This is a genomic window from Sedimenticola selenatireducens (assembly GCF_963675335.2).
GTDB classification, from domain to species: Bacteria; Pseudomonadota; Gammaproteobacteria; order Chromatiales; family Chromatiaceae; genus Sedimenticola; species Sedimenticola selenatireducens.
In genome coordinates, this window is the sequence record NZ_CAXXYC010000004.1 from 1 (window position 1) to 230,686 (window position 230,686).

At 56.1% G+C, this 230,686-nt stretch carries 176 protein-coding genes, 2 tRNA genes and 1 pseudogene (1 of these 179 cut by a window edge); 63 read left to right on the forward strand and 116 right to left on the reverse strand.

The window, feature by feature from the left end:
* Positions 1-301: 301 nt before the first annotated feature.
* The 12 genes from ACHZBF_RS11320 to ACHZBF_RS11375 form a co-directional block, all read right to left on the reverse strand.
* A complete protein-coding gene (locus tag ACHZBF_RS11320) occupies positions 302-1,972 on the reverse strand; it encodes a cytochrome c (RefSeq protein ID WP_321528484.1) in 1,671 nt (556 codons plus the stop codon).
* Between the two features lie 11 nt (positions 1,973-1,983).
* Complete coding sequence (locus ACHZBF_RS11325; RefSeq protein ID WP_321528485.1) at positions 1,984-2,790, reverse strand: SCO family protein; 807 nt, start codon at positions 2,788-2,790, stop codon at positions 1,984-1,986.
* A 137-nt stretch (positions 2,791-2,927) separates the two neighbouring features.
* Positions 2,928-5,447, reverse strand: coding sequence for a Calx-beta domain-containing protein (locus ACHZBF_RS11330; protein WP_321528486.1), 2,520 nt, complete (start codon positions 5,445-5,447; stop codon positions 2,928-2,930).
* The gene (locus tag ACHZBF_RS11335) at positions 5,444-6,097 is read right to left on the reverse strand and encodes a hypothetical protein (protein ID WP_321528487.1); all 654 of its coding nucleotides are present in this window, start codon (positions 6,095-6,097) and stop codon (positions 5,444-5,446) included. Before ACHZBF_RS11335 ends, ACHZBF_RS11330 begins: the two co-directional genes overlap by 4 nt.
* Before the next feature lie 135 nt (positions 6,098-6,232).
* The gene (locus tag ACHZBF_RS11340) at positions 6,233-8,959 is read right to left on the reverse strand and encodes an Ig-like domain-containing protein (protein ID WP_321528488.1); all 2,727 of its coding nucleotides are present in this window, start codon (positions 8,957-8,959) and stop codon (positions 6,233-6,235) included.
* Positions 8,960-8,991: 32 nt separating this feature from the next.
* Positions 8,992-10,341, reverse strand: a complete 1,350-nt coding sequence (locus tag ACHZBF_RS11345; protein WP_273440646.1) for a multicopper oxidase domain-containing protein — start codon at positions 10,339-10,341, stop codon at positions 8,992-8,994.
* 28 nt (positions 10,342-10,369) lie between these two features.
* A complete protein-coding gene (locus ACHZBF_RS11350) occupies positions 10,370-11,662 on the reverse strand; it encodes a multicopper oxidase domain-containing protein (protein WP_321528489.1) in 1,293 nt (430 codons plus the stop codon).
* Positions 11,663-11,751: 89 nt separating this feature from the next.
* Complete coding sequence (locus ACHZBF_RS11355) at positions 11,752-17,343, reverse strand: right-handed parallel beta-helix repeat-containing protein (RefSeq protein WP_321528490.1); 5,592 nt, start codon at positions 17,341-17,343, stop codon at positions 11,752-11,754.
* A 579-nt stretch (positions 17,344-17,922) separates the two neighbouring features.
* Positions 17,923-20,454, reverse strand: coding sequence for an SPOR domain-containing protein (locus ACHZBF_RS11360; protein WP_321528491.1), 2,532 nt, complete (start codon positions 20,452-20,454; stop codon positions 17,923-17,925).
* 199 nt (positions 20,455-20,653) lie between these two features.
* Positions 20,654-25,282 carry a hypothetical protein gene (locus ACHZBF_RS11365; RefSeq protein WP_321528492.1) on the reverse strand — a complete coding sequence of 1,543 codons (4,629 nt, stop codon included), beginning with the start codon at positions 25,280-25,282 and terminating at the stop codon, positions 20,654-20,656.
* A gap of 371 nt (positions 25,283-25,653) precedes the next feature.
* Positions 25,654-27,219, reverse strand: coding sequence for a cytochrome C (locus ACHZBF_RS11370; protein ID WP_321528493.1), 1,566 nt, complete (start codon positions 27,217-27,219; stop codon positions 25,654-25,656).
* 12 nt (positions 27,220-27,231) lie between these two features.
* Entirely contained in the window at positions 27,232-28,107 is an 876-nt protein-coding gene (locus tag ACHZBF_RS11375) for a hypothetical protein (protein ID WP_321528494.1), read from the reverse strand.
* 408 nt (positions 28,108-28,515) lie between these two features.
* On the opposite strand from ACHZBF_RS11375, the gene ACHZBF_RS11380 reads away from it, so the two are divergent.
* Both ACHZBF_RS11380 and ACHZBF_RS11385 read left to right on the forward strand, forming a co-directional pair.
* Positions 28,516-29,829, forward strand: a complete 1,314-nt coding sequence (locus tag ACHZBF_RS11380) for an NAD(P)-binding domain-containing protein (RefSeq protein ID WP_321528495.1) — start codon at positions 28,516-28,518, stop codon at positions 29,827-29,829.
* 3 nt (positions 29,830-29,832) lie between these two features.
* Positions 29,833-31,851 carry an ankyrin repeat domain-containing protein gene (locus ACHZBF_RS11385; RefSeq protein WP_321528496.1) on the forward strand — a complete coding sequence of 673 codons (2,019 nt, stop codon included), beginning with the start codon at positions 29,833-29,835 and terminating at the stop codon, positions 31,849-31,851.
* 248 nt (positions 31,852-32,099) lie between these two features.
* On the opposite strand, the gene ACHZBF_RS11390 is transcribed toward ACHZBF_RS11385, so the two are convergent.
* From ACHZBF_RS11390 to ACHZBF_RS11405, 4 genes are all read right to left on the reverse strand, one after another.
* The gene (locus tag ACHZBF_RS11390) at positions 32,100-32,681 is read right to left on the reverse strand and encodes a tetratricopeptide repeat protein (protein ID WP_321528497.1); all 582 of its coding nucleotides are present in this window, start codon (positions 32,679-32,681) and stop codon (positions 32,100-32,102) included.
* Between the two features lie 396 nt (positions 32,682-33,077).
* Positions 33,078-33,731 (reverse strand): DsbA family protein, encoded by a 654-nt coding sequence (locus tag ACHZBF_RS11395; RefSeq protein ID WP_029132890.1) that lies wholly within the window; start codon positions 33,729-33,731, stop codon positions 33,078-33,080.
* Complete coding sequence (locus tag ACHZBF_RS11400; protein WP_037374857.1) at positions 33,728-34,165, reverse strand: disulfide bond formation protein B; 438 nt, start codon at positions 34,163-34,165, stop codon at positions 33,728-33,730. Before ACHZBF_RS11400 ends, ACHZBF_RS11395 begins: the two co-directional genes overlap by 4 nt.
* Before the next feature lie 60 nt (positions 34,166-34,225).
* Positions 34,226-34,933, reverse strand: coding sequence for a cation efflux transmembrane domain-containing protein (locus ACHZBF_RS11405; RefSeq protein WP_084609894.1), 708 nt, complete (start codon positions 34,931-34,933; stop codon positions 34,226-34,228).
* 84 nt (positions 34,934-35,017) lie between these two features.
* Here ACHZBF_RS11405 and ACHZBF_RS11410 point away from each other — a divergent pair, with 84 nt between their 5' ends.
* The gene (locus ACHZBF_RS11410; protein WP_029132892.1) at positions 35,018-35,452 is read left to right on the forward strand and encodes a MerR family transcriptional regulator; all 435 of its coding nucleotides are present in this window, start codon (positions 35,018-35,020) and stop codon (positions 35,450-35,452) included.
* A 179-nt stretch (positions 35,453-35,631) separates the two neighbouring features.
* Here the strand turns inward: ACHZBF_RS11410 and ACHZBF_RS11415 are convergent.
* A pseudogene (locus tag ACHZBF_RS11415) lies at positions 35,632-35,895 on the reverse strand (TSUP family transporter); the annotation flags it as partial.
* Positions 35,896-36,088: 193 nt separating this feature from the next.
* Here ACHZBF_RS11415 and ACHZBF_RS11420 point away from each other — a divergent pair.
* Positions 36,089-37,759, forward strand: a complete 1,671-nt coding sequence (locus ACHZBF_RS11420; RefSeq protein WP_321528498.1) for a sensor histidine kinase — start codon at positions 36,089-36,091, stop codon at positions 37,757-37,759.
* Here the strand turns inward: ACHZBF_RS11420 and ACHZBF_RS11425 are convergent.
* From ACHZBF_RS11425 to dgcN, 9 genes are all read right to left on the reverse strand, one after another.
* Entirely contained in the window at positions 37,754-38,740 is a 987-nt protein-coding gene (locus ACHZBF_RS11425; protein ID WP_321528499.1) for a substrate-binding domain-containing protein, read from the reverse strand. The two genes, ACHZBF_RS11420 and ACHZBF_RS11425, sit on opposite strands and share 6 nt — an antisense overlap.
* Positions 38,741-38,777: 37 nt before the next feature.
* Entirely contained in the window at positions 38,778-40,172 is a 1,395-nt protein-coding gene (locus ACHZBF_RS11430; RefSeq protein WP_321528500.1) for a sigma-54-dependent transcriptional regulator, read from the reverse strand.
* Positions 40,173-40,501: 329 nt separating this feature from the next.
* Complete coding sequence (gene soxX / locus ACHZBF_RS11435) at positions 40,502-41,026, reverse strand: sulfur oxidation c-type cytochrome SoxX (protein ID WP_084609900.1); 525 nt, start codon at positions 41,024-41,026, stop codon at positions 40,502-40,504.
* Positions 41,027-41,121: 95 nt separating this feature from the next.
* Entirely contained in the window at positions 41,122-42,006 is an 885-nt protein-coding gene (gene soxA, locus ACHZBF_RS11440) for a sulfur oxidation c-type cytochrome SoxA (RefSeq protein WP_321528501.1), read from the reverse strand.
* 132 nt (positions 42,007-42,138) lie between these two features.
* Entirely contained in the window at positions 42,139-42,447 is a 309-nt protein-coding gene (gene soxZ, locus ACHZBF_RS11445) for a thiosulfate oxidation carrier complex protein SoxZ (protein ID WP_029132902.1), read from the reverse strand.
* Between the two features lie 58 nt (positions 42,448-42,505).
* Positions 42,506-42,979, reverse strand: coding sequence for a thiosulfate oxidation carrier protein SoxY (gene soxY / locus ACHZBF_RS11450; protein ID WP_037374858.1), 474 nt, complete (start codon positions 42,977-42,979; stop codon positions 42,506-42,508).
* A 694-nt stretch (positions 42,980-43,673) separates the two neighbouring features.
* Entirely contained in the window at positions 43,674-44,531 is an 858-nt protein-coding gene (locus ACHZBF_RS11455) for a D-amino-acid transaminase (RefSeq protein ID WP_029134539.1), read from the reverse strand.
* Positions 44,532-44,918: 387 nt separating this feature from the next.
* Positions 44,919-45,899 carry an N-acetyl-D-Glu racemase DgcA gene (dgcA, locus tag ACHZBF_RS11460; protein WP_321528502.1) on the reverse strand — a complete coding sequence of 327 codons (981 nt, stop codon included), beginning with the start codon at positions 45,897-45,899 and terminating at the stop codon, positions 44,919-44,921.
* Positions 45,893-46,897, reverse strand: coding sequence for an N-acetyltransferase DgcN (gene dgcN / locus ACHZBF_RS11465; protein ID WP_321528503.1), 1,005 nt, complete (start codon positions 46,895-46,897; stop codon positions 45,893-45,895). Before dgcN ends, dgcA begins: the two co-directional genes overlap by 7 nt.
* Before the next feature lie 374 nt (positions 46,898-47,271).
* Between dgcN and ACHZBF_RS11470 the strand changes: the two genes are divergently transcribed.
* Together ACHZBF_RS11470 and ACHZBF_RS11475 are read left to right on the forward strand one after the other, a co-directional pair.
* Complete coding sequence (locus tag ACHZBF_RS11470) at positions 47,272-48,492, forward strand: multidrug effflux MFS transporter (RefSeq protein WP_321528504.1); 1,221 nt, start codon at positions 47,272-47,274, stop codon at positions 48,490-48,492.
* Between the two features lie 125 nt (positions 48,493-48,617).
* A complete protein-coding gene (locus ACHZBF_RS11475) occupies positions 48,618-50,036 on the forward strand; it encodes a protein adenylyltransferase SelO (protein ID WP_273440615.1) in 1,419 nt (472 codons plus the stop codon).
* 327 nt (positions 50,037-50,363) lie between these two features.
* Here ACHZBF_RS11475 and ACHZBF_RS11480 read toward each other — a convergent pair whose 3' ends face one another.
* The gene (locus ACHZBF_RS11480) at positions 50,364-51,560 is read right to left on the reverse strand and encodes a methionine gamma-lyase (protein ID WP_029134534.1); all 1,197 of its coding nucleotides are present in this window, start codon (positions 51,558-51,560) and stop codon (positions 50,364-50,366) included.
* 202 nt (positions 51,561-51,762) lie between these two features.
* Here ACHZBF_RS11480 and ACHZBF_RS11485 point away from each other — a divergent pair, with 202 nt between their 5' ends.
* Positions 51,763-52,239, forward strand: coding sequence for an Lrp/AsnC family transcriptional regulator (locus ACHZBF_RS11485; RefSeq protein WP_029134533.1), 477 nt, complete (start codon positions 51,763-51,765; stop codon positions 52,237-52,239).
* A 216-nt stretch (positions 52,240-52,455) separates the two neighbouring features.
* Positions 52,456-52,716: a hypothetical protein gene (locus ACHZBF_RS11490; protein WP_157606862.1), complete on the forward strand. Its 261-nt coding sequence runs from the start codon at positions 52,456-52,458 to the stop codon at positions 52,714-52,716.
* A 107-nt stretch (positions 52,717-52,823) separates the two neighbouring features.
* Here ACHZBF_RS11490 and ACHZBF_RS11495 read toward each other — a convergent pair whose 3' ends face one another.
* The 17 genes from ACHZBF_RS11495 to ACHZBF_RS11575 all read right to left on the reverse strand — a co-directional run bounded on the left by ACHZBF_RS11495 (position 52,824) and on the right by ACHZBF_RS11575 (position 77,595).
* Positions 52,824-54,701 (reverse strand): AsmA family protein, encoded by a 1,878-nt coding sequence (locus ACHZBF_RS11495; protein ID WP_321528505.1) that lies wholly within the window; start codon positions 54,699-54,701, stop codon positions 52,824-52,826.
* A 355-nt stretch (positions 54,702-55,056) separates the two neighbouring features.
* Positions 55,057-56,361, reverse strand: a complete 1,305-nt coding sequence (locus ACHZBF_RS11500) for a type II toxin-antitoxin system HipA family toxin (protein WP_335342972.1) — start codon at positions 56,359-56,361, stop codon at positions 55,057-55,059.
* On the reverse strand, positions 56,358-56,615 hold the full coding sequence (locus tag ACHZBF_RS11505; protein WP_321528506.1) for a helix-turn-helix domain-containing protein: 258 nt from the start codon (positions 56,613-56,615) through the stop codon (positions 56,358-56,360). The genes ACHZBF_RS11500 and ACHZBF_RS11505 overlap by 4 nt, the downstream gene beginning before the upstream one ends.
* Positions 56,616-56,836: 221 nt before the next feature.
* The gene (locus ACHZBF_RS11510) at positions 56,837-58,855 is read right to left on the reverse strand and encodes a DUF2075 domain-containing protein (protein WP_321528507.1); all 2,019 of its coding nucleotides are present in this window, start codon (positions 58,853-58,855) and stop codon (positions 56,837-56,839) included.
* 497 nt (positions 58,856-59,352) lie between these two features.
* Entirely contained in the window at positions 59,353-60,804 is a 1,452-nt protein-coding gene (locus tag ACHZBF_RS11515) for a nickel-dependent hydrogenase large subunit (protein ID WP_321528508.1), read from the reverse strand.
* A 4-nt stretch (positions 60,805-60,808) separates the two neighbouring features.
* Positions 60,809-61,813, reverse strand: a complete 1,005-nt coding sequence (locus ACHZBF_RS11520) for an NADH-quinone oxidoreductase subunit B family protein (protein ID WP_029134514.1) — start codon at positions 61,811-61,813, stop codon at positions 60,809-60,811.
* Between the two features lie 161 nt (positions 61,814-61,974).
* The gene (locus ACHZBF_RS11525; RefSeq protein ID WP_321528509.1) at positions 61,975-63,333 is read right to left on the reverse strand and encodes a PAS domain-containing sensor histidine kinase; all 1,359 of its coding nucleotides are present in this window, start codon (positions 63,331-63,333) and stop codon (positions 61,975-61,977) included.
* 237 nt (positions 63,334-63,570) lie between these two features.
* Positions 63,571-65,067: a sigma-54-dependent transcriptional regulator gene (locus ACHZBF_RS11530; RefSeq protein ID WP_321528510.1), complete on the reverse strand. Its 1,497-nt coding sequence runs from the start codon at positions 65,065-65,067 to the stop codon at positions 63,571-63,573.
* Entirely contained in the window at positions 65,064-66,770 is a 1,707-nt protein-coding gene (locus tag ACHZBF_RS11535) for a hydrogenase maturation protein (protein WP_321528511.1), read from the reverse strand. Before ACHZBF_RS11535 ends, ACHZBF_RS11530 begins: the two co-directional genes overlap by 4 nt.
* Positions 66,771-66,782: 12 nt before the next feature.
* Positions 66,783-67,826 (reverse strand): hydrogenase expression/formation protein HypE, encoded by a 1,044-nt coding sequence (gene hypE, locus ACHZBF_RS11540; protein WP_321528512.1) that lies wholly within the window; start codon positions 67,824-67,826, stop codon positions 66,783-66,785.
* Positions 67,827-68,385: 559 nt separating this feature from the next.
* Positions 68,386-69,519 carry a hydrogenase formation protein HypD gene (gene hypD, locus ACHZBF_RS11545; protein WP_273440600.1) on the reverse strand — a complete coding sequence of 378 codons (1,134 nt, stop codon included), beginning with the start codon at positions 69,517-69,519 and terminating at the stop codon, positions 68,386-68,388.
* Positions 69,516-69,749, reverse strand: coding sequence for a HypC/HybG/HupF family hydrogenase formation chaperone (locus ACHZBF_RS11550; RefSeq protein WP_029134479.1), 234 nt, complete (start codon positions 69,747-69,749; stop codon positions 69,516-69,518). Before ACHZBF_RS11550 ends, hypD begins: the two co-directional genes overlap by 4 nt.
* Positions 69,750-69,890: 141 nt before the next feature.
* Positions 69,891-70,805 carry a hydrogenase nickel incorporation protein HypB gene (gene hypB, locus ACHZBF_RS11555; protein WP_321528513.1) on the reverse strand — a complete coding sequence of 305 codons (915 nt, stop codon included), beginning with the start codon at positions 70,803-70,805 and terminating at the stop codon, positions 69,891-69,893.
* Positions 70,805-71,137 carry a hydrogenase maturation nickel metallochaperone HypA gene (gene hypA, locus ACHZBF_RS11560; protein WP_335342973.1) on the reverse strand — a complete coding sequence of 111 codons (333 nt, stop codon included), beginning with the start codon at positions 71,135-71,137 and terminating at the stop codon, positions 70,805-70,807. Before hypA ends, hypB begins: the two co-directional genes overlap by 1 nt.
* 276 nt (positions 71,138-71,413) lie before the next feature.
* Complete coding sequence (locus tag ACHZBF_RS11565) at positions 71,414-72,604, reverse strand: nickel-dependent hydrogenase large subunit (protein WP_273440597.1); 1,191 nt, start codon at positions 72,602-72,604, stop codon at positions 71,414-71,416.
* Between the two features lie 599 nt (positions 72,605-73,203).
* Positions 73,204-73,719 carry a winged helix DNA-binding protein gene (locus tag ACHZBF_RS11570; protein WP_321528514.1) on the reverse strand — a complete coding sequence of 172 codons (516 nt, stop codon included), beginning with the start codon at positions 73,717-73,719 and terminating at the stop codon, positions 73,204-73,206.
* Between the two features lie 228 nt (positions 73,720-73,947).
* Positions 73,948-77,595, reverse strand: a complete 3,648-nt coding sequence (locus ACHZBF_RS11575) for a hydantoinase B/oxoprolinase family protein (protein WP_321528515.1) — start codon at positions 77,593-77,595, stop codon at positions 73,948-73,950.
* Between the two features lie 348 nt (positions 77,596-77,943).
* Here ACHZBF_RS11575 and ACHZBF_RS11580 point away from each other — a divergent pair, with 348 nt between their 5' ends.
* From ACHZBF_RS11580 to ACHZBF_RS11600, 5 genes are all read left to right on the forward strand, one after another.
* Positions 77,944-78,285, forward strand: a complete 342-nt coding sequence (locus ACHZBF_RS11580) for a winged helix-turn-helix domain-containing protein (RefSeq protein WP_029134473.1) — start codon at positions 77,944-77,946, stop codon at positions 78,283-78,285.
* Positions 78,286-78,351: 66 nt separating this feature from the next.
* Positions 78,352-79,107 (forward strand): molybdate ABC transporter substrate-binding protein, encoded by a 756-nt coding sequence (gene modA, locus ACHZBF_RS11585; RefSeq protein ID WP_037375797.1) that lies wholly within the window; start codon positions 78,352-78,354, stop codon positions 79,105-79,107.
* A gap of 211 nt (positions 79,108-79,318) precedes the next feature.
* Entirely contained in the window at positions 79,319-81,574 is a 2,256-nt protein-coding gene (locus tag ACHZBF_RS11590) for a PAS-domain containing protein (RefSeq protein WP_321528516.1), read from the forward strand.
* Between the two features lie 325 nt (positions 81,575-81,899).
* Complete coding sequence (locus tag ACHZBF_RS11595) at positions 81,900-82,460, forward strand: TetR/AcrR family transcriptional regulator (protein WP_321528517.1); 561 nt, start codon at positions 81,900-81,902, stop codon at positions 82,458-82,460.
* A gap of 82 nt (positions 82,461-82,542) precedes the next feature.
* Positions 82,543-83,064 carry a DsrE family protein gene (locus ACHZBF_RS11600; protein WP_288104161.1) on the forward strand — a complete coding sequence of 174 codons (522 nt, stop codon included), beginning with the start codon at positions 82,543-82,545 and terminating at the stop codon, positions 83,062-83,064.
* Between the two features lie 95 nt (positions 83,065-83,159).
* On the opposite strand, the gene ACHZBF_RS11605 is transcribed toward ACHZBF_RS11600, so the two are convergent.
* Together ACHZBF_RS11605 and ACHZBF_RS11610 are read right to left on the reverse strand one after the other, a co-directional pair.
* A complete protein-coding gene (locus ACHZBF_RS11605; RefSeq protein ID WP_321528518.1) occupies positions 83,160-83,780 on the reverse strand; it encodes a LysE family translocator in 621 nt (206 codons plus the stop codon).
* A gap of 127 nt (positions 83,781-83,907) precedes the next feature.
* Entirely contained in the window at positions 83,908-85,140 is a 1,233-nt protein-coding gene (locus ACHZBF_RS11610; RefSeq protein ID WP_321528519.1) for a glycerate kinase type-2 family protein, read from the reverse strand.
* 109 nt (positions 85,141-85,249) lie between these two features.
* Between ACHZBF_RS11610 and ACHZBF_RS11615 the strand changes: the two genes are divergently transcribed.
* The 4 genes from ACHZBF_RS11615 (at position 85,250) to ACHZBF_RS11630 (ending at position 89,388) form a co-directional block, all read left to right on the forward strand.
* Positions 85,250-86,221, forward strand: a complete 972-nt coding sequence (locus ACHZBF_RS11615; RefSeq protein ID WP_029134468.1) for a hypothetical protein — start codon at positions 85,250-85,252, stop codon at positions 86,219-86,221.
* Positions 86,218-87,291 carry a hypothetical protein gene (locus ACHZBF_RS11620; RefSeq protein WP_273440587.1) on the forward strand — a complete coding sequence of 358 codons (1,074 nt, stop codon included), beginning with the start codon at positions 86,218-86,220 and terminating at the stop codon, positions 87,289-87,291. The genes ACHZBF_RS11615 and ACHZBF_RS11620 overlap by 4 nt, the downstream gene beginning before the upstream one ends.
* A 142-nt stretch (positions 87,292-87,433) precedes the next feature.
* Positions 87,434-88,423 carry a response regulator gene (locus ACHZBF_RS11625; RefSeq protein WP_029134467.1) on the forward strand — a complete coding sequence of 330 codons (990 nt, stop codon included), beginning with the start codon at positions 87,434-87,436 and terminating at the stop codon, positions 88,421-88,423.
* Between the two features lie 2 nt (positions 88,424-88,425).
* The gene (locus tag ACHZBF_RS11630; protein WP_321528520.1) at positions 88,426-89,388 is read left to right on the forward strand and encodes a sensor domain-containing diguanylate cyclase; all 963 of its coding nucleotides are present in this window, start codon (positions 88,426-88,428) and stop codon (positions 89,386-89,388) included.
* Between the two features lie 110 nt (positions 89,389-89,498).
* On the opposite strand, the gene tsaB is transcribed toward ACHZBF_RS11630, so the two are convergent.
* Positions 89,499-90,191, reverse strand: coding sequence for a tRNA (adenosine(37)-N6)-threonylcarbamoyltransferase complex dimerization subunit type 1 TsaB (gene tsaB / locus ACHZBF_RS11635; protein WP_321528521.1), 693 nt, complete (start codon positions 90,189-90,191; stop codon positions 89,499-89,501).
* Between the two features lie 112 nt (positions 90,192-90,303).
* Between tsaB and ACHZBF_RS11640 the strand changes: the two genes are divergently transcribed.
* Positions 90,304-90,696 carry a PilZ domain-containing protein gene (locus ACHZBF_RS11640; protein WP_321528522.1) on the forward strand — a complete coding sequence of 131 codons (393 nt, stop codon included), beginning with the start codon at positions 90,304-90,306 and terminating at the stop codon, positions 90,694-90,696.
* Positions 90,697-90,843: 147 nt separating this feature from the next.
* Here the strand turns inward: ACHZBF_RS11640 and ACHZBF_RS11645 are convergent, their stop codons facing one another.
* The 5 genes from ACHZBF_RS11645 to ACHZBF_RS11665 form a co-directional block, all read right to left on the reverse strand.
* On the reverse strand, positions 90,844-92,796 hold the full coding sequence (locus ACHZBF_RS11645; RefSeq protein WP_029134464.1) for an ATP-dependent DNA helicase: 1,953 nt from the start codon (positions 92,794-92,796) through the stop codon (positions 90,844-90,846).
* Positions 92,797-92,803: 7 nt separating this feature from the next.
* Positions 92,804-93,301: a hypothetical protein gene (locus tag ACHZBF_RS11650; RefSeq protein WP_029134463.1), complete on the reverse strand. Its 498-nt coding sequence runs from the start codon at positions 93,299-93,301 to the stop codon at positions 92,804-92,806.
* Between the two features lie 113 nt (positions 93,302-93,414).
* Entirely contained in the window at positions 93,415-93,954 is a 540-nt protein-coding gene (locus tag ACHZBF_RS11655) for a tetratricopeptide repeat protein (RefSeq protein ID WP_321528523.1), read from the reverse strand.
* Positions 93,951-96,326 (reverse strand): penicillin-binding protein 1B, encoded by a 2,376-nt coding sequence (gene mrcB, locus ACHZBF_RS11660; RefSeq protein ID WP_051302534.1) that lies wholly within the window; start codon positions 96,324-96,326, stop codon positions 93,951-93,953. The genes ACHZBF_RS11655 and mrcB overlap by 4 nt, the downstream gene beginning before the upstream one ends.
* 65 nt (positions 96,327-96,391) lie before the next feature.
* Positions 96,392-97,084 (reverse strand): L,D-transpeptidase family protein, encoded by a 693-nt coding sequence (locus ACHZBF_RS11665; RefSeq protein WP_051302532.1) that lies wholly within the window; start codon positions 97,082-97,084, stop codon positions 96,392-96,394.
* A 243-nt stretch (positions 97,085-97,327) separates the two neighbouring features.
* Here ACHZBF_RS11665 and ACHZBF_RS11670 point away from each other — a divergent pair, with 243 nt between their 5' ends.
* The gene (locus ACHZBF_RS11670) at positions 97,328-97,702 is read left to right on the forward strand and encodes an RNA recognition motif domain-containing protein (RefSeq protein ID WP_321528524.1); all 375 of its coding nucleotides are present in this window, start codon (positions 97,328-97,330) and stop codon (positions 97,700-97,702) included.
* Between the two features lie 217 nt (positions 97,703-97,919).
* Here ACHZBF_RS11670 and ACHZBF_RS11675 read toward each other — a convergent pair whose 3' ends face one another.
* From ACHZBF_RS11675 to ACHZBF_RS11685, 3 genes are all read right to left on the reverse strand, one after another.
* Positions 97,920-98,411: an STAS domain-containing protein gene (locus ACHZBF_RS11675; protein ID WP_029134461.1), complete on the reverse strand. Its 492-nt coding sequence runs from the start codon at positions 98,409-98,411 to the stop codon at positions 97,920-97,922.
* Positions 98,404-99,591 carry a SpoIIE family protein phosphatase gene (locus ACHZBF_RS11680; protein ID WP_029134460.1) on the reverse strand — a complete coding sequence of 396 codons (1,188 nt, stop codon included), beginning with the start codon at positions 99,589-99,591 and terminating at the stop codon, positions 98,404-98,406. The genes ACHZBF_RS11675 and ACHZBF_RS11680 overlap by 8 nt, the downstream gene beginning before the upstream one ends.
* Positions 99,592-99,887: 296 nt before the next feature.
* Complete coding sequence (locus ACHZBF_RS11685) at positions 99,888-100,151, reverse strand: DUF1127 domain-containing protein (RefSeq protein ID WP_273440575.1); 264 nt, start codon at positions 100,149-100,151, stop codon at positions 99,888-99,890.
* Positions 100,152-100,273: 122 nt separating this feature from the next.
* Between ACHZBF_RS11685 and ACHZBF_RS11690 the strand changes: the two genes are divergently transcribed.
* Together ACHZBF_RS11690 and ACHZBF_RS11695 are read left to right on the forward strand one after the other, a co-directional pair.
* A complete protein-coding gene (locus ACHZBF_RS11690; protein WP_037375814.1) occupies positions 100,274-101,146 on the forward strand; it encodes a LysR substrate-binding domain-containing protein in 873 nt (290 codons plus the stop codon).
* 47 nt (positions 101,147-101,193) lie between these two features.
* Positions 101,194-101,814 carry a riboflavin synthase gene (locus tag ACHZBF_RS11695; protein WP_029134457.1) on the forward strand — a complete coding sequence of 207 codons (621 nt, stop codon included), beginning with the start codon at positions 101,194-101,196 and terminating at the stop codon, positions 101,812-101,814.
* Here ACHZBF_RS11695 and ACHZBF_RS11700 read toward each other — a convergent pair whose 3' ends face one another.
* Together ACHZBF_RS11700 and ACHZBF_RS11705 are read right to left on the reverse strand one after the other, a co-directional pair.
* Positions 101,815-102,408 (reverse strand): uracil-DNA glycosylase family protein, encoded by a 594-nt coding sequence (locus ACHZBF_RS11700; RefSeq protein WP_321528525.1) that lies wholly within the window; start codon positions 102,406-102,408, stop codon positions 101,815-101,817.
* A gap of 122 nt (positions 102,409-102,530) precedes the next feature.
* Positions 102,531-103,004, reverse strand: a complete 474-nt coding sequence (locus ACHZBF_RS11705) for a CBS domain-containing protein (protein ID WP_029134455.1) — start codon at positions 103,002-103,004, stop codon at positions 102,531-102,533.
* Between the two features lie 462 nt (positions 103,005-103,466).
* Between ACHZBF_RS11705 and ACHZBF_RS11710 the strand changes: the two genes are divergently transcribed.
* The gene (locus tag ACHZBF_RS11710; RefSeq protein ID WP_051302526.1) at positions 103,467-103,799 is read left to right on the forward strand and encodes a PepSY domain-containing protein; all 333 of its coding nucleotides are present in this window, start codon (positions 103,467-103,469) and stop codon (positions 103,797-103,799) included.
* Between the two features lie 354 nt (positions 103,800-104,153).
* On the forward strand, positions 104,154-105,050 hold the full coding sequence (locus ACHZBF_RS11715) for an alpha/beta hydrolase (protein ID WP_321528526.1): 897 nt from the start codon (positions 104,154-104,156) through the stop codon (positions 105,048-105,050).
* Between the two features lie 110 nt (positions 105,051-105,160).
* Here the strand turns inward: ACHZBF_RS11715 and msrA are convergent, their stop codons facing one another.
* Positions 105,161-105,751, reverse strand: coding sequence for a peptide-methionine (S)-S-oxide reductase MsrA (gene msrA, locus ACHZBF_RS11720; protein ID WP_029134453.1), 591 nt, complete (start codon positions 105,749-105,751; stop codon positions 105,161-105,163).
* A 465-nt stretch (positions 105,752-106,216) separates the two neighbouring features.
* Here msrA and ACHZBF_RS11725 point away from each other — a divergent pair, with 465 nt between their 5' ends.
* A complete protein-coding gene (locus ACHZBF_RS11725; RefSeq protein ID WP_273440570.1) occupies positions 106,217-106,459 on the forward strand; it encodes a hypothetical protein in 243 nt (80 codons plus the stop codon).
* A 248-nt stretch (positions 106,460-106,707) separates the two neighbouring features.
* Here the strand turns inward: ACHZBF_RS11725 and ACHZBF_RS11730 are convergent, their stop codons facing one another.
* Positions 106,708-107,376 carry a peroxiredoxin gene (locus tag ACHZBF_RS11730; RefSeq protein ID WP_321528527.1) on the reverse strand — a complete coding sequence of 223 codons (669 nt, stop codon included), beginning with the start codon at positions 107,374-107,376 and terminating at the stop codon, positions 106,708-106,710.
* Between the two features lie 308 nt (positions 107,377-107,684).
* On the opposite strand from ACHZBF_RS11730, the gene ACHZBF_RS11735 reads away from it, so the two are divergent.
* Complete coding sequence (locus tag ACHZBF_RS11735) at positions 107,685-108,332, forward strand: hypothetical protein (protein ID WP_335342974.1); 648 nt, start codon at positions 107,685-107,687, stop codon at positions 108,330-108,332.
* A gap of 187 nt (positions 108,333-108,519) precedes the next feature.
* On the opposite strand, the gene ACHZBF_RS11740 is transcribed toward ACHZBF_RS11735, so the two are convergent.
* The 4 genes from ACHZBF_RS11740 to ACHZBF_RS11755 all read right to left on the reverse strand — a co-directional run bounded on the left by ACHZBF_RS11740 (position 108,520) and on the right by ACHZBF_RS11755 (position 111,393).
* Complete coding sequence (locus ACHZBF_RS11740) at positions 108,520-109,023, reverse strand: GNAT family N-acetyltransferase (RefSeq protein ID WP_321528528.1); 504 nt, start codon at positions 109,021-109,023, stop codon at positions 108,520-108,522.
* A gap of 166 nt (positions 109,024-109,189) precedes the next feature.
* Entirely contained in the window at positions 109,190-110,194 is a 1,005-nt protein-coding gene (locus tag ACHZBF_RS11745; protein WP_335342975.1) for an alcohol dehydrogenase family protein, read from the reverse strand.
* A 94-nt stretch (positions 110,195-110,288) separates the two neighbouring features.
* Complete coding sequence (locus tag ACHZBF_RS11750) at positions 110,289-110,837, reverse strand: TlpA family protein disulfide reductase (RefSeq protein ID WP_321528530.1); 549 nt, start codon at positions 110,835-110,837, stop codon at positions 110,289-110,291.
* Positions 110,827-111,393, reverse strand: coding sequence for a hypothetical protein (locus ACHZBF_RS11755; RefSeq protein ID WP_321528531.1), 567 nt, complete (start codon positions 111,391-111,393; stop codon positions 110,827-110,829). Before ACHZBF_RS11755 ends, ACHZBF_RS11750 begins: the two co-directional genes overlap by 11 nt.
* A gap of 359 nt (positions 111,394-111,752) precedes the next feature.
* Between ACHZBF_RS11755 and ACHZBF_RS11760 the strand changes: the two genes are divergently transcribed.
* From ACHZBF_RS11760 to ACHZBF_RS11775, 4 genes are all read left to right on the forward strand, one after another.
* A complete protein-coding gene (locus ACHZBF_RS11760) occupies positions 111,753-113,195 on the forward strand; it encodes an aldehyde dehydrogenase family protein (RefSeq protein ID WP_321528532.1) in 1,443 nt (480 codons plus the stop codon).
* Positions 113,196-113,308: 113 nt separating this feature from the next.
* A complete protein-coding gene (locus tag ACHZBF_RS11765) occupies positions 113,309-114,235 on the forward strand; it encodes an ABC transporter ATP-binding protein (protein ID WP_321528533.1) in 927 nt (308 codons plus the stop codon).
* Positions 114,232-114,993 carry an ABC transporter permease gene (locus ACHZBF_RS11770; protein ID WP_029134444.1) on the forward strand — a complete coding sequence of 254 codons (762 nt, stop codon included), beginning with the start codon at positions 114,232-114,234 and terminating at the stop codon, positions 114,991-114,993. The genes ACHZBF_RS11765 and ACHZBF_RS11770 overlap by 4 nt, the downstream gene beginning before the upstream one ends.
* Before the next feature lie 63 nt (positions 114,994-115,056).
* Entirely contained in the window at positions 115,057-115,419 is a 363-nt protein-coding gene (locus ACHZBF_RS11775) for a hypothetical protein (RefSeq protein ID WP_321528534.1), read from the forward strand.
* A 282-nt stretch (positions 115,420-115,701) separates the two neighbouring features.
* On the opposite strand, the gene ACHZBF_RS11780 is transcribed toward ACHZBF_RS11775, so the two are convergent.
* Together ACHZBF_RS11780 and ACHZBF_RS11785 are read right to left on the reverse strand one after the other, a co-directional pair.
* Complete coding sequence (locus ACHZBF_RS11780) at positions 115,702-116,073, reverse strand: transposase (RefSeq protein WP_321528535.1); 372 nt, start codon at positions 116,071-116,073, stop codon at positions 115,702-115,704.
* Between the two features lie 242 nt (positions 116,074-116,315).
* Entirely contained in the window at positions 116,316-116,606 is a 291-nt protein-coding gene (locus ACHZBF_RS11785) for a hypothetical protein (RefSeq protein ID WP_321528536.1), read from the reverse strand.
* 787 nt (positions 116,607-117,393) lie between these two features.
* On the opposite strand from ACHZBF_RS11785, the gene ACHZBF_RS11790 reads away from it, so the two are divergent.
* The gene (locus ACHZBF_RS11790; protein WP_321528537.1) at positions 117,394-118,344 is read left to right on the forward strand and encodes a sensor domain-containing diguanylate cyclase; all 951 of its coding nucleotides are present in this window, start codon (positions 117,394-117,396) and stop codon (positions 118,342-118,344) included.
* A gap of 3 nt (positions 118,345-118,347) precedes the next feature.
* Here the strand turns inward: ACHZBF_RS11790 and nirD are convergent, their stop codons facing one another.
* A complete protein-coding gene (gene nirD, locus ACHZBF_RS11795) occupies positions 118,348-118,671 on the reverse strand; it encodes a nitrite reductase small subunit NirD (RefSeq protein WP_321528538.1) in 324 nt (107 codons plus the stop codon).
* Position 118,672: 1 nt separating this feature from the next.
* On the reverse strand, positions 118,673-121,111 hold the full coding sequence (nirB, locus tag ACHZBF_RS11800) for a nitrite reductase large subunit NirB (protein WP_321528539.1): 2,439 nt from the start codon (positions 121,109-121,111) through the stop codon (positions 118,673-118,675).
* Between the two features lie 374 nt (positions 121,112-121,485).
* Between nirB and ACHZBF_RS11805 the strand changes: the two genes are divergently transcribed.
* From ACHZBF_RS11805 to ACHZBF_RS11815, 3 genes are all read left to right on the forward strand, one after another.
* Positions 121,486-122,952 (forward strand): NarK family nitrate/nitrite MFS transporter, encoded by a 1,467-nt coding sequence (locus ACHZBF_RS11805; protein ID WP_029134436.1) that lies wholly within the window; start codon positions 121,486-121,488, stop codon positions 122,950-122,952.
* Between the two features lie 77 nt (positions 122,953-123,029).
* Positions 123,030-124,739: a bifunctional protein-serine/threonine kinase/phosphatase gene (locus ACHZBF_RS11810; RefSeq protein ID WP_037375784.1), complete on the forward strand. Its 1,710-nt coding sequence runs from the start codon at positions 123,030-123,032 to the stop codon at positions 124,737-124,739.
* A gap of 131 nt (positions 124,740-124,870) precedes the next feature.
* Positions 124,871-125,893: a thioredoxin family protein gene (locus ACHZBF_RS11815; RefSeq protein ID WP_321528540.1), complete on the forward strand. Its 1,023-nt coding sequence runs from the start codon at positions 124,871-124,873 to the stop codon at positions 125,891-125,893.
* Between the two features lie 466 nt (positions 125,894-126,359).
* Here the strand turns inward: ACHZBF_RS11815 and boxB are convergent, their stop codons facing one another.
* From boxB to ACHZBF_RS11830, 3 genes are all read right to left on the reverse strand, one after another.
* The gene (boxB, locus tag ACHZBF_RS11820) at positions 126,360-127,826 is read right to left on the reverse strand and encodes a benzoyl-CoA 2,3-epoxidase subunit BoxB (protein ID WP_245621788.1); all 1,467 of its coding nucleotides are present in this window, start codon (positions 127,824-127,826) and stop codon (positions 126,360-126,362) included.
* A gap of 4 nt (positions 127,827-127,830) precedes the next feature.
* Positions 127,831-129,480: a 2,3-epoxybenzoyl-CoA dihydrolase gene (boxC, locus tag ACHZBF_RS11825; RefSeq protein WP_321528541.1), complete on the reverse strand. Its 1,650-nt coding sequence runs from the start codon at positions 129,478-129,480 to the stop codon at positions 127,831-127,833.
* 300 nt (positions 129,481-129,780) lie between these two features.
* Positions 129,781-130,701, reverse strand: coding sequence for a hydrogen peroxide-inducible genes activator (locus ACHZBF_RS11830; RefSeq protein ID WP_273440552.1), 921 nt, complete (start codon positions 130,699-130,701; stop codon positions 129,781-129,783).
* Between the two features lie 100 nt (positions 130,702-130,801).
* Here ACHZBF_RS11830 and ACHZBF_RS11835 point away from each other — a divergent pair, with 100 nt between their 5' ends.
* The 5 genes from ACHZBF_RS11835 (at position 130,802) to ACHZBF_RS11855 (ending at position 134,035) form a co-directional block, all read left to right on the forward strand.
* Positions 130,802-131,278 carry a rubrerythrin family protein gene (locus ACHZBF_RS11835; protein WP_273440551.1) on the forward strand — a complete coding sequence of 159 codons (477 nt, stop codon included), beginning with the start codon at positions 130,802-130,804 and terminating at the stop codon, positions 131,276-131,278.
* A 47-nt stretch (positions 131,279-131,325) separates the two neighbouring features.
* Complete coding sequence (locus tag ACHZBF_RS11840; protein WP_273440550.1) at positions 131,326-131,490, forward strand: rubredoxin; 165 nt, start codon at positions 131,326-131,328, stop codon at positions 131,488-131,490.
* A 156-nt stretch (positions 131,491-131,646) separates the two neighbouring features.
* Entirely contained in the window at positions 131,647-132,789 is a 1,143-nt protein-coding gene (locus ACHZBF_RS11845; RefSeq protein ID WP_321528542.1) for an FAD-dependent oxidoreductase, read from the forward strand.
* A gap of 375 nt (positions 132,790-133,164) precedes the next feature.
* Positions 133,165-133,632 carry an outer membrane lipoprotein gene (locus tag ACHZBF_RS11850; RefSeq protein ID WP_321528543.1) on the forward strand — a complete coding sequence of 156 codons (468 nt, stop codon included), beginning with the start codon at positions 133,165-133,167 and terminating at the stop codon, positions 133,630-133,632.
* A gap of 73 nt (positions 133,633-133,705) precedes the next feature.
* Entirely contained in the window at positions 133,706-134,035 is a 330-nt protein-coding gene (locus ACHZBF_RS11855) for a DUF4156 domain-containing protein (RefSeq protein WP_029134063.1), read from the forward strand.
* A gap of 51 nt (positions 134,036-134,086) precedes the next feature.
* Here the strand turns inward: ACHZBF_RS11855 and ACHZBF_RS11860 are convergent, their stop codons facing one another.
* Positions 134,087-134,722 carry a MarC family protein gene (locus tag ACHZBF_RS11860; RefSeq protein WP_029134064.1) on the reverse strand — a complete coding sequence of 212 codons (636 nt, stop codon included), beginning with the start codon at positions 134,720-134,722 and terminating at the stop codon, positions 134,087-134,089.
* A 346-nt stretch (positions 134,723-135,068) separates the two neighbouring features.
* Between ACHZBF_RS11860 and corA the strand changes: the two genes are divergently transcribed.
* The 9 genes from corA (at position 135,069) to ACHZBF_RS11905 (ending at position 150,637) form a co-directional block, all read left to right on the forward strand.
* The gene (corA, locus tag ACHZBF_RS11865) at positions 135,069-136,145 is read left to right on the forward strand and encodes a magnesium/cobalt transporter CorA (RefSeq protein ID WP_321528544.1); all 1,077 of its coding nucleotides are present in this window, start codon (positions 135,069-135,071) and stop codon (positions 136,143-136,145) included.
* Positions 136,146-136,275: 130 nt separating this feature from the next.
* Positions 136,276-138,036 carry an autotransporter assembly complex protein TamA gene (locus tag ACHZBF_RS11870; protein ID WP_321528545.1) on the forward strand — a complete coding sequence of 587 codons (1,761 nt, stop codon included), beginning with the start codon at positions 136,276-136,278 and terminating at the stop codon, positions 138,034-138,036.
* Complete coding sequence (locus ACHZBF_RS11875; protein WP_321528546.1) at positions 138,033-141,743, forward strand: translocation/assembly module TamB domain-containing protein; 3,711 nt, start codon at positions 138,033-138,035, stop codon at positions 141,741-141,743. Before ACHZBF_RS11870 ends, ACHZBF_RS11875 begins: the two co-directional genes overlap by 4 nt.
* A 371-nt stretch (positions 141,744-142,114) precedes the next feature.
* Positions 142,115-145,030: a peroxidase family protein gene (locus ACHZBF_RS11880; protein ID WP_321528547.1), complete on the forward strand. Its 2,916-nt coding sequence runs from the start codon at positions 142,115-142,117 to the stop codon at positions 145,028-145,030.
* A gap of 57 nt (positions 145,031-145,087) precedes the next feature.
* Positions 145,088-146,089, forward strand: coding sequence for a catalase family protein (locus ACHZBF_RS11885; protein ID WP_321528548.1), 1,002 nt, complete (start codon positions 145,088-145,090; stop codon positions 146,087-146,089).
* Complete coding sequence (locus ACHZBF_RS11890) at positions 146,086-146,541, forward strand: hypothetical protein (RefSeq protein ID WP_321528549.1); 456 nt, start codon at positions 146,086-146,088, stop codon at positions 146,539-146,541. The genes ACHZBF_RS11885 and ACHZBF_RS11890 overlap by 4 nt, the downstream gene beginning before the upstream one ends.
* 49 nt (positions 146,542-146,590) lie before the next feature.
* Positions 146,591-147,871 (forward strand): hypothetical protein, encoded by a 1,281-nt coding sequence (locus ACHZBF_RS11895; RefSeq protein ID WP_321528550.1) that lies wholly within the window; start codon positions 146,591-146,593, stop codon positions 147,869-147,871.
* 13 nt (positions 147,872-147,884) lie between these two features.
* Positions 147,885-149,420, forward strand: a complete 1,536-nt coding sequence (locus ACHZBF_RS11900) for a Dyp-type peroxidase (protein WP_321528551.1) — start codon at positions 147,885-147,887, stop codon at positions 149,418-149,420.
* Positions 149,417-150,637, forward strand: coding sequence for a catalase family protein (locus tag ACHZBF_RS11905; protein WP_321528552.1), 1,221 nt, complete (start codon positions 149,417-149,419; stop codon positions 150,635-150,637). Before ACHZBF_RS11900 ends, ACHZBF_RS11905 begins: the two co-directional genes overlap by 4 nt.
* Positions 150,638-150,792: 155 nt before the next feature.
* Here the strand turns inward: ACHZBF_RS11905 and asnB are convergent, their stop codons facing one another.
* Complete coding sequence (gene asnB, locus ACHZBF_RS11910) at positions 150,793-152,670, reverse strand: asparagine synthase (glutamine-hydrolyzing) (RefSeq protein ID WP_321528553.1); 1,878 nt, start codon at positions 152,668-152,670, stop codon at positions 150,793-150,795.
* Positions 152,671-152,901: 231 nt separating this feature from the next.
* Between asnB and ACHZBF_RS11915 the strand changes: the two genes are divergently transcribed.
* Together ACHZBF_RS11915 and ACHZBF_RS11920 are read left to right on the forward strand one after the other, a co-directional pair.
* A complete protein-coding gene (locus ACHZBF_RS11915; protein WP_321528554.1) occupies positions 152,902-153,717 on the forward strand; it encodes a DUF429 domain-containing protein in 816 nt (271 codons plus the stop codon).
* Between the two features lie 227 nt (positions 153,718-153,944).
* Positions 153,945-154,664, forward strand: coding sequence for a spondin domain-containing protein (locus ACHZBF_RS11920; RefSeq protein WP_321528555.1), 720 nt, complete (start codon positions 153,945-153,947; stop codon positions 154,662-154,664).
* A 163-nt stretch (positions 154,665-154,827) separates the two neighbouring features.
* Here ACHZBF_RS11920 and ACHZBF_RS11925 read toward each other — a convergent pair whose 3' ends face one another.
* From ACHZBF_RS11925 to ACHZBF_RS11995, 15 genes are all read right to left on the reverse strand, one after another.
* Positions 154,828-155,775, reverse strand: a complete 948-nt coding sequence (locus tag ACHZBF_RS11925; RefSeq protein ID WP_321528556.1) for an endonuclease/exonuclease/phosphatase family protein — start codon at positions 155,773-155,775, stop codon at positions 154,828-154,830.
* Positions 155,776-156,467: 692 nt separating this feature from the next.
* Complete coding sequence (locus ACHZBF_RS11930) at positions 156,468-158,270, reverse strand: methyl-accepting chemotaxis protein (protein ID WP_321528557.1); 1,803 nt, start codon at positions 158,268-158,270, stop codon at positions 156,468-156,470.
* Positions 158,271-158,291: 21 nt separating this feature from the next.
* Complete coding sequence (locus ACHZBF_RS11935) at positions 158,292-159,218, reverse strand: NADH-quinone oxidoreductase subunit B family protein (protein WP_029134077.1); 927 nt, start codon at positions 159,216-159,218, stop codon at positions 158,292-158,294.
* A 16-nt stretch (positions 159,219-159,234) separates the two neighbouring features.
* Positions 159,235-160,782, reverse strand: coding sequence for a nickel-dependent hydrogenase large subunit (locus tag ACHZBF_RS11940; RefSeq protein ID WP_394707574.1), 1,548 nt, complete (start codon positions 160,780-160,782; stop codon positions 159,235-159,237).
* Positions 160,783-163,153: 2,371 nt separating this feature from the next.
* Positions 163,154-163,945, reverse strand: a complete 792-nt coding sequence (locus ACHZBF_RS11945) for a hypothetical protein (RefSeq protein ID WP_321528559.1) — start codon at positions 163,943-163,945, stop codon at positions 163,154-163,156.
* A gap of 281 nt (positions 163,946-164,226) precedes the next feature.
* Complete coding sequence (locus tag ACHZBF_RS11950; protein ID WP_321528560.1) at positions 164,227-164,862, reverse strand: hypothetical protein; 636 nt, start codon at positions 164,860-164,862, stop codon at positions 164,227-164,229.
* 138 nt (positions 164,863-165,000) lie between these two features.
* Complete coding sequence (locus ACHZBF_RS11955) at positions 165,001-167,574, reverse strand: DNA phosphorothioation-associated putative methyltransferase (protein ID WP_321528561.1); 2,574 nt, start codon at positions 167,572-167,574, stop codon at positions 165,001-165,003.
* Between the two features lie 45 nt (positions 167,575-167,619).
* Positions 167,620-168,558, reverse strand: a complete 939-nt coding sequence (locus ACHZBF_RS11960; protein ID WP_321528562.1) for a phospholipase D family protein — start codon at positions 168,556-168,558, stop codon at positions 167,620-167,622.
* A gap of 75 nt (positions 168,559-168,633) precedes the next feature.
* Positions 168,634-170,427, reverse strand: a complete 1,794-nt coding sequence (locus ACHZBF_RS11965; RefSeq protein WP_321528563.1) for an ATP-binding protein — start codon at positions 170,425-170,427, stop codon at positions 168,634-168,636.
* 5 nt (positions 170,428-170,432) lie between these two features.
* Positions 170,433-172,076, reverse strand: coding sequence for a DEAD/DEAH box helicase (locus ACHZBF_RS11970; RefSeq protein ID WP_321528564.1), 1,644 nt, complete (start codon positions 172,074-172,076; stop codon positions 170,433-170,435).
* A gap of 16 nt (positions 172,077-172,092) precedes the next feature.
* Positions 172,093-172,959, reverse strand: coding sequence for a phosphoadenosine phosphosulfate reductase family protein (locus tag ACHZBF_RS11975; protein ID WP_321528565.1), 867 nt, complete (start codon positions 172,957-172,959; stop codon positions 172,093-172,095).
* A 2-nt stretch (positions 172,960-172,961) separates the two neighbouring features.
* A complete protein-coding gene (locus ACHZBF_RS11980) occupies positions 172,962-176,462 on the reverse strand; it encodes a hypothetical protein (RefSeq protein ID WP_321528566.1) in 3,501 nt (1,166 codons plus the stop codon).
* Complete coding sequence (locus tag ACHZBF_RS11985; RefSeq protein WP_321528567.1) at positions 176,459-177,379, reverse strand: DUF4007 family protein; 921 nt, start codon at positions 177,377-177,379, stop codon at positions 176,459-176,461. The genes ACHZBF_RS11980 and ACHZBF_RS11985 overlap by 4 nt, the downstream gene beginning before the upstream one ends.
* Before the next feature lie 2 nt (positions 177,380-177,381).
* Entirely contained in the window at positions 177,382-177,576 is a 195-nt protein-coding gene (locus ACHZBF_RS11990; protein WP_321528568.1) for a hypothetical protein, read from the reverse strand.
* A 201-nt stretch (positions 177,577-177,777) separates the two neighbouring features.
* Positions 177,778-178,452 (reverse strand): HEPN domain-containing protein, encoded by a 675-nt coding sequence (locus tag ACHZBF_RS11995; protein ID WP_321528569.1) that lies wholly within the window; start codon positions 178,450-178,452, stop codon positions 177,778-177,780.
* A gap of 231 nt (positions 178,453-178,683) precedes the next feature.
* Here ACHZBF_RS11995 and ACHZBF_RS12000 point away from each other — a divergent pair, with 231 nt between their 5' ends.
* Both ACHZBF_RS12000 and ACHZBF_RS12005 read left to right on the forward strand, forming a co-directional pair.
* Positions 178,684-179,061: a tyrosine-type recombinase/integrase gene (locus ACHZBF_RS12000; protein ID WP_394707590.1), complete on the forward strand. Its 378-nt coding sequence runs from the start codon at positions 178,684-178,686 to the stop codon at positions 179,059-179,061.
* Positions 179,007-179,783: an integrase core domain-containing protein gene (locus ACHZBF_RS12005; protein ID WP_335342976.1), complete on the forward strand. Its 777-nt coding sequence runs from the start codon at positions 179,007-179,009 to the stop codon at positions 179,781-179,783. The genes ACHZBF_RS12000 and ACHZBF_RS12005 overlap by 55 nt, the downstream gene beginning before the upstream one ends.
* A gap of 184 nt (positions 179,784-179,967) precedes the next feature.
* On the opposite strand, the gene ACHZBF_RS12010 is transcribed toward ACHZBF_RS12005, so the two are convergent.
* The 5 genes from ACHZBF_RS12010 to alaS all read right to left on the reverse strand — a co-directional run bounded on the left by ACHZBF_RS12010 (position 179,968) and on the right by alaS (position 185,335).
* Positions 179,968-180,044, reverse strand: a tRNA-Arg gene (locus tag ACHZBF_RS12010).
* 214 nt (positions 180,045-180,258) lie between these two features.
* Positions 180,259-180,349, reverse strand: a tRNA-Ser gene (locus ACHZBF_RS12015).
* 583 nt (positions 180,350-180,932) lie between these two features.
* Entirely contained in the window at positions 180,933-181,127 is a 195-nt protein-coding gene (gene csrA, locus ACHZBF_RS12020; RefSeq protein ID WP_029133414.1) for a carbon storage regulator CsrA, read from the reverse strand.
* A 249-nt stretch (positions 181,128-181,376) separates the two neighbouring features.
* Positions 181,377-182,609 carry an aspartate kinase gene (locus ACHZBF_RS12025; RefSeq protein ID WP_029133415.1) on the reverse strand — a complete coding sequence of 411 codons (1,233 nt, stop codon included), beginning with the start codon at positions 182,607-182,609 and terminating at the stop codon, positions 181,377-181,379.
* A 119-nt stretch (positions 182,610-182,728) separates the two neighbouring features.
* Positions 182,729-185,335, reverse strand: coding sequence for an alanine--tRNA ligase (gene alaS / locus ACHZBF_RS12030; protein WP_321528570.1), 2,607 nt, complete (start codon positions 185,333-185,335; stop codon positions 182,729-182,731).
* Positions 185,336-185,556: 221 nt separating this feature from the next.
* Here alaS and ACHZBF_RS12035 point away from each other — a divergent pair, with 221 nt between their 5' ends.
* The gene (locus ACHZBF_RS12035; protein WP_394707575.1) at positions 185,557-186,075 is read left to right on the forward strand and encodes an FKBP-type peptidyl-prolyl cis-trans isomerase; all 519 of its coding nucleotides are present in this window, start codon (positions 185,557-185,559) and stop codon (positions 186,073-186,075) included.
* On the opposite strand, the gene ACHZBF_RS12040 is transcribed toward ACHZBF_RS12035, so the two are convergent.
* The 8 genes from ACHZBF_RS12040 to peaA all read right to left on the reverse strand — a co-directional run bounded on the left by ACHZBF_RS12040 (position 186,076) and on the right by peaA (position 195,238).
* Entirely contained in the window at positions 186,076-187,122 is a 1,047-nt protein-coding gene (locus tag ACHZBF_RS12040; protein ID WP_321528572.1) for a U32 family peptidase, read from the reverse strand.
* On the reverse strand, positions 187,100-188,023 hold the full coding sequence (locus ACHZBF_RS12045; RefSeq protein WP_051302183.1) for a hypothetical protein: 924 nt from the start codon (positions 188,021-188,023) through the stop codon (positions 187,100-187,102). Before ACHZBF_RS12045 ends, ACHZBF_RS12040 begins: the two co-directional genes overlap by 23 nt.
* Positions 188,024-188,103: 80 nt before the next feature.
* The gene (qhpE, locus tag ACHZBF_RS12050) at positions 188,104-188,778 is read right to left on the reverse strand and encodes a subtilisin-like serine protease QhpE (protein WP_029133419.1); all 675 of its coding nucleotides are present in this window, start codon (positions 188,776-188,778) and stop codon (positions 188,104-188,106) included.
* The gene (locus ACHZBF_RS12055) at positions 188,771-190,501 is read right to left on the reverse strand and encodes an ABC transporter ATP-binding protein (RefSeq protein ID WP_321529381.1); all 1,731 of its coding nucleotides are present in this window, start codon (positions 190,499-190,501) and stop codon (positions 188,771-188,773) included. The genes qhpE and ACHZBF_RS12055 overlap by 8 nt, the downstream gene beginning before the upstream one ends.
* A 174-nt stretch (positions 190,502-190,675) precedes the next feature.
* Positions 190,676-191,806 carry a quinohemoprotein amine dehydrogenase subunit beta gene (gene peaD, locus ACHZBF_RS12060; protein ID WP_321528573.1) on the reverse strand — a complete coding sequence of 377 codons (1,131 nt, stop codon included), beginning with the start codon at positions 191,804-191,806 and terminating at the stop codon, positions 190,676-190,678.
* 14 nt (positions 191,807-191,820) lie between these two features.
* Positions 191,821-192,144, reverse strand: coding sequence for a quinohemoprotein amine dehydrogenase subunit gamma (gene qhpC, locus ACHZBF_RS12065; RefSeq protein ID WP_273439650.1), 324 nt, complete (start codon positions 192,142-192,144; stop codon positions 191,821-191,823).
* 1 nt (position 192,145) lies between these two features.
* Complete coding sequence (gene peaB / locus ACHZBF_RS12070; protein ID WP_321528574.1) at positions 192,146-193,579, reverse strand: quinohemoprotein amine dehydrogenase maturation protein; 1,434 nt, start codon at positions 193,577-193,579, stop codon at positions 192,146-192,148.
* Between the two features lie 51 nt (positions 193,580-193,630).
* The gene (gene peaA, locus ACHZBF_RS12075) at positions 193,631-195,238 is read right to left on the reverse strand and encodes a quinohemoprotein amine dehydrogenase subunit alpha (RefSeq protein WP_321528575.1); all 1,608 of its coding nucleotides are present in this window, start codon (positions 195,236-195,238) and stop codon (positions 193,631-193,633) included.
* 396 nt (positions 195,239-195,634) lie between these two features.
* On the opposite strand from peaA, the gene ACHZBF_RS12080 reads away from it, so the two are divergent.
* Positions 195,635-196,360, forward strand: coding sequence for a response regulator (locus tag ACHZBF_RS12080; protein ID WP_273439653.1), 726 nt, complete (start codon positions 195,635-195,637; stop codon positions 196,358-196,360).
* Between the two features lie 4 nt (positions 196,361-196,364).
* Positions 196,365-202,754 carry an AAA family ATPase gene (locus tag ACHZBF_RS12085; RefSeq protein ID WP_321528576.1) on the forward strand — a complete coding sequence of 2,130 codons (6,390 nt, stop codon included), beginning with the start codon at positions 196,365-196,367 and terminating at the stop codon, positions 202,752-202,754.
* A 334-nt stretch (positions 202,755-203,088) separates the two neighbouring features.
* On the opposite strand, the gene ACHZBF_RS12090 is transcribed toward ACHZBF_RS12085, so the two are convergent.
* From ACHZBF_RS12090 to recA, 4 genes are all read right to left on the reverse strand, one after another.
* The gene (locus ACHZBF_RS12090) at positions 203,089-204,501 is read right to left on the reverse strand and encodes an aldehyde dehydrogenase family protein (protein WP_321528577.1); all 1,413 of its coding nucleotides are present in this window, start codon (positions 204,499-204,501) and stop codon (positions 203,089-203,091) included.
* 63 nt (positions 204,502-204,564) lie between these two features.
* Complete coding sequence (locus ACHZBF_RS12095; RefSeq protein WP_321528578.1) at positions 204,565-205,791, reverse strand: alginate export family protein; 1,227 nt, start codon at positions 205,789-205,791, stop codon at positions 204,565-204,567.
* A 397-nt stretch (positions 205,792-206,188) separates the two neighbouring features.
* Positions 206,189-206,662, reverse strand: a complete 474-nt coding sequence (locus ACHZBF_RS12100; RefSeq protein WP_321528579.1) for a regulatory protein RecX — start codon at positions 206,660-206,662, stop codon at positions 206,189-206,191.
* Positions 206,649-207,683: a recombinase RecA gene (gene recA / locus ACHZBF_RS12105; protein ID WP_321528580.1), complete on the reverse strand. Its 1,035-nt coding sequence runs from the start codon at positions 207,681-207,683 to the stop codon at positions 206,649-206,651. Before recA ends, ACHZBF_RS12100 begins: the two co-directional genes overlap by 14 nt.
* Before the next feature lie 161 nt (positions 207,684-207,844).
* Between recA and ACHZBF_RS12110 the strand changes: the two genes are divergently transcribed.
* Positions 207,845-209,245: a DUF3422 family protein gene (locus ACHZBF_RS12110; protein WP_321528581.1), complete on the forward strand. Its 1,401-nt coding sequence runs from the start codon at positions 207,845-207,847 to the stop codon at positions 209,243-209,245.
* 44 nt (positions 209,246-209,289) lie between these two features.
* Here the strand turns inward: ACHZBF_RS12110 and pncC are convergent, their stop codons facing one another.
* A complete protein-coding gene (gene pncC / locus ACHZBF_RS12115; protein WP_273439668.1) occupies positions 209,290-209,772 on the reverse strand; it encodes a nicotinamide-nucleotide amidase in 483 nt (160 codons plus the stop codon).
* A gap of 138 nt (positions 209,773-209,910) precedes the next feature.
* On the opposite strand from pncC, the gene ACHZBF_RS12120 reads away from it, so the two are divergent.
* Both ACHZBF_RS12120 and mutS read left to right on the forward strand, forming a co-directional pair.
* A complete protein-coding gene (locus ACHZBF_RS12120; protein ID WP_029133432.1) occupies positions 209,911-210,183 on the forward strand; it encodes a cupin domain-containing protein in 273 nt (90 codons plus the stop codon).
* 36 nt (positions 210,184-210,219) lie between these two features.
* A complete protein-coding gene (mutS, locus tag ACHZBF_RS12125; protein ID WP_321528582.1) occupies positions 210,220-212,790 on the forward strand; it encodes a DNA mismatch repair protein MutS in 2,571 nt (856 codons plus the stop codon).
* Here the strand turns inward: mutS and ACHZBF_RS12130 are convergent.
* Positions 212,766-213,641 (reverse strand): methylated-DNA--[protein]-cysteine S-methyltransferase, encoded by an 876-nt coding sequence (locus tag ACHZBF_RS12130; protein ID WP_321528583.1) that lies wholly within the window; start codon positions 213,639-213,641, stop codon positions 212,766-212,768. The two genes, mutS and ACHZBF_RS12130, sit on opposite strands and share 25 nt — an antisense overlap.
* Positions 213,634-214,527 (reverse strand): DMT family transporter, encoded by an 894-nt coding sequence (locus tag ACHZBF_RS12135; protein ID WP_273439685.1) that lies wholly within the window; start codon positions 214,525-214,527, stop codon positions 213,634-213,636. The genes ACHZBF_RS12130 and ACHZBF_RS12135 overlap by 8 nt, the downstream gene beginning before the upstream one ends.
* A 207-nt stretch (positions 214,528-214,734) precedes the next feature.
* Between ACHZBF_RS12135 and ACHZBF_RS12140 the strand changes: the two genes are divergently transcribed.
* Positions 214,735-215,505 (forward strand): DUF3530 family protein, encoded by a 771-nt coding sequence (locus ACHZBF_RS12140; protein ID WP_321528584.1) that lies wholly within the window; start codon positions 214,735-214,737, stop codon positions 215,503-215,505.
* A gap of 62 nt (positions 215,506-215,567) precedes the next feature.
* Here ACHZBF_RS12140 and ACHZBF_RS12145 read toward each other — a convergent pair whose 3' ends face one another.
* The 5 genes from ACHZBF_RS12145 to xerD form a co-directional block, all read right to left on the reverse strand.
* Positions 215,568-216,230: an FHA domain-containing protein gene (locus tag ACHZBF_RS12145; protein WP_029133488.1), complete on the reverse strand. Its 663-nt coding sequence runs from the start codon at positions 216,228-216,230 to the stop codon at positions 215,568-215,570.
* A gap of 38 nt (positions 216,231-216,268) precedes the next feature.
* Positions 216,269-217,018, reverse strand: a complete 750-nt coding sequence (locus ACHZBF_RS12150; protein WP_321528585.1) for a PP2C family protein-serine/threonine phosphatase — start codon at positions 217,016-217,018, stop codon at positions 216,269-216,271.
* A gap of 227 nt (positions 217,019-217,245) precedes the next feature.
* Complete coding sequence (locus ACHZBF_RS12155; protein WP_321528586.1) at positions 217,246-217,992, reverse strand: DsbC family protein; 747 nt, start codon at positions 217,990-217,992, stop codon at positions 217,246-217,248.
* 14 nt (positions 217,993-218,006) lie between these two features.
* Positions 218,007-218,489: a YajQ family cyclic di-GMP-binding protein gene (locus tag ACHZBF_RS12160; protein WP_321528587.1), complete on the reverse strand. Its 483-nt coding sequence runs from the start codon at positions 218,487-218,489 to the stop codon at positions 218,007-218,009.
* A gap of 58 nt (positions 218,490-218,547) precedes the next feature.
* Positions 218,548-219,450 carry a site-specific tyrosine recombinase XerD gene (gene xerD, locus ACHZBF_RS12165; protein ID WP_321528588.1) on the reverse strand — a complete coding sequence of 301 codons (903 nt, stop codon included), beginning with the start codon at positions 219,448-219,450 and terminating at the stop codon, positions 218,548-218,550.
* A 380-nt stretch (positions 219,451-219,830) separates the two neighbouring features.
* Here xerD and hemH point away from each other — a divergent pair, with 380 nt between their 5' ends.
* Together hemH and ACHZBF_RS12175 are read left to right on the forward strand one after the other, a co-directional pair.
* Positions 219,831-220,850 (forward strand): ferrochelatase, encoded by a 1,020-nt coding sequence (gene hemH / locus ACHZBF_RS12170; protein WP_321528589.1) that lies wholly within the window; start codon positions 219,831-219,833, stop codon positions 220,848-220,850.
* A gap of 131 nt (positions 220,851-220,981) precedes the next feature.
* Positions 220,982-222,160: a methyl-accepting chemotaxis protein gene (locus tag ACHZBF_RS12175; RefSeq protein WP_321528590.1), complete on the forward strand. Its 1,179-nt coding sequence runs from the start codon at positions 220,982-220,984 to the stop codon at positions 222,158-222,160.
* 91 nt (positions 222,161-222,251) lie between these two features.
* On the opposite strand, the gene ACHZBF_RS12180 is transcribed toward ACHZBF_RS12175, so the two are convergent.
* From ACHZBF_RS12180 to ACHZBF_RS12195, 4 genes are all read right to left on the reverse strand, one after another.
* Positions 222,252-223,523 (reverse strand): NAD(P)/FAD-dependent oxidoreductase, encoded by a 1,272-nt coding sequence (locus ACHZBF_RS12180; RefSeq protein WP_029133492.1) that lies wholly within the window; start codon positions 223,521-223,523, stop codon positions 222,252-222,254.
* Between the two features lie 252 nt (positions 223,524-223,775).
* Positions 223,776-224,345: a hemerythrin domain-containing protein gene (locus ACHZBF_RS12185; RefSeq protein ID WP_321528591.1), complete on the reverse strand. Its 570-nt coding sequence runs from the start codon at positions 224,343-224,345 to the stop codon at positions 223,776-223,778.
* Positions 224,346-224,559: 214 nt separating this feature from the next.
* Positions 224,560-226,302, reverse strand: coding sequence for a potassium channel family protein (locus ACHZBF_RS12190; protein WP_321528592.1), 1,743 nt, complete (start codon positions 226,300-226,302; stop codon positions 224,560-224,562).
* A 15-nt stretch (positions 226,303-226,317) separates the two neighbouring features.
* Positions 226,318-226,701, reverse strand: coding sequence for a DUF6394 family protein (locus ACHZBF_RS12195; RefSeq protein WP_321528593.1), 384 nt, complete (start codon positions 226,699-226,701; stop codon positions 226,318-226,320).
* Between the two features lie 255 nt (positions 226,702-226,956).
* Here ACHZBF_RS12195 and ACHZBF_RS12200 point away from each other — a divergent pair, with 255 nt between their 5' ends.
* The 3 genes in view from ACHZBF_RS12200 to ACHZBF_RS12210 are tightly spaced (each overlapping or abutting the next) and all read left to right on the forward strand, a layout consistent with a single transcriptional unit that may run on beyond the window.
* Positions 226,957-227,157, forward strand: a complete 201-nt coding sequence (locus ACHZBF_RS12200; protein WP_037375218.1) for a hypothetical protein — start codon at positions 226,957-226,959, stop codon at positions 227,155-227,157.
* The gene (locus ACHZBF_RS12205) at positions 227,147-230,116 is read left to right on the forward strand and encodes a sensor histidine kinase (RefSeq protein ID WP_321528594.1); all 2,970 of its coding nucleotides are present in this window, start codon (positions 227,147-227,149) and stop codon (positions 230,114-230,116) included. The genes ACHZBF_RS12200 and ACHZBF_RS12205 overlap by 11 nt, the downstream gene beginning before the upstream one ends.
* Positions 230,094-230,686, forward strand: the start of a protein-coding gene (locus tag ACHZBF_RS12210) for a sigma-54-dependent transcriptional regulator (RefSeq protein WP_273439708.1). The gene runs 763 nt beyond the window's last position; the window shows 593 of its 1,356 coding nt (coding positions 1-593); its start codon is at positions 230,094-230,096; its stop codon lies off the right edge, out of view. Before ACHZBF_RS12205 ends, ACHZBF_RS12210 begins: the two co-directional genes overlap by 23 nt.

The window sequence follows — 230,686 nt, forward strand, 5'->3', positions numbered from 1 at the left end:
CCGCCACCAGTGGCGTAGGTCGGATTAGCGCAGCGTAATCCGACGCAGATAGTGCGGGGATGTGGCACAGCGGCCTACCCCGCTGGACAATCCGCAATAGGCCTACGGCTCATACCATTGTTGGGCATCAGGGAGTAATCCACTCCGTCACCGCCACCAGCGCCGGGTTGGGACCGGGTGAGAGTGGCGTAGGTCGGATTAGCGCAGCGTAATCCGACGCAGATGGTGCGGGGATGTGGCACAGCGGCCTACCCCGCTGGACAATCCGCAATAGGCCTACGGCTCATACCATTGTTGGGCATCAGGGAGTAATCCACTCCGTCACCGCCACCAGCGCCGGGTTGGGACCGGGTGAGAGCTTGGCGATATACCCGCCCTTGGCGGCAAAACGCTGGCCCGGGGCGAGGCTGATACGCGGGTAGACCGAGGTGTAGGGGACGCTATCCACGGTATGCTCGATCCGTTCGATAAAGTAATCCCGGAAGAAATAGCCCCGTATGTGGGTAAGGGCGTCACCCGCCACCTTCAGGGCAAAGTAAGCATTGGCCTGGACCTGCCGCGCTTCCGGCACGTATATCCCCTTGACCCGGAGCCAGCCGGTGGAGCGCAACAGCAGCCGGGAGAGTCGACTGGGCAACTCGTTGGTATGGATAAACAGCAGCCGGTCACGCAGTGACGGTGGCACCCCGTCCGTGTTATCGCCATACAGGCTGCTGGAGAGATAGATGCGATCCGGCCCGCCGTTCTGCTCCAGCACCGGCCACAGGGTATCCACATCGGCCTGGCTCAACCAGAGAGTCAGATGGCCATCTTCAGCCTCGTCCAGCACCTGGCGCCAGAACTCGGTGCCGGGTTGTCCCTCCCCCGGATGCCAGACAACCGTCCGCACCCCGCGCTCCTGTCGAATGGCCTCGGCCGCCGCTTTGGCCCGCTGATCGTCGGCGCGGTAGACCTGGACCAGGGGACGGTTGACCTGCCCGTCGTCGAGCCGGTGCCGATTGACCAGTTGACCCTCCAGCGCCATACCCTTGGAAAGATAGATCGGATAAAAATCCTGTTCCGCAATCACCGGCAGATCGGTAGTGGGAAACAGACAAGGCAACTCGGTCTGTTCACAGAAGCGGTGAACCGGCTGCCAGGGACCGTTGGCCACGCCGCTGAGGACCGCGAATACAGGTTGCTGGCGATAATAGCGCTCCAGCTGCGCGGGCCAGGTCTCCGGTGCACCGGTCAGTTCCCAGACATGCATCACCCACTTGCGATAAGGGGAGAACAGCCACTCCTTGTGCCAGGGGGCGTCTTGGGCCCGCTTGCTCTCGTGGCGGGTTTCGCTGTTTTTTTGTTCCACGTACACCTGCATCACGTCCACCAACGCCTTGCGAATTTCCGGGGCGACCGGCCCGGCAATGATGGTGGCGAAGTGAATGTCCCGCTCATCCACCCCGGGGGATATCTCGACCGAGACAGTTTTCAGGTAGTCGATCAACAGCTCGATCTGGTCGTCGTCCAGTGCATAGCGAGGCATCAGCGGATCAAGCAGTTCACCATTGGCGTCGACACCACTGCGGATGGCCCGCTTCAGGGTCTCCATGTTATAGGCGGGGCGTTGCTGAGGTGCCAGGGGCAGGTTGCGGGTGGGCAGCCGCAGGGGATTGAACAGCCTATCCCCGGCAATGGCGGGAATCACCTGGGAGCCTTCGCTGGAACCCAGTCCACTGCGTCGGTGACAGGTACCGCAGATCGCAAAATCGCCGCCGACGGTCACGTCGTTTCGTACCCGGGCGGTGATCATTTCACCGGACGGAAGCACTCCCTCGAGATACATCCGCCGGCCCGCCTCAATCCGGCTCTCCATGGATGGCGCAGCCGGGTGTGCGGTCGCATCGACGGCAGGCGCCGGCGGCGGGTTAGCCGCCGGCGCCATCGCCGAAGCCGCGGCCAACAGCACCACGGCGGTGATGGATGAGATCAACTTACCCGGCCTCATCGGGTCGTGGAGGCCAGCGAATTGAACTCTTTCATAATCTCCGCTGCACTGGCCAAACCCTCGACGCGCACCCACTCGGAGGCGCCGGAAGCGCGCAGCAGTGTGATCGGCTCATGGTTGGTCTTGGCGCCCCGATAGATATCGAACACCTTCTGCACGGCAATGATGTTATCCAGTTCACCAGTCAGAAAGCGCCACTGCGGCCCGGCATGGAAACGCTCCGCGTAGCTGCGCAGCTGCGCAGGGGTATCCTGCTCGGGATCGATCGTGATGGAGATCATGCGCACGTTCTGGACCTCGCTGCCCATGTCCTTTTGCACTTGGGAAAAAGTAGCGCTGAGAACCGGACATATCGAGGTACAGGTGGTGTAAATGAAATTCAACAGGACCGGCATCGGGGTGTCCAGTTCCTGTTTCAGCGTGGTCGCATTACCATTCATGTCCACCAGGGATAAATTCGACAATGCGTAGTCGTGCATGGAGCGCGCATAACCCTGTTGTTGCATCATCTGCTGGTGCTGTGCATGCTCCCCGGTCATTGGCATGGCCTGACCTTGTGTGCTGTGATCCATATTATGCATGCTGTGATCCATGGCCGGTGCGCTGTCACTCATATTGTGCATGCTGTGATCCATGCCATCTGCATGGTTCATCGCGACAGTCATGTTAACCGGCTGCTGGTTGCTGGCAGGCTTGAGATTGCCGCAGCTGAGCGCCACACCCGGCACTGCCGCCAGTGCCAGGTAGAGGGCCGCTGTTATGCCGGTATTCCCTAACCGTCCCATATGCTTAAATCCTTTCATCTTCTTCCCTCCAGAGTATTCATGCCCTTGTAATGATAGTCGGTGATTGCGGTGGCATTTCCGCATCGATGCCGCGGCCCGATGAATCGGGTCGCGGCATCATTCTGTTGACCAAAAGTTCAACCACGGGGCAGTTGTCAACGCTGCTGCACCGCACTATTCTCGCTACCCTCCACGCCCGTTACGCTGACCGCTACAGGGATCGCTCCATACGTGCTGGTAAAGTTCTTGAGCGTCTTCTGCCAGCGGCCTTTCTTGGCGCTCCAGTTGAGCGGTTTGGTGACGCTGCCGCCACTGGCCAACTCGATGGTCATACTCAGACCTGCCTGGTTACCCAGGGTACTGGTCGCCCAGACCACCAGCTTGTTCTGGGCCGAGACAAACCGGGCGCGTGTCACGTCGATGGTCAGGTCGTAGCCGTTACAGTCCTGATCGATGCCGTCATGCTTGGTCTCCGGTGCACCGGGATAGATCGATGCGTTGGCGTCGTTGCAATCGACATCGACGGCATAGCCATCACCATCGTTGTCCACCGGCCCGGGGGGCGGGTCATTGTCGACGATCGTGGTCGTGGCACCGGCGGGTGTACCCAAGGTCGCCCCACCGCCCGGAGCGGACAGGGTAACGCCAAACTCCTCATCGCCCTCGAACTCGCTGTCATCCAGGATCGTGACGCTGAAGCTGGCGCTGACCTGGCCATCCAGCAGAGTCAGGGTGCCGGCAGAAGCGGTGTAGTCCGACCCGGCGGTGGCAGAACCGTCGGCAGTGGCGTAGTCGACCGTCACCACCCCGTCGCTGCCGGCGGAGCGCTGTACCGTGAACTGTATGCTGGCTCCCCCCTCGGAGACGCTGTAGCTACCGGAGGCCAATGCCAGGGTGCCCGGCTGTGGCGCCGGATCATCATCCAGCACAACCGCCTGGGCGCTCTGCAGGGCGCCCAGGGTGGCGCCACCCTGCGGATTACTCAGGCTGATGGAGAAGCTCTCATCGCCCTCGTAGAGCGCGTCATCCAACACCACCACGCTGAAGCTCTGGCTGGTTTCGCCGTCGGCAAAGTCGAGCGTACCTGAGGTGGCCTGGTAGTCCTGGCCCGCAATCGCGGTACCGTCGCTAGTGGCGTAATCCACCGACACCGCCCCGGCACTGCCACCCGAGCGGGTCACCGTCACGTTGAGGGTGGCGACATTCTCATCCACGCTGTAGGCGGAGGCGCTGAATGCCAATGCCCCAGGGTCGCTGCTCCCGGTGCCGAGAGTGTCCTCTAACCAGGTGTAGGCGGCCGCCACGTTCAGCATGCCGTAGCCAAAGGTATCATCCGGCCCAACCGCTCCCAGGTCCGTGCTGGTGTCGATGAGCGAGGTTTCGAGCTGACTCACCGTGGCATCAGGAAATGCGCTTTTCAGTACCGCCATGGCGCCGGCCAGATGAGCGACGGCAAACGAGGTCCCCGATACCACGTTGTAGTAGATGGGAACCCGATCAGCGGTAAGGACACCGTCGCCGGGCGCCACCAGATGCGGGTAGATACCGCCGTCACAGGCTCCCGCGCCGCGACTGCTCTGCACATCGATATTCAGTTGTTGATCAACCCCACCTACCGACACAGCAGCGGGATCGTTAGCCGGGCTCACGCTGGTATCCGCGTTGGGGCCATAGTTACCGGCCGAGAACACCACCGCGATCTCAGCTTCCTTGAGCAGGGCGATATCGGGCTGAAACTCCTGGTTGCACTGATTGATCGTGCTCTGCAATACCCAGGAGTTGTTGACGATGTCGGGGGCATCATCTGTCGCCGCATCACCATCCGGGTCAAGTATCCACTGATAGGCTTCATGGATGGCGCTCAGGATCGATTGGTTGTTGTTGTCAAAAATCTTGGCGGCTATCCATTGTGCTCCCGGCGCCATGCCGATCTGATAGCCAAGCGCCCCACCCCCGACAATCAGCCCCATCACCTGGGTACCGTGCCCATTCAGATCCGCTGGCGTCGCGTGCTGCCCATGCGGATCAAACCAGCTGTTGGCGCCACCACGCCATCTCGGACCCAGGTCCGGATGGGCTGCGTCAACACCGGTATCCAGCGACGCCACCACTACATCCTGGCCGGTGTTGCCGGTGGCCCATATCGGCTCGACGCCGGTCGCCGGCAGATTCCAGAATGTCGGTGCGACAGGCGGCGTCCCATCACCAGGACCCTGCAAGGTGATATCCAGTGTCACGCTCTCGACACCCGGCAGCTCCGCTACCGGCTCCAACAGATCCGCCGGTATGTTGGCCACCACCATGTTGCGCGCCCAAATCAGTTTCAGTGCGGGCTTCTCACCATAGCTACGGAGCAGCTGCCTGACCTCACGCCTGGAATTTCGCGCTGCGGTCTTGAGCGCCGTGACCAGCATCTTGCGCTTCAGTTGGCGACGCGCCTTGCGCTCTTTCTTGGCATTATCCGGATGCATCGCCTTCGCCAACAAACGGGCCTCGCGGCGCAGTGTCTTGATGTCCACCGTATCCTTGAAACGGATAATTACCGGCAAACGGTCGGGCGCGTCGATCGACGACATGATCCCCTGTAGTGTCGGGTCAATGCTGCCGGCAGATGCCGGTAGCGAAAAACAGGCCAGTGACACGGCAGCGGCAATGGTTAATAAATGACGCTTCATTCTGCTTGTCCTATTTTCTGGCTAAGCTGACCACGCACGGTGAGGTGTTCAACCTTGAAGTCACCGATGCCGACGGTTGCCTTCTGACCGGGCTTCAGATGGAAACCCGGGTTGGCGAACATGATGGTGTAGATCTTGCCCGCCTTGATGTTATGACCACGATTGGTAGTGCGCAGTGAACCGACCTTGGCGGCGGAAGGTACCGCAAACTTGGCACCGCTCTGTTCCGATTCGATGTAAGGCTTGAAGCGACTATCGAACAGGGGCGCCGCCTTGTCGGGGTCGATCACGCGAAAGCGGAAATCGAGCCAAAAACCATCTGCCGTGTAGGTGACGCTGAGTACCCGGACACCCCACTGTTCGGCCAGCTCGGGCGGCACAGCCGGATCCGGTCGCCCGGCCTCCACGCGCCGTTGCTCGGCCTCGATCATGGCGGTGTGGATACGCTCCAGCATCTGCCGGGTGTGACTGTCCAGTGGCTTGGCGGGCGATGCGGATTTGGCCGCGCTGGCCGGTCCCGGCACGCTTACACCCGCGGTCTGCGCCTCTGTCGCGAATGCGCCCGGATTACTGGCCCAACCCGTTACCGCGAAAAGAGTGACCAGGACGCTTCGCGCTGCTACCTTGTTGCACCGGTTTAATTTAACCATCGACTCCCCATCCTCTCTTGTCTGTACAGGTCACCCCGGGTCGTTTGCTCGTCCATTGGTCCGGGGTGGTGTAATTCTCAGGTTCAAAACTCCTTCTGGGGTGGGGGCGCAGTGCGCCCCCACCCCGTTCTCACCCTAGGGTACGTGGATGGCGTCCACATCCTGGCTGTCGGTACTGCTGAGCCCGGTATTGGTTCGGAACATCGCCCAGTTCGCGCCGTTATAGGTCACTACCGACTCATCCTGGACCACGCCAATACCTGGGACATTGGTCCCGGCATTGCGGTCGAAGGAGATGTAGTAAGTGCCACCCTGAACCGTCAGGCCATCGATGTCGGCATTGCCAGGCAAGCCTGTGGCGCTGCCGTCCAGTGCCCGGCCACAACTCGCACCGCCACTCCAGGTGTAGACATCGGCGTCGTCGTAGGGCGCGCTCACACCGGTCACGGAGTTACCGTTACCTCCACCGCGGGTCGAGAAGTAGAGCGTTCCACCGGAGACGGAGAGCGCATCGATATCCCGACCATTGCTGGCATCCAGGCCACAGAGCGAACCGTCGAAGTAGGTGCTCCAGGTACCCGTGGTAGTGTTGTATGCCACCACATCCTCATCCGGCACCCCGCCCAGCGTCGGTACGTTGGTGTTGGCAGCGGCGAAGGAGAGGTAGATCGTCGTGCCATTGACACTCATACCATCGATGTTGGCATTATTGGGCAGACCCAGATCGGTAACGGCGTCATACAGCCGGCTGAACACATTGCCACTGTCCACCGTGTAGATATCACCGTCGTCATTGGGCCCGGAGACTCCCGGTACTGCGCCGGCACCAATCGTCGAGAAGTAGAGTGCCGGTACACCAGCGCCGGTCACCTCCACTGTCACGGTAGCCGAACCACTGTTGTTGACACCGTCCGTTGCAGTGTAGGTAAAGGTGTCAGTCCCGATGAAGCCGGTCGGCGGTGTGTAGGTGCAGGTGCCGCCTGTCACGCCGGTGACACAACCCACGGTGCCGCCCTGGGTGCTGCTCGCATCAAAGGTGGCGATTGAGAGCGGATCACCCTCGGGGTCCGTGTCGTTTGCCAGCACGTCGATACCGGTCAACTGGGTGTTGATACCGGTGGTTTCCGACGGATCATCATTGGCTGTCGGCGCCAGGTTGGGGGCCGTCACGGTCACGGTCACAGTGGCCGAGTTGCTGGGATTGACCCCGTCGGTGGCTGTGTAGGTGAAGGTATCGGTACCCGTGTATCCACCGCTCGGCGTGTAGGTACAGCTTGTACCCGCACAGGAGACAGCCTGGCCACCCGTGCTGACTGCGTCAAAGCTGCCTACACTCAACGGCTGTCCTTCTGGGTCAGTGTCGTTGGCAATCACATTGATTGCCACAGCTACATTCTGATCGGTTGCCGCCGCGTCAGCGTTCGCCATGGGTGGCTGGTTGGCCGTGACTGTAACCGTCACGGTGGCAGGCGCACTGGTGCTGGTCCCGTCACTGATGGTGTAGGTGAACATTTCTACCATGCCGTCAGGGATGCCGGTTGCATCGTAGCTACAGGTGCCACCGGGAATTCCGGTCATACAATTCACATGACCCGGCCCGACGAACCCGGCGATGGTGATCGGATCACCCTCGGGATCGGAGTCGTTACTGAGCACACCGATGTTGGCGGTGAACCCGCTTACCACGCTGGCAGCATCATTCACCGCAATGGGTGCACCGTTGCTGCCCGCGTTAAAGCTGAGGAACCGCAACATGCCGCCCACCGTATCGCCGACGGTTTCGTTAGCCGGATCGGAAGGGTTGGTCATGTAACCGTTGCCGTCGTAGACCGCGTAACGTCCGGAGTCCGGGGCCACGATGGTGGCGTCCTTGGTCTTGGCGGGCGGCAGCATGGCCGAGTACTGCTTGCGCGGCGTAGCCGCCACGGGATTGCCGCTGCCGTCCTGGTAGTTGTACTGCTGGCCATCCTCGGCATGGATGGTCATATCCATCCCCTGCATTACAGCCACGTGGGTATCGGTCGCGGTACTGGCCAGGCGTAACAGGGTGGTCTGACCGGCGGTCAGGGGCCCGTTTGTACCGGTGGTGATATCGCCCAGCCCGGTCTGGTAAGGTGCGCCATTGACCAGGTACCAGGTGGGATGGCGGTCGATGGCGGTGGTCAGGGTACCGGCGGCGACCGCCGCGTTGAAGGCGGGGTCGATGTCGCTGTAGAACAGCGTTACCTCGTTGTCATAGGAGACGCCGGGATAGGCCTCACCTGCCGGGGTATCCTTGGTGACCAGACCGGCCAGACCCATATAGACCTGCTTCTGCGGATGGGTGCCGCTGGTGTACATGAAGGTGCCGGTACCGGTGAAGATGGTCGCGCGGTTTGTGTTCCAGATATACTGCCTTCTGCCGCCGTTGGCAGGCGCTTCAAGCCCGAAAGAGCGGACACGCTGGTTGGCATTGGTGCGCGGTCCGACAGTTCCGTCGTTCCAGGTCGGACCATTCGGACCACCGGCGGTGGCGGAAAAAGGTATCTCCTGGCCCGGTATAATGAGCGAGGTCGGCTCCGGTAGACCGTTGGAGAGTAATATCTGGATATTGACCTCGTTAACTGGCACTTCGAGACTCGGACCAGGCATGGTCGGTGTACCCAGGTTGCCAATACAGGTTAGGCGGGCAGCATTGCTCCCCTGGTTGTAGCAGGTACCACTCGGATCCGCTACGTATCCCCACATGGGAACCGAGGAGCCGTCAGGCATCATTTTCGTGTAGGGCTTCGCCGCGATGTAGTAATTCTGCAACGCGAATGCGGAACCTGATGCCAGGGAGAGCGCCATCGCCGCAGCGATGGGCGTCAGTTTCATCTTCATGTTGTTTAACCTTTTCATTGTTATGCCCTCCCTCATTCAATAGTGACGTAGGTGGGCAGCACGACCATCGCGCTCAGACTGCCTCCAGGGAAGATATCGAAGGTGGTCAGCTCCTTCTCGGCATGGGAGTGCCAGACGAAGAAGTAGCCGCCATTGGGGTTCAAACCACCCTCACCGGGAGGCAGATCACCGACATCACCCATGTAGGGGCTGCCGCTCCAGAAGCCACCGAGGGTCAACTCGGCCACGCCGGGCAGGTCAACCGGAATCGGTTTGCCGTGATCGGCGCAGTACTCGCGGGTGACCGCGTCGAAACCGTCACCGGAGTCGGTACAGCTGTGTGCATAACCCGGCCCGGTACCGTAGATATCCCAACCCAGATCCTTGCCGGTCCAGGTCCAGATCGCATCGACAGTCTGTTTTGGCGCGGAGTTAATGGTGTTGTCGGAGCGGCCCAGGTCGGCCACCAGGCCGTCCGAGGTGAGCATGTTGCCATCCCGACCGACAAACCGGTGGTTCTCGCCGTGGTAGTGGAACGGGTGGCTGTCATGCCCCCCATTGGCGTTGCGCACCAGTACCCGGTCACCCGGATGGGACATGGAGAGCGACTGGTAGGGCTGATGCGGGAACAGCGGATTGTAGTCACCCTGCACCAGGTCCGGATAGACCCGCCCGTTGACAAAATAGATGGTGGCGAAACGCTCATTCTGTGTGAAGTGCGCATAGTGACCGCGCTCCATCTGCTGATGGACCTCCGGATCCGCCTCGGTTAACAGGTAGAGGTACTCGTGGTCATACTCCGTCTCGGTACCGGTGCCGTAAGCGCTGTGACTGCCATCGGAGGGGCGCACGATCAGGGTACCGACCAGGCCCATCTCGGTATGCAGCCCGGGGTTGGCGCCATCCAGGCTGTGGTAGACGTAGGTACCGGGTTTGCCGGCGGTGAAGGTGTATTGGACCGTTTGACCAAAATTGGATTGCCGGGTCACCAAGCCGCTTTGACCACCGGTTGCCGACACATTGTGCCCCGGTATGACGATGGAGATTGGATCAGGCACTCCGTAGTTGGTCAGGTTTATGGTTACCGCCTGGCCCTCGGTGACGATCATGGTGGGCCCAGGATACTGGGGCAGGAAGTAGCCACTACCCTCCGAATGGGTGGCGTTCCCACCCGCGCTCAGATCACCGAAGCCCCACATATAGAGGCTGGTCCCCTCCGGCAAGCTGATATTGAAGGGCGACGCGTACAGATTGAATGTCGGCCCGGTGATCCCGCGGATTTCGTGGCCGTGGGCCGCCTGCGCGGCTCCCCAGGGCAGCAGCCCCAGTCCCAGCAGGATGATCCCCGCCAGGCGCCCGTATTGGTTTAATCGATTTCTCATGGCTTGTTTCTCCTGGTCAGGCACCGGCTCAGTTGACGACAATCTCGGTCATCAGACCGCCGTCGAGTTGCGTCTTGTTGCTCATCTGGTAGAACTCCATGGCGGTCAGGAAGTAGGTCCCGGGCGCAACTCCAGTGGTATCGATAATGACGTCGTGGGTCTCCCCGCCCCCGAAGTTCACGGAGGCCACGTCTCTGTAGATATTCTTGCCGGTGATGCCACGCATCTGGCGTGCCCCGGTACCGACGATGCGCATCTTCAGACCGTGTGCAGTAAGGGTGAAGAAGCGGTCGATACTCACATTGGAGAGTCGCAGCAGCAGCTTCTGACCTGCATTCACGCTGATCGCCGAGCCCATGTCCTGGGAGACCTCGCCGTTATTGAGCACCGCTCCCGGCTCACCCAGGAAGCCGTCATCCACGGGCGCACCCATTTCGCCAGGGCCCGGATTGAGTGGATCCACGGCAACGGTCTTGATGGTATCCGGATAACCGCGTCCGTTGATCTGCGGGTAGTTGGTCTCGAGTGTCGAGAAGGGCAGCGGCTGCACCAGGATACTGGCATCGTGGAATTCGCCGTCGAATCCGGAGACCTGGATCGGTGCCTCCACGTCAAAGGCGGTGGTACCATCGCCGTCATTGTAGGTATAGCCCCATGGACCGGGACCTCCCTTGCGACCCGCTACGGTGTTCGGATTTCCACCGTAACCGGTTTCATCCTGCTTGGGATGTACGTAGAGATTGGCCAGCATGCCCATCTCCATGTGTTCGGTCGCCTCCACGTGGCAGTGGTAGATATAGGTACCGGGCTCGACATTGTTGTAGTAGTAGGTCAGGGTCGAACCCATGTTGATGGAGATGGAGACCTCCGGCACCCCGTCGAACACCGTGGCGGCGTTGGGGAAGCCGTGGTAGTGCACGGTGTGCGGATCGAACAGGTCCGGTCGCATCACCGTGCCGACGTTGGTGAGGGAGAGAAACAGCTCATCTCCCTGGTCGAGCTCGATTTTGCTGCCCGGCCAGCGGGCGGCCAGAATACCGTCGGCGATCACATCGGCCGGTGCCACACCGGTCTTGTCGGCGAAACCGAAGGTGTAGGCCGGGTGGCCGTCGGACATCTGGGCGAAGCCGTCACCGGCCACCAGGTGCTTGCACTTAACCGTACCGCCGTTGGGACCAGGCACGACCGATTCGGGGACCGCGTCACCGTTGGTATCACCCGGACACTGCACGTTGACCGCGGCCTGTGCCGTTCCCATTCCTCCCTGCAGCAACAGCGTGATGGCGGCCGCCAGGGCGTTTCTTGTCAATTTACTTTGCATCGTCATATCTCCTGTGGGAGTGCGATAAGACCTTGCCTGGCGCCCCTCCCCCATCGGGTTCCGGGAGGGGCGCGCTGTCGCCGTCTCTACTAGGGCAGCTCGTCAGCACCGATTTCATTGGTGTTGCCATTGGTGCGAGGATCACCGTCAAAGTCCTCACCCAGTAACCCACCGAGTCCGACGTTCTGACCCGCACCATTGGCAGGCGAACCTGTCGTGATGTGGTAGTCATAGAACACCCGGGCATTTGGCGCACTGCCCAGCTCAACCGTGGTCAGTGGACCAAAGGCGACCTGGATGAAGTTGCCACCCTCGTCGAAGGCGCCAGCCGTCTGCAGCACGGTGAACTCGGGCAGATCCAGGCTCTCCTTGCCCTCGTTGTAGACCGGGTTGACGAAGGCCGGATCCAGGGTAAACACGCTACCCCCACCGGTGTACTCGGCCACGTTGTCGGCGTTGTCGGTAAGCAGACTGAAGCGGGAGAACATCACCTCTCCGCTGTCCACCGTGCCGTCGAGGACCGCCAGGTCGTCACTGGCCGCGATCGGATCGAGCGTGCAGCCCGTCGTAGGCGTGGTGCAGTCCGCGGGGAACAGACCCGTCTCAATAATCACCGTGTTCGGATCGTCGTAATTCAGCCAGTAGAACGACCGGTTACCGAAGATGATGTTGTTGTTGAGATTGGCATCGGAGAAGGTGAGATACTCATCCACCCGTCCGCCATTGGCCGGAATAGTCGCCCCGGTCAACAGGGTCGCCATATCGGGCGTATGGAAGCGCGATACGATACCGGCCGGTAGTGCCGTGGACTGGTTGGGGAAGCCCGGCGTGAAGGCCTGAGACGCGGTCGCCGTGGAGTCATTGTGCGCGACCGTGTTGTTCTGCACGTGCACCTCCAGGGAGTCCTGAATGGCGATGGCTCCCGCCAGGCCCGAGACGTTGTTGGTGATCATGTTGTTGAACACGCTGACGTCGTACCACTGGTTGTTGCTACCCAGGTTGTTGGCCACGTCGATGCCGTTGGCGTTGACAATGGCGATACCACCGCCGTCGCCAGCCCCGGCATTGTTGCCGTTGATGAGGTTGGCGTTGACCACCACGTTACCGGTGCCCTCCGACAGCAGGAGACCGTTGGTCGGCTGCAGTGCCGGCTGACCACCGACATAGAGGCCGCCGCCGTTAACGGTGAAGGCCTGGCTGAAGGACTCGTTGAACAGCACCTTGTTGTGCTCGATCCGACCACCATTGGAGCGACCGATATGGGCGATACCGCCACCCTGGGCTGCGGAGAAGTTACCGCAGACCCGGTTCTCCTGAACACGGTAGGCATCGGCACCGGTGTAGAGCGAGATACCGCCGCCACCGGCACTGGTGGATTCACCAATCAGGCCGTTCTTGATCACCTGGTTATGGTGGATGCGGATCTGGTCATTCACGGCATCGGCATAAATGAGACCACCGTTGTCATCCTCGACTGCCAGTTCCGGATGACCCACCCGGATACCGCCACCATAGAATCCGGCATTGGCGGTCAGGTGGTTGTTGCCGATATTCAGGAACTGGGCATAGCCGTTGACCACAATGCCACCGCCCTGGCTTGCACCGGCAATACTGAAGCCGTCGATACGTGCACCACGGTTGCGCGGGTGACCAAAGCGATCCGCACCGCTGGCCAGGCCGGCCACGAAGATGCCCGCCCCCTCCTCGGTCGGGAAGGCCGGCGCACCCAGTGCCTGGAATATACCGGTGGCATTGGCCTGCTGGCCGGGCAACAGGCTGATCTCGCCGTTGGCCGGGTTACCATCCAGCAGTTCATCGATCTTCGCACGCCAGGCCGAGATCTTCTCGGTCGGTACCTGGCGGGCGTTGATCGTTACCGCACCGGCACCCCAGCCCTGCAGCTTGACCGGCTTGTGCATAATGACCAGCTCGTCATACTCACCCGGTGCCACCAGGATCAGGTCTCCGGGCATGGCCATGTCAATGGCCAGCTGGATGGTGTTGAAATCACCCGATCCATTTTTGGCCACGTTGATAACCGCGTAGTTCTGGCCATTCGGGCGTACTCCCATGGGTTCGCCGCCCACCAGTACACCCACGGTCAGGGTGACACCGATTTCCGACTCCACGGGTGTGGGAACACCCTGGCCACGGGTCACGACCACCTGGTACTCACCAACCGGGGTAGCGGGAGGAACAGTCGCGGTAATCGAATTGCCGCTCCACGCCGCATCTCCCGGGGTGATGTCTATGCGGCCGCCATTTGCATCCACCAACTCCAGCTTGCCATCCGGGCCGGGGTTGGCACCGAAGTTACGGTTGCGGGTGATGAAGCGGGTAGCCGGATCGACCCCATCCCACTCCGGATTAATGACCTGCTCATTACCCATGGAACGGACGCGAATCTCATCACCTGCGACAACGAATGGACCGATGTTGCGGGTATTGTTGCGCACGTCGCGGATCATCGGCGTCCGTTGCGGTACAGCGCAGTCCACCGGGAAGCTCACCGGGTTGGTAAAGGAGGCGATCGCCACTACCGGTGTATCCAGATAGGTGGTGGAACCCGGCATGTACTGGAAGGTGTAACAGAACTGACTGAAGGCCGGGTTGAAGAACGGATCCACGATCATCTCACCCGGATTGAGCGGATCAGGAATCGGCCCGGCATCATTCATGCAGGCCACCAGCATGTTCGGAGACATGCCCGACGGCTGCGGCAGGTTGGCTGTCCAGGTCGAGGGCAGCAACACATTGTAGCGGCCGAACTCGTCCGAGTAGACACGATTCACCGGCTTGCCGTTCCAGTCGTAGAAACCGACCGGTACCAGCGGCGGAGCGTACTTCTCGCTGAAATTCGGGCTGTTGGGATTGAACTCGTTGGCCAGATCGTTGAGGATCATGCCGGTGACATTGGCTGCTATCGGCGTGTCGGTAACCAGGAAGAAGTCTGCGGCCGCGTTTTGAGCGCCCGAGAGGGGTACTTTCTTCTGGTTACAGACCGGACGTAGCTGGCCAGCAAAGGGCGCAGCGGCGTCTGCCAAGCTGATACCGGGTACGATCTGCGCAGGATCACCACTGCCGTCCTTGGTGGAGATAGCGAACAGATCAGGAACAACCTGTGCCGGACCGACACAGGCCGGCGGCAGGGCCGCGGGCGCCGGCTGGTACTCGTCACCGAAGTCCACGTTCTTGTGATGCTCACGCAGGGTCTTGTAGCCGACCGGCGTGGTTGCCTCGACGATGTAGTCGGACGGCAGCAGACCGAGTTGCAGGGTAGCAGCGACTTCAGGTGCAACCGGCGGGCTACCAAACGTACCAACTGTCACGTAGTCATAAAAGGCCCTGATTTTATTAGCGGCCGCTGCGGCATTCCCACCCAGCGCATCCAGATGGGCCAGGTCATACTCGCTGAAGGCGTAGCCACCATCGAACACGCCGGGGCGTACCTGGTTCCAGTTGCGCATGCCGTCATAACAGCGGTCATCGGTGATGCCGGGCATATTGTTAGCGCCCTGGCAGTCCTCGGGCAGGCTGTCGTCCCAGCTGTCGGTCCAGGTCACGGCAATGGCGTCACCCATGTCGAAGAGACCGTTGCTGTTGCGGTCGATATCCTCCGGCCCGGGGGCGCATGGCGCTACGGCGCAGTGCTCCGGCGCCCAGTTGAGCGGGTAGTTGTCCACATCGCTCAGGGTGACCAGACCGTCACCATCGATGTCATCGATGACGTTGTTATCGGCATCGTAGCTGTCGTTACCGTTCCAGTCGATGTCACCGATACCACCTGGGAAAGGACCGAACGGGAAAATGACGGGCGAGTCGATGTCGCCATCGGCGTACAGGTTGACCTGTACTCGCGGCACACCCGGCTCCCACTCCTCGGCGACCGCGTACTGCGGGTCGTTCTCCGCCCGGGTGACGGTATTGAGAACGACACCCGAGATACCGCCATTCTCACCCACATACTTGGGTGGAACGAGAGGGACGCCACTGAAATCCAGGTTGAGGTACTCGGCCTTGCCGAAATGAATGACACTGGTCTGGCCCAGGAAGCCCTGGAAGGCCTGGGTCAAGACCGGGCCGGCCTCGGTGCGCCAGGGCAGATTACTGTTTTCCGCCTGCGACTGGGGATTCAGCTCGCCAACGCCCGGCGGCTCCTGGAAGCCGGGGAAAATGGCCGGATTATTGTTCACCGGACCACCCGCATCCACCACAATGGTGGCGCCGGTTGCCTTCTTGTTGGTGAAACCGACCTCGGCCACCAGCCAGTTGAAGAACGGGAAGACCTCGTCAAAGGGCGCCACACCATCAAAATCGGTGGGGAAGCTCTGGTAGACGGTGCCATCGCGGAAACGAATATTGACCGGGCCGCTCTCCGCACCCACATTGGTCTCACCCGCGTCCCAGAAACCGTCCTGGTCGGCGTCGTTGAACAGGAAGGTGGTCAGGCGGCTGAACCAGTTGAACACTGGCACGTTACCCAGCGCACAGGACTGACCGCCGTTACAGGTACCACCGGGGTCGACCGTGAAGTTCTGGGTAGCAATCACCACGTCAAGCGGTGTGTCGAACACCTTCAGCTCGTAGCTACCCGGCGGCACGTTGGGGATGGAGAAGGAGCTGTCGCCGTTGCAGGGCATGGCGTAACGATTGATGCCCGGTACCGCGCCGCCTTCATTGATGGCGACCCAACACTGGGGGAAGGGACGGCCACTGAAAAACTCGGTGGAGGGCGGCCGCGACATGTGCATGTCGGTGATCATGCCACTGACCGTCGCCGGGGCGTTGCCGTCCGAGAGGGTGTTGCGTTGCTGGGTAAAACCGACAAATACATGCGGTCCCGGTAGACCAAATTCGGCGAAGAAGGGCGGTTCGTTGGCCTTGACCCAAGCGTCGATAACCGGGGAACCTTCTATGGTGGAGGTCTGGGTCCAGCCGGCGGGCGGGGTCACGATGATGCCATACTTACCCGGTGCCAGGTTCTTGATCAGCAGGGTGCCGTCCGGATTCGGCGCCAGTGTGCCGTCGCCCAGCGCCAGCACGGTGCCGTCAGGATTGTAGGTGGTACCCAGCGGATTGCCAAAGGCGTCCTGCAGCAGCGGGCCACCGGGAATGCCGTATTTACCGGCGGGCTCCTCGACCACGATATTGAACTGGCTGAAGTCCACCGTGGTAGGTATGCAGGCGTCGGAACCCTGCTGCTCTTCCGGCAGGTCCGGCGCGCCGTTCAGCGGGTAGCAGTCATGGAACAGGTACACCGCGATCTGAGCGGTGGGGATTGGGTGCTGCTCCACGATGACGGTCACGTCATCAACGGAGTTGTTGGGGTCCTGGTTGTTGGGCACCACGGTGACCGGGGCTCCGCTCATGGCGTAACCTGTATAGGGTAACACCGACAGGTAGTAGCGACCGGGCGGGACATTAAACACGGTCTCCGCATTTCCGTCAGTATTGCCGTTCAAAGGCTGGCCAGCCGCAACTCCCTGTTTTTGGGCCAGGGGATGGTGGCTGGCGTGGAAGTTTCCTGCGAGCCTCTGATCAAGTGGCGCCGGGACGTTTGGATCCACCGCGTAAGTGTGGTCCTCTTGGAGAATCCAGCGAAAGCCATTGACCGGATTACCGTCTCCGTCCACCACGCTCATGTTGAACTGAGCGGCCTGGGCGGCCGTTGTCGTCGTCATGACGAGTAGCATGAGCGTCAATTTTGACCCTATGCCGAATCTTTTCAGTACATTCATCGTCGCACCCCAATCTTTGGAATCCCAACCGCCTGAACGTGACTGCCGATACATTGCGCAATCGGCGGGTCGCCCTGAATGCCAGGTTGACCAGGCCACGCGGTCCGTTAAACAACATAGCGATGCACAACCGCTTTTTGTCGTTGGAAGAAAGTATTGATGGGATATGACACAAATACTGGTAGGGTATGACTGTATTTATTAGCTGGGGATACCTATAAAAATGGTAGGGTTGCCTGTAGTTGATCCTGGCATTGCTTTACTGATATGTACGTTGTTGGAACATGCGGTTAGTGGAAGAATTAGACCTTGTTCGGGCGGAATGCAGGTTAGCGGGGAGTATTTGGAGCGAAAGCGGAACCCATCCTCTGGGGTGATACGTCCCGACCCGGCTGGAGAAGCCGTAGGTCGGATTAGCGCAGCGTAATCCGACGCAAACGGCGCGAGGATTTGAAACTGTGGCACGCCCTGTCGGGTTGCGCCTTCGGCCAACCCGACCTACAAATCGGTCGTGAGGGGGGGTTAAAAATCGATCCGATAACCGGCGGTAAAATAGTACGTTGAAGTGGTGTCCGACAGGCCCGGGCCATCCAACTCGGAATATTCTCCGCCCACCTCGACTTCGAAATAATATTTACGCTGCAGGAGGTAGTCCATCCTGAGGGAGGGCACGAATATCCATTCAGTGCTGTTGTTGGTGACCCGGTCTTTATAGTCAAGTCGTACACGGGGATTGACCCGCCAGAACCTAGTAATGGGATAACGGGTATTGAGTGAAAGCGTCGTGGTATTTACGTTGGTGGTATCTGAATAGCGCACTCCGGCCACGGTGATATCTCCGGGTTTAAGGAGATTATTGCCAATCAGTTGCAGATTGTAATATTTATCAACACCGGTACCTGGCACCGCGGCAACTCCCCCGGATGCCGGTGTATCGCTCAATTCAGTCAGCGTCACATCGCCACTCAGTTGCAGTTGATCAGTTAACGGCTTTGATGCACCAAGGGTCAGTGACGTGCTCTCCGCAGTACGATCCTCTGCCAGTTGATAGATCTCATCATCTGTGAAGCTGGCCTGTAGCGCAGTCAAGGAAGTGATGGCTTGCCCCTGAAGGGCGTTCTGTGTTGTTAAAAATGGACTCGCCCGATAGTCAAACTGGGCATTCAGGGAAAGCCCCCCGGGTAAATTCAGATTACCTATCAGCAGGAAGGTATTGAGCTTTTCATAATGGATGTCATAGTCCACCAGGCCCAGAAGAGAACGCTCTGCGGTAAAGTATCTGAACTCTCCACCTACCGCCCGACGTCCAATCAAGTCCTCATTGGCCTGATCTATATAAAAGAGTACGAAGTCCCACGCATTGTCATAGGTTCCAAGATCAACACTGGCCCCCCAGAAATTCCGGTCGGTATCTGGTCCATCCGAAGAGCTATCCACCGGGTAACCGGCAACCAGGTTGAATTTCACATCCTCGCTCATACGGTAACCGAACAACCCGCCATCGAATCGCCCGGAAACCCCGCCGGTACTGCGTGTCTGACGGCCCAACCGAGTGGAGAGCCCCGTCGGCTTATGATTCAAATCAACATAGAGAGAGCTGACGTGTGAGTAGCTATCCGGGTCATCGTCGAGGAAATCCTTGAGGTAGCCGCCGGTAAAGCGGATGCTTGTATCCAGTACATCACTGCGGCCCCTGGCGCTGACATCGATATCCGTGGAAAGCCTGTTCTGGGTATCCCTTGGACCCAGCGGTTCGATATCCAGAACATCGCGACGATAAAATTGCGAAAAACTGCCGTAGGTGCGCCATTCGGTACCACCCTCTTCGGGCTGCGCCCGTCGGCCCGGCTTCAGGGCAACCTGGGGCTCCTTCCGCGCCGTAACCAGCGCTGCCAGACGCTGTCGCACCCGTTCAGCACCCTCCCCCTCGGGATAGAGAACAAGGTATTTCTCATACTCGCGTTTGGCATGGGCAAGCTGCTTGTTCCGTTCCCGCGCCAGTCCCAGAAACTCCTGCGCTTGCTCACGGTATTTATGCTCTGGATAGCGCAACACTTTGGTATAGAGTTGGATGGCCCGTGAATAGTCATTACCCGCCATTGCCTGGCGGGCACTCTCCATTATCTCCGCCACCTCTGTTTCGGGAATAGCAGGTAATAACTCCACCGCCGGCTGCTCTTCCACCTCGGGGCGTGGTTTTTTTGCACTTATGGCAGGTGCCGGCTCCGGACGGCCGGTGACACCCGCCAACTCGGCTCCGGTCGCCTGGGAAACCCACGCACCGGGATAACGCTCCATTAACGCCTGTCGCGCGGAGACGGCATCAGCGTAGCGGTCAAAGAAACCCAGGCGCAGCCGGTGCCAGCGTTTGCCATCAAGCTCAATCTCGGTGATATAGAGATTATTCTTGCTGAACGGGGCATCCAGCTGTATTTCTGCCAGGTTGGGTGGATCTATTGTAGATTGCAGGTTGACCACATAGCCGCCCACCGCGGGCTCAGCGGACACCCCGCTATCTGCTTCGGAAGGCTCGCCCGGAGTCCCTGGAGCCGCTTCCCGTCTCGGAGCAACAACACCCGACTGGTCGGGCTCAGACGCATCCCGTGATGTGGCCGGCTGTTCGATGAACAATATAATCTGACGATAATCACGACTGGGTTGAATACGGAAATTCAAGACATTTTTTAGTCGAATCCGAATGGAGACAAACCCGGATGCCGTGTCCAGTTCATATTCAACTTGACGAACTTCCGAACTGCCTGGAACCAGTGACTGTTGTTCCAGAAATCCTGAGGCTAACGCCGGCAAGCCACGGAGGGGACGAAGCTGTATCTGAATATCCTTGCCGCGAGTCTCTGGAGTATGATTGATGTACTGTAGCGGTTCGGCAAAATGTATCCGGAACTCAGCCTCTTTCGGGCTGAGTTCAACCTGCTCTGTATCAGTGATCAACGGCTCCTGTGCCCAGGCCACCCCACAGAACAGAATGGCAATCACCAAAAACGCAGCATCGACAGGTATCACCCGTTTATTGGATACAAAAAAAAGGGCCATCGCGTTTCCTTTCTCGCAAGTATTGTATAGCTTTACAGAAAACTTTCAGGTTTTCCTTTAATTAAAGCAGTTAACTATATAGCAGTTATTGATTTTCTTGTGAAGCTGTTTTTATCCGGGGTCACTAGTCAACCGCGCCCGTGGATGATGAACAACATAAGCGCCACCACACTGATGCTGTTCATCATCTTGTCACATTCTAGAAGTCGCCGGCGTTGACCCTGTGCTCTCCACTCCGGCTCTTCTTGATCTGAGTCATGCTGGAATCTGTATATGTATGACAGCTTCCAGAACAATCCCTCAGCTCCGAGACTGTGTAGTTGGTATCCGGATTTTCGTACTTCTTATGGGGTCCTGACTTGTAATCGTTGGCATGACAACCGGCACAGTCCGGTTGATAGGCCGGTGCACTCCAGGTAACAGTCTGACTGTTGGACCTATGGCATTCAGTACAGGCCAGATTTCCCCGGTGATCACCCGGATAGCTTCCGCTACTGTGACTGAAATTAGATGGCGTCCAACTGTTCGTGGTGTGGCACTCATCGCATTGCAGACTGGTCACAAAATGGTTCGACGGCTTGCCTGTGGCGGTGGTTCCATTATGGCAAGTATTGCATGAACCCGTTACAGCACTGTGATCAAAACTGGCAGGTATCCAGGCATTGGTACTATGGCAGTCATCACACTGGGCATTTGTAGAAACATGGTTAGCCGTCTTGCCGGTCGCCGTGACCCCGTTGTGGCAACTGCTGCAGTTGCCGGTCACGCCGGAGTGATCGAACACCGCCCCGGTCCAGCTATTGGTTGTATGACAATCATCACAAAGATTATTGGTAGGTAAGTGGTTAGCACTCTTACCCATGGCGGTGGTGCCGTTGTGACAGCTCGCGCAGGTACCCTGCACCGAAGCATGATCCACCCGAATGACCGGCGTCCAGCTGTTGGTGTTATGGCAGGACTCGCAGCTGTTATCGGTGGCGATATGGCTGGCCGTCTTGCCGGTCGCCGTCACGCCGTTATGACAGCTGCTGCAGTTGCCGGTCACGCCGGAGTGATCGAACACCGCCCCGGTCCAGCTGTTGGTGCTGTGGCAGTCATCACACTGGTTGCTGCTGGCAATATGGTTGGCCGTCTTGCCCGTGGCGGTGGTGCCGTTGTGACAGCTCGCGCAGGTACCCTGCACCGAAGCATGATCCACCCGAATGACCGGCGTCCAGCTGTTGGTGTTATGGCAGGACTCGCAGCTGTTATCGGTGGCGATATGGCTGGCCGTCTTGCCGGTCGCCGTCACGCCGTTATGACAGCTGCTGCAGTTGCCGGTCACGCCGGAGTGATCGAACACCGCCCCGGTCCAGCTGTTGGTGCTGTGGCAGTCATCACACTGGTTGCTGCTGGCAATATGGTTGGCCGTCTTGCCCATGGCGGTGGTGCCGTTGTGACAGCTCGCGCAGGTACCCTGCACCGAAGCATGATCCACCCGAATGACCGGCGTCCAGCTGTTGGTGTTATGGCAGGACTCGCAGCTGTTATCGGTGGCGATATGGCTGGCCGTCTTGCCGGTCGCCGTCACGCCGTTATGACAGCTGCTGCAGTTGCCGGTCACGCCGGAGTGATCGAACACCGCCCCGGTCCAGCTGTTGGTGCTGTGGCAGTCATCACACTGGTTGCTGCTGGCAATATGGTTGGCCGTCTTGCCCATGGCGGTGGTGCCGTTGTGACAGCTCGCGCAGGTACCCTGCACCGAAGCATGATCCACCCGGATGACCGGCGTCCAGCTGTTGGTGTTATGGCAGGACTCGCAGCTGTTATCGGTGGCGATATGGTTGGCCGTCTTGCCGGTCGCCGTCACGCCGTTATGACAGCTGCTGCAGTTGCCGGTCACGCCGGAGTGATCAAACACCGCCCCGGTCCAGCTGTTGGTGCTGTGGCAGTCATCACACTGGTTGCTGCTGGCAATGTGGTTGTTGCCCTTGCCCATGGCGGTGGTGCCGTTGTGACAGCTCGCGCAGGTACCCTGTACCGAAGCATGATCCACCCGGATGACCGGCGTCCAGCTGTTGGTGTTATGGCAGGACTCGCAGCTGTTATCGGTGGCGATATGGTTGGCCGTCTTGCCGGTCGCCGTCACGCCGTTATGACAGCTGCTGCAGTTGCCGGTCACGCCGGAGTGATCGAACACCGCGCCGGTCCAGCTGTTGGTGCTGTGGCAGTCATCACACTGGTTGCTGCTGGCAATGTGGTTGTTGCCCTTGCCCGTGGCGGTGCTGCCGTTGTGACAGCTCGCGCAGGTACCCTGTACGGCGGCATGATCCACCCGCGTTACCGGCGTCCAGCTGTTGGTGCTGTGACAGGACTCGCAAGTGTTGTCGGTGGCGATATGTACCGAGGGTAAACCGGTCGCCTGGGTGCCGTTGTGACAGCTGGTGCAGTTGCCGGTCACGCCGGAGTGATCGAACACCGCGCCGGTCCAGCTGTTGGTGCTGTGACAATCCTCGCACTGGTTGCTGCTGGCAATGTGGTTGTTGCCCTTGCCCGTGGCGGTGCTGCCGTTGTGACAGCTCGCGCAGGTACCCTGTACGGCGGCATGATCCACCCGCACGACCGGCGTCCAGCTGTTGGTGCTGTGGCAGGACTCGCAAGTGTTGTCGGTGGCGATATGGTTAGACGACAAGCCGGTCGCCTGGGTGCCGTTGTGACAGCTGGTGCAGTTGCCGGTCACGCCGGAGTGATCGAACACCGCTCCGGTCCAGCTGTTGGTGCTGTGGCAATCCTCGCACTGGTTGCTGCTGGCAATGTGGTTGTTGCCCTTGCCCGTGGCAGTGCTGCCGTTGTGACAGCTCGCGCAGGTACCCTGTACGGCGGCATGATCCACCCGCGTTACCGGCGTCCAGCTGTTGGTGCTGTGGCAGGACTCGCAAGTGTTGTCGGTGGCGATATGCACCGAGGGTAATCCGGTTTCCGCCTCCCCATTATGACAGCTGCTGCAGTTGCCGGTGATGCCGGAGTGATCGAACACCGCCCCGCTCCAGCTGTTGGTGCTGTGACAATCCTCACACTGGTTGCTGCTGGTAATATGGTTGACATTCTTGCCGGGAGCTGTGGAGTTGTTGTGACAACTCACACAGGTGCCCTGTACCGCTGCGTGATCCACCCGCACAACCGGCGTCCAACCGCTCGGACTATGACAGGACTCACAGGTGTTCGTGGTGGCGATATGGTTAGCCGACAAGCCGGTCGCCTGGGTGCCGTCGTGACAGCTGCTGCAGTTGTCGGTGATGCCGGAGTGATCGAACACCGCCCCGCTCCAGCTGTTGGTGCTGTGACAATCCTCACACTGGTTGCTGCTGGCAATGTGGTTGCTGCCCTTGCCCGTGGCGGTGCTGCCGTTATGGCAGCTGAGACAGGTGCCCTGCACGGCGGCGTGATCCACCCGCACGACCGGCGTCCAACCGCTCGGACTATGACAGGACTCACAGGTGTTCGTGGTGGCGATATGGTTAGCCGACAAGCCGGTCGCCTGGGTGCCATCGTGACAGCTGCTGCAGTTGTCGGTGATGCCGGTGTGATCGAACACCGCACCGCTCCAGCTGTTGGTGCTGTGGCAATCCTCGCACTGGTTGCTGCTGGCAATGTGGTTGCTGCCCTTGCCCGTGGCGGTATTGCCGTTATGGCAGCTGAGACAGGTGCCCTGCACGGCGGCGTGATCCACCCGCACAACCGGCGTCCAACCGCTCGGACTATGACAGGACTCACAGGTGTTCGTGGTGGCGATATGGTTAGCCGACAAGCCGGTCGCCTGGGTGCCGTCGTGACAGCTGCTGCAGTTGTCGGTGATGCCGGTGTGATCGAACACCGCACCGCTCCAGCTGTTGGTGCTGTGGCAATCCTCGCACTGGTTGCTGCTGGCAATGTGGTTGCTGCCCTTGCCCGTGGCGGTGCTGCCGTTATGGCAGCTGAGACAGGTGCCCTGCACGGCGGCGTGATCCACCCGCACAACCGGCGTCCAACCGCTCGGACTATGACAGGACTCACAGGTGTTCGTGGTGGCGATATGGTTAGCCGACAAGCCGGTCGCCTGGGTGCCGTCGTGACAGCTGCTGCAGTTGTCGGTGATGCCGGTGTGATCGAACACCGCACCGCTCCAGCTGTTGGTGCTGTGGCAATCCTCGCACTGGTTGCTGCTGGCAATGTGGTTGCTGCCCTTGCCCGTGGCGGTATTGCCGTTATGGCAGCTGAGACAGGTGCCCTGCACGGCGGCGTGATCCACCCGCACGACCGGCGTCCAACCGCTCGGACTATGACAGGACTCACAGGTGTTCGTGGTGGCGATATGGTCCGCCGACAAGCCGGTCGCCTGGGTGCCATTGTGACAGCTGCTGCAGTTGTCGGTGATGCCACTGTGATCGAATGCCGCATCGGCCCAACTGTTGGTACTGTTGTGGCAATCCTCGCACTGGTTGCTGCTGGCGATATGGTTGGGGCCCTTGCCCGTGGCGCTGGAGCCGTTGTGACAAGTATTGCAACTGTCAGTGGTAGTTGAGTGATCAAACGTTGTCTGCCAGGTATTGGTCGCGTGACAGGTTTCGCACTTGGTATCGGAAGGTATATGGTTTGAGGGTTTACCGCCGGCGATCTGGCCATTATGACACTGTGAACAACCACTGGTGATGTTGGAATGATCAAACTGTGCAGCATTCCAGTTATTGGTTGTATGGCAATTCTCACAATTATCGCTACTCGCAACGTGCGTAGCCGACTTGCCTACCGATATAGTGTTGTTGTGGCACTGAACACAACTGCCACTGGTTGCGCTGTGGTCCATTTCCACCGATTGATTCCAAGCTTCTGTCGCATGACAGCTCGTACAGTCGTCGGTCGACAAGATATGGTTGGCTGGTTTAACCGTGGCTGCCATCCGGCCTGAACCGTGACAAGAAACACAGCTTGTAGGCGTTCCTTCAAATATCCCACCTGCATGGCAGGATTCGCAACTCAAGTCCTTATGCGCACCCACCAAATCAAAACCTGTCTGCAGGTGGTCGAACGGAGTTTGATCCTGTTGCTGTGCGAAGGCGGTCCACCAGCCCCCCATCAGAACCAAACACAACAGCGTTGTGCAGATGCGCCTCATATTTGCCAAAACAAGAAACTGCATAATCGTATCACCTCGGGTGATGCTGCCGACAAATTCGGTGCCAGCTATCTTGCATTGTTAATAATCTGAATCTCGAAGGACTCAGGAACATGGCAGCGTTCACATCGATTGCCCAACTGGCCCTGATGCACATCATCAATGGAGTGGCAATCAACACACTGCCTGGATTCTTTATGCTCTTCCATACTGGCTTTATGACAAAGACCACAGGCTATCCCGGCGTGGGCGCCTTCTAATGGGTAATCGGTATCCTGGTCATGATCGAACTGCCAATAACCCCAACCATTCGGGTTATGACAGCCGGTACAGTTATCCGTAAACGCGCCTTTGTGCACATCATCCGCCGAATGACAATCCACACACGCCTGTGGCGTCTCTTCATAATTGGCATCCAGATGACAACTACTGCAACTCACCGCCTCGTGCAATCCGATCAGCGGAAAATCGGTAAGGCCATGATCAAAAATCGTCTCAGCTGTCCAACTTTCCTGTCCATGACAGCGCTCGCACTGTTGTCCCTGCTTACCTTTATGCCGGTCATCTCCTTCATGACAAGCGATGCACTCCTTTTTCAGTTCCACTTCCTTGATACCGGATTGATGGCAGGCGATGCAAGTAATCTCTTTGTGTCGACCCAATAGCTTAAATTCTGTTTTAAGATCATGGTCAAAGGTAATGTCATCCCATTTGGTTTCCCGATGGCATTCCTGGCACTCTGGCCCATAGCTTCCACTATGGGCATCCGACTCCTTATGACATGCCACACATGTCTTACCCACGTCATCCGCCGGTCTGTCCAGCGGATGACACGCGGTGCATTTGAGTTCCCGATGTGCTTTGCGCAGTGGGAATTCAGTATCCTTGTCGTGCGAGAAAGCGGATTTATCCCATCCCTCTTCCTGGTGGCACTTTTCACACTCGTTACCCAGCGTCCCATGGTGTTTATCATCAAGGGAATGGCAATCAGCACAGATTATCGAAGCCTGCTTGTAGTCCTGGCCAATATGGCATGCCGTACAACCAGTCTCCTGGTGTTTTCCTTTCAAGGGAAACTCTGTCTTTTCATGGTCAAATTCTACCTTTGTCCAGTTATCGCTTACATGACAGGTCTCACACTCTTTTCCCAGTGATTCCTTGTGGACATCATCTTCTTTGTGGCAATCGATGCAGAGTGATGATGTATCCCTGTAAGCCGTTTCTGGTTGATGACACTCCTTGCAAACCACCTTGCGATGTCCACCCAGCAACTCAAAGTCTGTATCCTGGTGATTAAACCGATCCTCATGCAAACCTCGAACATCCGCATCCCGGCCGATATGATCGGTATGACAGACGCGGCACTCACTCTGACTGGCCAGGTTGTTTTTTGTATGAAATCCCTGCTTCTGTTCCAGGTCGCCTGCGACCTTGTCATGGCAATCAAGGCATAGCGCTTTTTGCCCCGCCTGCTCGAAATTCACATGACACTTTTCGCACTCGGCTTCGATCTCTTCGTGTCCGGTAATCACCGGTCCCGGCATGAATATTTTTTCAAACTCGGCTGCGACAGCTGACCCCGCCATCAGACTCAGAAAAAAAAACAGTACCCCCTTCGATAAGAGTCGATTCATGTATCTCTCGTATCAATACATATGAACAGCAATGACATGAAAAATCACTGAAGCAACCAGCATGATAAAAAATGGCACATGGATGACATGCCAAAGCGAGAACATTCGTTCAAATAACAATAGCGCCCTGGCCGCGGCGATACTCTTGTGAACTTTTCTAAGCTTCCGGGAATACGCCTTCTTGAGCTGTGGATATTGTTCACTACACAATTGTGATTTGAGCTGTTCCTCGAACAGTCGCAACTGTTCCCGCAACTTCCACTCATCTTTTGCGGCGAGTTTCCTCAGCTTCTCGGCTTCCGATAAATCCCAGGAATCCCCCGAATTGGGCGTCGGAATCAGCGCATGTAAACCATCCACATGTTTCAATACCTTCTCAACACTATCGCGTATCTCCTTTCGCTTGCCAGAAAAGCCATAGTGAAGCTGGGTATAGAAATAGCGACCCACCAGACCACTCGCAGCAACCAGCATCATGCAATAGAGGGCGACCTGACTGTTGAATGAACCAAGGCTGAAGTTTGAATGCAGGAGCACCACGCAAGGCACAGTAATGCCCAGCCCCAGGTGCATGCGAAACCAGAACTTCACCCCCCCCAGCCATACCGGGAACTGACGCCGCTTGCGCCAGGGGTATACCAGCATGAGCAGCATAGCGACGCCTGTCGCAATTCCCAGCCAGTAACCTACACCCTGTTCCGCAACGATGTAGCGTTCTCCACTCACCTGCCAGGCATTCCACATGATGTAGCCCAGGAGAGCGGTATAGAGGTATGTGCCGAGCCTGCGGGCAATCAGTGCGACTTGCCCCATGGACAAATGCGGTGCGCCTATTCCAGCGGACTCCGCCCCTGCTTGCATTGTACTGGCTGGATTCGATTGCATCATAAAGTTGCCTACCCAGTTGATTTATTGTGTTTTTTGCTACAGCGATCAAGGCGAGGACTTACCCCCTCTAAATACCAAATCACTGAAAACTATAGCAGACATAAAACACTGTATTAATATAGGTTTACGCGATTTATTCGTCTCAGTATTAAAGCCCTTGGGTGACGAACAAATTCTGTACAATCTAAAACGATAACAATTGTCGTTTATCGCCCACCTCAGAAACATGAAACAGCGCACAGTCTCTCCAAAATAATTGAGTGATTTAACCTATAGCGTGAGTCAACTCACTATTGACGACATCCACTTCCGCTACGCTTCACGCCGTACTGAAACATCAGGACCACATGATCACAGCATTACCATCAATAGGTCTCTTCCGGAATTTAACTAGCGAGGATTGCTACGATGGACAATACTGCTATTACTACACTTTATTTTCTGCCGCTGGCCTTCAGCCTCATTTACTACCTGCTGCGACGCTCAACAAATAACCGCAAAAATACAACGGTTTTACAGGACGCCATTGCAGACAAGCTGACCGAGCCGGCCTCTCTCCATCCCTTAATCAATGCAGATAAATGTGTCGGTTGCGGCTCCTGTGTTCATGCCTGCCCGGAAAATCAGGTACTGGGACTGATCAAGGGAAAGGCACAATTGATCAACCCCACCCATTGCATCGGCCATGGCTGTTGCAAGGAAGCGTGCCCGATGAACGCCATAGAGCTGGTTTTTGGCACTGCCACACGCGGCGTCGACATTCCGCATCTTCAGCCCAACTTTGAAACCAACGTGCCGGGCATTTTTATCGCTGGAGAGCTGGGCGGCATGGGGTTGATCAAGAATGCCATCACCCAGGGTAAGCAGGCCGTTGAATCCATTAAAAGAAAAATCAATGGCCAGCAACAAACAGACTACGACCTGATCATCGTCGGTGCCGGCCCGGCCGGCATTGCCGCCTCCCTCGCGGCGAAGAAAAGCAATCTCCGCTACCTGGTTCTGGAACAGGAATCCCTGGGCGGAACAGTCTCCCATTTTCCACGTGGGAAAATTGTCATGACGGCTCCAACGGAATTGCCAATTGTAGGCAAGGTACATTTTCGCGAGACGTCAAAAGAGGAGTTGATGGAATTCTGGAAAAAGATCGAAACAGATACCGATCTCAATATTAACTACCGCGAGCGGGTTGAATCGGTCACAGCACTTGACCAACAGGCCAGCGGTTATCAGGTCGTTTCCAATGAGAGCCAATACACTACCCATGCCCTCCTGCTGGCCATTGGCCGCCGGGGAACGCCGAGAAAACTGGGCGTTCCGGGGGAAGATCTTCCCAAGGTCGTCTACCGGCTCGACGATCCGGAACAGTACAAGGGAAAACATGTGACGGTGGTTGGTGGTGGGGACAGTGCGCTGGAAGCCGCGCTGGCTATCAGTGAACAACCCGGAACAACCGTCACGCTCTCCTACCGGTCGGACGCCTTCAGTCGCGCCAAGAAAAAGAACAGAACGCGTATCAGCGCCGCAGGGGAAGAGAAAAAAGTAGCTATACTTTTCAATTCCAATGTCAAAAACATTAGCAAATCGGAAATCGAAATAGAACAGGATGGCCAACTACTGAAGTTGAAAAATGATGCCGTCATCATCTCCGCCGGTGGCATCTTGCCAACACCCTTCCTGAAGCAGATTGGCATTAACGTGGAAACAAAATACGGAACCAACTAAACCATGCATCCAGGCAATCTCCTGCGCCTTCTCGTACTCTGCCTGGCCTTCATACAACCGGCTTGGTCTGATGAAGGTATCGATGACGCGCTGAACGCTATACGCCAGAAGGATTATGAGTCCGCCGTACAGATCCTGACTGCCGAGGCGGAAAAGGGGAATGCCGAAGCACAGTTCAGGCTGGCATCGCTATACCGGGGTGGCCTCGGCGTGGAGAAAAATCTACAACAGGCTTTCGAGTGGCTGAGTAAAGCCGCAGAACAGCGTCATGCCAAGGCCGAGTACGACCTTGGAGAGTTTTATTACTACGGATGGGGCGTCACCCGGGACCGGGAGATGGCCAATCACTGGTATGAAAAAGCCGCCGAGGACGACAATCCGCTCGCCCGAAAAAAACTGGAGCGGATCAAGACCAATCCCGCTGCAGACTATTTAGCCGCCGAAGGCGAATCGGGTATCACCGCCCTTTTTGCCGCCAGCCGAAAGGGAGACCAACCGAAGGTGAAGGCGCTACTCGATCAGGCTATTCCTGTCGACAGCACCAACAGTGCCGGTCAAACACCATTGATGATCGCCTTGAGCCGCGGGCATGCAGACACCGCTGCGCTGCTGCTCGAGCATAATGCGAAGATCACTGCCACGGATAGCAACGGTAATTCTCCCCTGCTGTACGCGGTGAAATCAAAAGTACTCAATGCAGTGGAGGTCGCGATCAATGCCGGCGCCCCCGTAAACCAGACCGATTCATCCGGCAATTCGGCCCTGCTGTATGCGATCCGCCAAGGGGATGCGGAAATTGTAGCCCTGTTACTGAACAGTGGCGCCGACGCCAATAAAAGCGCCACCTCAAGCACCAGCCCCCTTGACCAGGCAACACGCCTGAAACACAAGCAGATCGCCAGACTACTCAAGGCACACGGCGCCAGAACCAATAGCCCCGCCATCAAACAGGATAGCCTGGCCGAATCAATCAGCCGTATAAACAGACTGTCGACCGACAAGACAACCTCGGAAAATCTGTATAGCCAATGGCCATCCCTGGTCATTTCTGCCTGGCGCGGTAACCTTGACTTGGTCACAGCCCTCCTGCACAAGGGAGCCAAGATAGACGAGAGGGCGCCAGACGGACAGAGCGCACTCACCCGCGCCGTGATGGCGGGCCACGCTGACATTGTTCAACTTCTATTGACTCGTGGTGCCTCGGTCAATCAGGCCCTGCCCAATGGAACCACCGCACTTGAGTTGGCCGTTGTGGTGGCCACTCCGGAAATTGCCCGCACGCTCCTGGATGCCGGGGCAAATCCGGATGGATCAGAGCAGGGCAACAGCATACCGCTGTTGCTGGCTATCCGATCCGATGCAGGCGAGATGATTGACCTGCTACTGGCACACCAGGTCAATCCCAACCGGGCTGATCAGGGAGGAACAACCGGACTCATACTGGCAGCTGAAGCAGATAACGTGGAATTGGCCAAAAAACTGTTATCAAACGGTGCCGACACGGAGATCGCCGATTCGGACAAACGCACGCCTCTCTGGATAGCCGCGGAACACGGCAGCAGCAGCGTGGTAGTGGAACTGCTAAAAAACCGGGCCAATCCTGACAGTGCCGACAACCAGGGGCACACACCCCTGATACGTGCCGCCCTGAATGGCCATGCATCGATCATTAGTGCCTTGCTTTCCCATGGCGTTAACTCGAACATGACCACCGAGAGTGGGAACACACCCCTTCATCTGGCCGCCAGCCGCGGCCACCGCGAGGCGACTAAACAACTGCTTGCCGCCAAAGTTAATATGAATTTGCATAACAAAAATGGCGACAGCGCGCTCATGCTGGCCATCAGCGGTGCGCACCGGGATGTGGCCCAGCTGCTGCTGGAGGCTGGGGCCGATCAAAACATCCGCAACCTGAACGGACTCAACGCCTCGGATATCGCCGCGCAGGTGGATGATCCGGAATTGATCGGCCTGCTCAGCCAGTACAAGTCGAAGCGCCCCGGTGTGCTGAAATTTTTCTGACTGGTCAATGTCGTTTAGGTAGGCCCGCGCGCGACCTGGCGCCCTCACCAAAGGGGATCGGCCGGGCTGTTTGTAACAGGAATAGCGGGGTGTTATATCGCTGCCGGAACCGCTCCCGGCGGTGAGTCTATCCGGCTGAGCTACCCGATTCCGGATACAGCAGCAGCCAGGTGGAACAGCCAAAGGTCTATGGTTGCAGGCAATCCATCCCCGGGACAGAATTTCAGTAGCCAACGATGGCTACTGCCTCAGGGCAGCTTGCTCAGCATCTTGGTGGCCGATTTCCCGGGGTCCGTCTCGGGCCCCAACTCGATCGCGTTCTGCAACGCCTGCTTCGCCTCCGGGATATTTCCGAGACCGCTCTCTACAAAGCCGAGGGTCAACCATATCCGCTGAAACTCCGGCTGCAGATCGCTGCCGCGTCTCAACATCTCCAGGGCCTCGGAGGAACGCCCAAGATAGTAAAGCGTCAGCCCCAGGTTATTGAGCGTCCCGACGTTATCCGGTGATAACTCGAGAACACGCCTGTAAAGTCTGGCCGCATTGTCATAGTCCTTATCCTGGAAATACTGGTTTGCCTGCCGATCGATTTCTGCAGGATCATCCGACTGGATAGCAGGAGGGGATTTCTGCAGGCTTTTCATCATGTCGGGAGTGGGCATTTTTCGGAGATCGATGGCGCTGGATTCCATCGCACCGCCAGTAGCCGGGACAGCAGCGGTGGCGGGCGATTGATCACTGTAATAGGCCCGGGTGACCACAAATACCAGGGAGGCGGTTACGAGCTGAATCAGGATAATTACAGAAACCAGTTTGACATTAATATTCATAATTTTGCCTTTTTCCCAGCGGGCATCACAAGCATTATTCGGTCACGTTAAATGGCTCGACGGTGCAGCCCCATCGATAGATACATTAACTGGACGCATGATTTATTTTTCTATTCAATCACACACTGGCGTAGTCGAGACTTTACAGTCAAAAGAATAGGACGCGCAAATAGCAGCAGGGTTCCATCGTATCGAAGCGTATGATTCCATTTGAGAAGAATCTTCTATCGGGTTAATTTTCCATACAATAAGGAATCGATGCACGAACTGACGACATGGGGTATCACCTGCATTGGCCATCGGGTCAACCCTGGCCCGTCCCGGTGAGACAGCACCAGCATTTCGAGGCACCATCCGGAACCGGATCCGCAGGGGTTGTCCGTCGTCCAGCCGCACTCAAAAGTAATTCGCGAGAATCTCCTTGGCGACCAGATCCTTGAGTTCGTCGGCGCCAAACTTAATCAATGGTTTTCCATTGACAAAGAACCCGGGGGTCTTTCGGACCTCAAGATCCTGCACATCTGCCATATCCTGCTGAAGCCTGGTAGCAATTTCGGCGCCGTGCATCGCTTTCTGTGCCAGTGTCACATCGACCCCCGCACGCTCCAGTGGCGGCCAGATTTTTCCGGTATCTATGTTACCGTGTGAGGCCCAGACAGGTTGCGCGGCGTAAACAGCCTCCAGGGCTTGCCAGTACTTACCCTGCAGTCGTGCCGCCTCAAGCGCCTTTACCACGTAATCGGATCCCTGGTGAAAAGGTGCATAGCGCAGAACAACGCGCACCTTACCTTGGTTGGATGCCACAAGATCTTCAACCAGGGGATGGAAGGCACGGCAGGTTTCACAGGCAGGATCAAAAAACTCGACTATGGTCACTTTCGCACTTGCCCTCCCTTTGGTCGGTGAGTAGTCGCGCTCGAGGAAGCTGGAATATTGCATGGCGGCCTCATTCAGCTCGGCCGTCTTCTGCACATCATAGCGGTAAGCCGCAAATGCGAAAACAGCCAGAAGCAGGATGACTACTACGGGCACCTGGTATTGTTTCTTCATCGTTCGATCCTGTATCTGGCAATGGATAGAAAAAGAATGATTGCGCTGAAGGCAAGTATGGATAGCATCGGAATGGTAATAAAACCAAACAGTTCAAGATCTATGTCTGCACAGGAGGGCCCTTGGCCACAGGGCTGCAGTGCTTCGGGGATATAGCCGGAGTAGACAAGATAATGGTATATGGCAAATCCCCAGCCAATGACTGCCAGCGGCAAGGCGTAACGAATCACGCTTTCATCATAGGGGTACATGCCCAACAATAGAATCACCACCAGGGGATACATGAAAATCCGTTGGTACCAGCAGAGTACGCAGGGTACAAAATCCATGACCTCGCTGAAAAACAGACTACCCAGCATGGCAACGGTAGCCAGGAGCCAACTCAGGAAAATCCACTTCCAGTTGGTTTGATCATACACTGTAGCTTGGTTCATAGGTTTATGAGTTTTTCAGCCCAGAGTAGTTCACAGGAATTGTGACGGATCGTGATCCAGTTAACGCTGGTTTGATGATCCGGTCATTTGGTTTGCGATTCGCGGGTCTTGTTCACACCGGTCGGCACAACCCTCATACTGGTCGGTGGTGGCACGATCCTCCCGAAGCTCACGCCTTGCCTGGCGGATTATCAGGGTCGAAGAGTGCAGAAACAGTAACGCCATGCCTGCAGCCACCAGCAGGTCCGGCCAGCGCGATTGTGTATAATAGACGACACCGGCGGCAACCATGACGGCGAGATTTCCAATTGCGTCATTGCGGCTGCAGAGCCAGACCGAACGCACATTGGCGTCACCATTTCGGTAGCGCACGAGCAATACCACGCTGGTTGCATTCGCCGCAAAGGCCATTAGGGCAATCGAACCCATGATGGTTTCATTGGGGACACCAAGAATAAAAACCCGATAGAGCGTCGAGCCCAGCACCCAAAATCCCATAAGGGCCAGCGTCAGGCCCTTGAACAGGGCGGCGGAAGCGCGCCAGCGTATCGGGTGGCCAATCGCCAGGAGGGTAATGCCGTAGGTCAGGCTGTCACCCAGAAAATCCAGCGCATCGGCCCGCAGCGCCATGGAGTCTGCGGCCATACTGCCCCCCACCTCGACCAGGAACATCAGCGCATTGATGGCAATGATGACCCACAGTATCCGCTTGTAGGGCACGGATATTCCGTCGAAATCCAGATTGTTACCGCAACTGCAGCCGGCCATTCCTGCTCTCCCGGGTATCCAGTTCGAGTGTCATGAGCTAAGCTTACAACCTACAGTCGTTGTAGCTTCAAGAGGTTTTTCACCGTGGCTGAACGTTATTCTATCGGCCAGATGGCCCGTATCGGTAACTGCAAGGTGCAGACCATTCGTTATTACGAACAGATTGGCCTGCTACCAGAACCGGAACGAAGCGCAGGCAATCAGCGCATCTATAACCGGGCACACATGAATCGCCTGGGTTTTATTCGCCACAGCCGTGAACTGGGATTCTCGCTTGACCGGATTAAAGAGATCCTGGCGCTGACAGACGATCCTTCCCACTCCTGTGAAACTGTAGACCAGATCGCGCGCCGGCACTTGCTGGAAGTAGAATCCAGGATCAAGCGGTTGCAGAGCATGAGAAAGGAGCTGAAGCGGATGATTGACCGGTGCAGCGGAAACAAAGTGGCGGACTGCCGGATTATCGAGGCACTCTCCAATCACCAACTCTGCCTGTCGGAACGACACCCTCCGGAGTGAGGCAAAACCCTGGACTCCCAATACCCAGCCATCATAGTCGATACCCGACGCGCCCAAACCGGAACCCGATCGAATCTACACCAGACCCCGAGAGTCTCAAGTGCAATCGGTAGGCTCTCCCGGCAGGTGGTTCAATTCGGGTGCGGGGAGCCGGGGCTTCCCTGCCCCTGATTCCCGTATCACCCCAGTAACATCTTCAGCCCGATCAGACAGAGAAACAGTGCAAAGGCCCGCTTGAAATGGGGCACATTGAGCTTGTAGGCCAACTTTACACCCTGTTGTGCACTCCACATGGCCATGGGGACCAGAATAGCGAAACTGGTCCAGTTGACGTAACCCGTGGTCAGCGGCGGCAAGTTCGGCATGCCCCAGCCATTGGCCACATGGACCAGAGTCGCGGGCACGCTGATGATCAGGCCGAACACCGGGCTGGTGGAGACTGCCCGTGAATCGGAAAGCGAAAAAGGTCAGCCGTGGAGTAATCCCCAAATTTATAACGCCACTATTTTTCGGGGGGATTACCTCTGCGTTTCATCCATTCTCATAATACTATTGAACACTTTGAATGTAGTATATTTAGCAAAAAGAGTTATCTATTCGGGACCACATTTTACCTAAGTCCTATGAACTGTTTATATGACACATATGAAAACACTAAAAGCTCTAAATATTCTCCCTAAATCCTGGCTATTCCGCATAGTAGCATTTCTTATCGTAGTGATTAGCGTAATATCCGGTGCTATATTTCTGAGCATTGATAGATTTGTGTCGCTGCAATTCAGCGAGATTGCGGCAGAACGATTAAATTATCAGGCAAGTGGGATTCAGCGATTGCTGGAAAGAGAAATAGCGAGGTTTGAGGAATTGGCCAAGCTCATTTCTACTGATTCAGATCTCCGACATAGCGCACTCTATAATCTTTATCTAGAAGGAAGTAAAGAACCACTCGAGGCTGATCTAAAACGTGTCAGTGAAACTTTCGGGATCGAATTAGTAACTGCCTGGGATCTTAACGGCAATCTTGCAGCAAGCAACAAACCACCAGCGCCAGAAGAACTACACGATTACATGAAGGCTGCCAGGGCATTAATCCGCGAAGCCCATACTAATATAATATGGATAAACGACGAAATTTGGTTGGTTACTGATAGCCCCTTAAAGAAAGAGGATGAAGTTATAGGGATAATTCAAATGGCACGAATACTCAGGCCAGCCGACAACCTCACCTTATTATTAGGCCCGGATGCACAGCTTGGTATAGTTTCCGATGCCGATAACACAGAAAAAACCAATATAATACAAATTCCCATACACTCATCACATGGCCAAGAAACATCCTTACAATTAGAAGTCCCCGACCCTGTCGCAATCGCTCTCGCAAAAACAAAACTGGTAGTGGGTGTTACTCTAATTGTTAGCAGCATCTTGCTATCCGGTATTGTTGTACTCTCTCTGAGACAGCAATTGCGACCGATCCAGGCACTCACGCTAGTTGCATCTAAAGCTGCGCCAGAATTAGAGAGGGGAGAAGTCAAGTATGTAAAAGTTGAAGGGCAGGCAGAGGTGGCTCAACTGGTTCGTGCTTTCAACAGCATGTTAGATGACATGATGAAATTACGAGTACTGGAAAAGGAAATCGAACAGAAAGACAGGTTATCTGCAATTGGCAAAGTAGCCACCAGTGTTGCACATGATATAAACAACCCGCTTACCGTCATAAAAAACACAGCCATACTATTGCGTGATGAGCATAAAGATATCCCCACGCTTGTTTCCGATGTCAACATGATTGTACATCATGCGACACGTTGTTCCAGAATTGTGGACAACCTATTGCGTTTTGGGCGTCCGCTTAATTTAAAAGTCGAACAATATGAACTAGGTCAATGCCTTGATAACTATCTAACAAACTACCACCACCGAAAAAGTAATCTTTGTTACCACTTTAATAACAACGGCGACCGGTTAATGATGAGTGGCGACCTTTACCAACTGGAACAAATGCTGGATAACCTGATCAACAACGCCTATCAGGCGAACAGCAATAACAAAATAGAGATTTCTTCCGGCAAGTTTGATGATAAATCAGTATTTATATCAATAACCGATGACGGGGTTGGATTTCCTGAGAATATTAACCAATCCGTGTTCACCCCCTTTGTATCGAGCAAAAGAGGAGGAACCGGCTTAGGATTATCCAACGCACAAGCAATCGCCAAAGCACACGGTGGTGATATTGTTATAACTGATGCGAAGAGAGGACAAATAACAGTCTATCTTCCATACCATTTCAAACCGGTACTATAATAAACTCTGCCTGCTATTTATCCGAGGTAGATATCCAATATTGAACGCTTCCTCCTTGTTTATTGGACGCAATTTCCTTTGGATGAGCTCTCGACCTCTGGGACTAAACAGAAAATCGAAGAATGGCCCCATTGCAACAGGATCCCAATACTTAAATATCAAATTAAAGGGCCCAGTTAACGGATAGTCATCCGCAATGGCGCCATTTGAATGCGCTCTTATACCATTGACCGCCAAGTCTTTTAAGATCCCCTGCTCAACAAAAGGGGCAGCGATTACCCAGCTATTTATCGCTATGGACGAGCGAAAGCGCCCTACCGTCCTTAGCATGTCTTGATCATTGTTTGCTGTAAGTACATTTTTTGTGGGATAGGAATCACCGTTGAGAAGCACTTGTCGTACCGGCTCCATAAAGTCCGGACAATGTCGATCGACAACCAAGGCAATTGGTATATCTTCCCCACCCACTTCACTCCAGCGCTTTATTTTGCCGCTGACTATTGCCCGTAATTCACCTATGTCCAATGAACTCACTGGATTTGATGGATGCGTTAATACAATTTTCAAGTCTTCTGCAACAGGAAGCCACCCGAGCCCCTCACCGGGTGAGCCTTTGACTGGACAACACAAACTACCTAAGTGAGTTTGATTGAAACGTACGGCCTGAATACCTTTAGAGCAATCTCCACCTAGCACCTTCAGTAGTCGCCCACTATCCTCCATATAAGGGGTAGCCAAATCATCCAGAAAACCATCTTTTAGCAATCTGGTCCCCGTAATGCTAAGTTCGCCACGCTTTAAACTGGTATGGAGAAACTGGAAAGAAGCATTGTCAGGACCACCACAATGTACAATCTTTTCGTCTCTCTTTTGTTCGCTATATATATTCAATATTTTTTGCGCTGCAAAGGCCCCACTAACTCCAAGACCGGACGCACCTAACAACGCGCATGAGTATCTGATTATCTCTCTTCGATTCATTTGCCGCGCTTCTCCCATTTCATCAGTTGCCGTGCGGTCAATCCCCCACACCTGTAACCGCCAACTTTCTTAGTAACGTTTTATAGTCTATTTTCAATATTCTTGCTGCAAGCGCTTTGTTACCTTCCGCATATTCAAGTACTTTACGGATATATAATCGCTCAATATTCGCTAGAGTAACAAACTCGCCAGTATATATATTAAAGGGGTTATCTTGTATTTCTTCCAAGTCTGTCGTCGTTGGTTCAAGTTGTTCTTTACTAATTTCGCAGTCATCAGCTGACATGAGAATTACTGCTTCTTCAACGAGATTTTCGAGCTCCCGAACGTTTCCAGGCCATTCTTTTTGTACGAGTAGATTTAATGCTGCTGCGGTAAAACATCTTATCGATCGCTTATGGGCTCTGGCATAGTATTGCAAAAATTCTTCCGCAAGAAGCGGTATATCTTCTGCTCTTTCTCTTAGCGGTGGAAGCTTAATACTGAGAACCTTAAGTCGGTGATAAAGATCCCGTCTAAACAGCCCTTTTTCGACGAGCTCGTCAAGATCCTCATTAGTGGCGCTGATTAACCGGAACTCCACATCATATTCCTGATTAGATCCTACCGGCCTTACTTTTCTTTCTTCTATAACCCGCAGTAACTTGGCCTGCAGCTGCATGGACATGGCATTCACCTCATCCAGGAAAAGGGTTCCACCATTGACGTCCAACAACAAGCCCCGCCGCTCCGTGGTTGCTCCTGTAAATGCGCCTATCTTATGGCCAAACAATTCAGAGTCAGCGAGTTCATCTGGTATTGCTGCCATGTTAATAGCCAATAATTTTCCATTGCCCGCATGAATCGCGCGAGTTACTAACTCCTTGCCGGTTCCACTTTCCCCGCAAATCAAGACATTTGCCTTGACATTACGAACTTTGAAAATCCATTCGCGCAGTTCGCGGATCTTTTGAGAACCACCTTTTATGGCCTTCATATATGAGTCATTAGTCAATATTTGCCGTTTCAATTCGGCATGACTGTATCGCTGTTGAAACTCCTTCTGGGTTTTTGCCAGAATTAACCGAACATTATCTGGATCGAATGGTTTTGGTAAAAAATCGAATGCGCCTAACTTGACTGCGTGCACGGCATTGTCAGTAGTCGAGTGAGCACTTACAACAACGATAGTAATTGCATTATCAAATTCGTGGATTCTGCGAATTATATCGAATCCATCAAAATCCGGCATAACAAGATCAATAAAAACAAGATCCGGAGGATCCATACGAAGTGCTTGTGATAAATCAAATGGCACAGGCTGGACAATTACATTGTATTCGCCACATGTCTTAACAACACGCGCCAAGACCTGTGCGACATCAGGTTCATCATCAATGATCCAAACAACAGGTTTCGATTCTCGTTCTTGTGGTAGCTCGGGGGTGGACATCAGCACATGGCTCATTGGGTTATTAGCGTTTTGATAATTCTAGAGTGTTGAAGAACAGACAAATACTTTGACCACGTCATTCAAAATCTGGAACTTGAGTATCATGGCAGCAGATTCAGGTGTCAATGCCTACTAATCTACCTGCCTTCCACAAGATAAGCCCATCACCCGATACTACGGGGTAAACTACGAATACAACTGGCGGCAGGTACTGTGTCCAGAGAGCGGCATGACGAGTGTCAACTGTATTGTGGTAAAACCAGTGTGAAAAATGCGGCCTCATGCCGAGGGGGTCGGCTAGGAGGATGAGGCCGCTAAACACGGAGGGCTTACTTGGTTGCGTATAAGAAGGTCATCACGTCAACGATATCGTTTTTTGTAAGAATCCTGTTTGGCCCAAAGACCGGCATGTGCGCATCGGGATTGACTACTCGCGGATCCCAGATGCGCTGAAATGTGTAGCTGTACGGGAGAGATCGCTCCGCATAATCGACCAGACTCGGCCCAACGGTTCCACTACCGGTTTCATGTCCAGGCAACTTATGACAGGCAATACAGTTTCCCCAACGAAGGTTAATGGCTATCTTTTCGCCACGGTCAGGATCGCCATTCAACTCTTCGTTAAACTCCACCTTTTCAATCGGGGGCGGCGGAAGCTGGCCGCACTCCAGTTCATAACTGTGGCAGGGATACTGATCCAGCAGTTCAGGGGGATAGGGTTGTCCCGGCACCCACTGGGGTTTTTCGTTTTCTGCAGCGGTAGCGACAAAGCCAATTCCCAGCAGCATAACAATGGCCACCCCCCGCATTAACAGGTTAATGGCTGATAATTGAAAACAACTTTTATTCGACATTGTTCAATCTCCGAAGTACTCGTCTTGCACAACCCCTTAAAGCGATTGCGCAGGATCATAATCTAGGCAATGGGATCAATAGCTTATACTGTTGTCTATTGATCGATATTGCGCTCAAGGTAGTCAGTGTTCATGTTGTACTCAGCTACTGGAATACTCATCGGATATCCATTTGAGGATGCACGAATGAACACCTCAATATCCGTCATGCTGGCACTGCCCTCTTTACCTTGATACATGCGGGACAGCTGTTGGCAACTGCGAATCTGGTGCTGCATGGTAAAGACATAAGAGTAATCGTCTCCCGCCAACTGATAGGGGAAATGATAAATCGGGTACTGGGCTGCATCTCCAAAGAAAGTGGTTGGCCTCTGACCCCGGAGATAATTACCCGCGGTCGGCGGCGTGTGACAACTGGAGCATGCGTAGTGAAACTGGCCGACGCGTTTGAAATAAAGATCCCGTCCCCTTTCATACGCTGCGGCCATCGGCTCCGAGGAAGTGTCCACATTGATGGTAGCGCCATCCGCGAGTGACGCAACATAGAAGGCAATCAGGGAATTGGGCCGGGTATCCGGACCCCAGTCATCACGCTGGAGCCGCTCTTTGGCACAAACCTCGATTTGTGAAGGACCAGTCAGGACACGATTTACGCGCTTATTATATTTTGGGAATGTTGCATAGACACCTTTCAGCTCCGCGCCATCCTCTCCATGACACGATGCGCATGATTTACCGCTCTCGTTTTCCTGATTGAAGTAGGCCAGACCCTCTTCAAGTACCATATCGCCTTCCATGCTTTTTTCCAGCCAGCGAAAATCTTTGAAATTCATTTCATGCGACATCAGACCATCGTCGACCGCTTTTTTCAGCGATTCCGGATCTTTCCAGTACTGGTAGGTATTTGAAAACTCCTTATCACCGGAAACATGGGGTGTCGCCTTTTCACGGCCGGGCATATATTCGTGCTTGGTAGTCATCTCGGCAGCCATACTCGATGTGACTTGCACTAACGAACAGACTAACAAGCATACTAAGATTCGATAACTCCTCATAACTCCTCCTAACATTTAATCGGTTCTATTTTTGACTTGGTGACCTTAAGCAACGATTTACAAAACAAACTCTGTTGAGTCCGTCTCTCCCTTATTGTCATGCCAACTTACCAACAAACGATCACCTTTTTTTGCTTCAGTAAGCGTGAACGAAAGATATGGATTTTTCGAAACACCTTGTCCCCAGTTGGCGTTAATTAAAGACTCTCCGTTTTTTGCGATATTGATTTTGTCGATAAAATGTGCCGGTATTTCCTTACCCGTTTTTGGGTCAAGTCTCTGAATCGTCATTGGGTGTTTAATCAGCAATCGTATGACTGCTAATCCATCTTGGATATTTGTGCGAACTTTTATTGTATTGCTCACGATCTATTCCTCTTGATTCGATTAACTCTTGCTTGTCACCACACACGTCGACCGGATGCTAGCCACCGCAACCACCGACCGTAACTTTTACCTCTTTTTTTGCGGTAAACAGTTTTCCATCGGCATATACGACAGCCCAAACATCCTGAGTTTTTCCCAGTTTTATACGGGTTGCTATGTGGCCCGCCATTTTATTGCTCATCTCAAAACTGGCAGCTAACGGGTACGGATTTTTTTCAGCAATGATCGTGATCGATTGAATGTTCGGTAATTTGGTCCTAACCGTGACCGGCACGACAGTGCCATTTTCGGCAATGTCGGGAGCCACTATCGTGACAGCGTCGCTGGGTATGGTGCTTGTTGTTTCAAAAAGCTCATTGAGCACTTCGTCCATAGAGTGATAACCAAAGGCATTGGAAAATGACTTGCCAAGCGAGATTTTCGGTACTATGAGTCCGCATGCCATCATGGCGCTTATTGCCGTACCACTGGCAGAAGCCTTAAGAAGGCTTCGTCGTACTTTATTAATCATGATTCAACTCCTGATGTTGTAATCAACTAATGTGACTAATGTTTATTTTCCACACCATCTTTCAGGCGTGAACCGCCTTGATGCAGATTACATACCAACTATTAAAAGGCACCTAATCGATTGATAATCTTCATGAAAAAAAATTTTGTATCGATAAGAAATTAAATATGTAGGGCAATTTGCCCGTACCATACCGGCATTTACAGGAGATATTCCCTAGCTTTTAGGAACGCCAACATGCAGCACGCGAGCATTTTTTAAATTCACGGAATAAGAGTTGATCTTCCATCGCTGATTAAGAATCAGAGGATAGGCCAGAAAAACCTTAACCCCATGCCTGCACCTCACTCGAGGCGATGAAGAAGGACAAGCTGAAGATGCGTAAGGAGAAGCCCGTTGTTGGCACCAGCGTAAATACCGATCAGGGGCCGGAGGGGATCATCTGATTTATCGAACATGAGGAGATATTAAGCAGCCAACTAGAGGGGATCAGTTAACTTCTCTTCACCGTGGTTATCGATAGTGACCGTCCAGAAAATCGGGTGCAACCGCGATTGAATAATTTGCCGTTATCAATTGCCGTTCAAGCGGCTGGCGCAAGCCGGACCGGCCGGCCCATCCGATAACAGGAAAGGCCGTATCTGTCGCCGTACTATTCCGACAGTGGCGATCACAGGCGGGGAACCACATCGTCCTAAGGTTCGATCTCCTGCAGCGCGGTACGGATGTAGAGTTCCCTTAGGCGCCGGGTGACGGGACCGGGCCGGCCGTCGCCCACCGGTTGGCCGTCGATACTCACCACCGGCATCACGAAGGTGGTGGCGGAGGTGATAAAGGCCTCGGCCGCATCCGTCGCCTCCTGAACGGTGAAGGCTCGCTCCTCGATTTTCAGGTCGCTGGTCCGGGCCAGCTCCAGCACCGCCTTGCGGGTAATTCCGGCGAGGATCTCGTTGCCCAGTTGGCGGGTCACCAGGGTGCCGTTACGGGTCACAATATAGGCGTTGTTGGAACTCCCTTCGGTCACCTGGCCGTATTCCACCAGCCAGGCGTCATCGGCACCCGCCCGCTTGGCGATCATCTTCGCCATGCTCGGCGCCAGCAGTCCGACGGTCTTGATGTCGCGCCGCTTCCAGCGGATATCTCTGGTGGTGATCACACTGATGCCACGCTCCGCCTGCGGACTCTGCAGCAGATTTTTCACCTGGGTGAACATCACCAGGGAGGGCCTGACCCCCTCGGGGTAAGCGAAATCCCGGTCAGCGGCACCCCGGGTCACCTGCAGGTAGACCAACCCCTCCTGCACGCCGTTGCGCTCGATCAGGCTATTCTGGATGGCCTCGATCCCGGCATCGCTCGCCGGGGCATCCATCTCCAGCTCCGACAGTGAACGGTGCAGACGAGCCAGGTGGCCGGCATTGTCCACCAGCCGGCCCTGCAGTACCGATGTAACCTCGTAGACTCCATCGGCAAACAGGAAACCACGATCAAACACCGATATTTTGGCCTCCTCTTCCGGCAGGTACTCTCCATTGACATAGACGATTCGGCTCATTGCTTCTCCTCAACTCGAAATAAAAATGCGCGATCAACGGACATGCCCAATCACCGGTAAAAAAATAGTAGCCGCGAATGAACGCAAATGAACGCGAATAAAGTCATGAAGCCAGGTTTTCCATTCAACCGCAAAGACCACAAAGTTCGCAAAGAGATAGGATGACTTTCCATCACCTCCAACCCCAGGTCTATAGACGGTACACCTCTTTCCCACTCACCCTTTACCATTCCTGTGTTCCAGCCCGGCAGCAAAGTATCGGATAGAGTACAAATCGCTGTTTTTCTTTGCGTCCTTGGCGGTTGGAACAGTATTCCAACATAGCCGGGTGGATTGAGTAGTAATCAAGTAACCTGATTCGTATCCATTCGCTGCTGTTCTACCCTGTCAGCCCCACAGCGCTGGCTCGGGCGAATGGCTCATACCCCGGTCGAAACGGAGCCCGTTCGGACGGTCCCGCTCCAGCAACAGCGGTCCATCCAGGTCCACCACCGCCACCCCCTGGGCCACCAGCAGAGCCGGCGCCATGGCCAGGGAGGTGGCAAGCATGCAACCGACCATGATCCGCAACCCCACCGCCTCGGCGGCCTGGCGCAGCGCCAGCGCCTCGGTCAGACCCCCGCTCTTGTCCAGTTTGATGTTGACCATGTCGTAGCGGCCCACCAGCGTCGCCAGCGACGCCCGGTCGTGGCAGGATTCGTCGGCACAGACCGGGACGGGACGGGCCATCTGGGCCAGCACCCCGTCTGCGCCCGCCGGCAGGGGTTGTTCTATCATCTCCACGCCAAGGCGCTGCAACTCCGGGACAAAAGCCTGGTAGAGATCCGCTGTCCAGCCCTCATTGGCATCCACGATCAGGCGCGCATCGGGTGCGCCGGAACGGACCGCCGCGACCCGCTCCAGGTCACCCTCGCCGGACAGCTTCAGTTTCAGCAACGGCCGCCGGGCATTCGCCAACGCCGCCTGCTGCATCTTCTCCGGGCTATCCAGCGAAAGCGTGTAGGCCGTCACCTGGGGAGCCATCTCCGCTATACCGGCCAGTATCCAGGCACGCCGGCCGGCCTGCTTCGCCTCCAGGTCCCAGAATGCGCAATCCAGGGCATTGCGCGCGGCGCCGGGAGGCAGGACCTTTTGCAGCTCCACCCGGCCCAGGCCATTTGTCAGGTCACCCTGCAATCCCCCGATCTGCTCCATCACACTATCGCAGCTCTCGCCGTAGCGGGCGTAGGGGACGCACTCGCCCCGCCCCCGGTGCTCACCCGAACGCAACTCCACCGTCACCACCTCGGCCCGTATTTTGCTGCCACGGGAGATCCTGAAGCTGCCGCGTATCGGCCAGGTCTCCCGCTTGACGTCGAGGCTTACCACCGCGCCAACTCGTCCACGATCCGCTCCACCCCCTGGCTCATCGGATCTACCGTGATCAGGCCATAGCGGGCCTCGGTCTCCTCCAGGTAGGCCTTCGCTTGTTCCGGTGACAATTTGGAACTGTTCACCGCGATAGCCACGAAACGGACATCCGGATTGGTCAGGCGGGCAGTTCTCAGGTTCGCCTCCATGCACTCGCCCAGTTCCGGCAGCGGAAAGTCGGGCAGGCCGCGCATGTGGGTACGGGTCGGCTCGTGGCAAAGTACCAGGGCGTCCGGCTGGGCGCCGTGAATCAGGCCGGTGGTGACACCGGCATAGGAGGCGTGGAACAGGGAACCCTGTCCCTCGATAATATCCCAGTGATCGGGATCGTTTTCCGGTGCCAGGGTCTCCACCGCACCGGAGATGAAGTCCGCCACCACCGCATCCACCGGCACACCGGCGCCGGCCACCAGGATTCCGGTCTGACCCGTGGCGCGGAAATCGGCATTCATGCCGCGCTGGCGCATCGCCCTCTCGATCGCCAGGGCGGTGTACATCTTGCCACAGGAGCAGTCGGTGCCCACCGGCAGCAGCCGCTTGCCACTGCGCCGCACCCCGGTCGCTACCGGAAACTGCACCCTGGGATGGCGCACATCGAACAGGGTGCGTCCCAACCGGGCCGCCTTCTCCGCCAGGGCCGGGATTTCGGTCAGCCGGTTGTGCAGGCCGGCCGCGATATCCATACCCAGATCCAGGGCATCCAGCATCACCTCGACCCAGGCATCAGAGATCACACCGCCCCGGTTGGCGACGCCGATCACCAGGGTCCTGGCGCCGGCCCGGGCAGCCGCCTCCAGGGAGAGGTCGGCAAGGCCGAGATCAGCCTGGCAGCCCGCCATCCGGTACTGCCCGATCGCCTGCTCCGGCCGCCAGTCACAAATACCCTGGGCCACCTTGGCCGCCAGTGCATCCGGCGCATCGCCCAGGAACAGCAGATAAGGGGTCTGAATATGCATGATTAAAGTCTCACCCGGTGCTGACAGCCGGAACCGCTCGTTCCAAACCTCTGCCCATCCTGTCCACAGACCCGGCCGAGCCGGGCCCGCCCGATTGCGTATGCCACACTCTGCGTTATAGCCTACTTTTGCCGTTCCGTACTGGCGCGGCACGCAAGCCAAGGATCACTGGCATTATTCTCCAGATGAATTGCAAGTTGTAACGAAATCACCTGCTCTTTATCAGCCGCAGTAAGACACCGCTGATAAGCGCTATCGTGTATGCTACCGGACCGGGGAGCCTCATTGGTTACGCTCGATATCCCCGGAGAAAATACCGGTATCGTCAAGCTACGCTGACGACCTGCCTTTCGACCATCGACACCCGGGTATCCATGAGCCACGCTTTGCCGCCCCATCGTTTTTTGATTCCCAACCTGCTCAGCCAGATGGCCTTCGGGCTGATTGCGATGACCCTCAGCATCCCCTCGATGCAGGAGTGGGGTGCCATCTTCGGTGAAGATCAGCCCACGGTGCAGATGACACTCAGCGCTTACCTGCTGCTGTACGGCACCGCACAGCTGATCTACGGCCCCCTGTCCGACCGCTATGGGCGCAAGCGCCTGCTGATGCTGGGACTGATTCTGGCTGGCGTCGGCTCCGCACTCGCCGCACTGGCGCCCAGCCTGCCGCTGCTGATCGCCGCTCGGGCGCTGCAGGGCGCAGGCTGCGCAGCCGGCATGGTGCTGGGCCGCGCCATGGTGCAGGACTTCTTCGACGGCCCTGAGCGCACCCGCGTAATGGCTTACACCGGCATGGCAATGGGGCTCTGCCCGCCCCTGGGCACCATCATCGGCGGCCAGATCCATGTGAGTGTCGGCTGGCAGGGCAACTTCGTGCTCTCCGCCCTCCTGGCGCTGGTCATGCTGCTGGCGGCCTGGCGCGGCCTGCCGGTGCACAGAAAGCAACCGATCCGGGTCGACAGCCACTGGCTGAGCGAGATGCTCGCCGCCTACAGGCAACTTCTCAGGGCCCCGATTTTCCTTGGCTACATTGGCGTGATCGGCATGAGCACCGCGGTGTTCTACGTCTTCCTGGGTGGCGCTCCGATCGTGCTCGGCAGCTACGGCGTCGGTCCGGACGGGATCGGCTGGTACATCGCGGCTATCCCCCTCGCCTATATCTTCGGCAACTACGCCACCAGCCACCTGATCCACCGGCTCGGTGAACCGCTCACCATGACCATCGGGCAGGGTCTGGCGCTGGCCAGTATCGGGCTGTTGTTGTGGTTGAGCTTCATCGGCATACATACCCCGCTTGCCTTCACCCTGCCCCTGATGCTGCTGGGCATAGGCCACGGGTTTATCATGCCGCCCAGCCTGGCAGGCACGGTCAGTGTGCTTCCCGCGCTGGCCGGCGCCGCTGCCGCGGTGGCGGGCCTGCTGCAGCAGTTGATGGGGGCTATTGGCGGACTGGTGGTGGGACTGGTGCCTCACGAAGGGACAACCAACCTGGGCTGGATGCTGCTCGGCTTTACCCTGCTGGCAATTATCATGCAGCTGCTTCTGCGCCACGCGCAGGTCGCCGGTGCAGTGCACCCCGGGGAGACCAGTTGAGTCTGCGAACACAACCACTGGCTGCCGGACAACTTCTAGGGGTGACGCCGCTATTACCCCTCGATTGAAAAACCCCATGAATTTTGAACGGATATCTGCCGGCCCATTCGTGCGAAACTCCCGGTATGAAACTCAGCAACAGCTATGCCGAACTGCCGGAACATTTCTACGCCCGGATCCGGACCCACCCGGTCCCCAGCCCCCGCCTGCTCGCCTGGAACGGGAGCCTGGCCGCGCACCTCGGGCTGGAGGAGCTGGGCGGGGACAAGGAGCGCCTGGCGGCGATCTTCAGCGGCAGTGAGCCCCTGCCCGGCGGCAGGACCATCGCCATGGCCTATGCCGGGCATCAGTTCGGAAACTTCGTGCCGCGACTGGGCGACGGGCGCGCCGCCTTGCTGGCCGAGGTAATCAGCCCCAGGGATGGCCGTCGCTATGACATCCAGCTCAAGGGTTCCGGGCTAACACCGTTCTCGCGCAACGGCGACGGCAAGTCGCCGCTGGGGCCGGTGATCCGGGAGTACCTGCTGAGCGAGGCGATGCACCGACTGGGGGTTCCGACCACCCGTTCCCTGGCCGCGGTGGCAACCGGCGAGCCGGTGTTTCGTGACTGGTTGGAACCGGGCGGGGTCCTGACCCGGGTGGCCAGCAGCCATATACGGGTCGGCACGTTCGAGTACTTCGCCTCACGGCGTGACGGCGAGGCGCTGCAAACACTGGTCGATTACGCCATCCAGCGCCACTATCCGGATTGCGCGACAGACGAAAATCACGTCAACACCTTCTTCTCCGCAGTGGTCGCCGCCCAGGCGAGGCTGGTCGCGCACTGGATGGCGATCGGGTTCATCCATGGGGTTATGAATACCGACAACTGCGCCATCTCCGGCGAGACCCTGGACTACGGACCCTGCGCCTTCCTCGACACGTTCCATATCGACAAGGTATTCAGCTCCATTGACCATCAGGGTCGCTATGCTTACGGCCGGCAGGCGCACATGGCGCAGTGGAACCTGGCCCGGCTGGCCGAGTGCCTGATGATGATTGAGGGGGAGCGGGAAGACTACGAGGTCCGCCTGAATGAATTCCAGGCCACCTTCGAGGCTCACTACTTCGAGCTGATGGGCCGGAAACTGGGCCTCTCGCAGCCGGACCCAGAGGACCGGGAACTGGTGACCGCCTGGCTGCAGCTGCTGCAGGACAGACGGCTGGACTACACCCGGAGCTTCCGGCAACTGGCGTTGAGGCTGGAGGCCGACGACGCCCTCCTGTTCGACGATTTCGAGACCCGCTGGCTGCAGCAGATCGACCGACAGCCCGGTGGCCGGGAAACGGCAGCCGGTCTGATGACCACCGCCAACCCCCTTTTCATACCGCGCAATCACCAGGTGGAGCGGGCCATCCATGCCGCCTATGAGGACGATCTGAGCCTGTTCGATGAGCTGCACCAGGTGCTGTCGGCGCCGTTCGATGCACATCCGGGGCTGGAGCACTATGCCGAACCACCCGCCGAAAACGAGCAGGTTCTGGCGACCTTTTGCGGGACCTGAACAAGGGCATACTCTCCACGGCGGGGGGCGCTGTTTCCACCAGCACGGCTGAACACCGCAGCCGGTTTGACCTGCAGGAGACCCATCCCGGTTAGTAGGTCAGGTTAGCCGAAGGCGTAACCCGACAGGGGCGATGGGCACGCCACGCTTTGCCCATCCTACTTGGCCGTAAGAGGCCCGCCCCGGGCCGAATGCACTACTCCCTGAAGCGGGGGCTTATTGTAGGAGCGGATTTATCCGCGACATTCGCGGGTGAAGCCGCTCCTACAGGTATGGTTGACCGCCGACGTGAACTTACCTCCCCTGGCCGATCGGGCTGTATCGGGATCAGACCCTGGCCAGGGCCCGGTCGATATCCCCGAGCAGGTCGTCCAGATCCTCCAGCCCCGCCGACAACCGCACCAGCCCCTCGCTGATCAGGTGGGCGGCCCGCTCCTCCGGCGTATAGACCGAGTGGGTCATGCTGGCCGGATGCTGGGCCAGGCTCTCTGCATCACCCAGGCTGACCGCGCGGGTAACCAGTTGCAGCGCGTCCATGAATCGGCAACCGGCCTCCAACCCCCCTTTCAAGTCAAAAGCCACCATGCCGCCCGGCGCGCTCATCTGGCGCTCGGCCAGCTCACGCTGCGGGAACGACACCAGTCCCGGGAAGTGGCAAACCTCCACCTTGGGGTGATCCGCGAGGAACTCAGCGATCCCTTGCGCATTCTGGCAATGCCGGTCCATACGCAGGGCCAGGGTCTTCAGTCCACGCAGGATGAGGAAGGCGTCCTGGGACGAGAGCACCGCTCCGGTCATGTCCTTGAGGCCGTAGAAGCGCACCTCGTCCAGCGACTCCTTGGGACCGACAATGGCGCCGGCGATCAGGTCGCCGTGTCCGCCCAGGTACTTGGTGGCGGAGTGCACCACGTAGTCCGCGCCCAGCTCCAGCGGGCGCTGCAGGTAAGGGGTGCAGTAGGTGTTGTCCACCACCACTTTCGCATCATGGGATCGGGCAATGGCCGCCACGGCGGCAATATCCACCAGCCGCATGTTGGGATTGGCCGGGGACTCGAAGAAGACCAGCCGGGTCTTCCCGCTGATCGCCCGGGACAGATTGTCCGGTTCGGTCAGATCCACGTGGGTGATCTTGACCCCGAAACGGGCCAGTCCGTGATTGAAATAGGCGTAGGTGCAACCGTATAGCGTCTTGTCCGCGATCACCTCGTCACCCGGCTTGAGCAGGGTCCAAAGCAACGAGGCCGTGGCCCCCATACCCGAGCCCGTCACCAGCGCCGCCTCCCCGCCTTCCAGATCGGCGATGCGCTGCTCCAGCAGCGCCGTGGTCGGATTGCCGACCCGGGAGTAGACATACCCGGCCTGTTCACCAGCGAAGCGTGCGCTACCGTCGGCCACGGTTGGAAAGGTATAGGTCGAGCTCATGTAGACCGGCGGATTCAGGGCGCCATCACCCGCGTAGGCATCGTAACCGTGGTGAATCGCCCGGGTGGAGAAGCCCGGCTTGTCATCTGTTGATCTGCTCATAGATCTGCATCACTCCTCAGGTGGCCGCATCGCGGATCGGATCGATGGCGAAGAATCACCGACGGGAATCCCTTATCCATGATCATTCGACTCAACATCTGCTAAAACAGCCTAACATAATTCGTTAATTACTAACTTAATAAGTATATTGCTCGCTGTATACTCATTTCCATGAAATGGTTTTCGGCAAACAGGGATCAAAATGACACTCGACCGAATCGACATCGAAATAATCAGGCTTTTGCAGAACAATGCTCGGCTCTCCAATAAGCAGATCGCCGCCGAGGTGGGGCTGGCGCCCTCCAGCGTGCACGAGCGGATGAAGCGACTGTGGGAAAACGGGGTGTTGACCGGCACCCATGCGGAAGTGGACCTGACGAGCCTGGGGATCGGGCTGGAGGCGCTGTTCATGATCGAGCTGGCGAAACACGAACGGGGCACCGTCGACCGGTTCATGGATGACATGCTGCAAATTCCCGAGGTGCGCTCTGCCCACCTGATCACCGGCCGCTACGACCTGGTGATCCACGTGGCGGTGCACGACACCCGGCATCTTAAAAACCTCGCCCTGGACCAGTTCACCAACCGCCCCGGCGTCACCCGCATCGAGACATCGATCATCTACGATACCCGGGTAAATCATGAACTGCCGGATCTGCGGAACAGTAGTCCGCAATAATTCTTCCTGCCTGCCCGCTGTTACCGTGCCATGACTGGCCTGATTTCTGCTGCAACTTTATCCAGCCTCGCCGGAAGTCTTGGCGAGATACGTGCAATCAATGGGTTAGGTGTTTTGCCGGATGTTAAATGATAACAACAGACATCCTACCTTGGTGCATACCATTGAAACTGCACAAAACCAGTGCACTACGAATCAGCAATGGAGGATAAAACCATGCTTACCTTGAAAGACTGCACGGATTTTTGCGACCTGTCAGATGACGAACTCCTGGGCCTGCTGGCAGGTGCCGACATGAGTCCGATTGAAGTCTGTGCCATGGTGCAGCAGTTTGCCGACACCCCGAGCGAATGCAGAAAGATGCTGGGGTTTTTACAGACCTATCTGGAAAAGGTGGAAGGCAAGGGGGATACCAAACGGGCTCACGAAGTCCACGAAGCGATCCACCACTTTGTCTCTAACCACTCTATGATCTAGCAATCGTTTAGACCGGATGCCCCCCCTAAGGGGGATTACCCCATACCGACCGGCCTCCCGGCGCCTTCGCCATCCTGATTTTCTGGCAGTTAGCTGCCGGGAGGCTATCAGTTACCGAACACACCCTTCAGCTTGTCCAGCAGACCACCCGATTCGCCGGCCCCTTTTTTCGACGATTTGCTGTCAGCGCCGCCCCCGTTCAGGGCGGTGCGGCAAGGATTCTCATCGGCAGTCGCCTTGTTCCAGAGCCCCTCCAGCAGCAGGGAGGCGCCGCCGGTGGCGATCGCGCCGTAGAGTGTCAGGCCGGCCTTGGCGGTACCCTTGGCATCCAGCCCCAGCTCCGGCTTGCTGAGCGGCCCCTTGAGGCGGGCCGCATTGACCAGGTCACCGGCGGTAATCCCCAGGTCCTTGGTGTCACCCCGGGGCATCGGCTTGAACCCCACGTCCAGCTGCTCGTTTTTCAGATCGATGGTACCGGCGCTGACGATACTCATCTGCCGGGTCAGCATGGCGATCCGCTTGTCGTATTCGGCCACGCCGTTGTTGAAGCGGAGATTGACCACGGCACACTCCATTGATGTATAGGGTTCACTCCCGGCTGCCGGGTTGAGCGCGGCAAACAGCTGGTTCAACAGATCGCCGCCCACCAGATCGAGGTAGCGGTTGTTGATTCTGCCTTCGTCCACGCTGATCAACAGCCGGCCGTTCAGACCACCCATCAGGGCGGCGACGGAATCCCCCCGTGCCTTCAGGTCGATATCGATCGAGGCCGACCCCTGCTGCATCGGTGCCTCCTTGGCGGAACCGCGCAACAGCGTCTCCAACAACACATCCTTTCCTTTCAGCCGCAGCTCCAGCGCGGCAGGACTGCGACTGCCGTTCAACACGGCACTTCCAGTGAGCAGACCACCGCCCGCCAACAGTGTCAGCGGCTGGACGGTGAGGACACCGTCCTCAAGCCGCAGGGTGGCATCCAGATCGTTCAGCGTATAGCGATTACCCAATACCTGCTTGCTGCTGAAGCGCACATCGGCTGCGAGACCCAGCAGCCCATCCAACGGCAGTGACGCGGTAGAGAAGAGCTTGCGACTGGCGTCCTGTTTATCCGCCTCCGTCTTCTCGCTGCGCAGGTCGATCCGCTCGGTGGTCAGGGTCGCCTCCAGAAGGGGTGCTTGTGCGAGCCGGTCGAACATCAGTGTACCGGTGAGTACATCCTGGCCGTGGCTGAGCTGGAAACGCTCCAGAGTGATCCGGGACAGAGCATCAGCAACTTTGCCCTCCCCCTGCCACTGCACCTCCCGCCCAGCATGCGCGAGCTGCAGATCGAACCGCAGATCACCCCCGGAGACGATCGCCGCCAGACTCTCCAGTTCACCCTCCACGACCGCAGGCTCGCCGTTATAAACGCCCTCAAAGGCCAGGGCCAGTGGAGCACCCAGGCTGTCGGCCGAGGCTTGCAGCCGGTCGATGGAGACCTCCACGGCATCACCCGCTGCCGGGAGAAAACGGATTCGTGCATCCTCGATCAATAGATCCTTAACCTCCGGAAGGGCGACGCCAGCGGATTGTGCGGCCTCACCGGGATCACTTTTCGTGAACTGCCAGTTGGCCTCCCCCTCGGCGCTGCTCTCAAGGAGGATATCGGCCTGCCGCACGATCAGCCGGGTTACCCGGACATCCCCGGTCAGCAACGGCAGCAACTCCACCTGCATCGACAACTGGCCGATAGAAGCCATCTGCTCCGTCGAACTCCAGGGCGCATTGGCGAGCGACGCCCCATTGACCTCGATACTGGGGCGGAGCGAGATCGACAGCTCCAGCTCCCCGTCGATGGTCATCTTGCGTCCGGTCAGCGCCTCCACCTGTGCCACCAGCTGGGGCTTGTACTGATTGAAGTCGAGCGACATCAGGATGCCGATCAGGGTCAACGGGATCAGAAGCAGCAGGATGATCAGGATGCGGAGGATGATTTTCTTGGTATTCATGGGTGGTTCAGATTACCTGGGATGGTGTTTAGTACGCATAGGGTGGATAAGCTTGCGCATCCACCGCCACCGGATCATATTGGAAGCGCCGATGCCGTACTCGGCACGCAGGGTGATGGAAGAACCGGGAACGACGCAATCCATACTTACTCGCTGTAATCAACGTCAATAAGGCACTCATGGGCACGCTGCACCCGTGGGCTCTGACAGGGAATAAGGTTAGCGCATGACATCCACAAGTACATATTACCGTATCTCAGGCAGCAAACTTTAAGCCGCCCACACCTCCCAACCGATTCCAATCCAATCGTCCCGGCAACGCCTGACGAAGCCTCTGGTCCGGAGCTTAAGCCCATCATGCGACCGAACGGTCACGCACGCTTCGCATACCATCGAAAACCGGACCGACAATGTGATCCGGAAAATCCCCCGGTATCAGGCCCGATACCCGCCCGATAACCTCATCCACCGAATCCATCATCTCGACAAACAGCTGTTGTGCCGTCTTTTCATTGAAGCCTACCCGCCTGGCTGTAATGCTGAAGTGCCGCGGCTGGATATTTGCCCAACGATAGTGGCGGTTACGCCCGCTCAGCGCCATTGCCATCCTGATCTTCTGCCTCTGTAACTGCCTGGAGGCCAACAGGGGGTGAGCCGACATGATGTCGTAGAGCGGCGTCAGACGGAATCGTCCCTCCGCTTCAATAAACACACTGAAATTTTTCGCATGCCCGTCAATGCCCGCCAATAACCAGAATAGCACCTGGCTTTTGAAGAACAGTGCCCGGTCGCGCTTCGCCTCCCGTGATTGCTGGAGAAACCGCATAATCGGCTCAATGCCCGGTCCTCCATCACTTTCATACTTGATGTTGGGTGAAACACCGAGCGCCTGACACATATCTTCCTGGGGAAGGCGCATGATCCACCCATCGCCATAACGACGGTCAAAGCGCTCCACGACCAGCACCTTTGCGCCGTTGAAGCGGGCCACCTCGGCATGGCATACCGGTAACCCAAAAGCCGCCGCGATCTTTAGACAAAGCCATTCATTCTCGCAGCTTTCGCGTAGATCCATCCCGGAATGTTCAATCACACCGATCGGCAGTTTAAAGATGTGGGTCGTGGGCGTGGCGCCTACCGGAAGAAGCCAGGCATCGTCATTCCGCAACAGTGCCGTTTTCTCCTGGGCACCGGCAATGGAGATTCGAAAGTCATCGCCATCCTCTGCATTCATACCCAGGGGTGCGTTTCGGTAGTTGTTCAGCAACCGTACAATCTGGCCATCGGTCAGCGGCGCCCCCTTGATGCAACGCACATCAGGTGGGGACTCACCGCTTGGGATGATTTGCACCGCGCCCACACAATCCATTCCAATCGCCGCCAACAGATCGAACGGGTGTGAAGTCACCGCCTTGAATCGTGCCTGAATCCGTTCACGGATTTGCGGATTGTCCGGCAGCAGGTTGTCAAAATAGTTGAAGACAACCTCACCGATGTAGGGTTGCCGGCGCAAGCGCATCGAGAGTGAAACCGGGCGCGCCCCTTTGGTCTCCAGCCAGCTTAAGCTGTAGGTAAAGGCCAGTGCCCCGGTGGCACTCTTGGTGAGTTCACCAACCTGGATGCCGTTCATCCAGACACCCAGCGACCGGGTCTTGCTCACCACGGCTCACTCCATTGATCCTTATCCCCTTCGACATCAGATTCACCTTTCGGCACGAGATGCACCTCGAGGTCCAATGCGGAAAGGAGTCGAAACAGGGTTTCCAGGCGCACGTTATCGGGCCGGGTTTCAAACTTGGAGACGGTATCCTGGCGAACCACACCCTCCTCCGCCACTTCGGTTTGCGACAGGCCACGCGCCTTACGCTGGTCCCGGTAGTATGCCGCCAGGTCTTTCGGGGAATGAATCAGCATGATGGGCTTCTCCGTGCCGGAAGTCTCGGCACCGTTTTACACGCGATTACAGGTATTGATGAATATATACGCTATTGCGTGTAAAAACAATAATACACGCCTTTGCGTGTATTTTATTAATTGTGTAGCCCCGGCTTCGCAGAGAATACTTTACGAGTGAACCTCGATTGTCCCGTTATTGAGTAGATCTTAGGCGCCCCCCTGTTTGGGAACAACCAATGTTATATTTCCTGTAATCCCAACGACTTCAGGTAGTTGTAAGTTGGGTCGTAGAAATCGCGGGAGCGAGTAGGATCATCGTCATCCCCTTCAGGCACCACCAACACCATTCCCTGCCGTGCACGGGTCAGAAGCACACGATATGCGTTTTCAAGATAGCACTGGCGTTCTGTTTTATTGATTCGATTCCAGCGGGAGCCACGGAATTGATGGTGTGCCCAACGCGCACCGTTAAAGCGCAGGTCTCCATCCCACACAACACATGCCCAATCCAGCTCTAGGCCCTGAACTTGAAATTCGGTGGCAACATCTTCGAGATAATATGACGACCGTGTATCCTCCTTTCCCTCCAGAAACCATTTAACTGGATCAGTCTTCACCCGAACGTCAATGGCGTGAGGTTTTAGGCGCTCTGCTTGTGAGGAGACCACGATTCCAAAACGCTCCGATCCTCGCGCCTGTTGACGCAGCCACCCTTTGGCACGGAACAAGTCGCGCGTGAGCATAATTGGATATAGGTCTATCAAGCCTGAGAGCGTTTCTTTTGCGGATTCAACTTCCAGGTTGAGCGCTTCGCGGACAAAGCGACTCAGGTTTTCTGCACGGAATGAACGTATCGATGTGGCAAGATGCAAATTTCCGTCAACGCAGGTATTAGTACGCGCGATAGTGCGCGCGAAAACATCACCACCTTGATATTCAGCCTCAGTCAGCTTTGTCGATAGGTAGACATCCCAGGATCGGAACCGCCGAAGTATAGCGTCGAACCATTCACTAATACCTCCTTCACCGGTATTGATTTCCTGGCCGCTACCAACCAGGCATACCACAACCGCCCAATCTTCGTGACGATCCAGGCATGAGATAAGAAATTCAGGCTCAGACTGACTGAAGTCTGGCTTGCCCTTCTTCTGCCGCATAAAGGCGCTTGTCTGCTTCAGGTTCCATGCGCGTTGGGCTTCGTCAAACAACACTACATGCTCAGGAGGAGCACCAGTATCTTGCAAGTATTCATCGCGGAAATGATGCACGTTCTGAATGAATGTTTCGACTTCTTTCTTGGCATCAGCCTTACGTATCACATTTCCCTCGCGCAGTTTCTGCTCAACCCGGTCACGCGTGAGTGCCTCACGTAACACCGCCACCAATGGACCATTGCCTGAAAGAAACACACTATAAGTCTCGCTGCCAGGATTGAGGTGCCTAGTGGCAACATCTAAACCCACCAGAGTCTTTCCTGCTCCTGGAACACCTGTGACGAAACAAATTGCTTTACGGCGAAGATCGCGTGACCTCTCAATAATCTGATCAATCGTCTTCGCTGTAACTGTCAAATTACGGGCACCGGCATCGTTACGCGATATCTCCTCGACAGCATGTCCTGCGTAGAGTGCGCGTGCTGCCTCCACTATGGTTGGCGTTGGCATATATCTTCCGCGCTCCCAGGCTATGACATCAATTGGCGGAGCCTCAAAATAACTCAGGCCAGCAGCTAAGACATCGGGAAGTTGGGTGGGTGCTGCGCATACCGGGTAAGCCAATCCATCGCTATGTATTGTGGTATGGATACGTATTGTTTGTTCGGGAGCCTCTGTGGCAACGAGAACAGGGATAATGCAGATTTCATGGCTGGCATCGTGGAAGAGTTTAAAGTCCAGCGCATAATCCCACACCTGATCATGTGCAGAACGGTTAAAGTTTGACTCCCCCACTTTGAATTCCAGGATGAACATGACATGGCCGATGATTAAGACGACGTCGGCGCGTCGTCCAAGTCTCGGCACAGTCAGCTCGAAATAGATACGTGCTCCAGAGGCTAGATAATCCGGCAATGGAATGGATTTCATAACGTGAATTTGATCGTCCCAAGCATTCCGCTGGGTGATCTCTACATTTCCCGCCGAATGTCTTAGAAGTTCTCCTAGTATTGATGAGGCATCCTGTCGAAGGAAATGCTCCAATTTTTCACCGTACATCCAGCGGCGAATAGAGCCAGTAGCAATTTCGATACAATCATCCATGGCTCATCAGACCTTCGCTATTCTCCAACACAACATCCATTTGAAATTCCAACCATTGCCGCATCAATCGGGACCAAGCGGAGGTCGGTTTCGATCCTTAACCGAAATTGGTAATCCCCCACCATGTAAAAAGTCCTGAAAAATGTCCGCCTGTGAAATTTATATTATCTGTTTTATATCATTAAGTTATATGTTTTTACTATTTAACTATGCCTTAATTTATGTCCGCTAAGCATACCCATGGCATGGTACAAATACCAATATGGGTAAGCCCACGAAAAGCTTGCTCCTGGATTGTTGATTCTCGGTTGGCGGCAAAGTGAAGCCCTATGTCGTACGGGAAAGGGGTGTGGTGGATGCGCCTTTCGGCTTATCCACCCTACGAAAATGTCTCCCGTTACACCGGGGCATATGCCCATAATTGAATCTACGGGTTTTGCGGAAAACCAGTCACCGCTATCACGGTGGCGGCGCTGCCTATATGGGGCATCTATGGGTCAATGCACAGTACAGACCATACAGGGATCGAACGACCGCACGATGTGCTGCACCGCTACCGGCTCCTTTTCACCCTCACGCACCGGCGCACCGATCAGCGCCTGCTCCAGTGGGCCGCCAACGCCATTTTGATCTCTCGGTGAGAAGTTCCAGGTAGTGGGGGCGATGATCTGGTAGTTGAGGATACGGCCGTTTTTGATCCGCACCCAGTGACCCAGACTGCCGCGGGCCGCCTCGGTTAGCCCGAAACCTTCCGACTCGCGCTTCAATTCACTGCCTACACAAAAGTGATCCTTCGGCTTCAACTGTCGTACCCACTGCTCCATCTCGATCAGCACCCGGGGGATCTCCAGCAGCCGTGCGATCATGCGGTTGCGCACATTACTGCCACCGGTCGTAACCAGATCATTGATCAGGGGTTGACCATCAATCAGTTGGCGGGCCAGTGCGCCGACCTCGACCACCTGGCCATCCAGACGTGGCGCCTTGCACCAGGTGTAACCGGAATCGGCATCAGCGTCGGGCAGGGTGACGCCGTGATAGGGGTGTTGGGGTTCGGCCTGTCCCTCCATCCAGCTGTGACTGATATCCTCGGTAATACAATCCGAATTAAGCTTGCTTCGCTTGCCCTGATACCAGACACCGGAGCGGAATGTGCGTTCGCCTTCCAGTGAATAGACGCCGTAGCTCATGAAACGGTTGTCGGTCTTGCCCAGCTGATCCAACTGAAGATCACGGGACAGCTGCAGCAGGCGACGGAAATCACTCTCAGCCGGATCACCCGCCGCCAGCCAATCATCCAGTTGCCGTTGATTGTCAATCTCCAGTATCTGCTCCAGCGGCGAGCCGAACAGACGCTGTTCCAGAAAACGCCGGAATCCGCTCAGGATGGATAACAGCCTTACCTTCTCCGTCGCCTCAATGCCGCGGGTGCTGCCACCAGGCTGGATGCCCAGGGTGTGAGGCCACTTGCCGGCCATGATGCCCATCAGGTGCATGAACTCGGCGCGCGCCTGCATCACATCAGCCGCCGCCCTGCCCTTCACCGCCTTAAAGCGCTCCGCCACCGCATCGAACCAGGGTTCACCGCAATAGATCTCACGGGCGAAGTCCGGCATGAAGAAAAGATAGAAGTGAGTGAAATGATCGGCCAGGTTTTCGCAGGCGTGAATCAGGTTGAGCGCCAGTTCACCATTCTTCGGACGCATGATCCCGCAGGCATGGGCCAGGGCATCGGCGGCGGCAATGGATTGGGAGACCGAGCAGATACCGCAGATACGCGGCGTGTAGATCAGCGCATCGCGCGGGTCCTTGCCGTGCAGAATCTGTTCAAAACCGCGATACATGGGGGAGACCACCCAGGCGTTGCTGACGACGCCTTCGGCAGTTTCGATCTGCACTTCCAGATCACCCTCGACCCGGTTAAAAGGCCCAACAATGGTTCGACTCATGCTATCACTTCTTTTTGCTATGGGGAGGGACAACAATATGGTCCGACACGGCATTCTGTCTCAACCGCTTCGGTGTCGCCGCCTTGGAGAGTGAGGCCAGCGCCACAAACCAGGCCTTGGGCATATCCGTCGGCAGACCTATCGGAATACCGGCGATTTTCGGTGTCTCCTGAAAACGGTGGCCCGGCTCCTGGAAGCCGGGTGCGGTGCAGTTGATACAGGCGTAACCACCGCGCAGACAGGAGCCCTCGCCATTCCACAGCCGGGTGTTGCAGTCGGCATGGGCCTGGGTACCGAGACAGCCCATGTGTTCCATCATGCAGCCGAGTTGGGAGTGCTCCTCGGCACTCGCCTTGAATTCATAATACTCATTGCGCGGACAGCCATGATGCACCAGATGATCGGCATAGCCCCTGGGGCGTTGCCACTCATCCAGATCGCTTTCGGAAAAATCTCCCAGGGTCAGTTGCATCAGGGTCTCGGTGATCCAGTTGGGATGGGTCGGACAGCCGGCCACATTGATTACCGGCATATCGTATGCTGAACGGTACGCTTCACCCAGAACGCCGCCCCGCTCGGTTTCGGCAAACTGCAGACCACAGGCGTCGGTGGGATTGTCACCGCCGGCAGTGATGCCGCCAAAGCTCGCCCCGGTACCGATCCCCAGGGTATAGCCGGCAACAGCAGCGAGATCGCGCACCCAGTCGAGCATGGGGCGACCGGTGCCGGCCAGAATATGAAAACGGCCGCTATCCTTCGGACCGCGCAGGATCGCCCCCTCTATGCAGAGCGCATCGAGTTTGATCTCACCGGCGATAACCGCCTGCAGAATCCGCACCATCTCGGAGCCTGACTCTTCGCTCAGCATGGGATGCCACAACAGATTGATGCCGGCACCTTCCAGGGTATGCACTAGATTCGGTGACTCGGCATTCAGCAGTGACAGGCTGCAGCCGCCACAACCGCCGGACTGCAGCCAGAGCACGTTGAAACCGGATTGGCTGTTCATCGGTTGCTCCTTTGTGTGAAGGTGTGCGTTTTCAAAATACCTGCACCGTCAGTTGATTTCGGTCACCCTGTAGGAGACCCGCCCCCGGGCCGATCGGTCGCGGCACCGCCGCCGGCCCGATCTCTTCGCGGCGGGGGCGCCGCTCCTACAGCTCATCCAATTCAACCGGTCGCCTTCAGGGTCAGGGTGAACATGGCCCCTCCTTCCGGATGATTGGAGGCGACCAGCGAGCCACCCTGATCATTGGCCAGGCCATAGCTGATGTAGAGCCCCAGCCCGGTGCCCTTACCCACATCCTTGGTGGTAAAAAAGGGATCGAACACCCGCATCAGATCCGCCTTGGGAATACCTGGCCCGAAATCCCGCACTTCTATCCTGACCCGGTCCCAGTCCTGCCAGCCGCGAATCGCCAGCCGGGGCTCCTCCATCTGCTCCATTACATCAATGGCATTCTGCACCAGATTGACCAGGATCTGGTGCACCAGTCCCTTGATGCCGACGGCCTGGAGATCGCCGGGAATCTCTACGCTGACATCCGGCTTCCTGCGGGCTGCCTTGACCACCCAGTCGACGGCCGTGGTCACCACCGGCGCCAGCAGGAACGGTTGGATATCCTCTTGCTGATTGCCGGAGAAGCGCCGCAGATCCATCACAATATCGCTCACCCGCTCGGCGCCCTCCAGGGTGCCGTCGATCAGCGAACCAATGTCCGACAGGATATGGTCGATCTTCAGCTGTTTCCGCAGCGCCTCCCGCTCTTCTCCTTCGACATCTTTATGGATCACATCCAGATAGCGGGTGATGCGCTCACCGTAACGCTTCAAGGCATGCATGTTGCCGAACACGAAACTGATCGGGTTGTTCAGTTCATGCGCCACGCCCGCCACCAGGCGCCCCAGGGAGGCCATTTTCTCCGAGTGGACCAGCTGTTCCTGAGCCTGCTTCAACTCCTTATGAGTCGCGTGCAACTCTTCATAGGCACGGCGCAACTCGCCCACCGGGCGGCCGATCAGTACCATGCCCACCAGACGGCCGTTGTGGTCATAACGGGAGCTGCAGTTCATCGCCAACGGGGTCGGTGTACCATCGGCGCTGATCAGGTTGACCTCACAGTCATACACCGTCTCGGAACGGATCTTGTCGGCAAAACCGTCCACCAGATATTGCGACGATTCAACGAACAGCGCCTTGAAAGAGTGGTTCAACAGCTCTTTTTCACTGCGTCCGGTAATCCGTTCCAGCGCGGTATTGGCTTGCTGGATACGGCCCTGAATATCGCAGACGATCAGCACATCGGTCATTGCCGCCTGCACGCTTTCGATGAACCGCTGCGCCTCTTCCAGCGCGCTGTTCTTCTCTTCCAGCTCCACCTGGTAGCGCACCAGATCGGCGTAGACCAGATCCATTTTCTGGATTACCTCGATCCATGCCTCTTCGCTGCTGGAGGTCGACATCTGTTCATCCGATCCCAGCCGGGAGATCAGGCTGCCAGCACCCTTGATGCCCGAATCGGTCACCATCCCGCCCCCTTCGCGAATTTCGCGGCTGAAGCCGCTCCTGCCCCACCTGTAGGAGGCCCGCCCCCGGGCCGATTGGCCGGGGCTCTGGCCTCTGCACGATCATCGCGGCGAGGCGCCGCTCCTACAAGGGCGCAATCAGTGCGTAGGGTGGATAAGCGACAGCGCATCCACCGCAATAATGGTGGATGCGCCTGCCGGCTTATCCACCCTACCTCACAGCCGGACTCTGGGAGAAAATCAGCGGCCGGTTTCACGCTCGAGATCCTCATCACAACAGGCATGTGCCCCGGGAGTCTGCTCCAGACCATAACGCTCCAGCTTGCTGCGCAGTCCGACCCGCGACAGCCCCAGGTCACGCGCCGCCTGGCTCTTGTTCCAGCGGTGCCGGATCAGCGATTCACGCAGGATGCGCGCTTCAATCGACTCGATACGCTCCTTCAACGACCCATCCAGGGAAGCCAGCAAATCGAGTTGCGCCTCATCCTCACGAGGCGCGGCACGCAACACCCGTGGTGATAGCAGGTCGGCGCCCAGCGTTGGCTCATTGCTCATCACCAGCATGTGCTGTATCTCATTCTGCAGTTCCCGCACATTGCCCGGCCAGTGATACGCCTGCATGCAGGCGAGGGCTTCGGTAGTAAAACCTTCCACCTGTTTGTTGAGGGAGCGCATGGCCGACTGCAGCAGCGCATGGGCAATCGGCGGAATATCCATCTTGCGCTCTCGCAACGGTGGCAGATGAATGGCGATGGTGGAGAGCCGGTAGTAGAGATCCTGGCGAAAACGTTTCTCCCGCACCTCGGCTTCCAGATCTTTATTGGTGGCGGCAATTATGCGTACATCCACCTTGCGGCGGCGGGCACAACCCAGGGGACGGATCTCCCCCTCCTGCAGCACCCGCAGCAGTTTCACCTGAAAGGCCGGCGACACCTCACCGATCTCATCCAGAAAAATGGTGCCGCCATCGGCCCGCTCGAACAGGCCGGCCCGATCCTCCACCGCGCCGGTAAAGGCGCCGCGCTTGTAACCGAACAGCTCACTCTCCAGCAACTCGTCCGGCAGGGCGGCACAGTTCTCCACCACAAACGGCTTGTCGCCGCGCAGGCTGTTGTAATGCAGGGCGCGGGCGCACAGCTCCTTACCGGTACCCGATTCGCCGGAGAGCAGCACGGTGACATCGTAGGGCGACACCCGGTTAACCTTGGCGCAGACCAGATCCATGGGACTGCCATCGGCACGCACAATGCCGTCATCACAGTGGTGCTGCTGCTTGAGCTGTTTGCGCTTGTCGCTGACCTTCTGCTCCAGCAGGTCGGGATTGCGCTTCAGCTCGATATTCAGCAACTCGTTCTCGCGCTGCAGCTCAAACAGATGGGCGGCATTCTTCAGGGTCAGCAGCAGGCTGTCGGGATGCCAGGGCTTGGTGATGTACTGATAGATGCCCGCCTCATTCACTCCCTGGATGATATCCTCGGCATCGGTATAGCCGGAGAGGATCATGCGCACCACATCCGGCCACTGCTGCCGTACCCTGGTGAGAAACTCCACCCCGGTGGTCTCCGGCATGCGCTGGTCACAAAGCACGATATTGATCCACTCCCGCTCCAGGATCTGTTCCGCATCCCGTGCATTGGTGGCGGTCCTGACCTCAAAATCGTCATCCAGGATACGTACCAGCGCCTCCAGGCCACGCACCTCGTCATCCACGATCAGCAGGGTGGGTTGTCTGTTCATGAGGCCTGGCTCCAGTCATCTCTGGGACGTTTGGAAATGTCGCGGTGTCCGGCAATGGTGATCGGGGTTCTGGACTTGGGCACCTTGTAGACGAAGTTGTAGCGCGCCACGTGATAGCTGGGATCGAAGCCGTAGAAGTTGAGGTTCATGCGTTCCAGCTCCTCACGGCGGTATTCGTCCAGTGGTTTCTCCTGCTCATCAGCCTGGCGGGTCGCCACCTTGTCACGCAGTATCTGGTCGAAATCCGCATCATCGGCCAGCGCCTTTGCCCGCTGTTTCAGCTCGACCAGAAACTGCGGGTTGTCCTGCCCGAAATATCCGTCCAACAGCCCCAGCTCGCCCGCCTCCTCGGTGCCCATCGGCAGGCGCGCCTGGGTGATGCGTCGGGCGCGCTCTTCACCGACCCGCTTCGGCAGCAGGTAGGTCCAGTACTCGGAGCCGAACAGGTTGCCCATGTCCTTGTAATGGGGATTGAGTACCACGCCACTGCGCGCCCAGACACGGTCGGCGGCACGGGCCAGGAACACGCCGCCGGCCCCGGCATTCCCCTGCAGTGCGGAGACGGTCAGATGACTTTCGGTGGTGATGATCTCCCGCGCCAGGTCATTGATGGCATTGATATTGGCCCAGGACTCGTCGGCCGGACTCTCGGCCGCCTCGATGGTGTTGAGATGGATACCGTTGGACCAGAAGTCCGGTCCGCCCATCAGCACGATCACCCGGGTGTCACGTCGTCGAGCGGCCACATAGGCTTCGCGCAGCCGGTTGCACTGGTCCGTGCTCATGGCGCCGTTGTAGAAGGGAAAGTGCAGATAGCCGACCCGGCCCTGCTCCTCGTAGTGGATATCGCTGTAGCCATCGACTATCTTCGGCAGTTCAGCCAGTCGTTTACCCAGCACCCGCATAGCCGGCAGCTTGAACGGGTGGACTCCCTGCTTGTCCCGCAGATGACCGATCCAGACCGCGCCATCCACCGTGGCCCGACAGATCGCCTGTTCGCTGTGACCCAGCAGCATGCCCGGTTCGCCGTACAGCCCATCGGCGGCATGGGCGTCATAGAGCATCAGCTCCTGCCCGTAGATCCAGTCCAGCACGCCGGGAAAGCCGTCGGCGCTGCGGATCTTGCGCAGCACGGTTTCAGTCGTGTCCTGCTGCCAGTCGATGCGCCGGTCGGACTGGCGCATCAGCGGTTGCAATGTGCCTTTCACATCGGCCTGCGCGTAATCCAGCGGCTCCGGCTGGAAGCCGGCCTGCTCCATGCGTTCGACCGCCAGCAGCACCCCCTGCAGCGCCGCGTCCGTCACCTCGTTGCGATAGAGACTCGCCTTGCTGGCGGCGCGCATGGGGAAATTGACAGTGGCCCAGATATCGCCGGCATCCATCTCGGCGTTGGCCTGCAGCACCGTGACACCCCACTCCGGTGCTCCCTTGAGGATCGCCCAGTCCAGGGCCGACGGGCCGCGGTCACCCTTGATGCCGGGATGCACGACCAGGCAGGTGTGATGACGCCAGATCGTCTCCGGTATGGCACGTTTGAGAAACGGCGCCACGATCAGCTCGGGCTGGAACAGCGCCACCGCCTGCTCGCTCACCGCATCATTGATATCAAACTCCACCGAAACCGTGTGGCCGCGTTTTTTCAGCTCTATGTGCAGCCGCTGGCTGAGACTGTTGAAGGCGTGGGTCAGTATCAGGATCTTCATGGTTACTCTCTGTCAGCAGATTCGTGGCAACTGTTCACCGGCCAGCCAGTCGACGATGCGGCTGCCGCCAAAGCTGGTCTCCATCTGGATAAAGTTGTGCTCATCCTCGATCACCTCGCCAATAATGGCGGCCTCCACCCCCTTCGGGTGGTCGCGCATAACCGCCAGCAGCCGCTCGGCATCCTGAGCGGCGCAGATGGCAATCAGCTTGCCCTCATTGGCCACATAGAGCGGATCGAGCCCCAGCAGCTCGCAGGCGGCATGCACCTCCGGCTTCACCGGGATAGCCTCCTCGCGCAACTGCATGCCGACGCCGGATTGCTGGGCCAGCTCGTTCAGGGTGGAGGCAAGGCCGCCGCGGGTCGGATCGCGCAGGCAGTGGATATCCGGCACCGCCTCCACCATCGCGGCCACCAGGTCGTGCAGCGACTGGGAGTCCGATTCAATGGTGGTCTCAAAGGTCAGGTTTTCACGCTGCGACATGATGGCGACCCCATGATCGCCCATGCTGCCGGAGACCAGAATCTTGTCGCCCGGTCGAGCCCGATCACCCGAGATATTGATCCCCTCGGGCACCACGCCGATGCCGGTGGTGGTAATGAAGACGCCGTCGCCCTTGCCCTTCTCCACCACCTTGGTGTCACCGGTCACCACCGGCACACCGGCCCGGTTGGCCGCCTCCGCCATGCTCTCGACAATGCGTTTCAGATCGGCCAGGGGAAAGCCCTCTTCCAGGATAAAACCGGCCGAGAGATAGAGCGGTTTGGCGCCCGACATGGCCACATCGTTGACCGTGCCGTGTACTGACAGAGAGCCGATATCACCGCCGGGAAAGAACAGCGGCGAGATCACATGCCCGTCCACACTCATCACCATGCGTCCCCTGGGCACATCGAAGGCGGCCTGGTCATTGCCCTGTCGGAGCAGCTCGTTATCCAGGCTGCCGATAAAAATCTCGTCAATCAGCTGGGCCATGGCACGGCCGCCGCTGCCGTGGGTCATGTCCACGGTGCCATGCTTCAGATCCAGTCGGCTGGTGTAGCGTTTCTTGTTCATGGTTTTCAATTCATCTACAAAAAAATAATCGGTCCGTAGGGTGGGCAGGTTGTCGGTGCCCACAATCCATCTGTAGGAGGCCCGCCCCGGGCCGATGGCAACTGGCACCCATCCGGCCCGCCTTCTTCGCGGCGGGGGCGCCGCTCCTACAGGTTTGCTCAACCGCAGGGTGGGCATGTCGTCCGTCCCCACAATCCATCTGTAGGAGGCCGCCCCCGGGCCGATGGCAACCGGCACCCATCCGGCCCGCCTTCTTCGCGGCGGGGGCGCCGCTCCTACAGGTTTGCTCAACCGCAGGGTGGGCATGTCGTCCGTCCCCACAATCCATCTGTAGGAGGCCCGCCCCCGGGCCGATGGCAACCGGCACCCATCCGGCCCGCCTTCTTCGCGGCGGGGGCGCCGCTCCTACAGGTTTGCTCAACCGCAGGGTGGGCATGTCGTCCGTCCCCACAATCCATCTGTAGGAGGCCCGCCCCCGGGCCGATGGCAACCGGCACCCATCCAACCCGCCCTCTTCGCGGCGGGGGCGCCGCTCCTACAGGTTTGCTCAACCGTGGTGTCAAGACGCCGCCTGTTCGCGGAAGCGACCATAGGTCCAGTAGGCGGCACAGGCCCCCTCGGAGCTGACCATACAGGAACCCATGGGATTCTCCGGGGTGCAGACGGTGCCAAACAGCTTGCAGTCGGTGGGACGCTTCACACCGCGCAGGATCGCCGGACATTCGCACCCCTTAATGTCCGCTGCCGGGATTTCTTCCACCGCAAAGCGCAGCTCGGCATCAAACTCGGCAAACGGTTTTTTGATGCGCAGGGCACTGTAGGGCACCAGTCCCAGGCCGCGCCATTCAAACGCACGACGCAGCTCGAAAATCTCCGCCACCAGTTTTTTCGCCTTGAGATTACCTTCGGGCGAAACCACCCGGGTGTACTCGTTCTCCACGTCGTGCCGCCCCTCGTTGAGCTGGCGCACCAGCATCAGGATCGACTGCATCACATCCAGCGGCTCGAAGCCGGCGATCACCACCGGGCGCTGAAACTCCTCGGCGAAGAACTCGTAGGGCTGACTGCCGATAATGGAGCTGACATGGGAGGGGCCGAGAAAACCGTCCAGCGAGACTGTGCCCAGCTCCCGCACTTCGGGCGACTCCAGGATGTTCTGGATCGCCGCGGGAGTCAGCACGTGGTTGCAGAAGACGGAGAAATTATCCAGCCCCATCGCCTGGGCCTGCTTGATGGCGACCGCCGTGGGCGGGGTGGTGGTTTCGAAACCGATGGCGAAAAAGACCACCTGCTTCTCGGGCTGCTTGCGGGCAAGCGTAAGCGCATCCTGGGTGGAGTAGACCATACGGATATCCGCCCCACCCGCCTTCGCCTTGAGCAGGCTTTTACGATGCGAAGCCGGCACCCGCAGCATATCGCCATAGGAGCAAAGCGTCACTCCGTGCTGCTCGGCCATGGCGATGGCCATGTCGATACGGGCGATCGGCAGCACGCAGACCGGACAACCCGGGCCATGCACCAGCCGCACATTATCCGGTAGCAGATCCTGCACCCCGTAGCGAAAGATGGCGTGGGTATGGCCACCACAGAACTCCATCAGATGATAGCGACGGTCAGGTCTTGCCTCGGCGCGAATCGCGGCAGAAAGTTTCTGCGCCGTCGCCTTGGCGCGGAACTCATCGACATATTTCATTCCATGACCTCCATCATGCCCGCCTCTTCAAACAGCCGGAGGGTGTTGGCCGCCTCCTCTTCGCTGATTTTGTTGAGGGCATAGCCGACATGGATCAGCAGGTAGTCACCGAGGGCGACATCCTCCACCAGCGCGGTAGAGACCTCCTTCTTCACATTACCCACCGAGACGGTGGCCATGTCCGTGACCGCGTCGATCTCCACCACTTTGCCGGGAATCGCCAAACACATTGCAGTAACACCTCTATCGTATGCGTTCCCACGCAGAGCGTGGGAACGAGGATCAAACCTGTAGGAGGCCCGCCCCCGGGCCGATGAAAACCGGCACCATTCCACCCGGTTCCTTCGCGGCGGGGGCGCCGCTCCTACGACTTACGCCATGCGTGAACGAATCCAGGCATACCAGGCATCCATGCCCTCGCCGCTCTTGGCCGAGAGTTGCAGCACCTCGATATCGGGATTGACCCGCCGGGCAAACTCAATGCATTTATTCACATCAAAATCGAGATAGGGCAGTAGATCGGTCTTGTTCAGGATCATCAGGTCCGCGGCATGGAACATGTCGGGATATTTCAGCGGCTTGTCCTCGCCCTCGGTGACCGACAGGATCGCCACCTTGTGCGCCTCACCCAGATCGAAAGCCGCCGGGCAGACCAGGTTGCCCACATTCTCGATAAACAGCAGGCTGTTATCTGCCGGCTGCAGGCTCTCCATGGCGTGGCCGATCATGTGGGCATCCAGATGACACCCCTTGCCGGTATTGATCTGCAGCGCGGACACGCCGGTTTCCCGGATGCGGTCGGCGTCGTTGGCGGTCTGCTGATCCCCCTCGATCACCGTAATCGGCAGCTCCCCTTTCAGGTCGTCGATACTGCGGGTCAGCAGGCTGGTCTTGCCGGAACCGGGGCTGGAGACCAGGTTCAGCGCCAGGATCTGCCGCTCCTGGAACAGCTGCCGGTTGGCGGCGGCGTACTGGTTGTTCTTGCCCAGGATATCCTGCTCGATCTGCACCATGCGCGACTGGCTCATGCCGGGCGCATGGGCATGGGCCGGGCCCTGCCCGTAATCGTGATGATCTCCGTGGGTGTGCTGGTGATGCCCGTGATCGTGGGCATGACTGTGTTCGTGGTCATGATCATGGTGGTGCCCATGGTCATGGCTATGGGCGTGCCCGTGTTCATGGTCGTGATGGTGGTGGTGATGCCCATGGGCATGGTCGTGATCATGCTCCAGACCCTGCCCCTCGATTCGAGTCTCACCTTCGCCGCAGCCGCATACGGTACACATCAGTCCACCTCCAGTTCTTTGATTCGCAGCTCATCGCCGCCGGTAATCTGTAATTGAAAACTGCCGCAATCGGGGCAGGCGTCAAAGCGTTGCCGGATCGGTACGCTCTTCGAACATTCCAGGCACCAGGCCGTGCCTGGCATCTCAATAATCTCCAGCCGGGCCCCGTCGGCCAGGCTGTGGCGCGTCACCACATCGAAGCCGAAGCGCAGCGCCTCCAGTTCCACACCCGCCAACGGGCCAATCTCCAGCCAGACCGATTTCACCCGGCTGAACTGCTGGGCCGTGGCCTGCTCCTCCATGACCTGGAGAATACCTTCACATATCGACATTTCGTGCATACATCAATGCCTGTTGCTCCTATACATCCCTGTAGCCTGGTTCCGGCCCGGCCTTCCAAGGCCGGTCGTTCGATCGCTGCGAATGTCCACCGGACATTCGGTCCATCTCACCCTTCACATATCGACATTTCGTGCATTCAATAACGCCCGTTGTTCTCTTCATAAAGCCATTTTTTAGACGCGAATGAACGCAAATAAACGCGAATATAAAAATGCTTAAAAATCACACCAAAATTACTTGCCAAACGCCGACAGGCTGTAGGGTGTTCACGCCTGATCAATCCGCAGTTCATAACCCACACAGGGATCGATCGCATTGATCAACAGGGCGGACTGCCGGCGTAGCTGATCGGCAGAATTCACCTGCAAGCCCTTCAACCCTTGCACCAGCACACCCTCTGGATGAAAGTTCCACTCCGTGGGGGCGAGGATCTGGTAGCGGGCGATCCGCCCCGCCTCCAGCGCCACCCAATGGACCAGGCGACCGCGCGCCGCCTCAACCTGCGAAATGCCCTGGCCTGGAGGCAGACCTGACTCGACAGCGTTCCCGGTAGTTTCGCCGGCCGCTTCGCGCAGTCGACCCGGTATCCCGGCCAGTTCCACCAGTCTCGCACAATAGCGGGCCAACAGACCGGTCCCATATTCCGCCACTACGGCCGCCACCAGGGGATGATCAGTCACCCGGGCGAACGGCGATGTTTCATAACATTGGCCATCCAGGCGCGGACAGGCAATAAACCGCCCGGCATCCGGCCGTTCCAGTTGTCGGGCCAGAAATGCCTGCTCCACGGGTGGGAGCACACCGATATTAGCGGAACCCAGTGAGTCCCAACCGTTATCCCGCACAAATTGCAGCATCCGGCCCGCCGGCAGTCGGCTATCAGCGGCCCAGCGCAAAAGCGCGGGACAGCCCTCCAGCCCGAGCCATTCAGCGGGCGGCATGCCAAACACCTGATCCTGCAACAGCTGTGCAAATTCATCAATGACACTGTCCATCTCCCGGACACCATCAGTCACTGGCATGACGCCCGGCATAAAGGGGCGCTCATTGGGATAGCTGGCAACACGAAATCGCTTGATCAGCTGCAGCATCTCACCCACGCCAGCAGCAGCTGGCGGCAATCCGATAAAGCCGGGCCAATCCAGCAGCACCCGCCACAGATGTTCCTTGGCGGTTTCCAACCAGACCAGTTTCTCTCTGGCCGACTGCTGACGTGCATCGACCGGCAGACCCAACGCCTGCCCACAGGCCGTGACGGCGGCGTGCGCCTGGGCTGTGCCACAGATGCTGTAAAGCAGCGGCAGCGTCTGCAACAGCTCCTCTACGGACTTTCCCTCAAAGATCCGCGGGGTCTGCAGGGGGCGGGAAGAGCGGATATCAACGCCTGTCACCGTCCCGTCGGACAGGTGCAGGCCGATGTTCAGCCGTCCCTCTATATTACCAACCGCATTAGCCATGGGTTCAGTCAGGCCCTCAAGACTTCAGATCAACAGGAGCGGAGCAAAATACAGGCCAGACAGGCAACCGGCCATTAACTGCTCATTACTTACCAATAACCACTGTCGCTTCCGCTTCCAGTCCGCCCCGCTTCAAACAGTGGGACAGGCTCTATACAACAGAAAATAATATTGCCATTTCAGACAGTTAAAAAATCAACCCAAAGAATCCGAAGGGTTGCAGACAGACAATACGACGCCCGCCGACAATATCCGACATCAACAAGGTTCGAGGTCAATCCCATGACATGGCAATCCGTAAAATCGCCTTCCACTGGAAACATACTGACCAGTTTATACTGGAAAGCGGATAGTTAATTTGCTCTAGGGCAATTCCGCTCCAAATCCATCCCCATTGGACGAAAGCAGGTTTACCAGAATCCGGTATCGACTAGAAACCGTCTATACAGATAACCGGGAGGCCGCCACATGGCCTGTCGCTTGTGTGGGTTGGGGTGCGCCTGCGAACCCCAACAGATGGCATCGCACAATACCGGCTGTTGGGATTCGCTCCACTCATCCCAACCTACGAAATTAACTCCGCTCCCGGGTACGGGGGGCTAGAGCGAGGCGGCGGCCCGTGCCGCCTGGTCATACAGCCCCGACAGAGACCGCAGCAGCTTGGCCAGTTCACCAATCTCCTGGTTACCGGTCCCCAGGAAACCCAATGCATCCACCAGACAGTCCTCGCGGATCTCCCGGTAACGCAGGCAGAGCGCCTTGCCCCGTTCACTGGTGGAAAAGAAGTTCTCCTTGCCCTGTTTTTCGGTCTGCACCAGCCCCAGCTTGGCCAGTTTGCGCAGAGAGTAGGTGGCGGTGTGGGTATCCTCGATATTCAGATTGAAGCAGATATCCGCCACCTTCTTGGCCCGCGCACGATGATTGACGTTGTGCAGAATGAGGATATCGGTGGGATTGAGATCGGGCATGCCACTGGCGGTCATACAGCGCTCGATCCAGCGATTGAACGCGTTATTGGCGATAATCAGGCCATACTCCAGCTCGCTCAGCTCGATACTCTTTTCCGAGACCAGGTGAGATGAGGAGACGATCGGCTGCTTCTTTTTTTCAGACATCTTGAGCTACCTGACAAGTTTTATTCGGCTGCGAATGAACGCGAATTCATACGCATGGTTATTGGTGGATCTGTCGGGCACCATCTCCGCGACAACCGCATACCGCCAAAAGGATAGTGCCGTAGGAGCGGCTTCAGCCGCGATACCGGTTCGCGGCTGAAGCCGCTCCTACATAGTGCTGGAGTTACCCTCGCTATATACCGCAGGCTGAAGCTGTTCCCAGCACCATCAATCCGGCTGTCCATAACCACCACCCCCCGGGGTTTCAATAATAAACAGATCCCCCGCCGCCATCTCTACCTGACCCTGGTGTCCCAGTTCGGTGACCCGACCATCGACACGCTCGACGTAGTTGTGACCCACCCGTCCCGGCGAACCACCGGCCATGCCGTAGGGCGGCACCCGGCGATGGCCGGCCAGGATATTGGCAGTCATCGGTTGCAGGAAACAGAGCTGACGGATGGTGCCATCGCCCCCCTTGTGCCGTCCTGCTCCACCGGAGCCGGTGCGCAGGGCAAAGGATTCCAGGCGCACCGGGAAGCGCCACTCCAGCACCTCCGGGTCGGTCAACCGCGAATTGGTCATGTGGGTATGCACCGCCGAGGTACCGTCCCGTTGCCGGGTCGCCCCGGCCCCGCCGCAGATGGTCTCGTAATACTGGTACTGCCGGTTGCCCCAGGTGAAGTTGTTCATGGTCCCCTGGGAGGCGGCCGCCACGCCGAGCGCTCCCAGCAGGGTATCCACAATCACCTGGGAGGTTTCGACATTACCGGCCACCACGGCGGCCGGATAGTCCGGATTGATCATGGAGCCTTCCGGGATGATCACGTTCAGCGGTTTGAGGCAGCCCTCGTTAAGCGGAATCATGTCGCCCACCAGACAGCGGAACACATAGAGTACCGCCGCCCGACAGACCGCCGCCGGGGCATTGTAGTTGCCGGGATGCTGGGCACTGGTACCGGTGAAATCGATGGTGGCGCGGCGCGCCTCCCGCTGCAGGGTGATCTTGACGCAGACCCGGTGGCCATCATCCATCTCGTAACAGAATTCACCGTCGCTTAGCACATCCAGCACCCGCCGCACCGACTCCTCGGCATTGTCCTGCACATGCCGCATGTAGGCGTGCACCACCTTTAGGCCAAAGTGCTCCACCATGCGCATCAGCTCCTGCACACCCTTCTCGCAGGCTGCGAGTTGGGCCTGGAAATCCGCCACGTTGGTGTCGATGTTGCGCGCGGGCCAGGGACCGCTGGCCAGCAGCGCCCGAATCTCCTGTTCACAGAAGCGCCCCCGGTCCACCAGCTTGATGTTGTCGATCAGTATCCCCTCCTCGGCCACCGAAGTGGAGTCCGGCGGCATGGAGCCGGGGGTGGTGCCGCCGATGTCGGCGTGATGCCCGCGCGATGCGACGTAGAAGATCACCGTCTTGCCGTCCGGATCAAACACCGGCTTGATCAGGGTGACATCCGGCAGGTGGGTGCCGCCGTTATACGGGTCATTCAGCAGATAGGCATCACCCGGCTGCATGCTGCCGACCCGCTCGCGAATCACCGTCTTAATGCTTTCGCTCATGGAACCGAGATGCACCGGCATGTGCGGGGCGTTGGCGATCAGGTCGCCCTGCTGATCAAACACCGCACAGGAGAAATCGAGCCGCTCCTTGATATTGACCGAGGCGGCGGTGTTCTCCAGCACCATGCCCATCTGCTCGGCAATGGACATGAACAGGTTGTTGAAGATCTCCAGCATTACCGGATCGACCTGGGTACCGATCGCCACCCGTGTCGGCAGGGGCTGGTAGCGCTCCAGCAGGATATTGTTCTCCCGGGTCAGGATCGCCTGCCAGCCCGGCTCCACCACGATGGTGCCGGTCCGTTCGATCACTACTGCCGGGCCTTGAACCGGCCGATCGACGGGCAACGTATCGCGGTCATAAAAGGCCGTGTCAACCGTCGCACCGTTCATCACGGTGGGTTGGACCGACAACGCCTTCAACTCCCCCTGACCCACAGGACTTTCACTGACCAGCGCGGGCTGTTCAGCGGCACCGATCACCTCCACCTGAATCGCCTCCACCACCAGCGGTTTCTCCGGCGAAATGAAGCCGAAGCGCTGTTGATGGGTCTGTTCAAAACTGCTCTGGATCCCTGCCAGGCTGGAGAAGGCGACCAGCAGGGCGGTATCCGAGCCCAGATAGCGCAGGTGCAGCTTGCGTTCACAGCAGATTGCCCCGGCCTGCACCCCCTGTGCCCGCATCTCCGCCACGCCCTCACCCTGCAACCGCTCCAGTCCGGCCACCAGCTCCGGCATCAGCGACTCCTGCAGACGCGCTTCCACCGCCTGGTCACGCATCAGCCGACGATCGGCCAGCCCCATACCGAAGGCGGAGAGCACACCGGCATGGGGATGCAGATAGACCCGTTTCATGCCCAGGGAGTCGGCCACCAGGCAGGCGTGCTGGCCGCCGGCCCCACCGAAACAGCAGAGGGTGTATTCCGACACGTCATAACCACGCTGTACCGAGATGCGCTTGATCGCGTTGGCCATGTTGACCACGGCGATGGCGAGAAAGCCCTCTGCCACCTGCTCCGGTGTGCGTTGCTCACCGGTGGCCCGGTTGATCTCCCCGGCAAGCTGCCGGAAGCGCTCCTGCACCACCGCCCGGTCCAGCGGTTGATCGGCCCGTGGACCGAACACCCTGGGAAAGTAATCCGGTTGCAGCTTGCCCAGCATGACGTTGCAGTCGGTCACGGTCAGCGGCCCGCCATTGCGGTAACAGGCCGGCCCCGGATTGGCCCCCGCCGACTCCGGCCCGACCCGGAAGCGGGCGCCGTCGAACTGCAGCATGGAACCACCGCCGGCGGCCACTGTATGGATCAACATCATCGGCGCGCGCAACCGCACCCCGGCCACCTGGGTCTCGAAGGCACGCTCATACTCACCGGCATAGTGGCTGACATCGGTGGAGGTACCACCCATGTCGAAGCCGATCAGCTTGTCGAAGCCGGCCGCCTCGGCGGTACGCACCATACCCACCACACCACCGGCCGGGCCGGAAAGAATCGCATCCTTGCCCTGAAACCGGTAGGCGTCGGTAAGTCCGCCGTTCGACTGCATGAACAGCAGGCGGCCACCGGCCTCCTGCATGCCGCTCAGCTCACCCGCGACCTGCTCCACGTAACGGCGCAGAATGGGTGACAGGTAGGCGTCCACCACCGTGGTATCACCCCGGCTCACCAGCTTCATCAAGGGGCTCACCTGAGAACTGATGGAGATCTGGCTGAAGCCGATCTGCCGGGCGATTTCGGCCACCCGCTGTTCATGCTCCGGATAGCGATAGCTGTGCATGAACAGCACCGCCAGGCTGCGCAGGCCCCGGTCATGGGCCGCCTGCAGACCGGCACGGGCGGACGCCTCATCCAGGGGGCGAACCACCTCACCCTGTGCCCCGATCCGCTCGTCCACCTCCAGCGCCTCGCTGTAGAGCATCTCCGGCAGCTCGATATCCAGGGTGAACAGATCGGGCCGGGTCTGGTAGCCGATGCGCAGGGCATCCCGGAAGCCGCGGGTCACCAGCAGCAGGGTCGGTTCACCCCGGCGCTCCAGCAGCGCGTTGGTGGCCACCGTGGTGCCCATCTTGACCGCGTCGATCTGCGCGGCCGGCAGCGGCTCATCCCGGGCCACACCGAGCAGGTCCCGGATGCCCTGAATCGCCGCGTCCGGGTACTGGGCCGGGTTTTCCGACAGCAGCTTATGGGTCACCAGCGTACCGTCGGGACGCTGCGCCACCACGTCGGTAAAGGTACCGCCCCGGTCGATCCAGAACTGCCACTTGCTGGAGACCACACCCTCGTATTGTTTCACTACGTCACTCATCGAGAAAACATTCCAAATAAAAATGTCAGCCCCGGATCATCATGCGGGGCAGCCAGCTGTCGATGGGCGAAAACGCTGCCAACAAACATCACCGGGTGGATTACCGGCACCAGCCATGGCTGCAACAGTATTCAAATCACGGCCACCCCAGCCATTATGAATTCGTTATATAAACGATTTATCTATAAATCGTCTGAATAAACATAGTGGGGGCTATACGGGGCGTCAAGGCTTGGTCCGTTTGTTTTTCGCTGCTGTCACCCGCACCACCCTCCTGGTTTAAACTGATTGCGTTATATTCTGTGAAATATTACGATGCAGTTCCCGATTACAATCGACAGACAAACCATGAGCAATCACTACCGACTACGCGGACGCCTCTGGATCGAAGGACCGGAAGGTACGTTTCTCGGCTATGGTCGTGTCGTATTGCTGGAAAAGATACGCGAACACGGCTCCATCAGTGCCGCCGCACGCGCCCTGGAGATGTCCTACCTGCGCGCCTGGAAACTGGTCGATTCGATGAATCGGCAAAGCCGGAAGCCGGTGGTCACCAAAACCACGGGTGGACGTGGCGGAGGCGGTGCTGTACTGACCGAAACCGGCGAACGCGCCATCAATACATTCTGGGCCGCCTACGGTGATTTCAAAGCATATCTGGCCGGAGGTTCGGAAAAACTGGGCATGTGAAAATTTTTCCTGTCGTTATATCCATCACAATATAACGAGTAATCCATACCCGAGAGTAACGGACAAATGAAAAAAACAACATGGAAACACCTGTTGGCCGTCACCTCCCTGGCACTGCTGATCATAAATCCCGCCACGGCCGATGAGGTCAATATTGCAGTCGCCAGCAACTTCGCCGAGCCGATAAAAGAGATTGCCAGCCGCTATGAGACGCAAAGCGGACACCGGATTAATCTGATATTCGGGGCTACCGGAAAACATTATGCCCAGATCAAGAACGGCGCTCCTTTTGCCGCTTTTTTTGCCGCCGATGCCCGCCGACCCGAATTACTGGAAAAAGAGGGGGTCGCCCTGCCCGGCAGCCGCTTCACCTATGCCGTGGGACATATCGTGCTGTGGAGTCCAAAAGCGGGATATGTGGATGCGCTGGGTAAAATTCTGCAACACAAACCGTTTCGCCATCTGGCCATCGCCAATCCAAGACTGGCCCCCTATGGCAAGGCTGCCCAGCAGTTCCTGCAGGCACGGGGACTCTGGGAGGGACTGCAGGACCGCATGGTCCGTGGTGAGAATATCGGTCAGACCTTCCAGTTTGTCAGAAGCGGCAGTGCCGAACTGGGCATCGTCGCCTACTCCCAGGTAAAACGGCCCGGCCATCCCCTCGAAGGATCGCTGTGGGAGATTCCGCCAACGGAATATACCCCCATTGAGCAGCAGGCCGTGTTGCTGGAGGAGAATCCGGTGGCCAGAGAGTTCATGACCTTTATCAAGAGCCCCGAGGCGATCGATATTATTCTCGGTTTCGGATACGCAATACCCTGAAGCATCCTCCAGCGGAACCGCACTGGCTGCCAGCAGCCGCTCCAAATCCGTTCCAATTCAAAACCCCTAAAGAATACGGATTTCGAGCCGAAATAGAGATATTAGGCGCCCACCTCCAGATGGGCGAGTTAGCATAGCGCTGTACTGCTGGTCGGAAACAAACCCTGCATCATCAGGAATAGCAACAAGGCTGTTTGGCTGAGGGGAAGGCATGTCCGAAACACTTGTTGATGACGTAAAACCGGAAAACACCGACGTCCTGCAGACCATTATTGACTTCTTGCCAAGCGGAATCACCCTGTTCGACCCTGATCTGCAGATGATTGCCTGCAATGAGCAACTAAAACAGTTGCTCAATTTCCCCCCCGAATTATTTAAGAACGGAATGCCGACGATGTACGAGTTGGCGATTTTCAACGCACGTCGTGGGGACTATGGCCCCGGTGATCATGAAATACTGGCGCAACAGGTATTGGAACGTGCGCGCAACATGGAGCCGCATGTCTACGAGCGAACCCGGCCAGACGGCACGGTGCTCGAGATTCGCGGCACCCCCCTGCCCGATGGCCGCGGCTTCGTCACCATCTATACGGATATCACGGAAAGGAAGCGTGCCGAACAAGAGGCAAAACGCACCGCTACCTATCTGGACACGGTGTTGAACAGCCTGCCACAGGGGGTCACCGTGATGGATGAGCAGCTTAACCTGGTGCTGTGGAATGAGCGCTTTCTCGATGTGCTTGAGCTCCCACAGGAGCTCATGCGTACCGGTGTGCGCCTGGAAGATGTGATTCGTTATAACGCCAAGCGCGGCGATTACGGTGCGGTTGACCCGGAAAAAAAGGTTCAGGAAGTGGTGGATCTTGCCTTGCGTTTTGAGCCTCATCGTATGGAGCGAACCCGGCCACAGGGGCAAACCATCGATGTGGAAGGGCGCACGATGCAGATAGATGGCAAAGTGGCCGGCTTCATCACGACCTACACCGACATCACCGAGCGCAAGCAGGCTGGATTGTATGAACAATTTCGCAGCCATACATTGGAAATGCTGGCCAGTGGTCAACCACTTCCCGCCATACTCGACACCATCGCACGAGGTATGGAACAACTCAATCCGGCAATGCTTTGTAGTGTCCTGTTGCTGGATAGCGAAGGCAGACATCTCGAAATCGGCGCGGCGCCCAGCCTGCCTGATTTCTATAGCACCGCCCTCAGTGGCACTGAAATTGGCATGGGAGTCTGTTCGAGTGGTACAGCGGCCTTTACCGGAAAGCGTGTCATTGTTAATGACATAGCCACCCATCCCTTTTGGGCAGACTACAAGGAACTCGCGGCCAGCGCCGGATTAAGCGCGTGCTGGTCACAACCCATCCACTCGTCATCGGGTCAAGTGCTGGGCACACTTGCCATTTATCATCGTCAACCACGCAGCCCCTCGGAATATGATCTTTCCATCATGGAGCAATCCGCCCATCTGGCCAGTATAGCCATTGAGCGCAGTGCCGCGGCAGAGAAGATCCATACCAGCGAGGCCCTCTATCGCCTGTTGACGGAGGATACCGCCGATGTGGTCTGGAAGACAGATGGGGACCTCCGCTTCACCTATATCAGCCCAGCCGATGAAAGACTGCGGGGTTACCGGGCCGATGAAGTACTCGGTAGCCATGCGCTGGAAATGTTCACCGAAGAGGGTGCGGCCGTCGTCACCGAGATGATGCGGAAGAGGATGATTGCTGAAAAGAACGGAGAGCAGACCGGCTTTGTAATTTTCGAAGCACAGCATCGCTGCAAGGATGGCAGAGTGATATGGGGAGAAGTGCTGTCTAAACCCGAACGCGACGCGCAGGGTGCGATTACCGGATACCACGGCATTACCCGGGAAATCACCGAGCGTAAACAGATGCAGGACCAGGTGAAACAATTGGCGTTCTACGACACGCTTACAAATCTGCCGAATCGCCGCCTGCTTAACGACCGTTTGGCACAAGCCATGGCTGCCAGCAGTCGCAGTGGTTGCTATGGTGCGTTGATATTCCTTGATCTGGATAAATTCAAGCCACTGAATGATACCCATGGACATGCGGTGGGCGATTTGCTGTTAAGTGAAGCAGGGGATCGACTGACGGGTTGCGTGCGCGAGACGGACACCGTGGCGCGCTTCGGCGGCGATGAGTTTGTGGTGATATTACGCGACTTGACCCCGGATAAAGCCACATCAATTTCACAGGCCAGGATCGTGGCAGAAAAAATCCGCAGTGCATTATCTGAACCCTATCGGTTGCCCATCAGGCACGAAGGACAATCAGATGATGTAATCGAGCATCGCTGCACCGCCAGTATTGGGGTGTCCATGTTTATCAATCACGAAGCCAGCCAGGACGACATCCTCAAATGGGCAGACAAGGCGATGTATCAGGCCAAGGAAGCCGGGCGAAACTCTATCTGGTTTTATGATTTACAGACATGAGTGATTGCAACGATAGCGGAGAAGGTCAACAGAGAGAGGCAGGCTGATCAGTGTGCGCCTCACCAGCGGTCTTACCGCCCTACCCGGAACTGTTCATCAAGGCACATCGGATAATTCAACACGGGGCACATTACCTCCGCTGCCAAACAGCGGTCATGCTCTGACCAATCTCAAATAAATCCCGCAATTCGCTCATTCAGGAGAGGGTATTTCTTTCGCTTCCCCATCGCCTCCAGATTGTTAAAGTGAAATCTTTCCTTACCTTGACATAACAGATTCCACTGCCAATACTAAGTCAGTCGGCTGACTTATTTATGTAATTATTATGCAAGAGAGAGCAAAGAAACGCCGCGAACGCCTTGTCCGCAGGGCGGCACAGCGAATCCATCATCACGGCTACAATCGCACATCTCTGGCGGATGTCGCGAAAAGTGCGCGTATGCCTGCCGGAGGCATCTACTATTACTTTAAAAGTAAGGATGCTTTGATCCATGCAATCATCAATATGCGTTTGCAGGAACTCGATAACCTGCTTGATTCCTGGTCCGAACTTCCCGGACCAAAGACCAGGCTCGAGGCACTTATCAACGTCTGGCGGGATGATTGTGAAGTGGATGCCAGGTATGGCTGTCCTATCGGAAGTCTCTGCTCTGAGCTTGCAAAAGCCGGGGGAGCCGCTGCCAAAGCTGCTGCGCGACCCGTCGAACGAATCCGCCAGTGGTCCGAACAACAGTTCCGGGAATGCGGCCACGCGGACGCTGAAGGATTGGCAGAGCATCTGACCATGGCACTGCAGGGAGCCAGTCTGGTTGCCAACGCATTACGCGATCCAGGTGCACTGGTGCGTGAGACTGATCGACTGAAAAACTGGATCAACGGTCTATAAACTTTACCCAAATACCCCTCAGGAATATGGGGCATTCACTGCTTGGATGCATTTCCCCGAACCACCCGAAGGAGTTTGTACGATGAAAAAAATGCTTACTAGCCTATCCATTGCCGGCGCACTATTGTGCAGCACGGGCCTGGCTACTGCCGAAGCCCTGGCGCCATACGGCACCGCAAAGACAGACATGCACGAATATCCGACCATCAATGCAGTGTTTGACGTCAACTATGAGGACCCGAAAAAGCTGAACGTTCTGTACAATTTTGTAAAGAACACATCCAAGCCGCTCAAGGGCAAGATGGTCGTCGTCACCCACGGCCCGGAACTGCGCACATTCGCGAAAGAAAACTATGAGAAGTACCAGGGCATCATCGACAAAATGGCGGAGTTATCGGATATGGGCGTGGAATTCCGCATGTGTAACAACGCCATGCGGGCAGCCGGCTACAGCGCCGAAGATATGCACGGCTTCATCACTGTGGTTCCCGCGGGATTTCCGGAAATTGCATTCCTGCAGTCCCAGGGTTACGCCTACGTAAACCCGCTTCCGCTACCGGTGAAGGATGTACGATATCTGGATCAGCCACAGCTCAAGCCGTAGCACCAATCTTTCTCACAATACAAAGCCGGCGATGTGCCGGCTTTTTCCGATGCCTTCGACATAGTGAGGCAGACTGAATAACCAGACCCGACAATTCACCGCTCCGACAGCAGCAACTTCACCGCCAGACCGGCAAACACCACGCCACTCAACCGATTGAGAATCAGGGCGCCCTTGCCTTTGCGCAGAAAGGCACCGATTTTTCCGGCGGCCAGACTGATCAATCCAAACACCAGCAGGGCGCTGAGCATGAACAACAGGCCCAGGATGGCGATCTGCAGGGTGACACTGCCCTGTGCCGGGCTGACGAACTGGGGCAGGAAGGCAAGAAAAAACAGCGACACCTTGGGGTTCATGATGTTCATCAATACGCCACGCAGGTAGAGTCGGCGGTAGCTTTCACTGCTGGTGCGCGAGGTGAATGTCTCGGCCGGCGCCCGGAACACCTGCCAGGCAAGCCAGGCAAGATACAGCGCACCGCCGATCTTGAGCAGCGAAAACGCCAGCGCCGACTCCTGGATGAACACCGCCACCCCAAGCGCCACCGCGCCGGTATGTACAAACAGTCCACTGCAGAGACCGAGGGTGGTGATCACTCCCGCCGCGGGTCCCCGGGAAATGGAGATGGTCAGTACAAACAGGTTGTCCGGACCGGGCGCCAGGGCCAGCAGCAAGGAAGAGGTGACAAACAGCAACAGGGTAGCGGTTTCGAACATGGTGACTCCTCGGGTGGACGACGATCATAGCACGCCATCCCGCTGGCCGGATCAAGGTAAGAGTCGCGTCATCCCGATGGCTTCGACCCGCAAGCTCTAAACAAGGGATCGCGCTAACCTGGGCGCCTCAGTACTTCAGCCCGATCATCAGATCCATCACATTGGTCCCGGTGGGACCGGTCTGGATCAGGTCGCCGCTGGCCTCGAGAAAGCGGCCCGAATCAGCTTGTGTCAGACAGACCTCGGGATCGACCCCCAGTACCCGACAACCACGACCCACACTGCCGCCGTCAACAATGGCACCGGCATCCTCTCCTGGGCCGTCGCCCCCATCGGTACCCGCCGCCAGGAAACAGACATCCCTTCGTCCGGCTATCTGGCAGGCCACCACCAGCGCCAGGTGTTGATTACGCCCGCCCTGTCCGGGATGCTCCGGCAGGTGGATGGTCGGTTCACCACCCCAGACATAAAGTCCCGACCAGGCATCCCGCAGTTCGTACGCCAACCGTCGGCCGACCACATTGACATCCCCCCCCAGATGGGCCCGGCTCAGGGTCACCGCGTAACCAAGCTCCCGGGCCTTGTCGGCGGCCGCCTCGCGGGCATCCGCCAGAGATGCCACGATGCTGACCCGGATATTGTCCGCCTTCGTCGGGACAGGAGGCGGCACGGGCGGCACCAGCGCACGCAGCCAGTCCGGTAGCGCCAAGTCATCCAGGCCGCGCGCAGGATGCTCATCCGCCACCAGCAGGCCCGAACCGATCACGCCAGGCTCATCCCCCGGCACATCAGAGATCAGCAGTACCTGGGCCGGTCGTCCCTGCAGCAGCGGAATCAGACCACCGCCCTTGATCCGCGAGAGTGATTTGCGCACCCGGTTCATGGCGTCAATCGACAGACCACTCCCCAGCAACCACTGGTTGACCCGCTGCAGGCTCGCCAGATCGATGCCATCACGCAACAGTTCCACCAGCCCCGAGGTGCCGCCCGAAATCAGGAACAGCAGGCGGCGATCTTTTGGTCGCGTCCGGATAAACTCAACCAGCTCACGACCCGCCCGCAGACTGCGCTCATCCGGCACCGGATGCCCACCTTCCAGACAGCCAAGTCCTCTGGCCCTCAACAGCGACTCATCCATGTGACCCGCCTTGGAGATTACCAGGCCATCCAGAACCCGGTCTCCCAGCACATCCAGTGCCCCCTGCGTCATGGACTGGGCCGCCTTACCGAGTGCTATGAGCGACACCGTCCCCTGATCCCCGCGCAGCGATTCCCGGACACAGGCGCGCCCCTCCACGCGAGTCAGTGCTGCCTGAAAAATCGTCAGCAGATCCCGACGTGCGCCCGCCATATCCGGCATGGTGTTACCTCCTGTTATGCAGTGGCTCTATGTGAGTATAAGTAAAGGATCATTCTAGCCTCGCCAACCAGATATGATAAGCTGGTGATCATCGCTGGGGGGAACACTCTTGGAAAGCATACAGATACGCCGCCATTTCAGTCGCAATATCCTGTTTCGCATGATCATCCTGGGCGCCATCGGCGCCGGACTGCTCTACTGGAAGCTCGATTTCATCAACGACATCTACTTCCGCGACCAGCTCACTCCCACCGGCCTGATCATCAACGGCACCATCGTGGCCCTGTTTATCCTCGGGCTATTCAGAATCATCGGCATACTGATCAGCTACGGTCTGGAAGAGCGGGCGCTGGTCCAGTTCATGTCCAATCTGCGGGACAAGGTGGATCCGCTCTACGAGGTGGCCGAACAGCGCATTATCGCGCGCCGCTACCGGACACTGGAGACGATGCACAAGGCCAACACGCCGATCAACCACAATGCCCTGGCCACCACCCTGGTGGCCTCGGAAAGCACGCGCAACAGCCTGCCGAAATTCATCAACAACACGCTGATCCTGACCGGCGTATTCGGCACCATCGTGTCACTCTCGATCGCCCTGATCGGCGCCTCGGACCTGCTCGCCTCCGCAGTCAACGTCAATGGCATGGGGCTGATCATCCACGGCATGTCCACCGCCCTCTCCACCACCATTACCGCCATTGTCTGCTATATCTTCTTCGGTTATTTCTACATGAAGCTGACCGATGTGCAGACCAACCTGGTGAGCGCCGTGGAACAGATTACCGCCGCTCACCTGATGCCCCGGTTCCAGATCCAGACCGAGAGCGTGCTGTTTGAGTTCAGCGGGCTGATCCGCTCTCTGCAGAGCCTGATCAGCAAGATGGAATCCTCGCAATCCTCCTTCCAGAATCTGGCCCAGGAGATGCAGCACTCCCAAGGCAATATCGAGGCGCTTGAACAATCCATCAGCAATGCATTCAACCAGGTCTATGAGGAGAGAATCCAGCCCATTACCCGGGAGATGGAGGATATCAAAAAGCTGCTCAGAGACGGTTTCCGGTTGCACGAGGACGTATGAACCCGGACAACAGCTTTGTCGACCTGCGGCTGAACCGCCAGGACGGTCAGAACCAGGAGAGCTTCTGGCCATCCTTCACCGACATCATGACCGTCATCGTGATGATCTTCGTCATCGCGATGGTGGTGCTATTGTTGCGCAATATCGAGCTGGTCAACCAGCTGCGCGCCACCATGGAGGCGGAACGTGCCGCCGTGGAGCTTGCCAAGGCCACCGGGGAAGAGAAAGAGAGCCTGGCGCTGAAACTGTTCACCGCGGAAAACGACCTCTCGATGCTGCGCATGCGCCTGATGCAGCTGGAAGAACAGCGCACCGAGCAGGCCGGCACCATCGACACCCAGCACCGCGATATTGTCCAGTTGCAGGCGGAGAAAGAGTCGCTGCAACTGCTCCGCGACCAACTCAACGCGGAGAATTTCACCCTTACCCAGCAGTTGAAAAAACGGGATTCACTCATCCAGCAGCAGCAGCAGAGTCTGGAGGATCTTCAACAGACCCTGCTCTCGGCGCAACAGCAGCTCAACCGCTTTCAGGAGGAGATCGCATCCGCCCACTCAGCGTTGAATACGCTTGAGAGCAACTATGCCACGGTGAAAGAGCAGCTTGCGCAACTGCAACAGCGTTACAGCAACCAGTCGAGTGAATTGCTGGCCGCCCGGGTCGCCGGGCGGGAGAGTGACCGGCAACTGCTGAACCTGCAATCCGACTTCGAACAGCTGAAGGTCAAATACGACAAACTGATCCGCCCCGCCCGCTCGCCCGCCGGACGCTATCTGGTGGAGGTGCGCTACACCAAGCCGGGTAAGCAGATTCTGGTGGAATACCAGACACAGGAAGATCCCGGCTACAAGGCCGTTTCCCACGAGCAGTTGGAAACACTGCTCAGCAAGCTGAAGGAAGAGCAAACCAGCGGACTCTATATCAAGGTAATCTTCCCGGAAAACAGCGGACTCACCTTCACCGAAGCATGGAGCCTGACCTCCCAGCTGCACAGCAAGTATGACTACTACTTCCAGGGCGGCGGGCCCGAGCTGGTCCCGGTGCTCCCATCGATCAACAAGCCCGAGTAACCGGTTCACTGATCAACATGTGACATAGAGCAACACATACGCATGATGATAGCGAGATCATTATGCAGCGCTTTCCTTGGCCCAGGGTTTTGTTGTTATACTCGGGGCCGGAAGCCTACAACAACTATAACCCGGTCCGACTATGTCAATACCCGTCATCATCTGTGACGATTCAAGTTTTGCCAGAAAACAGGTCATGCGCGCCCTGCCCTCGGGGTGGGATGTGGATCTGACATTTTGTGAAAACGGCCGGGAAGCAGTTGCGGCGATTGAAGCCGGGAAGGGAGACATTCTGCTGCTCGACCTGACCATGCCGGTGATGGATGGCTTCGAGGTGTTGAAGTATATCCGGGAAAACGATCTGCCCACCCTGCCCATCGTCATATCCGGTGATATCCAGCCGGAGAGCCATAAACAGGTCATGGCTCTAGGCGCAGTGGCCTTCATAAAAAAGCCGGTCGATGCCGCCGAGCTGACCCGCGTGCTCGATCAGTTCGGCGTATTGGGGATACTGACTGAAAACAGACTGCCGGCCAACGTTCAGGTCACCTTCAATGAATGGGTACAGGAGATCACCAACGTCGCCATGGGCCGGGCTGCGGATCTGCTGGTACGGGTCATTAATGAAAAGGTCGAGCTGACCATTCCCCATGTCAGCCTGATGGAGCATGGCGAGCTGGAGATGACCCTGAACGCCACCGCCCACGGGGACAGCTTCTCCTGTATCACCCAGGGATTCATCGGCGGCGGAATATCCGGCGAGAATCTGCTGCTGTTCCATGACACCGATATTCGCCATGTTGCCAAACTGCTGAATTTTGATCTCGACCATCTGGAAGCCTCCACCGAGATGGAGCTTTACATGGACATCGCCAATGTGCTGGTCGGTGCCTTCCTGAAGGGATTTGCCGAACAGCTTGATGTCTGTTTCAGCCAGGGTCATCCGCGCATCACCATCCACAACCAGGACAGCGCCATGATCCTTGCCAATCGACGGGGACACGAGCAGATACTGACCATAGAGGTCAACTATGTAATCGGGGACAACCAGATTCGGTGCAATCAACTGGTGCTGATTACGCCGGAATCCATAGATGCGCTGAAGATGCGTTCAGGCGAAGAGGTTATCTGATTATGAGCGCGCTCGATGATGATATTTCAGAGATGCATCTGCTGTTGGGAATTATTCACAATGTAGATGTGGGCCTGGTGGTGCTGGACCGCAACTACCGGATCAAGATCTGGAACCACTTTATGTGGAACCACAGTGGTATCAATCCCGTTACCCTGACCGACAAAAACCTGTTCGAGGAGTTTCCGGAACTGCCGGCCCAGTGGCTGCAGAAAAAACTGGACACGGTATTCCTGCTCAACAACCGGGCATTCTCTTCCTGGCAGCAGCGCCCCTACATCATCCGATTCAACAGCTACAACCCGATCACCGGCCGTTCCGAGACCATGTATCAGAACATGACCATCTTCCCGTTAACCGGCATTTCGGGTGAGGTGGAGCATGTCTGCCTCATGCTCTATGACGCCACCGACGCCGCCCTGGATGAGGCGGCACTGCAGTCGGCCAATGAAGAGCTGGACCGGCTGGGTCGGACCGATGGACTGACCGGATTACTCAACCGCCGAGCCTGGGAAAACCACCTGCAGACCGAGTTCAAGCGTTTCCCCCGGAGCAAGCAAGCCTCCACCCTGGTAATGTTCGATATCGACCACTTCAAGAAGGTCAATGACACCTATGGCCATCAGGCCGGCGACGAGGTGATCAGAATCACCTCTGCGCTGCTGCAGGAGACCAAGCGGGAGATGGACATTGCCGGCCGCTACGGTGGTGAAGAGTTCTGTGTCATCCTGCTGGACACCAACAGTCAGGGGGGCATAGTGTTCGCCGAGCGCCTGCGCAAGGCCGTGGAGGCAACACGGGTCACTTACGAAGGTCAGGAGATTCGCTTCTGCATCAGTCTGGGAGTGGCGGAGGTCAACAAAGAACTCAATCACCACACCGCCTGGCTGGAACGGGCGGACAAGGCGCTCTACCAGTCGAAAGAGGATGGTAGAAACCGGACCACGCTTCATACCCCGGGGTAAAAGACGAACTACCTGCGATCGGCAGGAACAGGGGGATCCTGTGGGCCCGTGATCTTTATGATGATCTTCTGGCAGGCCCGCCCCACCCTATAAACATGCGCCACCCTTCTTCAGGAGGTCCGCTCGCCCGGTCTGGAAGCCACCTTGTCGCGCAGATAGACCGGCGCCGCCAGTTCCGCAGCTACCCCATCACCCTTGGTCAAACCGGCCGCCCCGAGCAGGGCCACGTCATGGGCGCTGCAGAGGAGATCGGCATTCACCGCCCCGACCGAGGCACCCAGTCGCTGAGCCAGCAGGGAGTGATAACTGCCCCAGCCGGCCCCGACACCCTGCCAACCCTCTCCATCCGGCAATGTCACCTGGTCAGGTGCGGACACCTCATCGGCCACCCGGATCGAAACAAGGCCCTGCGCATCCACCTCATAGGCGGCCCAGTAGACCTCTTGCATACGCGCATCATAGGCCGGCAGCAGGCGTCGCCCGCCCGATTCCCGGAAGCCGCGCTGTGCCAGGGCGGCCAGGGTGGAAACCGGAACCACCGGAAGATCGGCAGCGAAGGCCGCACCCTGGGCCACGCCGACCGCAATGCGCACTCCGGTGAATGCACCCGGTCCCCGACCAAAGGCAATCGCATCCAGGGCAGTGAGAGCCACACCCGCTTCGGCCAGCAGTTCATTCATCATCGGCAGTATCAGCTGACTGTGCATGCGCGGCTGTACCTGATAGCGCTCGATGATTTTCCCGTCGATCAGCAGAGCGGCAGAACAGGCCTCGGTAGCGGTTTCTATGGCAAGTATCTTCATGGTGGCCGATTGTATCCCAGCTGGTATTGAAAAATGATCACTTTTAACAGCGTTCCAGCCATTTTCTGGCTACAATCGGGGCTATTGTTCCGGCCTGAGTATGGAGTCCGCCATGTACTTTGGAAAAAAATATGAAACCGCACCGCAAGGTAACAGTGTCGCCGATGAGCGTCGGGCGATTCTGCGGCGCCATCTGATCTATTACCTGCGGGTATGGGACACCGCCACCGACAAGCTGCTCGGGCATATCGTGGACATCAACACCGACGGCCTGATGCTGATCAGCGAGAAACAGATCGAAACCGGCAAACCGTTCGAGCTGGAGATACGCTGGCAGGATATGGAAGGGAACCCGGAGAGGATCCGTTTTTCCGCCGTCAGCCGCTGGAGCAACAATGACATCAACAGCGCCTTCTTTGATACCGGCTTCCAGTTGGTCGATCCCTCGGAAGAGATCCTTGAGCCGATCCGCAAGATGATCCATCAGTACGGTTTCGGGGAGTAACGCCGGACCCGCCAGCGCCTCGCACCACGCAGAGTATGCATTCCCACGCGGAACGTGGGAATGAGAACCTTTCTATCAACCGGAGTCTGTGCGACGGCACATCACCCGGCAAAGGCGCGGCGCCCGGGAGGCGCTCCTTGCTTGGTTTTATTCATTCGCGGCTGATTTTTTATTATCCGTATCCGGCCCGCCCTGAAAGAAGCGCACCACATCCTCCAGTTCCCGGGTACGCGCCATGGGCGGCATGCTCTCCAGGAACAGGTGGCCATAGCCTTTTTTCAGCAGCCGTGGATCACAAATCACCAGCACGCCCCGATCGGTCTCGTCACGGATCAGCCGACCCGCGCCCTGCTTCAGGGCAATTGCCGCCTGGGGCACCTGGAACTCCATGAACGGATTGCCGCCCTGCTTGCGCAGGGCATCGATGCGCGCCTGCAGCACCGGATCGCCCGGCGAGGCGAACGGCAGCTTGTCGATAATGACACAGGAGAGCGCCTCGCCCCGCACATCCACTCCTTCCCAGAAGCTGGCGGTCCCCAGCAAGACCGCATTGCCCAGTTGGCGGAAGCGGGCCAGCAGTTCACCCTTCGGCATCGTGCCCTGCACCAGCAGCGGATAGTCCAGACGGCTCTCCAGACTCTCGGCCGCCTCACGCAGTGCCCGATGACTGGTGAACAGGATGAAGGCACGACCCTCGCTCGCCCGAATCACCGGTACCGCCACCTCCAGTACCGCCTGGGTGTAGTCCGGTTCACGCGGCTGGGGCATCCCTTTCGGGACATACCAGAGTGCCTGGTGCGGATAGTCGAATGGACTGTCCCAGCAAGCGGTGCGCGCATCCTCCAATCCCAATTGTCGCTGAAAGTGATCAAAACGCCCCCCTACCGCCAGGGTTGCCGAGGTGAAAACCCAGCTACCGGGGTGACTGGCCATCCGCGCTTGGAACAGGGCGGAGATATCCAACGGGGTACGGTTCAACCGGAAGCTCTGGCGATAGGTCTCGAACCAGCGGATATATTCCCCCTGCGCCTCGTCCTCCCGGGTCAGCTCGTTGAGGGATTGGCGGATCGCTTTGCAGCGCGTCAGGCAGCTGTCCAGCCCCTTGCCACGCCCCTCTACCAGTTGCAGCAGCTCGATCATTTTCGCCAGCATCTGATCCAGCTGTTCCAGGACGCGCATGATCGCTTGGTTACCGGCAATCTCCGACCAGGGGCCACGGCGCAGATCCAGACCGAACAGCAATCGCAGATCCCGTGTCACCTTGGCCAGCCGTGCCGACTGTTCCGGCACCGCCTTGATATCCCCCGCCTCGCGCTGGTACTCGGTGTCGATATCACGACAAAGATCCAGCAACTGCCGGCCGCTGATCCCGGAGCCGAAGAAGTTGCCCGCCACCTCCGGCAACTGGTGCGCCTCATCCACGATAAAGCAGTCCGCCCCCGGCAGCAGCTCGCCAAAACCTCCCTCCTTGAGGGCGAAATCGGCGCACAACAGATGATGATTGATCACCACCAGATCCGCCTCCTGGGCGCGCCGCCGCGCCTCCACCAGGTGACAGGCGCTGTAATCACTGCACTCCGCGCCCAGGCAGTTTTCCGTGGTGGAAGTAACCAGGGGCCAGATGCGGGCATCTTCGGGGATGTCGGTGAGTTCGGCGATATCGCCGCTACGGGTGCGCCCCGACCAGCGCTGCACCTGCATCAGCTGATCCACCATGTCGCGACTGTTGAGACGCCCCTCCAGCAGGGTCATCTCCATACGATGGGTGCAGAGATAGTTGGCGCGCCCCTTCAGCAGGGCCACGTCCGCCGGCACCGCCAGGGCCTGTCTGACCCGGGGCAGGTCGCGGTGAAACAGCTGATCCTGCAGATTCTTGGTGCCGGTGGAGATGATCACCTTCTGGCCAGACAGCAGGGCCGGCACCAGGTAGGCGTAGGTCTTGCCGGTGCCGGTGCCGGCCTCGCTGATCAGCACCTCGCCCCGGGTCATGGCGGACATCACTGCCTCGGCCATCGCCTCCTGCTGGGGCCGATAGGCAAACCCCTCCACACAACCGGCCAGCAGGCCGTCGGACCCCAGGATTTCGCTGATTTCAGACATGCTCGAATTAACCGGTCTGGTTATCCCACACCCCGGGGGCCAGGCCCGCATCCCGGGACCAGACCAGTCGGCCTATGATTTTGAATCGGGCCACCGAAAGCGCCCCGCGCTTGGCGCGTCCGCTGCTGGATTTATCCATGAATTCGAGCAGCTCTTCCCGGTCCGCTTCATAGAGTTCATAGGGTTCATAATCGTCGTCCATGAGCACCAGCACCACACAGTCCCAGGGCTGATCGGCCTTGATCTGCCCGATCCGCTGACCGGTCTTGCTCTCATCGAATATGGTCCGGCTCTTGATCTGAATGCGCAGGCCATCGCGCGCCGGGTCGATCGCATCGTAGCCGCCCACGGAGGAATCCACCGGCGCCAGGCGCAGCAGACGCATGGCATCGTGCAGGGCAATCTCGTTGCTTATTCCGGGCAAAGGCTTGCCCATGGTCCGCCGATACTCCGCTGCGAGCTGGCGTGCCTGGCCGATCAACTTGTCAGCGGCATAGAGGCTCATGCCGATAAATCTCCCCGGATATCAATGGCTTTCAGCGGAATTGTATCCTAAACCGTGTTCAACTGCCGCATCCTTGGGAAAAACACCCATAAGCGTCTGTAGCCGCAGCGGAATCAATTAAGCATCCGCGCCTTGCGTTCGGCCACCTTGGCTCCGGTGATATCTCCGCTGGCCCGTTTCGCCTTGGCAATCAACTGCCAGCTATCCCGCTTCAATACCACATCCGCGCCCGCCAGGGTGAGGGATTTGCTGGCCAGGTCGGACGCAAGCCCGTATTGCCCCTGGGTGTAACGCAGATCGGCCAGACGGTACCAGAGATGACCATTTCGCGGCTCAATACGCAGTGCACGCTCAATAGTACCGACCGCCCCGTTCAGGTCATTGTTCCGCTCCTGCTCCTGGGCCGCTTTCAACAGCGAACCGACGGCCTTGCTGTGCAACGGGACCAGGGGCAGCACCGGAGCCGGTTCATAGGCGCTGATCTGTATATCCCGCTCCCTGGCGGGTGCCACTACCACCGCACTTTCACGCTCGGTATTGTCCGGCGGGGGCGGACGCTGTCCAATCTCTGCAGCGGGTCGTTGCGGTGCCGTGTAACAACCAGCCAGCAGCAACCCCGGCAGCAGCAGCGCGCCAAAATTTTTCCAGTTCATTCAAAAAAACTCCGAAACAGCCGCCGGATCGAGGTTCCCGGCTGCCCCGCACAGGAAGCAGTCACGGTGGGCGCCGAACCGGCGATAAAAGGGTATTGCCTTGCATCCGCGCATCCTTCATCGGCCCTGAAGCCGGACGCCGGATCAATCCACACCGTCTCCACCGAATCGGGCCGTAACAGTGAAAGCGGCAACGGATGCATACGCCGCATCATATCACCCCAGACCTGCAATGCGCCCGTTGCCCCGGTCAAGCCTGCCGGTTTATTGTCGTCTCGCCCGACCCAGACCACGGCCACCTTGTCACCGCTGAAGCCGGCAAACCAGCTGTCGCGCAGCTCATCCGTAGTGCCGGTCTTGCCAGCAATACTCAGTGAACTGTCAAGATATTTTGCCATCCCCTGCCCGGTACCATTGCGCACCACCTCCTGCAGATTGCGGTTCAGCAGATAGACCGGACCGGCGTCCACCGACTGACGTACGGTCAACGGATAGCGCTGCAGCGCCTGGCCACTGTTGGACTGGACTCCACGAATGGCCCGCAGGGGCGAGTAAAAACCCCCGGCGGCAAACGTCTGATAGAGCTGGGCCACTTCCAGCGGCGTGAGCGAGACCGAGCCAAGCAACATGGCCGGCACCGGGGTGATTGGCCGACTTATACCGAGTTGTTCCAGCAGATCGGCGACCGATCCCAGCCCGATATCCATGCCCAGCCTGACCGTCGCCAGGTTGTAGGATTTGGCCAGTGCCAAATGCAGCGGCACCTGCCCGTGAGAACTGTGATCATAGTTCTCGGGAACCCAGCGTTCGCCCTCCCGGCCAGCGATACTCAACGGACTGTCATCCAACAGCGTCACCAGGTTGTAACGGTCGGAGCGCTGCAAGGCCGCCAGATACACGACCGGCTTGACCAGGGAACCGATGGGCCTGACCGCATCCAGGGCACGATTGAATCCAGCATATCGGGCACTCCGGCCACCCACCAGGGCCCGCACCTCGCCACTCTCACCATCCACCAGGACCGCCGCACTCTCCAGTTTTCCGCCAGGCAGACGATACTGCTTCTCCAGGGCGCCCAGGCGCTCCGCGACGGCGCTTTCCGCCTGCTGCTGTGCCCAGGGATCGAGCGTGGTGAAGATGCGCAGCCCCTCGGAAGTCAGGTCCTCTTCCCGGTAATCCCGGTGCAGCTGCCGCCTCACCAGATCCATGAAGGCCGGATAACTACCCCGTCCGTGCCCTTTCTGCTGCACCCCGAGCGGCCGCTGTTGCGCTGCCCTGGCCTGCTTGGCGGTGATCACACCCTGCTCCTGCATCACCCTGAGTACCAGGTCACGCCGCTCCTTGGCGCGCTGCGGGTGGCGTCTGGGATCATAGAGGGAGGGACCGCGCACCTGGGCCACCAGCAGCGCCATCTGCGCCAGATCCAGCTCCCGCAGGCTGCGGTTGAAATAGAAATGACTGGCCAGCCCGAAGCCATGGATCGCACGCCCTCCGTCCTGCCCCAGATAGATCTCGTTGGCATAGGCACCAAGGATCTCCTCTTTGCCATAATGGGCCTCCAGCAGTAACGCCATGGCCGCCTCATTCAACTTGCGCCAGAGGCTTCGCTCCCGGGTAAGATAGAAGTTCTTTACCAGCTGCTGGGTCAGGGTGCTGCCCCCCTGCACCACCCCGCCGGCCCGCAGGTTGGCCCAGACGGCCCGGGCGATGGCCCGGGGATCGACGCCGTGATGCTGATAGAAGGTGCGATCCTCCATCACAATCAGCGCCTGCACCAGCGGTTCGGGCAAATCCTCGCGCTGTACCAGCACCCGATCCTCATTGTGCGCCGGATAGATACTGCCGATCTCCGGCGCTTCCAGCCGCACCAGGGCCAGCTCCCCGCCACCTGCTTCGGACAGGCTTTCAATCCGCTCACCCGCAAAGCGGATATCCAGGAAGCGGCCCGGCTCCTGACTGTCCCAGAAATGGAAATCACGGGCCTTGATCAGGAAGCGTCCGGCGTTACGCGACCAACTGGCTGCCTGTTTGGGATAACTGACCCGCTGGTAGCCCATGCGCCGCAGTTCCGCCACCAGCTGATCCGGTGTCACCGGCGCCCCCGGATAGAGCTCCAGCGGTCGCCCATACACCCTCGCCGGCACGGCCCAGCGCTTGCCTTCGAACTTGGTCGTGACGGTGTGATCCAGGTAGAGCAGATAGACCCCCAGCACCAGGGAGAAGAGAAAACCGATGGCCAGCAGCCGGCTTATCCAGCGCCGGGCACGGCCGCTGCTGCGACCTGTCCTTGACTTCGACCGACGTCCCCGGGTGCGGGTGGATGTTTTACGCTTTGCGGAAGACTTTGCGCGTTTTGCGGGAGTTTTGGCCATCGGGTGCTAGTTAAATACTCTGTTATGAGATGATGCCTGCCTGTCGAATCAGCAGGGCATTGGATCTACCGCTTGTCAGCCAGGGGGAACAGCTGCAGCCGGTTGGCGATCTGGCCATGCAGATCATCCACCCAGGCCGGCGCATTTTCAGCCAGCGGCTGACGCGGCCTGAAGCGGTAATCCCTGGGCGTGATCAGTACCGATACATTGGCTTCGCCAATCATTGCCGCCAATACAAACAACTCCTCGGCGGCACTGTCCCCAACCGCAAGACAGCCGGTCGACACCCGTCCGCCATGAATAAAGATATCCCCACCCAGATTGCTTCTGCCGTCCTCTTGCGCCTGTTGGCGGTCAAAGGCGTTCGGATAATCCAGTTTCAGCGACAGGTGGTAGGCACTATTGGGGTTTAAGAGTTCAATCCGGTACTCGCCTTCCGGTACCTGCCGATCGCCTTCCTGCAGCTTCGGGCCGACGCGGCCGCTCATCGCTTTTACCCGATAGTCCTTAATGTGTTGCCAGACACCATCGTTCAGTGCCCACAGTTCCATCAGCCGGGTATCCTTGAAGGCTACCAGCGAGACCCGCTGCGGTGGCCACTCAACTCCGGCAAATGCAAATCTTGGTTGTAACCGCGACTCCACCTTGTCGCCATAGTGTGTTATCACGTCGGCTACCGTGCGGTTCACCCCGAGCGCCAGGACCGGCGATGAGTGAAAACAGAGCAGGCCGACCAGCAGAACACTGATCAACCGCATTAAACGAGTCGCTGGGTTAGCCGGGGATGATTGCTGAAGTGCCTGAACGTCCATAGCCCCGCATATCTACACTATACTGTGGAAAAATGAAACTGCGGGGTGTGGTTCGGCTCACAGATCCTGGCTTGTTGGCCAGATCATCAGCCATTACCGGCACCAATAAACCGCAAACGGCCACGCAGCGTAATCATTGTGGCCGACGAGGGTATCACAACCATTTTACGGACCAGAGGGCGACACGGCATGTGGGTCATCATCCAGGGGATCCCACTCAACACCACCCAAAAAGAGCTGCAACGGTTCCTCAAGCGGCAGCTCGGACACAAGGGTTGGTTTGGCTTGCCGGTCAGGCAACAGACCCGGCTGAAGAGTGCTGCCATTCTTAGAATGACCGATCGAGTGACCGGCACAGTTGAGTGCCACGGACTGGCCCAACTGGAGACCCTGGATCGCGATATGGAGACTCTGCGAACCCTGAACGGCCATCGGCTGCATGGCAGGGCGGTGACGGTCCGCAAGTACTATCACCGCTCCGCCAGACCACAAGGGGCGAGACGGAATATACCCTCGCTGAAATCGGAGCGGCGCCGGCTCGACCTGCATGTCGAGATGGCCTAGGGGCAACCCCTTCCCGCGGTTGCACTGGATTGTACCGGTCGGTTTTACTTCATCCAGACTACAAACTGATCCGGAGTCATGGAGCGCCCCTTGGGCGCCGACAATTGTTTCGCCGATCTGTCGGCGGGCACGCCCCGCCCTGTAAACGGCCCCGCCTCCAGACTCGTTTATGGATTGGTGAATACTTGGGCCATACACCAACAGTGTTGCCCTGGCGCTACTGCTTCAGTTCATCTTCGAATGCCAGCACCACATCCTTGAACCGGGTACGATTCACCTCATTCAGACTCATCAGGGCCCGGTGTGCCTCCAGCAGTAACCGGCTGCTGGTCGGGTTTTCGCCCTCAAGCGAAGGAATTTCCGCTACCGCATCCAGAGTCGTATCCAGTGTCTCCACAATATCGAATTCCTGATCAAAACCCACCGCCTCCAGCAGTTCGTTGATATCGGGCTGGTTTGATATCAACGTTACCTTGGGCAGCCCGGCCTTTTTCATTGCCCTGGACAGCCGGGCAAGCATGCCCAGGTTGGTGCTGTCGATGCTCAGAACCTCGGTCAGGTCCACGACAAATCCCTGAATATCCGGTCGTTGCAGCAGTTGCTGAAGATACCGATCCAGCGCCACGCAGAGCGTGTGCCGCACATCGCCCCGATATCGGAGTACTTCCACCCCATTGTGCGATCCATGCAGTATCTGGCCATTACTCATTTCGCTCACCACGCACAATAGATAAAAACGCGATATCGTCCGGTATCTCGTCCATTTGTTCAATATCGAACCGATCCACCAGTTCCTCTATGGTCGGCGCCCCCCTGGACACCATCTGCTGCAGCCACTCGGTTCTTCTGCGTGCCGAGTCCCGGGGAAACAGTTCAAGAATGCCGTCCGAAATCATCAGAAACTGCTGCACGGGCTGAAAATCGATCTGGTGCTGGGTATAGATTGAATCTTCAAACAGACCCACCGGCTTATCATGACTGGTCAGTGTGGTGACCTGTTCTCCAGTGAACAGCATCGGATAGGGGAACTGACCTCCGGAACAGAAGCGCAGCCGATGCTCCCGAATATCCAGCACGCCATAGAAGATGGTCAGGTATTTTTCAATCGGTGACTGATAGATCGCCCGGTTCAGATGATCGAGCATTTCATGCGGTTGCCGGATCACCTCCTCCTGGGCATGCTGGTACGCATCCAGGTGTTTCTCGAACAATGTCTTCAACATCACCGTAACAAAGGCGGAGGCGGCGCCGTGACCGGAGATATCGGCTATGTAGAAACCCACTTCGTGATTACCGATCGGAAAATAGTCGACAAAATCACCACTCAACAACAGCGAAGGGAGGAGCTTGCGACGGAACAGGTAGTCTCCGTACTGTACCTCAGGAGGCGGTAACAGACTGGACTGGAGGGCGCGGGCCGCCTCTTCATCTTCACGTAACTGGCCCAGGGCAATCGAGAGCTCCTGGTTCAGGGTCTCCAGGTGTTTCTGATAATCCCGGTTCTCCTTGATCAGACGCGCCCGGTTCAGGGCGCGTTCGATGGCCGTATCCAGAATCTGGAAATCCACAATCGGCTTGGTAATGTAATCCCAGGCGCCGCGCTTCAGCGCCTGTATGGCGTCACTCACCTGGTTGGCGCCTGACACTATGATAATGGGCGTGTCGGGGGAAGATTCAGCAATGGTGGAGAGTACATCCAGGCCATCCATGCCTGGCAAGCGCAGATCACAGAGGACCAGGTCCGGCTTGGCCCTGTTGAACGCCTCGATCCCCTCAACCCCGTTGGCCGCCTCGATAAAGTCGTACTCCAGGTCCTCCAGATGAGCCACCAGGCTGCGCCGAACCGCGGTCTCATCCTCAATGGTTAGAATACTTACTGCTTGATCCATTATCGTTCCAGGGATGCTTTTATCGCTTGCCAACCGGATACCCCCAGGCCGCCCGCCTTTGCGACCGTGTGTGCCTGTACCCTAGTTTAGACAGCATATCCATAATACGGGTAGTTTAATTTCGCCACGGCCAATGCCTTGTGGCAGAAAATGTACCAGCTGGATAACCGGCGGAGCAAAATACCTGTGGAACGGGAAAAGGGCTATTGCGAGGCAGCAAGCAGGTGGGGGTACTCCCTGGCGACCCCGGAGTTACATCTGGAAATTATTCCAATGCAACCCCGGAGCAAACGGGGTCAACGTTTGATCCCCTGATCGTCCCAGAACGGCCGTCTTGCCTCCTGCTCGGCGTCCAGTCGGCTGATGCCGATATCCTTCAGCATCTCATCACTCAACGTCTGCAACAGATAGCGCTCCCGGGCGAGCATGCGCCAGCGGTGAAAGCGATCGGTCAGCTGGCGTAGCAGCCAGCTTACGGTCAATCTGCGTGGTTTGCTGATACCCGTGTTCCGGGAGATGGCAGAAGTAAAGGGCTGACCCATTGAAATAGTATTTCTCATAACGCCTCCTGATCCGATTGACCGGATGGTTGTTTCCGGTTGCAGAAAGTCTGGACCCGTGCTAAACATTGTTCAAACGAATAGTTTTGATGCAATACATCAACAGACATGATGGGTTAAAAATGGCACCGATACTGGATAATGAATTGCTGCGCACCTTTGTTGCCATCGCCGATGCGGGTGGATTTACCCGTGCCGCCGAGGTGGTGCATCGCTCCCAGTCCGCCGTCAGCATGCAGATGAAGAAGCTGGATGAACTGGTCGGGCGTCCGCTGTTCGAGAAGGTGGGACGGGGCATGGTATTGACCCCGGACGGCGAGGTACTGCTCAATTACGCCCGGCGTATCCTGCGCCTGCATGAAGAGGCGGTCTCCACGCTACAGCAACCGGACATGGTGGGCAGCGTGCGCATCGGGATTCCGGATGACTATGTGGCCGCCTTTATTCCGCGGATTATGGCCCGGTTTGCCAAATCCTACCCGATGGTGCAGGTCGAGGTGATCTGCAAAGGCAGCGAGCACCTGACCAAGTCAGTGAAGGCGGGTGAGATTGACCTGGCAATCGTCACGGCGGTGCCGGGCAGCATGGACGGTGAAGTGCTGCGACGCGAGTCGACCGTCTGGGCCACTTCCAAACACCACTTCATCCACGAACAGGAGCCGCTGCCGCTGGTGCTGTTCCAGCCCGGCTGTATCTTCCGCCACTGGGCCATGAAGGCGCTGGACAAGAGTGGCCGCCCCTACCGGGTCGCCTACTCCAGCCCCAGCATCACCGGCATCGAGGCGATCGTCGGCTGCGGTCTGGGTGTGACAGTACTGGTAGGCAGTATCGTGAACGAGAACATGCGCATACTGACCGCCGCCGAGGGGTTTCCGGACCTGCCGGAGTCCGCCATTACCTTGTTGCGTTCCAAGGTCTCCGCCTCGCCCGCCATCAACTGCCTGGCGGAGTATATTTTCGAGGGATTCCGCGACAACCAGGCCAGCGCAGCCTGACCGTCCGGTGATAGAATCGGAGCCGTATCAACCGTTGGAGTCATCAGATGTTTACCGGAATCGTCCAGGGGACCGCCGAAGTGGTCGCCATCAATGAAAAGCCACAGTTTCGCACCCACACCCTGCGCATGCCGCCGGAGCGGCTCACCGGCCTGGAACCCGGTGCCTCGGTGGCCCACAACGGCTGCTGCCTGACGGTTACCGCCATTGAAGAGGACCGGGTCTCGTTCGATCTGATGCAGGAGACCCTGCGCATTACCAACCTGGGACTGCTGAAACAGGGCGACCGGGTCAATTTCGAACGGGCAGCCCGCTTTGGTGATGAGATTGGCGGACACGCGATGTCCGGACACATCCTCTGCATGGCCCCCATCACCCGGATCATCCGCAGTGAAAACAACCGCCAGATCTGGTTCCGGCTACCGGAACCGTATCGCCGCTATCTCTTTACCAAGGGCTATATCGGCATTGACGGTATCAGCCTGACCATCGGCGAAGTGGATGGTTGCGACTTCTGTGTCAACCTGATTCCAGAGACCCTGGAGCGAACCAACCTGGGTTTCCGGGAGGAACAGGAACTGGTCAATATCGAGATCGACCCCCAAACCCAGGCGATTGTGGATACCGTGGAGCGTGTGCTGGCGGAGCGCATGGACAACGGCAACTGATCAGCCGGCCGCCATCAGCTCCCTGATCCGCCGCTGCAATACCGGCACCACCTCCGCCTCAAACCAGGGGTTCTGACTCAACCAGCGATTGTTACGCGGGCTTGGATGGGGCAGCGGCAGCAGGTCGGGCCAGTAGTCCCGCCAGCTTTTCACCGTCTCGGTCAGATTGGTCTTGCGATTGCTCCCCAGATGCCAGACCTGGGCATACTGGCCAATGGCCAGCACCAGGCGGATATTGGGCAGCCGGGACAGTAGCTGTTCCCGCCACTGGGGGGCACATTCGGGACGCGGCGGCAGATCACCGCTTTTACCGGTACCGGGATAACAGAAACCCATCGGCAGAATGGCCACACGGCTTACATCATAAAACTGTTCACGCTCCAGCCCCATCCAGATGCGGAGTCGATCCCCGCTGGGATCATTGAATGGGATACCGGTCTCATGCACGCGCCGCCCCGGGGCCTGTCCGGCAACCAGAATCACCGCCCCGGGATCCGCTCTGAACACGGGTTTTGCACCCAGCGGCAAATGTTCAACACAGATAGTGCAGTCACGGACCTGTTGGATGAGTGAAGTAAAACGCTGCCTGGACATGCCACGGGTCTCCGCAAGGAAGCACCCGGGAACGATAGCAACTCAGGAGGGCAATGTGTAGTGGCCACGTAAGGGGGTCGAAGTCAAAAATGACTCCGACCCGGAATGGTTAGAACGGCAGATCAGACTCCAATCACAACCGCCTTGCTGGCACCGGCAATATTGGCCTGGAAAATCGCCTTGTGTACATCGCCCAGACTCAGCATGCCTTGCAGCACCCCCCCTTCAGCCACTGGAATTCTGCGAAACTTGTGCCGGACCATGGTGGTAGCAGCCTGCAGGATATGGTGATTGGGTGACACGGTAATCACATCGGTAGCCATCAGGTCGGCCACCTTGAGATTTACCACATCCTTGTACTTGTCCATCATGCCGGAATAATCTCCCGCTCCCAGTCCGTCCGTCATCATATCTTCCAGGGTAGGGAACATGCGATGGAACACATCCTTCTCGGCAATAAAGCCGACCATCTTCTCATCCTCCATCACTGGCAGACCGCTATAGCGATAGAGACACATCAGGGATACCACCTCCAGCAGACCGGTTTCAGGCGTAACTGTCCGTGGCGACTTGGTCATTATCTCTTTAACCTGCATCGATTTATCCTCCAAGGTTTTGCACAACATCGGTTGAATAGTGCAACCAGATTCGGCATGGCAACGCTGTTATTGTTATTCGTTGCAGACGGTAACGACAGGCAGTGGTGGCTGTTATGAACAACAGGTCGAACCCATAACCACCGATATACCAAACCATCCTGACCGCGACCGAACCGTGGCTGACCTTAGTAATCGCTGATTTTTAACCCCCTTGTCCACCCGGTTTATCCTTATGCGGGCATAAAGAGCGAAAGATAAAAGCACCGTTACCCGTCACTCGCAAAAGGTCCATTTCGCATACCGTGACAACGAGTGTCACGCCCGAGAATTTGCAAGTATTCGAAATCCATTGGGATCTGGCCATGTTTTTTCAGGATCAATTCAGCAGGGCTATTTCATACTGTGCTCACGGTCGCTACTCCGATCGCCATTCAACACTGCCCAACTGGAGATTTAATTATGAAAACATCACATGCAATTTTAGCCATTGCCCTGACCGCCGCAACCTTTGGCGGGACCGCCTTTGCCGTATCAGCAACCGATAGCGCCAGCATGTCAAACGCAGCGGCTGACAACTGGTTGGCAATACCCGCAATCTACGCCAAGGTGACCGCCGCCGGCTTTAATGATATCTACGAAATCGAGCGCGAGCGCAATGGCTACAAAATCAAGGCCGTCGGTGCCAACGGCGAGCGGCTCAAGCTGTTTGTCGACCCGATGACCGGTGAAGTCCTTCAGTCCCGCTCCAAGCAGGACAAGTATCGCGGGGAGCGCACCGGCACCCAGCTATAAAACGACCACATGAGATGCCCCTGCTTCCACAGTTGAAGCGGGTTGCAGGGGCGCCTCCAAGTAATATAGCAGATCCGCCCCTGACGATAAGGCCGTTTATGAAGACCACCTGACCCACTTGGCTGGAGAAGCCGCTGGGCGGCATGGATCGCATCTACCGGTGCCCGCCGGATCCAGGGGATCAGGGGGGTAGGGAGCACTTATTCACCGCACTCAATACGCCCTTAACACCCACAAAAGAACGGGAGTTTACCTGAAAAGCGACTGTGCTTTTTAACCGGCGACAGATAGGATATCGGGCGGACCTCTTCATCGGCGCGATTGATCCAGCTCCCGGGATATACTGACCGACAAATGACCTATGTAACCGGCACCGCCCTTACCCTGGCTCTCCTGGCCAGCCTGTTTCTTGCCGCCCTGCACCTGGGTTTTCGGGCGCCACGTATGCGTGAGCGTGGGACGCCAGCGGATCTTGGATTGGCCTATGAAGCCGTGCGGATCCCGACAGCGTCAGGCAAACAACTGTTTGCCTGGTGGCTGCCGGTTTCAGCGGCCGACACCAGCATTATTATTCTGCATGGCTGGGGCGGCAACGCGGAACTGATGCTACCCATGGCGCAACCCTTCCAGCAAGCCGGGATAAACGTGCTGTTGATCGATGCGCGAAACCACGGCAACAGCGATGCTGACACGTTCTCGTCCCTGCCGCGCTTCGCCGAGGACCTTGACCACGCCATCGACTGGCTAAGACAGAAGCACCCTGTTCAATCGCGAAGATTGGCCCTGTTGGGGCACTCCGTTGGCGCTGGCGCCGCCCTGCTCTCCGCCTCACGAACGCGGGATATCACCGCCGTGATCAGCATATCCGCTTTCGCGCATCCGGAATGGATGATGAAACGCTATCTTCAGCGGTTTCATCTGCCCGATCTCGTTGTGGGTCTGGTCCTGAACTACGTGCAGTGGATTATCGGGCACCGCTTCAGCGATATCGCGCCTCTGAGTACGGTTTGCCGGATCGACTGCCCCATTCTGCTGGTGCATGGCCGGGCGGATACCACCGTACCGGTGGAAGACGCCAGGGCAATCGCCGCAGGTTGCCCGGAATCGAACATCACGCTGCTTGAAATCGATGAGGCAGAACACGACTCCGTCGACAAGATCGAGCAGCACGGCTTCGCGTTGGTGAGTTTTCTTCAACAGCAGGGCTTTGCCGGCCACACTATGCGGTCCTGTGAACATCCTCGACAGTGAACCCGGGAAGATGCTCTTCAGCATTGGTTGTCGGATTACGCAGCGCTAATCCGACCTACCGGGTGAATTGCACATGAGGACTGACTGAATGACTAGCCGTTCCCGGCGGGTCAATGGGTTGCCCTGTCTCCCCAAAGCGCTTGCAGACGTTGATCACGACCACAGTTCCAGCGATAGAATTTATAGCGAACCGGGTTATTTTTGTAATAATCCTGATGGTAACTTTCGTCGCCCGTTATCGGATAAAACGTTGCAGCCGGCAGGATCGGCGTAACCACTTGTTGATCGGGGAACTGCGCCTCCACTTCCCGTTTTGACTGTTCGGCTATTTTCCGTTCCTTGTCGTTTGCGACAAAGATGGCACTTAAATAACTGTGTCCCTTGTCGCAAAACTGTCCGCGATCATCGAACGGGTCAATATTCACCCAATAGTGAGCCAACAATTCCTGGTAACTCACCTTATCCGGATCATAGGTAATTTCCACCGCTTCATAGTGACCGGTGTGATCACCATTGTAAGTGGGGTTTTTCAGTGTTCCTCCGGTAAATCCTGAAATCACATCGGTGACACCTGGAAGTTTTTCAAAATCGGACTCCATGCACCAAAAACATCCGCCCGCCAGGATGGCCTTGTCGGCCAGGACACTCGATGTACCGAACAACAGACCGGGTAATAAAAAATATGCCCACTTAGGTTTCACGATGACTCTCCGTTTCGGTTTAACTGTATGACCAATAGCCCTACCTGATGACACCAGTATCTCAGACAACATTTGAGATAGGGGATGGCATTGGCGAGATAGTCAATTTACTTTCACCCTTATTGACCAGTCTGACAATCGAAATACTTCAGACGTTATCATTTTGTTATAAATGGCCAGGTACTTCGGATGAAATACAGTGCGATGACTGTCGGAATCACCTACCTCTGATTCGCAGGAACAGTGTTTTTAAACTATCGTTATACAAAGAAGCCGAAATAACTGACGATTGAAGTCCAGGATGGCCCTGAGGCAATCCCGCGCAGATGACGCGCATAGCAGTTGATGCTGTTGAGATCGCCGGGAAGTTTGCATTGCACATCACCCTACCATGGTCGGTGCGCCTAAAGTTGCCAACCTTGCCCTCGCAGGGTCCACTGATCCCGATCAGCCAAAGAGGCAGCCATGAAATCACTACTTCTGCTGGCAGCACTCACCACTCCGCCCCTGTCATTTGTCTCCATCGACTGTACACAATACGGACAACCAGGAGAGCCCTATCTGATTATGTCGCACCTGGGAACCGGTGTAACGGTACCGGTCAGAACACTGCACCAGCATCCCGAAGCCATGATGCTGCTCGAAGACATTGAAGCGGTGGTACACGAGCGTTGGATTGATCCCAGGTGTCAGTGGATCAAGTCATGACACTTGGCTGACCGGCACCGGCCGATGTCAAGACAATCCCACCCCTGGTGGTGTCGCGCCGGACATTTGGCTAAGGGAACCCTGATCAAGCCATGAACTCGTAATCTACACACGTAATGTCCGGCTTCTGCGTTATAAATCTGCGCAATGACCGGCTGTTACCTGTGAATCAGGCCTTGAACCTGATCATTCTGGCTCGCAAGCTACTTCGTCCAGGCTTAATCGGAGGTTCCCAAGGGGAAACACGCTTAGTGTTTGAGTTGCGATTGATGCACGATACGAATGTACGGTTTGGGAGCCTTCCACCCCTCGGGGAAGCTCCGTTTGGCGTCTGCATCCGATACCACCGGGACAATGATGACATCTTCACCCATATGCCAGTTCACCGGCGTCGCAACCTGGTACGCCGCGGTTAGCTGGCAAGAGTCCAGGGTGCGCAGGATCTCATCAAAATTGCGCCCGGTGCTCATGGGGTAAGTGAGCATCACCTTGATCTTCTTGTCCGGGCCGACAATGAAGACCGAGCGCACGGTGGCATTATCCACCGCGGTGCGGGAGCGAGCGTCGTCACCGACATTGGGATGAATCATATCATAAAGCTTGGCTACCTTGAGGTCGGTATCACCGATCAAGGGGTAGTTCAAGGCGTGGCCCTGGGTCTCCTCGATATCCTTGGCCCAGCGTTGGTGGTCTTCCACCGGGTCCACGCTCAGACCGAGGATCTTACAGTTACGCTTGTCAAACTCCGACTTCAGGCCCGCCAAATAGCCCAGTTCCGTGGTGCAGACTGGGGTGAAGTCTTTGGGATGGGAGAACAGAATTGCCCAACCGTCACCGATCCATTCATGGAATTTGATCTTTCCCTGGGTAGATTCCGCAACGAAATCAGGGGCTTCGTCGCCGAGTCGTAAAGTCATGATAAACCTCCTTCGCCCGTCGGGGCGGATGCACAAATTGCGCACCAAAATAATAGTTGAGTATTTTACTTGGTCAAATGACTTTTTAGCATATAAGCGCAGTGTTTTAGACCGAATAATTTTGCCCGGGACGCCGCTTCCCGAGTCGAGGCGAATTTAAAACTTTTCTTGGGATCGGGATGGTCTAGACTCTACGTTGTCAGCATTTTAATTCAGACTCAAAATCCCGATACAGGACACTTAATATCCTACACTGAAGCTGTGTAGCGAGTTTATGGAGTCAAAAATAGTTTACGGAGGAGACAACAATGCAACACAAAGCCATTGCACTACTATTCGGCGCTAGTGCCCTTTGCGGTTCATTCATGCTGACTGCGGAGGAACTTCGCCCCATGGGCTTCTTTGTCACCAGTATAGGTTTGGGTGACGGCGCCAACCTGGGCGGACTCGCCGGTGCCGACGCGCACTGTCAAAAACTGGCCACGGCAGCCGGCGCAGGCAACCGGGAGTGGCGTGCCTATCTCAGCACCGAAGAACCGGACAAGCGGGGTATTTCCGCCCGGGATAGAATAGGCAACGGTCCCTGGTATAACGCCCACGGCGTATTGATCGGTGCCAATCTCACCGACCTGCACCTGTACAACAATAAAATTACTCTTGAGACGGCGCTGGATGAAAACGGCAACCGGATCAAGGGGCGTTACGACAAACCCAATCAGCATGACATCCTGACCGGCAGCCAGGATGACGGCACCGCCTATTTCCCGGATGATGCAGATCACACCTGCAACAACTGGACGAGCAATGGCGAAGGCAGCGCCCAGGTGGGGCACCATGACCGTCACGGCGGCGGCAATACCTCCTGGACCTCGGCCCATGGCACGCGTGGCTGCGGTAAGGATGATCTGCCCAAAACCGGCGGTAACGGCTACTTCTACTGCTTCGCCGCTGACTGACCCGGACCGGTGCCGGTTTCGACCGATTCCGGCACCGCGCCTCCGGTTAGCAGGATGAGCAAAGCGCAGCGTGCCCAGCAAGACTGAAAAGAAACCAGACCCAGGCAACGCTCGCGCCTTTCCCCGTAATCACACCAGATAGACACCTCTCCGTGAGGTGTCAATGAGCGGTTTATCAGCGCAATCTCTACATCGACTTGAATCCATGCTTGAGGCGGGCTTGCATGGCGTATCGAGCGAACTTCACACCTTTGAATTCCGTCTGCTCGATTTCCGTAACAACAAACCCATGTTGTTCAAACAAAGGTCGGGAAAACTCTGACGCCTCTGTTGTGACCACGCTGAATGCCCGCGCCCCCGCCTCTTCCAGCAAATGTCCCAATATGCCGCTGCCAACTCCCTTTCGCATCCATTCCGGCGACACGAACAGTGAAGAGATACGCCCATGCGCTTCAAGGCCGCCAAATCCGACACAAGCATTTTCACTATCAACTGCTACCAAAGTAGTGGCGCCTTTAAGCCAATTTTCAAACGCCTGAATATTTTCCGAAAAACTGGACCATGCCTCGATCTGCTCCTTCGTATAGCACTCTGCGCCCAAATGCCTAATTGAACCACGGTAAATCTTGGCAAGTGCTGGTAGGTCACTGTCCTGGTATTTACGGATATGGAACTGCATGAGCGATGTCATCGGATATCTATCATCGGTTGATTGAGCAACAATATATTGCGAGGGGGCGATGCGACTGTATGGCTGTCCCAAGATATCCAGGTAAACACCATACTGCCTTGTCCCTGTCAGTTTTCTATTTTCCCGCTACCACGGTCGTTTTAGTGCGCGATGCGTTGAACCGCACTTATCCGTCATCGGATATATCGATCACAAACTTTCCGACGTGCTGCTTGGTTTCGAATAGTTGCTGCGCCTCCGGGATCTGGGTTAGAGAAAACGTTTTTGCAACGACAGGTGAGATTTCACCGGCCTCAATTCGCTTGATAAGGTTTGGGAAAACCACCTCATCCAGAACAGTACAGCCGAACAAACTCAAATCCTTCAGGTAAAGTGTTCTGACATCCAGCTCCACAAACGGGCCTGCAATAGCACCTGAAACGGCATAGCGTCCAAAAGGCCTAAGTACATTCAACAGATCCGGCCACTGCTTGCCCGCCACCAGATCAATCACCACATCAACAGTGCCATTTCCCAGCTCTTGAACAAGACTGGCATCTCTCGCAAGCGTACGATCAGCCCCAAGATCCATAATCCTGTCTGCCTTGGATGGTGAGGTGACCCCGATAACCTGCGCCCTCCTCGCCTTGGCAAGTTGAACAACAGCAGAACCCACACCGCCTGATGCTCCAGTTACCAATACGACATCTTTTGCACCGACCTCGGCTCTGGTAAGCAGGTTTTCAGCGGTGGAATAGGAGCAGGGAAAGGATGCGAGTTCAATATCACTGAGCTTGCTGTTGATTTTATGGGCATGCCTGGCTGCAACAACCGTGTATTCAGCGAATCCACCGTCGCATTCGGAACCAAAATACCAGGGTTGATCCAGGACCTTGCCGCCTGCCTCCAGAATGCATGGCTCAACCAACACTCTTTCATTCAGAAGACTGGTGTCAACTTGCTCTCCAACGGCAACAACTTTGCCGCAAACATCAGCACCCTGGATTCGGGGTAGTTGTATGGGATTTCCCGCCCAGCCTGCGTCCTCACTGTCTCCGTTTGACTTCGAATACCACCCTATTCGGGTATTGATATCGGTATTGTTAACCCCGGCTGCGCTTATCTTTATCAATACATCGCGAGGCCCAGGAACAGGCACTGGGATATCGTCGCGAAGCACCAGTTTATCCAAGCCGCCATGTCCCGTTAGCTGGAGGCCTCTCATTACATTCGGTATGTCGTCCATATTAAATAACCTTTGACGCAAATCAGTGAGATCCCTTTGCTTAATCGATTGTCAAATCGATCACTTTTCGCAAAATTTCGGGGTGGTCAAACTCCCGCCCACCTACGGCTTTATAGGCAATGCGTCCATCGGGTCCGATAATGTAGGTTGTCGGCAAGCCTTTAACGCCCCATGTATCCATCGATACGGCATCGTAATCAAATAGCATATGAAAACTCGGGGATGGTTCAACCGTGCCCAGAAAGGAGAATACCGTGTCGATATCCTCGCCTATATTGACAGCGAGCACCTCCGCGTTCTTGTCCTTGACCGCCCGGTACAGTTTTTCCAGTGATCCCATTTCACGACGGCAGGGCGGACACCATGTTGCCCAGAAATTCACCACGACGACCTTTCCCCTCAAATCACTTAGATCAATCGTTTCATCATCCAGATTCCGGAATCGCAACGCGGGAGCCTCGCGTACTGTTTCCGCAGGGGTGAGACTGTGCGTCAACGGTGGTAACCCGACAGCCTGGGACAGGTTGGAAAACAGCATGAACAACACAGCCCCTGCTGCATACAGATTGAATCGGTTTTTATTCGGCACATTGCACCTCTTTAAGTCTGGCCCGGTACTCTTTACCCGCTACATCCCACTTCGCCGTGATATCAAACAGGCTACCGGCAGACAATCCCATGGAGAGCATTCCCTGGTTCCAGTCGCCTCCCGGCCGATACTCCTGCTCGGGTGGAAACTGTGCCCAGCGAAAGGCAATAACTGCCGATTTTTTCACTCCCGAGCCGGAAAGGCGCTCGACCCATTGATTCACCGGCACCAACTCATAATGCCGGCCGTTCACCGAAACAGGCCAGTTGCCGCTCACATAGTGGATAACCCCTGGCGCATTGTCATTGCGCAACACCGTCATGTAGACACAGGAAGAGGCATAGGGTTCTATCTGCGCCAACGTAAACCCCCGGTTGACATAAAATGCCCTGACCTGGTCAGGCAGCAGCTGGGTCAGCGAGAAAAACACGCCGTCAACTTGAATTTCCCATGTTTTCGCGCCTGTTACGGAGTCCACGCGACGGGTTTGCGAGACATCGGCATAGCTGGAGAACGATGACAGTACCAGTATTGATACGATTGTTATGGTTTTCATCTCAAACATCAAAGGACTTCACCACCGCAGGCAGTGGGTACATTTTTATCGGACCTTCCGCTCCACGGAGAGTGATTGCCACCTATCCTACCGTGCCCGTTCCCCGAGAGAAACCGGTAGCCTCAAGGCATCTGACTTCACCTACAGGCAGCAGGAATGAACACCGGGTAATTCTTTTATGTCTCTATTCCCCTTTTCCTGAAATCCGGTAACTTTGTCCAATTGTCACCAGCCTTGCAGAGTCCCCCGCTGATTACTGCTAAATTTATTACCACCCGTTGAACAGGTCACCGGTCTATAAATGGTAGTATCGAGTTACTGCACAGGCAGTAACCCCAGAATAGCGAGGGAAAAGAGGCATGCTGGACAAGCGTACATTTTATATCAATGGGCAGTGGGTTGACCCCATCAAGCCGGTCGAGCTGGAGGTGATCAACCCCAGCACAGAGGAGCCCTGCGCCACCATAGCACTGGGCGGACAGGCCGATACCGATGCCGCCGTTGCCGCCGCCCGTAACGCCTTTGGCGACTGGAGCCAGAGCGACCGGGAGCAGCGTCTTGCACTGCTGGAGAAACTGGCGGAGATCTACCAGGCGCGCAGTAACGAGATGGCAGAGGCCATCTCCAGCGAAATGGGCGCACCCATATCCCTGGCAAAAACAGCGCAGTGTGGTGCCGGAATCTGGCACATCAAGAACTTTATCCGTGCCCTGAAAACATTTGAGTTCGAGCGGCGACTCGGCCCCCATGCACCGAATGACCGCATTCTGCTGGAACCGGTTGGCGTTTGTGGCCTGATCACCCCCTGGAACTGGCCTATGAACCAGGTCACCCTCAAGGTGATCCCGGCCCTGGCCACCGGCTGCACCCTGGTGCTCAAGCCTTCCGAGATTTCACCGCTCTCCGCCATGCTGTTCGCCGAGATGATTGATCAGGCCGGCTTCCCGCCCGGCGTCTTTAACCTGGTCAATGGTGACGGCGCCGGGGTGGGCAGCCAGCTTACCGCCCACCCTGACGTGGACATGATCTCCTTTACCGGTTCAACCCGGGCAGGCATCGCGATCTCCAAGAGCGCCGCCAACACGGTCAAGCGCGTCAGCCTCGAGCTGGGTGGCAAGGGCGCCAATCTGGTCTTTGCGGATGCCGACGAAAACGCAATAAAGCGCGGGCTGCGCCATTGTTTCAATAACAGCGGCCAGTCCTGCAACGCACCGACCCGCATGCTGGTACAGCGGCCGCTCTACCAACAGGCGGTCGAAACCGCTGCCCAGCTTGCCGAGGGCACGGCGGTCGATCACTCCGCAAACGAGGGACGGCATATCGGGCCGGTGGTCTCACAGGCCCAGTACGACAAGATCCAACGGTTGATCCAGCAGGGAATCGATGAAGGCGCCCGCCTGGTGGCTGGCGGTCCGGGTCGCCCGGAGGGCATTGATCGGGGTTATTTCGTCCGGCCCACCGTGTTCGCCGATGTCGGCCAGGATATGCAGATCGCCCGGGAAGAGATATTTGGCCCGGTGCTCTCCATCACCCCCTTCGACAGTGAGGAAGAGGCGATCACCATCGCCAACGATACCGTCTACGGCCTGACCAACTATATCCAGACCCAGGATAGCACCCGGGCCATGCGGGTGGCACGGCAACTGCGCTCCGGCATGGTGGAGATCAACGGCCACTCACCGGGCGCCGGCTCACCCTTCGGCGGCTACAAGCAATCCGGCAATGGCCGCGAGGGCGGTGTCTGGGGACTGGAGGAGTTTCTTGAGGTGAAGGCCGTGAGTGGGTGGCCAAGTGAGGGGTAGTCTGGTGGCTATTGGTTTTATGGGCTGCAAACGGCGCGGGCACGGGGTACATGCCACGCCGTTTGGCTGTGTAAAATAACATCCACCCAACCCCTTTGGCTTATCATCCACTCATGACGACAATTATTTCCATTTCCAATCTTTGCAAGACCTATGAGAATGGCTACCAGGCGCTCAAGCGGGTCAACCTCGATATCCGAGAGGGCGAGATACTCGCCTTGCTGGGCCCGAACGGTGCTGGCAAAACCACACTGATCTCGGTGATATGCGGCTTGGTGTCACCCACTTCCGGCACGGTTTCCGTAGCTGGTTTTGACATCATTAAAGACTATCGACAGACCCGCAGGCGGATCGGACTGGTTCCGCAGGAACTCACCCTCGCAGCCTTTGACAAGGTCTGGGATACCTTATGCTTCAGTCGCGGCCTGTTTGGTAAAAAAGCCGATAACGCCTATCTCGAACAGCTGCTGAAAGATTTATCCTTGTGGGATAAGCGCAACGGCGAACTGCGCACGCTCTCGGGTGGCATGAAGCGCCGGGTGTTGATCGCCAAGGCCCTGTCCCATCAACCGAAAATACTGTTTCTGGATGAACCGACCGCCGGGGTTGACGTTGAACTGCGCAAGGATATGTGGCGTATCGTCAACCGGCTGCGCGATTCGGGTGTCACCATCATCCTGACCACGCACTACATTGAAGAGGCTGAACAGATCGCGGACCGGGTGGGCGTCATCAATAACGGGGAGTTGTTGCTGGTCGATGACAAAGCCAACCTGATGCAGGAACTGGGGCGCAAACAGATGATTATCGAACTCAAGGAGCCACTTAAAGAAATCCCCGAATCAATGGCCTCTTATGCGCTGGAACTTTCTGACGATGGGCATGAACTGATTTTCACCTACGACACCCAGGGCAAGAGCACCGGTATCACGGCACTGCTTCAGGCCATGCATTCAGCCGGGATTTCCATGAAAGACCTCAATACAACGCAAAGCTCGTTACAGGATATTTTTGTCAACCTGGTGCAGGCACAACAATGAATCTACAAGCAGTAAAAGTCATCTATAAATACGAGATGTTGCGTACCTGGCATACCCTGTTCCAGAGTATTGCATCACCGGTATTATCGACAGCGTTATATTTTATCGTATTCGGATCGGCCATTGGTTCACGCATACAGTCGGTTGATGGCGTAACTTATGGACTGTTTATTGTGCCTGGTCTGATGATGCTGTCGATTCTGACGCAGAGCGTTTCGAACGCCTCCTTTGGTATCTTTTTCCCCAAATTCACTGGTACCGTTTATGAGGTCATGTCAGCTCCGGTCTCATTTTTCGAGATCCTGCTGGGCTATGTCGGCGCCGCTGCGACAAAGTCGCTGATTATCGGCACCATCATCCTGATTACCGCCAGTTTCTTTGTTGATTTACGCATCGATCATCCCATCTGGATGGCCCTGTTTCTCATCCTGACATGTGTCTCGTTCAGCCTGCTGGGCTTTATTATCGGCCTGTGGGCGAACAACTTCGAAAAATTACAGATAGTCCCCCTGTTAATCATTACGCCGCTGGTGTTCCTGGGTGGAACCTTCTACTCGGTCAGTATGTTACCGCCCCTGTGGCAGACCATCACCCTGTTCAACCCGGTACTTTATCTGGTGAGTGGGTTTCGCTGGAGTTTTTTTGAGGTCTCTGATGTCAACGTAGGCATCAGCCTGGGCGTCATCCTGCTGTTTCTGGGGATCTGTTCCGGCATCGTGTGGTGGATGTTTAAAACAGGCTATCGCCTGAAACAATGAACAGGAATCAATGGGGTCAGAATGCACTGTACCCGTCTGATACCGATCCCGTAACATGACGACATGAACATGTTTTTCCTACTGATACTGCTTACCCAGAATGCCGCAGGTAACGTCAGCGCATCCTTTGTCGAGACTGATGGCCAGGCTCAGTGCGAAGTGAAGCAGAAGGTGGTGGAAGGGATCTTCAACACGGCCCAGGTCAAAATCCTGGAGAGCCACTGCATCGCCGGACGCTACCGGTTCAGCGAGTTCGGGCACGCCACATCATCGGCGACCAAGCGCCACTTCTACTGGATCGACTTCGATGCAACACCGATAGAGATAACGCGTGCACAGGGCTGGCGAAGCTGTATGGAGCGGGAGGCGGAAATCGACAGGGCTGGATACTACTGTGCCAGCTCCATCCAGCAGCAGCTGGATTAAGGATCAATGCAAGATCAATGGGTGACCCCCTTGATCTGCAAACACTTCCAAACGCCAAGCCGTCAGCGTCAGAATGAATAGCGTACGGAAACCAGGAATTCGTTTGCGGTAATGTCAGCAAAGGAACCGCCTTGATCGCTTCCATCAGCTTGAGATCATGTGCTCTGTGGTTACTCATAGGCCGTGCTTTCCATGCATAAAAACCACTTCTTGAAACACCATAGAGTTCACACAGGCGATTCAGTTTGTGTTTGTCACGGTTCTTCTCGATAAAAGCAAATATTACCGCTTTGTCTTCTCGAAGAACCGTTTCGCTTTTTTTAACAGATCAAGCTCCTCTGTACGATTTTCCAGGGCTCGCTCTAACTCCTTGATCCGCTTATTTGCTTTTGCCAACTCTGCTTCTTTTTCAACCAAAGGGTCTGTTCTTTTTTCTTGCCTCTTGGGTGATACCTTCTTTGATTTCATGTGCTTATTTTCCCGGAGTTCGCCGTTTTTGTACTCCATTCGCCAACGGTAAAGCATGACCGGGTGGATTCCAAGCGACTCAGCAATATCCTTGGCTATAACTTTAGGGTGATTAGCCAACTTAACGGCCTGATGCTTGAACTCTAGTGTGTATCTATCGTAATTCCGCTTCTTTGTTTGTCCCATCTCATACCCCTTCAACAGATCAGTCCACGACTGTCCATTAAAGTGGTGCTAGTTCACAGTCATATCATACGCATGCTGCCGCGCAGTTTGTATTCTGTCGTAGGCTATTAACTCAGCCTCATTGTGTCGCGGAGGTCACATACTTTTTCTTGATCTTAACGTCTAGCAGCACCGGAAAAATGCGAGCTTGCGAGCATTTTGTCCGCGTGGCTGCGCTTGTTAGCCACAATAAGCATTCGCTCTTAAATTTTGCACACCATACGCACGTAAGGCCGACCAGTACCGTCACGATAAAAACCAGGAGTAGAACTTTCAGTATCGTATGGATCTAAAAATTTGAGTGGTACCTTCGGCGGACAGAAGGCATCTGCGGCTAGGGCGCACTGTAGAGCGTCGGCGCAATAAACAACGTAATAATCTCTACCATCTTTGGTTTTAGTTGCAACAGGCTCAGAAGATTGACTTTCTATTGTGGCACATGATGAAATCATAAAAGTCGAAGCAACAGCAGTAAGTACAAAAAGCTTTTTCATTATAAAACCTCGTGGCTAACTGTATTATTCAGCGACATAGGTCGCCTATCCCTACGACACCTATCCGCCCATTAAAAAAACCAGAGTATCCATTAGATTCCCTGCAATTACAAGATGTTAGTTCCCACTTTTGATCTGCCGGTGAATTGCAAATACGACACGTGTCGTAAAACTTCCGACGTCTACCCAGTTCAACCACAACGCTTACTACTGTATATATCCAATTCATAGAAATAATACTTCAAGAAACAATCCGTGATTTGTTCTGGCAGTTTTACGACACCAGTCGCTGAATTCGACTGGATAGTTTATTAATTCCTGTCTGCTTTGTCATAATTTGCAATCTTTTGCGGATGCAAAACTGGGGTCAACATTGCAATCAAGCATTCTGTTTTGTTACTTTTTTGAGAGCCCGTAGGTTGGGGTGACGTAGGAACCCCAACGGACTTCCATGCAGGTGCCCCAGATGTTGGGGTTCATGCTTCACCCCAATCTACCCATACTGCGTTTTTGTCATTGTGTCATTGTATTGCCCCACATAGTACTCCAGCGGCTGTTAGGTTGACGGGTATCAGGGTTCCGCTTTTCAGAAGGTGTTTTACGGCTCCACGCGTATCCCGGGCCACCCGAATCTGCTAGGATTCAGTGGCCGGTTGGCGCTTCAGCCGGTCCGTTGGCGGCATCCCGTCCACGCTGTTTTCCGGGGCGCGGTCTGTTGCTTTTCCTGTTGAGCATCATTGATGTGAATAACCCCGATGATCTCCAGCCATATACACCTTGAACGCTGATGGATGACACCCCTGAAACACAGAGCGATGCCACCACGCAGGAGTTGAGGGAGCTGCGCGAGAAGGCGGAGCGCTTCGACCGTTTCACCCGCAGTCTCCCGGCGATGCTGTACGACTACATTATCAACCATGACGGCATCAGCCACTGCCTCTACTGCAGCGCCTATTCGCTGGAGCTACTGGGCATCCCCCCTGAAGATTTTCTGGCGGATATGGACAGGTTCTGGAACCTGATCCATCCGGACGACCTGACTCGCTTCAGGGAGCTTGATCTGAAGACCAACCGGGAGGAAGTGACTTTTTCCATGGATACCCGGGTCGTTTTAGCCTCGGGCAAGGAGAAGTGGATCAGAGTCTCCTCGAAGAAGAACCCCCCGCAAGGTGATCAGCCGGCCATCTGGTCCGGTTATATGATTGATATCAGTGGAACCAAGCAGCTTGAATTAATGTTGCAGGAGCAGGCCACCCACGACGCCCTCACCGGCCTCGGCAACCGGCACTATTTCCAGCGCCACTTCCGGGACGAGCTGTTGCGCAAGGACCGTTACCAGCGGGACAGCGCGGTGCTGCTGCTGGATCTGGATCACTTCAAGAAGGTCAACGACCGCTATGGCCACGACGCCGGCGACTTTGTACTCATGCGGGTCTCACAGCTTGTTAAGGCGCAACTTCGGGAGGTCGATGTCCCGGCACGCTGGGGCGGCGAGGAGTTCTGTATTCTGCTGCCGGAAACCACACTGGACGATGCACTGGCCGCCGCCGAGCGCATTCGCGCCGGTCTGGCGCGGGAACCGCTGGATTACCAGGGCGAGGCGATCGAGGTCACCGCCAGTATTGGCGTGACCACCCTCAATGCCGATGACCGGCGGATCGAGCCCGTGATCAAGCGGGCGGACGCGGCCCTCTACCGGGCCAAGCGTGACGGCCGCAATCGGGTCGCCCACGGCTGACCATCAGATAGCCAGCAGGATCATCTCCCCTTCCATGCGCACCGGGTAGCTCCTGGCACAGCCCACGTCAGGGGCGACGGCCTCGCCGTTTTCCAGCTCGATCACCCAGTTGTGCAGCGGGCAAGTGACCCGGTGACCGTGCAGGATACCCTCGGAGAGCGGACCCTGTTTGTGCGGGCAGCGGTTGGAGAGTGCGAACACGCTGTCATCCGCGGCACGGAAGATGGCGATCTCATCCGTTGCGGTGCGCACCACCCTGGAACCCAGCCGGGGTATTTCATCCAGCTTGCCGATTTCCACCCACTTTTCACTCATGACTGCTGACATATCACTCTCCTATCTGTTTTATCGGGGTGAACTCGTGGGCTTCCGCCCCCTTGGCGCGCGCGGTCCAGGGGTCGTGCTGGGCTACGTCCTGGGATTCCAGGAAGCGCGTATACAACGCCTTTCTGCCATCAACATCTTCCAGGATGCGTTTCTTGATATAGGAGAGTCCAATGCGTTCGATCCAGGGCGCGGTGCGCTCCAGGTAGCGCGCCTCTTCCCGGTAGAGCTGGATAAAGGCGGCGCAGTGCTCCATCACCTCCTCTTCCGTTGTGACACGGCAAAGGACATCGGTGGCGCGCACCTTGACCCCGCCGTTTCCGCCGATATGCAGTTCGTAACCGGAATCAACACAGACCACGCCGAAATCCTTTATGGTCGCCTCGGCACAGTTGCGCGGACAACCGGAGACCGCCATCTTGAATTTGTGCGGCATCCAGGAGGCCCAGGTCATCTCTTCCAGTTGAATACCGAGCCCGGTGGAGTCCTGGGTACCGAAACGGCACCAGGTGGAACCGACACAGGTTTTCACCGTGCGCAGCGCCTTGCCGTAGGCGTGTCCCGAGACCAGGCCGCGTTCGGTGAGGAACGCCCACATGGCCGGCAGGTCCTCCTTCTTCACCCCCAGCATGTTGATGCGCTGGCCGCCGGTGAGATTGACTTCGCCGACATTGAATTTATCCGCCGCGTCGGCGATGGCGCGCAATTCATCGGGCGTGGTCTTGCCGCCGAGGATGCGCGGGATCACCGAGAAGGTACCATCCTTCTGAATATTGCCGTGCACCCGCTCGTTGACGAAACGGGACTGGGCATCATCCTGCGCCTTGCCCGGCCAGGCGGAGATCAGGTAGTAGTTGATGGCCGGGCGACAGACATGGCAACCGTCCGGGGTGCGCCAATCCATCTTGTCGAATACGCCCTGCTTGTCGGTCAGTTCATATTCACGAATAGTGGAACGCACCTGGTCGTGGGTAAAGTCGGTACAGGCGCAGAGCGGTTTGGCCTCCGGCGCCGAGTAGTCACCGCCCAGGGTGTTGGCCAGGATCTGTTCCACCAGACCGACACAGGAACCGCACGAGGCCCCGGCCTTGGTATGGGCCTTCACCTCATCCACGGTGAACAGACCCTCGCTGGTGATCGCCTTGACGATATCGCCCTTGCAGACGCCGTTACAGTCGCACACCTGGGCCTCGTCGCCCATGGCCGAGGCCTTGGACTGGCCGCCGTGGCCGGAGCTGCCGAGATGGGCCGCTTCGCCGAACAGCAGGCTCTCGCGCATGTCGGAGATATCGGTGCCTTCACGCATCAACTGGAAGTACCAGGCACCGTCCACGGTGTTGCCGTAGAGCACCGCGCCGCTGATGCGATTGTCCTTGATAACCAGCTTTTTATACGTGCCACCGGCCTGATCCTGAAACACGATCTCTTCAGTCTGTTCGTCACCGTGAAAATCCCCGGCGGAGAAGAGGTCGATACCGGTCACCTTGAGTTTGGTGGAGGTGACCGAACCTTCATAACGACCATAGCCCAGCTCAGCCAGATGGTTGGCGCACACCTTGGCCTGCTCAAACAGTGGTGCCACCAGGCCATAGCAGGTGTCGCGGTGCTGTACGCACTCGCCCAGGGCATAGATGCGTGGATCGTAGGTCTGCATGGTGTCGTTGACCACCACGCCGCGCTCGCAATAGAGACCGGCCTGCCTGGCCAGCTCGATATTGGGACGGATACCCACGGCCATTACCACCAGGTCGGCATCCACCACCGAACCGTCGGCGAAGCGTACCGCTTCGACACGCTTGTCACCCAGAATCGCCTCGGTTTGCGCACCCATCAGAAAGTGCATGCCGTTCTCTTCGAGAGATCGTTTCAGCATGGCACCGGCCGCCGCATCCAGCTGGCGTTCCATCAGGGTATCCATGAGATGGACAACGGATACGTCCATACCCTGTTTGATCAGGCCGTTGGCCGCTTCCAGTCCCAGCAGGCCACCGCCGATCACCACGGCCCTTTTGTACTGACGTGACGCCGCCAGCATCTGTTCCACATCGTGGATATCACGAAAACTGATCACGCCCTCCAGGGAGGCACCGGGGACGGGTATAATGAACGGCGAGGAACCGGTCGCCAGCAGCAGCCGGTCGTACCCGGCCTCTACCCCGTTGGCAGCGACCACTTTGCGTTGCACCCGGTTGATCTCAACCACCGGCGAACCGCTGTGCAGGGTAATGTCGTGCTGCTGATACCATTCCCGCCTGTTCAGAACGATTTCATCAAACTGTTTCTCGCCCGCCAGCACCGGTGAGAGCAGGATGCGGTTGTAGTTCGGGTGAGGCTCGGAACCGAATACCGTAATGTCATATTTATTCGGCTCCAGCTTCAGCAACTCCTCCAGGGTTCGCACGCCGGCCATGCCGTTGCCTATTAATACCAATCGCTCTTTCATGTTTTGCCTCTCAGACAGATCGGGTCGATCAAATATCCAAATTCATACCGTCCTTTTGCAACCGCTATGCCAACTTGTTGCCAGGGCGGCAAGGTCGCGGTTTGCCGGTAACAACGGGGGAGATGTGTATCTGGAAAATGATTCAACATGGTGCCTGCGGGTGACCGCGTGCACTGAAATATGGCAGGCCGAAAAGGTGAGAACAATACTGACCCGAAATTGGGCAAATCCCTGTTTTATTGCACCCGTAGAGTGCTGAAATCCTTGACCAACCTCAACGATGTTTGTTTTTTGTTTTAATAATCAGTTGGTTATAAAACTGGCACAAGCAATGCTAAAGACAGGCCATTGTTGTCTATCTCTGGAGCATCACTATGTCGGAAAGCAAGTTAAGTCTCTTTTCATTCAGCGGAAAGACCCGAACGCTGCATATCACCTGGTTCGCGTTTTTCCTCTCTTTTATGGTTTGGTTCAATCACGCCCCATTGCTGGCGTCGATCCAGCAGACCCTGGGACTGACCGCACAGGAGGTGAAGGCACTGTTGATCCTGAACGTCGCCCTGACCATCCCGGCACGCATTATTATCGGTATGCTGGTGGACAAGCTGGGACCGCGCATCGTCTACTCCGCGCTGCTGTTTATATCCAGTTTTATCTGCTTTGCTTTTGCCATGGCGGACTCGTTCGAGGCATTGGCCATCAGCCGTTTCCTGCTCGGTTTTGTCGGTGCCGGATTTGTTATCGGTATCCGCATGATCGGCGAGTGGTTCCCGGCCCGACAGGTCGGACTGGCCGAAGGCATCTATGGCGGCTGGGGTAACTTCGGTTCCGCCGCCGCCGCTCTTTCACTGCCGACCATCGCTCTGCTGTATGGCGGCGACGAGGGTTGGCGTTATGCCATCGCCTCCACCGGTGTCATCACCCTGGTCTACTCGATCATCTATTACAGGCTGGCGCGCAACACCCCCAAGGGATCGACCTATTTCAAACCGAAAAAGACCGGCGCCATGGAGGTCACCAGCAAGGGCGACTTCTTCTTCTACCTGCTGATGAATATTCCCATGTACGCCGCGCTGGCGGTGCTGACCTGGAAGCTGGGCCCGACCAACCTGGGCATGCTGGACGAGGCCGTCACCTACAGCATATACGTCGGACTGGTTCTGCTCTATGGGTATCAGACCCTGCAGGTATGGCGTATCAACGGCCACATCTTTATCCGGCCGGTCGCGAAGATACACCGCTACAAGTTCAAACAGGTGGCGATCCTGGACGTGGCCTATCTGGTCACCTTCGGTTCTGAACTGGCCGTGGTGTCGATGCTGCCGCTGTTCTTCAAGGAGACCTTCGACCTCTCCCTGGTACAGGCCGGACTGCTCGCCTCCGGTTATGCCTTCATGAACCTGCTGGCGCGACCCACAGGCGGTCTGTTCAGCGACCGGTTTGGGCGCAAAAAATCACTGACCATTCTGATCGGCGGTCTGGCGGTCGGCTACCTTGTACTCAGCAGCATCACTCCCGAATGGCCCATTGCCCTGGCGGTGCTCGCTACCATGGCTTGCTCATTTTTCGTGCAGGCGGGAGAGGGCGCGGTGTTCGCGATCGTACCGCTGGTGAAGCGGCGCATGACCGGACAGGTAGCCGGCATGGCGGGCGCTTATGGTAATGTAGGCGCAGTGCTGTTCCTGACCGTCTTCTCCTTTGTCACGCCGCAGCTGTTTTTCCTGGTGATTGCCGGTGCGGCCATTGTCACGCTGGGCGCCGTGCAGTTCCTGGATGAGCCGGAGGGTCAGACCGCCGAAGTAATGCCGGACGGTACGGTACAGATGATCGACGTCAGTTGATCGGCACTGATGCCCGCCCGGGCGCATGAACGCCCGGCGGGTGATCCGGACAGACCTTTCACGCACACAGAATACAGATGACCAGCCGTCTCGAAATCGATTACGCCTGCTGCACCGAAACCGGCGCCAAGTCGCAAAACGCCGATGCGGCGGACGCGCGCATCCCGCCCGATGATCTGCTGTTGAGCAAGGGCGTGGCGGCGGTCATCGCCGACGGCATGAGCAGCAGCGAGGGCGGTCATGAAGCGAGCCAGATCTGTGTCACCGGCTTTCTCAATGACTACTTCAGTACCCCCGAGTCCTGGAGTGTAAAGACCTCGGCCAGCAAGATTCTCAGTGCACTCAACACCTGGCTCTGTGGTCAGGGGCAGAGCCGCTACGACTCGCCCAAGGGGATGGTCACCACTCTCAGTGTGGCGGTAATCAAATCCACTACCGCCCATCTGTTCCATGTGGGTGACAGCCGCATCTATCTCTATCGCGAACAGAAACTGAAACAGCAGACCAAGGATCATCGGGTCTGGGTCTCCAGGGACCAGGACCTGTTGTCCCGTGCCATGGGCATCGACAGCCACCTGGAGATCGACTATCGCTCCCTGGCGCTCCAGGTAAACGACCTGCTGCTTTTCACCACCGACGGCGTGCACGATTTTCTCACCGACCGGCAATTGCAGAAACTGCTCAGGGAGCATCAGGGCAATCTGCAGCAGGCGGCCAATGCGATTACCGTGACGGCCCTGGAACAGGGCAGCAACGACAATGTTACCTGCCAGCTGCTCAAGGTGATGGCACTGCCCGACGAGCAGATCGATGACATCTATCAACGGGTGGCGGAGCTGCCATTTCCACCCAACCTGCTGCCCGGCATGAACATTGACGGCTTTCAGATCATGCGTGAAATTCATGCCAGTAAACGCAGCGAGGTCTACCTGGCAATCAATGACGAGACCGGGGAACGAGTAGCCTTGAAAACCCCTTCGGTCAATTTCAGCGATGACCCGGACTTTCTCAACGGATTCCTTAACGAGGAGTGGATCGGGCGACGCATCAACAACCCCCATGTCCTGAAGGTGCATAAACCGGGTCGCCGGCGTTTTCTGTATCACGTCACCGAATACCTGGATGGACAGACACTGCGACAACGTATGGACGACCTGGGCCAGATGGATCTGGAGCAGACACGCGAATATCTCACCCAGATCATCAGCGGTCTGCGCGCTTTCCACCGTATGGAGATGATTCACCAGGACCTGAAACCGGACAACATCCTGATCAACAAAAACGGCATTCTGAAGATTATCGACTTCGGCTCGACCCGAATTGCCGGGGTACAGGAACAGCACAACAACAACTCCCAGATCCCTCTGGGCACCATCAACTACACGGCCCCCGAGTATCTTGACGGCACCCCGGGCAGTCACCGCTCCGATATTTTCTCCCTCGGCGTCATCGCCTACGAGATGCTGACCGGCACATTGCCCTATGGCGACCATGAGCAGGCACTCCCGGCTCGCAAAATGGGTTATCAATCCGCCCGGGAGCATAATCCGGCCGTCCCCGCCTGGATCGATGGCGCACTGAGAAAGGCCACCCATCCACTGCCGGAAAAACGTTACGAGGCACTCTCAGAATTCCTGCAAGACATGACCCATCCCAACCTGGAGCTGATCACCCTCAGGCAGAAGCCGTTATTGGAGCGACATCCACTGGGTTTCTGGAAAACCCTGACGGCACTGCTTTTTCTCACCAACCTGGTGACCCTGCTGTTGCTCTTCGCGACACAATAGACAAGCGTCACGCCGTGGCTAATAATGGCGGGCATATCCTGCGGCACGGGCAACACACAGAACGCCCCGATGCAGGAATTTTATAATACGAGCCGGATAGCGGCCGGAAAGAATCCCAGGGAGGATGCGTTATGCTCAACCGACTACTCGGCATCATCGGACTCGTCTGCTGTGCGCAGTTCAGCCTGCAGGCGGCCGCGGCCACCGAACCGGGTAAACTGACCGGCGGTGTTCCAACCGTACACCCGGCCTGGTTCAAAGAGAGTTTTCTGGATATTGCCGAAGACGCGGAAGAGGCCGCCGCGGCGGGCAAGCATGTGATCCTGTTCATGCATCTGAACGACTGCCCCTACTGCGCCAAGATGGCCGACGAGAACTTCGCCAACGCCCCCTACACCCCGTTCATTCGGGAAAATTTCGATGTCATCCAGATCAATATCAAGGGCGACAGGGAAGTGGCTTTCGATGCCAGTACCAGCGTCTCGGAGAAGGAGCTGGCCAAGCTTCTGAAGGTGCGTTACACCCCCACCATTCTGTTCCTGAACAAGGAGAACCAGACCGTGCTGCGCCTGAACGGCTACCGCTCGGTCCCCGCTTTCAAACATGCCCTCGACTATGTGCAGCAGAAGGCCTACCTGCAGACCAACCTGAGCCGATTTATCGAGCAGCAGCAGACCACACCGCTATACCGCTTCCGCGACCACCCGATGCTGCAACAGGTCACCGACCTGCAATCGGTGGCGGATAAACCACTGGCTATGCTGTTTGAAGACAGCAGTTGCGACGCCTGTGATGCCCTGCATGACGGACACTTGAAAAACCCGGAAATCCTGAAGGTTCTGGAGAATTTTACCTTTGTCAGGCTGGATGCCAATGCGACCGATCCGATCATCGATCCGACGGGTAACAACACCACGCCAAAGGCGTTTGCCGAGCAACTGGGGCTGACCTACCGGCCCGGTATCGTGCTGTTCGACCAGGGCCGGGAGATCAGTCGTATCGACGGCCTGCTGTTCACCTACCATTTTCAGGAGGTGTTGCGCTACGTGGGCGAGCGGCACTATGTGAAATACCCGAAGAATTTCTACGATTATCTCAATGTGCGCACGGCAGAGATTCTGAAAAGCGGCAAGAATATCGATTTGTCGAAATAGCCGTAAAGATGGATGTGCTATCGCTTATCCACCCTACGATCTGACTGTAGGAGGTCCGACCCGAGCCGAATTCGCGGCGTGGGCGCCGCTCCTACCGGGCAAATCGCAAAGAAATTCGCGACTGAAGCCGCTCCTACAGATACGCTTGGCCGCAGGAGAGGTGTTTGACCTGTAGGAGGCCCGCCCCGGGCCGAATTCACAGTTCGTAGGTTGGGGTGAGGTACGAACCCCAACCTACGAACTGGAAACCTCATTCCAACCGCGAAGAACGCAAAGTACGCAAAGTACGCAAAGTACGCAAAGTACGCAAAGTACGCAAAGAGATACCATGACTTACCTGCCTTTTCCGGTGCAATCCGGCGGTGAAGGCTAGAGCCCGTAGGTTGGGGGCCCGCCCGGCCATCCCTGGACAAAAAAAGGGCAGCCGCGAGGCTGCCCAACTGGGGAGTGTTTCTTTGAATTCGTTTCAGGTCAGGGCGACGTATTCAAAATCGCCCGGCTTTTTGTCGATGCCCACCTTGGGAGGGGCGATCCAGTCGGCGTATTTGCCTTTCTCTGTGACCGGCTTCATCAGGCTCAACAGATAATCCTCATCGGCCTGGGACGGCAGCCACTGGGCGGATTTTTCCTGCCACGCCTCGGCACTCAGCAGATTACCCTCGGGATCTACGTGCAGATCGGCAAACTCGCCCACCCGCCGGTTGAACGCCTTGTGCGGAACGGAAATCTCGAAATCCACACCGCTGCCCTCAAACAGCTTGTTCCAGCGTTTGACGCCGGCCGTGGCGTCGGTAATGTAATCATCCAGCAACCGGGCGTTGATGGCATTCAGCGCCGTCTCTTCCACCACTTTCAGCTCGCCATCCACATGGCGCAGCACCGGGTAGGTATCATTCAATAACTGGTGATCATCCTCGATCCGGTCCTCACGGAAGCGCCCCTTGATACCGGCATTGAAGGCGTTGGCGGCGTTGGTGGAGACCTCCGCGCCAAACAGGTCCAGGGTCACCGAGAAGTGGAAGTTGACCTTGCGTTGCAGGGTCGGCAGATCCACCACGCCAAGGGCGCGCACCGCATCCACCTCGTTGGGGTCAGTGATACCGGCCTCCTGCATCCGCTCCAGGGTCTTGCGGATCACCCGCGAGACACCGGATTCACCCACGAACATGTGATGTGCCTCTTCCGTCAGCATGAAGCGGCAGGTGCGTGCCAGTGGATCGAAGCCGGACTGGGCCAGCGACTCCAGCTGCATCTTGCCGTCACGATCGGTGAAGAAGGTGAACATGAAGAAAGAGAGCCAGTCCGGGGTCTTCTCATTGAAGGCCCCCAGGATACGCGGTTTGTCCTCATCACCCGAGCGGCGGTCGAGCAGCGCCTCCGCCTCTTCACGGCCGTCCTTGCCGAAGTATTTCTGCAGCAGATAGGCCATGGCCCAGAGGTGGCGACCCTCCTCCACATTGACCTGGAACAGATTGCGCAGGTCATAAAGTGACGGACAGGTCTTTCCCAGGTAGCGCTGCTGTTCCACCGAGGCGGGCTCGGTATCACCCTGAATCACGATCAGCCGTTTCAACATGGAGCGGTACTCACCCGGCACCTCTTGCCAGGCCGGCTCACCCTTGTGCTTGCCGAACGGGATCACCCGTCCCTCTTCCTTGGCCGCCAGCAGGATGCCCCAGCGGTATTCCGGCATCTTTACATAGTCAAAAACCGCCCAGCCCTTGGGATCGGCACCGACCGCGGTCCGCAGATAGACCTCTGCATCCTGAAATCCGTCAGGTCCCATGCTCTTCCACCAGTCGATAAACTCGGGCTGCCACTTCTCCATGGCGCGCTGCAGGCGGCGATCCTCGGACAGATTGACATTGTTCGGGATCTTGTCGGCATAGTTGACTTCGATGGTTGGAGTCATTTCTGTGGTCTGTTCACTCATGTTGTTACACCCTTTTCTGATCATAATGTGGACGTTCACCCGTGCCGAAACACTTCAGTGCACCCTGCTCCCCGACGGCATTGGGACGTTGAAATATCCAGTTCTGCCAGGCGCTGAGTCGGCCAAAAATCTTGGTTTCCATGGTTTCCGGACCGGCGAAACGCAGATTCGCCTCCATGCCGGTCAGGGCATCCGGTGAGTAGCTGGCCCGCTCCTCCAGCAGGAAGCGGATATCGTCTTCCCAGTCGATATCATCCAGGGCGAAGGTAACCAGTCCGGCATCGGCTGCCGCCTCGGCCGAGAGGGATTCACCGATCAGTGACCGCGCCTTCTCCAGCGTATCCGGCTCACCCAGGAAGCGGGTCTCCAGGCGCGTCAGGCCATTACCCATCGGCAGCGGACCGAAATTCAATTCAGACAGACGGATGGTCGGCGCCGGCCGGTCATCGCCTTCGAACTGCCCCTCCAGCATGTAGCTGCGATCCACGGCAAACAGGATATCGGCCAGGAAACCGCTGAAACAGCTGCCGGGTTCAACAAAGGCGAAGGTGCTGCGGGAGGTGTAGTCGATCCGCTTCAGGGTCCGCTTCAGATATAGCAGTATCTCGCGGATGAACCAGTCGTCCCGATGTTGCAGCAGGAAGCGCTCATAGGCGGCTACCTGTTCGGCATCACCCTGACTCTTGAAGATCAGGGTGCCGGTCTCCGGTTCATTGGTGCGCAGATGCAGCAGGGCACTGTCCAGCTCACGGATCAGCGCCAGTGGCCAGAAGTGGCAGCCCTGTACCTTGGCGGCGGCAAGATCATCAGGCACCGACGCCGTCGGCCCCTTCAGGATCAGCGTCGCCACGCGCGTCGCGCGGTCCACGGACAGATCCAGATGCGGGTAATGCAGATGGGTCTCGTCACCGCCGATCTCCAGCGGCTCCAGTTCGATGCCCGATTCATTGTCCGGCCGGTCTGAACCCCCGGCTATCGCCTGGGCCCGCTCATCCACCGCCTCCTGGAATTTGGACGAGACCACGACCTCATCCACCAGCCGCCAGTCGACGGCCCGCTGGCCTTTTACGCCCTCTTCAATGGAGCAGAATACATCCGCCAGATCCCGGCGCATCTTGCGCTTGTCCACCAGGCGGGTCAGTCCGCCGGTCCCCGGCAGCACCGCCAGTAGCGGCACCTCGGGCAACGATACGGAGGCGTTGCCATCATCCACCAGCATGATGTGATCGGCCGCCAGGGCCAACTCGTAACCACCGCCTGCGGCCGTGCCGGTAATGGCGCAGAGATAGCGCTGACCGGAAAATTCGCTGGCATCCTCGATGCTGTTGCGGGTCTCGTTGGTAAACTTGCAGAAGTTGACCTTGTGTACATGGGTGGAGCCACCGAGCATGCGGATATTGGCCCCGGCGCAGAACACCCGCTCCTTGGCTGATTCCAGGATCACACTCTTCACCTCCGGGTGTTCGAAACGCAGGCGCTGTACGGCGTCATACAGCTCAATATCGACGCCCAGATCATAAGAGTTGAGCTTCAGCTCATAGCCCGGCATCAGGCCGCCATCCTCCTTAACGTTCATTCTGAGCCTTGCAACCGGCCCCTCAAAAGCTAACTGCCAATGCTGATATGCCGCTGGATTGGTCTGAAAACTGATCATCGGTATCCTCGTTTTAGGTCGAGAGAACAAGCACTATATTTCCTTGTATTTCGGTAAGGATATGGCATTAAATGACATTTGTCACGTTTTTTCTCATGAAATATATTTCATGTTCTGCAATGCCAGTAAATCCCGCAGACCTCAGGTTTGCTTCAGACAGAGTATGGTTCGGAATTGGCCGGGTGTGTGGCGGTGTGACAGCAAAAAGGGATAATCCGGTGAAACCGGGACACCGCCATAGGGCGGGCCAGGTCCGTCGTCGGCGCCCACGGGGCGCCCTATGGCCTACCTGCGCTACGGTTACTTGGCTTTTTGGGAATAGGAGGCGGCCAAAAGCCCGCGCATACAATCGGCGAGCAGGGCCAGATCCGACTTACGATGATAGGCGGTCCGCCAAACCAGGCAGAGCTCGCGATGCGGACCCTTCTCCGCCAGGGGACGCACGGCGATCTGGTTCTGAGCCAGGAAATCATCATCCACCGCCATCTCCGGCAAGAAGGTGATGCCCTGCCCTCCGGCCACCATCTGCACCAGGGTATAGAGACTGGTGCCCTGAAACGAGGCCCGCTTGGCCATCGCCTTCATATGACAGACAGCCAGGGCGTGATCCCGCAGACAGTGCCCCTTCTCCAGCAACAGCAGTTCATTACCCGGCAGTTTCTGCGAAGCGATGGGGCCACCCCGACTCAAGGGATGGTCGGCGGGGAAGGCGACCAGAAAGTTCTCCTGCCAAAACACCTGGTATTCCAGCCCACCCAGATCAAACGGCAGGGCCAGGATGGCACAGTCCAGTTCGCCGGCGGCCAGCCGTTCCAGGAGATTGTGGGTCTGATCCTCCAGCAGATAGAGTTCGAGTTCCGCAAATCCGCTACGCACTCCCGGCAGCACCTTGGGTAACAGGAAAGGGCTGATAGTGGGAATCACCCCCAGCCGCAGTTCACCGCTCAGCGGTTTGCGGTCGACCTGGGCATCCAGCACCAGGGATTCGGTCATGCTGATAATCTCCCGGGCCTTATCCGCCAGCTCGATCCCCAGCTGGGTCGGAATCACCTTGCGCTTGGTACGCTCCAGCAGTTGCACCCCCAGCAGCGATTCAAGCTCCTGGATCGCGGTACTCAGGGTCGACTGGGTGACGAAGCAGCGCTCGGCCGCCTGCCCGAAATGGCACAGTTCGACCACCGTGACCAGGTAATGAAGCTGGCGCAGTGTTGGCAGGTTCATAAATCGTATTTTCCTATTAAATTCAGTTTTTAATTCAATTGGAACGAATTTACACCATTCGGTAACCTACATCCATCGCATTCAATCACTGGAGAAAATCATGACTGAACAGAATATTTCACAGACGGTGCAAAACCTTGAGGCGGCGTTTGCCGGTGAATCCATGGCCAACCGCAAATACCTCTACTTCGCCCGCATCTGCCGTGAACTCGGCGCCACCGAGGTTGCAGAGGTGTTCGAGAAGACCGCGGAACAGGAGACCGCGCATGCGTTCGGGCACCTGGATCTGCTTTACCCCAAGGATACCCTGAGCGTGGAGAAGATGCTGGAACTGGCGATCGAGGGCGAAACATACGAATATACGGAAATGTATCCGGCCTTTCGCCACACCGCACTGGAAGAACAGAACCACGCTGCGGTCGCGGAGATGGACGAACAGATCGCCGAGTCGGCCGAACATGCCGAGCGTTTCTCCAAAATGCTGGAGACCGCGGCCAAACGCTTCAACGCGCTGGCCAAGATCGAGGAGCGCCATGCGAATCACTACCGGGACGCCCTGAGCCGGGTCGGTAGTTAAGATAACAATAAACTTGGGTGTGAATTTTTTTAAAGAAGGAATAGAACATGAAAAAGTATCAATGCGTTGTATGTGACTTTATCTATGACGAAGCCAAGGGACTGCCCGACGAGGGCATCCCCGCCGGAACCCGCTGGGAAGATATCCCAGACGACTGGGAATGCCCCGACTGCGGCTCTTCCAAGTCCGACTTCGAGATGGTGGAGATCTGATGCCGGGCTGATACCTGTCGGTTGGAACCGCCGCAACGGATTGTGGCGGGACCGCCACTGACAGGCTTTTATATCCGTGAGTACGCATGTAGAGGAGCTGCCGGGATTACGGATGGTTAGGCAGTAACTAACAATATAAAGAGAAGGATGAAGTAAATGTCCATCGTAATCATCGGCACCGGCATGGCCGGCTATAATCTGGCGCGTGAAATCCGCAAATCCGATACCGAGGTGGCGCTGGTACTGGTTACCGCCGACGGCGGCAATGCGTACCCCAAGCCGGCTCTCTCCAACGCCCTGATCCAAGGCAAGCAACCGCAGCAGATCATCTCGGCCGACGCCGCCACCATGGCGGAACGGTTGAACGCGGTGATCCACACCCGCACCCGGGTTCAGTCCATCGACACCGCCAACCGGCAGGTGATCACCGATCAGGGCAATATATCCTATGACCGGCTGGTGCTGGCCACCGGCGCCCGGCCGATACGTCTGCCGTTCAAGGGCGATGCCGCCGATGAGGTGCTGTCGGTGAATGACCTGGAGGAGTACAGCCTGTTCCGCGAAAAGATCGAACAGGCCAGGCGGGTGGCCATTATCGGCCCCGGGCTGATCGGCTGTGAATTTGCCAATGACCTGATTGTCTCCGGCCGGCAGGTCGAGGTGATCGGCCCCGACCCCTATCCCATCAGCACCCTGCTGCCGGAAGCGGCCGGGAAAGCCCTGCAGGACGGGCTGGCTGCCGCCGGCGTGCGCTGGCATCTGGGTACCGTGGTTGAAGAGATCAACCACAACGACGCGGGATATCAACTCAGACTGACCGACGGTAATATCGTCATGGCTGACGTCATACTCTCGGCGATCGGACTGAAGCCGGATCTGGACCTGGCCCAGTCGATCGCTCTGGAAACCAATCGCGGGATTGTTACTGACCGGACACTGCAGACCAGCCAGCCCGGTATCTACGCCCTGGGGGACTGTGTCGAGGTGGCGGGGCTGAACCTGCCGTTTGTCATGCCGCTGATGAATGCCGCACGGGCCTTGGCCAAGACCCTGACCGGAACGCCAACCCCGCTCAGCTACCCCGCCATGCCGGTGGGCATTAAAACACCTGCCCATCCGATCGTGGTTTCGCCCCCGGCGCGCGGTACCGAAGGCGACTGGGAGATCGAACAGGATGAAAGCGGTGTGCGGGCGCTGTTCCGGTCATCCCAGGGTCAACTGCTGGGTTTCACCCTGACCGGGAATTATGTGGACGAGAAAGCCCAGTGGACCAAACAGGTGCCACCGGTCTTGGCCTAACAGGGACGAAAATGGATCGCCGGTGAATGGCACTGACTTAAGCTCAAACGTAGGGTGGGTTAGCGTTTTTTGCGTAACCCACCACCAGGCGTTGCGCAGCAACACAACCCGTTTGTTTAAGGTGTGCCTGACGGCAAGCTTGGTGGGTTACGGCGCAAACAACGCGCCTAACCCACCCTACGTTGTACTGTGGCTGATGGGAGAGTGATTACAAATAATCGCATCGATTCACACCACCCTTATGATCTTCTGGAGCTATCCATGGTCAATAGTAATATAGGATATGATTCCAAAAGGGCGGTTTGCGTCCTGTTCAGTGCAGAAATGCAGCAACAGGCGCTCAACCGGTTCCATCACATTCACGGGGGAACACAGATGAAGAAATCGCTCAATCTACTGATTGCGCTGGCAATGACGGTTGCACTGGTCGGCTGTACCACCAGCGGCTTGACGGGGACCACCTACACTCGCGACGAAGCACGCAGAGTGCAGACGGTCAAGTACGGAACGGTGGAATCCGTCACCCCGGTTGTGATCGAAGGCAGAACCGACGGTATTGTGGGTACCGGCTCCGGGGCCGTTATTGGCGGCATCGCCGGCAGTACCGTGGGTGGCGGCAAGGGTCGCAGCATCGCTACGGTAGTCGGTGCCGTCGCCGGCGGCCTGGCCGGCCAGGCTACGGAGAAAAACCTGACCACCAAGCAGGGCCAGGAGATCACCATTCGCATGGAATCGGGGGAAATCCTGTCGGTTGTCCAGGAAGTCGAGAACGACCGCTATTTTCATGCCGGCGACAGAATCCGCCTGCTGAAACAGGGCGGCGTCACCCGGGTCGCCTATTGATTGGTCTACAATCAACCAGATAATTGCAAAAAGCTGGAACATTTACCAAACCTGTCATCATCGAGGGAATACAATGAAAAAAACAATCTCACTCTGCACGCTTGCGGGCATCCTGTTATCCAGCGGATGCGCCTGGGTAAAAACCACCCCGGAAGGCGAGAAAGTGCGGGTACTGGATGCCGATGAGGTTGCTACTTGCAAGGAACTCGGCAACACCACCGTCTCCCTGGTGGACAAGATTGCCGGCATCGACAGGAGCCGGCAAAAAGTGGAGGATGAGTTGCGCATACTGGCACGCAACAGCGCCGCAAAAATTGGCGGAGACACGGTAGTACCGATCTCCGAGGTGAGTGACGGACAGCAGCGCTTTGCCGTCTACCGATGTATCGGTGTATCCCGCTAGCCAACGCGGATAAACCCGCGCCGGATTTTCAGCCCGGACGCACCCGGTTATTCAGCTGACCAGGATTGGAAACAGCTGTTTGATTCCGTTACTGATTACCTCAACCGCTATGGCCGCGAGGATGAGGCCAAAAATACGATTGAGGATATTCAGCCCGATATCGCCCAGCCGCTTCCCGATAGGCACCGCCAGACTCAGCACCAGCCAGAGCACCACAGCAACCAGCAGAATACTGAGCACAATCATTATCTCATGGTAGGGCGCGGTTGAACGCTGCATGCCGATAACCACCGTACTCATGGCGCCTGGCCCGGCCAACAGGGGTATGGCCAGGGGCACCACGGCAATGGACGTAAGACCTGAGGCAATCTCCTCCTCATGAGGTGTGGTGCGTACCGGGTCGACCCGCGCCTGCAACATCGCCAGCGCCATGATAAACAGCACAATACCACCACCGACACGGAACGATCCCAGACTGGTTCCCATGAATGCCAGCAACCCTTCACCGCTCAACGCCGATACAATCAGTGTGGCGGCCACGGTGAAAACGGCGATCCGCACGACCCGTGCGCGATCCCGAGGGGTATAGCCTTTGGTCATGGTGAGGAAAATCGGGATCGCCATGAAAGGATCCATAATGACCACCAGAGATGTAATAAAGCGCGTGTATTCTGTCCAGTGTTCCATGAGTTACCGATTGTTAGTCCAGTAGTGATCCGACGATGGGGTACGCCCAACAAGCCGGCGTTACCAAGGGTTTTGGTGACTATAACCCACCACCCTGGAGGCGGCACACAATGAGGCATCTCCTCGCCAGGTGGATACCGACAACCATCTGGCGAGGGACAAGCTTTACCTCTACGCATCGGCTCTGCGATGATAGCAGAAGGCTCCCGGAACTGATGAGATCGGAAAACGTTATGCCAGATAGTTTGTGTCTCGCTCAACATATGGCCAATACAATAGAAACGGCAAAACATTTGCCTGTCCGCATGGCGCCCGCTTCAAACGATACCATGGCGGTCGATAGACCATGAGTTTCTTTACCAAACGCTATCACCCTCCCGGCACCCGCCCCGGCACCCTGCGGATTTCGGACAAACCATACCCGACACCCCCACACATCACACTGATCGATTATTCCGACACGGAATTACAGGAGACCCAGGACACCACCCCCGAGGCCTGTCGCGCTGCCCTGGATCGTCCCACAACCACCTGGATACATATGCAGGGGGATGCAGACCCGGACGCCCTGATGGAACTGGGAGCGATCTTTGGACTCCATGAGCTGGCCCTTGAAGACATTGTCAATTCCGGTCAGCGCCCGAAAACCGAACTCTATGACGAGCAACTGTTTATTATCCTGAGTCATCCACTGATGGAGGATGGCTATGCGGAGACGGAACAGGTCAGCCTGTTTCTAGGCGACCATGTCATTTTCAGCTTTCACGGTGGAGCCCACGATCCGTTTGAACCGGTGCGTAAACGGTTGCGCAAGCATACCGGCCGTTTGCGAACAAAGGGCCCCGACTATCTGCTTTATGCGCTGGTGGATCTGGTGATCGATCAATCCTTTCCCGTACTGGAACGCTTCGGTGCCGAACTGGAGGAGTTGGAGGAGCAACTGCTGGCAGCACCCACCAGGGAGACACTGCGGCGACTGCATGAACTGAAACGGGACGCCCTGTTGCTGCGTCGTATGCTCTGGCCACAGCGTGAAGTGTTGAACAATCTTATGCGCAACGAAGAGTACCCTATTCAGGAGGAGATCCGGCTCTATTTTCGTGACTGTTACGACCACACGATACAGATCATGGACCTGCTGGAAACCTACAGGGATATGACCACGGGCCTGCTGGACCTCTATCTCTCCAGTGTCAGCAACCGGTTGAATGAAACCATGCGGGTACTTACCGTAATCGCCACAATCTTTATTCCACTCACCTTCATCGCCGGGGTCTATGGGATGAACTTCGGTAACAAAACCGACAGTCCCTGGGCCATGCCGGAGCTCAACTGGTATTACGGATATCCCCTGATTTGGGGAGTCATGCTTGCGGTTGGGGCCGGTCTGCTCTACCTGTTTAAGCGCAAGGACTGGTTCTGAAACTGAATCAGTTTGAACCGTCTCTCGGCCGATCGGCGCTAAGTTTATATTACTCGCCCACCATGTGGTCTCTACTTATCCTGCCCGATTGTGGGGTAAAGAGTCTATCCCATGGGATATAATTGTTCTGATGAACCCCTTTCGAATCATGCTGCTTGCCAGTAGCCGTCAATGGCGAATTCTGCCGCGCTCCCTGCTTTGGCTGGCGCTGGGCAGCTCGGTGGCAGGGGCGGCAGAACCGTCCATCGATTTTACCGGCGTCAGCGGCGCTCTCCAGGAGAACCTGCGGGCCGGCCTCTCTTTGTCCACGGAGCCATGCAGTGCCCCGGAGTGGCGGATAAAGAGGTTATTCCGGCGTGCCGATGAAGAGCTGGACAGGGCAGCAAGGGCCCTGGGGTATTACCGGATAAAACTGGAAAAGAACCTGCAATTCAAACAACCCTGCTGGCAGGCGACCTTTAACATCCAACCGGGTGAGCCGACTCGCCTGAATCAGGTCACTATACGGATCGAGGGTGAGGCACAAGATGACGCCGCTTTTATCAAGTTGCTCAAGGCAACCCCGGTACGCCCCGGCAGTCAGGTGCACCACGGCGACTATGAAACGCTTAAGGGAGAGATCGAAACCCTGGCTGCGGAACACGGCTATTTCGATGGCCGCTTCATCCGCCGGGAGTTGAAAGTTGAACCCGCCACCGATCAGGCATCCGTCATACTGCACTATCAATCCGGACAGCGTTATCGCATCGGCACACTGGTGCTGGATCAGGAGACCTATGACCCGGAGCTGCTGGCGCGCTATCTCAAAATCAACGCCGGTGATCCCTACGACGCCGCAGCACTCGCAACCATGCATCGGGCATTGGCAGACAGCGGCTATTTTGAACTTGTGTCGGTAAAGCCGGACTATCAGGGTGCGGTCGATGGCAGGATCGATGTACGGGTAGAGCTGGAACCGATCAAACGCACGGCCTACCGGGTGGGGATTGGTGCTGCCACGGACACCGGCCCGCGCCTCAGCCTGGCTTACGACAGAAGACGGATCAATCGCTTCGGGCACAGCCTGCAGTCAAAGCTTACACTCTCCAGCGTTGACAGTTCCCTGGGCGTTGAATACCTGATTCCCATGCAGCGACCCCATATCGACCAACTCAGCATTCGTGGCGGTTATCGCGAACTGGATACCGACACCACGACCAGCGACACCGCCACCATCGGCCTGCGCACCCTGGGCATGCGCGGTGGCTGGAACGAGACCCGTTATCTGGACTGGGTCTCTGAAGAGTCCATAATCGGAGACGAAACCACCTCCGCCACACTGCTGGTTCCCGGCGTCAGCTGGGCACGCACCACGGCAGACCACCGCATGCAGCCGCGCCAGGGATCACGACTCAATCTTGAACTGCGCGGCGCCCACGAGAGCCTGTTCTCGGATGCCAGTTTCGTACAACTGCTGGCGGCCGGAAAATGGATTCAGCCATTGGGCAAGGGGCGCCTGCTGCTGCGCGCCGACACGGGAGTAACTTTCGCATCTACATTTACCGAACTACCGGCTTCCTACCGATTCTTTGCTGGTGGTGATCAGAGCGTGCGCGGCTACGAATACCAGTCCCTGGGTCCGCAAGACACCGACGGTACGGTGGTGGGGGGCCGCTACCTGCTCAGCACCAGCCTCGAGTATGAATACCCGATCCAAGGCGCCTGGTCGGCGGCCCTGTTCGTGGATGCCGGCAACGCCTTTGACGGCTGGAGTGACGGATTGAAGCGGTCCGCCGGCGTCGGGCTACGCTGGCGTTCACCGGTCGGCCCTATCCGGCTGGACCTGGCCATTCCGCAAGACCGGAGCCAGGACAGCTTCCGCATTCACTTCTCCATGGGACCGGATCTTTGAAGCGCCCTCTTCTAACCATAATATTACTGACGCTGTTTGGCGCCCTGGGCAGCGGTGCCTGGCTACTGGGGACGGAACAGGGCAGCCAGCAGCTGCTTCACTGGGTTCTGGGTGAGAAGCTGCGCATCGGTACGTTCCGCGGTTCCCTACTGGCGGGAGTGGACCTGGAGGCGCTGGAGTACCGGGACGAGCAGCAACATCTAACCATTCAGACGCTGCATCTGGACTGGAAACCGGCCGCCCTGATCAACGGTCTGCTGCATATCCGGCAGATGCAGGCAGGGGGCATCCACTATAGCGCCATCGGCCCGTCCGAAACGACCGAGTCCACGGCCCCGCCCAGCCTGCCGCTGGCAGTGCGCCTGGATCAGCTTGAGCTGGATGATATCCGGATACAGCAAGGAGACAACATTCAGTCGATCAGCCGTGTCACACTCAGCGCCGAAACAAAGGATGCAATGCTGGATATCGCCCGCTTCCAGATCAGCTATGACGCCTACCAGGCCGAGGGTGAAGGTCAGCTGGAGCTGGCAGGGCACTACCCGCTACAGATGACCATCCGCTGGCAGGGCGAATTCCCGGAAATCGGAGCGGCCAGTGGTGCCGGGCGGATCGGCGGCGACCTGAACAGACTGAGCATCGAGCATGCCACCGAAACCCCGTTCAGGATCAGCACCCAGGGCCACATGGACCTGTCCGGCGCGAGCCCGGTGGTCGATATCAACGGCGAGTGGCAGCCGCTGGCGTGGCCGCCACAGGCAGCCGTGGTGCGAAGTGCCGGCGGTCGCTACCATCTGCGCGGACCGCTGGAGGGGTTACATCTGAGCAGCGAGGCTCAACTGCTGTTCCCCGACACCGACACGCCCCCGGTCAATGCCCGACTGGACACCCGCCTCTCCACCAGCCGGCTGGATGATCTGTCACTGAGCGTCCGGGAGATCAGTGACCGGTCACAACCGCTGGAGCTGCAGATCCGAGGCGCCATCAGCTTTGATACGGACGAGCCGCAACTGGATCTAAGTGGCGAGTGGTCCCATGCCCGCTGGCCACTGCTGAGCGACCCCACCAGCGAAAGCCCCTCTGGTACATTCCGGCTCAAGGGGCCGGCCCAACAGCCGCGACTGGAGAGTCAAGCCAGCCTGACCTTCCCGCAGGCCGACGTGCCGGATATACAGGCCCATCTGCAGGGCCTGATCAGTGCCGGTGGTCTGTCCGACATAACCCTCGATAGCAAACTGCTGAATGGAAAAATCCGTACCACTGGCAACTTGACCTGGGCACCGGCTATTGACTGGAATCTGGTCATCCAAGGTGAGTCACTGGACCCCTCGACACAGTGGCCGGAGTGGCCGGGCAAGCTGGCCCTGCAGGCGGCCCTGCAGGGCGGGGTAAGCGAACAGGGCCTCTGGCTGGCGGCCGATCTCCAGCAGTTGAGCGGTACCCTGCAGCAGCAGCCCATCAGCGCCACGGGGCTCGGACGCTATGATCCGACCGGGCTCAACCTGGAGGCCCTGCAGCTGCAGAGCGGACCCAACCGGCTCGACCTGCACGGCATGCTGGGTGACCGGCTGGATTTGCAATATGCCTTGAAGGCCCCGGACCTGGCTGCATTCTGGCCGGCGCTGCAGGGCAACATCCAGGCCGATGGCCGACTGGGCGGCGTGCGCGACAATCCCGAACTCAGCGCCAGCCTGCAGGCCAGTGGCCTCAACTATGGCGAACAGCAGATAGAACAGATGACCGGCGATCTCACCTGGGCAAAGAACGCGGCCAGGGGCAAGCTGACGGCCAAGGGACTAAAGAGCGGTGACTGGCAGGGGCGCCAGCTGTCATTGACCATTAGCGGCACACAGGAGGCACACCGGGCGCGGCTGACACTGGATGCCACCGACCTGCAGCTGACGACGGCAGTTCAGGGTGGCTGGAGCGCCCCGCTGTGGCGCGGGCAACTGGAACGGCTGACAATCGAACATGCGCAATTCGGAAACTGGCGCACCGATGGACCGGCAGCCATGCTGGCCGGCGGCGACCAGTTCAGTCTGGAACCGACCTGCCTGATCCAGCAGAACGCCCGCCTGTGTGCCGATGGTGCATGGACCCCGGCCAGCAGCCGGATCGCCGCAAGCCTCACCGCCATCCCCTTGACGCGCCTGCTGCTCTGGCTACCCGAAGAGGTTAAAGTCGAGGGCAGCATCGACGGTAAGCTGCAGCTGTCCGGCCCCCTGCAGGCACTCACGGGCGAGGCGCAGTTGACTCTGCCACAGGGTAGCCTGCTGCTGGAACCGGCAGACGAGCAACCGCTGCGCCTGGCACTGCAGAAGGGGGTAATGAACCTGCAGATAACCCCGCAAGGGAACCGGCTGGACTTCAAGTTAAAGGCCGGCGAAGGTGCCATGGCCGCTCAGGCACGCACCGCCCCCTTCTCCACCGATGGCCCGCTTGCCGTGACCGGAACACTCAAGGCGGAGGTTCCCGATTTGCAACCCCTGGGTCTGTTACTGCCGGGTCTGAGTAATATCCACGGCCGTCTGACGGCGGAAGCGGCCATCGGCGGCCATCTGGAGCAGCCGGAGATCGCAGGCTTTATCCGGCTCAGCGACGGGGCAGCCAACGTACCGCAACTCGGGTTGGCGCTGGAAGGGATCCAGCTCTCGGCGGGAAACCAGGGCAGTGAACGGGTAACGCTGGAGGGTGAACTGACCTCCGGTGGCGGCACGCTCGGATTGCAGGGCGACCTGCGTCTCGACGCCAAACAGGATTGGCCCCTCACGCTCAAACTGCAGGGCAAGGATATTCAGGTTGTGCGGCTGCCAGAAGCCGAGGCCTACGCCTCTCCAGACCTGGATATCAGCCTGCGCAAGCAACAGTTGAGCATCAAGGGCGACCTGAAACTCCCCCGGGCTGATATCGAGCTGCGGGAACTGCCTAAAAGCGCCGTGAGCGTGAGCGAGGATGAGGTAATCATCGGAAAAACCGAATCCCTGCCGAAACCGTCACCGCTGAAGATTGATGCACAAGTGGCCGTTCAAGTGGGTGAACAGGTGCGATTCAACGGCTTCGGACTCAAGACCCGGCTGCAAGGCAATGTAGCGCTCAACAGCCGGGACGGCCGCACCCTGGCCCAGGGTGAGCTGGCGCTGAAGGAGGGGCGCTATCGCGCTTATGGTCAGGACCTGACCATTGAACAGGGACGGCTGCTTTTCAACGGACCGCCACAAAATCCGAACCTGGATATCAAGGCCACCCGGCTATCGAAGGACCGTTCGGTGACAGCGATACTGAACCTCAACGGCAATCTGCGCAGTCCTGAAGTACAGGTCTCCAGCACCCCGTCACTGCCTGAAGAAGAGGCCCTCAACTACCTGATCACCGGACAGGGGATGGCAGAGGAAGGGCCCGGCAGTGCCGCCCTGCTGCGCCAGGCCGTTGCCGCGAAAGGGCTGGAAAAAAGCCAGGAGATTCTCGACCGGCTGGCCGCGGGACTCGGTGTGGATGAGGTGCGTCTGGAAGAAGGCGGCTCCCTGGAAGAGACCGCCCTGTTACTGGGCAAATACCTTTCACCCGATCTCTATGTCAGTTATGCCGTCGGACTGTTTGATAACCGCGGCGCACTGATCACACGCTATCGATTGAGCGAGAAATTGCGCCTGGAAGTACAGTCCGGCAGTAGTCAGAGCATGGACCTGATTTATGACGTCGAGCGTTAACCGGACAGTTTCAGACCGCTGACCAACATGCGTATCGGCTGCGGGCGCCGCTGTACGCGGTTAATGTGGCTTGGTTTTTCCTGAAGCCAATCCCGCTCCTCGCCGGTGCTCTGTTGGTCTCGCCGCCACATATTGAATCCGCTCCACTTCAGCGCGATGAGAATATCGCTCGTTGCGCAATTGGCCACAGCGGTTGGTCATCTTGCTCCAGGGTGTCGAAAATTCGCACGACGTGCGATGTTGTGATTTATCTATACTATGATAATAGTCACGATAAACTATGATATTAGTCAATAAACATAAAACATGTTGGGCTTGGATTTAAAGTGACCCGGGATCGTACCAATCCCTAAAGGGATATAGGGGGACTCATGAAGAAGCGGCGGTCATACAGAAAACCAAACCCCATCACCTGTTCGTTGTTGTGTGGTCTCTCTCTCTTGAGCCCGGTGGTGGTGGCTGACAGTGACGCCAAGGCCTGCATTAAAATGGCGTCATCCGGTTTGCTGGAGATAGCCGATGACCCGACTCAACGATTTTTAGGCAAGGTTGAAGAAGACACGGCGCGCTGCCGCGGTGGTGAAAAAGCCGTAAAATACCGCAATACGCCCTGGGTGGACTGGCAGAATTATTACGCCAGCGGCGATCAGCAGAGCAAACACCAGGGCGACCAGGCGATCACTCGCCTGGGAGAGCATCTGTATCCGGATGGACGCGGCGTCGATGGCGCCCTGATGGATCTGGAATACCAGCGCATCGAACTGATCAAGTTCAATCTGTTCGACCAGGACACTTATCAGCGATTTGTCACCGATCCCACACGCGCCGCCACCACGGTGTGGGATGAAATGCGACTACCTCCGAATCATCCGAACTACACGGCGGTAGGCGGAGACGGCAAGCAGTTGTGCAGTGGCTCGCTGATTACCCACCGTACTTTAAACGGCATTTGCAACGACCTGGCGAATCCGCTGATGGGTGCGACCGGGATGCCGTTTGCACGCAATGCCCATTTTGAAGAGACCTTCCCGCGCCTGGAAAAAACTGAATTGGTGCGCAATCGTCACGCCGGACGTCTGGGCTTGATGAAACCTGACCCGCAACTACTCAGCCGCAAATTATTTACCCGCGAACAGACATCGGGCAACGGTTGCAACCAGGGGTTGGGTGATAGCAACTATTCCACCGATTCCAATTGCGATTACCTTAAAGCGCCCTTCTTCAATGTGCTGGCGGCGTTCTGGATTCAGTTCATGACCCACGACTGGTTCTCGCATACGGTCGAGGGACTCAACGAAAACCAACTGGTTTCCGCGGGCTGTGATTCGGCCGAAGCCCAGGCCCTGGGGTGTCGCCCCGGCGACCGCGTCCAGCCTTCACTGTATGCCGAAACAACCGATCCAGAAAGCTTTGAGTTTGCCGGAAAGCGATACCTGAAACGTGCCTACAGGACGACCGGTAACCATGTCACCGCCTGGTGGGACGCCTCACAGATCTATGGTTATGACGAGGCGTCGCTGCGGCGGGTGCTACGCGACCCGAACGATAAGGCGAAACTGCTGATGCAGGACAACTATCTGCCCCTGCTGGCCGATTGCGCCGTCTACAGCGCTGACTGCCCGGTGCAACCTCAGTGGCTGGGGCAGGAGTCGGTGGCGTTTCCGGACAACTGGAATATCGGGCTCAGTTTCTATCACAATCTGTTTACCCGCGAGCACAACTATTTTGTCGATCATTTCCGCGAGCTACAGAAGCAAACCCCGGACGCCGACTCGGGGCTGCGTAACCCGGACCAGCCTGATCGGATCATTGCTTACAAGGACGTTGAAGATGAGCGTCTGTTTCAGGCAGCACGATTGGTGATAGCTGCCGAGATTGCAAAGATTCACACCATCGAATGGACCACTCAACTGCTCTATAACGAACCCCTGAATAAAGCGATGAATTCAAACTGGTCCGGCCTGTTCAACCAGGAGGAGAGCCGGGTCTCACAAATCTTACGGCGCATCACCGGCAAGGACGAAAACTTCCTCAGCCGAACCGCATCGAAAGTGGCGCAGTGGCTGGGGCAATCCGATAACCCCAAGGCATCCGGTGGCGCCTATTCGGTATTTGCATCCGGGGCCGGCATTTTCGGCCTGGGCAACAGCCGCCCTGAAGGCCGTCTGTGGTGGAAGCACGATGCATGGAATCTGAACAACCTGGAGACGGATGTCAACGGCGGCACCAACCATTTCGGGTCGCCGTTCAACTTTCCCGAAGAGTTTCCGTCGGTTTACCGACTGCATGCACTGGTACCTGACCTGATCGAGTTCCGCAATGCCAGCGAACCCAACAGGATCACCCACAACATTCCTGTCGCCGCGACGGTACGCAAGGCGGCTACCGCACAGATGCATCAGCGTGGTCTGGAAAACTGGGGCCTGAGCATGGGCCGGCAACGACTGGGCCTGCTGCAATTGCGTAATTCGCCACTGTTTTTACAAAACCTGCCGATGCCACACCTGGATTCCGAGAGCAAACAGCTCGATATTATCGCACTGGATATTTTGCGCGATCGTGAGCGTGGCGTGCCGCGCTTCAACGAATTCCGGCGTCAGATCGGGCTGAAAACATTGACCAGTTTTGATGACTTTGTCGATCATCGTCTGGATGAGAACGACCCCTGGCGTCGGCATCAACAGGAGACCGTGCAACGCCTGCGTGAGATTTACGGCACCCATGCCTGCGACGCCAGCAAAATCATCTCCACGGCTCAGCTTAACGGGGATGGCAGCTTTATCAACGACTGCCATGGCCGTCCGGACGGCTCGGTGGTGGACAATATCGAAGACGTGGACAATATCGTTGGCTGGATGGCGGAGTACACCCGTCCGCACGGCTTCGCCATTTCCGAGACCCAGTTCCATATCTTCATTATCAACGCCTCCCGCCGCCTGTTCAGCGACCGTTTTTTTACCTCCAGCTTCCGGCCCGAGTTTTATTCGCGCCTGGGCTACGACTGGGTCATGCATAACGGCCCGGTCCAGGAGTGCCCTTACCCGGTCAGCAAGTTGGCCGACGGTAGTCAGGCCTGCCTCGAGCCGGAAGCGGTAAACGGTCACGAAGTCGCTGTGTCGCCACTGAAGCGGTTGCTGATCCGCAACATCCCCGAGATCAAGAATGAACTGATGCATGTGAAAAACGCCTTTGATCCCTGGGCCCGGGACTGGGGGAGTTATTACGACATCTCATGGAAGCCACGCCCGGGAGCGGAAACAGATCCGGCATTTTCCAACCAGCCATAGGGAGCACGGGTGAAAGGAACGAACACAGCAAACATCTGCCGATTAAAGCGTCCACTGATGTTGGTAGCGACCCTGGTGGGATCTATCCTGACGGGGACGGCAACCGCGGATGAGCCCGTCAACACCGAACAGCTGGTGGCCGAAATGAATCAGCGCATCGCGACCATCATGCGCTCCAGTCCGATCGATGGGGTCATCCCCCGCTTTAATCAGGCAAAAAGCCTGGGCTGTCTCGACGCCACATTTCGCGTCCACGAGTCAATCAATAATGAATTCAGACAGGGGCTGTTTGCCCAACCGGGAAGCTACCGGGCGCGGTTGCGTTTCGCCAACGCCAGCCAGCAGGATGATTCAGAAAAAGATATCCGTGGCCTCTCTATCAAGATATTCGGCGTCAAGGGAGAGACGCTTTGGGGCGAAAGCGGCATCCAGGATTTTTTGCTCAACAGCTATCCGGCTCTGTTTGTCGGCACCCCGGAAGATTTCCTCGACTTTATCCGGGCGCGCCAGGAAGACAAAATGGTGGGTTTTTTTATCAACCCGTTTGACTCGCATCTGAAGTCCCTGTGGATTCTGTTCAAGGCCCGCGCCGTGCACAGCAGTCCGTTCAGCATTCGTTACTGGAGCACCACCCCGTACCGGCTCGGAACAGATGACAGCCTGGCGGTCAAATACTCGGTCACCCCTTGTAGCGGTACGTCGGAGCCACCGGCCGGGCAACCCGGCAAGGATCAGTTGCGTTCCGCGATGAAGGCGCATCTGGACCGGGCACCAGTCTGTCTGGAATTCGGCATACAAAAAAGGACTCACCCGGGCGACATGCCGATCGAGGATGCGTCGGTGATCTGGGCAGAAGATGTTTCTCCCTTCCATACGGTGGCCACCCTCACCATCCAGCCACAGGCATTTGACACCCCCGAGGCGTTGGCGGCATGTGAAAAGATCAGTTTCAACCCCTGGCAGAGCCTGCCCGAACATCAACCCCTGGGGCGGATGAACGAGGTGCGCCGGGAGACCTACTTCAGCGCATCCCAACTAAGAACAAAAGAGGCACCATGAACCAACTGGTAATGCAGTGGCTGGACAAGTCACGGGATGAGCTGGATGACATCTATTGCAACGCGGATGCCGGCACAATCCCATCCGGCGATACCCGCGGCACCGCGATTGTCACCGGCTCGCTGTTCTCCCAAACCCTGGCGGGCATTGCACGGGCTTTTGCCTGGCAGGGCAAGCTCTTTGACCTGTTTCCCCCGGACTACCAGTCAGGCGTCCTGATTAACAAGATCACTCCCTTCAGTCTGACCTTTGTGGTTGCCAAGGTGTACCGCGACGAGAGCTGGATGGACGGCAAAGAGACCATTGTGATCGATTATTCAAAAACCTCATTTTTCGCCAAGGTGATACGTGATGAAATCCGCGAGATTGAACCCGGCGTTTATCTGGGCAAGGTCTGGTGGGGAAAAACCAGGGTGCTGGACTTTGCCTTAACCCGGCACGATACACCATAAATCAGCTTGCCCGGACAGGTCGCACTGCATGACGCCGCAATCCACTTTCATGATTATTGCGAACATTGCCGAGGATCAACTGGATCCGTTGCGGGCACTGCTGGAGGCCATGAACCGCGAGCCGGGCGTGGTAGACCCGCACAATACACTGTTTCCGTTTGGCCGATTCGATCGCCTGCATGTCGCCCGGTTTTTGATCCTGCAGACACTGGTGGCGGAAGATAAGGTATCAACCTTGCCGGCCGCACCACCGCGACTGGTTTTTCTGGGTGACTGTGATGGACCGTCCGACACCTTTATCGCCGAGATGGCTGTACTGGCCGGGCCTCAACTAAGGCACATTTTCGGCCACTGCGACGCCTTCATCGGCGAGCGCGACAGTCTGGTCAACTGGATGCAGGCACACAATACTGAACCGGCCGCCAACTACATTAACTGGCGTGGCCGCACCGTCCTGCAGATTCGTGAGGAGACAGCACTGCACGAGGCGTTGTCCGGGGAGCTTCGGCGGATTGTGCGGGAGATCGGGCGTGATAACCCGCGTGCGATTCGCCAACGGCTGCTCTCCTTTGTGGAGCGGGAAAAGGACGCCGCACGACTGACCCTGACGCCAGCCGCCCCGACACCGGTAGACTGGTGGATGAAGAACCTGCTGCACAAGCTGGGAGTACCGCTGCTGCTGTTGCTCCTGTCACCGCTGTTTCTTCTGGTGTCGCCCTACCTCGTTTGGCGACTGCGCCAGTTGGAGCGTAGCGATCCGGAGTCGGTCGATCGCCCGCCCCGGGAGTATATGCGGCGGCTGGCCGCCCTGGAAGATCACGATGTCACAAATCCCTTCAGCGCGTTCGGCGAGGTCAAGCCGCAGCCGTTTCGACGCCATGCGGTTCGGTTTTTTCTCTGGCTGCTCGATTACGCGGCACGGCACGTCTACAACCGTGGTTATCTGACCCGGGTGCAGACGATCCACTTCGCCCGCTGGGTCATGCTGGATGACAACAGACGCCTGCTGTTCGCCAGCAATTACGACGGCAGCCTGGAGAGTTATATGGATGATTTTATCAACAAGGTCGCCTGGGGCCTGAACCTGGTATTCAGCAATGGCGCGGGTTATCCCTCAACCCGCTGGCTGATCAAGGATGGTGCGGAACAGGAGCAGAAATTCAAGCATTTCCTGAAGCGTCGGGCGTTGCCGACCCAGGTCTGGTACAAGGCGTACCCCGGCCTGACGGCCTTTGACCTGGCCCGCAACAGTCGCATACGGGAAGGCGTGGAGGTTCGTCAGGAGAGCGATGAGGAGATTCGCCAGTGGCTGGCACAGATTCAGACATGACCCGGAAGCGACCATGAGCAGACCCGGCAACCCGGAATACAGCGATATCCAGGCACTGGCCCGTTTCGGGCATGGTGGTCTGCGGGAGGCGCTGTTTTTATTACTCGACATTACCGATGCTGCAAAAGCGGGTGAATGGCTGGAGACGGCTCCCGTCAGCAGCGCCGAGTGGAGTGACCCACCCCCGGAAACGGCACTGCAAGTGGCCGTCACTGCCAGCGGCCTGCGCGCCCTGTGTCTGGACGAAGCAGTGCTTGAAGGCTTCTCCGAGGCGTTTCTCTCCGGCATGGCCGCTGATGACAGCCGGTCACGGCGCCTGGGTGATGTGGCCGACAACGCTCCACAACATTGGACCTGGGGCGGCACACCGGACAGCGTGCCGCACCTGCTGTTGATGCTGTATGCCAAACCCGGCCAACTGGCGGCATGGAAGGAGACCATCCAGGACCCGTTGTTCGGGCAGGCGTTTCGGATAGTTGCGGAATTACCCACGGTCGACAGCGGCAATATCGAACCCTTCGGTTTTACCGATGGCATCAGCCAACCCGCGCTCGACTGGGAACGCCGGCAAACCACCGATCTGCACCGACGGGGCCGGTATTCCAACCTGCTCTCCCTGGGTGAACTGTTACTGGGCTATCAGAACGAATACGGCCAATATACCCAGCGTCCGCTGGTTGATCCCAAGGCTGACAAACGGGCGTCGCTGTTGCCCGTAGCGGAAGAACAGCCACAGTTGCAGGATCTGGGACGCAACGGCAGCTATCTGGTCATGCGGCAACTGCATCAGGATGTGCCCGGGTTCTGGCAATTCCTGGACCAGCAGGCCAATGGAGACCCGCAGCAGCGGGAGCAACTGGCCAGCCGCATGGTGGGTCGTCAGCGCGACGGCACGCCGCTGGTTGACCGCGCCGGGCAACCGATTGAGGGGATTGAAAACAGCGGTCCAGCGGCCGCCTTGAATCAGTTTGATTTTGCCCGGGACCCGCATGGCCAGCAGTGCCCGGTCGGTGCGCATATTCGCCGTTCCAATCCCAGGACGGGTGATTTTCCTCCAGGCGTGACCGGCATGCTGTCACGCCTGGTGCGGATATTTGGCTTTGGCCGCCAACACCCCGGCGATGACCTGATCGCCTCGACCCGCTTTCATCGACTGTTGCGACGCGGCCGCGTCTACGGTGAACAGCTGTCGCCGGCACAGGCATTGGAAACAGGTGCCGCGCAGGCACAACGGGGCCTGCACTTCATCTGCCTGGTCGCCAATATCTCGCGCCAGTTTGAGTTTGTGCAGAACGCCTGGTCGATGGGCAGCAAGTTTGGCGGGGTACAGAACGAGGCCGACCCATTGCTGGGTAACCGACAACCGCTCGCCAATGGCCGGTCGACCAATCACTTCAGCCAACCCGATCCCCAGGGCCCGGCCCACTGCATTCACACGATGCCCCAATTCGTCACCGTGCAGGGCGGCGCTTATTTCTTCATGCCCGGTATTCGGGCCTTGCGCTACCTGGCCAATGCTGCGATGACAAAGGACGAGGCCACATCATGAACAAGGCGCTGCGCAGACGGCTTTATCCTGTATTAGATGTCTTGCATCGGCTATTGGTCGCGGGGCTGAACATAGAACGTCGCCTGGAGCCCTACTTCAGACCGACGCTGAATTGCCTGACCCGCGAGCCGGTCGCCAGACTGTTGCAGTACCTGATCAACCGCAACCGCCCCGATTACGGACTGGGATTGGCGGAGGAAAAGATATTTTCCTGGGAGGAACAGGCGCTTGACGACATTATCGATTTGATGGCCGATCAGATGCGAGGCCACTTCAAACCCGGCGGCTATGAGCGTGGCGGCAACACCAAGACCCACGGCATCGTCCGGGCCACGGTGACTATTCGCGATGATCTGCCGGAGCATCTGCGGCAGGGGATTTTTGCCAGCCAGCGCAGTTATCCCGCCTACGTACGCTTTTCCGGTCCCGGTCCGGACGTACCGGCGGATATCCGCGACGTGGGGTTCTCCAGCATGGCGATCAAAATCATGGATGTGCCGGGCGAGAAGCTGATGGATGAGGAGAAGTTCACCCAGGACATGATGGGAGTCTGCACCCCCACCTTCGTCACCCCGGACGTGCGGGAAAATGCCAAGCTGCAGTACTGGAGCCTGGTGGACATGCCGATCTACTATTTTATCAATCCGTTCGATTCACATATCCTGGATTTCATCATGCAGGCATTGTGGAACGAAACCCAGTTCAACCCCCTGGGCCACCGCTACTACAGTTGCGTGCCCTATCTGCTCGGCGAGGGCCAGGCGATGATGTACTCGTTTGCCCCCAAAGCCGCGGTACCCAAAGATATTCCCGGCCTGCCGTTCGGCTCACCGTCATTTAATTACCTGCGCGACAACATGGTGAAAACGCTGGATGAAAAAGACGTGGAGTTTGATCTGCAGATTCAGCTGCAGACCGATCCGCACCGCATGCCGATTGAGAATGCCGCGGTGCGCTGGCCGGAAAAACTGTCACCCTACATTCCGGCGGCAACCATCCATATTCCCCGACAGAAATTCGATTCGGCGGCACAGTTCGAGTTTGCCAAGCGCCTGAAAATCAACCCCTGGCACTGCATCCCGGAACACCGTCCGCTTGGCAACCAGAGTCGTGCGCGCCGACGCATGTATTATGAGCTTTCAAAATTTCGTCAGGAAATGAATGACGTCTCACATCTGGAGCCGACCGGCGACGAGGTTTTCGCCGATCCCGAGTAATCCTGGACAACCCGGCAGGTTTTATGTGGCGTGATGTTGGGGCTGGTTCCGACTAGCCCCAGCTGCATGAGAAGATTAACCGCCCATTCCAACTTCACTTCGCTGAGAGCAATAATCGGGTTTGATAAACAGCGACAGCCGGAAAAGCCTTCCGGCTAGTTTTTAATCAGGCTCTGCTCCAGCCCGGCAATACAGAGGGTACGCTTGCCCAGGGAAGATCTCAGGATATTGGGATACTTCCGGGCCAGGGAAAGCAGTCTTTTCGTATTGACCACATCGGACAGGCATTCCGTCGCCTCTATCAGTTCCATAATCCTCGTCCGATTATTGTTGATGAAATGTTTTCCATCCCACCGAAATCCCTGTTTTTGACTGCGCCACTGGGTCGGCAGGGGTTGTAAGGCGTCAAACGCCTTCCGCAACTCGTGCTTGTTCCAGCAATCGGCATATTTCTTTCGGTACCCGGAAAAAACAAATGGATGCAGACGCATGTCCAGCAAGGGGCTACGGTTCTCCACACTGGCCATCATGGCATTGCGGTCATTGTGCCATATCCATTCACCCAGGCGCCCTCCCGGCGCGATGTCATTGCACAGGACATCGGTAAAACCAAGACCCAGATCATTCAGGGGATCCGGATTTTTCGCCGACCAGATCTCCGGCGCCGGTATATTGAGCAACGGATGCAGTTGCGCCGACACGCGGGTCTTGAGGGACTGTTTGGCATTCAAATACCGGGCTGGCCAGAAGGCATCCCGAATATGCCTGCGAACATTATTGACCCTGCCGTCACAGGCATAACTCTGCTTGACCCAGGCCCAGTCACGCCGCCTCACTGCATCGCGGACTGCCGCCTGAAACTGCCGGCCCCAATACCCGCCGAACAATTCGTCGCCACCGGTTCCGTCGAGTACTACCGGAATCCCCTGCTGGGCTATGGCCTCGTACATCTGCGGCATCGCCATGGCATTGCCATTGAAGGGAAACGCCTTTTCATGATGCCGGCATACCTGTAAAAACTGTTCGAACGAATTGCTGTCGTAATCCAGCACCACGGTTTCCGCGGCCACGCCCAGCTCCTGAACACATTTTTGGGCATATTTGTAATCATCGGAGCGGCCGGTATCTCCCATGAAAATTTTCACCTGGTCCTGTAATTTCTCGCTGTAGAGCACGGAGAGCAATAGAGAGCTGTCGATCCCACCCGACAAGAGCAGTGCCACAGGGCGATCCGACACCAGCCGCGAAGCGACGCTGTCCCGAAGCACCTCGACCAGGTCTTGCTGCTGGTAATCTCCCGTTGAACCTGCGGGTGGATGGTGCCAGTCAAAATAGGGAGCGCCGGTCATCTCCCACCGGCTGAAATCAAAGGTGCAGTAGTGGCCAGGCAGGATTTGAGAGATTTTCTGGAAGTGCGTCTCAGCCGAGGCGGAGGGATGCATGGACCCAAAGAGAAAATAGTCCAGCAGCGCGCTACGACGAAATTCCAGATTCAGCCCAAGATATGTCTTGATGGCGCCGATGCTGGAGGAGACGCAGAGCACCTCATCATCGAGATAATAGAAAAGCGGCTTTTTGCCATACCGGTCGCGTGACAGGTAAAGAGCATTTCTGCCTGCATCAAACAGGCTGAATGCCCACATACCGTTAAAATCGGTCAGCGCCCCGGCGCCTCCGGAGACTACGGATCTGAGGAAAACTTCGGTATCACCCGTGGTGCGGAAATCAACACCCTGCTTTTTCAGTTGCGCCCCGATCTGCCGGTAGTTATACAGTTCTCCGTTATACAGGAACACTTTGTCCTGACTGAGGAACGGCTGATGCGAGCGATCGCTGAGATCAAGGATTGAAAGCCGCTGATGCCCGAAAGCGGCGTGACAGACCACCTCCCCATCGGCCGTCGGTGTGTTGAAATCCAGATAGTGAACGCCTTGATCATCGGGTCCCCGATGATGAAGCGTATTCAGAGCAGCAGTGAATTTCTCTCTTGAGATAGGAACCGTCTTCTGTATTACCTGAAAAAAACCACACATATCGCCAAATCCATTCCCATTACAAACGCCACCAAGGGCTGCTCGCCGATAACAAACCGGACATACTCCCACAACGTTTCTGGCAAAGCCATATCCGCTACCCCACTTTCGGACCAATTGCGCATACTTTTCCCTGGATCAGGTTGATCCAGCGGAGGCACAACGCACACCGCCTCAGCTCAACGGGGAGTTATTCTGGATCGCCGGCCCAAGCAGTGCCACTATGGACGCATGATTATTTACGGCATTGATTTCACCAGCCGCCCGCAACGCAGCAAACCCATCACCTGCCTGGAATCCGTGCTTGAAGGCACTCATCTCCGCGCGGGTAATCTGACTGAGTGGCGGGACTTCGCGGCATTCGAGGCCGCCCTGAGAAAGCCTGGCCCATGGGTCGCCGGGATCGACTTCCCATTCGGACAGTCCAGGCGATTCATCAAGACCATCGGCTGGCCGGATACCTGGCAGGGCTATGTCGATCATGCCAAACAGCTCGGACGCCAGGGCTTTCGCTCCGCACTGGATGACTACCGCAAAGACCGCCCCGCAGGAGACAAGGAGCATCGCCGCGCAACCGATATCGCCGCCGGATCCATCAGCCCGCAAAAGCTTTATGGAACACCGGTCGGCCTGATGTTCTTTGAGGGCGCGCCACGCATCAAGGAAGCCGGTGTCACGATACCCGGCCTGCAACAAGGTGACCCGCGACGGATCGTCGTCGAAGCGTATCCCGGCATTCTGGCCCGAAGCCTGATCGGTCGCCAAAGCTACAAGCAGGACAGCAAAGCCAAACAGACCCGGGATCAATACAAAGCGAGAATGGAAATACTTAACCTCGTCAACAAAAAAGGCGTTCAACCATCCCATGGCCTGACGGTCGAAGCACCAAACAGCCTGGCCGATGATCCCGGCGCCGATCATCTCGACGCCCTGCTCTGCGCCATCCAGGCCGCATGGGCGTGGACGAGGCGTCACAGCAACTATGGCCTGCCAGCCACCATTGATCCGCTGGAAGGGTGGATCATCCATCCGACCACCAGTCCATGATTCACCCGGTTCTGGAATAGGGGCCATTCGGCCAATTGTAACCGAAGATTTCCCACTGGAGGTCTCATGTGACCCATTTGTGACGTTTTTGTGATGACCTCGCAACTCTGATGAAAAATTATATGCCCACACTCCTCTGTGCAGCATGGAAACAATCCACAGCAGTGCCTTCAAACATCGAGCATACCGGACAGTGACTGAATCACCGTACCGAGGAGGAGAACATCATGAAAAAAAGCCTGACGGCCTTACTGATTTCCGCAAGCTTATTAGCCTCTGCGAATGTTATCGCAAGAGACCGCGACATCAGTGTTGAAATCACCAATATAACCAATGCCACCTACTTTACCGAACTACTGGTGGCCACCCATGATCATAACACCCGCCTTTTTGAACTCAGTACGGCGGCCTCACCCAATCTTCAGGCCATGGCTGAGGGCGGCAATATCAATGGACTGATCGAGGACCTCGAAGCGGCCAACAGTGAATACATTGCCAACCCGGCCGCCGGACTGCTGGCGCCAGGTGCGACTACCGAGGCGGTGTTCAACCGACCGGAAAAAAACCACCAGTTTCTTTCAATTGTCGCCATGCTGCTCCCCACCAATGACGGCTTCGTTGGCCTTAATGGTTTGCCGATCCCGAAAAAAAAGGGAACCTACATCTATTACTTGCGCGGCTATGACGCCGGCACCGAGGCAAACGATGAGATCATCACCGGTGGCGGTGCACCCGGTGTCCCGGGAATCCCCGCCGACCCCGGCGGTAACGCCGGGACGGGGGGCGTAGCCAATGTGGCGCCAGACCACAACCCAACCGTCCATATTCACAGGGGTGTGGTAGGTGACAGCGATCCACTGGGCGGAGACAGCGATCTCGACGCCAGGGTCCACACCTGGCAGGGACCCGTGGCCAAGCTGGTGCTTCGGGTAGGTAATGACGACTAGCCCGGGATAAAACGATGTTCTTGCGACAGTGCCTCGGCAATCTCCGAGGCACTAAATGTTGTTCCGTTAAACGCAAATTCGGATCTTTGGCCGACAGTTATTGAGAGCCTGACAATATAGGCATCTCTCAGGGTTCAGCTGTGGGCGAGAAAATACAGCACCATCATATTTCAAACTCTGCCCACAAGGGTCTGTGGTCCGCGATATGATACTTCACTGCGTTATTGAAATAGTCAGGGCCAATAGTCCAGGCGTCGGTAAAGAAAGGATCATGATCAAAATCAAAGACCCCTGAATGCCCCCCATAGGCCTCCTGCATGCCACCGGCATGGAATGCCACCTGATCATAATCCTTGTCGCCCGCGAGATTGCTGCCCATGGACGTGGAGTGTTGCGGCAGTATCAGACGCTTGGCTTTCAACGCCTTGTAGACATTGCTGGAGTTGCCCCGAATCGGCAGGTTCAAATCGCCCAACACCAGAATATTCTGAGAGTAGGCTCCTGCCGCCTTGTGGCGTTGATCGGCCCAACGGGCGAGCGCATAGGCCTCAAGCGCGCGCCGGTCCTGGTCATAATAGGCGTGGCTGCCAAAGAACAGATGGGCGCAAACCGCGGTAAACTCCAGCGCACCTGCCCGAAATGCCACCGCATAAGGGTTACGGTCAAAACCCTCGAACGCACCAGAGACCCCCTTCAAACGAATATAGCGCCGATCACTCGGTGGCACCGCCACCTCCGCGGCAAGTTCCAGTCGGGTGAGCTTATCGCTGTCATAGAGGAACCCCGCCCGTTCATCATTGCCGCCGATATCGGAAAGAATGACCCGAAAACTGGCGGGCAGATAACTCAGTAGCAGACGCAAGTGGATCAGCGAATCAGCGATTTCCTGGATCGCCACAAGATCAAACCAGGAAATTATCTCGGCCATGAGCGCGAGATCACCATCCGTACGCTTCTGAAGACCAAAGTTCGTTAAATTCCATGTGGCCGTCAATAGCCGGTTACTGGCCTTCTGTGGGACGCCGCGCAGCGCTTTTGTTGACACCAGCGCCTGTCGTTCTGTTTCCACCGCGTAGATAAATGCGGGGTGTTCCTGATTGTGAGGTACCATCGCTACGCCTCGAATGGATTCAATAGTCAGACACCGGGTTTAGAGAAATCCTTGCATTTCCATCATGACAGTCCGGTAATAAATCGGTGTTGTTATGGACTTTGCTTTCCAGGGCATTTTTCTAATAAAACACCCGGGGTCGGCCCTGGGTCTGTGCAATGGCCTGGTTGATATAAAGAATATAGCCGTTATAGCCAATCGGTAACGCTTCCAGTCATATCTTCAACTGAATTGAAAAGCTCGCGTCCTTCACCATTTATGGGGTTACCCGGATCATTGAAGGTGTGTGATTCAAGAAATACCGGAGACATGGGTTACACATTTCCGCATTTGGGGAGACCCTGATGCACTGGAATGAGTGTAATCGGATGGAAGAGCGCCTCAGACTTGAGGCTCGATTACCCCATCCCGAACATTAAGAAAGCGCAACCTGGCGGGGCATCAAAAAGACTTCTAATGGAATTTCTCCCACTCACCAACAAAGAAACCGGACGGTAAATTTCAGATCCAAAACAGGAGATAGCCGTTCAGACACTCCAGTAATCGATAAAAGAAAGGACCCATGAATAAACCAAGCATACGCAGATAAAGGGCGCTATCCCGGTCACCTGTTGCATGAGGGACAATCCTTTTGCAGGAGCAGATTTATCCGCGAATTTCGCGGCTGACGCTGCTCCCACGAGCCGACTCTCTCAGGTTGTCAGTACAGCACCAGTTTTGAACTTGGAAGTCTCACTCTCCACCTCATTCACCGACTGAACCAATTGCTCCGCAAGTGTCAACAGGCTTTGCGATACTTCATGGGTCTTATTCGCTTCACTGCTTGCCTTGAGAATGTTATCGGCAATACGATCGGCAATCTCGTCCTGCTCATGGGCAGCGGCATTCACCTCGGTGAACTCGTTTTTCAGACTGTCGACCTGATCAACTGCAGCTGAGAGATCCTGCTCGGTAGCACGTGAAGTTTCGGTAACCTCGTTGACCATATCCTTAGTGGCCATTACCTCCTGTTCCGCCATTTCGATCTCCTTCACAAAAACACCGAGAGATTGGTTGATTGAACTGGTCAGCACCGCTGTTTCATCAGAAAGGCTACGCACTTCACTGGCGACCACTGCAAACCCACTCCCATATTCACCTGCACGGGCGGCTTCAATAGCGGCGTTGAGGGATATGAGGTTGGTCTGCTTCGCAATTTTGTCAATCATTTCAAGTTGTGTCGCCACTTGACGTGAGTTATCGATAATGGCCTGCATACGTGCCGAAACCTTTTCGACTCGTTGAACCACCTGATCAGTGCACTCTCGGTTGTGCTGTGAACTGGTCCGTGACTGTTGCATGGCACGAACTATGTCATTTAATCCTGAATCAATGTGATTGATCGCCGCCAGCACCCGCTGCGATGAATTCTTCATCGAATCAGTCTGTCCAGCAATATCACTGAGCTCCGCAGCAATATCTCGATTGTTGGCACTAATGGTCAGGCTTTTTTCGCCCAGTGTGGTTGCGGCAAGTTGTACACCGTGCATCCGCATCTTGATCTGTGACACGATAATATGGATCTTGTCAATAAAACGGTTGAAAAGCCGAGAGAGCAGACCCATTTCATCCTGCTTCCTGTCATTCAGTTTAAGCGTCAGGTCTCCCTCCCCCTGGGTCAGGTCATTGATGCTGTGAATCAGGGAGTAGATCGGCCGATAGATGATAAGGCGAAAGACTAACAGTACGATAATGAGTGCAGGCAACAGCACCGCAGTTATGATTATTAGAACACCAATGAGGTTTTCGTTTTTCTGCGCCACCGCGTAGCTGTTGTCCATACTGACCCGAAGGTAACCACCCGTCTCACCTTCACGCCAGTTGGTGTGGCAGACCACACATTCTGAAGTCGCCGTCAGTCGCTGGAAAAAATGCGCTTTGTCATCTTCCATAAAGTGAGCACGCCCGGTTTCATCGAAGTCAATCGCAGGATCGATCGTATAATGACAGTCGACACAGTCATGCCCGCTTGAACGCACCGTCTCTATATGCTGTTTTGTAGATGGTGTTTCATTCGAGTCACGCACGCTCCAGTCTTCTCTCTGGTGACGGCCACGTGTCGCGTCGAAGAGCTCTCGGTTGGGATTGGACAAAACCCCATCCTTGTGGTTAAACGGCTTGCCAACGGTAACTTCACCCGACTTATAGGTCATTAATCCAGAGCGGGCGTAGAGCGCAGCGTTATCAACCTCGTCAATTTTCGAGAAGTTATCAATTACGTGCTGGAAGGATTGTCGCTGCCCTTTGTTTATTGATTCGCTGGAATCAGCAACCAGTGTTGATAACAGTCCGTGCCCGGTTTCGACAATACGTTGCTCAAGGAGCATGTTCTGACGCTGATAGTAAATTGCAATGGACAATAGTGAGACAATACAGACACTTACACCAAGGTAGAGCAGGGCCCGAAAGAGTAGCGAGTTTGTAAGGTGAATACGTGATTCCTGGCGGGTACTCATATTTAATCTCCGCTACGCATCTTAAAACTTGCGTTTAATGACCCGCGGGTCATCATGACGATGCAACATTATCTGCCGTGGAAAATGCTCACTCGCACACCCTACACAGGGATGACCGGCCTTAATGCAGGTACTCGTATTATTGTTGTGGCCGTTTATCATGCAGTCACTACGGGTAACCACGCCCTGGCAACCAAGATTGATGAGACAGCCACTATCTCCAATGTATCTGGCGTAATGCTTCTCCTGAAAATCTGCGTAGTAATTGCAGCGTTCATGAATCGTACGCCCAAAAAAATGAATCGGCCGATGCTGCAAGTCAAGCTCAGGCAGCGTCCCTTTCATCGCATAATGCAACAAGGTGTAGACGAGATGCTCAGGTTTCATTGGGCAGCCCGGCAGGCTCACCAGAGGCTTGGCTATATTCTGCGCTGCAAGCAGTTCAGGTAAAGTCTGTACCCCGGTCTGCATACCATTCATACGCGTGACGCCACCGAACACCGAGCAAGTACCGGCAGCAACACACGCTGTTGCACGTTTCGCCATGGGTACCACCCACTCAACAAAAGGCTTGTGCCCCATCAGGCAGGCATGTGGCATCCCGACTGGAGTTGATCCCTCTACCACTAGCAGGTAGTCAAGATCAGAATCGACAACCTGATCCAATATCCCGGTCACCTGATCACCGGTGGCCAATGAGAGATCGGGATGAAAGATGACATTGGCAAAACGGCTCAGAATATCGAGCACTGGAACATACTCAATATCGAGAAAACTACAGGAGCAACCGGAGCAGGAGCTACCGTGCAACCAGACCAGGTTTAGTCTTTTATCAACATATTTATCGGCTGCCAGGAGATCATCAAAACTTAGAAATGAGGCCGCACCAGTGGCAATAATCGCACCATAAACCTTCTTTAATGCTTCACGCCGTGTGATTTTTTCCATCGTATTCATCCCACTTCTAATGAACAGAACATGCCATGCACGGGTCTGTTGAACGCACAATGCGCGCCAGTTCCAGCGGTTGCTCTGGATCGGCGACCTGGGTACCAATCAACATCTGTTCAACCGCCCCCGGCCGTCCTGCCGCATCGCGCGGCGACATATTCCAGGTGGTCGGGACGATCATTTCATAATTACTGATATAGCCCTTATCATCCGTTTCAATCCAATGCCCGAGTGCACCACGCGTCGCTTCTGTGAGACCATAACCGCGCATGTTTTTCGGCATATCCTGCTCGATAAAAGCACTCTTGTCCGGTTGCACCTCGTGCAATTGTGCCTCTAAGCGCTCGAGGATCTGCAACGAGCAGATCAGCCGTGACAGATGGCGACCCATCACAGAATCATACTCACCTAGTCCAATATTCAATTCCCTATTGATGCCATCAATCTGACGGTTAAAATCATCATGCTGACCGCTTCGATAGGTATTAATCACTCGCGCCGCCGGTCCAACTTCCATTACCTCTCCACCATAGCGGGGGGCACGTGTCCAACTGTACTTACCATCCTTGCGCGCAATTTCCTGTTGGTATTCATCCCAATCAAGCGGTTGCAGTGTTGTCGACTGCAACGGTTTAAGGCCCGAAGAGGGTTCATTCCGATACCAACTGTGGGTGTGGTCTTCTGTAATGCGTGATAGATCCAGCGCCTGATAGTTTCCGCCGAGTGTGGCACCACCGACAAAGGCGTGGTTCTCGCCTGACGAATCGGGGAAATAGGGGAAGGTCAGAAAGTTGCCTGGGCCCTTGCCTTCATTAAAGTAGGTGGGAAATACGCTGGCCACGCCAAGCAGGTCGTTACGATACTGATTCCGAATAAAGTGCCCCACCCCAGCCAGCCAGGTCTTGTACTTATTTATCCGGTCAATGGTCGGAAGGGTAGTCACGCCCCCCGCCTCAATGGCAACCGGGTGAGGTGCCTTGGCACCAAATACTGCCACCATCTTGTGCAGATCGGCCATTATCGGAATGGCATCAAGATAACCTTTAATAGCAGAGATATTGAGCTCCTGGTCCTTCGCGTAGACACCCTCGTAACGCGGCAGAAAAGGGGCAGCCGGGAAGATCTTGCCACTATCCAGTTCACTGCGCACCCAATCCCTTAAGGTATTCAGCCCCGCGTCATTCCCGTGGTACTTGAGAATGGCAGTGATATCGACAAAGTCCAAGGCAGAAAGGACATAGAAATGAAGCAGATGATCCTGAAGCTGATAGGCGCCAACAATCAGGTTTCGCAGCAACTGGCCATTCTCATTGGGTCGCAACCCCATGGCCTGTTCCAATGCCAGAGCGGCCGCCTCGGCATGGGCGTACGGGCAAACCCCACAGACTCGCTGGGTGACCTGTTGTGCGACACGGGCATCATAGCCAATCAGCGCCTTTTCGATACCACGAAACATGTCACCGGAGCAACGGGCGTCGGTCACGATTCGACCATCCATGTGCGTTTCCACCCTTAGGTGGCCTTCTATGCGCGTTACCGGATCAATGACTACACGCCTCATACATTCCTCTCTTATTATTTTTAACAATATTTGATCAGTGTCAGGCTGTAGTGAAACAAGCATTCCTGACATTGCGAGTCTTTAGCGGTAGAACCGCGAGCGGGTGTCCATACGGAGCCGCCATTTTTTTAAACCACCAGGGGGTAAACCAACTCAATTGGATTCAGCTGATCCATTTAACAAATTCCATTACACCATCCCGGCCATTTGTATTATTTGCAATCCAAATTGCCCTTTCAGGACAATACTCGCGATCCGCCTCATGAAGGCGAATCATCGACAACCAGCATCGTTTTGCTCGTAAGTGTTGACTCTTTAATAACACTGATTCACGTTCCAAAAGAACGTATTACTCATTTCTTATTTATTCTTTATCTCATCATCGCAGGAACGATGTCGCTCAATCATTGCGTAGCGCCCTACGTATACCAACCCGTCATTTAATGACGATAACTCACCTGTTTCACTTTGGATGGGAGCAGTTGCCTTAACCATGCTTTCCAGTTCATTAATTGTCATACAGCCTTGCGACAATGTGTGTTATGGCCTGATCCGTTACTAATAGCGAGTTCAAGATGAGCGCCGTCATACAGGCGAAAAGTTAGGTGAAAGCCCACCGAACCGGAGGTTGGAACAATCAGTTTGGATATGACACAGAGTAGTTTTTATTAGTTGTTCACTTTTGAATGTAACCGCTGGTGATTGCGCTAAATGCGTACAAAGCCACGACAACCCAACAACAAGAGACAAAGACACGAACAACCATTGGAAATAATTTGTCGCGTCACTTGCTGGCAGACCGCCGACAAGACTGACAATGAGCAGCAACAAAATAACCAAGAATGACTTATTACGCCCCCGCGTCCTTGTACTCATTATATTTTCCTACCCACTACCACAACATTTATTATTTTTCTGTACCCAGTTTAAAACCAGGTTCACTTCCCATGCATTGATTACATGTTCAATTTTACTTTCATATGTAACGGCCAATCAACACGATTACTTTAGTAAAAATTCTCATAGTAACGAAACCATATATGTGCATGGCGAAAATTAGGTAACAAGCCGGTTTTCCGAGCATTGAACATCCCCACTAAAACAGACAGTGCATCTGAAATTAAGCACAGGTGTTTAGCTACTGTGCGGGTCTATGATCTGAAACACACACAGACAGCATCAAGGTACAATAGGCATGAGTTATGAGAAATATCAGAAATCATCAGAACAAAAGTCGGGCATATCACGACGCACTACTCTGCGGCCGAACGAGGCAATCTGATGCAGGCAACAAACGGTATGTACCGAGAAAACTCCCGCTCCCACACATGGGTGCTAAAACGAAAAAACCGTTGGTGTTTTCACACTAACCGCTTTTTGTCAGCTTTATGCAATATTACTTAGGATTTTTTTGATGAAAACGAACAAAGGGTTGAGCCTGCGCCCAACCCTTTCTTGACCGAAGTGTTACCTATCTCTCCGGTATAAAGTGTGACCTATGTGCTCGGTACACACCTGTTTTAGATGGCGCGCCCGGAAGGATGACTCGCGCTTCACGCTCTTGCTTCGGCCCTGCGGGCCTCGTCGAACCGTCCGTTTGAAGTAGGAGTTTCGAATCTGCTTTACATGCAATATAAAAAAAGCCCACCCGAAGGTGAGCTTTAGTTTATATGGCGCGCCCGGAAGGATTCGAACCTCCGACCACCTGGTTCGTAGCCATCATATGAATGTTATTTTTATTTAATAATCAGTAACTTGCGTCGCTTGCCTATTTCTTGCCGTAGTTGACTTATCAATCACTTACGATTGAGTGTGCCTGCAATTTAGCACAAATCTAGCACAGTCCAATTGTTACAATATCTCGTATATTGCATATATTCCCATATGTAATGTAACACCCAAATATCATGACAACCCGAACAAACTTTCTTCAATAATTGTTTCTTTCCTTTACAAAGCATGTACGGGGCACTGCGACTCTCGACCTTTTATCTACTGACCTTACTGGTATTGGTACCAGTTTAGGAATTCCTCAAGCGAGGCTGAATCTGTGAAGGCCACATACCAGGCTTCTTTGCCTTGGGCGAGCTTTTTGGTGTTGGCATTTAGGTTCGAGTTGCGTGATTTGGTTGGTTCGTAGTATCTGTATTCGAGATTATGGTGCAACTGTGCATCAATGCACTCCACCCAGAGCGCCACTATGTTTTTTCTCGCTCGCTCGAGGGCCAACTCGCGTCCCTTACTGGTTCTGAAGCCGGCGATGTACTTGGTTGATGCCTTGGTCCTATCGAACCGGGAAGATAGAATGATTTCTGCAGTGTCTGTAGTGAACCCGTTCATGGCTTGTTCTAATTGCTCCTTTATTAGCGTCTCAGTATGAGAGTGATAGTTTATGAATCTTCGCCAGTAATGCGGTCTTCGCAATGTCGATCTTTGCCGGATTAGTCTTTACCGACAAGCGGTCGGCTGACTTCCTGCCAAGAAAGTACTTGATACGCTCAGCATTAGCACCAGAAGGGTGTGGGATACCAGACAGGATATGACCTTCATTAAGTATCCCTTTATTAGCAAGATGCTGCAGGCCTTCGCTCACCTTTGGTCCCAGAGGGACGTACACAGCATCCGGCAACATAAGTGCTTCTTCAGAGAACCGTGCCTCGAGAGCAGCCCTCAGCAACGGCGTCTTCAGCATGTTGGGGCTGCCGCTGTAGTTTTTTCCGTCGTAAAAGACCGGATAACGCAGAATGGATGTACTGTGCAGCAGATCTTGCCGGTCGCTGAAAAGGGCGGCACAGCTAGTTATACCAAGGGCAGTGTTCAGTCCGACATGGTCAAGCATCTCGATAAGTGGGCTGCGCATGGTGCCCGAAAAACTGGCTGTAGCTTTGGCGGTGACCACCACCTCCAGGGTGCCAACACCGCGGTCTATCTCCTGCTTTGCCGCATTCAGTGCATTTACCGCCTGCTGCAGGCCGGGCGTAATTCCAACCAAGACAACGCGAGCTTTGGTATTTACGCTGTCGAACGGGGCATAAAAGATACTCAGCCGACCACTTTCCGAGATCTTCAGTTTTTCCGGCAATGGTTCTTTCATGGAGAAGTTGCCGTTATGGTGGTCAAGCACATCCAGGTATTTTTCATAAAGTTTTCCCACAAGCATCATGGCTTCCTCCTCTTAGTGTTGATGACTTACCGTAATTACTGCGCCACAGGGGGATTCCACTAGGTAGATGTTCTGTAGCGAGTCGAATTGTCCAATGAGCGATTGCAGATCCCGGTGTAGGCGTTTGGCTCCCTTGCAAGTCAGGGTGATCTTCATGCAGCCATCGCCAGCGTTCCGACAATCTCCGTACTGAAACAGCGGTGACAGCATGGACTCTGGAATGACGCGTTGCTGCAATCGCCGTTGTGCATGTTTCGTCAGCGGGATTTTAGTCTTCACAATTAATCCTCACTCAAACAGGTGGACTTAAAACCACGCCGGCCTTTTAGCCAGCGTAGCGCTTCATGCGGCTCAATCAGGGTGCGATTGCCAACCTTAATGGTCATTAGTCGATCTTTACTTGTTGGTTGTGTGGCGTTGCGGACGCTTTTCTCGTTCATCCGAGCCAGTACGGCGATCTCGAACAAGGTGAAATTCACCTCATCCGGTTCAAGCACCACAACATGGAATTGTTCTCCTATCGTTTCATCGTCGAGTCGTTTGCGTAAAATGGCTGTTGCCATGGTTTGCTCTAGACAGAGTGGCACGACCTCGCCGTACAATTCAGCAGCGTTACGGGCTGTCAAGGTGAATGCCGTGAGATCCAGAAATTCAGCATCTGCATCGCGGCTCCCAGGAAGAACACCGTCGAAAGCGTACCGGTAAGCCATGCTGGCCGCATCCCGCATATAGGCGGCTTGCGTTTGAGCGCCAAGAGTCGGGGTGTCCTCAACAGTTCGCCTTCCCAAAATCGCATAAATCAGCTGCCAAACACCCTCCATTGCATCCCCTACTTCGAACATCAGTTCAGCTTCGGTAAAGGGTCGTAGCGATACAGACCCGAGGAGTGGCGCGATCTGTTTGATGGGAAATGCCATAATGTCGTCCTCCATATATTCTAGTTGTTATGGAATATACACCATTATGGAGAAATTACAAGACAATATTCCATAATATTTGGAATATTTATATCTAAGGGAGGGAGGGTAATCTGCGGCCCGGATCCCGAAACTGCCTTAAGCTAAGATTTCAGAATTGAGGAATGACTTTATAGACACCTTTCTCGGAACTCTTCGCCCACTGTCCGTTTCCTTCATAAGGACAATCATCTGGTTATGCTCAGCGCCATAGCTAACATGAATCGGTTTATCTGGCCCATAGTAATAAAGCCTGTCAAAAGAAATATTCTCAACAACCCATTGTGCTACCTCAAGCATATTTTCATCTTCGACCAAGAAGTCTACTGCTGCTCCAAGACGATCACAGATAATATTTCTTTTTCGATTGATTTCGTGCGCTGCATGCTGATCAAGCTTAGGATAAATATTGCCTGGTATTTTCCTTGCAAGCTCTGGCGAACAAAAACCATATGTTAATTCGATCATCCCGTAATAATCAATAATTGGGTCTAATACATTTACAGCAATATCATAGAGCGCATTATAGCTATCAGGTTGTTTAGGTAGATTTGGTATTTTTGTTATTTTCTGTGTTTCCCCGCATTCTATTAAATCTCTGTAAGTTAGATATTTACCACAGGGTTCGTCAGGCGACGGTAATACTGTACTCCTAATAAGTTCGTAGCCAGAGACCTCTAAACGATATTCTTGTAGCTTCCATAGTAGTTCTGAGGGTCTCGGCCCATAGCCGGAAAGGCCTAATATCCCTAGATCGTCCAGTGCCTCATCAAAAGCGAACTGCTGTGGATAATCCGCGAACTCCTCATTAATGTATCTTGATTTATGATACAAAAAAGGAGGCTCATACTCTTCGCCATATATGAAGTACTCAATATCTTGTTCACGTAGTTTAATTTTTACCCTTTCAATCATTCGCGGCAATGGAGAACTGTCAAACTCGTCGTAGCGCATTAAACTGACTTTACCAGAATGTATATGTATTTTTACTAGATCTGCATTTCTGTAATCACCATAAATAGTTGCAGCGCAGCCTAGATATACCCTTAAGAGTGGAGGCAGTTGCTCTACGAGACTTGCATGAAGTTGGAGTGACTTTCCCTTTTCAAGCCATCCTAATCCGTGATCCGATGCAAATTGGCAAGCAGCATCCAAAGCATCAATATCCGATATTGAAAAGAGCAGATCCAGAGACTGGCGCTGCGCAGCACTGTGGCTACCGAAAAATGCCTTTATATCTCGCTGTAGCCCTAACTCCAGGTGTTTGTATGAACGCCGATGCTCAAATTGTTTTAAAGCAAAATATACGTCTAAATCTTCTATACGTTTACGCTCAGCACATTCTATTGCGTCTAATCCATTTCTATTAGTAAGAAACCTAAGAGCTCTATTTAAAGTACCGAATCCTTCTAATAATTTTGTAAGCTCTTCTACTTCATCCTTTTGAGGCTTCCTTCCTAGCAATTGCCATATGTCCCATAATTTATTTAGCGGATCCTTGTACTCCTGATAGAGTAATTCTGCTCTATTCTTTTTAGCTCTCTCCCGGTGCTCTTTTTGTTGAGGTAAAGGATTTCGGAGCCGATTGTTTCGACTCCTATATCGATTCATTTGGAATCGTTGTTCTAAATCCTTGTCACGAAATACATACAACACACCTGGAGCTACGGGAATTGGCTCCTCATCAAGTACATGTTCAACAAATCCTTTAACTTCTGCTTGGGTGTAGTACTTCTGAAATGTGCGCCTTGTTGTTATTATCCCATCGCCATATTTTTGGCCTCTGGGGTCATTTTGATTACTTAGCATCACCGAAATGACTAGTAACTTGTCAGTAAGAGACCATGCTCCAAGTAATGCGTCTACTCGCTCTTCATAATCTTCGATGACATTAATTACAAAGCCAAGGTTAACAAGGGGTGCAGAGACCTTTTTGTTGTCTGGCGCATAATAGGGATCCCATCCTGATGCAGATATTCCATTTTCAATAAGCCCGCGTATATCATCCCCTCGCCCACAGCCATAATCGAAAACCGCATACTGCCCGTCTAACAAGCCTTGCCTGGCTAACGACTGAATAGGTGCTGAGAATCCATAGCGAACCATAGCAGTTAAGTGCCGTGATGCATTCCATGCTGTATAGACAGGCTCTAATTCCCCCTCCCCTTTTTCGCAATCATTATTTCCTAAAGGAACAAGTGAATAACCATCTAGCCTATATCCTTTTTCGTGTATAAGAGCCATCCATTGACGCTGATAACCAATACGTTTGGTATCATCAAATAGACCAATTGATTCGGCAGCATTAGTTAATTCAATTGCGCGCTCTCTCCTTGGATCGGAGGGAAGCATTAGAAGTTCTTTTCGATGCAGGATAGGCCTATTTAACGAATCAGAATATGTCCGATAACTAACCGACGAGTCATTAACCTTAACCAACCAACTATCATTCAACTGTGGAAAAGGGTCTGAGTCGTAATCAAGATATCTTAAAAACGCAATAGTTTCTTTCGTGTCATCTATTCTTAGTAGGTTATAATCACTATTCCGTAATACCTGAGCTATTTTTTCGGCTTCTTGAACTAATGATGCCTCTTGATCGTTTAAATACACCAGTCCATCAACATGCAAGTATGTTGACCCATTGACGATTTTAAAAGGGGGTGATTCCATAACTTCTATCTGAATATTTAATAGATAGCTTATGTTCTATACGAATTATTTTCTTGATACTCTTTGGCTAATATTAGGCTGATCTATTATAAAATATTCAGTCCCGTATGCTGATGTCCATCCAAGGAGGTTATTAAGTAGCAGTTTAACATCTTTTCTATATGGAGTTGGATCATCCATAAGCGATGAATGCAACTTACTCGCTAACTCACCGAAATATGATTGATCATCTACCGTATTTAAGAGCCATTTAAATGCTTTGGTACCAATAAATCGTGTGCCCATAATGGCGTGATCAGAAAAGCTGTGTAATCCCATAATCGAAAGGTCATGTTCTACATCTCTGTCTGTTGATTCATGACTGATTCCCCTAAATACCTTTTGCGTGTTAGACGTCCAAAACAAGTCATGTGTGTATAAATTGTGGTCTTTGCCAAAAAGAACTTCTCTTTTAAACAGATCACCATATTCATCACTATTGATATGTAATTTGTCCTGCGAAATGCTATTTTTACATACAACAGCGCTAATCTTCTCAAATAACTCGTCATCTATTTCAGTAGAGAAAGTAATTAACTCATTGTACCAATCAATTAGTGAGACATAATCTGTTACATGCGCCAGTACTTCTCTATTTCCTGGCGGAGTAAATCCTGCCATTCCTTTCTCAGTTAGATTTGCACTTCCGAGTGCACATGAGTTATCGAATATATAGGCCTTTGCGTGCAAATCTAGGTTTACAAAAAAACGCCAACCGTTCTCTTTAGCGACTTCGTATGACTTTAAAGTGGATGATCCATCAAGAAGATCACTAAGTTGCCAACGTACAACAATACACTTATCAAGTTGCTTTACGTCAAATAATTCACTTAGTCTTAATAATCTCTTTTCAGTAACATATGCAGACGCTATCCATACTCTTTCCTTACAGCCTCTTGAAGACTGTGATATCCAATGCCAAATCTGTGGTCCATAAAAAAACATAGCTATTATTTATCTCAATAGTCAATGTAAGAAAAGTGCCATATTACTGCGACTTACACACTACGTACCCAGGTATTATGCATTGAGATACTCATTCAACATTTTTTTAGCGTACTGCCCCCACTCTTTCCTAATCTCAAGTAATTGATCGCGGTTATTTTCGTTTTGCTCCCTATCTTCCATTAACGCCCAGGAAGCAAAAAGTAACTTGACGATATCATATGAAGAATCTGCACTCTCTTTTAGTTCTGCGATTAAATGTTTATATATTAAGTGTGATTCATTAATGGTGACTTTTAGTTTCCCTGCTGGTTGAGTCACATCAAATATCACATCTGCGCCACGCATATCTGACATACCTATTATAAATTTCTCATCATCTTCTAAAGCAGACTTAATAATCGCCTGCATATCTTCATCATCAGGCGATACTCCGTCTCTTTCTAAGTCATCACGAAGTTCTTGCTCTTTTTGTTCGTCAGATAGGGTGCTTTCTTTAAAATCACTTAGGCCTTTTGTACCATCTTTACTAGCAGTAACAGACGCCGCTCTTTCTGCAGCATCATTAGTAGTTACTTCATTTTTAGTATTTTGCCCTTCTCTCTGTTTCTTTACTTCATTCCTAATGGCAGATAATTTGCTATATATAGATTCTGAAAGTTCTAATATGTGATATCGCGAATCGCCTTCTGCCTCTAAGTATTTTTTTACTTCGCTCGGCTTAATATCCTCTTCATTTGCAATATCTTCTTTAGTTATTTGCTTAAATGCTGTGGCTGCCTGCTTATTATTAGTCACACCAAATATTTCATCGAGCGCTGCATCAAACCTTAGCTCTGCACCCCACCACCGTTCTGTAGGTTCATACTGAATATTAAAGCTATTATTTAACTCTAACTCCCTTCCGGAACGAATTACGGATATTCCGAGATTTTTTGCACAGTGTTTACCAAAAGGGGTGCTTCCGGGATTTGCATAATTTTTATCATCATAATACTCCGAATAATTTTTTCTGAAGTTATGATCAGCTATCGAAAACTTAACGGTAACTTTATGTTTTTCGCCATTATACTGAATATAATAATCATCTTCGGTATATAGCTTGAAGCCAGGGACGCTAGTAAATGGCTCAGGAGTATTAGTATTAGGCATCAAATAAAGTGGATCATTTGGTTTGACATATTCATCAAAAAGGCACTCTGCATCGTTATATGCGGCCATACGAATACGACAGCTCTCATCAAGAAGAAAGTACCGATACATTCTTCCAACAATGAATTCTGTGTTTGAAAAGAATGCCCTATGACGCTTCCACTTCAGTCGATCTAAACTTGACCATACAATTAGTGTCCCGCTATCACCAATTTGATTTTTTATCCTTGACTTCCAAGCTTCAGGAAGTTCTGACTGCGTGGGGATAGGAAGCGTATCTTTACCGCTTTTTACGATTTCAGATATATCCAAACAGGAATGGAAGCAGCTCCCGTTCTGCCACGACCAAACATCAACTTTACTGCACTGAGAAATTGATGCATTTGGAAGACCCATTCCGAATTTACCGATACCAATTTTTGCTCCCCTTCTTGTCCCCTCGCCAAAAGCTAAAGCTTTATGCAAAATATCAGGAGACATCCCGGTGGCGTTATCATAAACAGCAATCTCAATAATTCTGCTGCTTTGCCTATCGTTAAGAAAATTGGTCTCTTCTAGGCAAATTAATTCAATATCTACTGGAACATCGATATCTTCCCCTGCCTGAATGCTATTATCAATTAACTCTGCTACTGCATGCGCAGCATCCTTATATCCACTATCTTTCATCGATTCCATAACCAATGAAATAGGAAATATTTTTTGCTCTTGTTCCATTATTATTATTCCTCTTCTATCCAAGCATCATCCCAATGACAAAATGCATCAGCCATATTTCTAAACCCAGGCAAGGCATCATTAATTACGAAAATGTCACAAGTAGCATTACCACCTGCCTTTAACCCTCGGGTTGCTCTACCAACCATTTGACTGAATAGTGTTAATGAAGTAGTTGGGCGTGCAATAACAGCTGTATTAGTTTTTGGGGCATCAAATCCCGTTGTTAATACCCCATAATTCACAATTACCTGTATATCACCACTCTTATACTTGGAAACTGTATCCTGTCTTACTTTATTATCTGTTTTTGATGTAACGATTCCCGCATTAATATTTTTGTATTTTAATAATGTATAAAGTGTTTCTGCATTAGAAACAGAACAGCTGAAAAGTATTATTTGGCGCTTTTCCTGACATAGTTCGATAATTAGATTAAGGATCAATATGTTTCTTTTTGCATCTAACCCAAGTCTTATAAGTAAAGACTTTGGAACATCTTCACCATCAGTTAAAGCCTTAATTTCATTCCGAGTTAAACGTATTTCACTCGCATCATATGGAAGGGGGTGATAAATTGTTTTAGCTAAATAGCCTTCTTCTTGAAGATAATCAATGGGATTCACATACCCTTCAACTTCAAGAACAACTTTTTTATAATCAAAAAACTCTGCAAATTTAGCATTATCAGCTGCATCAAATGTAGACCTGCCTGGTGTAGCAGATAAGCCTAATAAGGACGCAGTACCTGTTGTTTGAAAAACATTGATTATATGGCCATAAGTTGGGGCTAATGCTTTATGCGCCTCATCAAATATTAGTAAACTCGTTCTCTTTCCTATTGCATAGAATTCGTTTTGCTCATGACTTATCATGCTATTTATTTTTTGAAGACCTGCAATTACAAATCCACTAGTAATATTAGCCAGTGAAACATTACTATTTCCATATAATCTATATAGGTTGGTTTCACCAACACCTAGATTAGTCCACGCCCTCTCAAACTCATCTGCAGCTTGCCTGCATAATTCTTCTGTATCTGCAAACCAAAAAACAACACGTCCGTCGCGTTTCTCAATATGATTTCGTATATAGTCACAGCTAATACTCATTGCCGTCCGAGTTTTTCCCGACCCGGTTGGCATATGCAAAAGAACTCTACTACGAGGAGAAACCAGAAGATTTTTAATTTGTGCAGCAGCCCGTTCTTGATGCAGAAACAAACCATAGTTAGGAATAATCTGCATAATATCAGGATAACTGACAACATCCGGTTCTTTTAATAGTTCTTCATAGTTTGGAATATTGAAGTACTTAAGTAACTTTAATTTTCTATCATCATTGAAATTGAGCCCAATAAGCTTCGCCCAAACATCACGATCATTATTTGGACAATTTAATACATTACAAAGATCTTGCGCTTCTTCTTCTAATAAATATTCAAATATAACCTTTCTCTTATTAGCATCAAGGAGTAAATGACCTTCTCCATAAATATTCAGGATCGTTGTCTGTAACTTAGATATATTTACAGTATTATCTACTTCATTCAGTATGGTAAGGATTAACTCATCCGCAATACGCGTTATACCTTCATACCGCATATTCCCTAATACAGATAATACGGTAGGCTTATTATTAATACTCATTACTTTGTAATAATCCCTATAAGCTACAAATTAAGCACGCCTGATCCTCGGGATCATCATCATCCAGTTCATTTTTTAGAATATCCTGCCACTTCACTTTCACCTGTTTAGTGTTCTTCTTCTTCAATGACTCGCGTTCTTCTGCTTTTGCAACAATTTCTTCAAGGGTTCCCCCTTGGTGCCAGGTATAGCCATTGCCTGAATCAATTCTTTTAACATTGCCCCAATCAAATTTTCTTTGGCTAACATTTTGCTCCATCGCAAGTGCTTGTTTAAACAAGTCAGGATGTCTACGTTTTAGACCTAGCCATTCATCCTGACGTTGAAAAAAGCAAAAGAAACACCCTGAACGACTGCGCCATTCATAATAAGCGGGAATACCTACAGACTCTTCAAGAATACGAAATACATCAGCACGAACGATTCCATCTTCCGAGAAGGGGAAAACGGCTTGAATAGTAGCCTTCTGGCTGATATAGCCCTCTCGATTCTCATCCGCGCGGATGCCCACATAACTAATAACAGGATCATCACCGACAAATTCTTCAAAGGGTTTTATTTTTAGTACCCGAGTACACCAACGGGCTTTAACTGAAGGAAGCATATTGTCATGCAATGTCAGCCAGTGATTGAAGTCTCGGTTACTGCTTAGGCGATTAATCGGCTTCCCTAGGTGTGCTTCCAATTTATCTAAAGTATCGTAAACCTCTTGAAGCTCTGCACCAGTATCAGTAAAGAAATACTCCATCTTGTCTGCTATTTCTGGATAATTATCCTTAATATAAATAGCAAGTGCTGCACTATCTTTACCACCTGAAATACCCAAGACATGTCGTGTAGACTCAGGCGCATTTAAAGCCATTTCTAACCATTTATTAGACATTACTAGTTTGTCCTTTTGATTCGTTTTGCTTTAGCCGTAGGTTGCCGTTTGCTAGTTTTCCGGCGTTGCGCTAAAACGTCATCAACCAATTCAGCTAATGCCGCCAACTTCAGTTCACCATCAATACCATCCATGGCAATAAGCATATCCGCCTTTACACTTTTGATAGCCTCATGACGGTGTTTATCAATAGCGACGACTTCATCGTAATCTGGCGCTCCTTTCTTTACGGTGCGGAGCAAATACACATCAAAGTCACTGTCAAATAACTTACTAGAATCTTGATAATGTAATCGCAGGCGTTCAAGTTCTGTTATTTTTCGACTGAGTTCAACAAGTCTATATTCTGCTGACGCTCTATCTGTATCTATCCATTTATCTGGAGACTTCTGACCCAGAAAAGCCAAAATATTATCGAACCACATATCCGGATCATCAGCAGTCTTAAGAGCGCGCTGGATGTACGCTTTCAACCCATCACGATCGATCGTGTAATCATCGAGTCCTCTGCAGCGTCCCGCCATGGCCTCTCTAAGAACAGCAAGATCAGTCGCTTTATCCAAACCAACAGTAGCTGCAAGTAGCTCCCTGAACTCGCCTTTCATGTTGGTAAAGCAGTGCTGCAACTCTCTCAATGTTTCCATTAGACGTTTAGATAAAGCGCAGAGCTCACTCTCCTCTACCTTCGCCTTCTCCAAATCAACCCCTAAGGCCTTTGGCAAGTCTTCTAGCATTAAAGTAATGGGTGATTTAGCGTGTTTGAACAAATTGCGAACAGCTTTTGCTCGCTGAGAGAGTCCTGTTTGCGTGTATTGAGTGTAAACAGGTAAGTTTAAGATCATTTTTGCCAATGGCTTAGCTAAAGCCAAAATACTTCGACTCTTCCCGTCATTAAAGAGCGTCGTTGCGTAAACCTCGTGTATTGATTGATTCAACCCACTTATACGAAAGCGCTGAACAGTAAACTCATCAGGACGCTTTAAAAAACGCTCAATCTGCTCTTCAGTAAGGTACGGTGTATATACCTTGCTCTCATAGATGGCTAGCTCCTGCTGATTGGCCACCAGTACGGTTAAAAACAGTATGGGTAGCATCCCCTCTTTAATGCCAAAGGGAGGCGACATTAGCTCTCGGTTGAGCTCGATAAGCGACTTGGCCTCTTGCTCAGTACTATCTAAAAACTTTTCGATGCGATGCCATACGGGATAAATATTGCAGGGATCATCGGCTTTCTTAGCTGACTTTGGCCCCCTAAATACCCATTGGCCGTCCTCCCCAAGGGTATGCAACTTCGTTTCCCGCAAGCAGGAACGATAAATGGCCTTTTCAGGTGGGAATTTCTCAATGCCCAGATCTGAATCACTCTCACAATTAAACATCGCAATGACCAATTTATTCCTTGCGGCATTTGCCTGAGACGAAGGCTTATCACGATTAATAAGTTCGTTTTTGAAAATCGGAGTGTCACAATATACCGAGGATAATACCCGCGAAAGCTCTTCCTGAAGTGAACGCTTTGAAACCACATCTAACTGTTTGTTCTTCCAAAACCACTGATGTGATTGGGGCTCTGATGTAAGCCGGTCTAGCAACTCCTCTTCTTGCGCTACTGCCGCACTGTAACGATCCTTAAACTCGCGCTGTGCCACTGGATCAGAATTGAGTGCTTGGGCAGTGCGTTGAATTTCTTCAAGTGCTAGCACTTCACTAGTCGCTTCTCTTAGCTGATCGCTACTTAGACACAGAACACGAATATCTAATGAAGCCTTTGAATCTAATATGTTCTTATGAAATGACAATTCATCATCTTTACTTTCGGCCAAATAAAATACAATCCTCGCTTGAGTCTGGCTATCTTCTAACTGCGAAAATGACTGAGCATCTGTAAATGTGGGATAAAAGTACCTCAATGCACCACTTTGGATCGTATATTTACGCGCAACTATCGGCATTAGACTGTGCCGATTGTTTAAGCTTTCAGCTAAATTAAAGCGACCGATCTTTTCTAACTCTTCTTGAATCGTCGCCTCAAGATCAAAGTCACTGCCCTGCCATACTCGGTATTCAGCACTAAATTTTCGATATTGAATTATCGATTTTTCAGATAATCCTTTAATTGCCTCGTCCACTGCCGCCTTTTTAGGCAAGCAAAGGCTAACGACACTTTTGGACGATTTGAAGTTGCCTTGTCCCCCAATAATATTTAGCAACCCTATTGCCTTGAGGACATGGGCTTCATCATCCTGGGCATCACCCAATCGTTCGGTAGCAGTAACGACCTCTGCCCAGCGTCTATGGGTAAAATGATCCGATAAAGCGGCGGATTGATTCAAAATAAAGTATTCATAGATCTCCCAAGGGTAGATCCAATCACCGATCTTCTCACATCGCTTAATGCCATCATGGAACCCATGGCCTTCCCGGCTACCAAGATAACTAAATAGAGTACGTTCATTTTGTGCCACTTTTTGACATAAGCGTGGCAGCAATAATGCGCTAATTGGATGCAATGGATAGCAGCGCTCAAATAAATCAGCCGCTGTAGCCTCATCCATCGTACCGGGCAAAGCTTTAGCCTTAGCCAAGGCCTTAGCAATTCTTTTCGCGCCTTTCGAGATAGTTGTTTTCTGACTACTATCTACTTTTTGTTCAATAGCCTCAGCAACAATGCGCAAGACCTGTTCTGCTGATTCTACAAAAGGAATATTCTCAAATCGGCCTTGTACCTTAGCCCATTCATTTCTGAGCGACTCACCTAAACCTCGTGCGTATTGCTCAAAAGCCTGATGTAGCATCACAACAATTGAGAGTTTAGAATCATGTTTTGCAAGTGCATGCTCAGCTAAAGCCTGGAGCAAGAAAATATCGTTCGCTCCATAATGACGAGCCTCGTATTCCAAAAACTTACCGAGTTCATCAATTACGATCAAAAGACCGTTGTGGTCAATACGCGCTAAAGCGGTCTGCAACTCTTCAACTAAACTAAGAATTTCCGTTGTTGTAGGAATTTCTTTGCTTTGACTAATCTCATCTAATCGATCAACAACTGAGGGTGACCTACCCCGCCTATTTGCCCAAATACTACGCGCAGATTTAGCGAGTGAATCCACTAAGCGTTTAGCCAGAGACTCGGGGCTACCTGTAAGTAAAACCGTACAGTAGCCTTGGGTCGCCTTACTAAGCTCTGCAAATTTCCTGGCCGTTCCAGCATCTGCACTGCGTAGCTTCTTCAGCGCAGCTTGGCTAGCGGCACTTGCAGGATCACTGAGAAGATGCGTAAGAAACACCGCAAAGGATGATTTTCCTGAGCCGTATGGACCTACTAAAGACCATGCACGAGGAGCCTCATCAACGCTTAGTGCCTCAACCATACTTCTCATGGTTCTCAATGCACGAGTTGTTGGTATGTACGCCTCAACTACTGACATCGAATCTGAGTCACGCTCCATATTGATTGAGCGTGTATAGTGAGTTTTTACATTAATGATATCGACAAGACTCATGCTGCTACCTCCTGAGTCTCGCTTGAATAGTGGAATCTTATAAACACCGCAGGATCCACCTTTTCAAGTAAATAACACTGATGAATACCTGCTGATTCACGTATTTCAAAAACCCCTGGCATTTCATGCATTAACTTTTCTAACTTAGTAATCAATGCATTTTCCGTAAGCCGGAAAACTGCTCCAGGGGAAGCGATTCCCTCTTTTGAATACATCAAGTCTTCAATTGGGAGTTCATTCAGCTCTAGATTCCGAAATAGATCAGCAAGCGCATAGCCTAAAATCCCTATAGGTAGACCCTCCCTTTCAGATGGCCGTGATGTATAGCTTCGACCTCCAGGTGATTGGGTGATGAGATTTAGTAGCGCAAGCGGAGAATCAAGTGCCTCTTCAATTGGAGTTCGACCGTTTCCTCTAGAACGCGCATACATACGTAACACGATACTGGCATCATTTTTAACAGTCGTAGCGGCTGTCTTGAGCTTACGCTGCGACACAAAATCGTAGAGTGATGTCGCGACTTCTTGAGAAACGAAATCAGGTTTATGGAACTCATTGAAGAACCAGTACCATGCAGTCGCTTGTTGTGGATTGGTGACAATAAGCCAATGGATAAGCCAAATCGTGGCTTCATCTTCAAGATAGGGGTCATATCCTTTTTTTCCAAAAAGGGCCTCGCCTACCGGCGTTGGTTGATACCCCCTCCCCTCATTCAATTCGATAAGCTGGCTGGCAAGTAACCAGTACCGAATTGCATTTACCATGTTTTTACCTACACCCAGGACTACTGTCGCATCTTCGGATGAAAAAATTTCTGGATTGTCTTGCAGTGCCTGAAATCCTTTCGGTAGCCAGCTATAGCGAAGTGCGAAAGTTTCGTGGCGGCCAAAACCCACATTTTCTGGATCAAATCTCATATTCAAGCTTCCCTGCCGTTATTGGTTTTATTAAATAAAGGCAATTCCGGCTGCCTACGGTGGCGTAGATAGTCAGTGACATTACCTAGGAACCACTGTTTCAAGTTCAACCCTTCTTCATCCAATAAAGAATAGAGTTCTTGCTTTAACTCTGGATCCACTTCAATCACGATTCGACCACTCGTACCTACTGGCATTAGACTCACCTTTAACATTTGCTATGTTACATAACATAGCAAATGTTATGTAACATGATAAGTCTATTTAACCTTAATGAATGTGCAGAAAATTAATAATCATCCCCTAACAACCCCAGCACCCATTACTCTCATTCTCACTATACAGACGACCAAGCTCATTTGATGAGTTCCTCATTTAGAGTTAGCGACATCATTCACTCAACCATCCACCACCGGATAGCAGGGTTCACCCCAAAGGCCATCCTTATCTTCCATCATCAAATAAATCACCACGGGTACCAGCTGGCCCATGATGCTGACTCCATCCCTAATTTGGCCTCTATTAACCCGACCATTCCAGGTTGCACCGCCATGAACCAGCTGATTTCTTAGTACATAAAGCCTGTCGAACACAATGGCAAGCACACGCCGTGTGTCCATCCGTCCGAGCGCCCTATTAGCCGACACGCGGCTGTGCTGAAAGCTACTCGTCCAACTCTCTGCACTCACTTTGTTATTCTGATAATCCCAAAAAGGTTGATAGACATATTTATTGTCTATCAGAAGACGAATAGAGGCAGGAAACTCTTCCCAAATAATCTGGTACAAAAGATTTTGGTGATCTATATCGATCAGGCGAGCAAGGAAGGTCAGAAAGAGTTTACGCTCGGTAAACCTTGAGCGGTCATGTACTTCATTCGCATAGGCCGCATTAAAGGCAATCCATAAAAATATAAACCGCGCATCAGGATCATCTTTCTCACTTTCAGCACGCTGTAACCAGCTCAATGCTCGGTGAGTTCTGAGGGATAGTGATGTTGAAAAGGCATCCCTTATATTTCGATGCTGCGCCTTCAGGACCGGGTAAGCCAGCTCCATTTTCTTGTTTGCCACAAAGCCCTACCACAGCTAAGAACTCAAAGCCCACTATACCCAATCAATTAATGACTGAGCAATGCTTTTATTCGCATGCTAAATAACACCCAAAATCATGCATCTAATTCCTAATAATAGGATATTATTGATTTTTATAATTCATTTAACCGTGCCTTGGAAGTGGTTCGTCGTATCTTACATCTTGCTCATGATGAGTGGGGATGGCTGGATCGGTTTTCTAAGCTGCGTATGCTTCGGGAACCTAAACGGCGGATTCGTTTTCTGACACGAGAGCAAGCCAATGGACTGCTCCAAGCGGCACCTGAACATTTGGCACCGGTTATCCGGTATGCCTTATCGACAGGCTGTCGCATGGGGGAGATCTTGAACTTGGAGTGGCGGCGAGTGGATTTTGAACGACAGGTAGCATGGCTAGAACCGGGTACAACAAAGAACGGTGAGGGTCGTGGTATACCGCTCAATCAAGAAGCACTGCTGGCACTACGGTCGGTGAGGGGCCAACACTTTCTTGACCGAAGTGTTACCTATCTCTCCGGTATAAAGTGTGACCTATGTGCTCGGTACACACCCTCTGGTGTACCGATTTCAAGGGCGAATTCCTGTTAGGCAATCGCTGTTATTGCTATCCGCTAACCATGACGGATTACGCCTCACGATATCTACTATCCTGTGAAGGCTTGGAGTCCACCAAGGAAGTCGGCGCTTTTCCTGTCTTTGAGCGGACCTTTAAACAATTTGGCTTACCGCAGGCTATCCGCACCGATAACGGCGTGCCTTTCGCCTCGCCCAATGCGCTTTTTGGTCTGAGCCGACTCTCCGTCTGGTGGTTGCGCCTGGGCATCGCTATCGAGCGGATTCAGCCGGGACAACCGCAGCAGAACGGGCGGCATGAGCGCATGCATTTAACACTGAAGAAGGAGGCCACAAAGCCGCCTGCGTTCAATTTTCTTCAGCAGCAAGAACGATTTGACCAATTTTTAGAGGTCTACAATAACCAGCGCCCTCACCAGGCACTGGGCATGAAGTACCCCGGTGAGCTGTATACACCTTCCACCCGTGAATATCGCGTTCCCGAAGTACCTGAATACCCTTTTCATAATCGCACCGTAAAAATCACGAAGTGCGGACGTATCTGCATCGGCCGCCGAAAAATTAATCTCAGTACGGTGTTCGCCGGTCAATATGTGGGTATTCGCGAGGTCAGTGACAAAATTTGGCTTGTCAGCTTTATGAAATATGACTTAGGATTTTTTGATGAAAACGAAGAAAGGGTTGAGCCAGCGCCCAACCCTTTCTTGACCGAAGTGTTACCTATCTCTCCGGTATAAAGTGTGACCTATGTGCTCGGTACACACCCTGTTTAATATGGCGCGCCCGGAAGGATGACTCGCGCTTCACGCTCTTGCTTCGGCCCTGCGGGCCTCGTCGAACCGTCCGGTTGAAGTCGGAGTTTCGAATCTGCTTTACATGCAATATAAAAAAAGCCCACCCGAAGGTGAGCTTTAGTTTATATGGCGCGCCCGGAAGGATTCGAACCTCCGACCACCTGGTTCGTAGCCAGGTACTCTATCCAGCTGAGCTACGGGCGCTTAACTTTGGAGCGCGAATTCTGAAGATTTTCTGCCCCTTTGTCAACTACATAGCTGACTATAATAATGGCGGAGAGCGAGGGATTAGCTCCCTGCGGTCGCTGTGCTACGCACTGCGTGCTCCGCGATCGAACCTTCCTTATGAATCGAGGGTTCGAATCGTGGACTAACCAACTGCCCACGGTTACTGAACTTCTGTTACCGTCCAGAATAATGGCGGAGAGCGAGGGATTCGAACCCTCGATACGCTATTAACGTATACGCCCTTAGCAGGGGCGCGCCTTCAGCCACTCGGCCAGCTCTCCTAAATCAGTTCACACGTTCAATGGTCCTTACGGACCATCAGGGGCGCGCGTGATTCGGTGCTTCGCACCTCTCCCCTTCGGGGCCGTCCTCCGGACGTTCAGGATCCTGCGGATCCTAGTCAGCCACTCGGCCAGCCCTCCTAAATCAGTTCACACGTTCAATGGTCCTTACGGACCATCAGGGGCGCGCGTAATTCGGTGCTCCGCACCTCTCCCCTTCGGGGCCGTCCTCCGGACGTTCAGGATCCTGCGGATCCTAGTCAGCCACTCGGCCAGCTCTCCTAAATCAGTTCACACGTTCAATGGTCCTTACGGACCATCAGGGGCGCGCGTGATTCGGTGCTTCGCACCTCTCCCCTTCGGGGCCAGCCTGCTAAGCAGACCAAGCCGGGCGTGACCCACCACCCCAAAAGAGGCGGTATTCTAACCCATTTTTTTTCGTATTGCTTCTATGAATTTCACTAAAAAACGGCTTTTGTTTTTGCCGTTTTAAGGCCAAATCCGCACCACACGGCGCAGCCATCGCGTCCAACTAAGGGTATGAATACTGCGGGGCCTGAACGGCCCCGCACAAGCAAACGGTTTACTCGTCTACTATATCTTGGTCAGTCTGCTGTTCACGTTTTATGCGCTCGTAAATCTCTTCACGGTGCACGGTTACATCACGTGGGGCATTGACACCGATACGGACCTGATTACCTTTGACGCCCAGTACCGTTACGGTTACTTCGTCGCCGATCATCAGAGTCTCGCCTACGCGGCGTGTCAAGATCAACATCGTCCAATCTCCCTGTCTAAATTTCCAACTGTGGCGCCTCAAACACAGCCCTTCTGAGGAACTCCATCCTCCGGACAATGAAAGGAAACGCCGCCAACCAAGCACTTACCCCACAGGAGATGTGGTGAAAGAGCGAAGGGATTCTACCAGCTAACACATTGAGAAAAAAGTGAATTAAAGGTTTAATCGCAATGCAAAATGGACCTGCGGCACTGGCAGACGGAACTGACTAGTCCGTATAGATAAACTCTAGCCTATCTTTGCCGGTTCTGCCGCCAGGTCAAAGGCCTCGTGCAACGCACGAACGCCCAGCTCCAGATACTTCTCGTCAACCACTACCGAGATCTTGATTTCGGATGTGGAAATCATGCGGATATTGATTCCCTCTTTCGACAGCGCGGCAAACATGGAGCTGGCAATACCGGCATGTGAGCGCATGCCCACACCCACCAGGGAAATCTTGACAATAGCGTTGTCGCCAATTACCTCCCGTGCACCCAGATCCTTCGCCACATCGTTCAGGATGGACACGGCCTTGTCGTAATCGTTGCGATGCACGGTAAAGGTAAAGTCAGTGGTGCCATCCTGACCGATGTTCTGGATGATCATGTCCACCTCGATATTGGCATCGGAGATGGGACCCAGTATCCGATAAGCCACACCGGGTTGATCCTGCACACCCAGGATGGTCAGTTTGGCCTCATCGCGGTTGAACGCGATCCCTGAAATTTTTGCGTTTTCCATACCCTTGTCCTCAAAGGTGATCAAGGTTCCCTCGCCCTCTTCGAAACTCGAGAGTACGCGCAGGGGTACATTGTATTTACCGGCAAATTCAACCGCCCGGATCTGTAGAACCTTGGATCCGAGGCTGGCCATCTCCAGCATCTCTTCAAACGAAATCTTGCTCATGCGGCGGGCTTTTGGCTCCACCCGTGGGTCGGTGGTGTAGACACCGTCCACATCGGTGAAGATCTGGCACTCATCGGCCTTCAGGGCCGCCGCCAGGGCCACTGCCGTGGTGTCAGAGCCGCCGCGTCCCAGTGTGGTGATTGCACCCTGTTCATCGATACCCTGGAACCCGGCCACCACCACCACGCAACCGGCATCCAGATCGGCCTTGACCTTGATGTCATCGATATCCTGAATACGCGCCTTGCTGTGGGCACTGTCGGTCAGGATATGCACCTGTCCACCGGTATAGGATTTTGCAGGACAATCGATCTTGTGCAGGGCCATGGAGAGCAGTGCGATTGTCACCTGCTCGCCGGTCGATACCAGCACATCCATCTCACGCGCCGAGGGGTGCTCTTCTATCGCCTTGGCCAGCGCGATCAACCGGTTGGTCTCGCCGGACATGGCGGAGACCACCACCACCACCTGATCGCCACGGTTTCTCGCCGCCGCGACCTTTTCGGCAACAGCCTGTATTCTCTCAATGCTGCCGACCGATGTGCCACCGTATTTCTGTACGATAAGGGCCATTGATTCTGCTACTCGCTTTTCAGTTACATAATTCACCCGGCGAGAAGCCGGGCGTCCGAAGGGCGCTAATTAAACAATAAAAGCAGGGTGGTTTCCACGGTTTCGTAAACAGATGCTGCTTACTGTCCCAGCGATTCGCGCACCCATCCCTCAACCGAAGCCAGGGCTCCTGGCAGCGCGGCGGGATCGCTGCCGCCGGCCTGCGCCATGTCGGGCCGGCCACCACCTTTTCCGCCTACCTGTTCGGCAACGAATTTCACAAGATCGCCTGCCTTCAGGGTGGGGATCTGGTCCTTGGTGACACCGGCCACCAGACTGACTTTCTCACCGCTGACCGCCGCCAGCAGGATCACGGCACTGCCCAGCTTGTTTTTCAACTGATCCATGGTGTCGCGCAGGGCCTTGGGATCGACCCCATCCAGCTTGGCTGCAAGCACCTTGACACCGGCCACCTCGACGGCGCTACCGGCCAGATCGCTGCCGGCGGAGCTGGCCAGCTTGCCCTTCAGCTGTTCCAGCTCTTTTTCCAGGCGCCGACTGCGTTCCACCAGTTGGGTGACCTTTTCCGCCACATCGTCACGACCGGATTTAACCAGATCCGCGATCCGCTGCAGCCGCGTTTCATCCTCTTCCACACACTGAATAGCGGCCGCGCCGGTTACCGCTTCGATACGCCGCACGCCAGAGGCTATACCGGTTTCCGAGACAATCTTGAACAAGCCGATATCCCCCACCGCCTTGACGTGGGTGCCGCCACAAAGCTCAGTGGAGAAGTCGCCCATGCGCAACACCCGCACATTGTCGCCGTACTTTTCGCCGAACAGCGCCATCGCTCCGCTCGCCTTGGCATCTTCCAGGGACATGATGCGGGTCTGCACCACATGGTTCTCCCGGATCTGCTCGTTGACCATGCGCTCGATCGCCCTGAGTTGGTCACGACTGACCGGCTCGTAGTGGGAGAAGTCGAAACGCAGGCGCTCGGCATTGACCAGCGAACCCTTCTGCTGGACATGATCGCCCAACACCCGCTGCAGCGCGGCGTGCATCAGGTGGGTGGCGGAGTGATTGAGTGCCGTGGCGGCACGCTTGTAACCATCCACCCGGGCGACCACCTCGGCACCGACCTGGATCGAGTCACCCTGGAAGTTTCCGTGGTGAACGAACACATCGCCACCCTGCTTTTGGGTATCGGTAACGATGAACCGGGTGTCACCACAGACCAGAACACCCTCATCGCCTACCTGACCGCCGGATTCGGCATAGAACGGCGTGCGGTCCAGCACCACCATCCCCGCCTCGCCGTCGCCCAGGGTATCGACGGACTGACCATCCTGGAACAGCGCGATGATGGTCGCCTTGCTTTCCAGTTTCTCGTAGCCGGTAAATTCAGTGGCGCCATCGAGATTGATCTCCACCTGCTGGGCACTGCCGAACTGGCTGGCGGCACGCGCCCGCTCCCGCTGCGCTTCCATTGCCTGTTCAAAACCGGGCATATCCAGGGTCAAATCCCGCTCGCGGGCGATATCCGCGGTCAGATCGGTGGGGAAGCCGTAGGTGTCGTAGAGCTTGAACACGGTCTCGCCGGGGATCTGCTTGCCATCCAGCGATTCGATGGTGTGATCAAGGATTTTCATTCCCTGTTCCAGGGTCTCGGCAAACCGCTCCTCTTCCAGACGCAAAACCCGCGTCACCTGATCGGCCACCTTGGGCAGTTCGGGATAGGCGTCACCCATCTCCTGACTCAGGGGTGCCACCAGTTTATGGAAGAAGGGATCTTTCTTGCCCAGCATGTAGCCATGACGGATGGCGCGCCGGATAATCCGGCGCAAAACATAACCACGCCCCTCATTGGAGGGCAGCACGCCATCCACGATCAAGAATGCACAGGAGCGGATGTGGTCAGCGATGACCCGCAGGGATTTCTCTTCCAGGTTACTGCATCCGGTCACCTCTGCGGCAGCCTTGATCAGATGCTGGAACAGGTCGATCTCATAATTGCTGTGCACCTGCTGCAGCACGGCCGCCAGGCGCTCCAGCCCCATGCCGGTATCCACCGACGGACGGGGTAAGGGGGTCATCTCACCCGACTGATCCCGGTTGAACTGCATGAACACCAGGTTCCAGATCTCGATATAGCGGTCGCCATCCTCTTCCGGCGAACCCGGAGGGCCGCCCCACACGTCGGGACCATGATCGTAGAATATCTCGGAACAGGGGCCACAGGGCCCTGTATCGCCCATGGACCAGAAGTTGTCCTTGGCGCCGCAACGGGAGAAGCGGGTCGGATCGATCTTCATCTCCTTGAGCCAGATATCCTCCGCCTCCTGGTCCTCTTCGTACACCGTCACCCAGAGCTTCTCTTCCGGCAGACCCAGCTCCTCGGTCAGGAACTCCCAGGCGTACTTGATCGCCTCGCACTTGAAATAGTCACCAAAGCTGAAGTTGCCCAGCATCTCAAAAAAGGTGTGGTGACGGGCGGTGTAACCGACATTTTCCAGATCGTTGTGTTTGCCACCGGCGCGCACGCAACGCTGGGAGGTGGTGGCACGCACATAGTCACGCTTTTCCCGCCCCAGAAAGGTGTCCTTGAACTGCACCATACCGGCATTGGTAAACAGCAGAGTGGGATCGTCATGGGGCACCAGCGAACTGCTGGGAACCTCGGTATGTCCCTTCTCGATAAAGAAATTCAGAAAGGCGGTGCGTAATTCGGCGCTGGTCTTCATACAGGCTAGACTTTGTGATTAAACGAAATGGTGGATATTAGGCAGAACCACTGGAGTTGTCACCTGCAATTCTACGGAAATCGACCGGGGAGAACAAATAGACCCGGCCCGGCGCCAGCCTGCCTGATGAAGACGGTTCCCGCCGAAAACCGTCCGGCTTGGACATCGGCACAATCCGCCTTAAGATGTCCGGCCATTTGAGCATACACCGGGGCGACAAGATGCAGATCAGCAACGACAAGGTAGTGACCATCGAATACACCATGACCGACCAGCTCGGCAATCTGCTGGATACCTCGGACAATGGGGATACCGTCTCCTTCATCCAGGGGCGCGGCGCGGTATTTCCGGCTCTGGAAGCGGCCCTGGAAGGAAAATCGATAGGCGAACGCCTGCAGATCACTCTCACCCCGGAACAGGCCTACGGTGCCACCGACGAGCGGCTGATCAAGATAATCCCCCGGGAGCAATTCCGCATGGCGGGTGAAATCACCGTCGGCAGCCGCTTCAAGACCCGCCGCGATGATACCGAGGTGGTAGTCACCGTGGTCAAGGTGGATGAGGAGAGTGTGGTGGTGGATGCCAACCCGCCGCTGGCCGGTGTCACAATCCAGATTGATGTGGTGATTGTCGAGGTACGCGACGCCATCGAGGAAGAGCTGGCCAGTGGCCAGGTTCAGGATATGGACGAGATCTATGCCAAGGAGCAGAAAAAGAGCGTGACGGTGGAGCTCAAGTAGTCATTTGGGCAAAGCCACACGCAGCCCGGGCTGGCCACACTCCACCTCATCCAGCACCTCCGGGTAGTAACACATGTAGCCCGAGTGGCACAGCTCGGGCCGAGCCCGTACATTCGAGGCATAGTCATAAACGGCCTGCGCCGTTGCACCAGAAGTCACCCGGTCACGCACCGATCGCACCAGCTGAATACTCTTCAGCTTGCGTTCCAGCGGCGCCTCCCGCCCGGCGATCTTGATCGCCGTCACCCCATCACTGGCCAGCCGGGAGATGGCGCAGAGACCACAGGGACCGAAGGTGTAGCCCTGTTCAGAGGTCGAAAAACCGCAACTGAATTTGTACCAGGTCCACTCCTTGTAATCGGCCTCGTTCTGCAACAGCGCCTGCTGTGTTACCTTGTCTATACGCTGTCCGTCGGCGCGGTAAAAACTGTACTGATAGGCATCCATGCAGATCGGACCCCCATACTGTTGCGGCAGGTGGATGGTGTGACAGACCCCCTCCTCGTAAATGCAGCCGTCGTTGAGGATGAACGTCTCGAACTCCATGTGCGGCAGGGAGGCGGCAATATCCCGGATCTCATCCAGCTTGAGATAGCGTGGAAAAATGACCCGGTCGACCCCCAGCTCGCCGAAAAAGCGGGCCGACTCACTGTTGCGGCAGGCGGCGATGGAGCTCAGGTGAATCCGGATGCCCAGATCCAGCTCCGCCACCGCCATCAGTAGAGCGGGATCGGCCAGGATCAGGGCATCCCCCCCCTCGCCGGCAAAGCGTCGCGCCAGCTCGATCAGGCACTGCATCTGCGGCTCGGTGTAGTGCTGGGCGTTCAGGGTCAGCATGGACTGTTTCCCGGCCGCATGGGCGGTAGCGATGATCCACTGCATCTCGGCATACTCTCTGATGTTGCCGAACAGCCGACGGCTTACCGTGGAGATGCCGAACTGCCGGGTCCACTCCTGCGGCACCATACCGAAGAACACCTCATCGGCACCCGCCTCCAGAACCGGCTCCAACTCCTCTGCCTTGCTAATCGGCGCAACGATTTTCATTCCAGTCTCCCGCCAGTACCAATCGATTGACCCAACCCTGTTGCAGTGCCTCCGCCAACACCCGTTGCTGCTCTTCCCCATGGCGATAGAAGATGGTATTGCCACGCAGGAAGCTGGGCAGTTCATGAGGACTCTGGCAACCGGTCCGTTGCATGCGGCTGAAATAGACCAGACACTCCTTCTGACAACTGTGTCCAGGCATGAACTTTTGCTGCTTGTCCAGCGACAGCGAGCCCGGCTTGCAGATGCGCCCCTTGAGGGTGTAACCATAAGGAAGGTGCACGGAGAGCCGCAAGCCGTTGGGTTGCAGGTCGGCCGGCTCGGCAAAGGGGCGGATATCAGTTTCCGCCGACTCGATTCCGAAGCGCCGCATCAGTTTCGGATAGAGCGACGACTGCATCCCCGGCGGTATCGCACTGGCCCACTCCGCCGAGGGCAGGCGCGGATCCTTGATCATCTTGCCCATCTGCCGTCCCGCTACCGGACACAGCCGGGGGAATTGCTCCCTCAGCAGTCGCAACACACCCCAATCGTTGACCACCACCTCGCTCTGTTCAGGCAGCCGCTCCAACAACCGGGGCAACAGGTCGATTCCCCGATCAGCCAGCATCGGCGTCAACAGGGTGACACCGAGACCCTGCTCGACGCTCCAATCCACTACCCGTTCAAGCTGGGGACGGTGCGGCAACAGACGTTCACAAAATTCATTACCGAAATGAATCCGGTCAAGCGCACGGTCGGCCAGCTTTTCGGGCAGCACAGTCTCGCGCCAACCCAGAGCCGCCATGCAGTCACGCGCCGTGAGCGGCATGGAAAGACCGGACAGACGTTCCAGTAGCGCAGCATCACAAAGCGTAAAGGCCAGCTCTGGCTCGGACACAGCGGCATTCACCAACGACATGTCAATCTCCTCTCACCTTATTCGGTCGACCCGACATACAACCGCTTCGGTCTTGTGATACGAAAAACCCGGACATAGCATCATCCTGTCCGCCGCTCGGCACCGAAATAGCAGGCATTTTCGCGCAGATAACGTCGGATTGAATCGACATCCGCCGCTCTGCCGGTCGCGAGGTAGGCCGCGATATGCCCGCTCAGATAGCCGGTACCGATACTGGCCCCGGCGACCCGACTGTCCGAACTGCGGACAAATGCACCGAAGTCGGCGTAGCGCGTCTCCAGACAGGACCACTCGGTCTCCTTACAGCGTGCGTCACCTGTCATGCGCAGTACACCGGAATAGGCGGCGGGAAACACCGGATCACCGCGCGCCGGTGTGGCGGCACAGAGCGGTATTCCCGCTGCTGCCGCTGCCGCACAGGCCGCCTGCAAAACCGGCCGGTCAGCCCGCAGGCCGAGACTGAGATTGATCAGATCCACCTGCTGCTCCAGCAACCAATGGATAGCCGCCGCGACCTGTGATGGTGTGGTGGTAAAGCGCTCGGTAAACACCTGGGCCACCGCCAGTCGGGCGGCCGGGGCTGTCGTGGTGATGGCGCGGATTACGGCTGTTCCGTGCTGAACGCAGTCGTACTGCGTCTCACGCTGCACCAGCATTTCGGAATCAACCACGAAGGCCGCGGCACAATCAACAGTCTGCGCCTGATCACGGCTGAAGCCGCTGTCCACCACACCCACCGTGACCACTCTATTCATAGGCCATCTCCAGCCGGGGCAGCACCTCAATCACCCCGTCATCCAGTTTTAGTACTATCGATGTCGCATCGGACAACGCGGGGCGATGACTGATCAGTATCCGGGTACGATCGGCAAACAGCTCATCCACCGCTGCGATGATCTCTGTCTCCGTCTCCTGGTCGACGGCCGAGGTTGCCTCATCCAACACCAGTACCAACGGATCCTGCAACAGGGCGCGGGCGATCGCCACCCGCTGCTTCTGCCCGCCGGACAGCTGCACGCCCCTTTCACCAACCTGGCTGGAGATACCCTCCGGCAGGCGCTCGATCAGCTCTCCCAGACGGGCACGCCTGGCTGCGGCCAGTATCGCGTTCTCATCCGCCTGTGGCGCTGCGTAACGCAGATTCTCAAACAGACTGCCGCGAAACAGCACAATATCCTGACTCACCACCGCCACCCGTTGGCGGATCGCTTGCGGATCACAGTCACGCAGATCAACACCATCCAGCAGGATGCGTCCCGACTGCGGATCATAGTGACGCTGCAACAGGTCAATCAGGGTCGACTTGCCGACACCGGAACGCCCGGTCAGAAGCACCTTGCTGCCGGCAGGAATAGCGATATTCAACCCCTGCAACACCTGCTGGGTACGCCCGGGATAAGCGAAGGAGACTGAATCAAACACAATATCCCCACCTGTTTTCCGCAATGGACACGGTGTATCGGGCGGCGTCACACTTGCCGGGCTGAAACGCAACTCCGCCACGCGACCCAGGCTCACAGAAACCCGCTGGATCGACACATAAAGTCCCAACAGGCTCTGCACCGGACCAATGGCCATACCCAGATAGGTGGAGAAGGCAATCAACGCACCCAGTTGCCAATGCCCGTCAATCACCCAGAACCCGCCGACAATAAAGGCGCCCGCCCGGGACAGGGAGGTCAACATACCGGGGACGGCACGGGTAAAGAACTCGGTCATCTGCAGCTTGATCAGATCCCCCAGATAGTGGTCGCCAAGACCACCCAGGCGCCTGGCCTCACGCGCCTCCTGGCCCACCGACTGGATGAACTTCATCGCCGGCAGGGTCTCCACCAGGAAAGAGGAGAGATCGGCCGAGCGCTCCCGCAGGGTCCGGGTTCGCTGCTCCAGCTTGCGCCGCATCCAGCGCATCCACAGCACTTCGACGGGGATCAGCAGCGCCACAATCAGCGACAACTGCCAGGAGAGCATCAACATCAACACCACCGCCCCAATCAGGCCCAGAATGCTGGAGATGGCGGCAAACAGGGAGTCAACGGCAAAGCGCTGGATCTCGGCCACATCCCCGTCCAGGCGGGAGAGGATATCTCCGGTCCGGCGCTCACCGTAAAACGTGGGCGACAGGGTCTGCAGATGCCGGTAGAGATCTTCGCGCAACCGGAACAGGATGCGACCCGACAGGAGGGTATGCAGATAGCGATTCAGGCCCGACAGCGCCATGCCCAGGATCCCGATCAGAATCATCACAAGCGCTACATTGACCAGCAGATCCCGATCACCGGCCAGCAATCCGTCGTCAATCAATACCTTGGTCAACCAGGGCTGCAACAGCGCCTGAGCGGTGGCCAGCAGTGAAAGGAGAAGCAGCACCAACATGCGATAACGCATGGGCCAGACAAAGCCGTACACCCAGCCCAAAGCGGCCCGTGCGGCCGCTTGTGTGTTCGGCTCGCTGGAGCTAATCAGCCGGTCAAACATGATCGACCGAAAATCCACGCGCGCGCACCCCTCGGCTCGGGCTTCCTCGACAACCAGTTCCCGACGTTGTCTGCCACCGCCATCCCTGGAGACGTGCGCTTGGGGTGATGGATCCACTCCGGGATAAAACAGCCCCCCGGCATGGGGGGCCGATCTGGCGGGAACATCACGTGGCTATTCCTGCAATCTCACCAGACGCATATCCGCGGTAGACATATCGCCCGGCAGTTGAATGCTACCGATTTTCTTCAGCGTCTCGGGGTCATGCACCGAGATATCGCTGGAGGTTCCTCCGACATAGAGAGTGCTGCCATCCGATGTCATGTTGATGGTGTAATAGGTGTGATCCATATCCGTTACGGCCAGGGTTTTCTTCTCCTTGATGTTGTGCTTGGAGAGCGTATTGAAGGCCCCATAGATGATATTGGAATCGTGCGGATCGGATACCCAGCTGAATACAATGAACTGAAAGGGGACCGTCTCCATTTGCTCCACCGCACCAGACTTCAGGTCGACCCGGCTCATGCCCCACCACCAGTCCGCAGTCTCAAAGTTCATACTGTCATCCTTAAACTCTGCGGTGACATAGGCCATGATGTATTCACCAACATGCTCACCCTGGGAAGAGACAGCGAAGGCATCCGGCGTGAGCCAGCGCGCACCCCGTTCCCAGTTCTGCAGTTTACTGATGACACGCACCGTTCCGGTCCGCGGATCAATCGCCTTGAGATCGGCGCCTCCCAAAACCACCTCACCGTTATCCATGGTGGCAATCTTGGTGATGCGACGATCTACCGGCCAGCTGCGGCTTGGTTGCACATCGAGCCCCGCCGTCGTATCGAACACGGCAAGCTGCGGTTGCATGACCTCATAACGGTCATCCAGCTCACGCACCGGATTCTGTACGGTATAGAGCTCCTTGCCATCGGGACTGACGGCCAACGAGAAGAACGTCTTCACAATCACGTCACTACTTGACTGCTTGGCGGAAAAGACCATTTTGCAGTCGGTAATATCAAAGCCGTATATGTCTTCCCACTTGTTGGACAACACATAGGCGATACGGCCATCCGGCGACATGGCGATTGAGCCCGCACCGAAATAGCCAGGGACATCGCAGGAGCGGGTGATGCTGTTGGTTTGGGTGTCGATTACCTGCAGCTGATTCGGCCGGGTCACCGTCAACAGATACTCATGGGGCGCCGTGGTGGCGGCCTGTTTCACGTTGCCATGACAACCCGACAGGATTACGCCCACTCCGGCAAGTGCCAGCAATGCCCGTACAGTTCTTTTTTTGGTTTTCATCAAACTCATCTCCATCACTCATCTTCCGGGAAGATGCCATCCAGCTTACGCCAGTCAACATTCGCCTTATCTATCCCCTTGGACCAATCCGGATAGGTGCTCATGGTGTCCGGTACCTGGGCAGGCCACCAGCAGGCGTCCGCGCAGCCATACAGATCCGACTCCATTGGCGCGCAGAGTGAAGCGAGACCGCCGAACGGATCCACCTCCCAGCCCGGATCGGTGGTCGCGGTACAGCCGACAACCGTCTGCATGGCCATCACCTCTTCAACTTCTTCCCGACTGACTGCCTCTTCCACTGCTTTGGCTTTTTTATTAATAGACTTCAGATGTTTCATTTCAGAAACTCCTCCTGGGTAATACGTGATTCTCGAAAAAACCGGGATTTTCGAGCATGAGCCGTGAATAGACCTGCACACCAAAATCAATCCAGTCTCGCATCAGGTCGCAATAATGGTAGGCCGGTACGGCTGGATCACCGGTTTTTGCATAACTTTCGTGATAGCAGCCGCCGGAACAGAAATTGCGGATGCGACAGGTCTCACATCCTGTGGCAGTGCGATCCAGGCGCTGTTCCACAAAACTGGCCAGGCGGGGCTTGTCGATACCCGTCCGAACCGTACCGAACTTCGGCAGCGCGGAACCGGTAAAGCGATGACAGAGATTCAGTCCCCCTTCCGTGTCCACCGCCAGTAGTGCTACGCCCGCCCCACAGGGCAGCTGTTTTTTATTACCTTCATGCAGATCGGTCATCAGCTGGTGCATATTGCCAAAGCCGAGACTGCGATTCTCCAGCGCCTGCCCAAGATAGCGCTGCCCGAGGCGCTTCATACCCTCAAACACCTGCTGCAGCTCATCCGGCCGAAGATTGAATGCCGCAATATCACCGGAGGTCACCGGACCAAAACCGACTTCATGGAATCCCAGGTCGTGGTGGAGATGGTCAAAAATGGCCGCCACATCGATGACTCCGTGAGTGAGTGTTACCCGGCAGCCGACCGGACGCGACATACCGGCCTCCAACAACATTTTCACCTTTTCACTGACAAGGTCATAAGTGCCATGTCCACCGACCGTCAGCCGGTTCCGGTCATGCAGGCTGCGCGGTCCATCCATGGAAACCGTGAGTCCGAACCGGTGTTGCTTGAACCAGTCAATCAAATCGGGCGTTAGCAAGGTAGCATTGGTGGTCAGGGTAAAATCAGGCCTGGCTCCCAGCTCCGTAAAGCGGCTTTCACAATAGGCCACCACTTTGCGAATCAGTGGCATATGGGTCAGCGGTTCGCCGCCAAAGAAGACGATGTTGTACTTCGCCTGCCCCGGTGACTCCCGCAACAGCATCTCGATCGACTCAACGGCTGTTTCATAGGACATCTTCTGCCCATCGGACGGAGTCGCCAGATCCTCCTTGTAACAATAGGTGCAGCTCAGATTACAGCCGGTATTGACATTCAGCACCAGGGTCGTAAGCGGAAAGTTCTGTACGCTGACCGGCGGCAGATTCAACCTCGCCGCCTTACCGTCATCGCAAAGTATTTCCAAGGACTTCAGGTCGTCTATCGTCTCGCTCAGATCGGCCTGGTGAAAATGCGTGCTCAGCCGTTGGTCGATCAATTGCCTGCTGACCGTTCCGTGTTCATCAAACAGATCCAGCAGGGCACCACTCAACTCATCGAGTTCAAACAGGCTGCTGGTCGGTATATGGAACAGCATGTCATGCCGGTCCACCGCCATCCGATGCAGGTTGGGTCTGACCAGTGTCAGGTTATCCATGGCTCACCTCTGTGGATTGCATTCGCTTATGTATCGTAAACACAACCCGACCTAAAGCACCGAGGCCCGGACAAAATGCTGCACCGTCACCAGCAGATGGCCTTCGCCACTCACCTTGTTACCGGCGTCATCAACCGTGCCAACCACGTTCAGGTTGCCCACGTTATTGGTGGACATCTTGCGTTCCGGATTGGGTCCGGCATCACCTGGGACAAACACGCCGTGTGCATCGATAGCGCCGGCATATTTGAGGTCGTTGTCTTCCCTGGCCGTCTCATCAAAAGGTTTCAGAGACCAGGTGGCCGGCATATAACCCAGCCGGACATCGTCCTCGGTGCCGGGCTTGCCATCGGCACCGGCAGCATAACCTACCGCCCGATAGGCCGATTTCGCCTTGGCAATCGGCGTGCCGTTACCGCCGACTCTTGCAACCGACTCGCCGGGCACAACATCAACCCGCGCCACCTTGTCATACACCGCCAGTGCGGCAGGAGCCTGAGCCTTACCGACGACAACGTCACGCAGACCCACCACGGCGTCCTTTTCCGCCTCAACCAGCAAACGAATACGGTTCGCTCCGGCAGCCAGCGTCTTGACTATCCGCAGGCCTTCGCCCAACGCCGGCGTACCTTTCAGCCCAACACCGACAATGGTGATCTCCTGCCTTGCTCCCTGACGAACATGGGAGGGCATTACGCCGGTCACCGCGTGGTCCCCTTTGGCCGCCCGCTGCGCCACCATGGCCGCACCCAGTTCATTCGCCTCCGCCATGAACAGACGCCCCTGCATCCGCGTTCCCTGTTCATTGGCCGCCAGGATCTGGCGCATCTTGATGCCATCCAGCGTCAGCGACGCACGCCATTCGTAGCCTGTATAGGTAATCGCCTGCCCACTACCCGTGAGCGGCGTGCCATCGGCGTACTGCCCGATGACTTGCAGACCATACAAGTCTCCGCCTTTGGCGCGGACCTGCATCAGCGCGTCAAAATCACCCTTTCCGGGTATGTATCCGGTGATTGCCCAGTCATGTTCGAAGGTCGGCTTATCCGCCGCCTGCCACGACTTCCAGGCTGCGGATTCAAATGGATAATCCTGTGCCAGCTTCGGAACGACTTGATTCATGGCAAGATCGAACCAGGGGCGGTCACGCGCCAAGGAATGCAGTTCCAGCGTGGGAATCTGTCCCATGTGGAATTGAACCAGTAGCGACCACTCCTCTTTGGTACGACGCTGCAGGCCAAAACGGGCGCCGGAGTGACAGCGGGCACACATCTCGGCATAGGCGGGATCGTTGTTTTCCAGCAGGTTGCCGTCACGCTCCACTCCGTAGCGCAGGGCTGCGGTCTCTGATGGCGCCAGCCCCTGGGTATCGGAAAGGAATTTGTGTACCTGTTTTCGTTCATCCGCCGACATTTTAGCTTCATGAATGCTGACCATTCGCTGTATGGTCATCTGCCACCCTTCGGGGGTTTTGCGCTGTTCACTGATCCTGGAGTAAGGCAGACTTGGGTTGCCGGTTTCACTATGGCAATCCATGCAGCGCTTCTGGATTATCTGTTCGCCACTCATAGGCTGTGAAGCGGCGTAAAGCACGCTGTTCCCAGCAAGGGCAAGAAACCCTCCGATCAGAAGTGCGCTTTTTTTGCTGATCTGTTTCAAACCACCACTCCTTCATATTTGATTGTTATAAAATCGCCGCAAGATTGCCGGCGCAACTATATTTCATCATCCCAAGAGGCGGGAGGACTGACAATTCCCCCGGGGCTATTGCCAGCCTTTGATTGCCAGCCTAAAGTATCTTCCCTGCGTTAACGAAGTTCTGCCGAAATGTTCTAATTTGTCGCGATGTGTAACGAAATGTAAACGAGATCATTTCAATATTTCCGCCCGACATGGATAACCAGTAATGACTAATATTCTTCCCTACTTAATAACCTGACAAGTCACGCCCAATGGATAGTATTCCCTACACTTTGTATGAAATACTAGGCGCCGTCATAGCCGCTGGAACAGCCATGCAGGACCGGCTTCGGCCTCACCGATACAAGGCACGCCATGCAGACTGATCGCAAACAGACCACCATACTGATCGTTGAGGATGACGCCGCTTCACGCGCGCTACTGGTCAGTTATTTCTCCAGTGAAGGCTACCATGTGCTGGAGACGGAACAGGCCGAAGATTTGGTGCGCCGTGTAAAGGACGAACAGATCGACCTGGTTTTGCTGGATATCAATCTTCCGGGAAAGGATGGCCTGACCGTTACCCGGGAGCTCCGCGCGGAGTCGAAAGTCGGCATTATACTGGTTACCAGCAAAGGCGATGAGATCGACCGGATTGTCGGTCTGGAACTGGGGGCCGATGACTATGTCACCAAACCATTCAATCCCCGGGAACTGTTGGTGCGGGCCAAAAATCTGCTCTGGCGTGTACATGACAGTCAACAGTTGAAAATGCATCATGCCGATCCCGACGTGCTCCGTTTTGAGGGATGGCAACTCGACTGCAGTAGAAGACTGCTATCGGCGCCAGACAGGACATCGGAACGCTTGCCGGAGGGTGAATTCAAGTTGTTGCAAACGCTGGTTTCCCGGCCCGGGGTCGTCCTCTCCAGGGACCAGCTACTGGATGCGATCCGCGATCGGGAATGGACACCCAACGACCGCTCTGTTGATGTGTTGATCGGCCGGTTACGGCGCAAACTGAAAGACAATCCAGCCAAACCCGCCTTTATCCTCACGGCACATGGCGCGGGTTACGTGTTTGCGGGAAAACCGGACTGAGCCCATGTTGCGGCTGGGCGGATATCATGACCTGACTCTACTCCATGAAGGGAGCAAATCGGTCATTATCCGTGCCAAACGGGATGCGGATAATCTGCCCGTGATTATCAAACAGGTGAGCCGTACCACGCCGATCAATGACAGCATCAGCCGCCTGCGGCACGAGTACTATCTGCTGCGTGATCTGAATATTCCAGGAGTCATTCGGCCACTCTCCCACCAACAGAACGAACAGCTACTGTTTACCGTCTTCCACGATCAGGGCGGCGACCGGCTGCGACACTTTATACGTAACGAAGCCGGCAACTGGCAGTCACTGCTTCCGTTGATGCATCGGTTAAGTGAACTGGTTGGCCGGATTCACGAAGCCGGTATCACACATAAGCAGATCACGCCCGACAATATCATTGTCAATCACCGCACCGGGCAGGTGGAGATTATTGATTTTACCCTGGCAACCAAACTCGATAGCGAAGAGGCACAACCAGAGACCACTCAGATCCAGCTCGATGCCCTGCCCTATATGGCGCCCGAACAATCCGGAAGAATCAACCGGCGTATCGATTTCAGAACCGATTTCTACAGTCTTGGCATCATATTCTACGAACTGCTGGCCGGTCACCCACCATTCATCGCGCAGGACAAGCTTGAGCTGATTCATAGTCACATAGCCAGGCATCCACCTCCCCTGCATCAGATCAGACACGACATACCCCAAGCCCTTTCGGCGATCGTACTCAAACTACTGGCCAAGGATGCTGCGCAGCGTTATCAGTCCACCTTTGGCCTGACCGCTGACCTCAGCGAGTGCATGCGACAACAACAGGTAACAGGCGTCATCGACACCTTTGCCATTGCGCGCCAGGATCGTCCAGAGCGATTCCTTATCCCACAGCGTCTTTATGGTCGGGAGCACACCATCGGCAAACTGTTGGGCTGGTATGAGCAGACAATGCAGGGCAAGCCACAGACGGTGTTGATTTCCGGCTACTCGGGTATCGGTAAATCCACCCTGGTGAATGAAATACGCGAACAGGTTATCGAACAGAAGGGCATTTTCATCAGCGGGAAATTTGACCAGTTCCGCCGCAGCCGGCCCTACTCGGGAATCATTTTTGCCCTGCAGTCGCTCATCAAACAACGACTTACAGAGCCGGAACAACAGATCGATCTCTGGCGCTCCCGATTACAGGCTGCTCTGGGCGATAACGCCTTTCTGCTGATTCGCCTGATTCCAGAGCTGGAACTAATTATCGGCAAGGCTGTTGAAGCCCAGCGGCTCACACCACACCAGGCACAGAACCTGGTATCACGCATGTTTATCCGTCTGCTGGAGGTCTTCAGTGCCCATGACCGGGCACTGGTACTGTTCCTGGATGATCTCCAGTGGGCCGACATGGCCTCTTTCAATCTGATCAACAGCCTTACAAGAAGCAGCACACTCTCCAATCTGATGTTGGTTGCCAGTTACCGGGAACAGGAGATAGGACCGACACATCCAATCCGCCTGCTGATCGACAACGCAAAAAACTGCCTGAACCAGATCAAGCTCGAACCACTCAGCCAGGAGCAAATTTCTCATCTGCTTGCCGACACGCTGCACCGCGAGCCCGATGAGACCCGCTCACTCGCCTACCTCTGTCTGCACAAAACCCAGGGTAATCCTTTTTTCCTGAAGCAGTTCCTCGGCTCACTGCATAACCAGAAACTGATCTTTTTCAGACAGGGAAAATGGCATTGGGATGAACAAGGCATCCAGAGCCAGGAGATGGCTGATGATGTCATTACACTACTGGTCACCCGTATCGAGAGTCTGCCACAGGACACCCAACAGGTTTTGAAACTGGCGGCCTGTATCGGCAACCGGTTCAATCTCAAAACCCTCTCCGTTGTCTATGATCACGATTACGAATCGACCACCCAGGCGCTATGGCCCAGCCTCTCCGATGGCCTGTTGATTCCACTGGATGAGCATTACCAGATGGCCGAGGCGAATGCCCAGGGGCTGACCTGGTACCGATTTGTTCATGACAGGGTGCAACAGGCGGCCTACTCATTGGTGTTACCCGGACAGAGAAAAACCCTGCACCTGCAGATTGGCCAACTATTGAGGCGAAGCACCCCCGAGAATGAGCTGGATGAGCATATTTTCGAGATCGCCAATCATCTCAATATGGCCAAAGAGATAATAACGCAGCCGGATCAACGCATCCTGCTGGCGGAACTGAACCTACGGGCAGGCCTCAAAGCCCGGCAATCGGCGGCCTGCGAGGGTTCGGCGGAATACTTCCAGCATGGCCTGGAACTGTTGCCGGAAGATTGCTGGTCAAGCCATTACCGGACCAGCCTGGCTATCCATACCGCGGCGGCCGAGAGCGCGTTTGGCCGCTCCGATTTTGTCCGGATGGAAAGCCTGATTGAACAGATCCTGTCTCATACACACTCGCTGCAGGACCAACTGAAGATCCATGAATTGAGAATTCAGGCGGAAACCGCCTGTAACCGGTTTGATCAGGCCCTCAAGATTGCACTGGAAGTACTCTCCCTGCTCGGCATTCAACTGCCGGAATCACCCGGCAGGCTGCGGATTTACCTGACGTTATCAAAAACCCAATGGCAACTCGGCAAATACTCCGAAACCCAACTTCTCGAAGCACCGGAAATCAGCAACCCCCAAATCAAGGCCGCCCTGCCCATTTTGACCAGCATGTTCGGCATCGTGAAGTTTTCCAGCTCATCATTACGTCCGCTGGTTATGGCAAAACAGGTAGAGCTGACGTTAAAGCACGGACTGATGCCCTGTGCCGCACAATCATTTGCGGGATACGGCGGTATGCTGTGCGGCTATTACGGCGAGATAGATAAAGGTTATGCACTGGGCCAACTGGCGCTGAAACTGGACCAGCAACTTCCTTCCAAGACCTCTCATCATAAAACGCTGTTCTTACACTACACCTATGTCGCGCACTGGAAACAGCCACTTACTGAAACTCTGGAACCACTCCTGCAAGGCCATCACCTGGCGCTGGATTGTGGTGATGTGGAATGGGGTGCGTACGCCCTGGCGACCTACATCCAGTACTATTTCTTCCTTGCCCCCAGACTGGATATCCTGAAACAGACACTGACCGAGTACCTGCACCAAATCCGGCTGACCAGGCAAAAGCAGTCGGAAGAGTACTCGCTCTTTACACTACAGACCATTGATAATCTGCTCGGTAACTGCAAACCCGCCAGCCGCCTTGAGGGTGAATACTATCGCGAATCGGAGATGCTGCAGCAGCATAAGGCCAATAATCACAAGACCGCCATCTGTCTGCATTACTTCTACAAAGCGATACTGCACTATCTGTTTGCCGAATATACTGAGGCCGCCTCGGTATGTCGCAAAGGTCTGGGGTATCTCAGCAATATCAGCGGCACCTACACCGCGCCCTACTTTCTCTATCTCTCTGCACTCACCGAGATTGCCCTGTTGACCGAACAACCGTTGCCCGGCAGATTAACCAGTCGACGCAAAATCAGGGGCATCCTGAAACAGCTTGAGCGACTCGCCGGCTTCTCTCCTCAGAACCACAAACATCACGTTCTATTGATCAAGGCGGAACTCTGTCGCATCACCGGGAAGCGGGCACTGGCAATGGCCTACTATGAAAATGCCATCACCAGCGCCGAAAAAACCGCTTTCATCCTGGACAGGGCCCTCTGTAACGAACTTACCGGCCGGTTCTATATCGAATGGGGAAAACCGACGTTGGCAACAGCCAACTTGCAAGCAGCCTGGAATATCTACATGGCCTGGGGCGCGGCCAGTAAATGTGACCAGATGATCCGGTACTACAACCACAATTTTGCCGAACAGTCAGACCTGATTACGGCAGTCCAGGCGGACTACGCACAGGAGCAACAGACGAGGGAATTCAGCAATCAGAATCTGGATATCACCTCGGTGCTGAAAGCCGCCCATACCATAGCGGATGAGATTGTACTTGAGCGTATACTGGATCGGCTGATTACACTGGCCATGGAGAGCGCCGGTGCCCAACGCAGCGTGCTGATGCTTAACCGGGGAAGCGAAATGATCGTTGCCGCCGACACCGATATGGACGGCCAACAAAGGATCAGAGCCGGCACTCCGGTGTCCGGGGCCGGAACCGATTTACCGCTTGCGCTGGTCCACTATGTCTCACGCACCCAGCGCAGCGTAGTGATCGACTCCACTGCCGAGGACCAACTTTTTCTCCAGGACAACTACCTGAGACACAAACCACCCTGTTCCATACTCTGCCTGCCAATCCTGTACCATGGTGAGCTTACCGCCGTCCTCTATCTTGAGAACAGCGAAGCCAGGGGCGTATTCACACCAGAGCGCGTTGAGACCCTGAAGGTACTGGCCGCCCAAGCTGCCATCTCCATCGAGACGGCCAAGCTTTATCGCAGCCTGGAGCAATCCGAGCGGGAATATCGCTCACTGGTTGAAAACGCCATAGAAGGGATCTTCCGAATTTCTCCACGGGGTGAAATCATCTCCGTCAATCCGGCACTCATTACACTGTTAGGCTACGACCCCCAGAAGACCTCCATTAATGCCATAAGCGATATCAGCGGCCAATGTTTCTGCGACAGCGGCCATCTGCACAGTATCCTGACCCTACTGGAAACAGAGCCGCGCGTCACAGACTTTGAGACTTTGTGGAGGCAAAAAAATGGCAATCGGATTCATGTCTCCATTTCCGCCAGAAAGGTGGTGGATGATCGGCACAACCTGATCTATTACGAGGGTACGGTTGCCGATATCAGCGCCCGCAAGGCACGGGAACAGGCCGAGCAGGATCGCTTCAAGGCGGAAATAGCCAGACAAAAGGCGGAAGCGGAGACAGTGGCGAAATCCCAGTTTCTCGCCACCATGAGTCACGAGATCCGCACACCCATGAATGGCGTACTCGGGATGGCACAGCTGCTGTTAAGAGGCGAACTGACAGACAGACAGCGTAGCCAGGTCGAGGCGATCTACCATTCCGGCCAGTCCCTGCTCGACATCCTCAACAGCGTACTCGATTTCAGTAAGCTGGAGGCTGGCAAAATGGAGTTTTCCAGCACACCACTTTCACTCAGAAATGCGTTGACCGACCTGGCTGGCCTGCTGCGTCCCCTAGCTGATGAAAAAGGATTAACACTGGAAATTGATCTGGCCAAAGACTTGCCGGAACAGGTCATGGGTGACGCCCAGGCACTGCACCAGATCCTGCTCAACCTCTGTTCGAATGCGATCAAATTCACTTCACACGGCACTGTAAGAATAGGCGCGAAACCGATTCAGTTCAGCGGCGACGATCTGTGGGTTCGCTTTGAAGTGGAAGATAGCGGCATCGGCATCCCCCTGCAGGCCAGCGACAGGATATTCCAGCACTTCAGCCAGGCCGACTCCTCGATCACCCGTCATTATGGCGGTACCGGGCTGGGACTGGCAATCTGCAAAAAACTTGTGGAACAGTTGGGCGGTGAAATCGGTTATACATCCAATCCCGGCCAGGGCACACTGTTCTGGTTTCAGCTGAACTATCCGCTGCAGACAGACCGCACACCACAACCGCTACCGACCGGCACCATAATGCTCTCTGCACAGCGCATATTGCTGGTAGAAGATACACCGATCAACCAGGATGTCACCGTCGGCCTGCTGGCGCAGGATCATCACCAGGTTGATGTTGCCGCAGATGGCTATCGTGCCATCGAACTGCTTTTGGAAAACACCTACGACCTGATCCTGATGGATATCCATCTGCCCGGGATGGACGGCATGCAGACCACCCGGCAAATTCGCCGTCTGCCTGATCAAACCAAAGCCTCCATTCCGATTATTGCGCTGACCGCATCGGTCACCGATGAGGAGATCGCCCGCTATTACCAGTCAGGCATGAACGATGTCATCGGCAAACCCCTCCTGTATTCCACTCTCAGGGAGACCATGGAGAGGACGCTTGTAGACGGGCATTCGGCATCCGACAAACCGGCAAATCCTGCGCCACAGGCGAATATCGAGCTGTTGAACCAGACCCTGCTGTCTGAGCACATCAATCATCTGGGACACCACCAGTTCAAACAACTGATGCAAAAATACTATGATCAGGCGGACGAACTGCTGATGAAACTGGAGCAAGCGATTGCCGGCTCCAACCGCAACGAGGCCGGCAAACTGGCACACAAGCTGATCGGGGCCAGCGGTAATTTCGGTCTGACTGGGGTACGCCATGCATTATCACGCCTGGAGGCCGATATCCACTCAGCACCGCTCAGCGCACTGGTCCTGCATACAGACCAGACTCGACAGCTCTATTTGCAAAGCCGGGAACTGCTGGAGCAGCAGCTCGCCAAAATGATCATTGAAGCGTGAAAAATGGCTACATCCTGGTTACCTGCTGCATACGATGTGCTGTTTTTGCAGAAGCGGATTTATCCGCAAAATTCGCGACTGAAACCACTCCTACCGCTACGCTTGGCCACCGGAGAGGGATTTGACCTGTAGGAGGTCCGCCCCGGGCCGAATTCACGGCGAGGCGCCGCTCCTACCAGGCAAATCCGCTCACGCACATCCTCTGCTTCGCGGCATAACCCCTTCCCTGGGCAAATCGTCAGGCTAAAACAACATCAACACATAATTGAGCCAGTAAAAAAGGGCAGTGAGAAATCACTGCCCTGCAAGCGCTTAAACGGGATAAACGCGAAGACTACTTATTGATGTTCAGCAATTGGGGCGAGGTGTATTCCAGTAGCCCCTCGACGCCAAACTCGACCCCGAAACCGGACATTTTGCAACCGCCAAACGGCGCATGCGGCAATACCTCGGCATGCCCGTTGATCCAGGCTGTACCGCACTCCAGGCGAGTCGCCACCTGTGTGGCAGACTCGACATCAGCCCCCCACACCGAACCACCCAGACCAGCGTCACAGTCATTGGCGCGGCGCACCGCGTCATCGACATCGCTATAACGAATCACCGGCAGGACTGGACCAAACTGCTCCTCGTCGACAATCCGCATGCCGTCGCTCGCCTCGGCAACAATGGTGGGGGGATAGAAATAACCCCTGCCAGCCAGGCGCTCGCCACCACACAGAATACGCGCCCCGTTGTTTCTCGCATCCTCAACCAGGTCAGACACAATCTGCAATTGCTTTTTGTTCTGCACCGGACCGAAGGTGACACCCTCGTCCATGCCACTGCCCAACTGCTGCTGCTGGGCAATCTCGGTCAGCTTGCTGCACATCGCCTCATAGATGGAATCATGCACATAGAGCCGTTTCAGTGCGGCACAGGTCTGCCCCATATTGAGGAACGCCCCCTGAAAAATCGGCATGGCCACAGCGTCCACATCGGTTCCCGGCAGCACGATACCGGCATCGTTTCCACCCAGCTCCAGGGTCAACCGCTTCAGATTGTTGGCGGCATGGAACATGATGTCCTTCCCAGTCGCCGTAGACCCGGTAAAGACGATTTTATTGATCCGGGTATGGACACTCATGGCCCGCCCGATGTCACTCATACCGGTCACCACATTGACCACCCCTTTGGGCGCCACTTCATCAATCAGCTCTACCAGACGCAGGGTATTCAGAGGGGTAAATTCCGAGGGTTTGATCACCACGGTATTGCCCGTTCTGAGCGCCGGCATGATATGCCATACAGCAATCATCAACGGCCAGTTCCAGGGGGTAATGGAACCGACGACACCAAGTGGTTTGCGGTGCATTTCTATCCGTTTTCCCGGCGAGTCCTCAATCACCTCCACCGGAATATCCAGCTCTGCGGTTGCCCGGGTCCAGGCGACCGCACCACCCACTTCCGCCTGTGCCAGAAACATCGGCTTGCCCTGTTCAGCCACCACGATTTCGGCCAACTCCGTCGCATGGGCTTCAATCTTGTCAGCTATGTCATGCAGTAACTGCTTGCGTGTGTCATTACTGCTGAATTGCCATTGCCTGAATGCCTCGCCCGCCGCGGCGACGGCCGCATCCAACTGACCCACCGAAGCAGTGGGGCATGCCGCCACCACCGCTTCAGTGGCCGGATTCAGCACATCAAAGCTGCCGTTGTCCCCGGCAACCCACGCACCGCCTATAAGCAGCTTGTACTCTCTATTCATAACCGTTATCCATTGATTGTCGTTACCCCTGCGAAAGACCCGCGACCGCCCGGAGATACCCGGTCAAAACGGTACGATGGTCAGGAGCTGGAAATAGGTGCTGGTATCGGCACCGCCCAATTGGGTTCCACCCTGGGCGGCACTCTTTTTCGGATTATAGAAACCGAGTACCGGGCTGAGAATCAGGTGATCGTTCACCACCCATTCGGCAAACAGATCCAATTCGGTGGCATCCAGGTTGCTATTTGATTCACCATTGAAATCAAAGAACAGCGCACCGACCGTCAATGTCTCCATGGGAGTGGCCTTCAGCGCGATATGATGTACTCCGGTGTCGCTGTTAAAGGGCCCTGCATAGTTGGCAGCCACCTCACCCTGGAACCAGGTGCCATAGCCGCGATTAAAGCCGAAGAACAGCGGATCAAACCCGGTATCAAACTGGCTGTAGCGATAGTTCAGACTGGGTGACCAGGCAATATTGGAGAAGGTCCAGCCGGCTTCCATGTACCAGGCATCCCCATCCAGGCGTGTGTTGTCACCCTGATCCTGGCTGGCGTATTCGGCGGACAGAAACAGATTCTCGATACCCATACTGCCCTGAAACCGGACTCCGGCGGTGCGCTGTCCGTCACGGTGGGTATACCCCAGGAATGTCGCCTCGGTGGCATCCACGTCCAGTCCTTTGAGAAAATAGGCCCCCACGGTTCCATGGTCCGACACATGCTCCACATTGAGACCGGCCAACTCCATGCTCGCCTGGGAGGGATTGTCCGACTCCAGCCAGAACAGATCGCCCCTGAAGCCACTATCACCTCCGAGCTTCAGCATCAGACTCTTCTTGAACGCCTTGCGCGCCGCCAGCCAATAAGCCCCACCCCGATCCATATCGGGTGCACCGGGAATTGCCTCAAAGCCTTTTCCAAAGTTGAGCGCATCACCGTTGACCAGAAAGCCATCGCCTATGGTGATATTCTGGCTGCCGGCTGAGATTTCAAACATCTCGTTGCGCCAACCGACATAGAGATCCTCAAAATCGGTCTCTGTTTCATCACCGGTGGTAAATCCGGCCGCATCCCCATCACCAAAGGTTCCTGACGTCACCAGATTGATGGCACCAAACAGCGACCCGGAACCGGCTTTGGTCGATCCGCTGAAACCGTACTTGACATAACCTTCCTGCCAACTGACGCTGCCAGGCGTACCCAGCAGTTGTGCATAGCTTTCGTCGCTATGAAATACGCCGAATATCGCCTCAATATCCAGATTGATTTCCGACGTATCATTCTTCATCAGATTCAATGCCGATGCCGATCCACAGGCTGCACTCAACGCAGCGGCAACGACTCCCCTGATTATGCAGCGCCGTTTATTTATCCTCATAACAGTAGCCTCGATTGCAGATTATTCTTGGTCACACAAAAACGCGGGATTGTTTCCCGGCCAATGGTTTACGCGGTCGAACAATTGGATGCAGGCTAGCTTTTTCCTGTAAACCGGATTTGTTCAAGTTGTAGTGATTTGTTCCGGGTTGTAACAAGATGTAAATGCGCGGCGTGTGGGCGACCTGCGACAGCGATACTGAAAGGAGTTCAGCCAATGATGTCCGCATCTTTAGCACCGGTAATTTGGCTACCGGCGCATGAACCATTGCTGAGGGGGAGAAAAGGAATATTGAGGGATTAAGGGATCAGAGCTCCCCGGCGGGATCACTCCAGAGGAAACTGCGAATCAGCTCGCAGGGAAAACCACGGTATTCAAGGAACCGGGCACGCTTGGCACGCTCCCGGAAATCCGCTGGCAGGGAGTCACCGAACTTGCGTCGACAACACTGACTTATCAGGGTCAGCCACTCGCTGTCTCCGGGGTCTGTCGAGGGATCGGCGAGGGTGGAGGCCACCCCTCGCTCCAGCAGCTCCTGTCTGATCCTGACCGGTCCAAAACCCTTGAGTTTGCGACTGCTGACATACTGTTCGACAAAACGGGCGTCACTCAGATAGTCCTGCTGTTCCAGCCCATCCAGCACCTGTTCCAGCAACGCCGGCGCGTCGCAGCGGGACTGCAGCTTGCGGCGCAATTCCGCCCGGCTGTGCTCTCTGATCGCGAGCAGGCGGACCGCCGCCTGCTCAAGTTCCGCTCGTTCCGACAATTCAGACCTCGACACCGACCTCCACCTCGTCCGATTTAACCTCGGGCTTGGGGAACGCCTGCTGACGAATCTGATCCTCCAGGTGCTGGGCGATGTCTGCGTTCTCTTTCAGGAAATTGCGCACATTATCCTTGCCCTGGCCGATGCGGTCGCCGTTGTAGCTGTACCAGGCGCCGGACTTCTCCACCAGACCGTATTGCACACCCAGATCGATCAGCTCACCCTCGCGCGAAATACCCTCGCCATAAAGAATTTCGAAGTTGACCTGCTTGAAGGGCGGCGCCACCTTGTTCTTCACCACCTTGACCTTGGTCTCGTTACCGATCACCTCATCGCCCTTCTTGATGGCACCGGTACGGCGGATATCGAGCCGAACGGAAGAGTAGAACTTGAGGGCGTTGCCGCCGGTGGTGGTTTCCGGATTGCCGAACATCACGCCGATCTTCATGCGGATCTGGTTAATGAAGATGACCACGCAGTTGGAACGTTTGATATTGGCCGTGAGTTTACGCAGCGCCTGGGACATCAACCGCGCCTGCAGACCGACGTGGGTGTCGCCCATGTCGCCATCGATCTCCGCCTTGGGCGTCAGCGCCGCCACCGAGTCGACCACCACCACGTCCACCGCGCCGGAGCGCACCAGCATGTCGGTGATCTCCAGCGCCTGCTCGCCCGTGTCGGGCTGAGAGACCAGCAACTCGTCCACATTCACGCCCAACTTCTCGGCATACTGGGGGTCCAGGGCATGCTCGGCATCGACAAAGGCGGCCGTGCCACCCTGCTTCTGGGACTCGGCCACGATATGCAGGGTAAGCGTGGTCTTGCCCGAAGATTCAGGACCATAGATCTCGATCACGCGCCCCTTGGGCACACCGCCGATACCGAGCGCGATATCCAGATTGATCGAGCCGGTTGAGATCGCTTCGATATTCCTGATGGCCGTGCCGTCACCCATGCGCATCACCGCACCCTTACCGAACTGTTTTTCGATCTGACTCAGTGCGGCACCCAAAGCCTTCTTGCGATTTTCGTCCATTGTTTCCCCCGGTTTGACTAAAGGCGACATCCCGCCACCCGACAAGTTCTATTGATGTTCTCTATTATTGCACAGCCACAGGCTCAAGTCATGAGCCTGTTCAACTTTATTTAATTCAACATAAAGCAAATGGGAATCCATCGCCGACAGGGCGATATCAAATGGAAATTCAATCCGATCACCGGCCCCTGGAGCACGATTCCGGGTACAATCAGCACGGTGTACCTTTTAATCCCTATCCACTGAACAGGGCAGACAGCATGTTACCAGGAGAGACCGTCGGCATCGCCAATTATCCTTTACGCAGCCAGCTGGCCAGCGAGGTTCACGCCCGCCCCTACGAACAGCTGACCGCACCGGTGCAGGCGAGCCATCTGGCGATCCTCTCGGACGAGTCCCTGCTGGGAAAAGAGCGGGAGATGATCGGCGAGCTGTGCGAACGCTTTCGCGTGGCCCCGCCCTCCGCGTCGGCCCGCCACCACAGCGCCGACATGGGGATGTTCCGTCTGAAGTGGGAGCGTCACAGTGAATTCTCCAGCTACACATTCTTTCACCATGCCCCCTTTGATCAGCCGTTTCAGGAGACCGCCATCAGCCGGGTACCGGCGGACTGGCTGGAACAGTTGCCCGGACAACTGTTGACGGCTGTACATCTGGCGCTGGCTCCCCGGGACTACCCGAAACAGGAGATCGAGGAGCTGGCCACGCTGTTCGCCAGCAACACAGTGACCGGCTCGTTGGTGACCGGTGGCGCCGCCCGGGTCTGGACCGATTTTCATATCCACGCCGATGGTTTCAGCCGTTTCCTGATCCAGGACGACCATCTGCGCAGCCGCCAGGCCGGACGCCTGATGCAACGTCTCTATGAGCTGGAGCAGTACCGCCTGCTGGCCCTGCTCGCCTTCCCTCTGGCCCAGCAGTACGGCCAGCAGCTCAACCGGCTGGACCAGGCGCTGAACAGCCTGATCGGCGAGATTGTGGACATCGACAACCTGGAGGATGAGCGTCATGCGCTGGAACAACTGACCGGCCTGGCCGCCCAGGTGGAACAGGTCGCCTCCACCACCAGCTACCGGTTCAGTGCCGCCACCGCCTACTACGACATTATCCAGCAACGCCTGGCGGAATTGCGGGAAGAGCGCATTCAGGGGGTGCAGATGCTGCATGAGTTCATGCAACGTCGCCTGGCGCCCGCCATGCACACCTGCCAATCAGTGGATCAGCGTATCCAGGGTCTGGCTACCCGCATAGCCCGCGCCTCCAATCTGCTGCGCACCCGGGTGGACGTGAGCATGGAGGGACAGACCAAGGATCTGCTCCGATCCATGGACCGTCGTGCCCACTTGCAACTGAGGATGCAGGAGACCGTGGAGGGGCTCTCGGTGGTGGTGCTCAGCTATTATCTGCTGGGCCTGGTGGGATATGGCCTGAAGGGACTCAAGTCGACAGGTATCGGCATCAATGTGGAACTGGGCATCGCCCTCGCCATCCCGGTAGTGCTGGTTGCCGTGTTTTTCGGCGTCCGGCGATTGAAACGGCTGGCGGGACACGCGGGCGACTGAGCCGGCATAACGGTTGACTCTCCTGCATGGGCAGGAGTCAACCGTTACAACTGGGCCAGAACGCCCCGCAGCGCCACCGCCACCGCCTGTCGACGCACCGCCTCCCGATCACCGGCAAACCGGTGGCAGGCGGCGACCACATCGCCCTCCCGGCGCTGCCAGGCAAACCAGACGGTGCCCACCGGCTTCTCCGGGGTACCGCCCCCGGGACCGGCAACACCGCTGACTGAAAGCGCCAGATCGGCGCGGCTGTTCACCAGGGCACCGGTCACCATCTCCCGCACCACCGCTTCGCTGACTGCGCCATGGGCCGCCAGTGTCTCTGATTTCACCCCCAGCATTTCCTGCTTGGCCTGGTTGCTGTAGGTAACGAATCCCCGATCGAACCACTCGCTGCTGCCGGCGATATCGGTCAGTACCTTGGCGATCCAGCCGCCGGTACAGGATTCCGCAGCGGCCAGCTTCAGTCGGTGCTTCAGTAATTGTATCGCCAGCTCATGCGCCTGTTGTGCCAGTTCATTACTCATGCGGACAGTATCTGAGTTCCCCCCCGTAGACGCAAGCCGTGCGGTTTTGTCATAACCTATCGCGACAGATCGGGCCTGACCATCCGCACGATTTGGGCTACACTGTGCGGCCCTGAATCAGCAACTCAGAAGGTCCCTATGCAAATCCTTTGTGAACACAAGGCCTCGCCGGCCAAACTGGAGATCCTGGGTGTATTTGAATGGCCTATCTGGGAAAAAGAGGTCTCCGAGTTTCCCTGGCAATACGACCGCACCGAGGTCTGCTACTTCCTGCGTGGCCAGGTGGAGATCACACCGGATGGCGGCGAACCCCAGACCTTCGGACGCGGCGACCTGGTTACCCTCCCGGCCGGTCTCTCCTGCACCTGGAAAATCCTCAAGCGGGTAGAGAAACACTACAGCTTCGAATAACCCCACAGCCGATCAACCGAGCCGCCGCACAGCCTCATGAGCAACACCGCCAGCCCATCCCACACACCCATGATGCAGCAGTACCTGCGCATCAAGGCCGACTATCCGGATATGCTGGTGTTTTATCGCATGGGGGATTTCTATGAGCTGTTTTATGGCGATGCTGAACGTGCCGCGCGGCTGCTCAATATCACCCTGACCAAGCGCGGCCAGTCGGCCGGTCAGCCGATCCCGATGGCCGGCATCCCCTATCACGCCGCCGAGGGCTACTTGGCGAAACTGGTCAAGCAGGGCGAGTCGGTGGCGATCTGCGAACAGGTGGGCGACCCGGCCACCAGCAAGGGGCCGGTGGAGCGCAGGGTGCAGCGCATCGTTACCCCCGGCACCGTCACCGATGACGCCCTGCTGGAGGAGCGGCGCGACAACCTGCTGGCCGCCCTGGTTCAGCAGGCCGACCACTTCGGCCTCGCCACCCTCGACCTGGGCAGCGGCCGCTTCGTAGTACAGCAACTGGCCGGCAGCGAGGCACTGGCGGGCGAGCTGGAACGACTGCACCCGGCGGAACTGCTGCTGATGGAGGACTACACCCTGCCGGATGGCCTCACCGCCCCCGGTGGCACCACCCGCCGGGCCGCCTGGCATTTTGACCGGGACAGCGCGGAACGGCTGCTGACCCGTCAGTTCGGCACCCGCGACCTGGGGGGCTTCGGCTGCACCGACCTGCCGCTGGCGATCGGCGCCGCCGGCTGCCTGCTGCAGTATGTCAAGGATACCCAGCAGAGCGCCCTGCCCCATCTGCGCGGTCTCTCGGTGGAGCGGCGCGAGGAGGCGATCATTATCGACGCCGCCACCCGGCGCAACCTGGAGCTGGACAACAGCCTCAGCGGCCAGGCCCGACATACCCTGGCCGGCATCCTGGATCGCACCACCACGGCAATGGGCAGCCGCCTGCTGCGGCGCTGGATCAACCGCCCGCTGCGCGACATCATTCAGGTTCGGGAACGGCACGACGCCATTGGGCTGCTGTTGCAACAACAGGCATTTCCAGAACTGCAGGAGAGTCTGAAGGGCATTGGCGATATCGAGCGCATACTGGCACGGGTGGCGCTGAAGAGCGCACGGCCAAGGGATCTGGCGACCCTGCGGGACTCCCTCGATCAACTGCCAGATTTGCAATCACAACTGGCGACACTGGACGCGCCACTGCTGCAGCGACTGGCCGGCGAATGCGGCACCCATCCCGACACCCTGGACCTGCTCCGGCGCGCCGTGATCGAGCAACCGCCGATGCTGATTCGTGACGGCGGCGTGCTGGCCGAGGGCTATGACAGCGAACTGGATGAGTTGCGCAATCTGTCCCAGAATGCCGATCAGTTCCTGCTTGATCTGGAAATCCGGGAGAAGGAACGCACGGGGATCGCCAACCTGAAGGTGAGCTACAACCGGGTCCACGGCTACTACATCGAGATCAGCCGAAGTAAATCCGAACAAGTCCCTGATGACTATGTACGCCGCCAGACCCTCAAGGGCAGCGAACGCTTCATCACTCCGGAGTTGAAGAAGTTCGAGGACCAGGTGCTGTCGGCACGGGAGCGTTCCCTGGCCCGGGAGAAGATGCTTTACGAGGCGCTGCTGGAGACCCTCCAGGCGGTTATCGCCCCGCTGCAGCAGTGCGCCGCAGCTCTGGCGGCGCTGGATGTGATCAGCAACTTCGCCGAACGGGCCGAGACCCTGCAACTCAGTCCGCCGCAGCTGGATGACACCCCCGGCATCCACATCGAGGATGGCCGGCACCCGGTGGTGGAGCAGGTGAGCGACGCCCCGTTCGTCGCCAACAGTGTTGATTTCAGCGACCAGCGGCGCATCCTGATCATTACCGGGCCCAACATGGGCGGCAAGTCCACCTACATGCGCCAGACCGCGCTGATCGTCCTGCTCGCCTATGCCGGAAGTTTTGTACCGGCCGGTTCAGCCCGGATCGGCCCGGTGGACCGGATCTTCTCCCGCATCGGCGCCTCGGATGATCTGGCGGGCGGCCGCTCCACCTTCATGGTGGAGATGGAGGAGACCGCCAATATCCTGCACAACGCCAGCGAAAACAGCCTGGTGCTGATGGATGAGATAGGCCGCGGCACCAGCACCTTCGACGGCCTGTCACTGGCCTGGGCCTGTGCCGTGGAGCTGGCCACCCGCATCCGCGCCTTCACCCTGTTTGCCACCCACTATTTTGAGCTGACCACCCTGCCGGAGGAGTACCCGGGCATTGCCAATGTCCACCTGGACGCGGTGGAGCATGGTGAATCCATCGTCTTCCTGCACGCGGTTCGGGAAGGCCCCGCCAACCAGAGTTATGGCCTGCAGGTGGCGGCCCTGGCGGGCGTCCCGCGTTCCATCATCAAGCGCGCCGGTCGGCGATTGCGGGAGCTGGAACTCTCTGCCCGGCAGCACAGCGACCAGCACGCCAGCCAGCTCTCCCTGTTTGCTGTGGAAGCAGAACCGACACCCCCCTCGCCCGCCCTGGAGGCGCTACGGCAACTCGACCCGGACGAGCTGACCCCGAAACAGGCGCTGGACGCTCTCTATCATCTCAAGTCGCTGTGTGACTGAGCCGCTTCACGCTGGGCCGCCTCCCAGCCCTGGATGACCAGCTTGCGCTCGCTGCCCCAACGATACTGTCCGGGCTCGCCGGTCTCACGGATTACCCGATGACAGGGGATCAGGTAACCGATCCGGTTAACCGCCAGGGCCGAGCCGACCGCCCGCGATGCCCCGGGCGAACCGGCCAGGGTGGCCAGCCGGGAATAGGAGATCAGTTCACCGGAACCGACCCGAAGCAACGCCTCCCAGACCTTGATCTGAAAATTGGTGCCGCGCAGTACCAGGTGCAGGGTGCCCGGTTGCGGCCGCGCCGCAAAGATTTGCCCAGCCAGTCGCGCAGCCTGCGCCTCATCCCGTCGCAGGCCGGCTTCGGGCCATTCCCGGGTCAGTTCATCCTCAAAACGAAGTTCCTGTTCGTCGTGGAACCCCAGGTGACAAACGCCGTGTGGCGTCCAAGCGATCAGGGCCATGCCGAAGGGGCTGGCGCCCCAGCCGTAGCCGATCTCGAGACCCGCCCCTTGAGCCTTGATCTGTCCGGGGGTCATCGCCTCACAACTGATCATCAGATCATGCAGCCGGCTCGGCCCGGAGAGTCCGGCCTCGAATGCGGCATCCAACAGCGAGCGCGATTCACGCAACGCCGCCCTGGCCCGCTCCTTGGTCAGATACTGCAGGAAACGTTTCGGCGAGACCCCGGCCCAGCGACTGAACAGGCGCTGAAAATGGTACTCGCTTAATCCCACCTCGGCGGCGACCTCGCGCAAAGGCGGTTGCCGATCGGCGTGTTCACGCAGAAAGCGGATCGCCCGGGCAATGCGCCGATACTGAAGCTGCGATTCGCTGGCAGAGAAGTCAGACATGTTGATCCGCCTTGGAAAAATAGAGCCGGCGCGGCGAGAACCCGGTCACCAGGGCGGTACCGACGATCACCACCAGTGAACCGGTCAGGGTATACCAGCCGATCACCTCACTTAGGAACAGATGTCCCCAGAGCACGCCGAACATCGGGATCAGAAAGGTCACGGTCAACGCCGAAGGCGCTCCCAGGTCCTGAATCAGGCGGAAATAGAGCAGGTAGGCGATACCGCTACAGACGACACCCAGCGCAATGACGGAGGCGATCACCGCCCCGTCCGGCGTCCCGGACATGGGAAAAAATGGCACTACCGGCAGCATCAGCAGTGTAGCGGCCCACATGCTACCGTGGGCATTGCTGAAGGCATCCACCGATCGGGCGTTGCGGGCATAGGTCGAGGCGATGCCGTAACAGAAGGCCGCACCCAGCGCCGCGGCAATCGCCAGCGGCGCTCCGGGACGCAGGGCCACCTGATCAAAACCCACCAGCAGGGCGACACCGGCAATCCCCAGCAGCAATCCAGCCAGGGTCTTCCCGGCCAGCACGGTGCGTGTCCATAGCGCGACAATTACGGCGCCCCAGATCGGTGCGGTGGCATTCAATATCGACAGCATCGAGGCGGACAGCGTCTGGGCGGCGTAGCTGAACAGCAGAAACGGCAGTGCCGAGTTGAAAAAGCCCAATATCAGGTAATGCCGCCAATGCTCACCAAGCCGTAGACGTTTACGCAGATACCAGCCCACAGCAGCCAGAAACAGCGCCGCCAGACCGACCCGCCACTCCACCAGCCAGGCCGCCCCCAATACCGGCGCACCGATGCGCATGAACAGAAACGAGCCACCCCAGATCGCTGCCAGGCAGAGAAGGCGTACAAGGCTGGCGCTGTCCATATCGTGCTCCTGACTGGAAATAGAGTACCGGTGACCCTGTTACCAGAGTTTGTCCACCGGCAACTGTTGAACCCACTATAGATAGCGCGGTAGCACGATACCACCCGATTCTTGCGCTCTTCCCCTGGCACCGCTCAGGCGTCATAGACGTTCAGCCCATTGACTCCTATGCTTCATTATATGGTTTGCTTCAGGACAGGGTTGGTCGTGAAAAACTTCTCTTGGCTCATACTGCTGTGGGTCATTCCCACGCAGGCATCCGATCTGCAGCGCGAAGCGCGCTGGGCGAACCAGATTGTGGATGCCATTGTGGTTGGTGAGCCGATATGGCTCGAAGCCGGGAACCACCGATTCCTCTCCATCTACACTGAACCGACCGATGAAAAACGTCACGGTGCACTCATCCTGGTACACGGGATCGGCGTGCATCCGGACTGGCCGGAGGTGATCAATCCATTGCGCGAACAGTTGCCGGAACAAGGCTGGGCAACGCTTTCGCTGCAGATGCCGGTATTAAGTGCGGATGCGGGGGTCAATGAATACTACCCAATTTTTCCCGAGGCACTTCCACGTATCGAAGCCGGCATGCGCTACCTGCACCAGCAAGGATACCAGACCCTGGTGATTGCCGGACACAGCCTCGGCAGCGAGATGGCGGCATACTGGGTTTCACAATCCACTGACGGAGCACTCAAGGGGTTTATTGCCGTGGGGCTCTCCGGCGCCGAACGGGCCGGTTATGGCGACACCCTGGGGCACTTGGAAAAAATTGCCCAACCGACCCTGGATATTTTTGGCGAACACGATCTGCGCACCGTCAGCCTGACGCGCACAGCACGTTTGGACGCTGCCCGGCGGGGCGGAAACAGCGCTTACAGCCAAGTGGAGGTGAAAGGGGCCGGACATATGTTCCGGGGTTACGATGCACCGCTGGTGGAGGCGGTCGCGAAGTGGCTGGGCGGGCTGACCAGGGATTAAAGCCGGGCCAGAACCAGGCCAGTCATACCCTCTAGGCTCCACAACCGGACCCGCGCAACCCCTTACTGGGCGAAGGAGATCTCCGCCATGTACTCACCCACTTCCACCACGTCTCCCTCCTGCAGCTGAACGCCGCCCTTGGAGTCGATCTCCTTGTTGTTGATGCGCGGGAAGCTGGAGCCGCCGATATGAAGCAGATAGAAACCCTGGGGGCGTCTCGCGATCACGGCCACATTCTCACCCGGCTTACCGATGGTGAAGAGTGAACGATCAATCTTCTCAAGATTGCCCTTGTTCGGTCCGCGGAAGAAACGCAGCGTGGCGCTCTTGGGCAGGAGCTTTCTTACCGGACTCGCCCGCCTGGCACGGGCGGCGGCGACCACTTCTGGTTGAATCACAACCGTCTTGTCCAGGTCTCCTTCCGCTTCCTCCTCCGGTACATCCACCACCAGATCCAGCATGTAGCTGCCGATGGCCAGCCGGTCACCCGCCTTCAGTGCGTGCTTGGTGATGCTGCGCCCATTCAACTGGGTGCCATTGGTGCTGCCCAAGTCCTCGATATAGAGATCGGTATAAATGCGCCTGATGGTTGCGTGGTGCCGGCTTACCGACGGATCGTTCAACTGCAGATCGGACTCCATGTCCCTCCCGATGGTGATTATCTGCTTATCAATCGCCAGCTCATCCACCAGGGCATCGTCTTTTTTTATAACCAGCTTTTCCATCGTTACTCCCGACCCAGAGTTATCTGGCCGCATTCACCTTAAAGTTGGGGGCATACCAGTGCCAGTGAAACATTATCCAGACCGCCGTTGTCCAGCGCTGTCTCCAACAGACGTTCGGCAGCGTCGTTTATGTCGCCGTCTGCTTCCATCAATATATTCAGCATGTCCTGATGCGGGATCATGTTGCTTAGACCATCTGAACAGAACAGGTAGAGGTCGCCCGGCGCCACATCCGAGACCCCGACATCTACCTCAACTGTCTCATGGATGCCCAGCCCACGAATCAGGACATTGCCCTTTACCCCGGCATCCAGCGCTTCCTGTACAGTGTCAAACATTCCCTCGTCCACAAGCGCCTGGATCATGGAGTGGTCCCGGGTCAGCTGTTCCAGCCTTCCATTACGCAAGCGGTAGAGCCGTGAGTCACCCACATGGCCATAGTGCACCCGATTATCGCAGAACAATGCCACCACCACCGTGGTGGCCATTCCCTCGTAAGCCGGCTCGGCCAGCATGGTAGAGAGAATCGATTCATTCGCCACCTCCACCGCCGATCGGATTGTTTGCGATGACAGTGTCGTTTCATCATTCGTGCAGAGTGGCAATAGATCCGCGGTTATCGCTTCAACCGCCAACTGACTGGCCACTTCCCCGGCATTATATCCGCCCATGCCATCCGCCAGAATCACCAGGCCGTGTGCTTCCAGCACCGCCACGCTATCCTCGTTGATTTCCCGAACCCGCCCCTTGTCGGAACAGGCAACAGCACGGATGGGCAGTACATTCATATTCTAATTACTAATCCTGACCCAGTCGGCCGGAATCACCTTGCGCAGAGTGGCGATGTTCCATGAGCGTGCTATCGGCAACTTTTCCATCAGACTTGAATCTTCAGACACTACGACCAATTAATCTGTAAACGGCTGCACATTTCTGCAAGGTAAGGGAGCTTATGAAGCAAATCCGCCCCCGTGCAGCACCTTATGGGCAAAATAGGGGGAGTAACCAGATTGATTCAGGGTTGTTGCAGCCGCTTCATCTTACCCAGAATTTCATACAGACGCTCGGCCGAGACATAACCCGGCAACATATCCCCGTTCTCCAGCACCATGACCGGTGCACCCGATACCCCCATGCGCCCCCCCAACTGCCAGTGGTTGTGCACCGGATTTGGGCAAGATCCCGATTCGGCCGGCTCACCGGCCATCGCCCGGTCTATCGCCTGCTGTCTGTCCGGGGCGCACCAGACAGCCACCGCCTTGGCAAATGAGTCGCTACCTAATCCGGCCCGGGGATAAAACAGATATCGCATCCGTATACCCCGATTGGTGTATTGATCGATCTCCTGATGCAGTTTGCGGCTGTAGGCGCTGTCGATATCGGTAAACACGGTGACGGTGTATTTGGTCTGCTCCGGCGGCTCGAATATCAGCATATTCTGCTCACCGACCGCATCCACGGCAGCCACCGTGATCTCGTTCAGGCGGGGGTTGGTGAGATTTTTCTGCTGCTCCAGATCGATGATCTCCCCCTCAATCAGAAAACGGCCGTCACCGGTCACGTAGACCAGCCGCGCTCCCACCACCACTTCAAAAATATTGGGTATCGGGGTGCGGCGGATGCTGTCGGGAAGAATATCCGGCAACAGCAGTGCCAGGCTCTGGCGCACCTGTGCAATCTGCCGGTCATCGGATTGGGCGACTGCCGGGCCGATCAGGAGAAACAACAGCAACCACAGGGCCGGGCCCCGACAAAACTCCACGCAGCTGTTCACCATCAGTCCCGGAAATTGATGTACTTGAGGGGCAGATCGAACTCGGTCTGTTTGAACAGGGCGATCACCTGTTGCAAGTCATCCCGGTTCTTGCCGGTTACCCGGACCTGATCACCCTGTATCTGGGCCTGCACCTTGAGTTTGCTGCCCTTGATCATCTTCACCATTTTACGCGCCGTATCGGTCTCGATACCCTGCTTGATCAGCACCTTCTGGATAGCGGCGTTCAGTGTGGTTTCCGGTTCCTTGATATCCATGCAGGTGATATCCACCTTCCGCTTGACCATTTTCTGGCGCAGAATATCCATCATCTGGTTGAGCTGGAACTCCTGCTCGCCCTTCAGGGTGACCTCAGTGTCGTTCAGTTCATAACTGCACTTGGTCCCCTTGAAATCAAAACGGGTGGATATCTCCCGCTTGGCCTGATCGACGGCGTTACGCACCTCCTGAATATCCACTTCGGAGACGATATCAAATGACGGCACGGCTTGACTCCTCTTACACGTTGCTACGGGTCGGTCAAGGCTAACATATTGCCGCAACTCAGGCGCGGGGATGGTGCTGTTGGTGCAGGCTCTTCAGGCGCTCCCGTGCCACATGGGTATAGATCTGGGTGGTGGAGAGGTCGCTGTGTCCCAGCAGCATCTGCACCACGCGCAGATCGGCGCCATGATTCAACAGGTGGGTGGCGAAAGCGTGTCTGAGCGTGTGGGGCGAAAGGTGCTTGCTGATCCCGGCGGTGGCCGCATGTTTCTTGATCCGGTACCAGAATGCCTGACGGGTCATGGCGGCCCCACGCCGGGTCGGAAACACGTCGTCACTGAGCCGTTCGCCCAGCAGATCATAGCGGGCCGAGCGGATGAAACGGGAAAGCCACTCCAGCGCCTCGTCCCCCAGCGGAACCAGTCGCTCCTTGCCCCCCTTGCCCATGACCCGGACCAGTCCCTGATTCAGGCTGAGCTGGGAAAAACGCAGTCCCACCAGCTCCGAGACCCGCAGGCCGGTGGCATACAGCAGCTCCAGCATGGCCCGGTCCCGCAGCCCTTCCGGGTCATCGGTGTCCGGGGCTTCCAGCAGCGCCTCCACCTCCTGCTCGGTCAGTGACTTGGGCAGCGGCCGGCCCAGCTTGGGCGCATCGATCCGGGCCGAAGGGTCCAGTTTGACCCATCCCTCCCGCAGGGCGTGTTGATAGAACTGGCGAAAACAGGAGAGCATGCGTGCCGTGGAGCGCGCCTTTTTGCCCGCCTGCGCACAGACCGCCAGATAGGCCTGCAGATCCCCACGGCCCGCCTCCAACAGGGTCACACTCTGCCGCTTCTCCAGCCACTCGGCCAGCTTGACCAGGTCCGACTGATAGGCGGACAGGGTATTGCGACTGAGCCCCCGCTCCATCCACAACGCATCGGCAAAACGTTCTATGATCGTGCTATCCACCACTTCCGTCATCACTGCTCACCCGGTAAACACCCACCGTTAGTTTATCCCCTCTCCGGCAGCCGCCGTCATGGGCGGTGCATGCATCATACACCGCCTCTATCATCCACTGGCGAACTTGAGCCGTAATTTGACAAAGCCACTCCTACCGCTACGCTTGGCCGCCGAAGAGGGGGTTGACCTGTAGGAGGCCCGCCCCGGGCCGAATTCGCGGCGAGGCGCCGCTCCTACCGGGCGTATCGCCAAACCAAAACAACACCAACACATAATTGGGACAGAGCCTTTATAAACCTGACCTGCGCTGAATCTAGAACTGACTGTCTAGGCATTGCACCACCCTGGACGAATAGGGGATCATAGGCCGGACTTTCCACGGCCACCTGAAGCAGCGCATGAGATTTCACGGACCTGCCCCCGACAACCGCACACCTCCCTGCACCGGCATCCTGATCACTAACCTGGGAACTCCCGATTCACCCTCGGTCGCTGATGTCAGACGCTATCTGCGGGAATTTCTCAGTGATCCCCGGGTAGTGGAGTTTCCCCGGCTCCTCTGGTGGCTGGTACTCAACGGCATCATTCTGCGCATCCGTCCGAAACGCTCAGCGGCCGCCTACCGCAAGGTCTGGACCGACCAGGGATCGCCCCTGCTGGTCATCTCCAGGGAGATTGCCGGCGCACTGCAGCAGACCCTCGAACAGCGGCTCGACGGCCCGGTCAAGGTGGTGCTGGCAATGCGTTATGGCTCACCATCCATCGCTGACGGGCTGGAGTCCCTGCGCCAGGCCAACGCCCAACGGATACTGGTGTTGCCGCTCTATCCGCAGTATTCCGCCACCACTACCGCATCCACATTTGATGAGATCAGCCGGGTACTGCGACAGTGGCGCTGGCTTCCCGAGCTCCGCTTCATCAATCACTACCATAATGACCCCGGTTATATCGACGCCCTGGCGGAGAGCGTAAGTGATTTTTCCCGGAACCATGGGAAGCCTGACCGACTGCTACTGTCGTTTCACGGCATTCCCCAAGCCTATGCCGACCAGGGTGATCCCTACGCCGAACAGTGCCAGATCACCGCAACGCGGCTGGCCGCCGCGCTGGACCTGTCACCGGAACAGTGGGCCATCACCTTCCAGTCGCAGGTCGGGCGACAGGCCTGGCTTCAGCCCTATACCGATGAAACCCTGAAACAGTGGGGCGCCGGCGGGATCAAACGGGTCCATGTGATCTGCCCCGGCTTTCCGGCCGACTGCCTGGAGACCCTGGAGGAGATAGGCGAAGAGAATCGGGAATACTTCCTCTCCGCCGGGGGGAAAGAGTACCACTACATCCCCGCACTGAATGACGGTCAGCGACACATCGAAGCACTGGCCGATCTTGTGCAAAGACACCAGTGGCGGGACAGCTGATCCGGACCGACCAAAAGAGATTGACATAGATAAAATTATCTGATGCATCAGTACAATTTATCTGAAAAACATTAAAGATCACAGTCAGTTAGCCGATATCTGGTTACCCAATAATAATCAGGTAACCGTCTATGAAGCCAAGTATTCTCCGTACGCTCTTCATCACCTATATGGGATTCGGTCTAATAATGGGGTTGCTCTTTCCCCTGTATGCGCAGTTTTTTGTCGAATGGAAACCTGGCATGCAGCTCTGGTTCAATATCGGTTGCATCATTGCCGGTCTGACTATAGGTATCGCCAACTACTGGGTGTGCAAACAGGTGCTGCTGCGCCGCCTGCAGCGCATATCCGAGGTGGCACAGGCCATCAGCAATAACGACATAAGCCATCAGTGCACCCTGGTCAGTCATGATCTGATCGGAGAGATTATCAACAGCTTCAACCAGATGGGCGCCAACCTGCGTGACATGATCGGCCGAATTGGCAGTTCCACTCACGCACTGGACGAGAACACCCAGCAACTCGCCGGAATCGCCGAGCAGGGTCGTGAGAAGGCCGCGCAACAGCAGGTGGAGAGCCGACAGGCGGTCCAGGCCATTGATGAAATCAGCGACAGCATCCACCAGGTATCCGAAATGGCGGTTGAAGTCGCCGGCTCCTCCGGCCAGGTCGACCAGTTTGCCAAAGAAAGCACCCTGATCGCCACTGAAGCCATCGGGTCCATCTCTGCATTGATTGCCGACATGAATAAAGCGGGAGATGTGATCAGCCAAGTGGATGAGAAGAGCGCCAGCATCGGCATGGTCATGGACGTGATCCGCAACATCGCCGAGCAGACCAATCTGCTGGCATTGAATGCGGCCATCGAAGCGGCCCGCGCCGGAGAACAGGGCCGCGGGTTCGCCGTGGTTGCCGACGAGGTACGCACCCTGGCAACACGCACCCAGGAGTCCACCGAGGAGATCGAAAAAATCATCGGCCAGTTGCAGACGGGTTCCCGATCAGCAGTGAATGTGATGGATAACGCACGCAGCCGGGCGATACAGACGGAAGAGCATTTCGAACGCGCGGCGGAACTGCTGGCGGAAATTGCCGGAGCCATCTCCTCGGTAACCCTGATCAGTAACAACCTGTCCACGGCCACCGCCTCACAGAACGCACTCATTGGGACAATCAAGGATCATATGGAGCAGATCAACGAATCCTCCCAGGACACCTCCCAAGGCGCCCTGCTGGTTGCCGAGTCGAGTAATCGGCTGAGCCATCAGGCACATGAACTGAGGGAGATGCTGGAGCAGTTCAGACACTGAGGCGACCCTTCCCGACTGGAGCCACTCCTACCTGATCAAGCCAAAAAAAAAAGCCCGGTCATCGCCGGGCTTTTTTTGCGCTTGAGGCCGGTTACTTCAATTTACCTATACCCAGCATCTTGAGGATGTACTTCTCATAGATCGGCTCGGACGTGCCCTTTTTCATCTTGCGGATGAAATACTTCTCGAAGGCGATCTTGGCCATATGCACCCATTTGCCTTTCTTGAACCAGGCCACATTCCTGGGCGGGATCTGCGGCAAGGCCACAAAGGCGGCGCCGGTATCACCCATGTCCGCCAGACAGATGGCATTCCAGGTAGCGTTGGTCGAAAGCTCGCGCCCGGCCAGTTCATCCGCAATGTTATGCACAATGGCCGTGACCATGGACTCGATCATATAGCCGGTCTTGGGGGCGCCGGTCGGTACCGCCGTCGCTTCAACCGGCGGGATGGCGATACAGACGCCGGCCGAGTAAATATTCGGATAGGTCGGATTTCTCTGGTGGCTATCCACGAAGACGAATCCGCGCGGGTTACACAGCCCTTCCACATTGGCCACCGCATCCACTCCCTTGAACGAGGGAAGCATCATGGAGTACTTGAAGTCCAGCTCATGATTCTTCACCAGATGGCCACTGTCGTCATACTGCTCGATGTGCATCTTGCCCGCCTCAACCTTGGTCACCTTGGCATTGGTGATCCAGTTGATATGGTGAGCGCGCAAGTCGGACTCCAGGAAGCCCTTGGAGTCACCCACGCCGCCCAGGCCGAGGTGGCCGATATAAGGCTCGGAGGTCACATAGGTCATGGGCACCTTGTCGCGCATCTTACGCTTGCGCAGGTCCGCATCCATGATAAAGGAGAATTCGTAGGCGGGCCCAAAACAGCTGGCAAAGGGCATGGCGCCAATAATCACATGACCCGGATCGTCGAGTAATTGCTGGTAGGCGTCGTAAGCATCCAAAGCGTGATCCACGGTACAGATCGACTTGGTGTTGCCAACCACCGGCCCCGCACCTTCCACCTCTTCAAAAAACAGCTTCGGCCCGGTAGCGATGACCAGGTAGTCATAGCTGACCACTTCGCCATCCGCCATCTCAAGGGTATTGTTTTCGGCATTGATCTTGTCACAACGCTTGGCAATAAAGCCGATGCCCTTGCGTTCCAGATGGGGACGGATATCGAACGTAACACTGGCCCGATCACGCCAGCCGACGGCCACCCAGGGATTTGAAGGTGTAAACTGAAACTCCTCCCGCTCGTTGATTACCGTGACCTGATGATCTTTACCCAGGGTCTCTTTCAATTCGTAGGCACAGGGCATACCCCCGGTACCTGCACCCAATACAACGATATGAGCCATACTCTCTTCCTCCCAAGGAACGCGCTATTACCAATTTCCCCATTTACCGCTGGCAGCCCAAGGGACTGAACAATCATCCTGTCAACTCGGGCTTGTGTTTTAGCCCTCGTTACAGATTGCTCAATCCGACCGGATGCACATCGGCATTCAAAACAGACGGATTCTGCTCCTGAACCCCCGTAGATAAAGCCTGTTGTAATAAATAATCATCGGACAATTGCCGTGAATCGGTGGCCTGCTCTTGCGAATCCGTCAACCGGCCGCCGGCGTCTCGCCCTGTTCAACTCTGCTCAGATATTCGAACAGGGTCTGAAAACGGATCTTGTCGGGCTTATCAAACACCGGATCATCGTGATTGGGCGATTGTTCAATGATTGACGCCCAATCCTGTTCCCGCAGCACGCTATCCAGCAGGGGAAAGGCTTCCTGCTCTTCCAACGCAATGTGCTGGCGCTGCAGCGCGATAAATTCCCGTCCCTGCACCTCCAGTTCGTCCCGCGGCATCACTCCACCCTGGTAGATATTTTCCAGAGAATAGCGAAAGGTACGAGTCAGTTGCGCCAGCTCCTGATGCTGTTGCATCAGTCGGTCCAGCAGGTCCGCCTGTTCATCCACCAGGGGTTTGGCCACGCTGAACATCACATTCTCCAGGGGATGATGCCCCTGGTCCGCGTAGGCCTCCATGTACTCCAACAGCTCGATTTTCAGATCAAAATCCGATTCACGCCCCGCCAGAAACTGATCGAGCTGGGACGTCAAAAGATCAAGAATTCTTTCCAAATTCCTATGATCTTTCTGTAGTTTTTCCAATAGATAATGCATGGGATGCCTCCATATAACAAGCCAAGAATCGAGTAATTTGGGTATAAGTATTTTTTACCGCCCCATAAAATCTGTTCCAGCTTCCCGAACGCAAACAGCACGCAGGGGTCACCCGCGAACTGGCCGGTGCTTTATCCGGGCCTGTGAGATAGATCCATCCTAACCCATCTTTGTCCGACAAACCTCACCAAATGGACCGGGGAGAGTTACGGGATCAACCTTCGCCATGATCCTGTGATATCTGTTTATCATTTGACGTGGAATTGCCACCACGCCTTATTCGCCGCCAGATCCAACCGGCCGAGACGATCTCGCCGGTAAGAATATACTTCAGTGCGTGATAGTTCTGCAGACACCAATCCATCCGGTCACGGGCCGAATGGCGACCACAAAACAGTAATCGGTCGCCCGCTTTCAATACCAGATCATCGGCAGGCAGCACCAGGCGCTGCCCCTCCCGCTTGAGTAAAAGACAAATGGCCGGCAGGGAGCGGGTACGCTCGCCCGGGTCGGATAACAGATGGGGAAGGGTCACTTTGCGCCCTTTCATCACCGCGTCATAAACCGCCAGTGCCTCCTCTTTATCCAGTAGCACCTCCCAGATGGCGGGATTTTCACTCCCCACCAGCCGGTGGAGTCTCTCCACCAGCTCCCGCGCCCACTCATCATGCTGATGCAGGGCGAGACTGGTGAACTGATAAAGCAACGGGGTGCCCAGCAAGACCCGGATACGGTTGGCAATAATGGCACTCGGATGCATCACCATATCGGCCTGTACCGCATCGACAATGGCCTGATTCTCCTTGTGATTCTGGCGCAGAATCACAAACAGATCCGACCGCAGTTGCCGGGCGGTCATAATAATGGAGAGGTTGTTGGCGTCGTTGTCGGTCCCGGCGACCAGGCCGACGGCCCGGTCTATACCGGCTTCCAACAGGGTATCCGCCTCGGTGCCCCGACCCAGCACAAACCCCGTTTCCGGCATGCCGGTCATTTCGGGTTTGGACTCGATCACCACCGGCTCGATCCCCTCGCTCTTCAGCCGGCGATAAATTGCCCGGCCGAATCGGCCAAAACCACAGATAATCCAGCGCCCTGTCGTCGGCGGGTAGATCGGCGCTTCCGGCAGTCGCCGCTCACCAGTCAACCAACTGTGCAGCAGATAAAGCCCCGGCGCCTGCAGGGCGGTGGCCAGATGATTGGCGAAGGTGTCAAAGGGGTTGATGATGTAATCGGTACCAAACGAGGCCATGTTCTCTTCAACATCATGAGAATCGGAACGGCAGATCACCTTGATCTCGGGGTGCAGCAGCTTACTGGTAATGGCAACCTTCAGATTCACCTCGTTCACATTGGTGAGCGCCACCACCCCCTTGCAACGGGCATGTTTCAGGCCGGCCTCCAGCAGGCACTTGGGACGGGACGCATCACCCTGCAATGCCGGCACGTATTGCCGCAGATTCTCCAGTTGCAGCATATTGACGCGATCGGGATCGATATCAATCACCACCACCGAACGATCCCTTTCAGTCAGCGCATAAGTCAGGGCACTACCGGTTTCACCATATCCGCACACCAGATAGAAATCCTCCCGCATTCGACGAACGCGGCGGGCAAAGCGGCTTTCGGTCAATGCCTGCTGAAAGGTCTTGTCCTGAACCAGGGAGAGCAGGGTCCCGAGAGCGTAGATCCAGACCACGACGGTGGCGTAGAGGGAAAAAGTGACCCAGAGTCGCTGAGCATCGGTAAAGGGATAGGGAATTTCACCAAAACCGATGGTTGTAGCCATAAAACTGACAAAATAGAAGGCGTGGAAAAAATCCATGAACCAGACATTTCCGGCGTCATCCTGTCCCGGCATCAGGGTCAGGCCCAAGATGGCAACCGCATAGGTCAGCACCAGCGTCAGCAGGGGCTGACGCATGCGGCGGAAGATGAGGAAAAAAATGCTGTGCATGAGTGCCAGCCGGGACTAACGTCGCAGCATCACGGTCTCGATCACCAGCAGGACCACCGAAATCACATTGGCCAACATGGCGCCGCCCGATAGCGAGACGATGCTGGCCATCATCGCCGGGGTCATGCCACCGCCGGAAGCGTGTTCGACAACCGCCCAAATCAGCGCGGCGGCCAGCAGTTGCATCACCGCTACCAGACTGGTGGCCAGTAACACCGCTCCCATTTGGGTCCGGTCACCAAACTTGAGCAGCGTGGCAATCAGATTGACCACCACCACGGCAAACAACTCATACACATGGTGGTGGTCGGGGTTATCGATCTCCCCCACAAAAAAACCAAAATTCAGCGTCAGCGCCAAAACAATAAAAAAACCAAACACCACCTTTTCAGGATTCATCGACTCCCCTCATCTCACCGGTTGAACCTGCCCAATACAGCCCTGTTTCCGTCCGCAGCGGCTCAGCGCCACCTGCCGATCATACGATCTGTGTTCATCGGCACCAAGTCTTGTATTGAAACCAATGGCCCCGCTGTCGCCTGCCACAGGCTCAGTGGCGCCCACGGCGCGCCCCATGCCAGGGGCATTCCTGAAACAGGCCAGGCCGCACCCGCCCAAGTTGTTACTATTGGTAACAACTGGTACTCTTGCCGGATGCAAAAGCACCCGGATCCGATCAGGTTAAGAGAGAGTGCGCTGTTACTGGCGCTTTTTGCCCTCTTTCTCTTCGCTTCGCCACTGACGGCATGGTGGGCGGACGACCGGGCCCACTGGCTGATGCCCTACGCCCTGTGGCTGTTTGTTATTTTGCTGGGCGCCTGGTTACGCCGACGATACCCACACCATGACGTATGACCTGGAGATCCTGTTCGGGGCCAGTCTGTTCTACCTGCTGCTGCTCTTCTTCGTCGCCTATGTCACCGACAGCGGTCTGGTGCCGGATCGCTGGACCGACAATGCGCCGGTCTACGTCCTCTCACTTGGCGTCTACGCCACCTCCTGGACCTACTACGGCAGCGTCGGTTTTGCCGACAGCGAAGGCTACCAGTTCCTGACCGTCTATCTGGGCGTCACCATCGCCTTTATTCTGAGTCCGGTGTTGCTGCAGCCGTTGCTGCGGCTGACCCGTGAATACCAGCTCACTTCGCTGGCCGATCTGCTCGCCTTTCGCTATCGCAGTCAACTCGGTGGCGTGCTGGTTACCCTGTTCATGCTGCTCGGCTCCCTACCCTATATCGCCCTGCAGATCCGCGCCGTCACCACCTCAATCCAGGTGCTGACCCACGATGACATCCCGCAGCTGCTGGCACTCGGCTTCTGCGGCATGCTGACCCTGTTCTCCATCCTGTTCGGCGCCCGGCACATTTCGCCCCGTGAGAAACATCGCGGCCTGGTGGCAGCCATCGCCTTCGAGTCACTGGTAAAAATTGTCGCCATGCTGGTGGTGGGATACTTTGCCATTTTCGGTGTTTTCTCCGGACCCGAATCCCTCAACCAGTATCTGACGGACCACCCGGAGGCACTGCAAAAGCTGTACGAACCGGTGCGGGAAGGCCCCTGGACCACCCTGCTGTTTCTCTCATTCTGCGCCGCCTTCCTGCTGCCGCGACAGTTCCACATGACCTTCACGGAAAATCTGTCGATGCGCTCCCTGGCGACGGCAAGCTGGGCGTTTCCACTGTTTCTGCTGTTGCTGAATCTCGCCATCCCGCCCATCCTGTGGGCGGGGGAGTATCTGCAACTGGATATGGATGCCGACTATTACGTGCTCGGCATCACCCTGAGCAAGGGTCCCACCTGGCTGCCGATCCTGGCCTTTATCGGCGGCGTCTCCGCCGCCAGCGCCATGGTGATCGTATCCACCCTGGCCCTCTCCTCCATGTGCCTGAACCATCTGTTGTTGCCGGCCAGCTACCCCGATCCCAAGGTGGATCTCTATCGCTGGCTGCTGTGGGGACGGCGCCTGCTGATCGGCCTGATCATCTTCGCCGGTTACATCTTTTACGAAGTGCTGGAACACAACCAGGGACTGGTGCAGTTGGGGCTGATCTCCTTTGTCGCCGTCGCCCAGTTTCTGCCCGGTATTATCGGCCTGCTCTACTGGCGCCGCGCGACCCGCGAGGGATTTATCGTCGGGCTGCTCGGTGGCATTACCATCTGGATCATTACCCTGCTGCTGCCACTGCTGGAAAAATCGGGCTTTATCAGCACCGGCATCGATCTGCCGGCCATGCGCGATACCGCCGGACTGGATCAGTGGCAGTTCTCCACCTTCTGGTCGCTGGCCTGCAACGGCCTGCTGTTCGCCATCATCTCCCTGATGACCCGACAGTCTCCCGAAGAGGAGGAGACCGCCTTTGCCTGCCGTAGCGAGGTAGCCATCATGGCCCCGATGAGCGGCACACTGATGGCCGGTTCCCCCACCCAGTTTGCCGAAGGACTGGCGGTCATGCTGGGGCGGGAAGCGGCCGAGATGGAGGTCGACCAGGCGCTGGAAGACCTGCAACTGGATCGCAATGAAACCCGCCCCCGCGAACTGAAACGGCTCAGGCAACGGATCGAGCGCAACCTCTCAGGCCTGTTGGGACCGGCCATGGCCCACATGATCATCAACCAGCAACTGAAGGTCGATGCCGACGCAAAGACCGCGCTGGCCGACTCGATCCGCCACATGGAGGAGCGGATGGAGCAGTCCCGCAGCAAACTGAAGGGCCTGACCGCCGATCTGGACGCGCTGCGCCGCTACCACCGGCAGATCCTGCTCGACCTGCCCCTGGGGGTCTGTGCGGTCGATCCGGACCACACCGTGGTCACCTGGAACCTGGCACTTGAGGTGATGAGCGGCGTACCCAGCAACGAGGCCACCGGGCGCAAGCTCTCCACCCTGACCCAGCCCTGGGGTGAGCTGCTGGCCGGCTTTGCCCTGGCCCAGGATGAGCATATTCACCATATGGAAGTGCCGATCAACAACCGACCCCACTGGTTCAACCTGCACAAGGCGGCCATTCTCGACCCCGATCTGCCACGTTACCGGACCGGACCACGCAGCGGCCTGGTGCTGCTGCTGGAAGACCTGACCGACCTGGAAACCCTGGAGGCCGAACTGGCGCACAGTGACCGGCTCGCTTCGATCGGCAAGCTCGCCGCCGGTGTTGCGCATGAGATCGGCAACCCGGTCTCCGGTATCGCCTCCCTGGCCCAGAACCTGCTGGAAGAGCGGGACGAAGCGACCACCCACGAGAGTATCGAGGCGATACTGCAGCAGACCCGGCGCATCAGCAGTATCGTCCACTCACTCATGAGCTACAGCCGCAGTGGACGCATTGGCCTCAATTTCGAAATCTTCAATCTCAACGAGATCATGGAAGAGGCGATCCAGCTGGTGGGCCTGACCCGTGCCGGCAAGCATGTCGCCTTCAGCAACAGCAGCCCAGACGATCTGGCCATGAAAGGGGATCGCCAGCGACTGGCCCAGGTGATGGTCAATCTGCTGACCAATGCCTGTGACGCCTCAAAGCCGGGCGACCGGGTGGAGATATTCGCCTTTGCCTCCCAAGCCCGGATACAGATCGAGGTGATGGACCAGGGAGAAGGCATACCGGATGAAGTTCGGGATGAGATATTCGAACCCTTCTTCACCACCAAGGAGGCCGGCAAGGGAACCGGACTGGGGCTGCCCATGGTGGCCAAGATCATTGATGAACACGACGGCAGTATTGAAATTGACTCGGCGCCGGGGATCGGCACCCGGGTAATTATTCAACTGCCCCAACACATGGACCATAAACGTCATGAGTCAAATACTGGTTATTGAAGACGAATCGGTCATCCGCAACGCCGTGGACCGACTTCTCACCCGCAGAGGCTACAAGGTAAACACAGCCGAATCGGTCGAGGAAGCGGAACAGAAATACGACCTGAAGAGCTTCAACCTGATACTCACCGATGTACGGCTGCCGGGCGTACCCGGTACCGATGTGATCAATCGCGCACCGGGCGTCCCGGTGCTGATCATGACCAGTTACGCCAGCGTACGCTCGGCAGTGGATTCCATGAAACAGGGGGCGATCGACTACATCGCCAAGCCGTTCGATCACGATGAACTGGTGATGCTGATCGAACGCACCCTGAAACAGGAGAAGCTGGGCAGAAAGACCGAGGTACTGAAATCAGATCTGGACAAATCCTATCCGGTCGACGGTATGGTGGGAAAGTGTCCGGCGATGCAGGAGGTGTGTCGGCGGGTCACCAAGGTAGCCCCCACCGACACCACCGTGCTGATCCTCGGTGAGTCCGGTACCGGCAAGGAACTGGTGGCGCGCGCCCTGCACGAGCAGAGTCTGCGCAAGGACGCGCCAATCGTCACCGTCAACTGCGCCGCCAT

Coding starts and splice junctions, on each gene's coding strand:
- ACHZBF_RS12045 (WP_051302183.1), bottom strand. CDS start 188,023: ATGTCGTTGGTGAATGCCGCTGTGTCCGAGCCAGAGCTGGCCTTTACG.
- ACHZBF_RS11915 (WP_321528554.1), top strand. CDS start 152,902: ATGATTATTTACGGCATTGATTTCACCAGCCGCCCGCAACGCAGCAAA.
- ACHZBF_RS11355 (WP_321528490.1), bottom strand. CDS start 17,343: ATGACGACGACAACGGCCGCCCAGGCCGCTCAGTTCAACATGAGCGTG.
- ACHZBF_RS11390 (WP_321528497.1), bottom strand. CDS start 32,681: ATGAATATTAATGTCAAACTGGTTTCTGTAATTATCCTGATTCAGCTC.
- ACHZBF_RS11980 (WP_321528566.1), bottom strand. CDS start 176,462: ATGAGTCTTGTCGATATCATTAATGTAAAAACTCACTATACACGCTCA.
- alaS (WP_321528570.1), bottom strand. CDS start 185,335: ATGAAGACCAGCGCCGAATTACGCACCGCCTTTCTGAATTTCTTTATC.
- hypB (WP_321528513.1), bottom strand. CDS start 70,805: ATGTGTACCGTATGCGGCTGCGGCGAAGGTGAGACTCGAATCGAGGGG.
- ACHZBF_RS11495 (WP_321528505.1), bottom strand. CDS start 54,701: ATGAATACCAAGAAAATCATCCTCCGCATCCTGATCATCCTGCTGCTT.
- ACHZBF_RS11665 (WP_051302532.1), bottom strand. CDS start 97,084: ATGCGGTTGATCAGTGTTCTGCTGGTCGGCCTGCTCTGTTTTCACTCA.
- ACHZBF_RS11455 (WP_029134539.1), bottom strand. CDS start 44,531: ATGAGCCGAATCGTCTATGTCAATGGAGAGTACCTGCCGGAAGAGGAG.
- ACHZBF_RS11425 (WP_321528499.1), bottom strand. CDS start 38,740: ATGAATCGAAGAGAGATAATCAGATACTCATGCGCGTTGTTAGGTGCG.
- ACHZBF_RS11710 (WP_051302526.1), top strand. CDS start 103,467: ATGAAAACATCACATGCAATTTTAGCCATTGCCCTGACCGCCGCAACC.
- ACHZBF_RS12145 (WP_029133488.1), bottom strand. CDS start 216,230: ATGGAAAAGCTGGTTATAAAAAAAGACGATGCCCTGGTGGATGAGCTG.
- ACHZBF_RS11385 (WP_321528496.1), top strand. CDS start 29,833: ATGCATCCAGGCAATCTCCTGCGCCTTCTCGTACTCTGCCTGGCCTTC.
- hemH (WP_321528589.1), top strand. CDS start 219,831: ATGAGATTTCACGGACCTGCCCCCGACAACCGCACACCTCCCTGCACC.
- modA (WP_037375797.1), top strand. CDS start 78,352: ATGAAAAAAACAACATGGAAACACCTGTTGGCCGTCACCTCCCTGGCA.
- ACHZBF_RS11690 (WP_037375814.1), top strand. CDS start 100,274: ATGGCACCGATACTGGATAATGAATTGCTGCGCACCTTTGTTGCCATC.
- ACHZBF_RS11565 (WP_273440597.1), bottom strand. CDS start 72,604: ATGGCTAATGCGGTTGGTAATATAGAGGGACGGCTGAACATCGGCCTG.
- mutS (WP_321528582.1), top strand. CDS start 210,220: ATGAGCAACACCGCCAGCCCATCCCACACACCCATGATGCAGCAGTAC.
- ACHZBF_RS11725 (WP_273440570.1), top strand. CDS start 106,217: ATGAAATCACTACTTCTGCTGGCAGCACTCACCACTCCGCCCCTGTCA.
- ACHZBF_RS11975 (WP_321528565.1), bottom strand. CDS start 172,959: ATGTCTAATAAATGGTTAGAAATGGCTTTAAATGCGCCTGAGTCTACA.
- ACHZBF_RS11335 (WP_321528487.1), bottom strand. CDS start 6,097: ATGGTTAAATTAAACCGGTGCAACAAGGTAGCAGCGCGAAGCGTCCTG.
- ACHZBF_RS11475 (WP_273440615.1), top strand. CDS start 48,618: ATGAAACTCAGCAACAGCTATGCCGAACTGCCGGAACATTTCTACGCC.
- ACHZBF_RS11960 (WP_321528562.1), bottom strand. CDS start 168,558: ATGTTTTTTTATGGACCACAGATTTGGCATTGGATATCACAGTCTTCA.
- ACHZBF_RS11970 (WP_321528564.1), bottom strand. CDS start 172,076: ATGAGTATTAATAATAAGCCTACCGTATTATCTGTATTAGGGAATATG.
- ACHZBF_RS11590 (WP_321528516.1), top strand. CDS start 79,319: ATGTCCGAAACACTTGTTGATGACGTAAAACCGGAAAACACCGACGTC.
- ACHZBF_RS11395 (WP_029132890.1), bottom strand. CDS start 33,731: ATGAAGAAACAATACCAGGTGCCCGTAGTAGTCATCCTGCTTCTGGCT.
- ACHZBF_RS11755 (WP_321528531.1), bottom strand. CDS start 111,393: ATGAAAACCATAACAATCGTATCAATACTGGTACTGTCATCGTTCTCC.
- ACHZBF_RS11965 (WP_321528563.1), bottom strand. CDS start 170,427: ATGGAACAAGAGCAAAAAATATTTCCTATTTCATTGGTTATGGAATCG.
- qhpC (WP_273439650.1), bottom strand. CDS start 192,144: ATGAAACATCTGAAGTCTATTAATAAAAAAGCCAAAGCAGTGGAAGAG.
- ACHZBF_RS11370 (WP_321528493.1), bottom strand. CDS start 27,219: ATGAATCGACTCTTATCGAAGGGGGTACTGTTTTTTTTTCTGAGTCTG.
- ACHZBF_RS11525 (WP_321528509.1), bottom strand. CDS start 63,333: ATGGTGACCGATTCGGGCATCAAGGGTGCTGGCAGCCTGATCTCCCGG.
- ACHZBF_RS11790 (WP_321528537.1), top strand. CDS start 117,394: ATGGATGACACCCCTGAAACACAGAGCGATGCCACCACGCAGGAGTTG.
- ACHZBF_RS11530 (WP_321528510.1), bottom strand. CDS start 65,067: ATGAACAGACAACCCACCCTGCTGATCGTGGATGACGAGGTGCGTGGC.
- ACHZBF_RS11340 (WP_321528488.1), bottom strand. CDS start 8,959: ATGAAGATGAAACTGACGCCCATCGCTGCGGCGATGGCGCTCTCCCTG.
- tsaB (WP_321528521.1), bottom strand. CDS start 90,191: ATGAAGATACTTGCCATAGAAACCGCTACCGAGGCCTGTTCTGCCGCT.
- ACHZBF_RS12120 (WP_029133432.1), top strand. CDS start 209,911: ATGCAAATCCTTTGTGAACACAAGGCCTCGCCGGCCAAACTGGAGATC.
- ACHZBF_RS11480 (WP_029134534.1), bottom strand. CDS start 51,560: ATGAGCAGATCAACAGATGACAAGCCGGGCTTCTCCACCCGGGCGATT.
- soxA (WP_321528501.1), bottom strand. CDS start 42,006: ATGACTACCAAGCACGAATATATGCCCGGCCGTGAAAAGGCGACACCC.
- ACHZBF_RS11695 (WP_029134457.1), top strand. CDS start 101,194: ATGTTTACCGGAATCGTCCAGGGGACCGCCGAAGTGGTCGCCATCAAT.
- recA (WP_321528580.1), bottom strand. CDS start 207,683: ATGGACGAAAATCGCAAGAAGGCTTTGGGTGCCGCACTGAGTCAGATC.
- ACHZBF_RS11535 (WP_321528511.1), bottom strand. CDS start 66,770: ATGAAGATCCTGATACTGACCCACGCCTTCAACAGTCTCAGCCAGCGG.
- ACHZBF_RS12135 (WP_273439685.1), bottom strand. CDS start 214,527: ATGGACAGCGCCAGCCTTGTACGCCTTCTCTGCCTGGCAGCGATCTGG.
- ACHZBF_RS11325 (WP_321528485.1), bottom strand. CDS start 2,790: ATGAAAGGATTTAAGCATATGGGACGGTTAGGGAATACCGGCATAACA.
- hypE (WP_321528512.1), bottom strand. CDS start 67,826: ATGAACAAGAAACGCTACACCAGCCGACTGGATCTGAAGCATGGCACC.
- ACHZBF_RS11900 (WP_321528551.1), top strand. CDS start 147,885: ATGAGCAGACCCGGCAACCCGGAATACAGCGATATCCAGGCACTGGCC.
- ACHZBF_RS11675 (WP_029134461.1), bottom strand. CDS start 98,411: ATGAGTAATGGCCAGATACTGCATGGATCGCACAATGGGGTGGAAGTA.
- boxB (WP_245621788.1), bottom strand. CDS start 127,826: ATGAGTGAACAGACCACAGAAATGACTCCAACCATCGAAGTCAACTAT.
- ACHZBF_RS11510 (WP_321528507.1), bottom strand. CDS start 58,855: ATGGATGATTGTATCGAAATTGCTACTGGCTCTATTCGCCGCTGGATG.
- soxX (WP_084609900.1), bottom strand. CDS start 41,026: ATGTCGAATAAAAGTTGTTTTCAATTATCAGCCATTAACCTGTTAATG.
- ACHZBF_RS11985 (WP_321528567.1), bottom strand. CDS start 177,379: ATGAGATTTGATCCAGAAAATGTGGGTTTTGGCCGCCACGAAACTTTC.
- ACHZBF_RS11605 (WP_321528518.1), bottom strand. CDS start 83,780: ATGTTCGAAACCGCTACCCTGTTGCTGTTTGTCACCTCTTCCTTGCTG.
- ACHZBF_RS12150 (WP_321528585.1), bottom strand. CDS start 217,018: ATGAATGTACTGCCCATCCGTGCTGTTGCCTGTTCCGACAAGGGGCGG.
- ACHZBF_RS11770 (WP_029134444.1), top strand. CDS start 114,232: ATGAATCTACAAGCAGTAAAAGTCATCTATAAATACGAGATGTTGCGT.
- peaB (WP_321528574.1), bottom strand. CDS start 193,579: ATGGATAACCTGACACTGGTCAGACCCAACCTGCATCGGATGGCGGTG.
- dgcN (WP_321528503.1), bottom strand. CDS start 46,897: ATGCATATTCAGACCCCTTATCTGCTGTTCCTGGGCGATGCGCCGGAT.
- pncC (WP_273439668.1), bottom strand. CDS start 209,772: ATGAGTAATGAACTGGCACAACAGGCGCATGAGCTGGCGATACAATTA.
- ACHZBF_RS11485 (WP_029134533.1), top strand. CDS start 51,763: ATGACACTCGACCGAATCGACATCGAAATAATCAGGCTTTTGCAGAAC.
- ACHZBF_RS12085 (WP_321528576.1), top strand. CDS start 196,365: ATGTTGCGGCTGGGCGGATATCATGACCTGACTCTACTCCATGAAGGG.
- ACHZBF_RS11430 (WP_321528500.1), bottom strand. CDS start 40,172: ATGTCCACCCCCGAGCTACCACAAGAACGAGAATCGAAACCTGTTGTT.
- ACHZBF_RS11505 (WP_321528506.1), bottom strand. CDS start 56,615: ATGCTGATTCATTCCCCGAAAGACCTGGCGGCATACTACCGGGACCAG.
- ACHZBF_RS11705 (WP_029134455.1), bottom strand. CDS start 103,004: ATGCAGGTTAAAGAGATAATGACCAAGTCGCCACGGACAGTTACGCCT.
- ACHZBF_RS11420 (WP_321528498.1), top strand. CDS start 36,089: ATGACACATATGAAAACACTAAAAGCTCTAAATATTCTCCCTAAATCC.
- ACHZBF_RS12025 (WP_029133415.1), bottom strand. CDS start 182,609: ATGGCCCTTATCGTACAGAAATACGGTGGCACATCGGTCGGCAGCATT.
- ACHZBF_RS11650 (WP_029134463.1), bottom strand. CDS start 93,301: ATGAGCCTCTATGCCGCTGACAAGTTGATCGGCCAGGCACGCCAGCTC.
- hypA (WP_335342973.1), bottom strand. CDS start 71,137: ATGTCGATATGTGAAGGTATTCTCCAGGTCATGGAGGAGCAGGCCACG.
- ACHZBF_RS11715 (WP_321528526.1), top strand. CDS start 104,154: ATGACCTATGTAACCGGCACCGCCCTTACCCTGGCTCTCCTGGCCAGC.
- csrA (WP_029133414.1), bottom strand. CDS start 181,127: ATGTTGATCTTGACACGCCGCGTAGGCGAGACTCTGATGATCGGCGAC.
- ACHZBF_RS11870 (WP_321528545.1), top strand. CDS start 136,276: ATGAACCCCTTTCGAATCATGCTGCTTGCCAGTAGCCGTCAATGGCGA.
- ACHZBF_RS11630 (WP_321528520.1), top strand. CDS start 88,426: ATGAGCGCGCTCGATGATGATATTTCAGAGATGCATCTGCTGTTGGGA.
- ACHZBF_RS11880 (WP_321528547.1), top strand. CDS start 142,115: ATGAAGAAGCGGCGGTCATACAGAAAACCAAACCCCATCACCTGTTCG.
- ACHZBF_RS12190 (WP_321528592.1), bottom strand. CDS start 226,302: ATGCACAGCATTTTTTTCCTCATCTTCCGCCGCATGCGTCAGCCCCTG.
- ACHZBF_RS12040 (WP_321528572.1), bottom strand. CDS start 187,122: ATGAAAATCGTTGCGCCGATTAGCAAGGCAGAGGAGTTGGAGCCGGTT.
- ACHZBF_RS12055 (WP_321529381.1), bottom strand. CDS start 190,501: ATGTTTGACCGGCTGATTAGCTCCAGCGAGCCGAACACACAAGCGGCC.
- ACHZBF_RS11780 (WP_321528535.1), bottom strand. CDS start 116,073: ATGGGACAAACAAAGAAGCGGAATTACGATAGATACACACTAGAGTTC.
- ACHZBF_RS11885 (WP_321528548.1), top strand. CDS start 145,088: ATGTTGGTAGCGACCCTGGTGGGATCTATCCTGACGGGGACGGCAACC.
- ACHZBF_RS12095 (WP_321528578.1), bottom strand. CDS start 205,791: ATGAAGAATGATACGTCGGAAATCAATCTGGATATTGAGGCGATATTC.
- ACHZBF_RS12180 (WP_029133492.1), bottom strand. CDS start 223,523: ATGGCTCATATCGTTGTATTGGGTGCAGGTACCGGGGGTATGCCCTGT.
- ACHZBF_RS12200 (WP_037375218.1), top strand. CDS start 226,957: ATGCAAAAGCACCCGGATCCGATCAGGTTAAGAGAGAGTGCGCTGTTA.
- ACHZBF_RS11350 (WP_321528489.1), bottom strand. CDS start 11,662: ATGCAAAGTAAATTGACAAGAAACGCCCTGGCGGCCGCCATCACGCTG.
- ACHZBF_RS11945 (WP_321528559.1), bottom strand. CDS start 163,945: ATGATGCTTGTGGGAAAACTTTATGAAAAATACCTGGATGTGCTTGAC.
- ACHZBF_RS12205 (WP_321528594.1), top strand. CDS start 227,147: ATGACGTATGACCTGGAGATCCTGTTCGGGGCCAGTCTGTTCTACCTG.
- ACHZBF_RS11680 (WP_029134460.1), bottom strand. CDS start 99,591: ATGGATCAAGCAGTAAGTATTCTAACCATTGAGGATGAGACCGCGGTT.
- ACHZBF_RS11905 (WP_321528552.1), top strand. CDS start 149,417: ATGAACAAGGCGCTGCGCAGACGGCTTTATCCTGTATTAGATGTCTTG.
- ACHZBF_RS11515 (WP_321528508.1), bottom strand. CDS start 60,804: ATGAGTCGAACCATTGTTGGGCCTTTTAACCGGGTCGAGGGTGATCTG.
- ACHZBF_RS11400 (WP_037374857.1), bottom strand. CDS start 34,165: ATGAACCAAGCTACAGTGTATGATCAAACCAACTGGAAGTGGATTTTC.
- hypD (WP_273440600.1), bottom strand. CDS start 69,519: ATGAAATATGTCGATGAGTTCCGCGCCAAGGCGACGGCGCAGAAACTT.
- ACHZBF_RS11940 (WP_394707574.1), bottom strand. CDS start 160,782: ATGAGGCGTGTAGTCATTGATCCGGTAACGCGCATAGAAGGCCACCTA.
- ACHZBF_RS12185 (WP_321528591.1), bottom strand. CDS start 224,345: ATGCATTATCTATTGGAAAAACTACAGAAAGATCATAGGAATTTGGAA.
- ACHZBF_RS11895 (WP_321528550.1), top strand. CDS start 146,591: ATGATTATTGCGAACATTGCCGAGGATCAACTGGATCCGTTGCGGGCA.
- ACHZBF_RS11375 (WP_321528494.1), bottom strand. CDS start 28,107: ATGATGCAATCGAATCCAGCCAGTACAATGCAAGCAGGGGCGGAGTCC.
- ACHZBF_RS11860 (WP_029134064.1), bottom strand. CDS start 134,722: ATGGAACACTGGACAGAATACACGCGCTTTATTACATCTCTGGTGGTC.
- xerD (WP_321528588.1), bottom strand. CDS start 219,450: ATGACGGAAGTGGTGGATAGCACGATCATAGAACGTTTTGCCGATGCG.
- ACHZBF_RS11775 (WP_321528534.1), top strand. CDS start 115,057: ATGAACATGTTTTTCCTACTGATACTGCTTACCCAGAATGCCGCAGGT.
- ACHZBF_RS11570 (WP_321528514.1), bottom strand. CDS start 73,719: ATGTCTGAAAAAAAGAAGCAGCCGATCGTCTCCTCATCTCACCTGGTC.
- ACHZBF_RS11470 (WP_321528504.1), top strand. CDS start 47,272: ATGAGCCACGCTTTGCCGCCCCATCGTTTTTTGATTCCCAACCTGCTC.
- nirD (WP_321528538.1), bottom strand. CDS start 118,671: ATGTCAGCAGTCATGAGTGAAAAGTGGGTGGAAATCGGCAAGCTGGAT.
- ACHZBF_RS11990 (WP_321528568.1), bottom strand. CDS start 177,576: ATGCCAGTAGGTACGAGTGGTCGAATCGTGATTGAAGTGGATCCAGAG.
- ACHZBF_RS11920 (WP_321528555.1), top strand. CDS start 153,945: ATGAAAAAAAGCCTGACGGCCTTACTGATTTCCGCAAGCTTATTAGCC.
- ACHZBF_RS11550 (WP_029134479.1), bottom strand. CDS start 69,749: ATGTGTTTGGCGATTCCCGGCAAAGTGGTGGAGATCGACGCGGTCACG.
- ACHZBF_RS11490 (WP_157606862.1), top strand. CDS start 52,456: ATGCTTACCTTGAAAGACTGCACGGATTTTTGCGACCTGTCAGATGAC.
- ACHZBF_RS12000 (WP_394707590.1), top strand. CDS start 178,684: ATGCTTCGGGAACCTAAACGGCGGATTCGTTTTCTGACACGAGAGCAA.
- ACHZBF_RS11850 (WP_321528543.1), top strand. CDS start 133,165: ATGAAGAAATCGCTCAATCTACTGATTGCGCTGGCAATGACGGTTGCA.
- peaD (WP_321528573.1), bottom strand. CDS start 191,806: ATGAAAACCAAAAAAAGAACTGTACGGGCATTGCTGGCACTTGCCGGA.
- ACHZBF_RS11700 (WP_321528525.1), bottom strand. CDS start 102,408: ATGTCCAGGCAGCGTTTTACTTCACTCATCCAACAGGTCCGTGACTGC.
- nirB (WP_321528539.1), bottom strand. CDS start 121,111: ATGAAAGAGCGATTGGTATTAATAGGCAACGGCATGGCCGGCGTGCGA.
- ACHZBF_RS11765 (WP_321528533.1), top strand. CDS start 113,309: ATGACGACAATTATTTCCATTTCCAATCTTTGCAAGACCTATGAGAAT.
- ACHZBF_RS11760 (WP_321528532.1), top strand. CDS start 111,753: ATGCTGGACAAGCGTACATTTTATATCAATGGGCAGTGGGTTGACCCC.
- ACHZBF_RS11345 (WP_273440646.1), bottom strand. CDS start 10,341: ATGAGAAATCGATTAAACCAATACGGGCGCCTGGCGGGGATCATCCTG.
- ACHZBF_RS11735 (WP_335342974.1), top strand. CDS start 107,685: ATGCAACACAAAGCCATTGCACTACTATTCGGCGCTAGTGCCCTTTGC.
- ACHZBF_RS11380 (WP_321528495.1), top strand. CDS start 28,516: ATGGACAATACTGCTATTACTACACTTTATTTTCTGCCGCTGGCCTTC.
- ACHZBF_RS11520 (WP_029134514.1), bottom strand. CDS start 61,813: ATGAACAGCCAATCCGGTTTCAACGTGCTCTGGCTGCAGTCCGGCGGT.
- ACHZBF_RS11670 (WP_321528524.1), top strand. CDS start 97,328: ATGTGGGTCATCATCCAGGGGATCCCACTCAACACCACCCAAAAAGAG.
- ACHZBF_RS11815 (WP_321528540.1), top strand. CDS start 124,871: ATGCTCAACCGACTACTCGGCATCATCGGACTCGTCTGCTGTGCGCAG.
- ACHZBF_RS11685 (WP_273440575.1), bottom strand. CDS start 100,151: ATGAGAAATACTATTTCAATGGGTCAGCCCTTTACTTCTGCCATCTCC.
- ACHZBF_RS12035 (WP_394707575.1), top strand. CDS start 185,557: ATGCAGATCAGCAACGACAAGGTAGTGACCATCGAATACACCATGACC.
- ACHZBF_RS11330 (WP_321528486.1), bottom strand. CDS start 5,447: ATGAAGCGTCATTTATTAACCATTGCCGCTGCCGTGTCACTGGCCTGT.
- ACHZBF_RS11575 (WP_321528515.1), bottom strand. CDS start 77,595: ATGAGTGACGTAGTGAAACAATACGAGGGTGTGGTCTCCAGCAAGTGG.
- ACHZBF_RS12195 (WP_321528593.1), bottom strand. CDS start 226,701: ATGAATCCTGAAAAGGTGGTGTTTGGTTTTTTTATTGTTTTGGCGCTG.
- ACHZBF_RS11830 (WP_273440552.1), bottom strand. CDS start 130,701: ATGAACCTGCCAACACTGCGCCAGCTTCATTACCTGGTCACGGTGGTC.
- boxC (WP_321528541.1), bottom strand. CDS start 129,480: ATGATCAGTTTTCAGACCAATCCAGCGGCATATCAGCATTGGCAGTTA.
- ACHZBF_RS11835 (WP_273440551.1), top strand. CDS start 130,802: ATGACTGAACAGAATATTTCACAGACGGTGCAAAACCTTGAGGCGGCG.
- ACHZBF_RS12080 (WP_273439653.1), top strand. CDS start 195,635: ATGCAGACTGATCGCAAACAGACCACCATACTGATCGTTGAGGATGAC.
- ACHZBF_RS11950 (WP_321528560.1), bottom strand. CDS start 164,862: ATGGCATTTCCCATCAAACAGATCGCGCCACTCCTCGGGTCTGTATCG.
- ACHZBF_RS11805 (WP_029134436.1), top strand. CDS start 121,486: ATGTCGGAAAGCAAGTTAAGTCTCTTTTCATTCAGCGGAAAGACCCGA.
- ACHZBF_RS11840 (WP_273440550.1), top strand. CDS start 131,326: ATGAAAAAGTATCAATGCGTTGTATGTGACTTTATCTATGACGAAGCC.
- ACHZBF_RS11655 (WP_321528523.1), bottom strand. CDS start 93,954: ATGAACTGGAAAAATTTTGGCGCGCTGCTGCTGCCGGGGTTGCTGCTG.
- ACHZBF_RS11930 (WP_321528557.1), bottom strand. CDS start 158,270: ATGAGTACCCGCCAGGAATCACGTATTCACCTTACAAACTCGCTACTC.
- ACHZBF_RS11810 (WP_037375784.1), top strand. CDS start 123,030: ATGACCAGCCGTCTCGAAATCGATTACGCCTGCTGCACCGAAACCGGC.
- ACHZBF_RS11600 (WP_288104161.1), top strand. CDS start 82,543: ATGAAAAAAATGCTTACTAGCCTATCCATTGCCGGCGCACTATTGTGC.
- ACHZBF_RS11785 (WP_321528536.1), bottom strand. CDS start 116,606: ATGAAAAAGCTTTTTGTACTTACTGCTGTTGCTTCGACTTTTATGATT.
- ACHZBF_RS11845 (WP_321528542.1), top strand. CDS start 131,647: ATGTCCATCGTAATCATCGGCACCGGCATGGCCGGCTATAATCTGGCG.
- ACHZBF_RS11360 (WP_321528491.1), bottom strand. CDS start 20,454: ATGGCCCTTTTTTTTGTATCCAATAAACGGGTGATACCTGTCGATGCT.
- ACHZBF_RS11740 (WP_321528528.1), bottom strand. CDS start 109,023: ATGACATCGCTCATGCAGTTCCATATCCGTAAATACCAGGACAGTGAC.
- mrcB (WP_051302534.1), bottom strand. CDS start 96,326: ATGGCCAAAACTCCCGCAAAACGCGCAAAGTCTTCCGCAAAGCGTAAA.
- ACHZBF_RS11730 (WP_321528527.1), bottom strand. CDS start 107,376: ATGACTTTACGACTCGGCGACGAAGCCCCTGATTTCGTTGCGGAATCT.
- ACHZBF_RS11595 (WP_321528517.1), top strand. CDS start 81,900: ATGCAAGAGAGAGCAAAGAAACGCCGCGAACGCCTTGTCCGCAGGGCG.
- ACHZBF_RS11925 (WP_321528556.1), bottom strand. CDS start 155,775: ATGGTACCTCACAATCAGGAACACCCCGCATTTATCTACGCGGTGGAA.
- ACHZBF_RS12005 (WP_335342976.1), top strand. CDS start 179,007: ATGTGCTCGGTACACACCCTCTGGTGTACCGATTTCAAGGGCGAATTC.
- ACHZBF_RS12110 (WP_321528581.1), top strand. CDS start 207,845: ATGGAAATTCAATCCGATCACCGGCCCCTGGAGCACGATTCCGGGTAC.
- ACHZBF_RS11855 (WP_029134063.1), top strand. CDS start 133,706: ATGAAAAAAACAATCTCACTCTGCACGCTTGCGGGCATCCTGTTATCC.
- ACHZBF_RS11405 (WP_084609894.1), bottom strand. CDS start 34,933: ATGGCCGGCTGCAGTTGCGGTAACAATCTGGATTTCGACGGAATATCC.
- ACHZBF_RS11580 (WP_029134473.1), top strand. CDS start 77,944: ATGAGCAATCACTACCGACTACGCGGACGCCTCTGGATCGAAGGACCG.
- asnB (WP_321528553.1), bottom strand. CDS start 152,670: ATGTGTGGTTTTTTTCAGGTAATACAGAAGACGGTTCCTATCTCAAGA.
- ACHZBF_RS12090 (WP_321528577.1), bottom strand. CDS start 204,501: ATGAATAGAGAGTACAAGCTGCTTATAGGCGGTGCGTGGGTTGCCGGG.
- ACHZBF_RS11620 (WP_273440587.1), top strand. CDS start 86,218: ATGAACCCGGACAACAGCTTTGTCGACCTGCGGCTGAACCGCCAGGAC.
- ACHZBF_RS12130 (WP_321528583.1), bottom strand. CDS start 213,641: ATGTCTGACTTCTCTGCCAGCGAATCGCAGCTTCAGTATCGGCGCATT.
- ACHZBF_RS11640 (WP_321528522.1), top strand. CDS start 90,304: ATGTACTTTGGAAAAAAATATGAAACCGCACCGCAAGGTAACAGTGTC.
- qhpE (WP_029133419.1), bottom strand. CDS start 188,778: ATGAATAGAGTGGTCACGGTGGGTGTGGTGGACAGCGGCTTCAGCCGT.
- ACHZBF_RS11610 (WP_321528519.1), bottom strand. CDS start 85,140: ATGCCGGATATGGCGGGCGCACGTCGGGATCTGCTGACGATTTTTCAG.
- ACHZBF_RS12175 (WP_321528590.1), top strand. CDS start 220,982: ATGAAGCCAAGTATTCTCCGTACGCTCTTCATCACCTATATGGGATTC.
- ACHZBF_RS11955 (WP_321528561.1), bottom strand. CDS start 167,574: ATGGAATCACCCCCTTTTAAAATCGTCAATGGGTCAACATACTTGCAT.
- ACHZBF_RS11935 (WP_029134077.1), bottom strand. CDS start 159,218: ATGGAAAAAATCACACGGCGTGAAGCATTAAAGAAGGTTTATGGTGCG.
- ACHZBF_RS11890 (WP_321528549.1), top strand. CDS start 146,086: ATGAACCAACTGGTAATGCAGTGGCTGGACAAGTCACGGGATGAGCTG.
- soxY (WP_037374858.1), bottom strand. CDS start 42,979: ATGATTAATAAAGTACGACGAAGCCTTCTTAAGGCTTCTGCCAGTGGT.
- ACHZBF_RS11645 (WP_029134464.1), bottom strand. CDS start 92,796: ATGTCTGAAATCAGCGAAATCCTGGGGTCCGACGGCCTGCTGGCCGGT.
- ACHZBF_RS11625 (WP_029134467.1), top strand. CDS start 87,434: ATGTCAATACCCGTCATCATCTGTGACGATTCAAGTTTTGCCAGAAAA.
- corA (WP_321528544.1), top strand. CDS start 135,069: ATGAGTTTCTTTACCAAACGCTATCACCCTCCCGGCACCCGCCCCGGC.